This is a genomic window from Herbidospora yilanensis, from assembly GCF_001570565.1.
Classification (GTDB): domain Bacteria; phylum Actinomycetota; class Actinomycetes; order Streptosporangiales; family Streptosporangiaceae; genus Herbidospora; species Herbidospora yilanensis.
The window spans coordinates 284062-514747 of record NZ_BBXE01000013.1 but is presented as its reverse complement, the minus strand read 5'-3'; the positions used below and the strand labels follow the sequence as shown (position 1 = coordinate 514747).

The 230686-nt window shown below is 71.3% G+C and carries 213 protein-coding genes, 4 tRNA genes, 1 other RNA gene and 1 pseudogene (2 of these 219 running past the window's edge); 124 read left to right on the top strand and 95 right to left on the bottom strand.

Annotation, left to right across the window (positions count from 1 at the left end):
- The 6 genes from AW273_RS02450 to AW273_RS02425 form a co-directional block, all read left to right on the top strand.
- On the top strand, positions 1-587 hold the 3' portion of the coding sequence (locus AW273_RS02450; protein WP_198167969.1) for a class I SAM-dependent methyltransferase. It extends 265 nt beyond the left edge of the window; 587 of the gene's 852 nt are visible here — the last part of the coding sequence; its start codon lies beyond the left edge, outside the window; it ends in the stop codon at positions 585-587.
- A gap of 155 nt (positions 588-742) precedes the next feature.
- A complete protein-coding gene (locus AW273_RS02445) occupies positions 743-1666 on the top strand; it encodes a lysylphosphatidylglycerol synthase transmembrane domain-containing protein (protein WP_232327026.1) in 924 nt (307 codons plus the stop codon).
- 161 nt (positions 1667-1827) lie between these two features.
- Entirely contained in the window at positions 1828-2943 is a 1116-nt protein-coding gene (locus AW273_RS02440) for a glycosyltransferase family 4 protein (protein WP_198167968.1), read from the top strand.
- A gap of 30 nt (positions 2944-2973) precedes the next feature.
- The gene (gene manB / locus AW273_RS02435) at positions 2974-4062 is read left to right on the top strand and encodes a mannose-1-phosphate guanylyltransferase (RefSeq protein WP_062344717.1); all 1089 of its coding nucleotides are present in this window, start codon (positions 2974-2976) and stop codon (positions 4060-4062) included.
- Positions 4055-4978 carry a DNA-3-methyladenine glycosylase family protein gene (locus AW273_RS02430; RefSeq protein WP_062344715.1) on the top strand — a complete coding sequence of 308 codons (924 nt, stop codon included), beginning with the start codon at positions 4055-4057 and terminating at the stop codon, positions 4976-4978. The genes manB and AW273_RS02430 overlap by 8 nt, the downstream gene beginning before the upstream one ends.
- Before the next feature lie 30 nt (positions 4979-5008).
- Complete coding sequence (locus tag AW273_RS02425; protein WP_062344713.1) at positions 5009-7528, top strand: bifunctional FO biosynthesis protein CofGH; 2520 nt, start codon at positions 5009-5011, stop codon at positions 7526-7528.
- On the opposite strand, the gene AW273_RS02420 is transcribed toward AW273_RS02425, so the two are convergent.
- Both AW273_RS02420 and cofD read right to left on the bottom strand, forming a co-directional pair.
- A complete protein-coding gene (locus AW273_RS02420; RefSeq protein WP_062344711.1) occupies positions 7525-8802 on the bottom strand; it encodes a coenzyme F420-0:L-glutamate ligase in 1278 nt (425 codons plus the stop codon). The genes AW273_RS02425 and AW273_RS02420 overlap by 4 nt on opposite strands.
- A complete protein-coding gene (cofD, locus tag AW273_RS02415; RefSeq protein ID WP_062344709.1) occupies positions 8799-9737 on the bottom strand; it encodes a 2-phospho-L-lactate transferase in 939 nt (312 codons plus the stop codon). The genes AW273_RS02420 and cofD overlap by 4 nt, the downstream gene beginning before the upstream one ends.
- Positions 9738-9869: 132 nt before the next feature.
- On the opposite strand from cofD, the gene AW273_RS02410 reads away from it, so the two are divergent.
- From AW273_RS02410 to AW273_RS02395, 4 genes are all read left to right on the top strand, one after another.
- Positions 9870-11150 (top strand): YihY/virulence factor BrkB family protein, encoded by a 1281-nt coding sequence (locus tag AW273_RS02410; RefSeq protein ID WP_157555525.1) that lies wholly within the window; start codon positions 9870-9872, stop codon positions 11148-11150.
- Positions 11151-11348: 198 nt separating this feature from the next.
- Entirely contained in the window at positions 11349-11606 is a 258-nt protein-coding gene (locus AW273_RS02405) for a WhiB family transcriptional regulator (protein WP_030451269.1), read from the top strand.
- 139 nt (positions 11607-11745) lie between these two features.
- Positions 11746-14535, top strand: a complete 2790-nt coding sequence (locus AW273_RS02400; protein WP_062344705.1) for a glycosyltransferase family 2 protein — start codon at positions 11746-11748, stop codon at positions 14533-14535.
- Positions 14532-15947: a DUF5719 family protein gene (locus tag AW273_RS02395; RefSeq protein ID WP_062344703.1), complete on the top strand. Its 1416-nt coding sequence runs from the start codon at positions 14532-14534 to the stop codon at positions 15945-15947. The genes AW273_RS02400 and AW273_RS02395 overlap by 4 nt, the downstream gene beginning before the upstream one ends.
- On the opposite strand, the gene AW273_RS02390 is transcribed toward AW273_RS02395, so the two are convergent.
- A complete protein-coding gene (locus tag AW273_RS02390; RefSeq protein ID WP_062344700.1) occupies positions 15935-16360 on the bottom strand; it encodes a metallopeptidase family protein in 426 nt (141 codons plus the stop codon). The genes AW273_RS02395 and AW273_RS02390 overlap by 13 nt on opposite strands.
- A gap of 113 nt (positions 16361-16473) precedes the next feature.
- Between AW273_RS02390 and AW273_RS02385 the strand changes: the two genes are divergently transcribed.
- The 5 genes from AW273_RS02385 to AW273_RS02370 are packed head-to-tail and all read left to right on the top strand — an operon-like array spanning position 16474 to position 20472.
- Positions 16474-16830 (top strand): DUF3499 domain-containing protein, encoded by a 357-nt coding sequence (locus tag AW273_RS02385; protein WP_030451265.1) that lies wholly within the window; start codon positions 16474-16476, stop codon positions 16828-16830.
- 56 nt (positions 16831-16886) lie between these two features.
- On the top strand, positions 16887-18239 hold the full coding sequence (locus AW273_RS02380) for a phosphomannomutase/phosphoglucomutase (protein ID WP_062344698.1): 1353 nt from the start codon (positions 16887-16889) through the stop codon (positions 18237-18239).
- Complete coding sequence (locus AW273_RS35930) at positions 18236-18403, top strand: Trm112 family protein (RefSeq protein WP_081898290.1); 168 nt, start codon at positions 18236-18238, stop codon at positions 18401-18403. The genes AW273_RS02380 and AW273_RS35930 overlap by 4 nt, the downstream gene beginning before the upstream one ends.
- Positions 18400-19509: an SIS domain-containing protein gene (locus tag AW273_RS02375; RefSeq protein ID WP_062344696.1), complete on the top strand. Its 1110-nt coding sequence runs from the start codon at positions 18400-18402 to the stop codon at positions 19507-19509. The genes AW273_RS35930 and AW273_RS02375 overlap by 4 nt, the downstream gene beginning before the upstream one ends.
- Before the next feature lie 33 nt (positions 19510-19542).
- Positions 19543-20472 (top strand): cation diffusion facilitator family transporter, encoded by a 930-nt coding sequence (locus tag AW273_RS02370; protein ID WP_062344694.1) that lies wholly within the window; start codon positions 19543-19545, stop codon positions 20470-20472.
- Here the strand turns inward: AW273_RS02370 and AW273_RS02365 are convergent.
- Positions 20449-20781 carry a MerR family transcriptional regulator gene (locus AW273_RS02365; RefSeq protein WP_062344692.1) on the bottom strand — a complete coding sequence of 111 codons (333 nt, stop codon included), beginning with the start codon at positions 20779-20781 and terminating at the stop codon, positions 20449-20451. The two genes, AW273_RS02370 and AW273_RS02365, sit on opposite strands and share 24 nt — an antisense overlap.
- A 95-nt stretch (positions 20782-20876) precedes the next feature.
- Between AW273_RS02365 and ahcY the strand changes: the two genes are divergently transcribed.
- Together ahcY and AW273_RS02355 are read left to right on the top strand one after the other, a co-directional pair.
- Positions 20877-22307, top strand: coding sequence for an adenosylhomocysteinase (ahcY, locus tag AW273_RS02360; protein ID WP_062344690.1), 1431 nt, complete (start codon positions 20877-20879; stop codon positions 22305-22307).
- Positions 22308-22309: 2 nt separating this feature from the next.
- Positions 22310-23542 carry an adenosylhomocysteinase gene (locus AW273_RS02355; RefSeq protein WP_062344688.1) on the top strand — a complete coding sequence of 411 codons (1233 nt, stop codon included), beginning with the start codon at positions 22310-22312 and terminating at the stop codon, positions 23540-23542.
- A gap of 181 nt (positions 23543-23723) precedes the next feature.
- Here AW273_RS02355 and AW273_RS02350 read toward each other — a convergent pair whose 3' ends face one another.
- Complete coding sequence (locus tag AW273_RS02350) at positions 23724-24500, bottom strand: RDD family protein (protein ID WP_083949440.1); 777 nt, start codon at positions 24498-24500, stop codon at positions 23724-23726.
- A gap of 26 nt (positions 24501-24526) precedes the next feature.
- Here AW273_RS02350 and AW273_RS02345 point away from each other — a divergent pair, with 26 nt between their 5' ends.
- Positions 24527-25519 carry a stage II sporulation protein M gene (locus tag AW273_RS02345; RefSeq protein WP_062344684.1) on the top strand — a complete coding sequence of 331 codons (993 nt, stop codon included), beginning with the start codon at positions 24527-24529 and terminating at the stop codon, positions 25517-25519.
- Here AW273_RS02345 and AW273_RS02340 read toward each other — a convergent pair.
- The 5 genes from AW273_RS02340 to AW273_RS02320 are packed head-to-tail and all read right to left on the bottom strand — an operon-like array spanning position 25516 to position 30725.
- The gene (locus AW273_RS02340) at positions 25516-26838 is read right to left on the bottom strand and encodes a DUF58 domain-containing protein (RefSeq protein ID WP_062344682.1); all 1323 of its coding nucleotides are present in this window, start codon (positions 26836-26838) and stop codon (positions 25516-25518) included. The two genes, AW273_RS02345 and AW273_RS02340, sit on opposite strands and share 4 nt — an antisense overlap.
- Positions 26838-27791: an AAA family ATPase gene (locus AW273_RS02335; protein ID WP_062344680.1), complete on the bottom strand. Its 954-nt coding sequence runs from the start codon at positions 27789-27791 to the stop codon at positions 26838-26840. The genes AW273_RS02340 and AW273_RS02335 overlap by 1 nt, the downstream gene beginning before the upstream one ends.
- Positions 27788-28888 carry a DUF4350 domain-containing protein gene (locus AW273_RS02330; protein ID WP_062344677.1) on the bottom strand — a complete coding sequence of 367 codons (1101 nt, stop codon included), beginning with the start codon at positions 28886-28888 and terminating at the stop codon, positions 27788-27790. Before AW273_RS02330 ends, AW273_RS02335 begins: the two co-directional genes overlap by 4 nt.
- Positions 28885-29499: a DUF4129 domain-containing protein gene (locus tag AW273_RS02325; RefSeq protein ID WP_062344675.1), complete on the bottom strand. Its 615-nt coding sequence runs from the start codon at positions 29497-29499 to the stop codon at positions 28885-28887. Before AW273_RS02325 ends, AW273_RS02330 begins: the two co-directional genes overlap by 4 nt.
- Entirely contained in the window at positions 29490-30725 is a 1236-nt protein-coding gene (locus tag AW273_RS02320) for a DUF7847 domain-containing protein (protein ID WP_063909806.1), read from the bottom strand. Before AW273_RS02320 ends, AW273_RS02325 begins: the two co-directional genes overlap by 10 nt.
- A 227-nt stretch (positions 30726-30952) precedes the next feature.
- Here AW273_RS02320 and mtrA point away from each other — a divergent pair, with 227 nt between their 5' ends.
- The 6 genes from mtrA to AW273_RS02290 all read left to right on the top strand — a co-directional run bounded on the left by mtrA (position 30953) and on the right by AW273_RS02290 (position 37956).
- Complete coding sequence (gene mtrA, locus AW273_RS02315; protein ID WP_061299380.1) at positions 30953-31630, top strand: MtrAB system response regulator MtrA; 678 nt, start codon at positions 30953-30955, stop codon at positions 31628-31630.
- A gap of 5 nt (positions 31631-31635) precedes the next feature.
- The gene (gene mtrB, locus AW273_RS02310) at positions 31636-33348 is read left to right on the top strand and encodes an MtrAB system histidine kinase MtrB (protein WP_062344671.1); all 1713 of its coding nucleotides are present in this window, start codon (positions 31636-31638) and stop codon (positions 33346-33348) included.
- Complete coding sequence (locus AW273_RS02305; protein WP_157555524.1) at positions 33338-35101, top strand: LpqB family beta-propeller domain-containing protein; 1764 nt, start codon at positions 33338-33340, stop codon at positions 35099-35101. The genes mtrB and AW273_RS02305 overlap by 11 nt, the downstream gene beginning before the upstream one ends.
- Positions 35102-35129: 28 nt before the next feature.
- A complete protein-coding gene (locus AW273_RS02300; RefSeq protein ID WP_198167967.1) occupies positions 35130-35846 on the top strand; it encodes a ComF family protein in 717 nt (238 codons plus the stop codon).
- 519 nt (positions 35847-36365) lie between these two features.
- On the top strand, positions 36366-37037 hold the full coding sequence (gene hpf, locus AW273_RS02295; protein ID WP_062344667.1) for a ribosome hibernation-promoting factor, HPF/YfiA family: 672 nt from the start codon (positions 36366-36368) through the stop codon (positions 37035-37037).
- A gap of 205 nt (positions 37038-37242) precedes the next feature.
- Positions 37243-37956, top strand: coding sequence for a response regulator (locus AW273_RS02290; protein WP_062344665.1), 714 nt, complete (start codon positions 37243-37245; stop codon positions 37954-37956).
- Here the strand turns inward: AW273_RS02290 and AW273_RS02285 are convergent.
- Both AW273_RS02285 and AW273_RS02280 read right to left on the bottom strand, forming a co-directional pair.
- Positions 37949-39082, bottom strand: coding sequence for a winged helix-turn-helix domain-containing protein (locus AW273_RS02285; RefSeq protein ID WP_062344662.1), 1134 nt, complete (start codon positions 39080-39082; stop codon positions 37949-37951). The two genes, AW273_RS02290 and AW273_RS02285, sit on opposite strands and share 8 nt — an antisense overlap.
- A gap of 94 nt (positions 39083-39176) precedes the next feature.
- Positions 39177-39446, bottom strand: coding sequence for a hypothetical protein (locus AW273_RS02280; RefSeq protein ID WP_062344661.1), 270 nt, complete (start codon positions 39444-39446; stop codon positions 39177-39179).
- 214 nt (positions 39447-39660) lie between these two features.
- Between AW273_RS02280 and secA the strand changes: the two genes are divergently transcribed.
- Positions 39661-42456 (top strand): preprotein translocase subunit SecA, encoded by a 2796-nt coding sequence (secA, locus tag AW273_RS02275; RefSeq protein WP_062344659.1) that lies wholly within the window; start codon positions 39661-39663, stop codon positions 42454-42456.
- 468 nt (positions 42457-42924) lie between these two features.
- Here secA and AW273_RS02270 read toward each other — a convergent pair whose 3' ends face one another.
- From AW273_RS02270 to AW273_RS02260, 3 genes are all read right to left on the bottom strand, one after another.
- On the bottom strand, positions 42925-43431 hold the full coding sequence (locus tag AW273_RS02270) for an Rv3235 family protein (RefSeq protein WP_062344657.1): 507 nt from the start codon (positions 43429-43431) through the stop codon (positions 42925-42927).
- Between the two features lie 201 nt (positions 43432-43632).
- Positions 43633-44877 carry a PTS transporter subunit EIIC gene (locus AW273_RS02265; protein ID WP_062344655.1) on the bottom strand — a complete coding sequence of 415 codons (1245 nt, stop codon included), beginning with the start codon at positions 44875-44877 and terminating at the stop codon, positions 43633-43635.
- A gap of 16 nt (positions 44878-44893) precedes the next feature.
- Positions 44894-45655: a GntR family transcriptional regulator gene (locus tag AW273_RS02260; RefSeq protein ID WP_231515337.1), complete on the bottom strand. Its 762-nt coding sequence runs from the start codon at positions 45653-45655 to the stop codon at positions 44894-44896.
- Between the two features lie 121 nt (positions 45656-45776).
- On the opposite strand from AW273_RS02260, the gene AW273_RS02255 reads away from it, so the two are divergent.
- The 11 genes from AW273_RS02255 (at position 45777) to AW273_RS02205 (ending at position 55369) form a co-directional block, all read left to right on the top strand.
- Positions 45777-46802 (top strand): SIS domain-containing protein, encoded by a 1026-nt coding sequence (locus tag AW273_RS02255; protein ID WP_062345387.1) that lies wholly within the window; start codon positions 45777-45779, stop codon positions 46800-46802.
- A gap of 31 nt (positions 46803-46833) precedes the next feature.
- A complete protein-coding gene (locus AW273_RS02250; protein WP_062344653.1) occupies positions 46834-47073 on the top strand; it encodes a PTS sugar transporter subunit IIB in 240 nt (79 codons plus the stop codon).
- On the top strand, positions 47070-47516 hold the full coding sequence (locus AW273_RS02245; RefSeq protein WP_062344651.1) for a PTS sugar transporter subunit IIA: 447 nt from the start codon (positions 47070-47072) through the stop codon (positions 47514-47516). Before AW273_RS02250 ends, AW273_RS02245 begins: the two co-directional genes overlap by 4 nt.
- A gap of 56 nt (positions 47517-47572) precedes the next feature.
- Entirely contained in the window at positions 47573-47830 is a 258-nt protein-coding gene (locus AW273_RS02240) for an HPr family phosphocarrier protein (protein WP_062344649.1), read from the top strand.
- Positions 47830-49515 carry a phosphoenolpyruvate--protein phosphotransferase gene (gene ptsP, locus AW273_RS02235; protein ID WP_062344647.1) on the top strand — a complete coding sequence of 562 codons (1686 nt, stop codon included), beginning with the start codon at positions 47830-47832 and terminating at the stop codon, positions 49513-49515. Before AW273_RS02240 ends, ptsP begins: the two co-directional genes overlap by 1 nt.
- Before the next feature lie 17 nt (positions 49516-49532).
- The gene (gene nagZ, locus AW273_RS02230) at positions 49533-50822 is read left to right on the top strand and encodes a beta-N-acetylhexosaminidase (RefSeq protein WP_232327024.1); all 1290 of its coding nucleotides are present in this window, start codon (positions 49533-49535) and stop codon (positions 50820-50822) included.
- A 15-nt stretch (positions 50823-50837) separates the two neighbouring features.
- The gene (locus AW273_RS02225; RefSeq protein ID WP_062344645.1) at positions 50838-51488 is read left to right on the top strand and encodes an HAD family hydrolase; all 651 of its coding nucleotides are present in this window, start codon (positions 50838-50840) and stop codon (positions 51486-51488) included.
- 20 nt (positions 51489-51508) lie between these two features.
- Positions 51509-52015: a DUF6912 family protein gene (locus AW273_RS02220; RefSeq protein WP_030451232.1), complete on the top strand. Its 507-nt coding sequence runs from the start codon at positions 51509-51511 to the stop codon at positions 52013-52015.
- Between the two features lie 12 nt (positions 52016-52027).
- Positions 52028-52663, top strand: coding sequence for an HAD family hydrolase (locus tag AW273_RS02215; RefSeq protein ID WP_062344643.1), 636 nt, complete (start codon positions 52028-52030; stop codon positions 52661-52663).
- A gap of 77 nt (positions 52664-52740) precedes the next feature.
- Complete coding sequence (locus tag AW273_RS02210) at positions 52741-53454, top strand: HAD family hydrolase (protein ID WP_157555557.1); 714 nt, start codon at positions 52741-52743, stop codon at positions 53452-53454.
- A 31-nt stretch (positions 53455-53485) separates the two neighbouring features.
- Complete coding sequence (locus AW273_RS02205) at positions 53486-55369, top strand: acetoacetate--CoA ligase (RefSeq protein WP_062344641.1); 1884 nt, start codon at positions 53486-53488, stop codon at positions 55367-55369.
- On the opposite strand, the gene AW273_RS02200 is transcribed toward AW273_RS02205, so the two are convergent.
- The 5 genes from AW273_RS02200 to AW273_RS02180 form a co-directional block, all read right to left on the bottom strand.
- Positions 55347-56711: an FAD-binding oxidoreductase gene (locus tag AW273_RS02200; RefSeq protein WP_062344639.1), complete on the bottom strand. Its 1365-nt coding sequence runs from the start codon at positions 56709-56711 to the stop codon at positions 55347-55349. The genes AW273_RS02205 and AW273_RS02200 overlap by 23 nt on opposite strands.
- A gap of 62 nt (positions 56712-56773) precedes the next feature.
- On the bottom strand, positions 56774-58234 hold the full coding sequence (locus tag AW273_RS02195) for an NADH-quinone oxidoreductase subunit NuoF family protein (protein ID WP_062344637.1): 1461 nt from the start codon (positions 58232-58234) through the stop codon (positions 56774-56776).
- A gap of 3 nt (positions 58235-58237) precedes the next feature.
- Positions 58238-58927: a hypothetical protein gene (locus AW273_RS02190; protein ID WP_062344635.1), complete on the bottom strand. Its 690-nt coding sequence runs from the start codon at positions 58925-58927 to the stop codon at positions 58238-58240.
- 139 nt (positions 58928-59066) lie between these two features.
- Positions 59067-60509 carry a DUF1996 domain-containing protein gene (locus tag AW273_RS02185; RefSeq protein WP_083949439.1) on the bottom strand — a complete coding sequence of 481 codons (1443 nt, stop codon included), beginning with the start codon at positions 60507-60509 and terminating at the stop codon, positions 59067-59069.
- 19 nt (positions 60510-60528) lie between these two features.
- Entirely contained in the window at positions 60529-61119 is a 591-nt protein-coding gene (locus tag AW273_RS02180) for a DUF4142 domain-containing protein (protein WP_062344632.1), read from the bottom strand.
- A 124-nt stretch (positions 61120-61243) separates the two neighbouring features.
- Between AW273_RS02180 and AW273_RS02175 the strand changes: the two genes are divergently transcribed.
- The 3 genes from AW273_RS02175 to AW273_RS02165 all read left to right on the top strand — a co-directional run bounded on the left by AW273_RS02175 (position 61244) and on the right by AW273_RS02165 (position 67126).
- Positions 61244-61804: a sigma-70 family RNA polymerase sigma factor gene (locus tag AW273_RS02175; RefSeq protein ID WP_232327022.1), complete on the top strand. Its 561-nt coding sequence runs from the start codon at positions 61244-61246 to the stop codon at positions 61802-61804.
- Positions 61804-61986, top strand: coding sequence for a zf-HC2 domain-containing protein (locus AW273_RS02170; protein WP_062344630.1), 183 nt, complete (start codon positions 61804-61806; stop codon positions 61984-61986). The genes AW273_RS02175 and AW273_RS02170 overlap by 1 nt, the downstream gene beginning before the upstream one ends.
- 289 nt (positions 61987-62275) lie before the next feature.
- Complete coding sequence (locus AW273_RS02165) at positions 62276-67126, top strand: NAD-glutamate dehydrogenase (protein ID WP_062344629.1); 4851 nt, start codon at positions 62276-62278, stop codon at positions 67124-67126.
- Here the strand turns inward: AW273_RS02165 and AW273_RS02160 are convergent.
- Positions 67116-68123, bottom strand: a complete 1008-nt coding sequence (locus tag AW273_RS02160; protein WP_062344627.1) for a DUF8094 domain-containing protein — start codon at positions 68121-68123, stop codon at positions 67116-67118. The genes AW273_RS02165 and AW273_RS02160 overlap by 11 nt on opposite strands.
- A 72-nt stretch (positions 68124-68195) precedes the next feature.
- Between AW273_RS02160 and prfB the strand changes: the two genes are divergently transcribed.
- From prfB to AW273_RS02115, 8 genes are all read left to right on the top strand, one after another.
- Positions 68196-69311 (top strand): peptide chain release factor 2, encoded by a 1116-nt coding sequence (gene prfB / locus AW273_RS02155; protein WP_062344625.1) that lies wholly within the window; start codon positions 68196-68198, stop codon positions 69309-69311.
- A gap of 357 nt (positions 69312-69668) precedes the next feature.
- The gene (gene ftsE / locus AW273_RS02145; RefSeq protein WP_062335424.1) at positions 69669-70358 is read left to right on the top strand and encodes a cell division ATP-binding protein FtsE; all 690 of its coding nucleotides are present in this window, start codon (positions 69669-69671) and stop codon (positions 70356-70358) included.
- Positions 70359-70367: 9 nt separating this feature from the next.
- On the top strand, positions 70368-71267 hold the full coding sequence (gene ftsX / locus AW273_RS02140) for a permease-like cell division protein FtsX (protein WP_062344621.1): 900 nt from the start codon (positions 70368-70370) through the stop codon (positions 71265-71267).
- A gap of 23 nt (positions 71268-71290) precedes the next feature.
- Positions 71291-71773 (top strand): SsrA-binding protein SmpB, encoded by a 483-nt coding sequence (gene smpB, locus AW273_RS02135; RefSeq protein ID WP_062344620.1) that lies wholly within the window; start codon positions 71291-71293, stop codon positions 71771-71773.
- Between the two features lie 3 nt (positions 71774-71776).
- Positions 71777-73654, top strand: coding sequence for a penicillin-binding transpeptidase domain-containing protein (locus AW273_RS02130; protein ID WP_062344617.1), 1878 nt, complete (start codon positions 71777-71779; stop codon positions 73652-73654).
- Between the two features lie 85 nt (positions 73655-73739).
- Positions 73740-74129: a transfer-messenger RNA gene (gene ssrA / locus AW273_RS02125) on the top strand.
- A 681-nt stretch (positions 74130-74810) separates the two neighbouring features.
- Entirely contained in the window at positions 74811-75002 is a 192-nt protein-coding gene (locus AW273_RS02120) for a hypothetical protein (protein WP_062344615.1), read from the top strand.
- On the top strand, positions 74999-75421 hold the full coding sequence (locus tag AW273_RS02115; protein WP_062344613.1) for a type II toxin-antitoxin system VapC family toxin: 423 nt from the start codon (positions 74999-75001) through the stop codon (positions 75419-75421). The genes AW273_RS02120 and AW273_RS02115 overlap by 4 nt, the downstream gene beginning before the upstream one ends.
- 29 nt (positions 75422-75450) lie before the next feature.
- On the opposite strand, the gene AW273_RS02110 is transcribed toward AW273_RS02115, so the two are convergent.
- The 10 genes from AW273_RS02110 to AW273_RS02065 all read right to left on the bottom strand — a co-directional run bounded on the left by AW273_RS02110 (position 75451) and on the right by AW273_RS02065 (position 81920).
- Positions 75451-76653 (bottom strand): ROK family transcriptional regulator, encoded by a 1203-nt coding sequence (locus tag AW273_RS02110; protein ID WP_198167966.1) that lies wholly within the window; start codon positions 76651-76653, stop codon positions 75451-75453.
- A gap of 25 nt (positions 76654-76678) precedes the next feature.
- The gene (locus tag AW273_RS02105; RefSeq protein ID WP_062344609.1) at positions 76679-78475 is read right to left on the bottom strand and encodes a glycoside hydrolase family 9 protein; all 1797 of its coding nucleotides are present in this window, start codon (positions 78473-78475) and stop codon (positions 76679-76681) included.
- Complete coding sequence (locus AW273_RS02100) at positions 78472-79353, bottom strand: N-acetylglucosamine kinase (RefSeq protein WP_232327020.1); 882 nt, start codon at positions 79351-79353, stop codon at positions 78472-78474. The genes AW273_RS02105 and AW273_RS02100 overlap by 4 nt, the downstream gene beginning before the upstream one ends.
- Positions 79354-79757: 404 nt before the next feature.
- Entirely contained in the window at positions 79758-80168 is a 411-nt protein-coding gene (locus tag AW273_RS02095) for an NUDIX hydrolase (protein WP_062344606.1), read from the bottom strand.
- A 17-nt stretch (positions 80169-80185) separates the two neighbouring features.
- Positions 80186-80258 (bottom strand) — tRNA-Glu (locus AW273_RS02090).
- Between the two features lie 10 nt (positions 80259-80268).
- Positions 80269-80341 (bottom strand) — tRNA-Glu (locus AW273_RS02085).
- A 23-nt stretch (positions 80342-80364) separates the two neighbouring features.
- A tRNA-Leu gene (locus AW273_RS02080) sits at positions 80365-80438 on the bottom strand.
- Between the two features lie 301 nt (positions 80439-80739).
- Complete coding sequence (locus AW273_RS02075) at positions 80740-81060, bottom strand: PIN domain-containing protein (protein ID WP_198167965.1); 321 nt, start codon at positions 81058-81060, stop codon at positions 80740-80742.
- Entirely contained in the window at positions 81050-81247 is a 198-nt protein-coding gene (locus AW273_RS02070) for a hypothetical protein (protein ID WP_062344604.1), read from the bottom strand. The genes AW273_RS02075 and AW273_RS02070 overlap by 11 nt, the downstream gene beginning before the upstream one ends.
- Before the next feature lie 43 nt (positions 81248-81290).
- On the bottom strand, positions 81291-81920 hold the full coding sequence (locus AW273_RS02065) for a DUF899 domain-containing protein (RefSeq protein WP_083949437.1): 630 nt from the start codon (positions 81918-81920) through the stop codon (positions 81291-81293).
- A 62-nt stretch (positions 81921-81982) separates the two neighbouring features.
- Here AW273_RS02065 and AW273_RS02060 point away from each other — a divergent pair, with 62 nt between their 5' ends.
- Together AW273_RS02060 and AW273_RS02055 are read left to right on the top strand one after the other, a co-directional pair.
- On the top strand, positions 81983-82696 hold the full coding sequence (locus tag AW273_RS02060) for an SDR family oxidoreductase (protein ID WP_063909826.1): 714 nt from the start codon (positions 81983-81985) through the stop codon (positions 82694-82696).
- Positions 82697-82709: 13 nt separating this feature from the next.
- Entirely contained in the window at positions 82710-83579 is an 870-nt protein-coding gene (locus AW273_RS02055) for an amidohydrolase family protein (RefSeq protein WP_062344600.1), read from the top strand.
- A 38-nt stretch (positions 83580-83617) separates the two neighbouring features.
- Here AW273_RS02055 and AW273_RS02050 read toward each other — a convergent pair whose 3' ends face one another.
- Positions 83618-84640 (bottom strand): adenosine deaminase, encoded by a 1023-nt coding sequence (locus tag AW273_RS02050; protein WP_062344598.1) that lies wholly within the window; start codon positions 84638-84640, stop codon positions 83618-83620.
- Between the two features lie 55 nt (positions 84641-84695).
- Entirely contained in the window at positions 84696-85781 is a 1086-nt protein-coding gene (locus AW273_RS02045; protein WP_062344596.1) for a S1C family serine protease, read from the bottom strand.
- A gap of 96 nt (positions 85782-85877) precedes the next feature.
- Between AW273_RS02045 and AW273_RS02040 the strand changes: the two genes are divergently transcribed.
- From AW273_RS02040 to AW273_RS02030, 3 genes are all read left to right on the top strand, one after another.
- Positions 85878-86702 carry a hypothetical protein gene (locus tag AW273_RS02040; RefSeq protein WP_062344594.1) on the top strand — a complete coding sequence of 275 codons (825 nt, stop codon included), beginning with the start codon at positions 85878-85880 and terminating at the stop codon, positions 86700-86702.
- Between the two features lie 58 nt (positions 86703-86760).
- Entirely contained in the window at positions 86761-88908 is a 2148-nt protein-coding gene (locus tag AW273_RS02035; protein WP_062344592.1) for an acyl-CoA dehydrogenase family protein, read from the top strand.
- A 76-nt stretch (positions 88909-88984) separates the two neighbouring features.
- Positions 88985-90085, top strand: a complete 1101-nt coding sequence (locus AW273_RS02030; RefSeq protein ID WP_062344590.1) for an NAD(P)H-dependent flavin oxidoreductase — start codon at positions 88985-88987, stop codon at positions 90083-90085.
- Here AW273_RS02030 and AW273_RS02025 read toward each other — a convergent pair.
- Complete coding sequence (locus tag AW273_RS02025; protein WP_232327019.1) at positions 90072-90881, bottom strand: crotonase/enoyl-CoA hydratase family protein; 810 nt, start codon at positions 90879-90881, stop codon at positions 90072-90074. The two genes, AW273_RS02030 and AW273_RS02025, sit on opposite strands and share 14 nt — an antisense overlap.
- 58 nt (positions 90882-90939) lie before the next feature.
- Between AW273_RS02025 and AW273_RS02020 the strand changes: the two genes are divergently transcribed.
- Genes AW273_RS02020 through AW273_RS02000 form a run of 5 tightly spaced genes read left to right on the top strand, consistent with a single transcriptional unit; the run spans position 90940 to position 97051 of the window.
- Entirely contained in the window at positions 90940-92472 is a 1533-nt protein-coding gene (locus AW273_RS02020) for an acyl-CoA synthetase (RefSeq protein ID WP_062344587.1), read from the top strand.
- Positions 92462-93370 carry a Zn-ribbon domain-containing OB-fold protein gene (locus tag AW273_RS02015; protein WP_063909805.1) on the top strand — a complete coding sequence of 303 codons (909 nt, stop codon included), beginning with the start codon at positions 92462-92464 and terminating at the stop codon, positions 93368-93370. Before AW273_RS02020 ends, AW273_RS02015 begins: the two co-directional genes overlap by 11 nt.
- Positions 93370-94347: a thiolase family protein gene (locus AW273_RS02010; RefSeq protein WP_062344585.1), complete on the top strand. Its 978-nt coding sequence runs from the start codon at positions 93370-93372 to the stop codon at positions 94345-94347. The genes AW273_RS02015 and AW273_RS02010 overlap by 1 nt, the downstream gene beginning before the upstream one ends.
- Positions 94347-95495, top strand: coding sequence for a thiolase family protein (locus tag AW273_RS02005; RefSeq protein ID WP_062344583.1), 1149 nt, complete (start codon positions 94347-94349; stop codon positions 95493-95495). Before AW273_RS02010 ends, AW273_RS02005 begins: the two co-directional genes overlap by 1 nt.
- Positions 95492-97051, top strand: coding sequence for an acyl-CoA synthetase (locus tag AW273_RS02000; RefSeq protein WP_369409022.1), 1560 nt, complete (start codon positions 95492-95494; stop codon positions 97049-97051). Before AW273_RS02005 ends, AW273_RS02000 begins: the two co-directional genes overlap by 4 nt.
- Positions 97052-97055: 4 nt before the next feature.
- Here the strand turns inward: AW273_RS02000 and AW273_RS01995 are convergent, their stop codons facing one another.
- From AW273_RS01995 to AW273_RS01985, 3 genes are read right to left on the bottom strand one after another with little or no spacing between them, the layout of a single operon-like run.
- Positions 97056-97640 (bottom strand): dihydrofolate reductase family protein, encoded by a 585-nt coding sequence (locus tag AW273_RS01995; protein ID WP_062344581.1) that lies wholly within the window; start codon positions 97638-97640, stop codon positions 97056-97058.
- Between the two features lie 35 nt (positions 97641-97675).
- The gene (locus AW273_RS01990) at positions 97676-98308 is read right to left on the bottom strand and encodes a LysE family translocator (protein ID WP_062344579.1); all 633 of its coding nucleotides are present in this window, start codon (positions 98306-98308) and stop codon (positions 97676-97678) included.
- Positions 98309-98336: 28 nt separating this feature from the next.
- Complete coding sequence (locus tag AW273_RS01985) at positions 98337-99191, bottom strand: LysR family transcriptional regulator (protein ID WP_062345373.1); 855 nt, start codon at positions 99189-99191, stop codon at positions 98337-98339.
- Between the two features lie 113 nt (positions 99192-99304).
- On the opposite strand from AW273_RS01985, the gene AW273_RS01980 reads away from it, so the two are divergent.
- A complete protein-coding gene (locus AW273_RS01980; protein WP_062344577.1) occupies positions 99305-100258 on the top strand; it encodes a threonine ammonia-lyase in 954 nt (317 codons plus the stop codon).
- Positions 100259-100284: 26 nt separating this feature from the next.
- Here AW273_RS01980 and AW273_RS01975 read toward each other — a convergent pair whose 3' ends face one another.
- The 3 genes from AW273_RS01975 to AW273_RS01965 all read right to left on the bottom strand — a co-directional run bounded on the left by AW273_RS01975 (position 100285) and on the right by AW273_RS01965 (position 104051).
- Entirely contained in the window at positions 100285-100929 is a 645-nt protein-coding gene (locus tag AW273_RS01975; RefSeq protein ID WP_062344575.1) for a hypothetical protein, read from the bottom strand.
- A 58-nt stretch (positions 100930-100987) separates the two neighbouring features.
- Entirely contained in the window at positions 100988-102649 is a 1662-nt protein-coding gene (locus AW273_RS01970; RefSeq protein WP_198167963.1) for a substrate-binding and VWA domain-containing protein, read from the bottom strand.
- A gap of 61 nt (positions 102650-102710) precedes the next feature.
- Positions 102711-104051: a M20/M25/M40 family metallo-hydrolase gene (locus AW273_RS01965; RefSeq protein WP_062344571.1), complete on the bottom strand. Its 1341-nt coding sequence runs from the start codon at positions 104049-104051 to the stop codon at positions 102711-102713.
- A 177-nt stretch (positions 104052-104228) separates the two neighbouring features.
- Between AW273_RS01965 and AW273_RS01960 the strand changes: the two genes are divergently transcribed.
- Positions 104229-105608: an aspartate aminotransferase family protein gene (locus AW273_RS01960; protein ID WP_030451185.1), complete on the top strand. Its 1380-nt coding sequence runs from the start codon at positions 104229-104231 to the stop codon at positions 105606-105608.
- Positions 105609-105624: 16 nt separating this feature from the next.
- Positions 105625-106740, top strand: a complete 1116-nt coding sequence (gene ald, locus AW273_RS01955; protein ID WP_062344570.1) for an alanine dehydrogenase — start codon at positions 105625-105627, stop codon at positions 106738-106740.
- Here ald and AW273_RS01950 read toward each other — a convergent pair.
- The 4 genes from AW273_RS01950 to AW273_RS01935 all read right to left on the bottom strand — a co-directional run bounded on the left by AW273_RS01950 (position 106737) and on the right by AW273_RS01935 (position 110907).
- Positions 106737-108137, bottom strand: coding sequence for a tetratricopeptide repeat protein (locus AW273_RS01950; protein ID WP_062344568.1), 1401 nt, complete (start codon positions 108135-108137; stop codon positions 106737-106739). The genes ald and AW273_RS01950 overlap by 4 nt on opposite strands.
- 58 nt (positions 108138-108195) lie before the next feature.
- Entirely contained in the window at positions 108196-109014 is an 819-nt protein-coding gene (locus AW273_RS01945; RefSeq protein WP_062344566.1) for a sulfite exporter TauE/SafE family protein, read from the bottom strand.
- A 104-nt stretch (positions 109015-109118) separates the two neighbouring features.
- Positions 109119-109766, bottom strand: a complete 648-nt coding sequence (locus AW273_RS01940; RefSeq protein WP_062344564.1) for a response regulator transcription factor — start codon at positions 109764-109766, stop codon at positions 109119-109121.
- A 28-nt stretch (positions 109767-109794) separates the two neighbouring features.
- The gene (locus tag AW273_RS01935; protein ID WP_062344562.1) at positions 109795-110907 is read right to left on the bottom strand and encodes a sensor histidine kinase; all 1113 of its coding nucleotides are present in this window, start codon (positions 110905-110907) and stop codon (positions 109795-109797) included.
- A gap of 127 nt (positions 110908-111034) precedes the next feature.
- On the opposite strand from AW273_RS01935, the gene ggt reads away from it, so the two are divergent.
- Complete coding sequence (ggt, locus tag AW273_RS01930) at positions 111035-112774, top strand: gamma-glutamyltransferase (protein ID WP_062345371.1); 1740 nt, start codon at positions 111035-111037, stop codon at positions 112772-112774.
- A gap of 61 nt (positions 112775-112835) precedes the next feature.
- Here ggt and AW273_RS01925 read toward each other — a convergent pair whose 3' ends face one another.
- Positions 112836-113021: a hypothetical protein gene (locus AW273_RS01925; protein WP_062344560.1), complete on the bottom strand. Its 186-nt coding sequence runs from the start codon at positions 113019-113021 to the stop codon at positions 112836-112838.
- A gap of 117 nt (positions 113022-113138) precedes the next feature.
- Between AW273_RS01925 and AW273_RS01920 the strand changes: the two genes are divergently transcribed.
- Both AW273_RS01920 and AW273_RS01915 read left to right on the top strand, forming a co-directional pair.
- Entirely contained in the window at positions 113139-113915 is a 777-nt protein-coding gene (locus AW273_RS01920) for an SURF1 family protein (protein WP_062344558.1), read from the top strand.
- Positions 113912-114223, top strand: a complete 312-nt coding sequence (locus tag AW273_RS01915; protein WP_034383168.1) for a DUF3817 domain-containing protein — start codon at positions 113912-113914, stop codon at positions 114221-114223. Before AW273_RS01920 ends, AW273_RS01915 begins: the two co-directional genes overlap by 4 nt.
- Before the next feature lies 1 nt (position 114224).
- Here AW273_RS01915 and AW273_RS01910 read toward each other — a convergent pair whose 3' ends face one another.
- From AW273_RS01910 to AW273_RS01900, 3 genes are read right to left on the bottom strand one after another with little or no spacing between them, the layout of a single operon-like run.
- Positions 114225-114416, bottom strand: coding sequence for a tail-anchor membrane protein (locus AW273_RS01910; protein WP_030451175.1), 192 nt, complete (start codon positions 114414-114416; stop codon positions 114225-114227).
- A gap of 53 nt (positions 114417-114469) precedes the next feature.
- Complete coding sequence (locus AW273_RS01905) at positions 114470-115402, bottom strand: LLM class F420-dependent oxidoreductase (protein WP_062344556.1); 933 nt, start codon at positions 115400-115402, stop codon at positions 114470-114472.
- A gap of 29 nt (positions 115403-115431) precedes the next feature.
- On the bottom strand, positions 115432-116859 hold the full coding sequence (locus AW273_RS01900; RefSeq protein WP_062344553.1) for a carotenoid oxygenase family protein: 1428 nt from the start codon (positions 116857-116859) through the stop codon (positions 115432-115434).
- Between the two features lie 114 nt (positions 116860-116973).
- On the opposite strand from AW273_RS01900, the gene AW273_RS01895 reads away from it, so the two are divergent.
- Positions 116974-117900 carry a winged helix-turn-helix transcriptional regulator gene (locus tag AW273_RS01895; protein ID WP_062344551.1) on the top strand — a complete coding sequence of 309 codons (927 nt, stop codon included), beginning with the start codon at positions 116974-116976 and terminating at the stop codon, positions 117898-117900.
- Here AW273_RS01895 and AW273_RS01890 read toward each other — a convergent pair.
- On the bottom strand, positions 117890-118342 hold the full coding sequence (locus AW273_RS01890) for a hemerythrin domain-containing protein (RefSeq protein WP_062344549.1): 453 nt from the start codon (positions 118340-118342) through the stop codon (positions 117890-117892). The two genes, AW273_RS01895 and AW273_RS01890, sit on opposite strands and share 11 nt — an antisense overlap.
- A 118-nt stretch (positions 118343-118460) precedes the next feature.
- On the opposite strand from AW273_RS01890, the gene AW273_RS01885 reads away from it, so the two are divergent.
- Positions 118461-120086 (top strand): class I adenylate-forming enzyme family protein, encoded by a 1626-nt coding sequence (locus tag AW273_RS01885; RefSeq protein ID WP_062344547.1) that lies wholly within the window; start codon positions 118461-118463, stop codon positions 120084-120086.
- Here the strand turns inward: AW273_RS01885 and AW273_RS01880 are convergent.
- Complete coding sequence (locus AW273_RS01880; RefSeq protein ID WP_083949435.1) at positions 120077-120583, bottom strand: XRE family transcriptional regulator; 507 nt, start codon at positions 120581-120583, stop codon at positions 120077-120079. The genes AW273_RS01885 and AW273_RS01880 overlap by 10 nt on opposite strands.
- Before the next feature lie 60 nt (positions 120584-120643).
- On the opposite strand from AW273_RS01880, the gene AW273_RS01875 reads away from it, so the two are divergent.
- Positions 120644-121777, top strand: coding sequence for a benzoate/H(+) symporter BenE family transporter (locus tag AW273_RS01875; protein ID WP_062344545.1), 1134 nt, complete (start codon positions 120644-120646; stop codon positions 121775-121777).
- Here AW273_RS01875 and AW273_RS36900 read toward each other — a convergent pair.
- The gene (locus AW273_RS36900) at positions 121726-123621 is read right to left on the bottom strand and encodes a prolyl oligopeptidase family serine peptidase (protein ID WP_157555522.1); all 1896 of its coding nucleotides are present in this window, start codon (positions 123619-123621) and stop codon (positions 121726-121728) included. The genes AW273_RS01875 and AW273_RS36900 overlap by 52 nt on opposite strands.
- Before the next feature lie 47 nt (positions 123622-123668).
- Between AW273_RS36900 and AW273_RS01865 the strand changes: the two genes are divergently transcribed.
- The 7 genes from AW273_RS01865 to AW273_RS01835 are packed head-to-tail and all read left to right on the top strand — an operon-like array spanning position 123669 to position 131473.
- A complete protein-coding gene (locus AW273_RS01865) occupies positions 123669-125468 on the top strand; it encodes an ABC transporter substrate-binding protein (RefSeq protein WP_062344543.1) in 1800 nt (599 codons plus the stop codon).
- 4 nt (positions 125469-125472) lie between these two features.
- The gene (locus AW273_RS01860) at positions 125473-126414 is read left to right on the top strand and encodes an ABC transporter permease (protein WP_062344542.1); all 942 of its coding nucleotides are present in this window, start codon (positions 125473-125475) and stop codon (positions 126412-126414) included.
- Positions 126411-127295: an ABC transporter permease gene (locus AW273_RS01855; RefSeq protein WP_062344541.1), complete on the top strand. Its 885-nt coding sequence runs from the start codon at positions 126411-126413 to the stop codon at positions 127293-127295. Before AW273_RS01860 ends, AW273_RS01855 begins: the two co-directional genes overlap by 4 nt.
- Complete coding sequence (locus AW273_RS01850) at positions 127292-128251, top strand: ABC transporter ATP-binding protein (RefSeq protein WP_062344540.1); 960 nt, start codon at positions 127292-127294, stop codon at positions 128249-128251. Before AW273_RS01855 ends, AW273_RS01850 begins: the two co-directional genes overlap by 4 nt.
- The gene (locus AW273_RS01845) at positions 128248-129180 is read left to right on the top strand and encodes an ABC transporter ATP-binding protein (RefSeq protein ID WP_083949433.1); all 933 of its coding nucleotides are present in this window, start codon (positions 128248-128250) and stop codon (positions 129178-129180) included. The genes AW273_RS01850 and AW273_RS01845 overlap by 4 nt, the downstream gene beginning before the upstream one ends.
- Positions 129177-130457 (top strand): M20/M25/M40 family metallo-hydrolase, encoded by a 1281-nt coding sequence (locus AW273_RS01840; protein ID WP_062344538.1) that lies wholly within the window; start codon positions 129177-129179, stop codon positions 130455-130457. Before AW273_RS01845 ends, AW273_RS01840 begins: the two co-directional genes overlap by 4 nt.
- Positions 130454-131473, top strand: a complete 1020-nt coding sequence (locus AW273_RS01835) for an arginase family protein (protein WP_062344536.1) — start codon at positions 130454-130456, stop codon at positions 131471-131473. Before AW273_RS01840 ends, AW273_RS01835 begins: the two co-directional genes overlap by 4 nt.
- Here the strand turns inward: AW273_RS01835 and AW273_RS01830 are convergent.
- The gene (locus tag AW273_RS01830; RefSeq protein ID WP_232327015.1) at positions 131458-132891 is read right to left on the bottom strand and encodes an AAA family ATPase; all 1434 of its coding nucleotides are present in this window, start codon (positions 132889-132891) and stop codon (positions 131458-131460) included. The genes AW273_RS01835 and AW273_RS01830 overlap by 16 nt on opposite strands.
- A gap of 37 nt (positions 132892-132928) precedes the next feature.
- Complete coding sequence (locus tag AW273_RS01825; protein WP_062344531.1) at positions 132929-133774, bottom strand: arylamine N-acetyltransferase family protein; 846 nt, start codon at positions 133772-133774, stop codon at positions 132929-132931.
- Positions 133775-133850: 76 nt separating this feature from the next.
- Here AW273_RS01825 and AW273_RS01820 point away from each other — a divergent pair, with 76 nt between their 5' ends.
- Genes AW273_RS01820 through AW273_RS01795 form a run of 6 tightly spaced genes read left to right on the top strand, consistent with a single transcriptional unit; the run spans position 133851 to position 141997 of the window.
- Positions 133851-134540 (top strand): response regulator transcription factor, encoded by a 690-nt coding sequence (locus tag AW273_RS01820; protein ID WP_062344529.1) that lies wholly within the window; start codon positions 133851-133853, stop codon positions 134538-134540.
- Positions 134537-137767 (top strand): DUF4153 domain-containing protein, encoded by a 3231-nt coding sequence (locus AW273_RS01815; protein ID WP_062344528.1) that lies wholly within the window; start codon positions 134537-134539, stop codon positions 137765-137767. Before AW273_RS01820 ends, AW273_RS01815 begins: the two co-directional genes overlap by 4 nt.
- Before the next feature lie 4 nt (positions 137768-137771).
- Positions 137772-139256 carry an N-acyl-D-amino-acid deacylase family protein gene (locus tag AW273_RS01810; protein ID WP_062344526.1) on the top strand — a complete coding sequence of 495 codons (1485 nt, stop codon included), beginning with the start codon at positions 137772-137774 and terminating at the stop codon, positions 139254-139256.
- Positions 139257-139290: 34 nt separating this feature from the next.
- Positions 139291-140385, top strand: a complete 1095-nt coding sequence (locus AW273_RS01805; protein WP_062344524.1) for an alanine racemase — start codon at positions 139291-139293, stop codon at positions 140383-140385.
- Positions 140386-140393: 8 nt separating this feature from the next.
- The gene (locus tag AW273_RS01800; RefSeq protein ID WP_062344522.1) at positions 140394-140774 is read left to right on the top strand and encodes a Rid family detoxifying hydrolase; all 381 of its coding nucleotides are present in this window, start codon (positions 140394-140396) and stop codon (positions 140772-140774) included.
- Positions 140774-141997: a hypothetical protein gene (locus AW273_RS01795; RefSeq protein ID WP_062344520.1), complete on the top strand. Its 1224-nt coding sequence runs from the start codon at positions 140774-140776 to the stop codon at positions 141995-141997. Before AW273_RS01800 ends, AW273_RS01795 begins: the two co-directional genes overlap by 1 nt.
- Here AW273_RS01795 and AW273_RS01790 read toward each other — a convergent pair.
- From AW273_RS01790 to AW273_RS01775, 4 genes are all read right to left on the bottom strand, one after another.
- Positions 141989-142990 (bottom strand): LacI family DNA-binding transcriptional regulator, encoded by a 1002-nt coding sequence (locus tag AW273_RS01790; protein WP_062344518.1) that lies wholly within the window; start codon positions 142988-142990, stop codon positions 141989-141991. The genes AW273_RS01795 and AW273_RS01790 overlap by 9 nt on opposite strands.
- A gap of 52 nt (positions 142991-143042) precedes the next feature.
- Positions 143043-143996 carry a carbohydrate ABC transporter permease gene (locus AW273_RS01785; RefSeq protein WP_062344516.1) on the bottom strand — a complete coding sequence of 318 codons (954 nt, stop codon included), beginning with the start codon at positions 143994-143996 and terminating at the stop codon, positions 143043-143045.
- A gap of 2 nt (positions 143997-143998) precedes the next feature.
- A complete protein-coding gene (locus tag AW273_RS01780; RefSeq protein ID WP_062344514.1) occupies positions 143999-144982 on the bottom strand; it encodes a carbohydrate ABC transporter permease in 984 nt (327 codons plus the stop codon).
- A 73-nt stretch (positions 144983-145055) separates the two neighbouring features.
- On the bottom strand, positions 145056-146363 hold the full coding sequence (locus AW273_RS01775; RefSeq protein ID WP_369409026.1) for an ABC transporter substrate-binding protein: 1308 nt from the start codon (positions 146361-146363) through the stop codon (positions 145056-145058).
- Between the two features lie 645 nt (positions 146364-147008).
- On the opposite strand from AW273_RS01775, the gene AW273_RS01770 reads away from it, so the two are divergent.
- Positions 147009-148382, top strand: coding sequence for a GH1 family beta-glucosidase (locus tag AW273_RS01770; protein WP_062344504.1), 1374 nt, complete (start codon positions 147009-147011; stop codon positions 148380-148382).
- Positions 148379-149362, top strand: coding sequence for a LacI family DNA-binding transcriptional regulator (locus AW273_RS01765; protein WP_062344502.1), 984 nt, complete (start codon positions 148379-148381; stop codon positions 149360-149362). Before AW273_RS01770 ends, AW273_RS01765 begins: the two co-directional genes overlap by 4 nt.
- On the opposite strand, the gene AW273_RS01760 is transcribed toward AW273_RS01765, so the two are convergent.
- Both AW273_RS01760 and AW273_RS35920 read right to left on the bottom strand, forming a co-directional pair.
- Positions 149346-149753, bottom strand: coding sequence for an SRPBCC family protein (locus tag AW273_RS01760; protein ID WP_062344500.1), 408 nt, complete (start codon positions 149751-149753; stop codon positions 149346-149348). The two genes, AW273_RS01765 and AW273_RS01760, sit on opposite strands and share 17 nt — an antisense overlap.
- Positions 149754-149798: 45 nt before the next feature.
- On the bottom strand, positions 149799-149969 hold the full coding sequence (locus tag AW273_RS35920) for an MbtH family NRPS accessory protein (RefSeq protein WP_083949432.1): 171 nt from the start codon (positions 149967-149969) through the stop codon (positions 149799-149801).
- 106 nt (positions 149970-150075) lie between these two features.
- Between AW273_RS35920 and AW273_RS01755 the strand changes: the two genes are divergently transcribed.
- Positions 150076-151218: an ROK family transcriptional regulator gene (locus AW273_RS01755; RefSeq protein ID WP_063909803.1), complete on the top strand. Its 1143-nt coding sequence runs from the start codon at positions 150076-150078 to the stop codon at positions 151216-151218.
- An 85-nt stretch (positions 151219-151303) separates the two neighbouring features.
- The gene (locus tag AW273_RS01750) at positions 151304-152662 is read left to right on the top strand and encodes a glycoside hydrolase family 16 protein (RefSeq protein ID WP_062344498.1); all 1359 of its coding nucleotides are present in this window, start codon (positions 151304-151306) and stop codon (positions 152660-152662) included.
- Here the strand turns inward: AW273_RS01750 and AW273_RS01745 are convergent.
- The 3 genes from AW273_RS01745 to AW273_RS01735 are packed head-to-tail and all read right to left on the bottom strand — an operon-like array spanning position 152641 to position 154208.
- Entirely contained in the window at positions 152641-153207 is a 567-nt protein-coding gene (locus tag AW273_RS01745; protein WP_062344496.1) for a DinB family protein, read from the bottom strand. The two genes, AW273_RS01750 and AW273_RS01745, sit on opposite strands and share 22 nt — an antisense overlap.
- A 10-nt stretch (positions 153208-153217) precedes the next feature.
- Positions 153218-153784 carry a hypothetical protein gene (locus AW273_RS01740; protein WP_062344493.1) on the bottom strand — a complete coding sequence of 189 codons (567 nt, stop codon included), beginning with the start codon at positions 153782-153784 and terminating at the stop codon, positions 153218-153220.
- A gap of 16 nt (positions 153785-153800) precedes the next feature.
- Complete coding sequence (locus AW273_RS01735; RefSeq protein WP_198167962.1) at positions 153801-154208, bottom strand: response regulator transcription factor; 408 nt, start codon at positions 154206-154208, stop codon at positions 153801-153803.
- Positions 154209-154330: 122 nt separating this feature from the next.
- On the opposite strand from AW273_RS01735, the gene AW273_RS01730 reads away from it, so the two are divergent.
- A tRNA-Arg gene (locus AW273_RS01730) sits at positions 154331-154402 on the top strand.
- 59 nt (positions 154403-154461) lie between these two features.
- On the opposite strand, the gene AW273_RS01725 is transcribed toward AW273_RS01730, so the two are convergent.
- The gene (locus tag AW273_RS01725; RefSeq protein WP_062344489.1) at positions 154462-155298 is read right to left on the bottom strand and encodes a helix-turn-helix domain-containing protein; all 837 of its coding nucleotides are present in this window, start codon (positions 155296-155298) and stop codon (positions 154462-154464) included.
- An 86-nt stretch (positions 155299-155384) separates the two neighbouring features.
- Between AW273_RS01725 and AW273_RS01720 the strand changes: the two genes are divergently transcribed.
- From AW273_RS01720 to AW273_RS01690, 7 genes are all read left to right on the top strand, one after another.
- Entirely contained in the window at positions 155385-155912 is a 528-nt protein-coding gene (locus AW273_RS01720) for an MmyB family transcriptional regulator (protein WP_157555520.1), read from the top strand.
- Between the two features lie 21 nt (positions 155913-155933).
- Positions 155934-157007, top strand: a complete 1074-nt coding sequence (locus AW273_RS01715; protein WP_062344487.1) for a sensor histidine kinase — start codon at positions 155934-155936, stop codon at positions 157005-157007.
- A gap of 20 nt (positions 157008-157027) precedes the next feature.
- Complete coding sequence (locus AW273_RS01710) at positions 157028-157867, top strand: helix-turn-helix domain-containing protein (RefSeq protein ID WP_062344486.1); 840 nt, start codon at positions 157028-157030, stop codon at positions 157865-157867.
- A 259-nt stretch (positions 157868-158126) separates the two neighbouring features.
- The gene (locus tag AW273_RS01705) at positions 158127-159311 is read left to right on the top strand and encodes a type III PLP-dependent enzyme (RefSeq protein WP_062344485.1); all 1185 of its coding nucleotides are present in this window, start codon (positions 158127-158129) and stop codon (positions 159309-159311) included.
- Positions 159308-159688: an adenosylmethionine decarboxylase gene (gene speD, locus AW273_RS01700; RefSeq protein ID WP_062344484.1), complete on the top strand. Its 381-nt coding sequence runs from the start codon at positions 159308-159310 to the stop codon at positions 159686-159688. The genes AW273_RS01705 and speD overlap by 4 nt, the downstream gene beginning before the upstream one ends.
- A complete protein-coding gene (locus AW273_RS01695; protein ID WP_062344483.1) occupies positions 159685-160608 on the top strand; it encodes a spermidine synthase in 924 nt (307 codons plus the stop codon). Before speD ends, AW273_RS01695 begins: the two co-directional genes overlap by 4 nt.
- A 133-nt stretch (positions 160609-160741) precedes the next feature.
- Positions 160742-161764, top strand: a complete 1023-nt coding sequence (locus AW273_RS01690) for a M24 family metallopeptidase (protein ID WP_198167961.1) — start codon at positions 160742-160744, stop codon at positions 161762-161764.
- Here AW273_RS01690 and AW273_RS01685 read toward each other — a convergent pair.
- Complete coding sequence (locus AW273_RS01685) at positions 161761-162324, bottom strand: 1,2-dihydroxy-3-keto-5-methylthiopentene dioxygenase (protein WP_062344482.1); 564 nt, start codon at positions 162322-162324, stop codon at positions 161761-161763. The two genes, AW273_RS01690 and AW273_RS01685, sit on opposite strands and share 4 nt — an antisense overlap.
- An 84-nt stretch (positions 162325-162408) precedes the next feature.
- On the opposite strand from AW273_RS01685, the gene AW273_RS01680 reads away from it, so the two are divergent.
- Genes AW273_RS01680 through mtnK form a run of 3 tightly spaced genes read left to right on the top strand, consistent with a single transcriptional unit; the run spans position 162409 to position 165630 of the window.
- On the top strand, positions 162409-163500 hold the full coding sequence (locus tag AW273_RS01680) for a substrate-binding domain-containing protein (RefSeq protein ID WP_157555519.1): 1092 nt from the start codon (positions 162409-162411) through the stop codon (positions 163498-163500).
- Positions 163497-164471 (top strand): ABC transporter permease, encoded by a 975-nt coding sequence (locus AW273_RS01675; protein ID WP_062344481.1) that lies wholly within the window; start codon positions 163497-163499, stop codon positions 164469-164471. Before AW273_RS01680 ends, AW273_RS01675 begins: the two co-directional genes overlap by 4 nt.
- Positions 164458-165630 (top strand): S-methyl-5-thioribose kinase, encoded by a 1173-nt coding sequence (gene mtnK / locus AW273_RS01670; RefSeq protein WP_062344479.1) that lies wholly within the window; start codon positions 164458-164460, stop codon positions 165628-165630. The genes AW273_RS01675 and mtnK overlap by 14 nt, the downstream gene beginning before the upstream one ends.
- Here the strand turns inward: mtnK and mtnB are convergent.
- The 10 genes from mtnB to AW273_RS01620 form a co-directional block, all read right to left on the bottom strand.
- Positions 165620-166231, bottom strand: coding sequence for a methylthioribulose 1-phosphate dehydratase (gene mtnB, locus AW273_RS01665; RefSeq protein WP_062344476.1), 612 nt, complete (start codon positions 166229-166231; stop codon positions 165620-165622). The genes mtnK and mtnB overlap by 11 nt on opposite strands.
- Positions 166228-166887, bottom strand: coding sequence for an acireductone synthase (gene mtnC / locus AW273_RS01660; protein ID WP_062344474.1), 660 nt, complete (start codon positions 166885-166887; stop codon positions 166228-166230). Before mtnC ends, mtnB begins: the two co-directional genes overlap by 4 nt.
- A complete protein-coding gene (locus AW273_RS01655) occupies positions 166884-167834 on the bottom strand; it encodes a nucleoside hydrolase (protein ID WP_062344472.1) in 951 nt (316 codons plus the stop codon). The genes mtnC and AW273_RS01655 overlap by 4 nt, the downstream gene beginning before the upstream one ends.
- Complete coding sequence (locus AW273_RS01650) at positions 167831-168823, bottom strand: s-methyl-5-thioribose-1-phosphate isomerase (RefSeq protein WP_062344470.1); 993 nt, start codon at positions 168821-168823, stop codon at positions 167831-167833. The genes AW273_RS01655 and AW273_RS01650 overlap by 4 nt, the downstream gene beginning before the upstream one ends.
- Positions 168810-169703 (bottom strand): ABC transporter permease, encoded by an 894-nt coding sequence (locus AW273_RS01645; RefSeq protein WP_062344468.1) that lies wholly within the window; start codon positions 169701-169703, stop codon positions 168810-168812. The genes AW273_RS01650 and AW273_RS01645 overlap by 14 nt, the downstream gene beginning before the upstream one ends.
- Positions 169700-170428, bottom strand: coding sequence for an ABC transporter permease subunit (locus AW273_RS01640; RefSeq protein ID WP_062344466.1), 729 nt, complete (start codon positions 170426-170428; stop codon positions 169700-169702). Before AW273_RS01640 ends, AW273_RS01645 begins: the two co-directional genes overlap by 4 nt.
- Positions 170429-170788: 360 nt before the next feature.
- The gene (locus tag AW273_RS01635; RefSeq protein ID WP_198167960.1) at positions 170789-172246 is read right to left on the bottom strand and encodes an ABC transporter ATP-binding protein; all 1458 of its coding nucleotides are present in this window, start codon (positions 172244-172246) and stop codon (positions 170789-170791) included.
- Between the two features lie 23 nt (positions 172247-172269).
- The gene (locus AW273_RS01630; RefSeq protein ID WP_062344463.1) at positions 172270-173298 is read right to left on the bottom strand and encodes a BMP family ABC transporter substrate-binding protein; all 1029 of its coding nucleotides are present in this window, start codon (positions 173296-173298) and stop codon (positions 172270-172272) included.
- Positions 173299-173377: 79 nt separating this feature from the next.
- Positions 173378-174826 carry a serine/threonine-protein kinase gene (locus AW273_RS37735; protein ID WP_062344461.1) on the bottom strand — a complete coding sequence of 483 codons (1449 nt, stop codon included), beginning with the start codon at positions 174824-174826 and terminating at the stop codon, positions 173378-173380.
- A gap of 15 nt (positions 174827-174841) precedes the next feature.
- Entirely contained in the window at positions 174842-175498 is a 657-nt protein-coding gene (locus tag AW273_RS01620) for a TetR/AcrR family transcriptional regulator C-terminal domain-containing protein (RefSeq protein ID WP_198167959.1), read from the bottom strand.
- An 83-nt stretch (positions 175499-175581) separates the two neighbouring features.
- Here AW273_RS01620 and AW273_RS01615 point away from each other — a divergent pair, with 83 nt between their 5' ends.
- The 6 genes from AW273_RS01615 to AW273_RS01590 all read left to right on the top strand — a co-directional run bounded on the left by AW273_RS01615 (position 175582) and on the right by AW273_RS01590 (position 182089).
- Positions 175582-176538: an NAD(P)-dependent alcohol dehydrogenase gene (locus AW273_RS01615; RefSeq protein WP_062344457.1), complete on the top strand. Its 957-nt coding sequence runs from the start codon at positions 175582-175584 to the stop codon at positions 176536-176538.
- Between the two features lie 16 nt (positions 176539-176554).
- Positions 176555-176974: an SRPBCC family protein gene (locus tag AW273_RS01610; RefSeq protein ID WP_062344456.1), complete on the top strand. Its 420-nt coding sequence runs from the start codon at positions 176555-176557 to the stop codon at positions 176972-176974.
- A complete protein-coding gene (locus AW273_RS01605) occupies positions 176961-177500 on the top strand; it encodes a TetR/AcrR family transcriptional regulator (RefSeq protein ID WP_062344454.1) in 540 nt (179 codons plus the stop codon). The genes AW273_RS01610 and AW273_RS01605 overlap by 14 nt, the downstream gene beginning before the upstream one ends.
- Positions 177501-177734: 234 nt before the next feature.
- Complete coding sequence (locus tag AW273_RS01600; protein ID WP_062344452.1) at positions 177735-178727, top strand: ADP-ribosylglycohydrolase family protein; 993 nt, start codon at positions 177735-177737, stop codon at positions 178725-178727.
- A gap of 79 nt (positions 178728-178806) precedes the next feature.
- Positions 178807-180891: a DEAD/DEAH box helicase gene (locus AW273_RS38995; protein ID WP_062344450.1), complete on the top strand. Its 2085-nt coding sequence runs from the start codon at positions 178807-178809 to the stop codon at positions 180889-180891.
- A gap of 49 nt (positions 180892-180940) precedes the next feature.
- A complete protein-coding gene (locus AW273_RS01590; RefSeq protein ID WP_198167958.1) occupies positions 180941-182089 on the top strand; it encodes an MFS transporter in 1149 nt (382 codons plus the stop codon).
- Here the strand turns inward: AW273_RS01590 and AW273_RS01585 are convergent.
- From AW273_RS01585 to AW273_RS01570, 4 genes are all read right to left on the bottom strand, one after another.
- The gene (locus AW273_RS01585; RefSeq protein WP_062344447.1) at positions 182050-182904 is read right to left on the bottom strand and encodes a carbohydrate ABC transporter permease; all 855 of its coding nucleotides are present in this window, start codon (positions 182902-182904) and stop codon (positions 182050-182052) included. The two genes, AW273_RS01590 and AW273_RS01585, sit on opposite strands and share 40 nt — an antisense overlap.
- Entirely contained in the window at positions 182904-183929 is a 1026-nt protein-coding gene (locus AW273_RS01580; RefSeq protein WP_062344445.1) for a carbohydrate ABC transporter permease, read from the bottom strand. The genes AW273_RS01585 and AW273_RS01580 overlap by 1 nt, the downstream gene beginning before the upstream one ends.
- 74 nt (positions 183930-184003) lie before the next feature.
- On the bottom strand, positions 184004-185269 hold the full coding sequence (locus AW273_RS01575; protein WP_062344443.1) for a sugar ABC transporter substrate-binding protein: 1266 nt from the start codon (positions 185267-185269) through the stop codon (positions 184004-184006).
- 39 nt (positions 185270-185308) lie between these two features.
- A complete protein-coding gene (locus tag AW273_RS01570; RefSeq protein ID WP_062344440.1) occupies positions 185309-186337 on the bottom strand; it encodes a LacI family DNA-binding transcriptional regulator in 1029 nt (342 codons plus the stop codon).
- Positions 186338-186471: 134 nt separating this feature from the next.
- Between AW273_RS01570 and AW273_RS01565 the strand changes: the two genes are divergently transcribed.
- Positions 186472-188526, top strand: a complete 2055-nt coding sequence (locus AW273_RS01565) for an amylo-alpha-1,6-glucosidase (protein ID WP_062345363.1) — start codon at positions 186472-186474, stop codon at positions 188524-188526.
- A gap of 56 nt (positions 188527-188582) precedes the next feature.
- Positions 188583-189116 carry a hypothetical protein gene (locus AW273_RS01560; protein ID WP_062344438.1) on the top strand — a complete coding sequence of 178 codons (534 nt, stop codon included), beginning with the start codon at positions 188583-188585 and terminating at the stop codon, positions 189114-189116.
- Here the strand turns inward: AW273_RS01560 and AW273_RS01555 are convergent.
- Positions 189113-189922 carry a PIG-L family deacetylase gene (locus tag AW273_RS01555; protein ID WP_062344436.1) on the bottom strand — a complete coding sequence of 270 codons (810 nt, stop codon included), beginning with the start codon at positions 189920-189922 and terminating at the stop codon, positions 189113-189115. The genes AW273_RS01560 and AW273_RS01555 overlap by 4 nt on opposite strands.
- 157 nt (positions 189923-190079) lie before the next feature.
- On the opposite strand from AW273_RS01555, the gene AW273_RS01550 reads away from it, so the two are divergent.
- Complete coding sequence (locus tag AW273_RS01550) at positions 190080-190817, top strand: hypothetical protein (protein WP_062344434.1); 738 nt, start codon at positions 190080-190082, stop codon at positions 190815-190817.
- On the opposite strand, the gene AW273_RS01545 is transcribed toward AW273_RS01550, so the two are convergent.
- The 4 genes from AW273_RS01545 to AW273_RS01530 all read right to left on the bottom strand — a co-directional run bounded on the left by AW273_RS01545 (position 190781) and on the right by AW273_RS01530 (position 194630).
- On the bottom strand, positions 190781-191287 hold the full coding sequence (locus AW273_RS01545; RefSeq protein WP_083949430.1) for a class I SAM-dependent methyltransferase: 507 nt from the start codon (positions 191285-191287) through the stop codon (positions 190781-190783). The two genes, AW273_RS01550 and AW273_RS01545, sit on opposite strands and share 37 nt — an antisense overlap.
- Positions 191288-191296: 9 nt before the next feature.
- Positions 191297-192943, bottom strand: a complete 1647-nt coding sequence (locus AW273_RS01540) for a monocarboxylic acid transporter (protein WP_062344430.1) — start codon at positions 192941-192943, stop codon at positions 191297-191299.
- Positions 192940-193317, bottom strand: coding sequence for a DUF485 domain-containing protein (locus tag AW273_RS01535; RefSeq protein WP_063909801.1), 378 nt, complete (start codon positions 193315-193317; stop codon positions 192940-192942). Before AW273_RS01535 ends, AW273_RS01540 begins: the two co-directional genes overlap by 4 nt.
- 83 nt (positions 193318-193400) lie before the next feature.
- Positions 193401-194630, bottom strand: a complete 1230-nt coding sequence (locus tag AW273_RS01530) for an amidohydrolase family protein (RefSeq protein WP_062344428.1) — start codon at positions 194628-194630, stop codon at positions 193401-193403.
- Between the two features lie 91 nt (positions 194631-194721).
- On the opposite strand from AW273_RS01530, the gene AW273_RS01525 reads away from it, so the two are divergent.
- The 3 genes from AW273_RS01525 to AW273_RS01515 are packed head-to-tail and all read left to right on the top strand — an operon-like array spanning position 194722 to position 196597.
- Positions 194722-195042: a YciI family protein gene (locus tag AW273_RS01525; RefSeq protein ID WP_062344426.1), complete on the top strand. Its 321-nt coding sequence runs from the start codon at positions 194722-194724 to the stop codon at positions 195040-195042.
- Positions 195042-195368 carry a YciI family protein gene (locus AW273_RS01520; protein ID WP_062344424.1) on the top strand — a complete coding sequence of 109 codons (327 nt, stop codon included), beginning with the start codon at positions 195042-195044 and terminating at the stop codon, positions 195366-195368. Before AW273_RS01525 ends, AW273_RS01520 begins: the two co-directional genes overlap by 1 nt.
- A gap of 5 nt (positions 195369-195373) precedes the next feature.
- Positions 195374-196597: an RNA polymerase sigma factor gene (locus AW273_RS01515; protein WP_062344422.1), complete on the top strand. Its 1224-nt coding sequence runs from the start codon at positions 195374-195376 to the stop codon at positions 196595-196597.
- Here AW273_RS01515 and AW273_RS01510 read toward each other — a convergent pair.
- Positions 196594-197457 carry an NAD(+)/NADH kinase gene (locus AW273_RS01510; protein ID WP_232327014.1) on the bottom strand — a complete coding sequence of 288 codons (864 nt, stop codon included), beginning with the start codon at positions 197455-197457 and terminating at the stop codon, positions 196594-196596. The two genes, AW273_RS01515 and AW273_RS01510, sit on opposite strands and share 4 nt — an antisense overlap.
- 181 nt (positions 197458-197638) lie before the next feature.
- On the opposite strand from AW273_RS01510, the gene AW273_RS01505 reads away from it, so the two are divergent.
- The 4 genes from AW273_RS01505 to AW273_RS01490 are packed head-to-tail and all read left to right on the top strand — an operon-like array spanning position 197639 to position 203722.
- Positions 197639-198070 (top strand): Hsp20/alpha crystallin family protein, encoded by a 432-nt coding sequence (locus AW273_RS01505; protein ID WP_062344420.1) that lies wholly within the window; start codon positions 197639-197641, stop codon positions 198068-198070.
- Between the two features lie 60 nt (positions 198071-198130).
- Positions 198131-200632: a type 2 lanthipeptide synthetase LanM family protein gene (locus AW273_RS01500; RefSeq protein ID WP_062344418.1), complete on the top strand. Its 2502-nt coding sequence runs from the start codon at positions 198131-198133 to the stop codon at positions 200630-200632.
- On the top strand, positions 200629-200829 hold the full coding sequence (locus AW273_RS01495; protein WP_062344416.1) for a hypothetical protein: 201 nt from the start codon (positions 200629-200631) through the stop codon (positions 200827-200829). The genes AW273_RS01500 and AW273_RS01495 overlap by 4 nt, the downstream gene beginning before the upstream one ends.
- 1 nt (position 200830) lies before the next feature.
- Positions 200831-203722 carry a helix-turn-helix transcriptional regulator gene (locus AW273_RS01490; protein WP_062344415.1) on the top strand — a complete coding sequence of 964 codons (2892 nt, stop codon included), beginning with the start codon at positions 200831-200833 and terminating at the stop codon, positions 203720-203722.
- On the opposite strand, the gene AW273_RS36890 is transcribed toward AW273_RS01490, so the two are convergent.
- The 5 genes from AW273_RS36890 to AW273_RS36870 are packed head-to-tail and all read right to left on the bottom strand — an operon-like array spanning position 203719 to position 204518.
- Positions 203719-203874, bottom strand: a complete 156-nt coding sequence (locus tag AW273_RS36890; RefSeq protein WP_156045245.1) for a hypothetical protein — start codon at positions 203872-203874, stop codon at positions 203719-203721. The two genes, AW273_RS01490 and AW273_RS36890, sit on opposite strands and share 4 nt — an antisense overlap.
- Positions 203875-203892: 18 nt before the next feature.
- Complete coding sequence (locus tag AW273_RS36885) at positions 203893-204042, bottom strand: hypothetical protein (protein ID WP_157555517.1); 150 nt, start codon at positions 204040-204042, stop codon at positions 203893-203895.
- Between the two features lie 13 nt (positions 204043-204055).
- Positions 204056-204205, bottom strand: a complete 150-nt coding sequence (locus AW273_RS36880) for a hypothetical protein (protein WP_157555516.1) — start codon at positions 204203-204205, stop codon at positions 204056-204058.
- A gap of 21 nt (positions 204206-204226) precedes the next feature.
- Positions 204227-204367 carry a hypothetical protein gene (locus AW273_RS36875; protein WP_157555515.1) on the bottom strand — a complete coding sequence of 47 codons (141 nt, stop codon included), beginning with the start codon at positions 204365-204367 and terminating at the stop codon, positions 204227-204229.
- A 10-nt stretch (positions 204368-204377) separates the two neighbouring features.
- Complete coding sequence (locus tag AW273_RS36870; protein ID WP_157555514.1) at positions 204378-204518, bottom strand: hypothetical protein; 141 nt, start codon at positions 204516-204518, stop codon at positions 204378-204380.
- A 199-nt stretch (positions 204519-204717) separates the two neighbouring features.
- Between AW273_RS36870 and lxmK the strand changes: the two genes are divergently transcribed.
- From lxmK to AW273_RS38355, 6 genes are read left to right on the top strand one after another with little or no spacing between them, the layout of a single operon-like run.
- Entirely contained in the window at positions 204718-205824 is a 1107-nt protein-coding gene (gene lxmK, locus AW273_RS01485; protein ID WP_062344414.1) for a class V lanthionine synthetase subunit LxmK, read from the top strand.
- Between the two features lie 2 nt (positions 205825-205826).
- Positions 205827-206798, top strand: a complete 972-nt coding sequence (locus AW273_RS37730; protein ID WP_062344413.1) for a T3SS effector HopA1 family protein — start codon at positions 205827-205829, stop codon at positions 206796-206798.
- On the top strand, positions 206795-207814 hold the full coding sequence (locus tag AW273_RS01475) for an LLM class flavin-dependent oxidoreductase (RefSeq protein ID WP_062344411.1): 1020 nt from the start codon (positions 206795-206797) through the stop codon (positions 207812-207814). The genes AW273_RS37730 and AW273_RS01475 overlap by 4 nt, the downstream gene beginning before the upstream one ends.
- Positions 207771-209507: an ABC transporter ATP-binding protein gene (locus tag AW273_RS01470; RefSeq protein ID WP_083949427.1), complete on the top strand. Its 1737-nt coding sequence runs from the start codon at positions 207771-207773 to the stop codon at positions 209505-209507. Before AW273_RS01475 ends, AW273_RS01470 begins: the two co-directional genes overlap by 44 nt.
- Positions 209507-210688, top strand: a complete 1182-nt coding sequence (locus AW273_RS01465) for a M16 family metallopeptidase (RefSeq protein WP_062344407.1) — start codon at positions 209507-209509, stop codon at positions 210686-210688. The genes AW273_RS01470 and AW273_RS01465 overlap by 1 nt, the downstream gene beginning before the upstream one ends.
- Complete coding sequence (locus AW273_RS38355) at positions 210676-211941, top strand: M16 family metallopeptidase (RefSeq protein WP_083949426.1); 1266 nt, start codon at positions 210676-210678, stop codon at positions 211939-211941. The genes AW273_RS01465 and AW273_RS38355 overlap by 13 nt, the downstream gene beginning before the upstream one ends.
- 33 nt (positions 211942-211974) lie before the next feature.
- Here the strand turns inward: AW273_RS38355 and AW273_RS38350 are convergent.
- Positions 211975-212370: pseudogene (locus AW273_RS38350) on the bottom strand (helix-turn-helix transcriptional regulator); the annotation flags it as partial.
- A gap of 1660 nt (positions 212371-214030) precedes the next feature.
- On the opposite strand from AW273_RS38350, the gene AW273_RS01455 reads away from it, so the two are divergent.
- A complete protein-coding gene (locus tag AW273_RS01455; protein WP_062344403.1) occupies positions 214031-214648 on the top strand; it encodes a nucleoside/nucleotide kinase family protein in 618 nt (205 codons plus the stop codon).
- Complete coding sequence (locus AW273_RS01450) at positions 214645-215103, top strand: peroxiredoxin (RefSeq protein WP_062344401.1); 459 nt, start codon at positions 214645-214647, stop codon at positions 215101-215103. Before AW273_RS01455 ends, AW273_RS01450 begins: the two co-directional genes overlap by 4 nt.
- Here the strand turns inward: AW273_RS01450 and AW273_RS01445 are convergent.
- Positions 215087-215530, bottom strand: a complete 444-nt coding sequence (locus tag AW273_RS01445; protein WP_062344400.1) for a hypothetical protein — start codon at positions 215528-215530, stop codon at positions 215087-215089. The genes AW273_RS01450 and AW273_RS01445 overlap by 17 nt on opposite strands.
- A gap of 18 nt (positions 215531-215548) precedes the next feature.
- Here AW273_RS01445 and AW273_RS01440 point away from each other — a divergent pair, with 18 nt between their 5' ends.
- The 5 genes from AW273_RS01440 (at position 215549) to AW273_RS01420 (ending at position 224467) form a co-directional block, all read left to right on the top strand.
- Positions 215549-216163 carry a DUF998 domain-containing protein gene (locus tag AW273_RS01440; protein WP_062344398.1) on the top strand — a complete coding sequence of 205 codons (615 nt, stop codon included), beginning with the start codon at positions 215549-215551 and terminating at the stop codon, positions 216161-216163.
- Positions 216164-216247: 84 nt separating this feature from the next.
- Positions 216248-216757, top strand: a complete 510-nt coding sequence (locus tag AW273_RS01435; RefSeq protein WP_062344396.1) for a hypothetical protein — start codon at positions 216248-216250, stop codon at positions 216755-216757.
- A 2-nt stretch (positions 216758-216759) separates the two neighbouring features.
- On the top strand, positions 216760-218769 hold the full coding sequence (locus tag AW273_RS01430) for a flotillin family protein (RefSeq protein ID WP_062344394.1): 2010 nt from the start codon (positions 216760-216762) through the stop codon (positions 218767-218769).
- Between the two features lie 8 nt (positions 218770-218777).
- Positions 218778-223487 carry a DNA repair ATPase gene (locus AW273_RS01425; protein WP_062345359.1) on the top strand — a complete coding sequence of 1570 codons (4710 nt, stop codon included), beginning with the start codon at positions 218778-218780 and terminating at the stop codon, positions 223485-223487.
- A 20-nt stretch (positions 223488-223507) separates the two neighbouring features.
- Positions 223508-224467, top strand: coding sequence for an NAD(P)H-dependent flavin oxidoreductase (locus AW273_RS01420; protein WP_062344391.1), 960 nt, complete (start codon positions 223508-223510; stop codon positions 224465-224467).
- Between the two features lie 193 nt (positions 224468-224660).
- On the opposite strand, the gene AW273_RS01415 is transcribed toward AW273_RS01420, so the two are convergent.
- From AW273_RS01415 to AW273_RS01400, 4 genes are all read right to left on the bottom strand, one after another.
- On the bottom strand, positions 224661-225695 hold the full coding sequence (locus AW273_RS01415) for a DUF2293 domain-containing protein (protein WP_062344389.1): 1035 nt from the start codon (positions 225693-225695) through the stop codon (positions 224661-224663).
- On the bottom strand, positions 225692-226576 hold the full coding sequence (locus tag AW273_RS01410; protein ID WP_062344387.1) for a serine hydrolase: 885 nt from the start codon (positions 226574-226576) through the stop codon (positions 225692-225694). The genes AW273_RS01415 and AW273_RS01410 overlap by 4 nt, the downstream gene beginning before the upstream one ends.
- 5 nt (positions 226577-226581) lie before the next feature.
- Complete coding sequence (locus tag AW273_RS01405) at positions 226582-229749, bottom strand: S41 family peptidase (RefSeq protein ID WP_062344385.1); 3168 nt, start codon at positions 229747-229749, stop codon at positions 226582-226584.
- Positions 229750-229835: 86 nt separating this feature from the next.
- Positions 229836-230063, bottom strand: coding sequence for a hypothetical protein (locus tag AW273_RS01400; RefSeq protein WP_062344382.1), 228 nt, complete (start codon positions 230061-230063; stop codon positions 229836-229838).
- A 153-nt stretch (positions 230064-230216) separates the two neighbouring features.
- Between AW273_RS01400 and AW273_RS01395 the strand changes: the two genes are divergently transcribed.
- Positions 230217-230686, top strand: the start of a protein-coding gene (locus AW273_RS01395) for an AMP-binding protein (protein ID WP_062344381.1). The gene runs 1087 nt beyond the window's last position; 470 of the gene's 1557 nt are visible here — the first part of the coding sequence; the start codon lies at positions 230217-230219; its stop codon lies off the right edge, out of view.

The following is a 230686-nucleotide window of genomic DNA, read 5'->3' as shown; positions in this document are numbered from 1 at the left end:
GGTTCGGCGAGCGGGTGGCGTTCGTGTGCGGCGACGGGACCCGGCTCCCGTTCCCCGACGGCTCCGTCGACGTCCTGGTCTTCAACCACATCTACGAGCACGTCGTCGACCCCGACGCGGTGATCGCCGACATGCACCGGGTGCTGGCCGACGACGGCGTGCTCTACCTGGGCCTGGGCAACCGCCTGGGCATCATGGAACCCCACTACAAGCTGCCGTTCCTCTCCTACCTGCCGCCCCGCGCGGCCGACCGGTACGTGCGGGCGTTCGGGCGGGCCGACAACTACTACGAGCGTTTCCGGACCCGCGGCGGCCTGCGGCGGATGCTGGCCGACTTCCACGTGTGGGACTACACCTTCCCCGTCCTGGCGACACCCGAGGCCTTCGCGGGCGGCGAGTTGTTCGCGGGCGCGGCGGGCAGGGCGGCGAAGGCGACCCTGGAGAAGACGCCCCGGCCGGCACTGCGGGCCCTGCTGCCGATCGTGCCCACGTATATCTGGGTGGCGACCAAGTCCGCGCGCCGCCCGGCGGGCGTCGTGTTGCCCCAGCCGCCGGAGTCGGTGCCGACCCGAACCTCGGCGTCGTGACAAAGGCTGATAAATCCGGCGTGGCAGCGAACGGCGCGGCGAGCGGACCAGGCGAACACGGGATGCAGGGCGGCCCCGATGAACCCGGGCACGTCAGCGGGCCCGGCGGCTCTCGCGAGCCTGGGGGCGGCCCGGATCTCGGCGAGACCTCAGTGGTGCCGGCGCGTAGGCCGGTGCTCAAGAAGGTCGTCCGTTTCGGGTTTCTCGCCGTCGCCCTCGGGTTCGGGGTCTGGGCGGTCGTCTCCCAGTGGGAGGCCATCAGCGCCGGGCTGGCCCGGCTCTCCTGGCCGGTGCTCGGGGTGTCGCTGGTCGCGGTCGTCGGGGCGCTGCTGGCCGGGATGCTCATGTGGCGGGCCCTGCTGGCCGATCTCGGGTCGCCGTTGCGGTTCGCCGACGCCGCGAAGATCTTCTTCGTCGGGCAACTCGGGAAGTACATCCCCGGGTCGGTCTGGCCCGTCCTCGCCCAGATGGAGATGGGCAGGGACCACGGCATCCCGCGGGCCAGGAGCGCGGCGGCGTTCTTCCTGACGTACCCGATCTATCTCGCGACCGGGCTGCTGGTCGCCGTGGCCACCCTGCCCGCCTTCGCGGGCGACTCGGTCGCGGGGTACGCCTGGTTGCTGCTCCTGCTGCCGGTGCTCGCGGTGGGGCTGCATCCGAAGGTCGTCAACGGGGTGCTGAACCTGGGGTTCCGGCTGCTCAGGCGGCCGCCGATGGAACGGCCGCTGACCGCCCGGGGGGTGCTGACCTCCACCGGGTGGGCCTTCGCCGGGTGGGCGGCCTACGGGGCCCAGCTCGCGGTGATCGTCCACGGGCTGGGGGCGACCGGGCCGAGAGCCGTCGTGCTCAGCTTCGGGGCGTTCGCGCTCGCCTGGTGCCTGGGGTTCGTGTTCGTGCTGGCTCCGGCGGGGGCGGGGGTGCGGGAGGTCGCCATGGTGGCGGCGCTGGCCCCGGTGCTCGACCAGGGGTCGGCCATCGCGGCGGCGCTGGTGTCACGTGTGGTGGTCTCGGTGGGTGATCTGATCTGTGCGGCCTTCGCGGGTTGGCGGGCCCGCAAAACGGAAAAAACCGTGGAATAGCTACGGAATCCGTTTCTGGAACGCGGCGAATCGTGTGATTTCGCTCATGATTGGCGTTCCAGGCGGCCTACAGTGAATGACAAGGGCGAAGGAAATCGGGGCCTTCCGTCACGTTCTTCCTTCGCCGCGCGTTGAGGGGAGCGATCTCGTTGAAACCCCGAGTGCTCGTTGACGCCGCGGCCGTACCGGCCGACCGAGGCGCCCTGATCCGATACGTCGACGGATTGCTCGCCGCGCTCGACCAGCAGGGCGCCGACCTCGTCATCGTCTGCCAGCGGGCCGACGCCGAACGGTACGCCCGGCTCGCCCCCGGCGCGACGATCATGCCCGGCCCCCACGCCATCGCCAACCGCGGCGCCCGCCTCGTCTGGGAGCAGACCGGGGTGCCGCTGCTGGCCCAGAAGGTCGGCGCCGACGTGATCCACGCGCCCTACTACTCGGTGCCGCTGCGCTCCGAGGTGCCGAGTGTGGTGACCGTGCACGACGTCGCCTGCTTCACCGAGGCCGACCAGTACGAGTCCGACCGCGCCGCCTTCTTCCGCTCGGCCACCAAGACCGCCGTCCGGGCCGCCCGCCGGGTGATCACCCCGTCGAAGGCCACCCGCGACGAGCTCATCCGGGTCGTCGGCGCCGACCCGACCCGCATCGACGTCGCCTACCACGGCGTCGACCCCGACCTGTTCCGCCCGCCGGCCGAGGCCGAGGTCCGCCGGGTGACCAGCCGGCTGGGCATCCACGGCCGCCCCTACATCGCGTTCGTCGGCCCGGCCGAACCGCGCAAGAACGCGCCCAACCTGATCAGGGGCTTCGCCCGGGCCGTCGAGGGCCGGGAGAACCCGCCCGCGCTGGTCATCGCCGGGCCCGCCGAGAGCGGCCGGGAGGTCGAGGCGGCCATGCGGTCGCTGCCCGAGGGCGTCACGGTCGTGCGGACCGGCTATCTGCCCTTCGGCGACCTGGCCGGGTTCTACGGCGGCGCGCTGGTGGCGGCGTTCCCGTCGCGCTGCGAGGGGTTCGGCATGCCCGTGCTGGAGGCGATGGCGTGCGGGGCCCCGGTTCTGACGACGCGGCGCACGTCTCTCCCGGAGGTCGGCGGGGACGCGGTGGCGTACACGGAGCCCGATTCCGAGAGCATCGGGGCGGCGCTGCGGGCGCTGCTCGATTCACCCGCCCGACGTGTCGAATTGGGCGCCGCGGGGCTCGCGAGAAGCCGTGAATTCACGTGGCAGATGTCCGCGCACGCACATCTGGTTTCCTATCAGCGTGCGACGGAACATTGAGTTAGCCTCGCCCATGTGACGGAGCCTTCTTTGCCCCAACCCGGTCAGCTTGAGGCGATTCTCCTGGTCGGCGGGCAGGGGACGCGGCTACGCCCGCTGACCCTCTTCACCCCCAAACCGCTGCTCCCCACCGCGGGAGTGCCGTTCCTCGCCCACCAGCTCGCCAAGGCGCGGGCCTGCGGAGTGACCCGGATCGTCTTCGCGACCTCCTACAAGGCCGAGATGTTCGCCGACGCGTTCGGCGACGGGTCGGCGTTCGGTCTCCAGATCGTCTACATGACCGAGGAGACCCCGCTCGGCACCGGCGGCGCGATCCGCAACGCGGCGGAGGGGCTGACCGTCACCGGCGACGCGCCGGTGCTGGTGCTCAACGGCGACATCCTCTCGGGTCACGACATCACCGCCCAGGTCGCCCGCCACGTCGAGAACGACGCCGCCGTCACGCTCCATCTCACCGAGGTCGACGACCCGTCGCGGTTCGGCTGCGTGCCGACCGACGAGCGGGGCCGGGTGACGGCGTTCCTGGAGAAGACCCCCAACCCCGTGACCAACCGGATCAACGCCGGTTGCTACGTGTTCCGGCGTTCGGTCATCGACACGATCCCGCCCGGCGAGGTCGTCTCGGTCGAGCGGCAGACCTTCCCCGGCCTCATCGAGTCGGGCCACACGGTCATGGGCTTCGCCGACTCCTCCTACTGGCTCGACGTGGGCACTCCGGCGGCGTTCGTCCAGGGCTCCGCCGATCTCGTACGCGGCCTCCTCGCCTCCCCCGCCCTGCCCGGCGCGCCGGGGGAGGCGCTGCTGCTCGACGGCGCGGCCGTCTCGCCCGAGGCCAAGGTCACGGGCGGTTCGGTGATCGGCGCCAGGGCCGCCGTGGGAGCCGGGGCGACCGTGCGCGGTAGCGTGGTGGCCGACGACGCGGCCATCGCGCCCGGCGCGACGGTGATCGACTCGGTGATCGGGGCGGGCGCCACGGTCGCCGAGGGGGCGGTGGTGCGCGAGACGGTCGTCGGCGACGGGGCGTCCATCGGGGCGCGGAACGAACTGACGGCGGGAGCCCGGGTGTGGCCCGGCGTCGACCTGCCGGAATGCGCGGTGAGATTCTCCAGCGATGCCTGAACGAAGTTGGCGCCCCGACGGTCCGCTGGACCTGGGGCTGACGGTGGCGCCGCACCGGCACGGCTCGGGAGACCCCGTCTGGCAGAGCACGCCAGACGGGGCGTTCTGGCGTGCCTGCCGGACCCCTGAAGGCCCCGGAACCCTCCGGATCTCCGTCGTCGCGGGTCAGGTCCACGGCCTGGCGTGGGGGCTCGGGGCCGAATGGCTCCTGGAGACGATGCCCGACCTGCTCGGCGCGGCCGACGACCCGGCCGGGTTCGGCGCGCTGCTCGACGCGATGGGCGACGACCCGGTCGCCGGGTTCCTCAAGAGACTGCACCTGAGCGCCCCGGGGATGCGGATCGGCCGGGCCGGACGGATCTTCGAGGCGCTGGTGCCGGCCGTGCTGGAGCAGAAGGTGGTGGGCCGGGAGGCGTTCCGGGCCTGGCGCCGGCTGGTGCGGAAGTACGGCGACCCCGCTCCCGGGCCGGGCCCCGAAGGCCTCAGGGTGCCGCCGTCGCCCGGCACCTGGCGGCTCGTGCCGTCGTGGGACTGGCACCGGGCGGGGGCGGAGGCCGTACGGGCCCGCACGATCGTCAACGCGGCCCGCCACGAGGGGAAGCTGGAGACGGCGAGCACCACGTGGGAGGCCGACCGCCTGCTCCGCGCTCTGCCCGGCATCGGCGTCTGGACCTCCGCCGAGATCCGCCAGCGGGTCTGGGGCGACGCCGACGCCCCGAGCGTGGGCGACTTCCACATCCCCGGCCTGGTCGGCTACGCCTTCACCGGCGAGAAGACCGACGACGAGGGCATGCTCCGGCTGCTCGAACCCTTCGCCGGGCACCGCCACCGGGTGGTCCGCCTGATCGAGCTCAGCGGACGCCGCCCCCCGGGCCGGGGCCCGCGCATGGCTCCCCGCGACTACCGCAATTTCTGATCAACGTAGTGTGCAGGTATGACGGCAGCAATGCGGCGGGCGCTGGCACGCGCACGCGACGGGAAGACGATCGACGTGGCCGAGGCGGCCATCCTCCTGGAGGCCCGCGGCGCCGACCTCGACGCCTTGCTCGACCACGCCTCCCGCGTCCGCGACGCGGGCCTGGAAGCGGTGGGCCGCCCCGGAGTGATCACCTACAGCCGCAAGGTGTTCATCCCCCTGACGCGGTTGTGCCGCGACCGCTGCGGCTACTGCACCTTCGCGACCGCCCCCGCCAAACTGCCGAGCGCGTTCCTGTCTCCCGACGAGGTGCTGGCCATCGCCCGTGAGGGCGCGGCGATGGGCTGCAAGGAGGCCCTGTTCACCCTGGGCGACCGCCCCGAAGACCGCTGGCCGGCCGCCCGCGAGTGGCTCGACGCCCACGGCTACGACGACACCCTCTCCTACGTGCGCGCCATGGCGATCCGGGTGCTGGAGGAGACCGGCCTGCTGCCCCACCTCAATCCGGGTGTGCTGACGTGGCGCGACTTCCAGCGGCTCAAGCCGGTCGCGCCGTCGATGGGCATGATGCTGGAGACCACCTCGACGGCCCTGTTCACCGAGAAGGGCGGCGCCCACTACGGCTCGCCCGACAAGGACCCGGCCGTCCGCCTGCGTGTCCTCGAAGACGCCGGCCGTTCCAACGTGCCCTTCACCACCGGCATCCTGATCGGCATCGGCGAGACCGTCCTCGACCGGGCCGAGTCGATCTTCGCGATCCGCCGGGTGGCGCGTGAGTACGGCGGCGTCCAGGAGGTGATCGTCCAGAACTTCCGCGCCAAGCCCGACACCGCGATGCGCGGCATGCCCGACGCCGACCTCCAGGAACTCGCCGCGACGATCGCGGTGACCCGCATGGTGCTGGGCCCCCGCATGCGCGTGCAGGCCCCGCCGAACCTCATCGGCGACGAGTACGCCCTGATGATCCGCGCCGGCATCGACGACTGGGGCGGCGTCTCCCCGCTGACCCCCGACCACGTGAACCCCGAACGCCCGTGGCCGATGATCGACGCCCTCGCGGAACGCACCGCCGAAGCAGGCTTCGACCTGCGCGAACGCCTGACGATCTACCCCGAGTACGTCCGGGCCGGCGAACCCTGGCTCGACCCCCGCCTGAGCGCCCACGTGGCGGCGCTGGCCGGCCCCGACGGCATGGCCCTCGACGTGCGGCCCGAGCCCCGGCCGTGGCAGGAGCCCGACGGCGGCTTCGCCCCGTCGGGCCGGGTCGACCTGCACACCGAGGTCGACACCACGGGCCGCACGCACGACCGCCGCGACGACTTCGACCACGTCTACGGCGACTGGGACGCGCTGAAGGACCGCCTCCCCACGGCGGTGTCGATGACCGGCGACGGCGCCGGGGCGCTGCGCCAGGCCGCCCGCGACCCGCTGGCGCTGACCGACGCCCAGGCCGAGGCGCTGCTGGGCCTGACCGGCGCGGCGCTCGACGAACTGTGCGCCCTGGCCGACGGCCTGCGCCGCGAGGTCAACGGCGACGACGTCACCTACGTCGTCAACCGGAACATCAACTTCACCAACGTCTGCTACACGGGCTGCCGCTTCTGCGCCTTCGCCCAGCGGCGCACCGACGCCGACGCCTACACCCTGAGCCTCGACCAGGTCGCCGACCGCGCCGAGGAGGCCTGGGCGGCCGGGGCGACCGAGGTCTGCATGCAGGGCGGCATCCACCCCGACCTGCCCGGCAGCGCCTACTTCGACATCGCGCGGGCGGTGAAGGCCCGCACCCCGGACATCCACGTCCACGCCTTCTCCCCGATGGAGGTCATCAACGGCGCGAGCCGGATGAACCTGTCGATCGAAGACTGGCTGACCGGCGCCCGCGAGGCCGGCGTCGACTCCCTCCCCGGCACGGCGGCCGAGATCCTCGACGACGACGTCCGCTGGGTGCTCACCAAGGGCAAACTGCCCGCCCGCGAGTGGATCGACGTCATCACGACGGCCCACCGGGTGGGCCTCCCGACGACCTCGACCATGATGTACGGCCACGTCGACAACCACGCCCACTGGGTGCGGCACATCCGCCTGATCCGCCGGCTCCAGGAGGAGACGGGCGGCTTCAGCGAGTTCGTCCTGCTGCCGTTCGTGCACCACAGCGCCCCGATCTACCTGGCCGGGATCGCCCGCCCGGGGCCGACGGCGGCCGAGAACCGCGCGGTCCACGCGGTGTCCCGGCTGCTGCTGCACGGCGCGATCCACAACATCCAGTGCTCGTGGGTGAAGCTCCAGGACGACCTGTGCCGCCAGGTGCTGGCCGGGGGAGTGAACGACATCGGCGGGACCCTGATGGAGGAGACCATCAGCCGCATGGCGGGGTCGGAGAACGGGTCGTACAAGACCATCTCCGAACTGCGCGCGATGGTCGAGCTCAGCGGCCGTCCGCTGCGGCAGCGGACCACCGAGTACGGCACCCCGTCACCCGGGCGCCGCGCGGCGGCGGAGGCGAGCGACGGGGTGTGCGCGAGCGTGCGGCGGGTGCTGCCCGTGGTCTAACGGGTGACGTAGAAGTCCTCGGCCGACCTCGGCGGGCGCTGCCTCGGCGGTTCGGCGGCGTGCCCGATGGCCACGGCGCCCATCGGGTCCCAGTCGCCGGGGAGGCCGAGGACCTCGCGCACCACCGGGCGGCAGAACATCGTGGACGACACCCACGCCGACCCCAGCCCCTCGACCGCGAGCTGGACCAGGAAGTTCTGCACCCCGGCCCCCGTCGCGACCACGAACATCTCCCGCTCGGAGGCGTTGCGGCGGTCGTCGCGGTAGGTGTGCGAGCCGTCCATGACCAGGCACGGCACCGCCAGGTAGGGCGCGTCGCGGAGCACGTCGCCGCGCCTGATCCGCTTGGCGATCGACTCCTCGGTGAACCCGTCGCCGCGCAGGTCGGCGATCCACGCCTCGCGCATGGCGTCGACCAGCGCGAGCCGGGCCGCCGCGGTCTCCAGCAGCACGAACCGCCAGGGCGTCGTGTGGTGGGGCGCGGGGGCCGAGATGGCGGCGGCGACGGCGCGCCGGACCGCCGCGCCGTCGACCGCCTCGCCGGAGAACTTCCTGATGGTGCGCCGGGCGAACACGACGTCGGCCGAGCCGTAGCGGAACAGGTCCTGGTCGGCGGGGCGGATCAGCGACGCCCCGCCGGGGCCGTCGGAGTCGGTCACCAGGTGGCCCAGGCCCGAGACGACGGCCACCGGGACCCCGCTCAGCTTGCCCTTCACCAGTTCGGCCGCCGCCGCGATCTCGTCGACCAGGGCGGTCACCGTCGCGTTCAGCGGGTTGCCGTAGGCGTCGGTCGTGCCGCGCAGGTCGTCGAGCGGCCGGACGCCCGAGGCGCCCAGCGCGACGTCGGTCAGGCCGTGCCGCCACGGGCGTCCGAAGGTGTCCGAGACGATCACGCCGACCCGGACCCCGGCGAGCTCGGCCAGCCGCCGCCGGATCGCCGACGCCGACGCGTCGGGATCCTCGGGCAGCAGCAGCACCGTCCCGGGCGCGGTGTTGGACGCGTCGACCCCGGCCGCCGCCATCACGTAGCCGTGCCGCGTCTGGGAGATGACGGTGTCGCCCCGCCGCGCGACCACCCGGGCGGTCTCGGCCTCGATGGCCCCCGACCGGTCGTCGGCCCGGACCACCCGGCCCTCGGCCTTGCTCACGATCTTCGAGGTCACCACGACCACGTCACCGTCGGCCAGGCCGGGGACGGCCTTGGCGACCAGGGCCGCGATGTCGTCGCCGTAGCCGATCTCGGGCAGCCCCTGGACCCCGCTGATGGTGATCACGCCGCCACCTTCCGGGCCAGTTCGAGCGCGGCGGCGGCCAGGTCGCGCGTCGCCTCCGGTGAGGACATCAGCAGCGGCCGCGCCTCCACGGCCACGCCCTCCAGCGCCGTCGCCGCGTCCTCTTCCGCGACCAGCCACCCGTCGAGCAGGCCGGCGCCGTAGAGCTCCAGCACGCCCTGGGCGGAGGTCTCCACGCCGATCGCCGTCAGGCACGCGTCGGCCATGCCCCGAACGGGGGCGCCGCCGATGATGGGGGAGACGCCGACCACGGTCTTGGCGGCCACCGCGTCGCGGATGCCGGGGATCTGGAGGATCGTCCCGATGCTCACCACCGGGTTCGACGGCGGCAGGATCACCACGTCGGCCCGCTCCAGCGCCTCAAGCACCCCCGGCGCGGGCGTCGCCGACGCCGCTCCGACCAGGGCGATCTCCAGCGCCGGCGTGGACGCGCGCAGGCGCACCCACCATTCCTGGAAGTGCACCGCGCGGCGGCCCCGCTCGTCTTCGATCACCACGTGGGTCTCGGTCTGGTCGTCGGTCATCGGGAGCAGCCGCACACCCGGACGCCAGCGGGCGCACAACGCCTCGGTCACCGCCGACAGGCCGTAACCGGCCGCGAGCATCTGCGAGCGCACGATGTGGGTGGCGAAGTCGCGGTCGCCCAGCCCGAACCACTGCGGCTGCATGCCGTAGGCGGCCAGCTCCTCTTTCACGGTGAACGTTTCATCCGCGCGGCCCCAGCCCTGCTCCTCGTCGATGCCGCCGCCGAGCGTGTACATCACGGTGTCGAGGTCGGGACACACCCGCAGGCCGAAGAGGGTGATGTCGTCGCCGGTGTTGCCGATGACGGTGATGTCGGATTCGGGAGCCGCCGCCTTGAGGCCGCGGAGGAACCGGGCCCCGCCGATTCCGCCCGCGAGGGACACGATGCGCATGCCTGACAGTCTGGCATTCCATGCGAAACGCGAGATTGATGGGTCGCCGGGCAACCATGTCAGGCATATGCAAAACTCAGTTCCCATAAGCCGCATGAATTCCTGGGGGTAACTGTGGTGAAGGTTGACCCGGTGAGGCTCCGAGAGCCCGCCGCGTGGCTCCTTGTGGCAGCCGCGGGCACGACCGTCCTGGTCGGCGTGATCAGACTCGTCTTCGGCGACTCCTCGCCGCTCGGGGGAGCGGCCGAGTTCGGCATCCGGTCGGTCGTCGCCCTGTCGGAGCTGACCTCCCCGGTCAACGCCGCGCTGGTCGTCGGCGCGGTCTTCCTCTCCACCCGGTTCGGCGACCCCACCCCCAAGAGCGGCCTCATCACCATGGGCGGCGCCGGCACCCTCGCCGTGGCCACGCTCTTCGCCGCGATCAGCCTGCTCGGCTCGCTGTTCAGCGGGCTCGGGTTCGGCGGCAAGCTCGAAACCCTGCTGCTCGGCGTGCCCACCTTCGCCCTCACCGGGCTGGCCCTGCTCTATGTGCTGACCATGGTCGCCCCGCTGCCGGCGGGCGCGGCCAGGCCGAAGAAGTCGCGGCGGCTCTCCGTGGTCCCCCCGGCCATCCCGTTCCCGCAGACGGGCGACGCCCATCCGGTGCAGAACCTGCCGGCCGAGCCCGACTATTCGCCCTATCCGCAGGGCCCGGTGTTCGACCAGAACGGCTACGCGGGCCAGCAGGTCGTCGAGGAGGCCCCGCCCCCGCCGGTGACGCCGGTCGCGCCGGTGGCCCAGCAGGCGGAGCCGTACAACTACCCCGAGCCGGTCTACGACGACTCCCCGTCCTCCTGGGACTCCTCCCCGTTCTCCGGCTTCTCGGGCCCCCAGTTCGCCCGCCAGGCCTACGAGCCCCCGATGGGTGAGGCCGCGCCCCCGCGTCCTCCCGTCATCGAGACGCCGTTCGACAGTTCGGTCCGCGAGGTCTCCGGCCGGGATCCGGGTTACGACATGGCCGCGAACGAGACGGTCTACGGCGCCCCGGTGCTCGAACCGAGCTACGAACCCCCGGCCCGCGAGAGCGCCTACGCGACGCAGCCCCCCGTCTACGGCGCCCCCTACGAGCCCGGCTACGAGGGCGACATAAGGGAACAGCAGCTCGCCCAGGCCTACCAGCAGGCGCAGAGCTACCAGCAGCAGCCCGACGCCTACCGCCAGAGCAACCCCTTCGCCCAGCCCTCGGCCCGGCCGCAGCGCTACCAGGGCGACCCGCTGAGCGACCCGCTCCGCGCCGAAGACCTGCTCGACCCGATCGACCCGGTCGCCATCTACCGCCCGGCAAAGACCGGGGAAGGTCTTCCCGCCGATCCGGCATCTCTCGATTCGGACGCCACCGCTCATTGGTACAGTCCGGACCGCCGGGATCGCTGATCCGAGCCGGGCTGACAAGACCGGCCCTTTCCCCTGGTATCCCCCCGGTATCCCCATGGCGCTTGACGGGGCACGACTTACACGCGTGTAATTACAGCCATGTTGTTACGCCTTCTCCGAGGTGGGTAAGGGGAGGGCGTCCATAGGGGGGCACCAACTTTCGGGGTTGGTGACGGGCGGGCGACAGGGAGGTGTGCCGTGACCGAGCTGGTCATCGCACAGGCGCTCGACGGTGAAGATCTGGGCTGGCAGGAGCGCGCATTGTGCGCTCAGACCGACCCGGAGGCGTTCTTTCCAGAAAAGGGCGGCTCCACCCGAGAGGCGAAGAAGGTGTGCCGCGCGTGCGAAGTGCGCGCGGAGTGCCTGGAGTACGCGTTGGAACACGACGAACGATTCGGAATCTGGGGCGGACTGTCGGAGCGCGAGCGCCGACGCATGAAGCGCCAGGCCGTTTGACACCTATAGCCCGGAACTAGCCGGGAGCGACACGCGGGGGTCACATTTGTGGCCTCCGCTTGTCATTTGGGTCGGGGGCCGGTGCGGTGTGCCGTAGTGTTGGCGCGCAAAAGCCGCACATACCCCCAAGGATCCCGCCGTGCACTCGGTCACCGCGATCGTGGTCGCCCATGATGGCTCCCGCTGGCTCCGGGACACCCTCCGGGCGGTGCTCGCGCAGACCCGGCCGGTCGACCGGGGTGTCGGGGTCGACAACGGCAGCCGCGACGGCAGCCGCGACCTGCTCGGCGAGGCGTTCGGCAAACACGGCGTCGTGCAGATGCCGCGCGGCAGCGGCTTCGCCGAAGCGGTGCACGAGGTCGTCCGGCGGCTTCCGAAGGCGCCCGGCGACACCGAGTGGATCTGGCTGATCCACGACGACTGCGCCCCCGACGCCCGCGCCCTGGAGTTCCTGCTCCACGCCGCCGACGAGTATCCCGAGACCGCCGTCCTGGGTCCGAAACTGCGCGACTGGCTCGACCGCAAGCTCCTGCTGGAGGTCGGCGTCACGGTCGCCCGCTCGGGCCGCCGCGAGACCGGGCTGGAGGCGCGCGAATACGACCAGGGCCAGCACGACGCCGAGCCCCGGGGCGTGCGCGACGTGCTGGCGGTGTCGTCGGCCGGGATGCTGATCCGCCGCGACGTCTGGGACGAGCTCGGCGGCCTCGACGCCCGGCTCCCGCTGTTCCGCGACGACCTCGACTTCTGCTGGCGGGCCCGCGCCGCCGGGCACCGGGTGCTCGCGGTGACCGCCGCGGTGGCCTGGCACGCCGAGGCGTCGTCCAAGCGCCGCCGCCGCATCGCCGCCAGCGACGACCACCCCCGGCGGCTGGCCCGGCGATATTCGTTGTTCGTGCTGATGGCGAACCTGCCGTTCTGGACGATGCTCTGGTCGCTGCTCCGCAACACGGTCGGGTCGCTGATCCGTACCGTGTTGTTCCTGGTCGCCAAGCAGCCCGCGCACGCCGTCGACGAACTCGCCGCGATCGGCTCGGTGTTGTTCCATCCGCTGCGGCTGCGCCGGGCCAGGAAGGCGCGCAAGGGCAGCAGGGCCGGATATCGGCTGGTCAAGCCCATGTTCAGCCCGCCGAGCCTGGCGTTCCGGCGAGCGTGGGAGATGGTCCAGAACCAGCTCTCCGGCGGCGGGCCGATGGACTCGGCCGGCCGTCATCACGCCGTCCGGCAGCCGGGCGCCGAAGAGGGCGACGAACTGCTCAACGACGACGACGGGTTCCTGCGGCGCACCTTCGCCAGCCCCGGCGTGCGGTTGTTCGTGCTGCTCACGGCGGTCGCCATCGCGGCGGAGAGGGATCTGCTGACCGGGGGCCTGCTCGGCGGCGGCGCGCTGGTGCCGGTCGCCGGAGGGGCCTCCGACCTGTGGGCGTTCTACACCGGCGAGTGGGCGCCGCCCTACGTCGCGGTGCTGGCCGTGTTGTCGACCCTCACCTTCGGCAAGACCTGGCTGGCGGTGTCGATCCTGCTGCTGGGCTGCGTGCCGCTGTCGGGACTCAGCGCCTACCTGGCCACCCGCAGCTTCGTCTCCTACCGGCCCGCCCGGGTGTGGATGGCGGCCACCTACGCGCTCCTCCCGGTCGCGACCGGCGTGGTGGCGGCCGGGCGGATCGGCTCGGCGGTGGTGTTCATCCTGCTGCCCGTCTACGCCTCCCTCGCCACGAAGGTGCTGGCCGACACGCGTCCTGTGTCGTTCAACCGCGTGGCCCGGCGCGCGGCCTGGGGCCTGGGCCTGCTGCTGGCCGTGGGCACCGCGTTCGCCCCGATCCTGTACGTCTTCGTCGCCGTCCTCGGCCTGCTCGCCGCCCTGTCGTTCGGGGGAGTCAGGCGCGGGGTCGGCGGGAACCTGCTCATCTCCCTGGGTGTGCCGCTGCTCCTGCTCGGCCCGTGGCTGGCCACGATCGTCCAGGACCCGGCCCGCATCCTGCGGGAGGCCGGGCTGCCGATGACCTCCTCGCCCCGGCTGGCCCCCGAAGCGCTGCTCACCCTCAACCCGGGCGGGCCCGGCACCCCGCCGATCTGGGCCACCGCCGGGCTGCTCGCCGTCGCCCTGGGCGCGCTGCTGCTGCGCCGTCACCAGTTCATCGTGGCCGTCGGGTGGGGCGTGGCGATCGTCGGCGTGCTGGCGGCGACCGTGGTCAGCCGCATGTCGACCTGGCCGGGGGTGCCGCTGGCGTTCGCCGCGACCGGGCTGCTGGTGTCGACCGCGCTGGCCGCCCACCGCGTCGCCGAGTTCCGCAGGGCCGGTGGGCTGCGGAAGGCCGGCGCGTTCCTGATCGTGCTGGTCGCCTTCGCCACCCCGGTCGCCGCCGCCACGTTGTGGATCATGGATCAGGCGGACGGGCCGCTCCAGCGGAACGTGCGCTCGCCGCTCCCGGCCATCGCCGAGGCCCAGTCGAAGCCCGGCCAGGGCACGCTGCTGATTCGGACCGCGGACACGGGGCTTACCTACACGGTCCTGCACGGCCGCATCCCGGTGATCGGCGAGTCCGAACGAGCCGCCTACGGCTCCGACTTCACCGACGCGGTGGCGGGGCTGGCCTCCGGCCGGGGCGGCGGCGACGCGGCCGAACTGGCCGGCCGGGGCATCGCGTTCGTCAGCGTCCCTGCGCCGATCGACCCGGCCCTGCGGCGGGCCCTCGACTCCGAGCCGACGATGGCCCGGATCACCCTCACGGATCGGGCCGGACTCTGGCGGATGACCGGGCCGGTCACCCCCGAACGGCCCCCCGCCGACGACACGTGGCACCGATGGTGGCTCTACGGCCAGGGGGTGCTCGTGGTGATCGTGCTGATCCTGGCGGCGCCGGGGGCGCGTACCCCCGAAACCGAGGCGGTCGAGGAGATCCCGGCCGGCCGGGAGCGGGTGGCGGCGTGAGACGGCTCATCGAGAACCGGTTCGGCATGCTGGCGCTGGTGCTGATCGCGCTGGGCGCGGTCTACGGCGTCGCTTTCGTCAGCCGCCCGGCCCCCGCCGTCCCGGTGAAGGCCGAACCGGTGAGGGCGCCCATCGCGGCCGTCTCCACGGTCTGCCCCGACCCCGGCGGCGCCATGGTCACCGCCGTCACCCCGCCCAACGCCGAGGGCACCGGCCAGACCCTCATCGAGGACGGCGACGAGCCGGCCACCGTCGACGAGCCGGGCAAGCTCTGGCAGAAGACCATGGCCGCCGGCACCGACCCGATGCGGGTGCACGCGACCGGCGCGATGGCCTCCGGCCTGGAGGCCGCCCAGACCCGCCGCACGCTGACCGGCGCGGCCCGCGGCCTGGCGGGGGTGCGCTGCGTCGACCCCGGCGCCGACGCCTGGTTCGTCGGGCCGGGCCCGGCCGCCGGAGACCTCGAACTCCACCTGGCCAACGTCGAGTCGGCCCCCGCCGACGTGGCGCTGGTCGTCTACTCGGGCGAGGGCCAGGTCATCGCCGAGCGGGCCAGCGGCCTGCTCCTCAAGCCGGGCGAGCACCGTGTCGTCGACCTCAAGAAGGTCGCGCCGTCCCCGCTGGTCATGGCGCTGAACGTGTCGACCGGCCGGGGCCGGGTCGCCGCCGCCGTCGAGGCGGCCACCCCCGAGGGCGTCGACTGGTTGCCGCAGACCACCGGACCGGCCGAGCGCGTCGTGGTGCCGGGCCTGCCCGGCAGCGCCGGCCGCCGCGAGCTCTACGTCGCCGCCCCCGGCGAGTCGGACGCCGTGGTCGACGTCAAGGCCGTGCTGAAGGACGGCTCCTACGCCCTGGAGAACCGCGAGACCGTCGAGGTGCCCGCCGGGTCGGTCGTCACCCTCGACCTGTCGACCGGGGTGACCGGCCAGCCCGCCGCGATCGTGCTGACCTCGGAGACCCCCGTGGTCGCCGGGCTGAAGATCGTCGGCACCGGCGGCCGGACCGACGTCGCGTTCACCGCCGGGGCGCCCCCGATCGACCTCGGCAGCGTGGTCGCCGACGCCCGCTCGACCAAGGACGTCACCTCACGGCTGATCCTGAGCGCGCCCGACACCGCCGCCGACGTCACCGTGACGCTGCTGCCGCGCGAGGGGAAGGCGCCCGACCCGATCGAGGTGGCGATCCCCGCCGCCCGTACCAAGGAGATCATCCTGAAGGGCCCGGCCAAGGGCTTCAGCGTGGTCGTCATGCCGAAGACGGGCTCCGGGCCCGTCTACGGCGGGCGGGTGATGGAGGAGCGCGCCGCCGGCGGGCAGCTCGTCACCGCGCAGCCGCTGGCCGTCGCGCGCACCTGGACGCTCGTGCCGCCGGTCACCGAGCAGCCGTCGGCGGTGTTGTCTCAGCCGTCGTAGCCGGGGTCGACCTGCTCGGGGGTGAGCCCCAGGAGCGTGGAGACCTGCTCGACCACGACGGTGTGCACCAGCGCGGCCAGGCTCTCGCGGTCGCGGGCGCGCGCCTCCAGCGGGCGCCGGTAGACCACGACCATGGCCGGGTCGCCGCGCAGCGCCGGTTCGGCCCGGCCGAACGGGATCGGGTCGGAGGCCAGCCGCGCCGGGCCGTCGAGCAGTTCGGAGACCGGGGGCACCTCCTCGACGCCGAAGTCGACCGCCGCCAGCTCCTTGGCCCACCGCACGCGCAGCCGGTCGACGGCGTCGAGCACGAGGTCGTCGAACCGTTCGCCGCGCGACTTGGCGATCGGCACGTGGGACGGCGCGAGGGGGCCCCGCATGCCCCGCCCGTGGCGGTCCCGTCGTCGAGGAGTCATCAGGTCAGCTTAGGGCTCGGGCCGTGTTCGGGTGGTGTCCGGATTGTGGCGACACGCTCGTTAAGAGGGGCGGGGTGGTGGCAATGTGCGGGCGGACCGGATACGGTCCCTCCGTGAGCCCCGTCCGCAGCTGTTCCCGTACCGCCTGCAGGCAGCCTGCCGTCTTCACACTCACGTACGTTTACGCCGACTCGACCGCGGTTCTTGGCCCTCTGGCGACGTACGTCGAGCCGCACTGCTATGACCTGTGCGCGGAGCACGCCGAGCGGCTCACCGCGCCCCGAGGCTGGGAGGTCGTGAGGCTGCCCTATGAGCCGGGCGCGCCCTCCGGAGACGACCTGGAGGCCCTGGCCAACGCCGTCCGCGAGGCCGCCCGTCCGGCCCCCGCGCCGGGCGAGCCGACCGGCCAGGCCGTCGAAGTGGGCCGGCGTGGTCACCTCCGGGTCCTCAAGTCCAATCGCGACCGCTGAAGGCGTGCGGCCATTAGGCTTCCAACCCTAGGGATCTGCGACATATAGGGGCGGAATTGGGCGACCTCGCCAAGATCTTCAAGGCGTATGACGTACGCGGTGTCGTACCGGACGAGTTCGACGAGGAGATCGCCGAGGCCGTGGGGGCGGCCTTCGCGGAGGTGATGGGGGCCGATCGGATCGTGATCGCCCACGACATGCGGCAGTCCTCCGGCCCGCTCGCGGCGGCCTTCGCCCGCGGCGCGACCTCCCGGGGCGCCGACGTGATCAACGCCGGACTGGGCTCCACCGACCTGCTCTACTACGCCAGCGGCACCCTGAACCTGCCCGGCGTCATGTTCACCGCCAGCCACAACCCGGCCCAGTACAACGGCATGAAGATGTGCCGCGCGGGCGCCGTGCCGATCGGCTCCGAGACCGGCCTCGCCGAGATCCGCGACCGGGCGCTCGGGCTGCTGGGCGCCTCCGCCCCCGACCCGACCGGCGACGTCACCCACCACGACCTGCTGAAGGGCTACGCCGACCACCTGAAGTCGCTCGTCGACCTGTCGGCGATCAGGCCCCTGAAGGTCGTCGTCGACGCCGGCAACGGCATGGGCGGCCACACCGTGCCCGAGGTGTTCGCCGGGTTGCCGATCGAGCTCGTGCCGCTCTACTTCGAGCTCGACGGCTCCTTCCCCAACCACGAGGCCAACCCGATCGAGCCGGCCAACCTGGTCGACCTGCAGCAGGCCGTCGTGGCGCACGGGGCCGACATCGGCATCGCCTTCGACGGCGACGCCGACCGCTGCTGGGTGATCGACGAGAAGGGCGCCTCGGTCTCCCCGTCCACGATCACCGCCCTGGTGGCGGCCCGCGAGCTGGCCAAGCACCCCGGGGCCACGATCATCCACAACCTGATCACCTCGCGCGGCGTCCCCGAGATCATCAAGGAGAACGGCGGGGTGCCGGTCCGCACCCGCGTCGGCCACTCCTTCATCAAGGCCGAGATGGCCCGCACGGGCGCCGTCTTCGGCGGCGAACACTCCGCCCACTACTACTTCCGCGACTTCTGGTACGCCGACTCGGGCATGCTGGCCGCCCTCCACGTGCTGGCCGCCCTCGGCGAGCAGGACCGCCCCCTGTCGGAGGTGCTGGCCGCCTACGCGCGCTACACGGCCTCCGGCGAGATCAACAGCACGGTGGCCGACCAGGCCGCCGCCACCGCCAAGGTGCGCGAGGTGTTCGGGTCCCGCGAGGGTGTTACCTTCGATGAGCTGGACGGCCTGACCGTCACCGGTCCGACCTGGTGGTTCAACCTGCGCCCGTCCAACACCGAACCGCTGCTCCGGCTCAACGCCGAGGGCGACGACGAGGTGACCATGGCCGGTGTGCGCGACGACGTTCTGAAAGAGGTTCGAGGGATTTGAAGATCGACGACTGGCTGCTGGAGATCCTGGCCTGCCCGGCGTGCAAGTCCCCGCTCCGGGCCGAGGCCGACGAACTGGCCTGCACCTCCGCGAGCTGCGGCCTGGTCTATCCGGTCCGCGACGACATTCCCGTGCTGCTGGTCGACGAGGCACGGAAGGCATGATCTGGGAGCCTGAGCTGCTCGACGACCAGAGCCATCTGGTCGCGGCCGATCCCTCGGGCATGCTTCCCGCGGTCGCCTCGGCGGCCGCCCAGGTCCGCACCGGCCGCCGGCTGGCCGCCGAGGCGGGCGTGGGGGTGGTCGCCACCGAGGGCCGCCCGAGGGCGATCGTGACGCTCGGCATGGGCGTCAGCGGCGTCTCGGGCGAGATCCTCAGGGCGATCTGCGGCAACGGCGCGCCGATCCCGATCACGACCGCGAGCGGCCACCGGCTGCCCGGCTGGATCGGCGCCAACGACCTGGTGTTCGCCGTGTCGGCCTCCGGGGCCACCGAGGAGACCCTCGGGCTGGCCTGGGAGGCCGCCCGGCGCGGCTGCCGCCTGGTCGGGGTCGGCCGCCCCGGCTCGCCGCTCCAGTCGCTCTGCACGCAGCGCGGGGCGCCGTTCGTCCCGGTCGAGGCCGCGCAGGGCCATGCCCGCGCGGCGCTCTGGGCGCTGACGGTCCCGCTCATCGTGGCGGCGTCGTCGCTGGGCCTGGCCGACGTCCCCGAGCCGGTGTACGAAGCCACCGCCACCCTGCTCGAAGACCTGGCCCATCGGTGCCGCCCGTCGAGTGACACGTTCATCAACCCCGGCAAGACGCTGGCCCTGGAGCTGGCCGAGTCGGTGCCGATGGTGTGGGGCTCCTCGTCGTTGCCGATCGTGGCCGCCCACCGGCTGGTCCACCAGCTCTACGAGAACGCCAAATACCCGGCGATCTTCGGCGAGCTGCCCGAGGCCGCCCACAACCAGGTGGCCGCGTTCGACGGCCCGTTCGCCGAGCGCGACATCTTCGCCGACACGCAGGGCCGGCAGTTGCGGCTGTTCGTGCTCCGCGACACCGACGAAGACGAACGCGAGACCCGGACGCGGGGCACCACGGTCCGGCTGGCCGAAAGCCGCGACGTGCGGGTGTCGGAACTGATGGCCGAGGGGCGTCATCCGCTTGAACGGCTGGCGACGCTGATCGGGCTGGCCGATTTCGCCAGCGTCTATCTGGCGCTTGGTTATGGAATCGATCCCACTCCGGTGAGCGCGGTCCGGGAGTTGAAGGCCAGAATTGCCCGTTAGGATCTTCTGGCCGAAAACTGAGGGAGTGTCATCGTGAGCGCCAGTGGCGGAACGAAGGCGATCGTCGCGGCGCTGGTCGCCAACCTGTCGATCGCGGCGGCGAAGTTCGTCGCCTACCTGTTCACCGGATCATCGTCCATGATCGCCGAGGCGGTCCACTCCGTGGCCGACTCGGGGAACCAGGCGCTGCTGCTGCTCGGCGGCAAGCGGGCGGCCAGGGAACGCACCGAACAACACCCGTTCGGCTACGGCCGCGAGCGCTACTTCTACTCGTTCGTGGTGGCGGTCGTGCTGTTCACGATCGGCGCGCTGTTCTCCCTGTACGAAGGCATCCACAAGATCCAGGCCCCCGAAGACCTCAGCACCCCTCAGTGGGCGTTCGGCGTGCTGATCTTCGCGATCATCGCCGAGGCGTTCTCGTTCCGGACCGCGATCAAGGAGTCGCTGCCGCACAAGGGCAACCTGACCTGGTGGCAGTTCATCCGCCGGTCGAAGTCGCCCGAGCTGCCGGTCATCGTGCTCGAAGACCTGGGCGCGCTGCTCGGCCTGGTCTTCGCCCTCTTCGGCGTCACCATGGCCGTGGTCACCGGCAACCCCGTGTGGGACGGCGTCGGCACCATCATGATCGGTGTCCTGCTCGGCGCCATCGCGATCGTGCTGGCCATCGAGACCAAGTCGCTGCTCATCGGCGAGAGCGCCGGCCCCGAGATCGACGCCCAGATCCGCACGGCCCTGGAGAGCGCGCCCGAGGTGAGCCGGGTCATCCACATGCGCACCCTCCACGTCGGCCCCGAGGAGCTCCTGGTCGCCGCCAAGATCGCCGTCGAGCACGACGACACCGCCGCCGAGGTCGCCCGGGGCATCGACGAGGCCGAGCAGCGCATCCGCGCGGCCGTGCCGATCGCCCGGATCATCTACCTCGAACCGGCCATCGAGTCGTCAACGACCACGCAGCAGGCGTAGCGCCTTCTCCTTCTCGAAGTCCAGCGCCCTGCGGGGCGCCTGGATGCGCCCGATCCGCACGCCCAGGTCTCTCACGGCCTGGGCGACGGTCGGTTCCGACAGGGCTCGCAGCGCGAAGGCGAGTTCGCCGGGCGAGACGTCGAACCGCTTCTCCAGCTCCATCGCCTGGGTGACGGCGGCGAGTTCCTCGTCGCCGAAACGGCGGTGGGAGCCGAGATCGCGTACCGGCGGGAGTAGCCCGAGCGCCTCCCGATATCGCAGCATTCTGGGCGACATGCCCAATTTGGCGGCGGCCTCCGTGATGCGCATGCGTCCATTCTTACATTCTTGTGTCAGGTTCGGCGCCGGTAGGCGGTGTTCGGCCCTACAGTGGCTGAGGACGCTACGAGAGGGGACACCCCAAGATGGACTTCAAGGTCGCCGACCTGTCGCTCGCGGACTTCGGCCGCAAGGAGATCCGCCTCGCCGAGCACGAGATGCCGGGCCTGATGGCGACGCGCAAGGAGTTCGCCGCCGCCCAGCCGCTGCGGGGCGCGAAGATCATGGGCTCGCTGCACATGACCATCCAGACCGCCGTCCTGATCGAGACGCTGGTCGCCCTGGGCGCCGACGTGCGCTGGGTCTCGTGCAACATCTTCTCCACGCAGGACCACGCCGCCGCCGCAGTCGTCGTCGGCCCCGAGGGGACCGTCGAGGAGCCCAAGGGCGTGCCGGTCTTCGCCTGGAAGGGCGAGACGCTGGAGGAGTACTGGTGGTGCACCGACCAGGCGCTGCAGTGGCCTGACGGCACCGGCCCCAACATGATCCTCGACGACGGCGGCGACGCCACCCTGCTCGTCCACAAGGGCGCCGAGTTCGAGAAGGCCGGCGGCGTCGTGCCGACCGCCTCCGAAGACGACCCCGAGGAGTGGGGCATCATCCTCGACCTGCTCCGCCGCACGGTCAACGACGACCGGCGCTGGACCAAGACCGCCGAGGCGATCAAGGGCGTCACCGAGGAGACCACCACCGGTGTCCACCGCCTCTACGAGATGTTCAACAACGGCCAGCTCCTCTTCCCGGCCATCAACGTGAACGACTCGGTCACCAAGTCGAAGTTCGACAACAAGTACGGCTGCCGCCACTCGGTGATCGACGGCCTCAACCGCGCCACCGACGTGCTGATCGGCGGCAAGGTGGCCGTGGTCGCCGGCTACGGCGACGTCGGCAAGGGCTGCGCCGACGCGCTGCGCGGCCAGGGCGCCCGCGTCATCGTGACCGAGATCGACCCCATCTGCGCCCTCCAGGCCGCGATGGACGGCTTCCAGGTCACCACCCTCGACGAGGTCGTCGCCATCGCCGACATCTTCGTCACGACGACGGGCAACTTCAACATCATCACCGCCGACCACATGGCGCGGATGAAGCACAACGCGATCGTGTCCAACATCGGCCACTTCGACAACGAGATCGACATGGCCGGCCTGGCCCGCATCCCGGGCATCGAGAAGGAAGAGGTCAAGCCCCAGGTCCACACCTGGCGCTTCCCCGACGGCAAGCAGATCATCGTGCTGGCCGAGGGCCGTCTGATGAACCTGGGCTGCGCCACCGGCCACCCCTCGTTCGTCATGTCCAACTCCTTCACCAACCAGGTGATCGCGCAGATCGAGCTGTTCACCAAGACCGACGCCTACCCGATCGGCGTGTACGTGCTGCCCAAGCACCTCGACGAGAAGGTCGCCCGCCTCCACCTCGACGCGCTCGGCGTGAAGCTGACGGTGTTGTCGAAGAAGCAGGCCGAATACATCGGCGTCGACGTCGAGGGCCCCTACAAGCCCGACCACTACCGCTACTGATCATGGATGCCGTGCTGGCCGAGGCCGGTGAGCGCCGCATCGGGTGGGCGTCGCGCGCCATGCCGGTGCTCACCGCGATCGGCGCGGGGTTCGGCGGCGACCGCCCGCTCGACGGGCTGAAGGTCGCCGCCTGCCTCCACGTCACGGCCGAGACGGCGGTGCTCATGGGCGCGCTGAAGGCGGGCGGCGCCGACATCGCGCTGGCCGCCTCCAACCCGCTCTCCACCCAGGACGACGTCGCCGCCGCCCTGGCCGACTACGGCATCGCCGTGCACGCCAGGGCGGGGGTCGACCGCGACACCTACTACCGGCACATCCACCGGGCCCTCGACATCGGGCCCGACATCGTCCTCGACGACGGCTGCGACCTGGTCAACATCCTGCACACCGAACGCTCCGACCTGGTGGTCAAGGGCGGTTGCGAGGAGACCACGACCGGGATCATCCGGCTCCGCCAGATGGCCGCCGAGGGGGCGCTGAAGTTCCCGATGGTGGCGGTGAACGACACCCGCACCAAGCGGATGTTCGACAACCGCTACGGCACCGGCCAGTCGACGCTCGACGGCATCATGCGGGCCACCAACACCCTGCTCGCGGGCCGGACCGTCGTGGTGGCCGGGTTCGGCTACTGCGGCCGGGGCGTGGCCGAGCGGGCCAAGGGCCTGGGCGCGCGGGTGGTGGTGACCGAGATCGACCCGGTGAAGGCGCTCGACGCCTCGCTCCACGGCTACGGCGTGGCGACGATGGCCGAGGCGGCCGAGATCGGCGACGTGTTCGTGACGGTCACCGGCAACCGCGACGTCATCAGGGCCGAGCACCTGGCCCTGATGAAAGACGGCGCGATCCTGGCCAACGCGGGCCACTTCGACGTCGAGATCGACGTGCGGGCCCTGGAGTCCATGGCCGAGGAGGTCCACTACCAGGTGCGGCCCAACACCGACGAGTTCGTCGTGAACGGCCGACGGCTGCTGCTGCTGGCCGAGGGGCGGCTGGTGAACCTGGCGGCGGCCGAGGGCCATCCGGCGGCGGTGATGGACATGTCGTTCTCCGCCCAGGCGCTCACGGTGGCGTGGCTGGCGGCCGAGCACGCGTCCCTCAAGCCGGGGGTCTACGACGTGCCCGACGGGATCGACGCGCGGGTGGCGCGGCTGAAGCTGGCGGCGGCGGGGATCACGATCGACGGGCTGACCGCCGACCAGGAGGCCTACCTGCACAGCTGGCGTTCAGGTTCGTAGAAACAGTTGTGTTACCCCATGGATACCGGCAATCTGCCGTACTACGGTCATATCACTCGGCTCGCTCCAGGCCAGTCACCTGAGCCGAGATGACGGGCGGGTACGACCGGTTCGCCTCTCCCTCTGCGCTCCGGACGTACCCGCCCAACCCCACTGCAGGCGTGCCCCATGCCTGCGTTCGTCACAACTGCCCCTGACGTTTTCCGCTAAACCTCGCGATGTCACGGCGGCGGCGTTCGGCGAGCACGGCGGCGAGGTAGGCGTAGGGCGGAACCCCAGGTGGGGGCGGGGGTTGGACCCGGGCGGAGACCTGCGAGGCGATGCGAAAACCCATCTCGTGGGCGGCGGCCGGCGAGAGTTGCGGCAGCCGGGTCAGATACTGCCGTGACACGGTGGCCAGGTCGTCGGTGAGGCCGGTCAGCTCCAGCGTGGCCGCCCAGGCGGCGAGCTGCGGCGGCATCTCGGGCGGAGGCCCCGACTCCTTCGGCGCCCGTTCCGAGATCACGACCGTGCCGCCGAACAGGTCGCCCAGCCGCTTGCCCTTCTGGTTGGCCAGCGCGCAGATCACCGCCGGGGCGCCCGACAACATGTAGATCTCGACGACGGCCGTCAGGCCGCGGAAGAACGCCTGCCGGAACCGCTCGGGCCCGCCGTCGTCGGCGACCACCCGGAGGCCGAGGGCCATCTTGCCCAGGCTGCGGCCCCGCGACAGGGTCTCGAAGGTCACCGGGTAGCCGACCACGACCGCCACGATCGAGACGATGATCAGTGCGGTGGCCATCGACTCGTCGATGTCGCCCACGGCGAACGCGATCAGCAGCAGCGCCCCGACCAGCAGCACGATCTGCACGACCAGGTCGAGCAGGAAGGCGACCACCCGGATCGGCAACTGCGCCAGGGGCACGTCGAGCGCCACGGCGTCGCCGGTCACGACGTCGGGGCGCGGCACATCGGACATGTCCTGACCCTACTAGGCTCGCGATCGTGGACATCGACGCCTTCCGAGCCGCCCACCAGCCGACCTGGGACCGGCTCGACGACCTGGTGAAGAGGCGGCGCAAGCTGACCGGCCCCGAGGTCGACGAACTCGTCGAGCTCTACCAGCGGGTGTCCACCCACCTGTCGATCGCGCGCTCCGTGTCCCGAGACGGCGTGCTGACCGGCCGCCTGTCCGCCCTGGTGGCCCGGTCGCGGTCGGCCGTCACCGGCGCCCACGCGCCCGCCTGGCGGGAGTTCCTCCGGTTCTGGACGGTCTCGTTCCCGGTGGTCTGCTACCGGTCGTGGCGGTGGTGGCTGGGCGCGGCGGTGGCGTCGTCGGTCGTGGCGGTGGCCGTCGGGGTGTGGGTGGCGGCCAATCCGGACGTGCGGGCCGCGATGGGCACCCCCGAGGAGATCAGGCAGCTCGTCGAGCACGACTTCGCCGACTACTACAGCGAGAACCCGGCCGGGTCGTTCGCCGCGCACGTGTGGGTGAACAACGCGTGGGTGGCCGCCCAGTGCATCGCCTCGGCGGTGATCGGGGGCGTGCTCATCCCGTACATCCTCGTCCAGAACGCCGCCAACGTCGGGCTGATCGGCGGGATCATGATCGACTCGGGCCGAGGCGACGTGTTCTTCGGGCTGATCACGCCCCACGGGCTGCTGGAGCTCACGGCCGTGTTCCTGGCCGCCGGGGCGGGCATGCGGGTCGGCTGGTCGCTGATCGCGCCGGGCCCGCGCCCCCGCGCGCAGGTGCTCGCCGAACAGGGCCGCGCGGTCGTCGCGGTGGTGCTCGGGCTGGTGGTGGTGCTGCTGGTCTCGGGCCTCATCGAGGCCCTCGTCACCCCCTCGCCGCTGCCGACCTGGGCCCGGATCTCGATCGGCGCCGCCGCCGAGCTCGCCTTCCTCCTGTACGTCGTCCGCTACGGCCGCCGCGCCGCGCGAGCGGGCGAGACGGGCGACGTCGCCGACGCACCCGACTACGTGCCCACGGCCTAGAGGCGGCCCGCGGCCTTCAGGTTCAGGTAGGCGTCGGCCAGCGCCGAGGCCAGGTCGCCCGGGAGGGCGTCGACGACCTCCACCCCGTGGCGGCGCAGCCGCGCGGTCACCTGGCGGCGCTCCACCCGCTGGCGTTCGGCCGCCGCCGCCTCGAACACCTCCGCCGCGCCGTCGCGCCCGGCCGCCAGCTCCGCCACCCGGGGGTCGGCCACGGCGGCCAGCAGCACCAGGTGGCGGGAGGCGAGCTGGGGGAGGACCGGCAGCAGGCCCTCGTCGAGCGCGGTCGCGTTCAGGTCGGTCAGCACGACCACCAGGCAGCGCCGCCTCGCACGGGCCAGCACGGCGGCCACCATCCCGTGGGCGTCGGCCTCGACGAGCTCCGGCTCCAGCGGCGCCATCGCGGCCACCAGGCCGGGCAGCAGGTCACCCCGGCCGCCGCCGGTCACCTGGGCCCTGATCGCCCGGTCGTAGGCGAGGAAGTCGACCCGGTCGCCCGCCCGCGCGCAGAGCGCGGCCAGCAGCAGGGCGGCGTCCATGCCCCAGTCGAGCCGGGGCCAGCCGCCCGGGTCGCCCGACGCCGGGTCGACGCCCACCCGCCCGGCCGAGGTGCGGCCGGTGTCGAGGACGATCAGCACCCGCCGGTCGCGTTCGGGCCGCCAGGTGCGCACCACGACGTCGGCCCGCCGCGCGGTGGCCCGCCAGTCGATCGACCGGACGTCGTCGCCGACGACGTACTCGCGCAGCGAGTCGAACTCGGTGCCCTGGCCGCGGATCTGGACCGGGTTCAGCCCCTCGATCGCCCGCAGCCGGGCCAGCTTGGCCGGGAGGTGGCGGCGGGACAGGAACGGCGGCAGCACCCTGACCCGGCCGCCGACCCGGTGGGAACCCTGCCGGGCGGCCACGCCGAGCGGCCCCAGCGCCCGCACCGTCACCGCGGCGGCTGTGAAATCGCCCCTGCGGAGCGGACGCAGCGTCGTGGTGACCCGGCGGCGCTCCCCGGCCGGGACGTCGAGGTCGTGCTCCCTGGGGCCGGGACGGGTGCTCGGCGGCCAGGCGTCGCGCAGCAGGCCGCGCACCCGGCGGCGGCCCGGATTGGCCACCAGCAGAGTGACCTCGGCGCCCTCCCCGAGACGTACCCGCTGATCGTCGCACCGCTCGAACCGCAGCGCGCGCACACTGCCCGCCAGCGCCAGGTCGACCCCGACGGCCAGCACGATCACCGCGACGACCAGCCAGAACGCGAGAGCGGGCGCGGGCGCGGCGAGCACGACGAGCGCCCCCGCGACCGCCAGCAGCGCGGCCCGCCCGGTCAGCGCCATCAGCGCGGCACGGGGACGGACGCCAGGATGCCGTCGAGCACGCCGTCGGCGGTCGCGCCCTCCAGCTCGGCCTCCGGGCGGAGTTGCACCCGGTGCCGCAACGCGGGCCGGGCCAGCGCCTTCACGTCGTCGGGCGTCACGTAGTCGCGCCCCGACAACCAGCCCCAGGCGCGGGCCGCCGCCAGCAGCGCGGTCGCGCCTCGCGGCGAGACGCCCAGCCCCAGGGACGGCGACTGCCGCGTCGCCCTGGCCAGGTCGACGATGTAGGCCAGCACCTCGGGCGACACGTGGGTCTCGGCCACCGCCGCCCGGCCCGCCGCGAGGTCGTGCGCGCTCGCCACCGCCTTCACGTGGGACAGGTCGCGCGGGTCGAACCCGTCGGCGTGCCGGCGCAGCACCGCGATCTCGTCGTCGCGCCCCGGCAGCGGCACGGTCAGCTTCAGCATGAACCGGTCGAGCTGCGCCTCGGGGAGCTGGTAGGTGCCCTCGTACTCCACCGGGTTCTGGGTCGCCGCCACGATGAACGGGTCGGGCAGCGGCCGGGGCGTGCCGTCGACGCTGACCTGGCGCTCCTCCATGGCCTCCAGCAGGGCGGCCTGGGTCTTCGGCGGGGTGCGGTTGATCTCGTCGGCCAGCAGCAGGTTGGTGAACACCGGCCCCGACCGGAACTCGAACTCGGCGGTACGCGCGTCGTAGACCAGCGACCCGGTCACGTCGCCCGGCATCAGGTCGGGGGTGAACTGCACCCGCTTGAAGTCGACCGACAACGCCGCCGCCAGCGTGCGGACCAGCAGCGTCTTGGCCACACCCGGCACGCCTTCGAGCAGCACGTGGCCCCGGCACAACAACGCGATCACCAGACCGGAGACCACCGCGTCCTGCCCCACCACGGCCTTGGCGACCTCCGCGCGCAGAGCCGCCAGCGCCTCCCTGGAGGCGTCAGGTGTCGTCACGAGTCCAGTACCTGCCTTTCGATGGTGTCGAGGTCGCGCGCCAGGGCGACCAGGGCGGCGTCTCCGCCGGGGGTGTCACCGTAGAGGGTCTGGCGGACCTGTCCGCCATCCTGCCCGGTCCGGGCGGCGACCGCCGTAACGATCTCGTTCTCGCCGGCCGTCCGGGTGAGTCCCAGCCGGGGCGTCAGCCGCGCCAGGGCGGCCTCGCGCAGCGCCAGCGCCGCCCGGTCGCGGGCCGCGCGGGCGCGGTAGAGGCGGCCCCGTCCCTCGACGGTCTCGGCGGCCCGGACGACCACCGGCAGCCGCTCCTCGACTACCGGCCCCAGGCGGCGCCCCCGCCACAGGGCGGTGAGCAGCACGGCCAGGACCAGCGCCCAGACGAACCAGCCGACGTTCGCCGGGATGAGTTGCCCGATCGACTTCTCGCCGCCCTCGGGCGCCCCGAGCGGAACGCGGGGGGCGAACCAGGTGACCCGCTGGTGAGTGCCGGCCAGGTTCATCGCCAGCGCGGCGTTGCCGTTCTCCGCCAGTCTTGCGTTGGTCAGGAACGAGTCCGACCCGACCAGGGTGGCCTCGCCGACGACGGCGACCGTGCCGCCGTAGCAGGTCGCGTCGGTGAAGGACGAGCCGCCGAGGAGGGCGTCCCCGGCCAGCACGGCCGCCTTCAGGTCGCAGCCGGGCTCGCGGACCGTCTCGGGCGGGCCGGGACGGGCGCTCACCCCGGGCGCCAGCGCCCGCAGCACCGGCTCGGTGGGCGCGATCAGCAGCCGGGGCCCAGGCCGCCCGGCGAGCTCGGCCAGCCTGGCGGCGTCGACCAGGAACTCGGGCCGGGCCACCACCAGCAGCGAGCCCCCGGCCTGCTCGACGGCGTCGTCGAACGTCGTCACCTGGTTGACCTCGACGCCCTGCGCCCGCAGCAGCTCGGCCAGCGCGCGGGCGCCCGAGGGGGTGGTCGCCTCGATGTCGAGCCGCCCGCCGTTGCGGCTGCCGCCGAGCAGCACGATCAGCGTGGCCACGAGCACGATCAGGGCCAGCGCCCCCAGCACGCCGCGCCAGGAGCGCCACCGCTCGGTGATCGTCGGGGTGATGGACGTCATCGCAGCGTCGCCTTCGCCCCGCGGACCGCCGTGTCGAGATCGGTGAGCACGGCGTATCCCTCGGGGGTGCCCGGACGCTCCCCGTAGGTGACGTCGGCGAACGTCCGGGCGCCCCGGTCGAGGTCGGCGGCCAGCGACGGCAGCGCCCCGCCCGCCTCGGCGGCCAGCTCACCGGCCGTACGCCCCGGCATGGGTGCCACGATCGTGCGTTCCTCCAGCTCGCGGGCGATGGCGCGGAGACGTTCCCGGATCGCCTGGGCCCACTCCCCGGCCGCGGCGTGGCGTTCGGCCAGGACCCGGTGTTCGGCGGCCGCCAGCCGGGTCTCCCCGAACAGGCCGCCGTCGCCCGGCCGGCGGGCGCGGGGCGCCTTCCGGGCCGCCCGGACCAGCGCGACCACGATGACGGCGAGGATCAGCACGAGCACCGTCAACGACAACCACCCGCCGGGCACGCCCTCGGCGCGCGCGATCAGCTCGCCGATGAACTGCCAGATCCGGTCGAACAGCCGGTCGAGCAACGACGGCTTCGGGTAGGCCGGATCGGAGAGCTCGCGGACGGCGGCCTCTCTGGCGGCCTCCCGGCCGATCTCGACGGGGACGTCTAGGACCATGGGTTGCGCGGACGCCACAGGTTCTCGGGGGCGGTGCCGGGCGCGCCCTGCTGACGCTCCACGGCCTCGGTCTGGAGAACCAGGTCGAACGCCTCGGCGCGCATGCGGCGGTCGGCGTACAGGAGGGTGGTGACCCCGGCGGAGAACGGGTTGGTGATGGTGCCGGCGATGATGGCGCCGACGCCGGTGAGGACGGCCCCCACGTAGAACTCCCCGGTGCTGAGCGTCGCGCTGGGGTCGCCGAAGGAGGTGAAGAGCGAGAAAGGCGCGGACACCGCCGCCGCGACCAGGCCGACCACGATCGCGGTCAGCAGCAGGATGCCGAAGACCCGCCAGAAGTCGCCCTTGACCAACTGGAACGACCGGCTCATCGCGGTGCCGACGCCGACGTCCTCCAGCACGATCGCCGGGCCGGCCAGGCTGAGCTTGGTGTAGAGGAACACCGCGAGGCAGACGCCGACGGTGAACAGGACCAGCGCCAGCAGTACCAGCGCGCCGCCCGGCAACCCGGCCGCGCCCAGCACGGCCACCAGGAGGATCGGCACCAGGAACGCGCCGAACACGATCAGCGCCTGTAGCAGCGCCAGCCCGACCAACGGCAGGATCCGGCCCTTGACGATGTTCCAGGCGCGGCCGATGGAGATCTGCTCGCCGAAGACGGCCCGGCCGAGGATCCCGGTCAGCATGCCGGTCAGCACCACCATGGCGATCATGGTCAGCACGCTGCTCAGCAGGACGCCGACCATGACCGGCCCGAGCGCCCTGAGGGCGACCTCCGGATCGATGGAGGTCGTCCCGGGGTTGAGCAGCAGCATCAGGTCGGGGTTGTCCAGCAGGGACAACTGGACCACCAGCATGATGATCTCGGAGACCGTCACCACCAGCGCCGACAGCCCCAGCGTCGCCTTCGGGTTGGCCCGGATGAACGACACCGCGCCGTTGTACATGTCGCCCATCTGCAGCGGCCGCAGCGGGATGATGCCGGGCTTGAGCACCGGCGCGCCGTAGTGGCCGCCACCGTAACCACCGCCGTAACCACCGCCGTAGCCGCCGCCGTGGTAGCCGCCGGGAGGAGGCGGCGGCGGGGGCGGGTAGTGGCCGCCGGGCGGCGGATTGGAGCCGGGGGAGTTGGGATCGGCCCAGGGGCCGGGCGCACCGTAAGCGGGCGGTTGCGTGGGGGACCAGCCGGGGGGCGGCTGCTCACGATCGCCGGGGCCGTCTGTCATGTCCCAATCCTGGCATGATGCGGCCCCCGCCGCAGGTCGGCATGGAGCACACTGGGACCGTGACCTGTTCTTGGGATTCTCGTTACGGTAGCGGCACGCCCTGCTATTTGGGCCTAAACTTCGTCCTTTGTCACGGTCGTGTTTCATCTACCGCAGGGTCACGGGTAACCTTCCGATAAATCGCCCAAATACCTCCTTAGCTGCGCCGAAGTAACGAATGAGGGGCCATGAAAGGACGCGTGCTGGTCGTCGACGACGACGCCGCTCTCGCCGAGATGCTCGGCATCGTCTTGCGCGGGGAGGGTTTCGAACCGTCCTTCGTGTCAGACGGCGACAAGGCGCTCGACGCGTTCCGCGACACCCGCCCTGATCTCGTGCTGCTCGACCTGATGTTGCCCGGGGCCGACGGCATCGACGTCTGCCGGCGCATCCGCGCCGAGTCGGGCGTCCCGATCGTGATGCTCACCGCCAAGAGCGACACCATCGACGTCGTGCTGGGCCTCGAATCGGGCGCCGACGACTACATCGTCAAGCCCTTCAAGCCCAAGGAGCTCGTGGCCCGGGTCCGGGCGCGGCTGCGCCGCACCGACGAGCCGACCCCCGAGATCCTGCAGATAGGGGACATCACGATCGATGTCGCCGGGCACTCGGTCAAGCGGTTCGAAGAGACGATCAACCTCACGCCGCTGGAGTTCGACCTGCTCGTCGCGCTGGCCCGCAAGCCGCGCCAGGTGTTCACCCGCGAGGTGCTCCTGGAGCAGGTCTGGGGCTACCGCCACGCCGCCGACACCCGACTGGTCAACGTCCACGTGCAGCGGCTCCGCGCGAAGATCGAGAAGGATCCCGAGCACCCCGAGATCGTCGTGACGGTCCGCGGTGTCGGCTACAAAGCCGGTCCAGCCTGATCTAGATGCCCAAGAAGCGGCCCCGACGGACTCCCCGGCAGATCGCCCGGGGGGTCCGTCGCCGTGCTCGGCGGGTCGCGGGCAGGGCGCGCTCGGCCTGGCGGCGCTCCCTCCAGATGCGGGTGGTCACCTCCACCCTGCTGATCTCGATGGTCGTCGTGGCCGTCCTGGGCGTCTTCCTGTTCCAGTCGATCAACAAGACCATGCTGGCCGGCCGGACCGACGCCGCCACCGCCGAGGCCCGCGCCAACGTGCTGACGGTCTCCGACTACCTGGCCGGCGCGGGCGAGCCCGACCCCGGCGAGCCGTCCGACCCCGGCACGCAGACCCCGCTCGACCCTGCCGACCAGGCCATCAACGTGCTGGCCCAGCGCGCCGGGGCACGCTACGCGGTGGTCATCTTCAACGACAGCATCGTCGGCCAGGACCGGGCCACCCTCAACATCGACGCCAACAGGAGCGTGCCGCAGGGGTTCCGGGAGCGGGTGCGCACCGACACCGCCGACCAGACCGTCTCGCGCTACGGCCCGCTGCGCTACCTGACCGGTGACACCGTGTCGGGGCTGGTCATCGGGTCGCGCGTGTTCGGCGGCGTCAACGGCACCTACGAGGTCTACCACCTGTTCCCGCTCAACGAGGAGGAGGAGACCCTCAGCTCGGTCCTCCAGCTCCTCGTGCTGGTCGGCGCCGGCCTGGTGCTGCTGCTGGCCGCCATCGCCTCGCTGGTCACCCGCCAGGTCGTCACCCCCGTGCGGCTGGCCCGCCAGGCCGCCGAGCGGCTGGCCTCCGGCCGCCTCGAAGAGCGCCTGAAGGTCCGCGGCGAAGACGACCTGGCCCGCCTCGCCACCTCGTTCAACGAGATGGCCTCCAACCTCGCGCTCAAGATCCACCAGCTCGAGGAGCTCTCCCAGGTGCAGCGCCAGTTCGTCTCCGACGTCTCCCACGAGCTGCGCACCCCGCTGACCACCGTCCGCATGGCCGCCGACCTCCTCTACGACGCCCGCGAGGACTTCGACCCCATGGCCGCCCGCTCGGCCGAGCTCATGCAGGCCCAGCTCGAACGGTTCGAGTCGATGCTGGCCGACCTGCTGGAGATCAGCCGCTACGACGCCGGCGCCGCCACCCTCGACCTCGAGTCGGTCGACATGCGCGACGTCGTGCTGCGCGCGGTCGGCGACTCCGAGGCCCTGGCCGAACGCCACGCCACCCGCTTCGAGCTGCGGCTGCCCACCGAACCGTGCATGGCCGAGTGCGACACCCGGCGGATCGAGCGCATCCTGCGCAACCTGCTGTTCAACGCGATCGAGCACGGCGAGGGCAAGGACATCGTGGTCACCCTCGGGGCCGACCGCGACGCGGTGGCCGTGGCCGTCCGCGACCACGGCGTGGGCCTGCGCGCGGGCGAGGAGAACATGGTCTTCGACCGCTTCTGGCGGGCCGACCCGTCCCGCGCCCGCACCATCGGCGGCACCGGCCTCGGCCTGGCCATCTCCCGCGAAGACGCGATCCTGCACGGCGGCTGGCTCCAGGCCTGGGGCTCGCCGGGCGAGGGCACCCAGTTCCGGCTCTCGCTGCCGCGTACGGCCGGGAGCGTGCTGAAGGGCTCCCCGCTGCCGCTGGTGCCGCCGGAGGTCGAGATGCGCCGGACCTGGCGTGGGCACGCCACGCCCGTGTTGTCGGCCGCCGCGGGGGAGTCGGGGGTGTTCGATGTCGACTAAGACACGTGTTCTGGCGCTGGTGGCGACGCTCGCCGCCCTCACCGGCTGCACGATCGTGCCGGCCAGCGGCAACCCGCCGACGGCCAGCGAAGACGAGCGCGGGGGCGACATCCTCAGCCAGACCTACGTCCGGATCCTGGCCTCGCCGCCCCGGCCCGACGCGACCGCCGTGGAGATCGTGCGCGGCTTCCAGGCCGCGATGGCCAGCTTCGACGACCCTCAGCGCAAGATCGCCCGGCAGTACCTGACCGGCGCGGCGGCGGCCTCCTGGCAACCCTGGGCCGCCGCGACGCGGGTCTGCGACTGCCGTTTCGCCGACGACCTGCCCGAAGAGGACGCCGAGAAGTTCGTCGTGTCGTTCAAGGGCCGCCAGGTCGGCACGCTGGAGGCGGGCGGGCGCTACCGCGCGGCCTCCGACGGCACGCTCGACGAGGCGTTCACGCTGGTCCGGGTCAACGGCGAGTGGCGCATCTCCGAGGCCCCTCAGGGCCTGATCCTGCTCCGCACCGACCTCACGAGGGCGTACGCCCCCGTGGAGATCTACTTCCCCAACCCGTCGTTCAACGGCCTGGTGGCCGACCGGGTGCGAGTGCCGATCGACCCCAGCCGGGGCCTGCCGGAATCGCTCATCCGGACGCTGCTGAGGGGCCCGACGGGCCCACTGGCCGGCGCGGTCGAGAACGTCTATCCCAAGGGCACCGAGCTCAACGGCATCGAGATCGAGGGCGACACGCTCTACGTCGACTTCTCCGCCCCGATCGCCGGTCTGCGCGACAGCCCCGAGCGCATCAAGGCGATGAAGGCCCAGCTCGCCTGGTCGCTCGGCACCGACCGGGTCGGCGGGCGCTACATCGAGATCCTGGTCAACGGCGACGCGTTCCCCGGCGGCGGCATGCGCTTCAAGCCGACCGAATACCCGACCTACAACCCGTCGGTGATCACCGGCGACGCCGCCGGATACTTCGTCCGCGACGGCAGGATGTTCCGGATCGCGGGCAAGGACGAGGAGCAGCCGGTGGCGGTGCTCGGCTCGGCCGGGCAGCCGACCCGGCCGTTCAAGCACAGCGCGGTCTCCGCCGAGGGCCGCGACCAGGTGGCCGCCCTGATGGGCGACGAGACGGGGGTGTGGGTCACCCAGATGGTGGCCGGCAGCCCGTGGCAGCGCTGGATCAACGCCCAGGGCCATCTCACCCCGCCGTCGTGGGACCGCGAGGGCGAGGTCTGGGCGGTCGAGACGGCCGGCGGCAAGTCGCAGGTCTGGCACGCCGCCACGGCCGGCCACCAGTCGCCGGTGCCGGCCCCCGAACTCGAGAACGCCAACGTGACCGCGTTCCGGGTGGCCCGTGACGGGGTCAGGGTCGCGGTCGTCGCCGACAACGGGGCGGGGCCGACCGTTCAGATAGGCTCGATCGTGCGCGGCCCGACCTATCGGGTCGGCGCGCTGGAGACCCTGGTGCCCGCGGAGGAGGGCCAGAAGATCGTCGACGTGGCCTGGAGAGACGCCACCACGCTGCTGGTGCTGACCGAGAAGAACTCCCCGAGCGGCTCTCAGCAGGCTCTGGCAGCCTACCCGATCATGGACGGCGACGAGAAGACCTCGATCGAGGTGCCCAAGCGCCTCACGTCCATCACGAGCACCGACTCGCGCATCCTGGCCCGCGACGAGAACGGCACGATCACGGTGTGGGACGGGAAGAAGTGGACCACCCTCGTCGACGACGGCTCCGACTACCCCGCCTACCCTCTGGGGTGAACTTTCGTCAGTGTCGGCAGGGAGTGTCATGGTGGTCCGCGTGCTCGACGCGGTGCTCGATCTGCTCGTCCCCCCTCGGTGCGCCGGTTGCGGCGGCCGGGGGGCCCTGGTCTGCGCGGGATGCGCCGCCGAACTGACCGCCCCGCCCCACCCCCACCTGCCCGAGGCGGCCCCCGAGGGCCTGCCCGAGTGCTGGGCCGCCGCCGGTTACGACGGGGTGGCGCGGCGGGTGCTGATCGCGTACAAGGAACGCGGCCGCACCGCCCTCGGCGCCGCGCTGGGCGCCTGCCTGGCCCGCGCCCTCGCCCGCCTGCCGCTGGGGGCCGGCCCGCTGGTGCTGGTCCCGGTGCCCAGCACCCGCCGGTCGAGACGGGCCAAAGGCCATGATCCGGTACGCCGCGTCGCCGAGGTCGCGGCGAGGCGACTGCGTGCCGGAGGCGTCCAGGTGACGGTCGCGCCGGTGTTGCGGCCCGCCCGGAAGGTCGCCGACCAGTCGGGCCTGACCTCCGCCCAGCGGGCCGCGAACCTGGCCGGGGCGTTCACCGCCAGAGCCGTGCCGAAGGGCCGGGTCGTGCTGGTCGACGACGTGGTCACCACCGGCGCGACGCTCGCCGAGGCGGCCCGCGCGCTGCGTGCGGCGGGCGCCGAGACCGCCTTCGCGGTCACCGTTGCGGCCACCCGAAAACGCGTGCCGATCATGCGACACGCCCGGCGGTCACAAATTCGTCGAGATCACTCTGGGTAAAGAAACAGTCAAATAACGACCTGGCCTCGGAGTGACAACCTGGTGGGGCCTATTGGGTGAACTCCCAGATCAGCGGAGCCGTGACCAGGTCGTCCGGTGCCCCGTCGCGCCCGCCTCAATCTCCCTATCGGCCCCGCATGCCCCGGGAAAAATCACCGAAAGTGATCCTTTGGCGTGGCTCGCGGCTGACATACGGCCGGTCAGCGACTAGCGTTCAGGACATGGCACCCGTTCGGGTCCGTGGTTGCGCCGGACCGAGTCCCCACGGGGGTTCGGCCTGGCTAGCCGATGCCAGCCGCAGGCGAAACGGTCCACGTAAGGCGACTCTTGGTCGACCGATCACGGTGCGGCTTAGAGGTAAGACCTGCCTTCCCAGGAATCCAGATGATTCTTGCCAGAAGAGAAGGGCAGTAGTGGCGTGGAGCTGCGAACCCCTCAGCAGGCGGATGTGGGGACGAAGACCAGGTCGGCCGAACGGGTGCTCCTTCATGTCAGTCGATAGGCGAAGGGGGCTTTTGCGTGGACATCATCGTCAAGGGACGGCACACCGGAGTGAGCGACCGTTTCCGTGATCACGTGACTTCCAAGCTGGCCAAGATCGAGCGACTGGACAACCGACTCATCCGGGTTGACGTAGAGGTCTCGCGAGAGAAGAACCCCAGGATGAGCGACCAGAGGGAGAGGGTGGAACTCACCATCCACTCCAAGGGCCCGGCGGTCCGGGCCGAGGCGGCGGCCGACGACCGTTTCGCCGCGCTCGAGATCGCTTTGAGCAAGCTGGAATCGCGGCTGCGCCGGCTGAGCGACCGCCGCAAGATCCACCACGGGAAGAACTGCCCTCCGTCGGTGGCCGAGTTCACGGCGACCCTGGCCGAGAACGGCGGCCTGGGCGAGCCGGTGGCGAAGCTGCCCGAGCCGGAACTGCTCCACGACGAGTACACCCCGCCGCAGAAGCCGGACAACGGCTACACCGAACCCATCATCCCGATAGAGCAGGACGGCGACGGCCCCCTCGTCGTCCGCGAGAAGTTCCACCAGTCCGACGCCATCACCATCGACCAGGCCCTGCTGGAGATGGAACTGGTCGGCCACGATTTCTTCCTGTTCCGTGACAAAGAATGCGGCCACCCGAGCGTCGTATATCGGCGTCGCGGATACGACTACGGCGTGTTGCGGCTCGTCGAGGGCTGAACCCGCGCCACCCCTTCCGACGTTTCCCAAGCGGGGCGCGGACGGCCGAAGCCGGTCGTGGCTCGCTTGGTGAACTGCCTCAGACAACAGAACGGCCATGCGCCCCGCCCGGTGCGGGGCGCATGGCCGTGCGAGATCCTCGCCAGTGCCGGAAGCCATGTCATGATGGCGATCCAGCTACCTGGCCCCCCGACGAGGAGGAGCTGTGAGTGACCGCAGCGTGCGAGACGACGCAAGCCGCCCCACCGGGCGCGGTGAGCCGATCCGTGTGCTGATCGTCGATGATCACTCGCTGATCCGCCGCAGCCTGGTGCTGGCCCTCCAGGCCGAGGCGGACATCGAGGTCGCCGGTGAGGCGAGCGACGGTCAGGAGGCCGTGGCGCTCGCCGAGAAGCTGCTGCCCGACGTCGTGCTGATGGACGTCCGGATGCCCAGACGCGACGGCATCGAGGCGACCAGGGCGATCAAGGAGAGCATGCCGACGACCCGCATCATCATGCTCACCGCCTCCGACGAGGAAGAGGACCTCTTCGAGGCCTTCAAGGCCGGCGCGACCGGCTACCTGCTGAAAGACGTCCAGATCGACGAGGTCCCCGACGCGGTCCGGGGTGTGCACAGCGGGCAGTCGTTCATCAACCCCGCCATGGCGACCAAACTGATCACCGAGTTCGCCAGCATCAGCCGCAAAGAGGCCGAGCGCCCGCCGCAGCTTCCGGTGCCCCGGCTGACCGATCGGGAGATGGAAGTGCTCCGGCTGGTGGCGAAGGGGATGAACAACCGCGAAATCGCGAAGGAACTCTTCATCTCCGAGAACACGGTCAAGAACCACGTCCGCAACATCCTGGAGAAGCTGCAACTCCACAGCCGCATGGAAGCGGTCGTCTACGCGGTCAGGGAACGCCTGCTCGAGATCACCTGATCTCTTCGATGCGCAGCCCCGTGCAGCCCACCCAGGTGGCCGCCTCCCGCAGGGCCTCTTCGACGGCGTCGAGCTTGTGCACGCCGGGCTCCAGGGTGATGCGCCGGGCGACCAGGGTGGCACCCTCGCGGGCCGGGTCGACCCGGGCGATCAGTCTGCCGCCGTGGAGGACCGGCATCGCGAAGTAGCCGTGCACGCGCTTCTCCTTCGGGACGTAGGCCTCCAGTCGGTGGGCCATGCCGAAGACGCGTTCCGCGCGGGCGCGTTCCCAGATCAGGGAGTCGAAGGGGCTGAGCAGGGTGGTGCGGTGGCGGCCTCTCGCCTCGCCCAGGGCCAGCGCCTCGGGGTCGGCCCAGGCGTTGGGGCCGCCCTTGCGGGCCGCCGGCCAGCCCGCCACGGTCACCGGCACCAGGCCGCTGGCGCCGCTGAGCAGGGCGTCGTCGAGCATCGCGGCGTGCTTGTCCCGCACCCTCGTGTAGTCGACCAGGTCGGCCCGGGTCGCCACGGCCAGCGCCCGGCCCCCGATCGCCGTCAGCCGGGTCACGCACTCTTCGTCGGTCAGGTCGATCTCACGGTGTTCGGCGGGGATCGCGCGTTCGGCCAGGTCGTAGACGCGGCGCCAGCCCTCCCGCCGCACGCAGACCACGTCGCCCACGTCGAGCAGGAACTCGATGGAGATCTTGGAGTCGGACCAGTCCCACCACGGTCCGCCCTTCTTGGCGCCGCCGATGTCTCCGGTGGTCAGGGGACCGTCTCGGCGTACACGATCGAGGATGTCGCCCACCGTGGCGGGCACCTCGTGCCAGCGGAACTTCCGTTCGCGGTAGGCGCGGCGGCGGAAGGCGTAGACCGGCCAGTGTTCGATGGGCAGGATGCAGGCGGCGTGGCACCAGTATTCGAAGGCCGACCCGCTCCAGTAGGCCTGCTCCACCGACGGGCGGCCGATCGCGCCCAGACGGGCATAGGCCACCAGCTCATGGGAGCGGGCCAGCACCGAGATCGTGTCGAGCTGCACGGCGCCCAGACGGCGCAACATGCCCGCGGGCCCGCCCTTGCGGCCCCCGGCGCCCAGGAACCCCTGGGCGCGCAGGATCAGCCGTCGTGCTTCATCGGCCGTGAGGTCCATCCGGCCGACTGTAGCCGGGCCCACTGACAAAGCGAGACGCGGCCGGACGAAGTCCGGTCGTGGCTCGCGCGTTGAATCTGCCTGATAGACGGGTTCAGTGCTCGAAGGGGCTGTGGTGTTCGCGGGCGTCCATCACGCGGGGGGCGTCGATCACGACGTCGGAGAAGACGTCGAAGACCAGGCACAGGATCGCGCCCACGGCCGACACGCCGACGCCGACCCAGACCATGGTCCAGTTGGAGGTGTCGGCGCCCAGGCCGGTGAGGCCCGCGCCGCTGATGATCGTGCCGATCAGGATCGTCGTCACCGCCACCCACGACTTCGCGCTGCCCGCGTGGCTTCCCTGGTGTGAGGTCTCTGCCATTCCGCCCTACCCGACTCGCGCCTTCCGTGTTCCCTGACTGGAACACCAGGCGGTCTCCCTACGTTTGACAGGGTTGAGCCTATCGACCCGGTCCCCCGGTCCGCCGCGCCGCTCCCCGTTGAAACTCGTGGTGGCTGTGTCTGGTGGTCGAACGGCCTACCATGGCACAGGGGAAGTGTGTCTCGTCCTCAGACCTGCGAGGAGCTTTACAAAAGTGGCAGCCATTCTCGACAAGATTCTCCGCGCCGGCGAAGGCAAGACGCTGCGGAAGTTGAAGCGTATCGCCGAGCAGGTCAACTCCATTGAAGAGGACTTCAAGAGCCTTTCCGACGAGGAGTTGCGGGCACAGACCCAGGAGTTCCGCGATCGCCACGCCGAGGGCGAGTCCCTCGACGACCTGCTGCCAGAGGCCTTCGCGGTGGTCCGTGAGGCGGCCCGCCGGGTGCTGGGCCAGCGCCACTTCGACGTCCAGATCATGGGCGGCGCCAACCTCCACATGGGGAACATCTCCGAGATGCGCACCGGTGAGGGCAAGACCCTCACCTGTACTCTCCCGGCCTACCTCAACGCGATCTCCGGCAAGGGCGTCCACGTCGTCACGGTCAACGACTACCTGGCCAAGCGCGACTCCGAGACCATGGGCCGCGTCCACCGCTTCCTCGGCCTCGAGGTCGGCTGCATTCTCGCCAACATGCCGTCCGACGAGCGCCGCCGGCAGTACGCCGCCGACATCACCTACGGCACCAACAACGAGTTCGGCTTCGACTACCTGCGCGACAACATGGCGTGGTCGATCGAGGAGCTCGTGCAGCGCGGCCACAACTTCGCCGTCGTCGACGAGGTCGACTCGATCCTGATCGACGAGGCCCGCACCCCGCTGATCATCTCCGGTCCCGGCGAGCAGTCCGGCAAGTGGTACTCCGAGTTCGCCAAGATCGTCCCCCGCCTCCGCAAGGGCGTCGAGGGCAAGGACGGCACCGAGAGCACCGGCGACTACGTCGTCGACGAGAAGAAGCGCACGGTCGGCATCCTCGAAGCCGGCGTCGAGAAGGTCGAAGACCTGCTGGGCATCGACAACCTCTACAAGCCCGAGCACACCCATCTCGTCCAGTTCCTCAACAACGCCCTCAAGGCGAAGGAACTGTTCAAGAAGGACAAGGACTACATCGTCGTCGACGGCGAGGTCCTGATCGTCGACGAGTTCACCGGCCGCGTCCTCCACGGCCGCCGCTACAACGAGGGCATGCACCAGGCCATCGAGGCCAAGGAGAGCGTGAAGATCAAGGACGAGAACCAGACTCTCGCCACGATCACCCTGCAGAACTACTTCCGCCTCTACACCACGCTGTCGGGCATGACCGGCACCGCGGCCACCGAGGCCAACGAGTTCCACCAGACCTACAAGCTGGGCGTCGTGCCGATCCCGACGAACCGGCCGATGGTCCGCAAAGACCAGTCCGACGTGGTCTACAAGACCGAAGACGCCAAGTTCATGGCGTGCGTCAACGACATCAAGGAGCGCTACGAGGCCGGTCAGCCGGTCCTCGTCGGCACCACCTCCGTCGAGAAGTCCGAGCGGCTGTCCCGCATGCTCAAGCACAAGGGCGTCCGCCACGAGGTCCTGAACGCGAAGAACCACGCGCGTGAGGCCGCGATCATCGCCGAGGCGGGCCGCAAGGGCGCCGTCACCGTCGCCACCAACATGGCCGGTCGAGGCACCGACATCATGCTCGGCGGCAACCCCGAGTTCCGCGCCGACCTCGAACTCCGCAGCCGCGGCCTCGACCCGGTCGAGACCGCCGAGGAATACGAGAAGGCCTGGGCCGAGGCGCTGGAGAAGGCGAAGGAAGCCGTCAAGGCCGAGCACGAAGAGGTGACCGCCCTCGGCGGCCTCTACGTCCTGGGCACCGAGCGCCACGAGTCCCGCCGCATCGACAACCAGCTCCGCGGCCGTTCCGGCCGTCAGGGCGACCCCGGCGAGTCGCGCTTCTACCTGTCGCTCGAAGACGACCTGATGCGCCTGTTCAACTCGGCCCGTGTCGAGATGATCATGACGCGGCTGAACATCCCCGAAGACCAGCCGATCGAGTCGGGCATCGTCTCCAAGGCCATCGCCTCGGCCCAGCACCAGGTCGAGCAGCAGAACTTCGAGATCCGCAAGAACGTCCTCAAGTACGACGAGGTCATGAACCGCCAGCGCAAGGTGATCTACGCCGAGCGCCAGAAGGTCCTTGAGGGCGCCGACCTCCACGACCAGGTCAACACCTTCATCGAAGACGTCGTCAGCGGCTACGTGAAGGGCGCCACCTCCGAGGGCTTCGCCGAAGAGTGGGACCTCGACAAGCTCTGGAACGCCTTCCGCCAGCTCTACCCGATCTCACTCAAGATCGACGACCTGGCCGAGGAGGCCGGTGGCCGTGAGGGCATCGACGCCGCCCTGCTCGAAGAGCGGGTCAAGGCCGACATCCTGGCCGCCTACCGCAAGCGTGAGGAGGAGTTCGGCGCCGAGGTCCTGCGCGACGCCGAGCGCCGCGTCATCCTCGACGTGCTCGACCGCAAGTGGCGCGAGCACCTCTACGAGATGGACTACCTCCAGGAGGGCATCGCCCTCCGCGCCTACGCCCAGCGCGACCCGCTGATCGAATACCAGCGCGAGGGCTACGACATGTTCGCCGCGATGCTTGAGGGCATCAAGGAGAACTCGGTCAACTTCCTGTTCCGCTACCAGCCCCCGCAGCCGGTCGAGGAGAGCCCGATCTCCTACGAGGCGGGCGCCCAGCCCAACGCGGCCGTCGCCGAGGCCGGCTCGATCATCGCCAACGCCCTCCGCCGCCCGCAGCCGCAGATGAGCTACTCCGGCCCCGGCGAAGACGGCGAGGTCGAGGTCCGCCGCTCGACCGCGGAACAGCGCGCCAACTACGGCAACGTCGAGCGCAACGCCCCGTGCCCCTGCGGCTCGGGCAAGAAGTTCAAGCGCTGCCACGGCGACCCGAAGAACGCGACCGCCTGACACCACCACGCCAAAGCCCTCTCCTTCGCCACGAAGGAGAGGGCTTTCGCCTGTACGACCTGAGCCCGCCTGCGCGGTCCGCCGCGTTCAGTGAGGCGGCTGGTGGTCGATCGCGTTGAGCCCATCTGCGTGGTCCGCCGCGTTTCGGTGAGGCGGCTGGTGGTCGATCGCGTTGAGCCCGTCTGCGTGGTCCGCCGCGTTTCGGTGAGGCGGCTGGTGGTCGATCGCGTTGAGCCCGTCTGCGTGGTCCGCCGCGTTCACCGACGCGGCCGGTAGTCGATCGCGAGAGAGCTCAAAGCCGGGCACTCGCGGCGGTTCCGGGGGAGGCCATCGGCTCCCGCGGTGTTTCAGCCGGCCCGAACCAGGCCGGCCGCCATGTGCCGGAGTCTGAGCTTGTGCGCCGGTTAAGCGGTGCTCCGCTGTGCGCCGGTGGAGTCGTCAGGTGGCGCACAGCGGCCCAGGGCCGGGTCAGGCCGTCTCGAACTCCGTCAGGATCCACTGGACGCCGCGGCGTTCCAGGCGGGCCGCCAGCACGCGGCTACGAGGCGTGCAACGGACCAGGGCGCACATCTCCACCGTGTCGTCGTTGGGGTGCTGGACGCGGGGCACGCCGACCCACGGCGGGCGGGTGCTGTCGATCATCTTCCCGGCGCGCAGGAGGCTCGCGTAGGCGGGGCCGCTCAGGCGGTTCTGGATCGTCTGCGGCGGGCGGCGTCCGGCCAGGATCTCGGCGAGCGCCTGAGCCAGGGCGCGCAGCCGCCGCTCGTCGAGGGCGGGCGCGGGGGCGGCTTCCGGCTCGGGGGCCAGCGCCAGGGAGCCGTGGGTCGGCGGGGCCGGGTGGCGCGGCCGGTGGGCCTCGGCCGGGGAGGACGCCGGCTCTTCGGCGTGGGGGAGGCGGGCGAGCGGGTGGACCTCCGCCAGGTGGGCGTACACGGGGTCGGGGGTGGGGATCGGGGCGAGCCGGGGGAGAGGCATCGAGGCTCCGTGGGAGTCGGTCGTTAGGGACACCTGATAGAGGTTTCGGGCGGAGCGCTCGGATACGCGACCGTAGGTTTCTCCTCTCATCGGGGTGGCCGGATCGGCATACATGCCGATAGAAGCGGCCAGGTTGGTATGGACCGCGGGGCGGTCCGGCCGGGGTCACTTCAACTGACAGTGCGAGTCCGGAAGCCGGGCTCAGGCCGTGGCGTCGAGGTCCGACTCGGGGTCCCGGCCCGGGGTCATGATGTTCAGGCGTCTGATCAGGAACGTGAAGACCGCGTAGTAGACGACGAAGTAGACGGCCCCGATGGCCATGATGAGCGCGAAGCCGTGGGTGTTGTCCTTGGTCGCGTTGAGGGCCGCGTCGATCGCGCCGCCCGAGAAGCCGAAGCCCAGCCGCCCGCCCAGCCCCGCCACCAGGGCCATCGACAACCCCGTGAGGAGGGCGTGCACCACGAACAGGATCGGCGCCACGAAGATGAAAGCGAACTCGATCGGTTCGGTGATGCCCGTCACGAACGACACCAGGGCGGCGGAGATCATGATGGAGCCGACCGCGTTGCGCCGGTGCGGGGGAGCGGCGCGCCAGATGGCGATGGCCGCCGCCGGGAGGCCGAACATCATCACGGGGAAGAAGCCCGCCATGAACGCCCCCGCGCCGTCCTGGCCGGCGAAGTAGCAGTTCAGGTCGCCTGCCGTGTGGACGCCGGCGACGGTGCACTCGGGCACGGTGAACCACACGATCGAGTTCACGAAGTGGTGCATGCCCAGCGGGATCAGGGCCCGGTTCACCACCCCGTAGATGCCGGCCCCGAGCGTCGAGTGGGTCGCCAGCCAGTCGCCGAACGACGACAGCGCCTGTCCGATCGGCGGCCAGACCAGGCCGAACAGCACGCCCAGCAGCAGCCCGGCCAGGGCGGTCAGGATGGGGACGAAGCGGCGTCCGCCGAAGAAGGCCAGCCACGGCGGCAGCTTGATCCGGTGGTAGCGCTGCCAGAGCAGACCGGCCACCAGGCCCATCAGGATGCCGCCGAGCACTCCGGTCGGGTTGGCGGCGGCCAGGTTGAGGGTCTCGGCGGGGGTTCCTCCGGTCACCACGGTCTGGGCGACGCGGGGGCGCAGGGAGGAGTCGAAGAACATCAGATGGGTGACCCGGTCCCAGACCAGGTAGCCCACCACGGCGGCCAGGGCGGTCGAGCCATCGGACTTCCGGGCGAAGCCGACGGCCACCCCGATCGCGAACAGCAGGGGCAGGGCGTCGAACAGCGCGCCGCCCGCTCCGCCGACGATCCGGGCGACCTTGTCGAGGGTCTCGTTCGTGGTGCGGCCGAGCAGATCGTCCTGGCCGACCCGGAGCAGGATCGCCGCGGCGGGCAGGGCCGCGATCGGGAGCATGAGGGAGCGCCCGATCCGCGACAACACGGTCATCGTGGCGGCCATCGTTCCTCCCGGGTCTCTAGGCCCGCCGTGGCTCCAGGAGTGTACGGAGCTGGTAGCGGTCGGCCCGGTAGGTCGACACGCCCAGCTCGGCGCAGACACCACCGGCGTAGGACCGGCGCGAGAGCAGCAGGACGGCTCCGCCGCGCGGGAGTTTCAGCAGGTCGGCGTCGCTCGGGTCGGCGATTCCGCCGTCGATGGTGAGTTCCCCGGCGTCGAGGATCAGACCGTATCGGGACTCCAGGAGCGCGTACAGGGATCGGCCGGAAAGGTCGTAGCTCTCCAGGTCGGGGGCGAGGGCCAGCGGGATGTGGGCACGTTCGATCGCCAGGGGCTCGCCGTCGGCGGTGCGGAGGCGTTCGATGAAGTGAACTTCGTCACCGGGGGCGATGCCGAGTTCCCGGGCCAGGTGGGCGCTGGCCCGGACCACCCGCCGGTCGAGGTCGCGGCTGCCGGGCTCCAGGCCGCGGGCGCGCATGTCGTCGCTGAACGAGGTGAGCTGGAGGGCCAGCTCGATCTTCGGGCGGGCGACGAAGGTGCCCTTCCCCGGTACACGATGCAGCCTGCCCTCACTGACCAGGTGATCCACCGCTTGGCGTACCGTCATGCGGGAGAGGCCGAAGCGCTGGCAGAGCTCCCGTTCCGACGGGATCGCCGCGCCGATGGGCAACTCGTTGCTCTCGATGAGGTCGAGGATGATCTCGCGGAGCTGGAAGTACTTCGGGACTGGGCTGTCGGGGTCGATCGTGGCGCCGGTCCCCCGGGCGTCGATGCCGGCCACTGTCGCCTCCCCTCTTCGCTTTGTTATGGTTCGTACTGGTCTAGTCCGGACTAGACCACACCGCCGAAATGTCTGTCAACGTACGGACCGATTACAGGATGGGCACGTGACGACGACGAAGATGCGCAGTGAGATCGCCGAACAGCCGGCCGCCCTGCGCGCCACGCTGGACGCCCTGCTCCCCCGAATCCCCGAAGTCACCTCTCTCGCCGGACAGACCCGCCACCTGCTGTTCATCGCCCGCGGCACCTCGGACAACGCCGCCGTCTACGGCCGTTATCTGATCGAGTCGCACGCCGGGCGCCTCGCGGCGCTGGCCGCGCCGTCGATCGCCACAACCTACCGCCGGAAGCTCGACCTCGACGGCGTGCTCGCCGTGGCCGTCTCGCAGTCGGGGCGGACCGAGGAGATCGTCGAGACGCTCGACTGGGCCCGCGACTGCGGCGCCAGGACCGTGGCCATCACCAACGGCGGCGAGCAGAGCCCGCTGGCCCAGGCGGCCGACCTCGCCCTGTGCACGGTCGCCGGTGAGGAGAAGGCGGTGCCGGCGACCAAGACGTACACGACCCAGCTCGCGGCCATGGCGGTGCTGGCGCTGGGCCTCGGCGCCGACGTGCACAAAGACGATCTGAAGAAGGCGCCCGACGCCGTCCAGAAGCTCATCGAGGACCCGGGCGACCTCGACGCCCTGGTCGAGGGGCTGGCCGACAAGCCGGGCGTGGTCGTGTCGGGGCGCGGGCTGGCCTTCTCGACCGCGCTCGAACTGGCGCTGAAGCTCAAGGAGGCCTGCTACCTGCACGCCATGGGCCTGTCCTACGCCGACCTGCTGCACGGGCCGATCGCGGTCGTCGACGCCGACACGCCGGCGATCCTGGTCGCCGCCGGCGAGGGGCCGACCCTGCCGGGCACGATCGCGCTGGCCGAGCGGGTGACCGGCGCGGGCGCGGCGGCCTACGGCGTCGGCGGCGGCCACGCGCTCGCGAGCGCCTCCACCGCCTCGCTCAACGGCCCTGACCTGCCCGAATGGGTGGCGCCGCTGGGGCTGATCGTGCCCGGCCAGCTTCTCACCGAGGCGCTGGCGCGCAGGCTCGGGTACGACCCCGACGCGCCCCGCGGCCTGAACAAGGTCACCCAGACCGACGAGTAGGGTTCCGGCCAGAGATCCAGAGGGAGGCGTCATGGCGGATGCGGCAAAGATCGTCGCGGCACTGGGCGGGCGGGCCAACATCATCGAGGTGGAGCCCTGCATCACCCGGCTCCGGACCGAGGTCCGGGACGCCTCCAAGGTCGACCATGACGTCCTCAAGAGGGCGGGCGCCCACGGCGTGATGGTCACCGGGAACGTCGTGCAGGTCGTCGTCGGGCCGGAGGCCGACACGATCGCCAGCGACATCGACGACCTGCTGGACTCCGCTTGACGACCGTCCTCTCTCCGGTGAACGGCCGCGCGGTCGGGCTTCCGGTCGTGCCCGACCCCGTGTTCTCACAGGCCATGGTGGGCCCGGGGGCGGCCGTCGACCCGGCGCGGGGGCCGCAAATCGCGGTCGCGCCGATCGCCGGGCGGCTGGTCAAGCTGCACCCGCACGCCTACATCGTCGTCGGCGACGACGGCCGGGGCGTGCTGACCCATCTCGGGGTCGACACCGTGAAACTGCGTGGTGTCGGCTTCGAGTTGCTGGCAGTCGAAGGCGACCTCGTCACAGCCGGGCAACCGGTCGTCGCCTGGCATCCGCATGCCGTCGACGAGGAGGGGTATTCGCCGGTCTGCCCGGTGATCGCCCTGGACGCCGGGCCGGAGAGCGTCTCCGGCGTGGCGAGCGGACCGGTCGAAGCGGGCGATCCTCTCTTCGACTGGCACTGACCCCGAACCGGGTGTTTGGATGAGTGGTCCGGACCGCCGGACCCGAAGGAGGCAGCGTGCCGCAACGAAGGCTCATCGTCGAGGCGGAGGTGGGCCTGCACGCCCGTCCGGCCGCCACGTTCGTGCAGACCGCGACCAGATCGCCGGCCACCGTGACCCTCGCCAAGGGCGACGGCGCGCCGGTCAACGCCAAGAGCATCCTGTCGGTGCTGGCCCTCGACGTGAAGAAGGGCGACGCCATCACCATCAGCACCGAAGGCGAGGGCGCCGACGAACTGCTCGACGAACTCGCCGCGATCGCCGGAGCGCCCTGATGGCCACCACGCTCAAGGGCTCCGGGGTCAGCCCCGGCACCGGCTACGCCGCCGCCCACCTGCTCGTCGGCTCGATCCCCGAGCCCCCCAAGGGCGCCGGCCACGACGGCGACGCCGCGGCCGAGAAGGCCCGCGTGCAGGCCGCGCTCGAAGAGGTGGCCGCCGACCTGGAGGCCCGCGGCGAGCGCGCCGGGGGAGAGGCCGCCGAGGTGTTGTCGGCCCAGGCGATGATGGCCCGCGACCCCGGCCTGGCCGACGGCGTCGACGAACTGGTCGACGCGGGGCTCTCCGGTGAGAGGGCCGTGTACGAGGCCTTCGGCGCCTACCGCGACCTGCTGGCCGCCGCCGGGGGATACCTGGGGGAGCGCGTCGCCGACCTCGACGACATCCGCGACCGCGCCATCGCCCGGCTGACCGGGGCGCCGATGCCCGGGGTGCCGGTCGACGCGGCGGAGCCGTACATCCTGGTGGCCCGCGACCTGGCCCCCGCCGACACCGCGCTGCTCGACCGGAACCTGGTCGCCGCCTTCGTCACCGAAGACGGCGGGCCGACCAGTCACACCGCGATCCTGGCCCGCGCGATGGGCGTGCCGGCCGTGGTCGGCTGCGCGGGCGCGACCGCGCTCGTGCAGGGCACGCCGCTGCTGGTCGACGGCGCGACCGGTGAGGTCGTCATCGAGCCGGAGCCCGCCGCCGCGCAGGCGGCCGTCGCGACCGCGCGGGCCCGCGCCGAGGCGCTGTCGGGCACGACCGGGCCCGGCGCCACCGCCGACGGGCACCCCGTTCCGCTGCTCGCCAACGTCGGCGGCCCGAAAGACCTCGAAGCGGCGCTGGCCAACGGCGCCGAGGGCGTCGGCCTCTACCGCACCGAGTTCCTCTTCCTCGACCGCGCCGACGCCCCCTCAGAAGAGGAGCAGCAGGCCGCCTACCGGGCCGTCTTCGAGGCGTTCCCCGGCGGCAAGGTCGTGGTCCGCACTCTCGACGCGGGCGCCGACAAGCCGCTCGCGTTCCTACCGCCGCCCGGCGAGGAGCCCAACCCGGCCCTCGGCGAACGCGGCCTGCGCATGTTCCGCCGTTACCCCGACATGATGGCCGCCCAGCTCGGCGCGCTGGCCCGCGCCGCCGAGGGCACCGAGGCGATCCCCTGTGTCATGGCCCCGATGGTGGCGACCGTCGCCGAGGCGGCCTGGTTCGCCGACGCCTGCCACGCGGCCGGGCTGGAGACCGCAGGCATCATGATCGAGGTGCCGTCTGCCGCGCTGCGCGCCCGCGACCTGGCCCGGGTGGTCGACTTCTTCTCGATCGGCACCAACGACCTCACCCAGTACGCCATGGCCGCCGACCGCCAGGTCGCTGGCGTCTCCGACCTCCAGGACCCCTGGCACCCGGCGGTGCTCGACCTGATCGCGATGGCCGCCGAGGCGGCGGGCGCGGCCGGCCGGAGCTGCGGTGTGTGCGGCGAGGCCGGCGCCGATCCGGCGCTGGCCTGTGTGCTGGTCGGCATGGGGGTCACGTCGTTGTCGATGGGCGCCCCGGCGCTGCCGTGGGTGCGCGCGTCGCTGGCCCGGCACACCCTTGACCAGTGCCGCGCGGCGGCCGACGCCGCCCGAGCCGCACCGGGCGCGTCCGAGGCGAAGGAGGCGGCCCGCGCCTGCCTGACCGGCCTCGATGATCTGGGGCTCTAGCCGCTACGGTGTCTGGCGTGTCCCTCCACAGGGCGCTGCTCGGCGCCGGTCTGCTCGTCGTGGTGGCGGGGTGTTCGAGCACCCCGCCACGCACCGCTCTCCCCAGTTCCCCGACGACCGCGGTCGTCGCCCCGCCCCCTGAACCCAGCCCGTCGCCGTCTCCGACCGGAGATCCGACCGCCGAGCTGACGGTCGAGGAGAAGGTCGGCCAGCTCCTCATGCCGGTGCTCTACGGCTCGTCGGCCCGGGCGGCCCACCAGGAGAACCTGGCCCGCTACGGCGTCGGCAGCCCGGCCGAGGTGATCCAGAAATACCACCTGGGCGGCGTGATCCTGTTCCCCGGCACGGGCAACATCGAGAGCGCCCGGCAGGTCGCCACGTTCACCGCCGGGCTCCGCGCGGCGGCCAGGAAGGTGCCGCTGCTGATCGGCGTCGACCAGGAGAACGGCATCGTCTCCCGGCTCAAGGGCATCGTCACCGAGATCCCCGGCGCCTCGGTGATCGGCCAGACCGGCGACCTGCGCAACGCCCGCGACGCGGCCCGGGTCACCGCCGAGGAGCTCAACGCGCTCGGCATCTCGCTCGACTTCGCGCCGGTCGCCGACGTGAACGTCAACCCGAACAACCCGGTCATCGGGCCCCGCGCCTACGGGAACGATCCGGAGGAGGTCGCCGACATGGTCGGCGCGGCCGTGCAGGGCTTCCGCGACGGCGGGGTCGCCGCGACGGTGAAGCACTTCCCGGGCCACGGCGACACCAACGTCGACAGCCACACCTCGCTGCCGGTCATCGACCACACCCGCGAGGAGTGGGAGAAGCTCGACGCGCCGCCCTTCAAGGAGGCCATCGCCAACGACGTCGACGCCGTCATGAGCGCCCACATCGTGATGCCCGCGCTCGACCCGTCGGGCGACCCGGCCACGTTGTCGAAGAAGATCCTCACCGGGGTGCTGCGCGGCGAACTCGGCTTCGACGGCGTGGTGTTCACCGACGCGCTGAACATGGACGGCGTCCGCAAGAAGTACGGCGACGGCGAGGTGGCCGTCCGGGCGATCCTGGCCGGGGCCGACATCCTGCTCATGCCGCCCGACTTCGACGCGGCCCGCGACGCCGTCCTGGCGGCGGTGGAGTCGGGCCGCATCAGCGCGACCCGGCTGAACCAATCGGTCGGGCGCATCCTGCACCTCAAGCGGGAGTTCCGCCTCGACAGCCCGCGCACCTTCCCCACCCCGGCCGAGGCCGTGAAGCTCATGAAGACCAGCGAGCACCGGGCGGTGGCCCGGCGGATCAGCAGTGCCACGAAATGACTACCCTTTGACCACATGACGGTCAAAGGAGTGCTAATCGACTGGGCCGGAGTGCTCACCACGAGCATGGCCGAGTCCATCAACACGTGGCTGGTCGGCGACAACATCGACGCCGACCACTACCGCGACGTCATGCGCGGCCTCATCACGGCGGCGTACGGCGGCGGCGCCGAGAACCCGATCCACACGCTGGAGCGCGGCGAGATCACCGCGCTGGCCTTCGAGATGGGCCTGGCCGCCGAGCTGCGCACGCTCGACGGGGTCCCGCCGGTCGCCGAGGGGCTGCTGACCCGCATGTTCGCCGGCTTCCTGCCGGTCGAGGCGATGTTCGTGATGCTCCGCCGGGCCCGCGAGGCCGGATACAAGACCTGCCTGGTGTCGAACTCGTGGGGCAACGAGTACGACCGCACCGGCTGGGACGAGGCGTTCGACGCCGTCGTCATCTCGGGCGAGGTCGGCATGCGCAAGCCCGAGCCGCGCATCTTCGCCCACGCCGTCGGCCTGGTCGGGCTCGAACCGACGGAGTGCGTCTTCATCGACGACATCGAGGGCAACATCGTCGCCGCCCGGGAACTGGGCTTCACCGGCATCCTGCACACCCACGCCGACTCGACCATCGCCGAACTGGAGACGCTGCTGAAGGTGCCGCTGCGCGCCCTTCCGTGACTTCCTGGCACACTCGTCGCATGCGTGTCTACCTTCCGTGCACGCTCTCCGCGCTGGCCCGCACGGCCGCCGCGGGTGAGCTGGGCCCCGCGCCGCTGACCGGGTTCGCCGTGACGCCCGCACTCGTGGAGTGGTACGTCTCCGGCGACACCGAGGAGCTCGAATACGTGGCCCTCACGGAGGCGGCCCGCGCGTCGTTGCGGATGATCGCGGCCGACCTGGCCGACGGCGTGACCGCCCCCGCCCGCCGGGTGGTGATCGCGGCCGACGTGCCCGACGCCGACGTCCAGGTCAGCCCCGACGTCGCCGAGCGCGGCCGGGTCAGGCTCGGCGCGCCGGTCCCGATGCGGCTGATCCAGGCCGCCCACGTCGACGAGGAGTCGGCGGTGCCCGACGTCGAGGCCGCCGCGCTGGCGCTGAAGGCGGCCGACGCCGGCGACGACGACGCCCAGTTCACCGTCGACGGCGCCGAGGCCCATGAACTGCTCTGGTACGCCACCCAGGAGATCCCCGACGTCCTTGGATAATCTGAGGCTCTTATGACACACATCGTCTGGGACTGGAACGGCACCCTCTTTCACGACTCCGACGCCGTCGTGAGCGCCACCAACGAGATCTTCCGCCCCTACGGGCTCGCCCCCATCGACCTCGACGGGTTCCGCAGCGTCTACTGCCGCCCGATCTGGGTCGCCTACGAGCGCATCATCGGCCGCGCCCTCGAAGAGGGCGAGTGGGAGCTGCTCGACAAGGGCTTCCACGACCACTACCACCAGCTCATGGAGGCCTGCCTGCTGGCCGAGGGCGCGGTGGCCAGCCTCACCGCCTGGGGCGACTCGGGCCGCAGCCAGTCGCTGTTGTCGATGTGGCAGCACGAACGGCTGGTGCCCAAGATCGCCGAGTTCGGCATCGACCACCACTTCACCCGGGTCGACGGCCTGCGCCCGTCGGGCCGCGCCGACCACAAGGCCGACCACATGGAGGCCCACGTCAGGGCCCTCGACCTCGACCCGGCCACGGTCGTGGTGATCGGCGACAGCGTCGACGACGGCGTCGCGGCGCAGCACGTCGGCGCCCGCGCCGTCCTCTACACCGGCGGCATGACCAGCCGCGCCGAACTCGCCGCGCTGGGCTTCCCGGTCGTCGACTCGCTCTCAGACGCAATGGATCTGATCTGACCCGATACGGGGCAGAGGGCCTTACCCTGGGCGAAGTCCCTTTTTATGAGGCAGATTCACGACGCCCGGAGGCAACCATCGACCGCCGACTCGTCCTCTGGAACATCGACCTGACCCTGGTCGACGTCACGATCGTCACCCGGGACGCCTACGCCGAGGCGTTCCGCGCGGTCACCGGGCGTCCGCTCGTGAAGCTGGCGCCCGCGATGGGACGGCCCGACTCGGAGATCATCTTCGAGACCCTGGCGATCAACGGCATCGCGGTCGACGACAACCACCTGCCGAGGTTCATCGAGGCCCTGGCCCGGTCGTTCGGCGACCGGCGCAAGCGGCTGGCCAAGGAGGGCCGGGCGATGCCCGGCGCGAAAGACGCCCTGCACGCCGTCTCGCGCCTCGACGGCACGGTCCAGTCGGTGCTGACCGGGACGATCAAGTCGAACGCCGTCCACAAGCTGATGGCCTTCGGCCTGAACAAGTACGTCGACTTCGAGATCGGCGGCTACGGCGAGGAGGTCTACCCGAAGGCCAGCCTCCTCCAGGTCGCCCAGGGGCGGGCGAAGGAGAAGTACCGCGCCCCCTTCGAGGCCGTGCTGATCGGCGACTCGACCCGTGACGTGCAGGCCGCCCGGATCGCCGGGGCGGCGATGATCGCGGTCGCGTCGGGCCGGTCGACGGCCGCCGAGCTCGCCGAGGCGGGGGCCGACATCGTGCTGCCCGACCTGTCGAACGCCTCCGAGGTGGTCGCCGCGGTGGCCCGGCTGACCGACCGTTATGTGGGGGGCCGACAGTGACATCCCCCTGACCTCGCAGCAGGATGGGGCCATGGTGAGTGAAGGCGACGTGCTCTGGGCCCCATCGGCCGAGGTCATCCGGGATGCCCGGATCACCCGTTTCCAGGAGGCGGTCGGCCGGCCCGGCCCCTACGACGGGTTGTGGTCGTGGTCGGTGGAGGAACCCGCCGCTTTCTGGACCGCCGTCTGGGATTACTTCGGCGTCGTGGGGGACCGCGCGAATGGCCCGGTCATTTCCGGAAATATGCCCCAAACGCGGTGGTTTGCCGGTAGTGCCATTAATTACGCGGAAAACGCGCTGAAAGGCCCGCCAGACCGCCTTGCGGTTATATTTCGGGATGAAACGGGCGAGCGGCGGACGTACACACTCGGGGAGTTGCGCGACGAAGTCGCGAAAGCGCGGGCCGGGCTCATCCGGCTCGGGGTGGGGACGGGCGACCGGGTCGCCGGATACCTGCCGAACATCCCCGAGGCGCTGATCGTGTTCCTGGCCACCGCGTCGCTGGGGGCGATCTGGTCGTCGTGCTCGCCCGACTTCGGGGCGCCGGCGATCATCGACCGGTTCACCCAGATCGAGCCGAAGGTCCTGATCGCGGTCGACGGCTACACCTACAACGGCAGATACTTCGACCGGACCGACGTGGTCGCCGACATCGCCTCGCGGCTGCCCTCGCTCAACGCGACCGTCCGGGTCGCCGAGTGGGACTCCTTCACCCGGCCCGGCGACCTGGCCTTCGACCGGGTGCCCTTCGACCACCCGCTCTGGGTGCTCTACTCCTCCGGCACGACCGGGCTGCCCAAGCCGATCGTCCACGGCCACGGCGGCATCGTCGTGGAACACCTGAAGTCGCTCACCTTCCACCAGGACCTCGGCGAGGGCGACCGGTTCTTCTGGTACACCACCACCGGCTGGATGATGTGGAACTACCTCATCGGCGGCCTGCTGGTCGGCGCGACGGTCGTCCTGTACGACGGCTCGGCCGCCCACCCCTCGACCGGCGCCCTCTGGGACCTCGTCGCCGAAGAGGGCGTGACCTACTTCGGCACCGGCGCCCCCTACATCGTCGCCTCGATGAAGGCCGGCCTGAAGCCCGCCGGGCTCGGGGCGCTGAAGGGCGTGGGCTCGACCGGCTCACCCCTCCCGCCCGAGGGCTTCGCCTGGATCTACGCCGACGTGTCGGACGACGTCCAGCTCGGCTCGTTCTCCGGCGGCACCGACGTCTGCACCGGCTTCGTCGGCGCGGTCAGGACGCTGCCGGTCCGCGCGGGTGTCATCCCGTGCCGTTCGCTGGGCGCGCGGGTCGAGGCGTTCGACCCGTCGGGGCACCCCGTCACCGACGAGGTGGGCGAGCTCGTCATCACCGCGCCGATGCCCTCGATGCCGGTCATGTTCTGGAACGACCCCGACGGCCGCCGCTACCGGGAGTCGTACTTCGAGGAGTATCCCGGCGTCTGGCGGCACGGCGACTGGATCAAGATCCTGCCCGACGGCGGCAGCGTCATCTACGGCCGCTCCGACTCGACCCTCAACCGGGGCGGGGTGCGGATGGGCACCAGCGAGTTCTACCGCGTGGTCGAGCGCTTCGACGCCGTCGCCGACAGCCTCGTCATCGACACCGGCCGGCTCGGCCAGGAGGGCCGCCTGCTGCTCTACATCGCCCTCGCCGACGGACGCGACCTCGACGAGACCCTCGTCAAGGAGCTGAAGACGGCCCTGCGCACCGAGTTGTCGCCGCGCCACGTGCCCGACGAGATCGCGGCCGTGCCGGGGATCCCGCGCACCCTGTCGGGCAAGAAGCTCGAAGTGCCGGTGCGGAAGATCCTCCAGGGTGTGCCGGTCGAGCAGGCCGCCAACCCCGACGCGATGGCCAACCCCGAGGTGCTGGCGTTCTTCAGACCCCTTGCGGGTGCCTGAAGAAGCCGGTCGGGTCGTAGACCTTCTTCACGGCCGCCAGCCGGGCGGCGTTGGGGCCGTAGTACTGATCCTTGTAGTCCTTCAGGGCTATATCGGGATAGTTAACGTAGGCGTGCCGCCCGAGCCGCGGCGTCATCGAATCGCGGGCCGAGCGGACCCAGGCGCTTGCGCCGTCGAAGTGGGCGTAGTACTGGAGGCTGAACAACGCCTTCCGGTGCGGGAACGCGGTCGCGCCGGGGGCCACCCGGCCGACCGCCCCGCCCAGCGCGTCGATCAGGACGGTGTGCCGCCCGGCCCGGCCCACTTGGGCGATGAGCGCCCTGATGGTCGCGTCGCTCATCTCCGTGTACGCGAAATGGGAACTGGCGCTGAACCGGTCGCGCGGCCCCGTGTGGCAGGCCTCCAGAGTCGAGCACCCGGCCATGAAATACATCGCCTGGAGATAACCCATCGACTTGACCGTCCGTGTCGACGCCGGGAAACCCGTCAAGAGGGCCTCACAACGCGATCTGGAGCCCAAATAAAGCCCGGTGACGGAAACGGATCGCCCCGGGTCCTGGGAGAGGTGCAGATTCGACCAGAGCGCGTCGGGCGCCGCGGGCGCCCATTTCTGCCACTTCTTCACCACCGCGAACGCCTGCGACCACGGCCACCGCATCGTGAACACGGTGACGTCCTGGACGGGGTGGGTCTGGTACGTGAACGAGGTGGCGATGCCGAAGTTGCCGCCGCCGCCTCCCCGCAGCGCCCAGAACAGGTCCGGGTGGTTGTTCGCCGAGGCCGTGATCAGCCTTCCGTCGGCGGTGACCAGCGACACGGCCTTCAGCACGTCGATCGTCAGCCCGTGGCGGCGGGCGACGACCCCGATCCCGCCGCCCAGCGTCAGGCCGGCCACCCCGACCGTCGGGCACGAGCCCGCGGGGATGCTGACGCCGCTCTTCCCCAACTGGGAGTAGACGTCGATGAGCTTGGCCCCCGACCCGACCGTCGCCAGGCCGCCGGTGAGCTTCACGGCTCTGAGCTGGGAGACGTCCACGATCAGGCCTGAGCCGGTCGACCAGCCGGCGTAGGAATGGCCCCCGGATCTCGGATGCACCACCAGGCCGTTGCGGCGGGCGAACCCGACGCAGGCCGCCACGTCGGCGGCGGTGGCGCAGTAGGCGACGGCCCGGGGGGCCGCGTTGTCGAAGGCCACGTTGAAGACCCGTTTGGCGGTGGCGTAGGAGGGGTCGCCGGGCCGTACGAGACGGCCCTTCAACGTCCGGTCCAGCGCGCGCCAGTCGGGCGCCCCGCCCGCGAACGGCGCGAGCGCCGCCGCGGACAGGAATTCACGACGATCCACTGCAAATCACTCCCCGAGGGTTGGTACTACCTCGTGAGACGACCGCTTGGATAACAAAACGATTACTTGCGGGAGTCGACTCGGAGAGCCAGCGCCGGGCACATCTCGACCGCCCGCTGCGCCTCGCTCTTGGCCCATGCCGGAACCGGCGCGTCCATGAACACCGGGAAGCCGTGGTGGTCGAGTTTCACCAGGTCGGGCATGAGGTGGGCGCACAGTCCGTGGCCCTGGCAGCGGGTCCAGTCGACCACCAGCCGCACGTCGCTGGCCTCGGTGATCGGCATCGGCAGGGTGTTCTGCACGCCCCGGCCGCACGAGCCGTTGATGATGTGCTCGTCGACGTCCTCGGCGAAGGCCTCCAGCGCCGAGAGCACGAACCGGGTCGTCCCGTCGGGGTGGAAGCACGCGCCCCGGCCCTTCACCGCCGTGGCGGCCGATTTCACCAGGTCGTGGGCCTGCGGGTCGCCCATGGTGAGCTCCGACAGGGCCCGCGCGAGCGCCGGCAGGCCGATGCGGCACGGGCCGCACTGCCCCGACGACTGCTGGGCGAGATAGGCGGCGACCCGGACCGTCTCCCCGAGGGGACACGTGTCCGGGCCCAGCGGCACGATGATGCCCGCGCCGAGCTCACCGCCCGCCTGCTGCATGCCCCGGCGCGACACGATCGCGCCGTAGGCGTCGGCCGCGCTGAGCCACTTGCCGTGGTAGCCGCCGATGAGCACGCCGTCGCCGACGTCCGCCTCGCACATGTCGAGCACCTGGGCCAGCGGCACCCCGGGCGTGACCTCCACGACCGAGGGCGCCTTCACCGACCCGCTCACGCTGAGCAGGGTCGTGCCGGGCTCCTGCACGGTGCCGACGGAGCCGTACTCCTCCGGGCCCAGCTCGGCCAGCAGCGCGAGCTGGGCGAACGTCTCGGTGTTCGACAACAGGGTGGGCAGTCCGCGCACCCCGGCGTCGCTGGTCCGGACCTTCCGCCCGGACGGCTGGCCCAGCTCGCCGTTCACCGCCCGGACGAGGGACCCGCCCTCGCCCGAGATGAACCGCTCCTGGATGCCGGCCACCCGGACGTACCCGATGAGCCCGCGCTCGGCCACGGCCGCGCGCATCGAGCCCTCCGCCAGCTCACCCGCGGGGGTGGCGATGACCACCTCCTTGGCGTCCAGCGCACTGGCCGCCAGCAGCGCGCCCTCCAGCACGAGGTGCGGCTTGCGGGTGAGCAGCATCTTGTCCTTCATGCTGGCCGGCTCGCCTTCGGCGGCGTTGACCAGCACGACGGTGTCGGAGTTGCGCGCGTTGGCCTGGACGGCCCTGAGCTTGCGCGCGAACGGGAAGGCCGCCCCACCGCGTCCCCGCAGGTCGACCTCTTCCGCCAGCGAGATCAGTGAGTCGACGGATTGGCCGTCGAGTTTGCCGTGGATCTCGTAGTGAGTGTCGAGGTCCATCCGGCGGTGCTCGTCGAGGCCGGCGGTGAGCCGGGCCGGACCGAGCCTGCGGATCTTGGAGACGCGGTAGGGAATCATGTCTTAGACAACCCTCCTTAGCTTCTGGGGCTGGGCGGCCTGCTCGCGCTCGGCCAGCCTGGTCGTCTTCCGCTTGGCGTCCTCCTGCGGCATCGGCAGCTCCTCCATCTCGTCCCGCATGGTCGTCTTCGGCCGGAGCGAGACGATCGCGCGGATCATGAGGGCGGTGCCGACGGCGACGATGCAGAGGATGTAGCTCCACGCCACCCAGGGCGCGGGGGCACGTCCGGCCGCCAGGCCGTGCAGGATCGAGACGGGCCAGGCCAGATAGGCCAGGTCGTGCAGGCCACGCCAGATCCAGGGGTGGACGGCCATGGCGAACCGGCCGCGCATCACCCCGGTGGCGACGATCACGATGAACAGGTCCGACGCCACGGCGCCGGCCCCGACCGCCAGGTTGGTGGTGGGAATCACCGACCCGTACGACGGCACCAGCCCCGCCGCGATCTTCATGCCGATGTGGACGACCAGGAAGCCGACCCCGATCAGGGCGGCGCCCCGGTGCACGAGTTGTGCCCGGACACGCCACCTGATCGGCAGGATCATGCGCTCGGACGTGAGCAGCCCGAGTCCGACGGTCGCGGTGAGCGCCACGAGCGAGAAGACGCCCGCGTAGAACGTGAGGAACTCCTGCGCCATCAGCAGGACCTGCGTGCTCAGGCCCAGACGGGCGCCGAGCAGGGATCCGGCCATGATGGTGAACGCGAGAGAGCCCAGGACGATCCGAACGCCTCGTTTCTGGAGATCGAAACGTTCGGATCGCCGATGAGCCCGCCTTTTTGACACTGATTCCTCCGGTCAGGGGGGATACCGAGGGCTCTGGGGCCGCCCGTCAGCAGCGGCGATTACGGTTGATGCACTGCACCATGAAGTTCATGAGGTTGTTGGGCATGACGTTGTGGAAGTCGGCGTGGTCGGTGATCGGGCTGTGCTTCTGCTCCGGGAACGCGTCCACGGCGAAGCTGGCGCCCTGCGGAACCGCGTAGGCCAGGGTCATGCGGAGCTGGGGGACGGCCCGGGTGCCCTGGGGGCAGCGGCCGCTCTGGTCGGGGAACACGATGTGCGTCCGGTGGTTGGCGCTGTCGGTGTTCTGACCGTCCCAGCAACTCGGGAAGTCCAGGATGCGCATCACGAGGCTGCCTCTCGGACAGATCGGATACTTGTCGGTGGCCCGGTTCTGGAAGCCGGAGCAGGTCCACTGCGCCCGCGCGTTGGCGGGGCCGTTGGTGGCCGCCTTGGCGTCACCGGTGATCACGCGCAGGAAGCGGGGCATCGCGACGACCCGGCTGAACCGGTTGCCGCGGAACTGGAGCTGGACCGCACGGGGGGTCAGGATCTGGCCGACGTTGCCGTCCGCGAAGCCGCCGATCTCCGAACCGTCCTGGCCGGGGCGCGGGGGCTGGCCGGTCTGGCCGGGCTGGGGCTGCTGGCCGCCGTTGTTCCCGCCGTTGTTGTTTCCTCCGTTGTCGCCGCGGTTGCCGAAGCGGCTCTGGTTCTGCGGCTGGGGCTGCTGCCTGCTGAAGGTCTGCGCCTGCGCCGCGCCGTTGCCGGCGTTCGCTGCGGGCTGCTGACCCTGGTCGGCCTGGCCGGTGTTCCCCGCCTGGTCATTGACGGGCTGGTCGCCTTGCTGCGCAGCCTGGTCATTGACGGCTTGATCGTTGGGAGCGGCCTGGTCGCCCTGCTGTTGCTGCTGAGGCTGGGCGGAGGGGTCCTGTTGCTGCTGGTTCGGGTCCTGCTGCTGGTTGGGATCCTGCTGCTGCTGGTTCGGGTCCTGCTGTTGCTGCTGATTGGGGTCCTGCTGCTGTTGCTGCCGCTGGTTGTCCTGGTTGTTGTTCTGGCCCTGCAGCCTCAGGTCCGGCCGGAGGCGGAGGATGGGCCAGAAGTAGGCGGACCGGTCGCCGTTGCGGCAGGTCGTGCCGCCCGCGGCCAGCGACTGGTCGGTGGAGAACCCGTTGGTGGTGACGTTGCCCACGTAGTCGTGGACGTGGTGCGCGCCGTTCGTCACACCCGGCGCGACGATGTGGTTGTCGGAGTTGCGATGCCCTCTCTCGTTGCGGCCACACTGCGAGGTGAACGAGCCGCCACCTGCGACGACGCCGTTGGCGCGGCCGACGCGGCGGATGTCGACGAAGTCGCTCAGGGCCGGGCCGAGTGCGTCGCACTCGGCGCCGCCGATGCGTGGGTCGCAGGCCGCGAAGGCCGGCGTGGGGAAGCTCGGCAGGATCAGGGACCCGGCCAGCAGAGCTCCCGCCATGGCGAGGGCGCGTTTACGCATGTTCTTCTGTTCCTCCTGGTTAGACCGGCGGGACCGGGAGCGCGGAGTAGTCCACCAGGCCGGTCTCCTCAAGCACACGCATGTGCTTCATGACGACCACGTTGGCCTCCGCGGCGAAGGCGCGGATCCTCTCGTTACGCGTCCCCGCGCGGATCGCGGCGACCGTGGCGAAGACCTTGCCGTGCGCGGCCCGCAGCCGGTCGGCGAAGATCTGGTCGAACTGGGCGCCGGTCGCGTTCGACATCTCACCCAGCCAGCGCTGCTGGTCGGGGTTGGGTTCGTTCGGGAGCGGCACGCCCAGTGCGGAGGCCTCCGCGCGGACCGCCTCGTCGAGCTTGGCGTGGTCGACCATCAGGTGGTTGCCCGCGATCTTGACCTTCTCGTTGGTCGAGCGCTCCTGCGCCCAGCGGCCGGCGGGGATCTCCCAGAGCCCCGCCCAGCGCACCTTCACGAGGAAGTCCCTGTCGGCGGGGCTCAACGGGCCCCACCGCGTCGAAGTGAAACCCTGCTGCGCCGTCGCCTGCTCCTGAGGCACGACGACGATGACGGCGACGGCCGCCGCGAACAGGAAAACCGCGAAGACCACGAGTTCCCCGAACCGGAACCGCATGGCGCCTCCTCTCTTTCGGGGGGAGGTACGCGGCCTTGGTACGGATGGTTCAGGAATAGTTAGAAATGACGAGAGTTGTCAGAGTTGTGTACAGGTCACAAAGGCTGATGCAAATATGTGGCCTGTGCGCCGACAACTCGACAGCCGGTTCGAGCGTCTGGACCCCGAAACAGGCCCTGATTGGGATGATCGTCTGATCAGGGAGCTCTATAACGAGTTCGGTGGTCCGTTGCTCCGTCAGGTCAGGCAGACGACCGGCAACGACCTTCAGTGGGCGGAGGACGTCGTTCAGGAGACGTTGCTTCGTGCCTGGCGTAACGCGGCGAAACTGACATGGGAGAGAGGCCTGCTCTGGGCATGGCTCCTCACCGTCTCTCGCCGCATCGTGATCGACGGCCGCCGCCGCCGCGGTGTCCGTCCTCGGGAGGTGGAGCCACCCGAGGCGGACAGCATCGCGGTGCCCGACGACGCCGACAAGACCCTGGCGGCCATCGTCGTCGCCGACGCCTTGCGCGGCCTCAGCGCCGATCACCGAGAAGTTATCGAACAGACATACTTACGGGACCGTACGGTTAACGAGGCAGCAGCGATACTGGGGATACCTCCGGGTACTGTGAAATCGAGGCTGTACTACGCTCTGCGTTCCCTCCGCGGGGTCCTGAAGGAGAGGGGAGTGGCCAGCTGATGTCCGAGTCGTCACACCTTGAAGTGGCGGCCTACGCCCTCGGGGTGCTTGACGACGGCGACGTCGAGGCCTTCGAACGCCACCTCGACGCGTGTGAGCGGTGCCGGCAGGAGCTCAAGACCATGTCCGAGCTCCCCGGGCTGCTCGATGGAGTGAAGTCCTCATCGGAGCGAGCCAACTAATCCGCGTGACGTGACACCGCAACCGTCAGACCACGAGTTTGACGGCTGCGGTGTTTTCGGCTGTTATCGGGAGCGGGGTGAATCCGCCCCATCGAACAGGTGGCCTAATGCTGTCGGTCAACGGAGACCGGTAGACGTCCGCCCCAGAGGTCGCGTCCCCCGTGTCGTGGATCTATCACCGCTTCGCGGGAAGCGCTGTGCGATGCTGACACGACCGCCCTCCTCTTCGCGGCTGACGTGAGGGCCCCTCACACAACTCGCACCAGCTCACAAAGGAGTGAGGACCGCGATGCCGCTCGATCCGGCCGGGGAACTCGACGACCTGCTCCGCGCGGCCGCCGCCGCGTGTGGCGACGCCGACGCCGACACGCTCGAATACCTGCGGGAGTTCTACCGCAACGTCCCGCCCGACGACCTCGCCGACCGCGATCCCGCCAACGTCTACGGTCCGGCGCTGGCCCACCGCAGGCTCGCCTCGGTCCGGCCCCAGGGCCGGGCGCTGGTGCGGGTGCTCGCCCAGGCCCCCGACGACCACGGCTGCGACCTCGGCGACTCGGTGGTCCAGATCGTCACCGACGACATGCCCTACCTGGTCGACTCGGTCACCAACGAGATCGAACGGCACGACCTCGGCACCCGCCTGATCGTCCACCCCCAGATGCGGGTGCGCCGCGACATGACCGGCCGGCTCCTCGGGCCCGACGAGACGGACGTCACCGGGCTCACCCTGGCCGAGTCGTGGATGTACATCGAGATCGACCGCCAGGCCGACCCGGTCGCCCGCCGCCTCCTCGAATCCGACCTGCTGCGTGTCCTCGACGACGTGCGCGGCGCGGTCGAAGACCAGGCGAAGATGCGCGCCCTGGCCGTCGCCACCGCCGACGACCTCGCGGTCAACCCGCCGCCGCTCGACCCCGGCGAGGTCGAAGACAGCCTGGAGCTGCTCCACTGGCTGGCCGACGGCCACTTCACCTTCCTCGGCTACCGCGAATACCGGCTCGAAGAGGACGACACGCTGACCTCCCAGCCGGGCACCGGCCTCGGTGTGCTGCGCCCCGACCGGGCGGGTTCGGGCAGCTTCGCCGCGATGCCGCCGGAGCTGCGCGCCAAGGCCCGTGAGAAGCAGGTGCTGATCGTCACCAAGGCCAACAGCCGGGCCACCGTCTCGCGCCCCGCCTACCTCGACTACGTCGGGGTCAAGCTGTTCTCGCCCGAGGGGGAGGTGGTCGGCGAGCGCCGCTTCCTCGGCCTGTTCACCCACGTCGCCTACAACGAGTCGATCTCCCGGGTGCCGCTGCTGCGCCGCAAGCTGGCCGCCGTGCTGGAGAAGGCCGGGTTGTCGCCCGACAGCCACGACGGCAAGGACCTCATCGAGATCCTGGAGACCTACCCGCGCGCCGAGCTCTTCCAGATCTCCGCCGACGAACTGCTGCCGATCGCCCTCGGCGTGCTGCGGCTGCGCGAGCGCAAGCAGGTCAAGCTGTTCCTGCGCCGCGACGACTACGGCCGCTACATCTCCTGCCTGATCTACCTGCCACGCGACCGCTACACCACCAAGGTCCGCCTGCAGATCCAGGACCTGCTGATGAAGGCCCTGGGCGGGCACACCCTCGACTACAGCGCGATGATCGGCGAGTCGGCGCTGGCCCGGCTCCACGTCGTCATCCGCGGCGAGCGCGGCACGCCGCTGACCACCCAGGGCGTCGACGTCGACGCCCTGGAGGCCAGGGTCACCGCCGCCACCCGCACCTGGGAGGACGACCTCGCCGCCGCCATCGCCGACCTGTGCGACGAGGCCGACGTGCCGGGCCTGACCCGCCGCTACAGCATCGCCTTCCCCGAGGGCTACAAGGCCGACTTCCCGGCCCGCGCCGCCGTCGCCGACCTCAAGCGCCTCGAACAGCTCAGCGAGGACGACGCCGACGACATCGCCATGAATCTCTACGAGCCGCTCGACGCGGCCGAGGGGGAGTGGCGGTTCAAGCTCTACCGCCTCGGTGCGGCGATCTCCCTGTCCCACGTCCTGCCGCTGCTCGCCCGCATGGGCGTCGAGGTCGTCGACGAGCGGCCCTACCAGGTCGACCGCGACAACGACCCGCGCACCAAGGACGCCTGGATCTACGACTTCGGGCTGCGCTACACCCGGTCGGCGGAGCTCGCCGCCGACGACTTCAAGCGCCTGTTCCAGGACGCCTTCGCCGCCCTGTGGAAGAACCAGGTCGAGAACGACGGCTTCAACGCGCTCGTGCTCGCCGCCGGCATGACCTGGGAGCAGGCCGAGGTGCTGCGCGCCTACGCCAAGTACCTGCGCCAGGCCGGGGCCACCTTCTCCCAGGACTACATCGAGAAGACGCTGCTCGGGAACCTGCGGCTGGCCCGCCTGCTGGTGCGCCTGTTCGAGGCCCGGCTCGACCCGCGCCTGCCGGAGACCTCCCGCGAGGACATGTCGGACGCGCTGCGGGAGGAGGTGCTGGCCTCCCTCGACGAGGTCGCCTCCCTCGACGAGGACCGCATCCTGCGGGCCTACCTCGAATGCGTCTGCGCGACGCTGCGCACCAACTTCTTCCAGCACGACGCCGAGGGCCGGCGCAAGCCGTACACCTCACTGAAGTTCGACCCTCAGGCGATCAGCGTGCTGCCCCTCCCGAGGCCCAAGTTCGAGATCTTCGTGTACGGACGGCGCGTCGAGGGCGTGCACCTGCGCTTCGGCAAGGTGGCCCGAGGGGGACTGCGCTGGTCCGACCGCATGGAGGACTTCCGGACCGAGATCCTCGGCCTGGTCAAGGCGCAGATGGTGAAGAACACCGTGATCGTGCCGACCGGGTCGAAGGGCGGCTTCGTCGTCAAGCACCCGCCGCAGGGTGGTCGTGAGGAGTTCCTCGCCGAGGGCGTCGCCTGCTACCGGCAGTTCATCTCCGGCCTGCTCGACGTGACCGACAACCTGGTCCACGGCGAGGTCGTGCCGCCCCCCGACGTGGTGCGCCACGACGGCGACGACACCTACCTCGTGGTCGCCGCCGACAAGGGCACCGCGACGTTCTCCGACATCGCCAACGGCGTGGCCAAGGACTACGGCTTCTGGCTGGGCGACGCGTTCGCCTCCGGCGGCTCGGTCGGCTACGACCACAAGGCCATGGGCATCACCGCCCGGGGCGCCTGGGAGTCGGTCAAATACCACTTCCGCACCCTCGGGCTCGACACCCAGACCACCGACTTCACCGTCGCCGGCATCGGCGACATGTCGGGCGACGTGTTCGGCAACGGCATGCTGCTCTCGCGCCACATCCGCCTGGTGGCCGCCTTCGACCACCGCCACGTCTTCGTCGACCCCGACCCCGACGCCGCCCGCGGCTTCGCCGAGCGCGAGCGCCTGTTCGCCCTGCCGCGCAGCTCGTGGGACGACTACGACCGCGACCTGATCTCCACCGGGGGCGGGGTGTGGCCGCGCACCGCCAAGTCGATCCCGATCTCCCCGCAGATGCGGATCGCGCTCGGCATCGACGCCGTCGTCACCTCACTGGCTCCGAACGACCTGATCAGCGCCATCCTCCGGGCCCCGGTCGACCTGCTGTGGAACGGCGGCATCGGCACCTACGCCAAGGCCGCCGCAGAGTCGAACGCCGACGTCGGCGACAAGGCCAACGACGGGCTGCGGGTCAACGCCGCCGACCTGCGCTGCAAGGTCATCGGCGAGGGCGGCAACCTCGGCTTCACCCAGCTCGCCCGCATCGAGTTCGCGCTGCGCGGCGGCCTGGTCAACACCGACTTCATCGACAACTCGGCCGGGGTCGACACCTCCGACCACGAGGTCAACATCAAGATCCTCCTCAACGAGGCGGTCCGCGAGGGCGACCTGACCGAGAAGCAGCGGAACGGGCTGCTCGCCGAGATGACCGGCGAGGTCGGCGATCTGGTGCTGCGCGACAACCACGCCCAGAACGTGGTGCTGGCCGCGGCCCGCAAACAGGCCGCCGAGATGCTGCACATCCACACCCGCTACCTGCGGCGGCTGGAGCGGCAGGGGCAGCTCAACCGGGCGCTGGAGTTCCTGCCCTCCGACAAGGTGCTGGCCGAACGCCGCCAGACCGGGCTCGGGCTGACCGCGCCGGAGTTCTCGGTGCTGCTGGCCTACACCAAGCTGGTGGTCGACCGGGAGGTGCTCGCCAGCGACCTGCCCGACGACCCGGCGCTGCGCGAATGGCTGGTCGACTACTTCCCCTCGGCGTTGCGGGGGGCCTACCAGAGCTTCATGGACGACCACCCGCTGCGGCGGGAGATCATCACCACCGGCGTCACCAACGACCTGGTCAACAACGGCGGCACCAGCTTCGTCTTCCGGTTCCACGAGGAGCTCGGCGTCTCCACGCCCGACATCGCGCGGGCCTACCTGGTGACCCGGCAGGTCTTCGACCTGCCCGCGTTCCGCCGCCAGGTCGAGGGGCTCGACAACCGGGTCGACGTCGACACCCAGCTCGCCATGCTGCTCGAAGGCCGCAAGTTGTCGGAGCGCGGCACCCGCTGGTTGCTCAACAACCGCCGCCCGCCGCTCGACCTGGCCGCCTCGGCCCGGTTCTTCGCCGACGGCGCCGCCCTGCTGCCCAACCTGCCCAAGCTGCTGACCGGCCCCGACCTGACCGCCTTCGAGGAGCGCCGCGACCACTTCGTCGGCCGTGGCGTGCCCGACGAGCTGGCCGAGCGGGTGGCCGCGATGGTGCCCGCCTACTCGACCTTCGACCTGGTCGAGATCGCGGTGGCCACCGACCGGCCGGTCAGCGAGGTGGCCGAGGTCTACTTCGACCTGGCCGACCGCGTCCAGCTCGCCCGCCTGCGCGAACGCGTGATCGCTTTGCCGCGCGACAGCCGGTGGAACACGATGGCCCGCTCGGCGCTCCGCGACGACCTCTACGCCGCCCACGCCAGCCTCACCCACGACGTGCTGGTGCACAGCAAGCCGGGCGAGGCGCCCGAGGAGCGGCTGGCCCGCTGGTCGGAGGCCAACGAGGCGGCGGTGACCCGGTCGCGGCAGACTCTGTCGGAGATCTGGGAGAGCGACGTGTTCGACCTGGCCACCCTGTCGGTGGCGCTGCGCGCGATCAGGACCCTGGTCGCCACCAGCGGTCTGCCGCGCGCTACTCCGTAGCGCTGGCCTGGGTGATCCGGCCGTCGTAGGCGATGATCTCGGCCCGCGCCCGGGAGGTGCGGGGCGGGACCAGCGCCAGGAACTGCTGGGTCTCCTGGATCCGCCGGTCTTTGAGGATCTCGGTCGTCGTCAGGTCCCACTTGGCGTCGGCCGGGATCGGCAGGTGGCCGCCCACGGCGTTGGGCAGCGCCGGGATCCACTGGCTGGTGCGGGTCAGCGTGTAGAAGAGCAGGCCGCCGCCGTCGGCGGTCCGGACCGCCTGCACCGGGTAGGAGGCCGCCGCCGCGAAGATCGAGATGTATTCGTACCCCTCGGTCTTGTAGATCTCCTTCTGCGTGGCGATGTCGTCGAAGAAGCCCTTGGTCAGCGGGCCCTCCTCGATCAGGTCGGAGGTGAACCCGTCGGGGCCCTCCTCGGCGACCGTGGCGTGCAGGGGGCCCAGCAGGTTGGGGCTGATCGCGATCGACTGGTCGCGGGCATCGAGGGAGACGGCGTAGCCCTCGGCGTCCTCGGCGATCCGCGGCAGGACGGCGCCGCTGTTCAGCAGGGTGGTGAGCCCGCGCTGCCAGGACTCGCCCTCCTTCATGAACGTCATGATCGCGGTCTGCTTCACCTTGCCGTGGCGCCGCTCGGCCACCGCCGCGAACCACGGCGTGACCCCTTTCTGCAGGCGTGGCACGATCAGCTTCCGGGGCCCCCAGGAATATCGGATGGGCCTGTTTTCGGATGACCGATATTCGGCCAGCACGAGCGGATCCTGCCCGTCCCTGGCCCGGTCGAGGGCCATGCGGCCGTCGCCCATGCTCCTGATCACGTCGTCGGCGCCGAGGAAGACGTCGACCGCCCTGGCCGCCTCGTCGATGGTGAGGGCGGGCGGGGCCGGAGTGGGGGAGGGCTTCGTGGTGGCCGCGACCGGGCTCGGCCTGGGCGCCGGGGTCTCGGTCGTGCACGCCGCCAGCAGCGAAATCACCAGGGGAAGGGTCAGCGCTCGGCGCATGGTGAATCCCCCTCCCTTGTGCAAAAGGGACCGTACCTGAGTCGGTCCGGTGTTCGCGTACCCTTTAGAAACGTGGCAGCCATCGATCCAGCAGAAGAGATCAACGAGCTTACCGGCACCCTGAACAGCATTCAGGACGTGCTCGACCTCGACAGCCTGCGCAAGCAGATCGCCGAGCTGGGCGAACAGGCCGCGGCACCCGACCTGTGGAACGACCCCGAGGCCGCCCAGAAGGTCACGAGCAAGCTCTCCCACCTCCAGGGCGAGGTGAACAGGGTCGAGGGTCTCACCTCCCGGCTGGAAGACCTCAAGGTCCTCTACGAACTGGCCGCCGAAGAGGGCGACGACGACACCCTGGCCGAGGCCGACAAGGAACTGTCCTCCCTGCGGGCCGACATCGGTGCCATGGAGGTCCGCACCCTCCTGGCCGGCGAATACGACGCCCGCGAAGCCCTGGTGACGATCAACTCCCAGGCCGGCGGCGTCGACGCGGCCGACTGGGCCGAGATGCTGCTGCGCATGTACCTGCGCTGGGCCGAGCGCAAGGGCTACGGCACCGAGGTCTACGACACCTCCTACGCCGAAGAGGCCGGCATCAAGAGCGCCACCTTCACGGTCAAGGCGCCCTACGCCTACGGCACCCTGCGCGGCGAGCACGGCACCCACCGGCTGGTCCGCATCAGCCCCTTCGACAACCAGGGCCGCCGCCAGACCTCCTTCGCCGGGGTCGACATCGTGCCCGTGGTCGAGCAGACCGACCACATCGACATCAACGAAGACGATCTGCGGGTCGACGTCTACCGGTCGTCGGGCCCCGGCGGCCAGGGCGTCAACACCACCGACTCGGCGGTGCGCATCACCCACCTGCCGACGGGCATCGTGGTGTCGTGCCAGAACGAGCGGTCGCAGCTCCAGAACCGCGCCTCGGCGATGGCCGTCCTCCAGGCCAAGCTCCTGGAGCGCAAGCGGCAGGAAGAGGCCGCCGCGATGAGCGAGCTGCGCGGCGAGTCCACCAGCTCGTGGGGCACCCAGATCCGCAACTACGTGCTGCACCCCTACCAGATCGTCAAAGACCTGCGCACGGGGGTCGAGGCCGGCAACCCGACGGCGGTGCTCGACGGCGACCTCGACGAGTTCATCGAGGGTGAGATCCGCTGGATGCGCCGCCAGGAGTCGGGCCAGGAATAGGTCAGCTGTAGGCGACCTTCAGCGCCGTCAGGGCGAGGGCGAGCACTATCACAAGAGCCACCAGAAGGGGTGGCAATCCCAGGAATCCGTGCTGGTGCATCTTCTCCCTGGCGGCACGGCAGGAGGGGCAGCGACCCTCCACCACAGGTGCGGCGCACGCGGCGCATACCAAGTGTTCGCAGCTCATCGGCCCTTTACCTATGCCCTAATCGTTTTGTTTCCGTTATGGACGTTCCATGCCAGTGTTACCCCTAGACTGAGCTCTGGCCAACCGGAACGTCGATCTGGAGCAAAGAGACCGGCGCACCCCGGTATGGATGTCCCCCGCCCCCTAGACTGGCATGCCGTGATGCGCCCGTGATCCATTTCGATAATGTCACCAAGGTCTATGTGAACCAGAATCGCCCTGCGCTCGACCACATCTCGGTCGACGTCGACAAGGGCGAGTTCGTGTTCCTCGTGGGGCCGTCGGGTTCGGGAAAGTCGACGTTCCTCCGCCTGGTCCTCAAAGAGGAGCGGCCCAACTCCGGCGCCATTCACGTCGCCGGCAAGGACCTCTCCAAACTCTCCAACTTCAAGGTGCCCCACCTCCGGCGCCGCATCGGATGCGTCTTCCAGGACTTCCGGCTGCTGCCCAACAAGAACGTCTACGAGAACGTGGCGTTCGCCCTTGAGGTCATCGGCAAGCCGCGCCGTTTCATCCGCAAGGTCGTCCCCGAGGTCATCGAGCTGGTCGGCCTCGAAGGAAAGGCCCACCGCATGCCCGACGAGCTGTCGGGTGGCGAGCAGCAGCGGGTGGCCATGGCGCGGGCCTTCGTCAACCGTCCGATGATCCTGCTGGCCGACGAGCCGACGGGAAACATCGACCCCGCGACGAGCATCGGCATCATGAAGGTGCTCGACCGCATCAACAGGACCGGCACCACCGTCCTCATGGCGACGCACGACGCCGCCATCGTGGACTCCATGCGCAAGCGTGTGGTGGAGCTGGAGGATGGCAAGATCGTCCGCGACCAGTCGCGGGGTGTCTACGGCCAGGCTTACTAAGAAGGAAGCATGCGGGCGAATTTCATCTTCTCCGAGGTCTGGATCGGCCTCCGTCGCAACCTCACGATGACCATCGCGGTCATCGTGACCGTTGCCGTCGGCATGGCGCTGCTCGGCATCGGGCTGATGATCAACTCACAGGTCTCGAGCATGACCAGCTACTGGTCCGACAAGGTCGAGCTCTCGGTCTACCTGTGCAAGGAGAACTCCCCCTTCGAGCCGTGCACCGACAAGAAGGGGATCTCCGAGGAGCAGAAGACCGCGCTCGAGGCGGTCATCAAGGGCATGCCGCAGGTCGAGGATGTGATCTTCGAAGACTCCGCCACGGCCTACAAGAACTTCCTCGACAACCAGTCGAACAACGTCTTCGCCTCCTTCCTCAAGGTGGAAGACATGCCGGAGTCGTTCCGGGTCAAGCTGGGCGACCCCGACCAGTCGGCGGCGGTGACCGAGGAGCTGACCGGCCAGGCCGGCGTCTCCAACATCGTCAACCAGCGCCAGCTCCTCGACAGCTACTTCGGCTTCATGGACAAGCTCCAGTGGATGGCCCTGTCGGTCGCCTTCGCGATGGTCTTCGCCGCCACCCTGCTGATCGGCAACACGGTCCGGCTGTCGGCCTTCAACCGCCGCCGCGAGACCGGCATCATGCGGCTGGTGGGCGCCTCCAACGTCTACATCCAGTTGCCGTTCGTCCTTGAGGGTGTCATCGCGGGTCTGATCGGCGGCGTCCTGGCCGCCGTCATGCTCATCACCAGCAAGGTCCTGATCTTCGACAGCATCCAGAACTTCATCCCCGAAGCCCTCGGCTGGAACACCGTCGCCGGGATCATCTCCGGCACGATGGCCATCGGCGTGATCATCTGTATCCTCGCCTCGTTCATCACGCTCCGCCGTTATCTGCGGGTGTGACGAGCCGCCGGTAGGCTCTTGCCATGCCTCGTGAGACCGGGCGCAAGGTCATCGCCCAGAACAAACGTGCCCGTCACGAATACTTCATCGAAGACACCTACGAGGCCGGTCTGGTCCTGACCGGCACCGAGGTGAAGTCGCTGCGGGAGGGCCGCGCCAACCTCACCGACGGGTTCGCCGCGGTCGAAGAGGACGAGGCGTGGCTCTACAACGTCCACATCCCTGAATACGCCCAGGGCACCTGGACGAACCACTCCTCCAAGCGCAAGCGCAAGCTGCTCCTGCACCGCAAGGAGATCGGCAAGATCCACGCGACGCTGAAGGAGAAGGGCCTCACCCTGATCCCCCTGGCCCTCTACTTCAAAGACGGCCGGGCCAAGATCGAGGTCGGCATCGCCCGCGGTAAGAAGGACTACGACAAGCGTCAGACCCTCCGTGAGAAGCAGGACAACCGGGATATGCAGCGGGCCATGTCGAGCGCCATCCGGCGCAAGGGGGGCCGCTAGGCCGTGGTTTCCAGTCGTCCCCTCCGGCTGGCTCTGGTGCTGGCGGTGCTCACGCCGGGCCTGACCGCCTGCTTCGAGGAACCCTCCCCCCACGAGGCGGTCCGCGACTTCCTCGTGGGGTGGCAGAGCGGCGACTACGAGATGGCCGCCCGCCGGGCCGACGCAGACCAGGCCACGGTGGTGAAGGCGCTCGGTGACGTCAGCCTCCACCTCGACGCCGCGTCGATCCGCTTCGCCCTCGGCACCATCAGCCTTGCGGGCGACACCGCCTCCGCCAACTTCTCCGCCGAGGTCAACCTGGGCGAGAACAACCCGCTGTGGGAGTACGACAGCGTGCTCCCGCTGCGGCTCGTCGGCGGCCGGTGGAAGGTGCACTGGTCGCCGGAGGTCGTCCACCCCGACCTCCACGCGGGCCAGCGGCTCGCGGTGAAGATCGACCCCGAGGGCCGCCAGCCGATCATCGACCGCAACGGCGACACCCTGCAGGAAGACGACACCCAGTTCGTCGCCCAGGTGGTCCCCGCCAACCTGACCGACCCGGCCAAGGTCTGCGAGGAGCTCTCCAAGATCACCGGGTTCGCACAGGACCGCCTGCTCAGCCGCATCCTGTCGGCCCCGCCGACCGACGCGGTCCAGCTCGCCACCTTCGGGCCGAACAAATACCGCGAGCTGGCCCCCAAGCTGAAGGCCATCACCGGCCTCACCATCGCCGAGGTCCACCCTCCGGTCGCGCCCAAGTCGCCCGCCCAGATCGTCGGCCGCGTCAACGCCGTCACCCCCGAGAGCGAACAGCAACTCGGCGGCCCCCAGCGGGCCGGAGACACCGTCGGCCGCGACGGCCTCCAGAAGGCCTACCAAGACCAGCTCACCGGCTCCACCGAGACCCGCGTCGTCATCCTCGACACCAAGACGTGGGAGCAGGTCAAGGAGCTCAAGTCGTGGCCCGGCCGCAAGAACACCCCGGTCCGCACCACCCTCGACACCGCCATGCAGCAGGCCGCCGACCTGGCCGTCGCCGGCACCCAGCCGGCCGCGCTGGTCGCCGTCCAGGCCTCCACCGGTGAGATCCGCGCCATCGCGACCAAGGGCTTCCACCAGCAGCGCGACGCCCTCGCCGGCAAGTTCCCGCCCGGCACCGCGTTCTCCATCGTCTCCACCGACGCGCTGCTCAAGGCCGACCTCGACACCCAGGCGAAGATCCCCTGCACCGCCGACCGCACCGTCGGCGGCGCGCGCTTCCAGCAGGTCGGCGTCACCGCCGCCGCCCCCACCTTCGAGGCCGACTTCGCCCACGGCTGCGTCACCGCCCTGGCCTCCCTGGCCCGCATGGTCAAGAGCGACGACCTGCTCCTCAGCGCCCAGCAGTTCGGCATCGGCGCCGACTGGAGCCTCCCGCTCCCCGGTCACAGCGGCCACGTGCCCGCCCCCGCCACCGACGCCACCCGCGCCAAGGTCATCGCCGGCACGAGCGTGCAGGTCAGCCCCCTCGCGATGGCCCTGGTCGCCGCGGCCGTCCAGTCGGGCACCTGGCGCCCGCCCGTCCTCGTCAGCAGCCCCGCCCTGCCCGACGTCAGCTCCGAGATCGTCACCCCCGCCACCCCGCCCAAGCCGATCAACCTCGACCCCGGGCGCGTCGCCACGCTCCGCACCCTCATGAGAGCCGGAGTGACCAGCGGCTCCGCCAAGGCCGCCTCGGTCGCCGGGGCCGAGGTCTACGGCGTCGCCTCCCACGTCGCCTTCACCGAGAAGAAGCAGCGCCGTCAGCTCTCCTGGTTCGTCGGCTGGCAGGGCGACATCGCCATCGCCGCCATGGTCGAGACCGGCGTGCCCGGCGCCGCCCCCGCCGTCGCCGGGTCGTTCTTCGGCGCGCTCGCGCCATGAGGGAATACCTGTTCGCGGCCGGGTGGTTGTACCGGTAAAGTTGTGGTGTCCGGACGCTTGCGCGGACGGGTTTGACAACTGCACAGGGGGTGACCGGTTTCGACTTTGGCATTACAAGCCAGGGGAAGCGGGCCGAGGACGGCGGACATAACCTCGTTAACACTGTGTCCGCGAACAAATAAGTGCCAATACCAAGGCCACTTCGGTTAGCCAGGGTTCCCTGGCTCTCGCTGCCTAAGCAGACGAGTTAAACCGTGTCAGCCCGGGACCGCCTCCGGCCCGGGATCTGGCATCGCTAGGAGGCTCCACCATCTTCGCCGGCCGCGGGGGAGGATGGGAAAACAAACAGCGGATGAGCCCGTCGGCGACTCGCCTGTGAGAGCGCCGGGGCTGAGAAAACGCTAAACAGGCTGCGCCCGGAGAAGCCCTGACTCGGTGCTGAAGGACGCGGGTTCGATTCCCGCCACCTCCACTCGCTCGGGACGGCCCGTGGTTGTTGCCCCTTCGGGGCACCTGCCACGGGCCTCTCTCGTTTGTGCATACGGGGGGACGACCCCCCGAACCCCCCGATACGAGAGGGCTTCGCCCCCTCGCGCTCCCCTGGTGCGCGTTCGCGCCCCTTCCGTCGCTTCGCTCCGGGGTCGCTGTCGCTTCCTTGCGAAGGGCTCCGCCCCTCGCGCTCCCTGGTAGGGCCTCGCTTCGCTCGGGTGGATCTCGCTTCGCTCGGTCTGATTGGAGTCAGTTCGGAGACGGACGGCGTTATGCCGGGGATGGCGATGTGTCGATATGCGGGCCGACCGCACGCCGGAGCGGCCCAGCGTCAAGACTGCGTGCAGTGTATGGCGACATTTCTCCCAAAAGGTAAGTGTTCGGGAGAGTGCTGGTTCGCCTAACTACGTATAGGTGGGTGACGACTCTCATCTCACATGTGGGCTGCTTTTGGCGACTTTGGCAGGCGTTACCGGCGCTCCCTTTGGGAGGTCTCACTTCGCTCGACGTCGCCCGTGTGAGGGCTGGGGTGTTAGCGTGGTACGGCGTGGTACAGGGCGGAGGGGCGGAGATGAGCGGAAGATCACGGCCAGTCGATGTCAGTGTGCGGCAGTTCGTCAGCGACTCGGGGAGTGTTACGCGAGGGCTACGACGGGGGCAGCGGTATGTGCTGACGATCAATGGTGAGCCGCTTGCCGATGTCGTCCCGATCAAGCGTCGGCGTGCCGTTCCGGCGAATGAGGTGTTGGCGATCTTCGCTGGCGCTCCCGCGCTTGATGTCGACGAGTTGCGTGCGGACTTGGACGCCGGCATCGATCAAGAGCTGCCTCACGATCCGCTTGAGGGGACCGGTCTGTGAGACACGCGGAAGGTGTGCTGGATACCAACATCGTGGCGGTGTTGTCTCTCCACAACCCCGACCAACTTCCGGAGGCGGTGCTCATCACCGCTGTGACGCTCGGCGAGTTGTCCGACGCGCCCCATGCGACCAACGATCCGATCAGGCGGGCTCGGCGGATGGCGGTTCTGCAACATGTCGAGGCCACATTCGACGCGCTGCCCTACGACGACGAGGCCGCTCGAATGTACGGCCAGATCTGTGCGGCCGTCCGTGCCGGTGGTCGGCAGCCGCAGGGCAGGGTGGCCGATCTGATGATCGCGGCGATTGCCGCCAGCAACGGGCTCCCTTTGTATACCGCCAATCCCAAGGATTTCGCCGGCATCGAGGACATGGTGGAGATCGTGGCCGTGCCGCGCCCACCCGACGCCACTGCTTGACTGGATGACAGCAGGTCCGTGTCGACGGTCTACGAGCGGCTGACCAGGACGCCCTCGAAGAGTTCTTCCCGTACGGACGTCAGCCCCAGCTCCAGCGCCCCCGCCAGCACCGGGTTCCCCTCCAGCGCCGACAACCGCACCTGCGGCCGTGAGTGTGTCAGCGCGTGCAGTTCCCGTTCGACCAGGTCGCGCAGCAGTTCGCCGCCCGCCGCCGGCAACCCGCCCGTCAGCACCACCAGCCCCGGGTCGACGACCGACGCGATGGCCGCCAGGCCCACCGCCAGCCGGGAGGCCACCAGGCGCAGGCCCGCGCGGGCCTCTTCCGCCGCGCGGTCGGTGCCCTCGGACAGGGTGACCGCGGCCGACACGGCGCGGCGGAAGTCGGGGGCCTCCACGCCGTAGGTGCGGAGCAGGTCATGGACGGCGGGGCCGCCCACCAGGGCCTGGTAGCCGTGGTGGCCGAATCGGCCGCCGTCGCGGGCGGTGGCCACGCCCGGCGTGGGCATGTAGCCCACCTCGCCCGCGCCGCCGAAGAAGCCCCGGTGCAGGCGGCCCCCTATGACCAGGGCCGAGCCGAGGCCCTCGTCGGCCCACAGCAGGACGAAGTCGGAGAAGTCGGTGGCCGCGCCGTGGGCCTGTTCGGCCAGGGCCACGAGGTTGACGTCGTTCTCCACGTCGACCTCCGTGCCCAGGCCCTCGCGCAGGGTCGGCAGCAGGTCGGGGATGCGCCAGCCGGGCAGGTCCTCGTCGGTGGCGTACGACAGCAGGCCGGTGGTGGGGTCGACGGCGCCCTGGACGCCGATCACGATCCGGCGCAGGGGGCCGGGAGGGGCGGCCGCGTCGATCGCCGCCCTCAGGCGGTCGACCAGCGGGCCGCGCACTCCTTCGGTCAGGGTGACGGCGTGTTCGCCCCGGATCGTGCCGGTGAGGTCGGCGATCTGGACGCTGATGCGGTCGTGGGTGACGTCCAGGGCGGCGACGTAGGCCGAGTCGGGGTTGATGCGGTAGATCTCGGCCGTCGGGCCAGGCTGGCCGGCGCGGATGCCGTCGGCGACCACCAGGCCCGCCTCTTGGAGGCGGGCCAGGAGCTGGAAGGCCGTCGGTTTGGAGAGGCCGGTGAGTTCGCCGATCTCGGGACGGGTCAGCGGGCCGCGTTCGAGCAGGACCCGGAGGGCCCGGCCTTCGTTGATCGCGCGCATCAGGCTGGGGGTCCCGTGAAGGGGAGGCTTCACTTCAGCTCCATCTCCGCGGCGATGATCATGACGATGTGAGGGTCAAAGCGTACAGCGCGATGGCGGCGAAATCGTCGGCCGGTTCGGAGGCCTGCCAGGAGCGGACGTCGTCGACGAAGCGGCTGCCGTGGCCGGTGAACTCGTGGTAGCGGTCGAGGCCGTCGGGCGGGCAGGGGGGCATCTCGTCGAAGTGGCCGCCGAGGCCGTCTTCGAACAGGTCGGCGCTGTTGGGGCCGTTCACGACGGCGCCGGTGGCGGGCCTGCCGGTGATGTTGGCGATCTGGTGGTGCGGGCAGGCGATGGAGTTGGCGCCCGCGCCGGCCACGAACGAGACGCCCCACGGGTTGGCGCCGAGGGTCCAGTTGCGCTGCTGGGTGCCGAAGGCGTCGTAGGAGCGGTCGCCGGTCACCTTGCGGTAGAGGTGGGTGGTGGCGGCGAGGCCGAAGGCGTGCGGGACGGAGTCGAACTCGTCGTGCTGGGCGCCGGCGCGGAAGGGGTCCTTGGCGGCGCGAGCCGTGCCGATGTCGAGCTGCGCCTTCAGGCCGGCGATCAGGTCGGCCTCCGAGACGGCCAGGCCCCTGGCCCGCGCGGCCCTGATGGCGGTGATCAGGTCGGCGTGGGCGAGGGCGCTGACGTCGTACAGGTTGAGGGTGTCGCCCTGGTCGGCGTCGAGGTAGCCGCGGGCCCAGCGGGCGGCGTCGGCCAGCCACCTGCCCGCCCTCGGGTCGCGGAGGCGCTGGGCGGCCAGGGTCATCTGGGTGGCGCCGAGTTCCATGTCGTCGCGCCAGACGCTCTCGGGGTAGAAGGCGTGCGGCAACGAGGTCACGAGGCGGCCCACGTCGGTGGTCTTGGCCATCGTGTACACGGAGGCGGCCTGGTCCAGCAGGTGGGCGGCCTTCCTGCGGTCGGGCTCCATCTGGGCGGCCAGGGCGAAGGCGGCGGCGGTGCGGCCCGCGAGGTTGGGGCTGATCGGCCGGCCGGGGGCGGCGGCGCGGAACACCGGGCGGTTGCGGATGAACTGGTGGCCCTCGGCGGTGTCGCCGTCGTCGGCCTGCGGGAGGCGCCAGATGTCGTGGTCGCCGACGAAGGTGCCCTCCTCGTTGCCGGCGCCGACGCCGACCTGGATGTAGAGGGTCTTGGACTTCTCGTCCCACATCTTGTCGAGGTACTTCAGGCCGTGAGCCGCCTCGTCGCGCAGCGCCTGGGTGTGGACCTTCCCGTCGCGCTGGGCCGCCCAGAGGAGGGTGTCGACGTACGACAGGATGTGGGTGAACTTCAGGTAGTCGCCCGCGTCGAACCAGCCGCCCTCCACGTCGACCGGGCCGCCGACCTTGGTCAGTTCGCCCTTGATCTGGTCGGTGTCGGGGCCGGTGAACGTGGGCCAGTCGTAGACCGAGGCGGCGCGGTCGTTGTGGTGGGTGGTGTCCCGCTGGAGGCCGAAGAAGCCCAGGATGTCGGTGGCCGGGTTGTGCTTGGGGGCGATCTGGAACTCGGCCGAGGTGGTGCCGCCGGCCTTGACGCGGTAGCGGCCCGGGGTGCGCAGCTTCGAGACGTCGAGGTCGTAGACGTGGGGGTAAGCGCTGTTCCAGGCGCCCCGGTCGCGGCCGGTGTGGCCGGCGAGTACGGTCCGGCCGCGGTGGTCGACCACGGTGAAGCGGCCGCCGGCGCCGCTCGTCATCAGATAGGCGTGCTTGCTCTCGCCCGGCAGGAAGCCGACCTGGTCCACCCGGACGTGGGCGGGGGTGGCGTCGGCCCATGCCGGGGCGGTGGTCGCGCACGCCACCAGCGCCAGCGCGAGGGCGGCGGGGAACAGCCTGGTCATTCGCTCCTCCTGAAGTGATCACGAACACGGGTGCGCGCGGACTCGTCCGCGTGGAGCAGGTCCAGTCCGGCCAGGGCGGCGCCCGCGACCGGGGGAAGCGTGCTGACCACGACCGTCGCGCGGGGTGCGCTCGCGCCGATCGCGGCCTCGATCAGGTCGTGCATGAACGGATCTTCGGCGGTCAGGACGCTGCCGCCGAGCACCACCTCGGTGGCGACGTCCAGCAGGTGGAGCCGTTCGAGGCAGACGCGCGCCAGCACCGCGACCTCCTCGGCCTGGCGGGTGACCACCTCCCTGGCCACGGGGTCGCCGCCGGCCGCGACGGCGAACAGGCCCGGGACGAGCTCATGCAGCCTAGCCGGGGACAAATCGCCGAAATGCAGTGACAGCACCACCTCTTCGACGGTGGCCGTGCCGAAGTGGCCGACGACCAGGTCGGCCAGCGCGGTCGACGGGCCCCGGCCGTCCTCCATGTGGGCGGCGTGCCACAGGATCCAGTCGGCCAGTTCCTCGCCGCCGCCCCAGTCGCCGCTCCGCCGGCCGAGCGCGGGGGAGCGCGCCACCTCGCCCGACGGGGCGACGCCGACGGCGTTGATGCCGGCCCCGCACACCACCGAGACACCCCACGGCCGCGACGCCCCGGCGCGCAGCACGGCGAAGACGTCGTTGGCGACGTCCACCTCCCCGGCGCAGCCGCGCCGCCGGAACTCCGCGCGCAGCGCCTCCTCCTCGGGGGGGAAGTCGGCCCCGGCCAGGTAGGCGGCCAGCACGTCGGCGTAGGGCGGGGCCGCGCCGAGCAGGTCGCGGGCGGCCCGGTCGACCACGCCGACGGCGGCCTCGACGCCCGCGCTCTGCGGGAGGAAGGGGCCGGTGCGCACCGTGGGCGAGCACCGTGCCGTCTTCGGCGACCAGGGCGAGATCGGTCTTGCTGTTGCCCCCGTCGACCGCGAGCACCGTCCTCACCCTTTGACCCCCGTCAGCGTGACGCCCTCGATGAAGACCCGCTGGGCGAAGAGGAAGACGACGATCACCGGCGCGGTCGCCAGCAGGGTCGCCGCCATGGTCAGGCGCCCGAGGCGGGCGGGGCCGGGTTGCCCGCGGCGCACGCGGTCAGGGTCAGGGCCAGCAGTCCGGCTGCCGCGAAGGAGGGAGAGCGCACGTGGTGCCTCCTATGACCGAGAAGTTAGTAAGTCTTCCTAACTTTCTTGGGACCATAAGACGGCCTTCCGTAAGGGTCAAGGGGCGACACCAACTCGTGACAGGGCCCGTCAGGCAACAGTCCTTACGATTCCCGAGAGAGGCGGCCGGTCCGGTGGAGGTGGTCGAAGACGGCCTGGTTGGCGGGGGAGACCCGGTCGCGGTCGGCGTAGGCGAGCCAGGCCAGCTCGGCGATCTCGCCGCCCGGCGTCGGCTCGCCCTCGTGGTCGGCGGTGTAGCAGGTGATCTTCACGGTGGCGCCGTCGGTCCGGCCGTGGGCCGGCGCCTCGAAGACGCCGACCAGGGATGCCGTGTCCCGGAGGATCGTCACGGTGAGTTCCTCGCGGATCTCCCGGGCCAGCGTGTCGAGGTCGGTCTCCCCGGGTTCGCGCTTGCCGCCGGGGACGTAGTAGGCGTCCTTGCTGTGGGACCGGACGCCGAGGACCTTCCCGTCGTGGAGGCAGATCCAGGCGATCTTGTCGATGGTGCCGTTCATACGTGCCAGTGTGTCCGTACCCCGTACCGGATTCGAACCGGCGTCCTCTCGGGTGAAAGCCGAGCGTCCTGACCGCTAGACCAACGGGGCGTGCCTGTCGTGACCCGTACCGGGCTCGAACCGGTGATCTCCTGAGTGAGAGTCAGGCGTCCTGACCACTAGACCAACGGGCCCTGCGTTCCTGCGTGTTGCCGCGTGCCGCCCCGGGGATTCGAACCCCGACTGCCCGTGTCCTGAGCACGGTGCCTCCTGCCGTTGGGCTAGAGCGGCCCGGTACGTCCGGCGGGTGCCTCTCCGTTATGGATCCCCGATGACAATGGAAAAGCCGCCGGGTTCTCCCTGGCGGCTTCGTGGTCGTTCCCCTTGTTTTCAACCAGGGAAACGCCAGTGCCGCGGGAGCGGAACGCGCAGGTGAAGCGATTCGTGCGAGCGAAGGCTGATGGCTTCGTAACTCATGGAATCGTCCTTTCCTGCTTGAGTGGAGCGGCTTGCTGTTGTCGAAAACCGTAGCGGGTCAAAGGGCGTGGGCGAACTGTTTATCCCGCCCGTTTCATCGGATCGGCCGGGTCATTTACCGGTCGGAGGGCCGTACCACTGGAGGGGCTGACCGGTGATGGCCGCCTTGGATCTCGGCCGTCGCCGCGACGACCGGGTCGACCGGGCCCGCGCTGCGGTGCTGACCGCGTCTGGTCAGTTCTTCCTGGATCTTCCAGGCTCGGTCGTAGGCGCGGTCGTCGACCGGAGTCCATCCGAAGACCTGTCGCAGATCGTCGATCCCGCGGTCGGCGATGGAGCGGGCACTGTGGAAGAACTCGAGTTCCGTGATAGCGCACACGGCGATCAGGCCGGCGGCGGCCTGATCCCAGCCGTGGCGTTCGGCGTCACCGGCCATGAAACGGGCCGGTGCGGCGGTAGTTCCGCTTGTCTTCGAAAAGTTCGAGGTCGAATGCGCCTTCCTCCGCCGACTCGCGGAGTCGTGCCAACGCCAGGGCCCTGCGACGGGTCTCCAGAACTTCGCGCAGCGCGCTGTTGACCGTGTCTTTCTGGGTCTGCGTGCCCAGCGCCTCGGCCACGGCCATGATCAGATCGTTGTCCTTCGGGTGGGCTTTCTGGCGGCGTGGGTCAGCCGTAGGTCGGGTATTGGGGCCAGCCCGCCGGAGAGTCCTCCCAGTCCTCTTGGCGGCCCCATGGGGTCAGGTCGAGGAAGTTGTGGGTGAAGACCAGGCGGTCGACCCCTCGCGCGGTCGTGTTGTAGGTGCGGTAGACCCGGTCTCCGTCGCGGAGGAAGACGCTCAGCATGAAGCCTCTCCCGGCGCCGCAGTCGTCGGAGAACGTCGTGCCGTTCGACGACAGGAACGGCAGGGTCCAGCCGCGTTCGGCCTTGTAGGCCTCGATCTGCGGCAGCGGCATGTTGGAGATCGTCGCCCAGCTCACGCCCTTCTCGGCCAGGGCAGGGAGCGCACCCACCGGGACGTTGTCGGTGAACTTGGTGCAGCCGGGGCAGAAATGGCGCGGGCCGTTGTCCATGAACTGGTAGACGATCAACTGGTCGCGGCCCTCGAAGAGATCGAGGAGGGTTCGCGGCCCGTCGGGACCCTCGAAGGTGTAGTCGCTCCGGAACTCGGTCATGGGCAGGCGGCGGCGCTGGGCGGCCAGGGCGTCTTCGGCCCGTGTGGCTTCCTTTTCCGCTTTCAGGAGGTTATCGCGGGCAAGTTGCCACTCTTCAGGTGATACGACTGGTGGTTTGCTCATAGGCGGATTCTGCCCAATGGGTATGACAGAAACCGAGGGTGCGCAGGCCAAGGAGGATGCAGATGGAACTGGACGGGCAGCGGGTCGTTCTCCTCGGGGGCACCTCCGGCATCGGACTCGGGGCCGCCCGGATCGCGGCGGCGAACGGGGCCGAGGTCGTCGTGGTCTCCTCGCGCGAGGACAACGTGCGCCGCACCCTCGACGAGTTGCCCGATTCGGCCTGGGGTGACGTCGCCGACTTCAGCGACCCGGACGCCATCGAGGACGTCATCGCGCGGATCGGGCGGCTCGACCATCTCATCTACACCGCCGGGGAACCCCTCTACATCTCCCCGGTCCAGCATCTCGACATCGCGGTGGCCCGGGAGTACTTCCAGATCCGCTTCTTCGGCGCGCTGGCCGCCGCCAAGGCCGCGCGCGGCCGGATGCCCGACTCGGGCAGCATCATCGTGACGGCGGGGGTGGCCAAAGACCGGCCGGGGTTCGGGTGGGCGGGGCCGGCGTCGATCTCGGGGGCTCTGGAGGCGCTGACGAAGGCGCTGGCCGTGGAGTTCGCGCCCGTACGGGTGAACTGCGTGGCCCCCGGTGTGATCAGGTCGCCGCTGTGGCAGGGCACGCTGCACGTCGAGGAGATGTACCAGGAGATCGCCGACACGAGCCTGGCCGGGCGGGTGGGCGAGATCGAGGACGTGGCCAAGGCCTACCTCTACCTGATGACCCAGCACTACTCGACGGGGATCGTGCTGACCGTCGACGGGGGCATCACCCTGGTCTGACAGACTGGCCGGCATGTCGGTGGAGGAGGTCTGGCGCGGGCTGGGGCTGCCGGGCATCGTCGACGTGCACACCCACTTCATGCCGCAGCGGGTGCTCGACAAGGTGCAGGCCTATTTCGCCGGCGCCGAGGCCCGTCTCGGGTTCCCGTGGCCGATCGCCCACGGGAACGACCCTGACGACCACGTGAAGCGGCTGCGGGGGTTCGGGGTGGTCGCCTTCACCTCGATGATCTACCCCCACAAGCCCGGCATGGCGGCCTGGCTGAACGCGTGGGCTCGGGAGTTCGCCGCCGCCACCCCCGGCTGCGCCCTCACGGCGACGTTCTTCCCCGAGGAGTCGGCCGGTGGCTACGTACACGAGGCTCTTGGGCGCGGCGCCCGGGTGTTCAAGGCCCATCTGCAGGTCGGCGACTACGACCCCCGCGACCCGCTGCTCGACGAGGTCTGGGGGATGATCGCCGACGCGGGGGTGCCGGTGGTCACCCACTGCGGGTCGGGGCCGGCGCCGGGGCGGTTCACGGGGCCGGGGCCGATCACCGGCGTGCTGGAGAGACATCCCCGGCTGAAGATCGTCGTGGCCCACATGGGGCTGCCCGAATACGGCGTGTTCCTCGATCTGGCCGGGCGGTTCCCGGGGGTCGGCCTCGACACGACCATGGCGTTCACGGAGTTCACCGAGAAGGCATGGCCGTTTCCGGCGTCGGAACGGTCACGCCTGCTCGACTACCGAGACCGCATCCTGTTCGGGAGCGACTTCCCCAACATCCCCTACTCCTACGCGGAGGCGGTGGGCGCGCTGGTCCGGCTGGACCTCGGTGACGACTGGCTCCGGGCCGTGCTCCACGGCAACGGGATTCAGATCTTGCGGCCGACGGCGCCGTAGGCGCCGTGCTCGCGGCTGCGGTCAGCCTGGACCCCTGATCATTGAAGACCGGCGTAGTCCGCGATTTCGGAAAGCAGGGTGCGCTTTTCGGCCTCGGCCATGAACGACGCCCGGACCGCGTTCCCGGCCAGTTCGGCGATTCCCGCGCGGTCGAGGCCCAGCAACTGGGCGGCGACGGCGTACTCCCGGTTGAGTGAGGTGCCGAACATGGGCGGGTCGTCGCTGTTGATCGTGACGAGCACGCCGGCCTTCACCAGCTCGGGCAGCGGGTGCTCCTCCAGCGAGGCGACGGCGCGGGTGCAGACGTTGGACGTCGGGCAGACCTCCAGCACGATCCGGTTCTCCGCCAGGTGCTCCAGCAGCGCGGGGTCGCCGGCGCTGCCGATGCCGTGCCCGACGCGCTCGGCCTTCAGGTCGCGCAGCGCCTCCCACACGGTCTCGGGGCCGGTGGTCTCCCCGGCGTGCGGGAGCGAGTGGAGGCCCTCGGCGCGGGCCGCGTCGAAGTAGGGGGCGAACTGCTTCCTCGGCACGCCGATCTCCGGGCCGCCGAGGCCGAAGCCGATCAGGCCGTCGGGGCGCTGGTCGAGGGCGACGCGCAGGGTGCTCTCGGCCGCCGGGATGCCCAGCTCGCCGGGGATGTCGAAGATCCACTTGAAGGTCAGGCCGTGGTCGCGCAGCACCCGGGCGCGGGCGTCCTCGATGATCTCGCAGAACTGCTCCGGGGCGAACCCGTTGATCAGGTGGGTGTACGGCGTGACGGTCAGCTCGACGTAACGGGCGTTCTGCGCCGCCAGGTCACCGCCGACCCCGTAGAAGAGCTGCCACAGGTCCTCGGGGTCGCGGATCAGATTGAGGACCGAGACGTACACCTCGATGAAGTGGGCGAAGTCGCGGAAGGTGAAGAACTCGGCCAGCCGCTCGGGGTCGGCGGGCACGGGGGTGCTGCCCTCGTGGCGGGCGGCGAGCTCGGCCACCACCCGGGGGGAGGCGGAGCCGACGTGGTGGACGTGCAGCTCAGCTTTGGGCAGGCCGGCGATGAAGGAGTCGAGATCTGATGTCACGTGGCCGACCGTAACAACCGGCCCGACCGAACATCCAACTTCTTACATGGAAATGTCAGCTTCCGCTGGGAAGTTCGCCCAGCGTCACCTGCACGGTCGTCTGGGTGCCGTCTGCGCGCTGCACCACGACCGGCACCTTCTGGCCGGGCTTCAGCGTCGCCAGCACCTCGCTCAGGGTCGCGGTGTCCTCGGTGGCCTTGCCGTTCACGCTGATGATGACGTCGCCGGTCCGGATCCCGGCCTGCTGGCTCGGGCCGTTCCTGGTCACCGCGCCCACCTGCACGCCCATCGGCTCTCCGTCCCGGCCGATGGCCGTCCCCACCTGCACGCCCAGGGCCGCCCGCCGGCTGTTGACCACCCGGCCGTTCTGGACGATCTGCCGTGTGATGTCGGTGGCCGTCGCGCTCGGGATGGCGAAGCCGATGCCGTCGGCGGGGCCCTCCTGCGGGTTGGTGGCGCCCAGGGTCGGGATGCCGATCACCTGGCCGTGCAGGTCGACCAGGGCGCCGCCGCTGTTGCCCGGGTTGATCGGGGCCGAGGTCTGCACGGCGTTGGTGATGGTGGCGCCCGGCACGCCGCCCTCGCGGGGGCCGGAGACCGTCCGGCCGAGGGCCGACACGATGCCCGAGGTGACCGTGCCGGAGAAGCCCAGCGGGTTGCCCATGGCGAGCACGATCTGGCCCACCCGGAGCTTGGTCGAGTCGCCGAAGACCGCCGGGGTCAGGCCGCGCGGGTCGGTGACCTTGATGACGGCCAGGTCGCCCGCCGGGAACGAGCTCACGAGCGTGGCCTCGCGGGCCGCGCCGCCGGTCGGGACGGTGACCTGGAAGTTACGGGCGTCGCCCACCACGTGGGCGTTGGTCACGACGTGCCCCTGGTCGTCGAACACGATGCCGGAGCCGAGGGCGTTCCCGGTGGTGATCTGCACGATCGACGGGAGCACGCGGTGGATCACGTCCTCGTACAGCGACTCCAGGCTCAGGGCCTGCTGGCCCGGCGTCACCGGCGCGCCCGGGGCGGTCGACGCGGGAGCCGCGGACGGGGTCGCCGTCGCCGTGCCGGGCGAGGAGTTTGCGCAGCCTGCCGCCGCCGCGAGGCAGGCGAGAACGGCGATCCGGGTGATGACCGGCGAGAATTCCATGCGCACCTGTCTACCCAGGTGGATCACCGGATGCCAGCACCGTTGGAGCGTGCCATCGTCCGGCTTCGATCATGAATTCTGACGTAATCTGCCGTCATGGCGGACGAACTCGGCACCCCTGCCCGGCCGTCGGCACGCTCCTACGACGCGCCAACCACCCCGATCCCCGTCTACCGCCCTCCCGCCGAAGCCGAGGCGGCCCCCGCTCCCACTCCGCCGCCGCCCTCCTCCGGCAACCGGGCGCGGGTCCTGTGGACGGTCTTCGCCACGCTCGTCACGGTCGCCGCGGTGGTCTTCGCCTTCTCCGCGTTCTCCTCCGACGAGCCGGTCCGCGAGGTGGCGGTGCTGCCCGCCGCCGACTCGGCGCCCACGGCCCCGGCGCCCACCCGCACCCCGCTCACGCTGCCCGCGCCCCCGGTCCGCAAGGTCCTCGCGACCTATCCGGGAGCCGGCACGCCCACCGCCGGCCTCGTCGACGACCGGCGCTCGGGGATCGTGTACGCCGCCTTCGCCGCCCCGTGGAAGCGGGTCGAACCCGCCCCCTTCCAGTTCCGCCAGCGGGCGGGCCAGGCCGTCATCGCCTCCGCCCCGATCCCCGGCGCCGACCCCGGCACCCCGAAGACCCCGGCCCAGTGGCGTGCCCTGACCGCCAGGGCGGCCCGCTGGACGGTCGCCCGCTTCCAGCCCGGCGAGGCCACGTTCCAGTGGACCGCCTCCCAGCGCACCCGCCACGGCACCGGCTGGCTGCTCGGCTACCGCGTGGCCTGGGAGACCGGGGGCAGGCGCCGGACGGCCGAGGCGGTCGTGGTGCTCATGAAGACCGAGGGGAAGCCCGCGATGCTCTTCGCCTCGGTGCCCGATTCGCGAAACGAGCTGCGCAAAGACCTGAACGTCCTGGTTGAGACGCTTCGCCCCCGGTAGCCTCGAAGCTTCTTCTAGAATATGATTCTGTCCACATTGCCGAGTGTGGAGGGGTCAGATGGCGATCGGGCTGAGCGAAGAGCACGAAGCGCTGCGCGAATCGGTGGCGGGCTGGGCTGGGCGGCACGTCACGCCGCAGATCGTCCGGGCCGAGTCGACCGGACGGCCCGCGTTCTGGTCCGGCCTGGCCGACCAGGGCCTGCTCGGCCTGCACCTGCCCGAGGAGGTCGGAGGCTCCGGATACGGCCTGCTGGAGGCCGCCGTGGCGGTCGAGGCGCTGGCCGAGAAGATCGCGCCCGGCCCCTACGTGCCCAGCGTGCTGGCGAGTGCCGCGATCCACGCGTCCGACAGCAAGGCCTTCGGCGATGTGTTGGCGGGCCTGGCCGACGGGTCGCTGACCGGTGCGCTCGCCCTCGACGCGAACCTCACCGGCACGGGGCGGGTCTCCGGGGTGGCCGAACAGGTGCTCGGCGCCGCCGAGGCCGACATCCTGGTGCTCCCGGCCGGGGACACGTGGGTGGTCGTCGAGGCCTCGGCCGCGACCGTGACCCCGATCCCGGCGCTCGACCTCACCCGGGGCGTCGCGCGGGTCGAACTGTCCGATGTCGAAGCGCGGGTGCTCGACGGCCTGACCACGGCGGCCGTGCGTCACCTGGCCGCCGTGCTGCTGGGCGCCGACGCCGTCGGGGTGGCCTCCTGGTGTGTGGCCGCCGCCGCCGACTACGCGAAGGTCCGGGTGCAGTTCGGCCGTCCGATCGGCCAGTTCCAGGGCATCAAGCACAAGCTCTCGCGCATGCTGGTCGTGCTGGAGCAGGCCCGCGCGACCGTCTGGGACGCCACCCGCGCCACCGGCGACGAGCGCGACTACGCCGCGGCCATCGCCGGGGTGGTCGCCCCCGACGCGGCCGTGCAGTGCGCCAAGGACGCCATCCAGACCTTCGGCGGCATCGGCTACACCTACGAGCACGACGCCCACCTCTATTTCCGCCGCGCCCTCACCATCCGGGCTCTCACGGGTTCGTCGGCCGACTGGAAGGAGCGGGTCGCCGCGCTGAGCCTTTCGGGGGTGAGCCGGGAGATGCGGCTCGACCTGCCCGAAGACGCCGAGCCGCTGCGCGAGCGCATCCGCGGTGAGCTCGCGGAGATCGTCCCGCTGGAGGGGGTCGAGCAGAAGCGGGCGCTGGCCGCCGCCGGGTTCGTGATGCCCCACCTGCCCGCGCCGTGGGGACGCGCCGCGCCGCCGCTGGAGCAGGTGCTGATCCAGCAGGAGATCAAGGCGGCCGGGTTGAAGCTCCCGCAGATGATCATCGGCGCGTGGGTGGTGCCGTCGATCGCCGTGTACGGCACCGAGGAGCAGCAGCAGCGTTTCCTGCCCCGCACCCTCAGCGGGGAGCTCGTCTGGTGCCAGTTGTTCTCCGAGCCCGGGGCGGGCTCCGACCTGGCCAACGTCCAGATGAAGGCCGAGCGGGTCGAGGGCGGCTGGCGGCTCAACGGGCAGAAGATCTGGACCAGCGTCGCGCACGTCGCCGAGTGGGGCATCTGCATCGCCCGCACGTCCAGCGAGGGCTCCAAGCACGACGGGATCACCTACTTCATCGTCGACATGAAGGCCGAGGGCGTCACGGTCCGGCCACTGACCGAGATGACCGGCGAGAACCTGTTCAACGAGGTCTTCTTCGACGACGCGTTCGTGCCCGACGAGCTCGTGGTCGGCGCGGTGAACCAGGGCTGGAAGGTGGCCCGCAACACGCTCTCGAACGAGCGGGTGTCGTTGTCGTCGGGGTCGGGCGGGACCGGGTCGTCGGTGCCCGACCTGCTGGGCCTGGCCGGGCGGCTCGGCCGGGAGTTGACGCCGGTCGAGCGGCAGGAGCTCGCCGAGGTCGTCTGCGAGGGCCACTCGATCAACGCCCTGTCGCTACGGGTCACGTTGAAGCAGCTCGCCGGGACCGAGCCGGGCGCCGACGCGTCGGTGCGCAAGCTGCTGTCGACCTCGCACGCGCAGCACGTCTCCGAGTGCGCGGTGAACCTGATCGGCCCGGCCGCCGTGACGGCGGCAGACTGGAAACTGGGCGACGCCGGCTACTGGAACCGGGCGATCCTCGCCACCCGGGCCATGACGATCTACGGCGGCACCACGGAGGTGCAGCTCAACATCATCGGCGAGCGCATGCTGGGCCTGCCCCGCGACCCGGAGCCGGGCAAGTAAGAACGTGTTACCTAAACCTGTTCCGGGCCTGATTCAAGGCCTGGAACAGGTTGCAGTTCGGTTGTAGCGTCGGGACATGCGGACCCGCGCGGCCGACATGTTCGGCCTTGAGTTCCCGATCTTCGCGTTCAGTCACTGCCGCGACGTGGTCGCCGCGGTCAGCCGGGCCGGGGGCATGGGCGTCCTCGGCGCCCTCTACTTCACCCCCGAAGAGCTGGAGACCGAGCTCGCCTGGATCGACGAGCACGTCGACGGCAAGCCCTACGGCGTCGACGTCGTGATGCCCGCCTCCTACGAGGGGGCCGACTTCGCGCCCGAGGAACTCGTCGGGCGGCTCCAGGGGATGATCCCGGACGGTCACCGGAAGTTCGTCGACGACCTGCTGGCCCGCCACGGCGTGGCCGAGTCGGACGGCGCGGCCGGGCGGGTGCTGCTCGGCTGGACCGACGCCACCGCCCGTCCCCAGGTCGAGGTCGCCCTCAGGCACCCGATAGCGCTGCTCGCCAACGCCCTCGGGCCGCCGCCCGCCGACGTGGTCGAGATGGCCCACGCCAAGGGCGTGAAGGTGGCCGCCCTCGCCTCCACGCCCCGGCACGCCGTCAAGCAGGTCGAGGTCGGGGTCGACATCGTGGTGGCCCAGGGCACCGAGGCCGGCGGGCACACCGGCGAGATCTCCACGATGGTGCTGATCCCGCAGGTCGTCGACGCGGTCGACGTGCCGGTGCTGGCCGCCGGAGGCATCGGCGACGGGCGGCAGGTCGCCGCCGGGCTCGCGCTCGGGGCCGAAGGGGTCTGGACGGGCTCGATCTGGCTGACCGTCGAGGAGGCCGACACCCCGGTGGCGGCCCGCGACAAGATCCTCGCGGCGACCTCCCGCGACACCGTCCGGTCGCGGTCGTGGACGGGCAAGCCCGCCCGGCTGCTCAAGAACGAGTGGACCGACGCGTGGGAGGCCGCCGACTCGCCCGGCACGCTGCCGATGCCGCTCCAGTTCATGCTGGTCAGCGACGCGCTGCGGCGCATCGGCCGGTCGGACGCGAAGGAACTGGCCACCTTCCCGGCCGGTCAGATCATCGGCACGATGAACGACGTCAAACCGGCCAGGCAGGTGGTCTTCGACCTCGTCGAGGGCTACATCGAGGCCATGGACCGGCTGCGGGCCATCAGTGACCGGTGAACCGGGCCGGCCGCTTGTCCCGGAAGGCACGGGCCCCCTCCTTGGCGTCCTCGCTGCCGATGACGGGCCAGCCGAGCGCGTCGGAGATCTTCAGCGCCTCCTCCTCCGGCAGCCCGACGGTGTCGCGGTAGGCCCGCAGGATCGCCCGCACCGCGAGCGGCCCGCTGGCGGCCACGTCGTCGGCCAGTTCCCTGGCTCGCGCGAGGGCCTGGCCGTCGGGCACGACCTGGTTGACCAGGCCCATCCGCTGCGCCTCGTGGGCGCCGACCGGGCGTCCGGTGAGCAGCAGGTCCATCGCGAAGGCGTAGGGGATCTGGCGGGCCAGCCGGATCGCGCTGCCGCCCATCGGGAACAGCGCGCGCCTGGCCTCGAACAGGCCCAGGGTCGCGCTCTCGGCGACCACCCGCAGGTCGGTGCCGACCAGCAGTTCGGTGCCGCCCGCGACGGCATGGCCCTCGACGGCGCAGATGATCGGTTTGGTCGGCATGGCCTCGCGGAGCAGGCCGCGCCAGTGGTAGTTGGGGATCTCGGCGGCCCGGGCCCGGACGTGTTCGTCCTCGCTCGGGTTGGCCATGGCCTTCAGGTCGGCGCCGGCGCAGAACGTGCCGCCCGCGCCGGTCAGGATGCCGACCCTGACGTCTTCTTGTTCGGATATGTACGTCCAGGCCTCCGCCAGCCCGACGAGCATGTCGGTGGAGAGGGCGTTGCGCGCCTCCTGGCGGTCCATGGTCACGATCACGACGTGACCGTCACGGTCGATCCGGCAGTGCGGGGTGCTGATCGGCAGGCGTTCCACGTACGTACTGTCCGACGCCGACTTCCAGAGATCAAGCGCTTGGTTGGAAGGAGCGCTCATGGGTTCACTCGGATTCTGGCGGCTCGCGCAGGCCGACCCGACCTGGATCGCCGCGGTCGATCCCGACGGCACCGAGCACACGGCGGGTGACCTGCTGGCCCGCGCGAACGGGCTGGTGCACGGGCTGCGCGAGCTCGGGCTGAAACCCGGCGACGGGATCTGCGGGCTGGTGCCCAACGGGGCCGACGGGCTGGTGCTCTACCTGGCGGCGCTGCAGGCCGGGTGGTACTACACGCCGGTCAACTGGCACCTGACGGGGCCGGAGATCGCGTACATCGTCGCGGACAGCGAGGCCAAGGCCTACTTCGTGGACGAGAGGTTCGCCGCCGAAGGGGCCCGCGGCAGGGCCGGGCTCGGGCCGGAGCGGTGTTTCGCCTTCGGGGAGATCGAGGGCTTCTCGCCCCCGCCCACCGGACCGGCCGCGCCGCCGGAGAATCGCACCGCCGGGGCGACGATGCACTACACGTCCGGCACGACCGGACGCCCGAAAGGGGTCCGGCGCGCGCTGAGCGGCCTCGACCCCGACGACATGGCCGAGCTCATGACCTCGCTGCTGAGGCTGTTCGGCATCACCCCCGGGCAGCCCAACGCCCACCTCGTCACCGCGCCCGCCTACCACACCGCCGTCACCCAGTTCGGCGGCAGCGCGCTGCACATGGGCCACACGCTCGTGCTGATGGACCGGTGGGACGCCGAGGAGACGCTGCGGTTGTGCGAGCGCCACCGGATCACCAACTCCCACCTGGTCCCGACGCACTTCAAGCGGTTGTTGTCGCTCCCGGAGGAGGTGCGGGGGCGCTACGACCTGTCGTCGCTGCGCTGGATGATCCACGCCGCCGCGCCCTGCCCGGTGCCGGTCAAGGCGGCGATGCTCGACTGGTGGGGCGACGTCGTCTACGAGTACTACGCCGCCACCGAGGGCGGCGGCACCCTCGCGACCCCGGAGGACTGGCGGAAACATCCCGGCACGGTCGGCAAGGCCTGGCCGATCAGCGAACTCCTGATCGTCGACGACGCCATGGAGGAGGTCCCGCGGGGCACCCCCGGGACCGTCTACATGAAGATGGGGGCCGCCGCGTTCGAGTACAAGGGCGACCCCGAGAAGACGCAGGCCAACCGGCTGCGCGACTTCTTCACCGTCGGCGACATCGGCTACCTCGACGGCGACGGGTTCCTGTTCCTGTGCGACCGCAAGGCCGACCTGATCATCTCGGGCGGGGCGAACATCTACCCGGCCGAGATCGAGAACGAGCTGCTCGTCCACCCGAAGGTCGCCGACGTCGCGGTGTTCGGCATCCCCGACGACGACTGGGGCGAGCAGATCAAGGCGGTCGTGGAGCCCGCGGAAGGGGTGATCCCCGGCCCCGAGCTGGCCGCCGAACTGCTCGACTCGCTGCGGGGACGGCTGTCGACGATGAAGTGGCCCAAGACCATCGACTTCATCGCCGAGATGCCCCGCGAACCCAACGGCAAGCTGCTGAAACGCAAACTCCGGGCGCCTTACTGGGAGGGCCGGGCCAGTGCCATCTGAACCGAACCCCGAGATCAACCACGTGCTGGAGTTCCCCGGCGGTTACACCCGCTCGACCGGGCCGGTGATCGGCCGCTTCCTCACCGAGTTGCGGGCGGGCCGGATCGTCGGCGTGCGCACCGCGGCCGGGAAGGTGCTGGTGCCGCCGCTGGAGTACGACCCGGCGACCGGCGAGCCGACGCTGACGACGCCCGAGCGGACGGCCCCGGCCCGCGACCCCGTGCTCTCTCATGACTTCGTCGAGGTCGGCCCGGCCGGGACCGTCCGCGAGTGGACCTGGGTGGGGGAACCGCGCAAGAACCACCCCCTCGACCGGCCGTTCGCGTGGGCGCTGATCCGGCTCGACGCCGCGCACACCTCGCTCGTGCACGCCGTGGACGCCGGGACCGTCAAGGCCATGCGGACCGGCATGCGGGTGTGGCCGCGCTGGCGGCACGACCGGGTCGGCTCGATCACCGACGTCGAGTGTTTCGTGCCCGAGGTGACCACGATCGTGGCGAACGTGCGGACCGAGTACACGGTGACGCCGGGCGCCGCCCTGGCCCGCTACCTCGACGCGCTGACCCGCGAGGTCTTCCTCGCGGGCCGCTGCCCGACGTGTGACGGCGTCTACGTGCCCTACCGGCTCTCGTGCCCGCAGTGCGGGTCGGTCATCGAGGAGGAACTGGAGGTCGGGCCGGCGGGCACGGTCACCACGTTCGCGATCAACAACCTGCCCGATCCGAGGGCGCCGCAGGTGCCGTTCGTGTCGGCGTACATCCTGCTCGACGGGGCCGACACCCCGATCATCGCGCTGCTCGCGGAGGTCCCGCCGGAGCGGGTCACCGAGGGGCTGCGGGTGCGGGCCGTGTTCGAGGGCGGGACCGTGAAGTGGTTCGCGCCGGAACGGGAGGCGTGATGAGACCGGTCGCCGTCGCGGCGTTCGCGCAGACCACGCACACCGACCACGACACCGGGCTCGCCGAGGCGGAGTTGATCCTGCCGGTCATCCGGGCGGTACGCGAACAGTCGGGCCTCACCGAATTCGGCTTCACCTGCTCGGGGAGCTGCGACTATCTGGCCGGGGCGCCGTTCTCGTTCGTGTCGGCCCTCGACGCGCTCGGCGCGTGGCCGCCCATCCAGGAGAGCCACGTCGAGATGGACGCCGCCTTCGCGCTGTACGAGGCGTGGGTGCGATTACAACACGGCGACGTCGACTCCGCCCTGGTCTACGGCTTCGGCAAGTCGTCGATGGGCGACCTGCGCGAGATCATGACCCTCCAGCTCGACCCCTACTACCTGGCGCCGCTCGGCCTCGACCAGCTCTCCTACGCGGGCCTCCAGGGCGCTTCGGTGAAAAGCGACACCGCTTCGATCGCCCGGCGGAGCTGGGAGTCCGCCCAGACCAACCCCTACGCGCTCAAGCTCCCCGAACCCGTGGAGACCGCCCCGATCACCGACGGAGCCGCCGCGATCGTGCTGGTCGCGGGCGATCTCCTCCGGGACCGCACGAACCTCGCCTACATCAACGGCATCGCGCACCGCATAGACCCCCACTATCCGGGCATGCGGGATCTCGCCCGGTCGGCCTCCGCCGCCGCTGCCGCGACGGCGGCGGGGGTCGGCGAGGGCCCTGTCGACGTCGCCGAACTGCACGTCCAGTTCGCCCACGAGGAGACGATCCTCGCCGAGGCGCTCGGCCTCCCCGGCGACACGGTGATCAACCCCTCCGGCGGCCCGCTCGCCGCCAACCCCGTCATGGCGACCGGGCTGATCCGCATCGGCGAGGCCGCGGCCAGGGTCATGGACGGCACCGCCCACCGGGCCGTCGCCCACGCCACCAGCGGGCCCTGCCTGCAGCACAACCTCGTCGCCGTCCTGTCCCGGGAGTCGTGATGGGCAATCGTTGCGCGGTCATCGGGGTCGGCCAGACCCACTACACGACCCGGCGCCGGGACGTCTCCATGGCGGGGCTGGTCAGGGAGGCGGCGCTGCGTGCCCTGGAGGACGCCGGGCTCACCTTCGCCGACATCGACGCGGTCGTCGTCGGCAAGGCGCCCGACCTGTTCGAGGGCGTCATGATGCCGGAGGCCTACCTCGCCGACGCCCTCGGCGCGGCCGGGAAGCCCATGACGCGGGTGCACACGGCCGGGAGCGTCGGCGGCTCCACGGCGCTGGTCGGGGCCTCGCTCATCCAGGGCGGCGTGCACGACCGGGTGCTGGTGGTGGCGTACGAGAAACAGAGCGAATCGAACGCCACGTGGGCGCTGACCACCCATCTCCCGTTCACGTCGTCGCTGGTCGTGGGTGCGGGCGGCTACTTCGCCCCGCACATCCGCGAGTACATGCGGCGGTCGGGCGCCCCCGACCACATCGGCACGCTCGTCGCGGTCAAAGACCGGCTGAACGCGGTGAAGAACCCCTACGCGCACCTGCGGATCCCCGGCATCGACCGGGCCATGGTCGAGTCGACGCCCATGTTGTGGGAGCCGATCCGCTACCTGGAGACCTGCCCGTCGTCCGACGGCGCGTGCGCGATCGTGTTGTCGTCGGAACGGGCGGTCACCGGGACCCCGGCCTGGGTGCACGGCGGCGCGATGCGCTCCGAGCCGATCTTCCGGGCCGGCCGCGACACGGTCAGCCCGCAGGCCGGGATCGACTGCGCCGCCGACGTCTACCGCCAGGCCGGCGTGACCGACCCCCGCCGCGACCTCGACGTGGCCGAGGTCTACGTGCCGTTCAGCTGGTACGAGCCCATGTGGCTGGAGAACCTCGGCTTCTGCGGCGTCAACGAGGGCTGGAAGCTCACCGAGGCGGGCGCCACCGCGCTCGACGGCGACATCCCGTGGAACGCCTCCGGCGGCGTGTTGTCGAGCAACCCGATCGGCGCCTCCGGCCTCATCCGCTTCGCCGAGGCCGCGCTCCAGGTCCGGGGCATGGCGGGCGAACACCAGGTCGAGGGGGCCAGGAGGGCCCTCGGGCACGCGTACGGCGGAGGCGCGCAGTTCTTCGCCATGTGGATCGTCGGAGCGGAGAAGCCATGAGCCCGATGCACTTCCACCACGCCGACCTCTTCGAGGGCCTGGCCGACGCGATCGGCGACCGGACCGCCGTCGTCTGCGGCGACGACCGGGCGACCTACGCCGAACTCGACGACGCCGCGACCCGGCTGGCCCACCACCTCGCCCGGCACGTCGCCCCCGGGGAGCACGTCGGCATCCACCTCTACAACGGGCTCGAATACGTGACCGCGCTGCTGGCGATCCTGAAGATCCGCGCGGTGCCGGTGAACGTCAACTACCGCTACGTCGCGGCGGAGCTGAGCTACCTGTACGACGACTCGGACATCGTCGCCCTGTTCTACGACGCGTCGTTCGACGAGAGGGTGCTCGCCGCCCGGACCGGCCGGATGCGGCACCTGATCGCGGTGGGCGATTCGGCCATCGCGGACGCGGTGCCGTACCGGGCAGCGGTCGTGGGCTCAGCGGAACGGGACTTCGGCCCGCGCGACGGCGCGGACCTCTACATCATCTACACCGGCGGGACCACCGGCCTGCCCAAAGGCGTGTTGTGGACGCACGAGGACCTGTTCATGGCCTTCGGCGGCGGCAACCCCTACGGCCCCCCGCACACCGCACCCGAAGGGGTGATCGAGCAGGCCCGGAACGCGGGGCCGCTCACCATGATGGCGGCGGCCCCGCTCATGCACGGCGCCGCCCAGATGGGCACGTTCATCGCGTTCTGGATGGGCGCCACGATGGTCTTCGTGCCGCGCTTCGAGGCCGACGCGGTGCTGCGCGCGATCGGGCGCGAGAAGGTCGTGTCGATCACGATCACCGGCGACGCGATGGCGGTCCCACTGGCCGACGCGCTGGAGACCGGCGACTACGACCTGTCGTCGCTGTTCGTGCTCAGCTCGACCGGCGCGATCCTGACCGGCGCCGTCCGCGACCGCCTCCAGGCGCTGCTCCCGAACGTCATGATCATGGACAGCTTCGGCTCGACGGAGTCGGGCTACACCGCCTCGGCGGTCGCCGGGTCGTCGCCGGAGGCGGGCCTGAGATACCAGCCCAACCCGAACGCGACGATGGCCGTCCTGGACGGCGCGCTGCGCCCGGTCGCCCCCGGCGAGATGGGCGTCGTGGCCAAGACCGGCCGGATCGCCCACGGCTACTACAAGGACCCGGCCAAGACCGCCGAGACCTTCGTGACCGGCCCCGACGGCGTGAAGTGGCTGCTCACCGGCGACCTCGCCCGCGTGGAGGAGGACGGCGCCATCCGCGTCTACGGCCGCGGCTCCCAGTGCATCAACACCGGTGGGGAGAAGGTCTTCCCCGAAGAGGTCGAGGCCGTCCTGAAGGGCCACCCGGGCGTCTTCGACGCGGTGGTGACCGGCCTGCCCGACGACCGCTGGGGCCACCGCGTCGCCGCCGTCGTCGAACCCCGCACCAAGGACCTCACGGACGCGGACCTGGACGCCCACTGCCGCGAACGCCTGTCGGGCTACAAGGTGCCCCGGCAGTATGCGTTCGTCGACGAACTGGTGCGCTCACCGTCGGGCAAGGCCGACTACCGATGGGCCCGCGAACAGTTCACCTGAGCGGTCAGCGTCTGATGTCGTAGGTGAGGTGGGTCGCCAGGGGTGAGGTGCGGCAGTCGACCAGGTCGAGGTCGGCCTGGAAGGTGCCGTCGAACAGGGCGGTGCCGCCGCCCAGGACCACCGGCGCGATGGTGATCGAGAGCCGGTCGACCACGCCCATCCGGAGATACTGCCGGATCACGTCGGCGCCGCCGCCGATGGCGATCGGGCGGCCGCCGGCCGTCTCCCTCGCCTGCTTCAGCGCCTCCTCGGCGCCGGTGACGTAGGTGAAGGCGGTAGGCAGGTCGCCGGTGACGCGGTTGGTCAGCACGAAGATCGGGCTGGCGAACGGGTTCTCGCCGCCCCACTGGCCGGCCGCGTCGAACATGCCCCGGCCGACGATGACGGCGCCCGCCTGGCTCATGTCGGCGATGACCTGGGCGTCGACCGGATGGAGGTCGCCGTCGAAGGACGGCTTGTCGTAGCTCCACGGCCCGCCGAAGACCCAGTAGTGGAGGCGTTCGCCGCCGTCGCCGAGACCACGGCCGGGGGCCCAGTTCGGGCCGGCGACGAAACCGTCGAGGGAGATGGTGATGCCCGCGTGAATCATGCCGCCATCGTGTCGGACGGCACCGACAGAACCGGCTACTTCGTCGGTTCGCCGGTGAAGGCGGCCACCCCGCCGAGGGCGATGTAGACGACCCCGCTGCCGACGTCGAGCCGCCGCCGGGCCGTCGCCGACCTCTTCAGGCGTCCGGCCAGCGCGGAGGCGGCCAGGGCGTAGGTTCCGTCGCTGGCCATGCCGAGGACGACCCAGATCATGCCGAGCAGCACGATCTGCGGGGCCAGCGGGCCGGCGTGCGGGTCGGCGAACTGCGGCAGGAAGGCCAGGAAGAAGATGGCGGTCTTCGGGTTGAGCACGTTCACCACGAAGCCCTCGCCGAACAGGCGGGCCTTCGGGGTCTCGGTCACCACGGCCTCGGCGCCCGACGTCCGGTCCATGAGCTTGCGGACGCCCAGGTAGACGAGGTAGGCCGCGCCGGCGTACTTGACGATGGTGAACGCCGTGGCCGAGGCGGCCAGGATCGCGCTGATGCCGAGCGCGGCGGCGGCGATGTGGACGAGCGACCCGGCGTGCACGCCGAGCACCGACACCATCCCGGCGGCGCGGCCCTGGGCGACGCTGCGGGTGACGATGTAGACCACGGCGGGGCCGGGCACGAGCAGCAGCGCCAGGGTGGCGACGGAGAAGACGGCGAGCGTCGGCAGGTCGGGCATGCGGTGAGGATAGGGACGATCGCGGCGTTCACGCCAAGGGTTTTGCCAGCGCCTCCAGCAGCGCCTGGGTGGCCGGGGGATCGGGCGGGGCGCCGTAGGTGGCGGCGTACACGTGCCGGACCGAGCCGGGCAGTTCGGTGGTCCTGACCTTCGGGTCGCGGTGGGCGCGCAGGGCCAGCGACGGCAGCAGCGCCGCGCCGAGCCCGGCCGCGACCATCGCCTGGACGGCCACGTAGTCGTCGGTGGTGAACGTGATGTTCGGGGTGAAACCCTCTTTGGCGCACACGTCGAGCAGGTGGCGGCGGCAGCGTTCGCAGCCGGCGATCCACTGGCCGTCGCGGTGGTCCTTGAGCGTGGGGCCGTCGAGGTGGACCAGGTGGCCGGGGTCGTCGAACAGGTGGCGGGTGCGGATGTCGGGGTCCTCGCCCGGGCCGTACCCGAAGACCACCGCGACGTCGGCCTCGCCCGCCCTGATCATCGCCAGCGCCTCGGGCGGCTCGGCCTCGGCGATGTGCAGTTCCACCCCCGGGTACGACTCGGCGAGCCTGACCCCGGCCTGGGGCACGAAGGTCCCGAGCGCGGAGGGGAACGCGGCCAGCCTGACCCGGCCGGCCCTGAGCTGGGTGAGCGCCTCCAGTTCGGCGGCGGCCGAGTCGAGCCGTCCGAGGATCTCGGCGGCGCGTTCGGCGAGCAACTGCCCCGCGTCGGTCAGCCGGACCCCTCGGCCGACGCGTTGCAGCAACTTGGCGCCGGTTTCGGCTTCGAGCCGGGCGAGGTGGTGGCTGACGGAGGGCTGGGCGTAGTGGAGCTCTTTGGCGGCCGCGGTCAGCGAGCCGGTGCGGGCGACGGCGACGAGTACCCTCAGGCGGACGGGGTCGAGCACCTCATCGATGCTACCCACGCCGGTATATGGCGGGAATACATCGACGCTGTCTATGGATTTCGCGCCATTTCCCTATTGGACCTATCGATGCGGGTGGGTTCAGGCTGGTCGGCATGACCGACATGCGTGACATCCTCCAGGCCGCCTCCCTGCTCGCCCGGCACATCCCCCCGACGCCGATGTGGAGCTACCCCGTGCTCAACGCGGCCGCCGGGGCCGAGCTCTGGGTGAAACACGAGAACACCCAGCCGATCGGGGCCTTCAAGGTGCGCGGCGGAATCACCCTGCTGGCCGCCCTGCCCGACCGGTCGCGGGGCGTGGTGGCCTACTCGACCGGCAACCACGCCCAGTCGATCGCCTATGCCGCGCGGTTGTTCGGCACGCCGTGCGCGATCGTGATGCCGGAGAACCCCAACCCGGCCAAGGTCGCCGCGGTCGAGGCGCTCGGCGCGACGGTCCTTGTCGGCGGCGCGACCATGGTCGAGGCGGCCGACGTGGCCCGCGAGGAGGCCGACCGGCTGGACCGCCGCCTGATCAGCCCCGCCGACGAGCCCGAGATCATCGCCGGAGTCGGCACCCTCTACCTGGAGATCCTCCTCCAGCGGCCCGACCTCGACGCGATCGTCGTCCCGGTCGGCAGCGGAACCGGCGCGGCGGCGGCCTGCCTGGTCGCGCGCGCCCTGGCACCGGGGTGCCGGGTGATCGGCGTGCAGTCGTCGGCCGCTCCGGCGGCGCACGACTCGTGGCGGCTCGGCGAGATGGTCCTGCGCCCGATGAAGACGCGGGTGGACGGCCTGGCGACCGGCTCGGCCTACACGCTCCCGCAACAGGTGATGCGCGACCTGCTCACCGACTTCGTGCTGGTCGCCGACGAGGACATCCGCGCCGCCCAGCGCCTCATGCTCACCCACGCCCACACGCTGGCCGAGGGCGCGGGCGCGGCGGCGCTGGCGGGGGTGTTGTCACGGCGCGACGACTTCGCGGGCCAGAAGGTCGCGATCGTCGTGTCGGGCGGCAACGCGGGCCCCGCCGAGCTGACGGCCCTCCTGGAGCAGGGAAACGCATAAGCCGAAATTTCCGGCCGGAGGCCGGATCAGGCCAGGTCGTCGCCGTTTTCCTCGTCCAGTTCGTGCAGGCTCCGGCGGGTGAGTTCCAGGTCGGCCGTCAGCCGGTCGAGGGCCGTCGGGGTGTCGATGCCGCTGGTCGCGTCGAGCGCCGACAACTCGACCACGCGGGCCACCAGGCCCTCCAGGACGATGACCGTCGACTCCAGCCGGACCAGCAGGCGTTCTCTGGTCGCCGACAGCCGGGCATGCACCTCCTCCTGGGCGGTCAGGGCCGAGATCGCGCGGTCGAGTTCGGCCGCGATCTCCGGGCGGGCCGACTCGCGGGCGTGGGTCAGGCGCAGGCGTTCCTGGCGCAGGAAGCCGGGGTCGAGGCGGCCGAGCGCCGCCGTGGTGACCGACGTGTGGGCGGCCAGCCGCCGCAGGGTCGTGACCGTGTCGTCGATCTGGGGGCGCATCGAGGCCACCGGGCCGACCAGCAGGCGGCCGCGCATCGACTCGCTCAGCTCGGCGAAGGTGGCCGCGGCGCGTTCGGCGCGGGCCACGGCGCGCTCCTCCGGGCTGCCGCCGGTGACCGGTGGAGGGCCGGGGGGTTCGCCGGGGGAGGACAGGAGGGCGGCGATCAGCCAGCCCGCGAGGGCGACGACGAGGGCCGCCGCGACGGGCAGGCGCAAAGCCAGGGTGACGAGGCCCGCGACGGCGCCCGGCAGCAGCGCCCACGGGTCGGCGAACCTAGAAATTGGCGATCACCTCCGTGAAGATCCGGTCGATGACGCCGGGATCGCGGGAGTCGTAGGAGGCCGCCCTGGTCGTGTCGGAGATGGTCTTCAGGGTGTCCAGGTCGGCGTCGGCGCCGTAGGCGATGGTGAAGACGCGCACCGGGTGGGGCCCGCGCAGGCCCTTCAGCAGGTGGTCGAGGGTGATCGTCTGCTGGACCTCGTCGCGGCCGTCGGTGAGGAGGATCACGGCGTCGATGGTGTCGCTCCGGGCCTGGTCCTGCACGTGCCGGTACGCCGCCAGCGCCGTGGTGTGGAGGCTGGTCGCCCCCTGGGGGCGCAGCCGGTCGATCTCGGCCCGCAGGTCGTCGCGGGTGCCCGCGGCGATCGGCACGAGTTCCCTCCGGTCCGTCGAGAACGACCACAACCCGACCCGGTCGCGGGGCCCGAAGTCGCCGACGGCCCGCTTGGCCGCCGACTGGGCCAGGGCGAGCTTCGATCTGCCCGTACCGGACGCGGGCGCCTCCATCGACCCCGACACGTCCATGACCATCAGCACGTTGGCCGGTTTGCGCAGTTCGGCCCAGCTCGCCAGCACGGCGTCGAGCACCTTCGGCGCCGGGACCTGGAGGATCTTCCCCGGCAGGGGATCGTCGAGGGCCCGGAAGCCGTGCTCGGCGAAGCGCCTCTGCTGCGCGGGCGCGCGCAGGTAGGCCAGGAAGTCGGCCGCCACCTTCCGCTTGGCGGGGGAGGCCCATTTCAGCACGGCGTAGGGGTTGTCGGACAGAAGCGTGCCCTCTTTGGGGTGGATGGCGACGAGCGGCACCTCAGGCTTGTCGTGTCGCCCCAGCGTCGCCGGGTCGCCCGTCGGGTTGCCCTCGTTGTAGTCCCAGACCGACTTCTCCTCGACGGTGACCGCCGAGATGTAGGACATCGCCGCCCCCGCGTCGTCGGCCCGCTGGAGGTTGGACAGGAACGTCAGCGTGGTGTCGCCGTAGTGGACGATCGACCGCTCCACCCCCTGGACGAACCGCCGCACCTTCGGTGAGGCGACGTCGCGGGTGGTCAGGTCTCCCGACACCCCGGTAGCCGCGACGTACGCCCCGATGGTCGCGTTCAACCCCGAGGTGGAGAAGCCCGGATGCGTCTTGCCGAGCCGGAAGGGCCCCCACTCGGGGTGCCCGTGCCGCGCCCACCCCTGCTCGGAGGAGGCCAGTTCCAGCACGTCACCCCACCCGAGGGCCTTCTCGGGCCAGCCGAGGGCCGCGGCCATCGGCTCGGGCATCGCGATGACCAGCGGCGTCTTCACGATCGACGGGTTGTCGGCCCCGATCGGCGCCGAGCGGGCCCGCTGCCGCAGCAGCGTCAGCCAGCCGGACGCCGCCGGGCTCCACACGTCGGGCCGCGCCCCGTCGTCGCGGCTCCACCCGTCGGCCAGCGCGTCGAGGGCCGCGCCGGACGCCATCGTCGCCACGGTCACCGTCCCGCAGCCCTTGCGCGAGTAGTCGGCCGCCATCCGGCGTAACAACTCGGCCTTCTCGCTGGACGCCGCGATCCGCAACCCGGCCGTCGAGGGGGCGCAGTCGGGATCGGCATGGACCGTCCGCACCACCACGACGACCGCGCCCGCCACGATGGCGGCGACCACGAGAAACGAGTAGCGGGACCGTCGGCGCAACGCGGGCCTCCCACGGATGTGTCGGTATATATCCCGACGAACGGCGGCCCGCCAAAGTTCTTTACGACGCGCCGTACTCCTGCAGGAACAGCGCCTCGGCGGTGGCCACGCGGCGGAGCTCGCCGATGTCGACCCGCTCGTTGGGGGCGTGGATGCGCGCGCCCTCGTCCTCGGCGCCGAAGAGCAGCAACTCGGCCTCGGGGAACTGGCGCTGCAGCGTGGCCACCAGCGGGATGCCGCCGCCCTGGCCGACGTCGCGCGGCTCCCGGCCGAACGCCCTGGTCATCGCACGGTCGAGGGCCGCCCGCGCCGGGCCGCCCGCCGGGGCCTGGAAGCCCGAGCCGACCGACACGTCGGAGAACGTGACACGCGCGCCCCACGGCGCCTGCGCCTCCAGGAACGCGGTCACGTCGGACAGGGCCGTCTTCGGGTCGTTCTGGGCCGGGACGCGGATGGTCACCCGGGCCCGCGCGACCGCCTGGATCGCGTTGACCGCGCCCGAGACCGTCGGCACGTCGAGACCGGTCACCGTGATCGCGTAGGAGCCCCAGATCCGGTCGGCGATGGAGCCCGTGCCGACCAGGGAGACCCCGTCGAGCACCCCGGCGCCCGCGCGGAACTCCTCGTCGGAGCCCGCGTCGCCGTCGAAGACGCCCTTCGCCAGGCCCGGCACGCGCACGTCGCCGTTGTCGTCGTGGAGGGCGACCAGCATCCGCATCAGCGCCGCCAGCGCGTCGGGGGCCGGGCCGCCGAAGGCGCCGCTGTGCAGGGCGTCGCGAAGGGTGCGCACCTCGACGGTGAGGGCGGCCATGCCGCGCAGTGAGGTGGTCACGGCCGGGTCGCCCACGGCGGGGTTGCCGCAGTCGGCCACGATGATCGCGTCGGCGCGGACCAGGTCGGGGTTCTCCTCGACGAACCGCTCCAGGCGCTCGCCGGCGTACTCCTCCTGGCCCTCGATGATTACCCGCACGCCCACGGGGAAGCGGCCGTCGAAGGCGCGCAGCGCGGTGAGGTGGGTGATGATGCCGGACTTGTCGTCGGCGGCGCCCCGGCCGTACACGGCACCGTCGATCTCGGTGGGCTCGAAGGCCGGGGTGTCCCAGAGGGCGGGGTCACCGGGGGGCTGGACGTCGTAATGGGCGTACAGGAGCACGGTGGGGGCGCCGGGAGGCGCCGGGGCCTCGGCGTAGACGGCGGGGAAGCTGCCCTCGACCGGGATCTGCCGCACGGTCGGCAGACCGGCGTCGCGAAGCAGCGACTCCACGGCCGCGGCGGCGCGGTGCACCTCCTCCTCGGGATGGCCCGGGAAGGCGACCGACGGGATAGAGACCAGCGCCTTCAGGTCCTCCACCGCGCGGGGCATGGCGGCGGCGACGGCGTCTTCGATGTCACCAGGAGTCATGGGCCCCATCGAACCACAAACAGGGCATGCTCCAGACGGTCGACGAATTTCGTCGCTGTTACACGTAGATATCGAGGAATCCGAAGCCGTTTCAATTTGCAACCACGTTTTCCCTTGGCAGATGTCTGGGACGCAATGCACACTGACAGCGGAGCTCAGACACTAAGGGAAGTACTGATGACGCACCCCGAAGACCTGCAGAGAGCGGCTCACGACAACCTCTGGATGCACTTCACCCGCCACGGCGCCTACGAACACGCCGAGGTTCCCATGATCGTGCGGGGTGAGGGCGCCTACATCTACGACGTCAACGGAAAGCGCTACCTCGACGGCCTGGCCGGCCTCTTCGTGGTGCAGGCCGGCCACGGCCGCAGCGAACTCGCCGAGGCGGCCGCCAAGCAGGCCCAGGAACTGGCGTTCTTCCCGCTGTGGTCCTACGCCCACCCCAAGGCGGTGGAGCTCGCCGCCCGGCTGGTCGAGCACACCCCCGGCGACCTCAACCGGGTGTTCTTCACCACAGGCGGCGGCGAGGCCGTCGAGACCGCCTGGAAGCTGGCCAAGCAGTACTTCAAGCTGACCGGCCGGCCCCTGAAGCACAAGGTCATCAGCCGCCAGATCGCCTATCACGGCACCCCGCAGGGCGCCCTGTCGATCACCGGCATCCCGCTGTTCAAGCAGATGTTCGAGCCGCTGGTGCCGGGTTCGGTCCGGGTGCCGAACACCAATCACTACCGCGCCGACGAGATCACCGGCGTCCCCGGCATGACCCCCGAGCAGTACGGCATCTGGGCCGCCGAGCGGGTCGCCCGCGCGATCGAGATGGAGGGCCCCGACACGGTGGCCGCCGTCTTCGTCGAGCCGGTTCAGAACGCCGGCGGCTGCTTCCCGCCCCCGCCGGGCTACTTCAAGCGACTGCGCGAGATCTGCGACGAGTACGACGTTCTGCTCGTCTCCGACGAGGTCATCTGCGCCTACGGTCGGCTCGGCACGATGTTCGCCGGGGAAAAATTTGACTACGTACCGGACATCATCACGTCCGCGAAGGGTCTGACCAGCGGGTATTCTCCACTTGGAGCGATGATCTGCTCCGACCGGCTCTTCGAGCCGTTCAAGTCGGGGACCGAGATGTTCGCCCACGGCTACACGTTCGGCGGACACCCCGTGTCGGCGGCCGTGGCCCTGGCGAACCTCGATTTGTTCGAGCGCGAAGACCTGCTGGGTCACGTGACCCGCAACGAGGGCGCGTTCCGCGCCACCCTGGAGAGGCTCTACGACCTGCCCATCGTCGGCGATGTGCGGGGCAGCGGGTTCTTCTGGGGCGTCGAGCTCGTGAAAGACAAGAACACCAAGGAGACCTTCACCGCCGACGAGTCGGAGCGCCTGATCCGGGGCTTCCTCTCCAAGGCGCTGTTCGAGGCAGGCCTGTACTGCCGGGCGGACGACCGCGGCGACCCCGTGGTCCAGCTCGCCCCGCCGCTCATCTGCGGCCAGAAGGAGTTCGACGAAATCGAATCCATCCTTCGCGGAGTCCTCACCGAAGCCTGGGCTCTGCTCTGAGAAAGGAACCCCGAAGATGAAGATCGGCGTGCCCGCCGAGGTCAAGAACCACGAATATCGTGTCGCGGCGACCCCCGCGGGCGTCCATGAGCTGGTGCGTCACGGCCATGACGTCCACGTCCAGCGCGGCGCGGGCCTCGGCTCGCACATCCCCGACGAGGAATACCTGGCGGCCGGCGCGAAGATCGTCGACTCGGCCGACGAGGTGTGGTCCGAGTCGGAGATGGTCCTGAAGGTCAAGGAGCCGATCGCCGAGGAGTACCACCGGCTCCGCGAGGGCCAGGTGCTCTTCACCTACCTCCACCTGGCCGCCTCCCGGCCGTGCACCGACGCCCTGCTGGCCAGCCGCACCACGGCCATCGCCTACGAGACGGTCCAGGTCGGCGGCGCGCTGCCGCTGCTGGCCCCGATGTCGGAGGTGGCCGGGCGGCTCGCGCCGCAGGTGGGGGCCTACAACCTGATGCGCTTCAACGGCGGCCGGGGCGTGCTCCCGGGCGGCGTGCCCGGCGTGGCCCCGGCGAAGGTCGTCGTCATCGGCGGCGGCGTCTCCGGCCTGCACGCCGCGCAGATCGCGGTCGGCATGGGCGCCGAGGTGACCATCCTCGACGTCAACATCGACCGGCTGCGTTTCATCGACGCGATCTACCAGGGCCGCCTGAAGACCCTGGTCTCGACGTCGTACGCCATCGAGAAGGCCTGCCTGGAGGCCGACCTGGTGATCGGCGCCGTGCTGATCCCGGGCGCCAAGGCCCCCCAGCTCGTGTCGAACGCGCTGGTGGCCCGCATGAAGCCGGGTTCGGTGCTCGTCGACATCGCCATCGACCAGGGCGGCTGCTTCGAGGACTCCCGCCCGACCACGCACGCCGAGCCGACCTTCACGGTCCACAACTCGATCTTCTACTGCGTGGCCAACATGCCGGGCTCGGTGGCCAACACCTCCACCTACGCCCTCACCAACGCCACCCTGCCCTACGCGGTCAAGCTGGCCGACCTGGGCTGGAAGAAGGCGCTGGCGGGCGACGCCGGGCTCGCGCTCGGGCTCAACACCCACCAGGGTCTCGTCACCAACGAGCCGGTCGCGGTGGCGCACGAGCTGCCCTACACCCCGGTCGGCGAGATCATCGCGGCCTAACTCAGGCCCAGGCGTTTCCGCAGGTCACGGGCCGTCTCCAGGACCCGCTCCACTTCGGTGGGGGTGGGCCAGGGGGCGGTCCCCGGCCGCAGCAGGGTGGCCCGCACCGCCGCGAGGTGCTCGACCGCGCCGATGTGCAGGCCGCTCTTCTCGGCCAGCCACGTGATGGGGTCGATCGGGTCGCGCAGGCGCCGGGTGACCATGTCCCAGGTGCCGAGGATCTCGCTCAGCTCGGCCACGTCCAAGGTCGTCTCGCCGCGGCGGCCGGCCGCCGCGACGGCCAGTTCGGCCCGCGCGGCCAGTTCGGGCTCGGCCGGCCGGTCCCAGCCCGGCGTCTTCGGCAGGGCGCTCCACCGCTCGGCCTCGATGGCCCGGTCGGTGGCCGTCAGCAGGGTGGCCAGCTCCAGCGCCGCCCGGTAGTGACCCTGCGCCGCCGCCTGCCGCAGCCAGTGCTCGCCGCCGCTCATGTCGGCGTGCTCGGCGATCAGCAACAATCCGAAGTTGTACGCCGCCTCGGCGTCGCCGCTCGCCGCCGCGCGCCCGAACCAGTGGGAGGCGGCCCGCGCGTCGTCGAGCTCGACGCAGACGAACCCGGCCATCCGCTGGTCGTCGACCCGGCCCGTGCCGGCGGCGCGCTCGAACCAGGCCCGCGCGGTGCGCAGGTCTCTCCTGGCCAGCGCGAGATTGCCCAGCTGGGAGGCCGCGCCCGGGTGGTCGTGCTGGGAGGCCAGCCGGTAGAGCACCTCCGCGCCCTCGGGATCGCGCAGCGCGTGGAGCAGCAGCCCCAGGTGGTAGGCGGCCTCGGCGTGGCCGCCCCGGGCCGCGAACTCCCACCAGTGCCGCGCGTCGCCCTCCTCGCCGCACGAGTAGCCGAGGAAGCCCAGGTCGTGGGCGCTGGTCAGGTCGCCGTCGAGGGCGGCCCTGCGGTGCCAGTCGCGGGCCCGCGTCAGTTCTCCGGCGTCCTCGCAGAGCAGCGCCAGCCGTCTGGACGCCCGCCGCGACCCGGCGGTGGCGGCGGTCTCGTACCAGTGGAAGGCGGCGGGGGCGTCGCCCTTCTGCTCCAGCAGCAACGTGGCCAGGTTGGCGGCGGCCTCGGCGTCGCCGGTGCCGGCGGCCAGTTCGTACCAGCGCAGGGCCTCGTCGAGCGACCCGTGCTTCTCGTGCCACTTGCCGAGGTTGAAGGCGCTGTCGACGTTGCCGGCCCCGGCCGCCCGCTCCCACCAGTGGCGGGCCGCCGAGCGGTCGCCCCGCTGGGCGTAGAGCCGCCCGAGCAGATGGGCCGCGCGGGCGTCTCCCGCCTGGGCGGCGGCGTGCAGGTCGTCGCCCTCGCCGTCGGCGGCGGGGCGGGGCGGCGGGACCTGCGCGGTCCTGGTCGACACCTCAGGCCACATTGTCATGCCGGACAGAGTTGCATGTAACAGTCTGGTCACGGAGGGTGATTGCCAGTTTCTTACCTCAGCGGATGCTGATGAATCCCGAGAACATGCCCATGCCGCACGAGTATCGGACCGTCCCCGGCCCCCGCGCGCCCAGCCTTATCGTGACCTGCCCGGTCTCCGGCAGGGCGACGTCTCTGCCGTCGATCGCGACCGTGGTCGTGCAACTCCGGTTCTTCTCGGTACGGAAGATCACGACGATCTCGCGATGCGCCGGGACCGAGATCGCCGCGGGCCGGAACCCGTCGGGCGTCGCCCAGACCACGTTTCCGGCCGAGGCGGCGACGGCGGGGTCGTCGGGGAACCAGCCGCCGAGGCGCACCCCGGAGAAGACGGTGAACAGACCGGCGGCGATCACCAGCACCCCCGCCCACCGGGCCAGCCGCTTCAGGACGATCCCCACCAGGGCGAACGCCGGAGACGACCCCAGCACGAACCCGCCCATCAGCACCGCCCCCGCGAGCGCCGACCCGCTGGAGACCGCCACGAGCTCGGTGCTCAGCGTCACCCCGCAGGGCACCAGGACCGTCGCCGCCCCCCGGGCGAACGGGCTGCCGGTGAGCGGCCGGCACGCCATCGGCCGGCGCAGCAGCGCGACGCCCGCGACCACCACCCCCACCCCTGCGACGACCAGCACAACTGCTCTGACCTGCGGCGAGAGCACCAGCACCCCGCCGACGAGGCCCAGCAGGGCGCCCAGCACGACGTGGACGAGGGCCCGCCCGGCCAGGAAGGCCCAGATGCGGTCGACCCCCGCGATCAGCCCGCCCTGGACGGCCGTGCACGACACGGAGCCCGCGAGCAGCCCGGCGCCCACCCCGCCGGCGAACAAGGCCATCACCAGCGCAACCTAACGTGACCGGCCGGACGCGAGAAGTAGCCGGGATGCCACTCCCTCCGCACCTGGCCGCCAGTACGGAAAGCGCTTACCGCGCTATTTCATCACGTCCATCCCGGCCTGACCAGGCCGGACTCGTAGGCGATCACCACGAGCTGGGCCCGGTCGCGCGCCCCGAGCTTCATCATCGCCCGGCTGACGTGGGTCTTGGCCGTCGCGGGCGACATGAACAACTTCCCGGCGATCTCGTCGTTGGTCAGCCCGTTGCCGACCAGGGCGAGCACCTCGCGTTCCCGCTCGGTGAGCGAACCCAGCTCCTTCGGCACGACCGGCGCCTTCGCCCGCGAGGCGTATTCGGCGATCAGCCGCCGGGTCACCCCCGGCGACAGCAGCGCCGCGCCGCCCGCGACCACTCTGACGGCCTGGATGAGCTCGGCCGGTTCGGTGTCCTTGACCAGGAAGCCGCTCGCGCCGCCGCGGAGCGCCTCGAAGACGTACTCGTCGAGCTCGAAGGTGGTCAGCATGACCACCTTCGGCCCCGGCGGCATCAGCCGGACCGCCGTCAGGCCGTCGGTGCCGGGCATGCGGATGTCCATCAGCACCACGTCGGGGGAGTGCTCGGCGGCCAGCCGCACCGCCTCGGCACCGTCGCCGGCCTCGGCGACCACCTTCATGCCCTCCTGGGCGTCGAGCAGCGCCCGGAACCCGGCCCGGACGAGGGCCTGGTCGTCGGCCAGCAGGATCCTGATCACGGTCGCTCCTTGGGCGGGCCGGGGAAGGTCATGACTTCTCCTTGGCGGGGATCGGGAGGGTCGCCGCGACTCGGAAACCGCCGTCGTGGGGGCCCGCCGTCAGCGAGCCGCCCAGGGCCGAGGTGCGTTCGCGCATGCCGGGGATGCCGTTGCCGCCGCCCAGGTCGGTGACCGCGTCGCGCTTCCCGGCGCCGTCGTCGGTGACCGCGACGCGCAGGGTGTCGTCTCCGTAGTCGAGGCAGACCAGCACCGACGAGCCCGGGGCGTGCCGCGTCACGTTGGTGAGGGACTCCTGGACGATCCGGTAGGCCGCCCGGTCGGGCCCGTGGGGGATCTGCCTGACCTGCCCCGTCCGCGTGAGCTTCACGTCGAGGCAACTGCGGTCGACCAGGTCGTCGAGGCGGTCGAGCCCGGCGGTCGGGTTCCGGGGCGCGCCCTCGCGCAGCACGTCGAGCACGGCGCGCATCTCGGTCAGCACGTCCTTGGACGCCGTCTTGATCGTCGACAGGGCGCTGCGGGCCTGCTCGGGATGGGTCTCGATCAGGTGCAGCGCGGTCGAGGCCTGGACGTGGATGAGCGAGATGTTGTGCGCCAGCACGTCGTGGAGCTCCTGGGCCATGCTCAGCCGCTCCTCGCTGGCCTGCCGCCGCTCCTCCTCGGCCGCCTTCTGCGCCTTCTCGGCCCGGCGCTCGCGGAAGGCCCGCAGCCACTCGGCGAAGGTGAGCACCAGGAACAGGAACGCCGCCACGGCCAGGTTGTGATACCAGCCGCGGGGCGGGCCGGAGACCAGCCACGTCGTGTAGACGATCATGAACAGGAGGGTGGCCATGCCCCACGCCCAGGCCGGCCGCCGATGGCCGGAGACCAGGGTGTGCACGATCATGATGATCGGCGTCAGGAACACCGGCCCGTAGACGAAGCCGAACAGCAGGAACACCCAGGTCGCCACCAGGGTGACGGCCATCGCCACGATCGGCCGCCGCCGCATCGCCAGGATCATCGCGGGCCCGACGAGCAGCAGCAGGTAGCCCCGCCAGTCGAGCGGAACGCGGTCGGGCTGGGCCCACTGGGCGCCGACGGACGCGACGGTCTGCACCACCGCCGCGGCGATGGCGTGCACCACGTCTCTGCGCTCGACCACGGTGTCACGTTAGGCGACCTCAGCGGGCATGACATCCATCAGCGGGGGAAGCTCGCACTACACCTCGGGGCGTACCGGGTCTTGACATGTCCGGTCATCCTTGGATGATCGCAAAGTGGAGGTGACCATGAGACGCGTCACAGGCGCCGCGCTCGGGATCGTCGTGCTGGGGGCGCTCGTCGCGCCGCCCGCCCAGGCCCGGCCCCAGGTGGAGAAGAAACCGGTCGCCGAGGGTTACGGCGGGGCCGTGGCCACCGTCGACCTGGAGGCCAGCAAGGTCGCCCTCGGCGTGCTGAAGAACGGTGGGAACGCCATGGACGCCGTCGTCGCCGGGGCCGCCGCGCTCGGTGTGACCGAGCCCTATTCGGCCGGGCTGGCCGGAGGCGGCTTCATCGTCTACTACGACTCCCGGTCCCGCCGCGTGGTCACCGTCGACGGCCGCGAGACCGCCCCGGCGAAGATGACCGCGTCGACCTTCGAGGGCATCCCCTTCGACCAGGCCGTCACCAGCGGCCTCTCGGTCGGCGTGCCCGGCTCGGTGGCCCAGTGGGACCTGGCGCTGCGCCGCCACGGCACGATCTCGCTGAAGAAGGCCCTCAAGCCGTCCATCGACCTGGCCCGCAGGGGCTTCCCCGTCGACCAGACCTTCTACGACCAGACCGCCGCCAACGCGGCCCGCTTCGCCGACTTCACCTCCACGGCGGCCCTCTACCTGCCGGGCGGGGCCCCGCCTCCGGTCGGCTCGACCTTCCGCAACCCCGACCTGGCCCGCACCTACCAGGAACTCGCCGAGCGGGGCCCCTCCTGGCTCTACGGCGGGAAGCTCGGCCAGGAGATCGTCGCCACGGTCAAGAACCCGCCCGTCACCCCCGGTTCGGCCCGGAACGTCCGCCCCGGCCTGATGGAGGTCTCCGACCTGCGGGCCTACCGGGCGCTCACCCCCGAGCCGACCAAGGTGCGCTGGAACGGCCTCGACGTCTACGGCATGGCCCCGCCGTCCTCCGGCGGCTCCACCGTCGGCGAGGCGCTCAACATCCTGGAGAACGCCGGTCCGGTCGGCTTGAGCGAATACCTCGACGCCAGCCGGCTGGCCTTCGCCGACCGCAACGCCTACGTCGGCGACCCGGCGTTCGTGGACGTCCCGCTGAAGCAGCTCCTGTCGGAGGGCTTCGGCAAGGAGCGGGCCTGCCTGATCGGCGACACCGCGCTGCCCCACCCGGCCGCCCCCGGCCGGCCCGACGGCGTCTACGAGCCCTGCCCCGCCCCCGCCCCCGCCCCCGAGACCAAGGAACAGTTGCCCGAAGGGCCCGAGACCACGCATCTGGTCGTCTCCGACCGGTGGGGGAACGTGGCGGCGTACAACATCACCATCGAGCAGACCGGCGGCGCCGGGATCGTGGTGCCCGGCCGGGGCGTGCTGCTCAACAACGAGCTGACCGACTTCACCTTCGGCCCCGCTCCGGCCGACCCCAACCTGCCCGCGCCGGGCAAGCGCCCGCGTTCCTCGATGGCCCCGACGATCGTGCTCAAGGACGGCAGGCCGCTGCTGGCGGTCGGTTCGCCGGGCGGCGCGACGATCATCACGACCGTGCTGCAGATCCTGCTCAACCGCTTCACGTTCGGCATGTCGCTGCCCGACGCCCTGGCCGCCCCGCGCGCCTCCCAGCGCAACATCCCGGCGACCCAGGCCGAGCAGGCCTTCATCGACCGCTACGGCGCGGAGCTGACCGCCAAGGGCCACACGTTCACGCTCACCCCGGAGATCGGCGCCGCGACCGCGCTGGAGTTCCTGAAGCACGGCAAGGTCCAGGCCGTCGCCGAGCCCACCCGACGGGGTGGCGGAAGCGCGCTGGTCGTCCGGGACTAGCCGGGCAGGTCAAAACCGCCGGCGGGCGCGGTCGCCGGCGGTTCTGCTCGCGGAGGTCTCCCTAGGCCAGGAAGGCGAAGTAGGCGACGACCGCCACCACGATCACCAGGGCGACGCCCAGGGCGACGTAAAGGGGCAGTCGCGACGACTCCTGCTGCTGGGCCTCCTGCGCGGCCTCTTCCTGGTTGCGGGCGAAGGCGCGGAAGGCCTGCGTGTTCCCGGCCGGGTCAACCTGTGGGTCAGACATGTCACGAACTCTAGCGACACACCATGCCCACGAGACACCAATATGTCGTTATTGCTAGGTTTGCCGAATCCGGCCCCATGGCCGGGACCGGTGTGCAAGGCGGATACCTTGTGAGTCATGCTGCGCACCCTGTTCGCTCCCCGGCTGGTGGGTCTCCACCTGCTGGTGATCGGGGTTCTGGTGGCCTTCGTCCTGCTCGGCCGCTGGCAGCTCGGCGTCTTCACCGACTCCGGGCAACCCCGGGCCGCCGCCGACCCGGCCCCCGTCGCGCTGACCGACCTCAGCCGGCCCGGCGAACGTGTCACCGCCGACGAGGTCGGCCGCCGGGTCACCGCGACCGGCACCTACGACGCCGGCGCGCAGCTCCTGGTCGCCGACCGCGAGCCCGACGTCGCCGCCCCCGGCGGCCGGGCCTCGGCCGGCGAGGGCTTCTGGCTGCTCACCCCGCTGACCCTCACCGACGGCTCGACCATGCCGGTGGTACGCGGCTGGGTGGCCTCACCGAACGACCCCGCCGCGTCCGTCCCGGCGGGTCAGGTGAGCGTGACCGGCCGCCTGCGGGCGCCCGACCAGTCGGACGCGGTCCAGCGCGGCGGCGCGTTGCCCGCCGGGCAGGTCGCGACGGTCTCGACGGCCGAGCTGATCAACCTGTGGACGGGCGACGTGCGCGACGGCTTCGTGGTGGCCACCGAGCAGACGCCCGCCCTGTCGGCCACCCCGGTGGCCGTGCCCGCCCCCACTCAGGGGGCCGCGCTGACCTGGCGCAACCTGGCCTACGCGGCCCAGTGGTGGATCTTCGCGGCGTTCGCCGTCTACATGTGGTTCCACTTCGTCCGCGACGCCGTGCGACAGACCGTACGATCCGATGACCCCGAACCCGAGCCGGAGACGTGACCGTGGAATCCGCCCTCAAGCCGTTTCGAGTCATGGCCTACATCGTGGGCTGCATGCTGCTCGTGCTCGTGACCGGAATGGTCCTGCGCTACGGGTTCGACATCCCCGGGCCGTCGCAGATCATCTCGCCGATCCACGGCTTCCTCTACATGGTCTATCTGGTGGCCACCATCAACCTGGGCCTGAAGGCCCGCTGGTCGTGGGGCTACATCCTGGGCGTGATGCTGGCCGGGACGGTGCCGTTCCTGTCGTTCTACTTCGAACGGCGGGTCACCGACCGGGTTCACGCCCAGGTCGCGGCGGCCTGAGCTAGCGGCCGATACCCCGGCGGCGCAGGCGGAGGATGCGCCGCCGCTGCGATTCGTCGAGCATGAACCAGGCGACGACGGGCGCCCCGAGGAGCCCGACCACCACCAGGAACGAGATGAGTCCGGGCAGCAGCCAGATGGCGAGCAGCGAACCGATGCCCGCACCGACGTAGTACTTGGCGAGTGGCGACATTGGGGGCCCCTTCGGATCATTCGCGATGCATCTCAATACTGGACGATGGATCCTCAACGTGCGCCCAGGGCCCACAGTTCCCTGAGTGTGCCGGCCCCGCCCGGGTCGCCGTCGGTGCTCGCGGGCACCACGGCTATCTCGTCGACTCCGGCGTCATGATATTCGGCCAGCCGTTTCTCGGCGGAGTGGCCGAGCAGCCCGACCGATTCGAGCAGCTCGTCGGGGATCTCGGCGAGCAGCTCCCGGGGGTGCGGGCGGGTGCGGGCGAACGCGACGACGTCCCCGAATCCGGCCTCGGTGAACATCTCGCCGTAGCCGGGGGCGGCCAGGTAGCCGACGACGCCCCGGCGGAGCTGCTCCATCGCGGCGGCGTCCCGGCTCGCTGAGGCGGTCACCCAGGCCGTCACCCGGCTGCCGCCCGCCGCCCTGAAGTCGTCGACCAGCCGGGCCGCCGAGGCCGGGGTGATCAGGTTGAGGACCATGCGGTCGGCCGTGGCGGCGATCCGCACCGCCTGCGGGCCGAAGGCGGCGACCGTGACGGTCGAGCGCGGCGGGTCGAGCCTGAGCCGGTAGCCCGACGACCGGGCATGCGCCGACTTCCCGCCGTCGAGCAGGCCGCGCAGCACCTCCACCTGCTCGGCCAGCGCCCGCGCCGAACCCGCGTGGGGGCGGCCGTGCCACTTCTCGACCACGAGCGGGCTGGAGGTGCCGATCGCGACGTCGACCCGCCTCTTCACGAGGTCGGCCACGGAGGCCACGCCCATCGCGATCATCATCGGGTCGCGGACCGCGACCGCGAAGGGGCCGAGGGTCAGGGCGATGCGTTCGGTGGCCAGGCCGACGGCGGTGGCCAGGGCGAAGGCGTCGTAGGTGGCCATCTCGCCGATCCACAGTTCGGGATAGCCGAGGTCGTCGGCCGCCCTGGCGGTGCGCAGGGCGTCGGAGGCCGGCCGGTCCTGCCACAGGCCGAGGGAAACGCTGAGCATCTGGAGCCGTTCTTCGTTCGTATGGATGATCAGGGGAGCTGGTCGGACCGTACCCACGTGGCGTGGAAGCCGAGGGGCACCCGCTGCGGCAGCAGCACCCGGGCGACCGGGCCCTTCGTGATGTCGGAGGCGTCGAGGATCTGGACCTCGGAGCGGTCGTCGCGGTCGTCGGTGACGAAGGTGACGAGGTAGCCGTCGTCCTCGCCGCTGGAGTTGTCGCGGGGGGCGAAGGGGGCCTCGCTGCCGTAGCGGTGCTCGCCGTAGTGGTAGGTCTGCTTCGCGCCCGTCAGGTTGTCGTACTTGACCAGGCCGTCGAAGAGGTTGGTGGGGGCCTGCTTGACGGAGACGTTGTAGGCGTAGCGGGACTTTCGGCCGGTCAGCCGCAGGTCGATCGAGGGGAACTCGGTGTTGTGGTCGCCGTCGACGTACTCCTCTGAGGTCGTGCCGGTCGTCAGGTCGAAGCGGTAGCGGTACATGCGGGCGTCGAGCTTGAGGTAGCTGATCATCCGGGCGAGCACGCTGCCGCCGCCGCTGGGGGCCGGGCGGGCGACGCGGCAGACGTCCATGACGATCTCGCCGCCCTCCTCCCAGGCGTTGACGACGTGGTAGATGTAGCAGGGTTTGGCCTCGAACCACCTGATCTGGTCGGCCCGGCCGCGCCGGGGGATCACCCCGAACCGCGAGGGCAGCGACCGGTCGAAGGTCAGCTTGTAGCGTCCCCGGCGGGCGGCGTCGAGGTCCTGGAACAGCGGCAGGTCCATGAGGATCGTGTGGTTCTCGGTGATCGCCATGTCGTGGGGGAGCCGGGCGCCCGGCAGGTCGAGGTCGACCAGGTGCTCGACCGTGCCCTGGGGGCCGACCACTCCGTACCGGAGGAACGGGGGTTTCGGCCCGTAGTCGAACCAGAACAGCTCCCCGGTGCGTTCGTCGACCTTCGGGTGGGCCATCACGTCGCCGGTCAGCGTGTCGAGGAAGGTCTGCGCGCCGAGCGTCTCCAGCGACAGGGGGTCCATCGTGTACGGCGACCCGCACAGGTACCACGTCGTGAGCAGCCGCCCCTGGTGGAACACGATGTCGGTGTTGGCGGAGTCCTTCAGGTTGAGCCCGCGCGTGTTGCCGAACGGGTTGGCCGTGGGGTTCTCCATGACCCCCGTCCACAACGCCCGCCCGGCCGCGCTCTCGGCCTCGAAGGCCCTCGTGCGCACCCAGCGGTTGCGGTAGCGGGCGACGCCGTTCTCGAAGTGGACGGCGTGCACCATGCCGTCGCCGTCGAACCAGTGGTAGCGGCCCCGCATGGGGAAACGCGCGTTGGGGCCGTTGCGCAGATAGACGCCGTTGAGGTCTCTCGGGATCTCGCCGACGACTTCCAGCTGGTCAGCGGTGAGCTCCTCCTGGACAGGCGCGTACACCCCCAGGAGGTATGGGTTGTCTTCGCCTGATTCGTCCAGAACTTTCATACAGTGACGCTACGGATAGAGAAGTCAGCTCGTCAATGTGCCCTTAGAGTGGGTTATTCGGGTTCATCCAGTAAGCGCGGGGAAACATGCACAGCACCACCTGTCAGGAATCTCATGCCTGAGGCCACCCTGACGGTCGCACCACCTTCGGCTCCGGTCGAAGAGCGGCTCACCCCGATCGGGCAGGCACTCACGATCCTCGGCGACCGGTGGGTCCTGATGATCCTCCAGCGGGCCTTCCTCCTCCACGTCCGCACCTTCGCCGGCTGGCGCGACGAACTGGGCATCAGCGAGTCCGTGCTGGCCTCCCGTCTCAAGGAACTGGTGGCCTGCGGGATCTTCGAGACCGCCGCCTACCGCAACGGCCGCATCCGCTACGAATACCGCCTCACCCAGCGCGGCCTCGACCTGTGGTCGCTGCTGGTGGCGATCTACTCGTGGGAACGCGACTGGACCGACCGGGAGCTGCCCCCGCTCATCCACGACGTCTGCGGCCACGAGTCGCGCCCCGTGCTGGGCTGCGGCCACTGCCTCAACGTGATGACCGCCCGGGGCACCCACACGGTCCGCGGCCCGAACGCCACCTTCGCCAGCGCGCACGCCCCCCGCCGGCACCGCCGCACCGCGAGCCCCCGCCCCGACTACCTCGGCTACTGCCCCGACGCCATGGAGATCCTGGGCGACCGCTGGTCGACCCACGTGCTGGCCGCCGCGTTCCTCGGGGTGAAGCGGTTCGGCGACTTCCAGTCCGAGATGGGCATCGCGCCCTCGGTGCTCACCGACCGGCTGCGCCGCTTCGTCGACCTCGGCGTCTTCCGCCCCTGCGAGTCGGGCTACCGCCTCACCGAGCGGGGCCTGGCCTTCTTCGAGGTATTCGCCTTCCTCGTCGCCTGGGCCCAGCGCGAGCTCCCGACGCCACCGGGCTCCACACTCGACATCACTCACAAGTCCTGCGGCGCCGGGCTCGCTCCCGTGCTGCTCTGCACCGCCTGCGGCGGCGTGCTCGCCCGCCGCGAGGTGCACTTCGACATCAGTGCCTGAAGGTCTCCCTGACCCCCTCGGCCATGGCGTGCCGTTCGGCCGCGCTGGTCACCGAGTCCAGCGCGGCGTACTCGTACCTCTCCTCCGCGGTGACGTGGGCGAACACCGTGGCCCGGAGAACCTCCAGGTCGCGGGTGAAATCCGGGGAACCCGGATCGATGGTCTTCATGAGCTCTCTGACGTGCCCCGCCTCCTTCCTCCGGTTGGCCACGATCTCTGCCCCGCCGTTCAGGCGGGCCAGCGCGACCGGGTGCACGACGACCTCCTCGGCCTCCTCGTGTACGGCCAGCAGCCGCACCAGCCGTCCGAAGGTCTCCCTGCGGTCGGCGGGCTGACTGCGCTCCACGGCATCGAACAGATCCCTGATCAGGGCGTGCTGACGGGTCAGCACGGTGATCACGTCCAGGTCCTGATCCGGCTCGACGGTGGTGCGGCGGTCCATCCGTGGCCTCCTTTCTGATCTCCTCCGCCTAACCCACACGAATCAGCCGAAACTCGTTGACCGTGGAGACGGGGTTGCCTAATGTTCCGGGCACAATCAAAGAGTCCGGGAGTCCGGTATGAGGCTGCACGCGAAAGACGTCGTCGAGCGCTACACCTCCGCCGGGTGGTGGACTGACGACACCATTGACGGGATGTTGCGGGCTCGCGTCGCCGAGCGGCCCGCCGCCCTCGCGGTGGCCGACCCCCCGAACAAGCCCGCCCTCATGGCCGGTTCCGAGGTCAAGCGGCTGACCTGGGCGGAACTCGACGCCGAGGTCGACCGGGTGGCCGCCGTCCTCGTGGACCGGGGCGTGGCCGCCTCGGACGTCGTGGCGGTCCAGTTGCCGAACTCGGTCGAACTGGCCGTCACCGTGCTCGCCGTGGTGCGCGTCGGGGCGATCGTGACACCGTTCCCGGTGCAGTTCCGGCGCTACGAACTGGCCCAGTTGACCCCTCTCGCCGCCGCCTCCGTCTTCGTCACCTCGGCCGACCGGGCGGAGGTCGTCCACGAGATCGGGGTCGAGACGGTCCTCGAATGGGGCGGCGACCTGGAGACCGCCACCGGCGACGCCGGAAAGCTCGCCGCCCACCTCGCCGCGCTGACCGTCGACCCCAACGACTGCGTGACCATCTGCTGGACGTCGGGCACCGAGGCGACGCCCAAGGGGGTGCCGCGGTGCCACTACGACTGGGGCGCGGTCGGCTGGACCTGCGCCGACGCCGTCGGCCTCGGCCCCTCCGACGTGGTGCTCAACCCGTTCCCGATGGTCAACATGGCCGGGATCGGCGGCGTGTTCATGCCGTGGTTGCGGACCGGCTTCGCCCTCATCCAGCACCACCCCTTCGACCTGCCGGTCTACCTGACGCAGGTCGCCTCCGAGCGGGTGACCTACACGCTCGCGCCGCCCGCCCTGCTGACGATGCTGCTGCACAAGCCCGAGGTGCTGGGGCGGTTCGACATCTCGTCCCTCACCCGGATCGGGTCGGGGTCCGCGCCGCTGCCGCCGCCGATGGTGCGCGGCTGGCAGGAGAAGCACGGCATCGCGATCATCAACTTCTTCGGCTCGAACGAGGGCATCGCGCTGCTCTCCGACCCCGAGACGATGCCCGACCCCGACGATCGGGCGCGTTACTTCCCGCGACCCGACGCGCCCGGCACCTCGTGGCCCGGAACGCTCGGCGGGACGTCGGTGAAGCTCTTTTCGCACGACGGGACCGAGGTCACCGAGGAAGGCGTGCCCGGGGAACTGCGGTTGTCCGGCCCGACCGTGTTCGCCGGCTATCTGGCGGGCACGGCCGAGGCCGACCCCTTCGACGACGACGGCTACCTCGTGACCGGTGACGTGTTCGAGCTGGCCCAGGGGCGCTATCTGCGCTATGTCGACCGGGCCAAGGACCTGATCATCCGGGGCGGGACGAACATCGCGCCGGCCGAGGTCGAGGCCCTGCTCGCCGGGCATCCCGCCGTGGCCGAGGTGGCGATCGTGGGATACGCGGACGCGGTGCTCGGGGAGAAGGCCTGCGCGATGGTCGTGGCGAAGCCGGACACGCCGGTGACGCTGGAATCGCTGGTGGAGTTCCTGCGCGACCAGGGGATCGCCTCCTACAAGCTGCCCGAGCGGCTGGAGGTCGTCGAGGCGCTGCCCCGCAACTCCCTCGGCAAGATCCTCAAGCGGGAGCTGCGCGAGACCCTTCAGGGATAGCGGATCAGCAGGCTCGCCTGCACGTCCTCCGGGCCCCTCGCCGCGTAGAGGTGAGGGGTGTCCGACGTCCACACCAGGTGGTCACCCGGCCCGCCCGTCAGCGGTGACGACTCCGGCCCGACCTCGGCCACGCCGCTGAAGATCGTCAGGTGCTCGGTCACGCCGGGACCGTGCGCGGGCGATATCTGGGCGGCGCCCGCCTTGATGACCAGCCGGTAGAGCTCGTAGGTCACCGTCGCTTCGGTGAACGATTCGAGCAGCCGACCCTCGACGGCCACGTCGGGCAGCACGGCCGGCGACGACAGCAGGGCCGTCAGCGGGACCTCCAGGGCCGCCGTCACCTTCCACAACGTCTCCATGGTCGGGTTCCGGGTGCCGGTCTCCAGTCCGGACATCGTGGCCTTCCCCACTTCGGCCCGTCTGGCCAGGGCGGACAACGACATGCCCTTCGCCTCGCGGAGTTCGCGGAGGCGGCGGCCTATCTCTTGGGCGTCCACGTCGGCTATCCTCCCTCACGCGGCAAGCGTTCCGTTTATGGAACGATCGGAGGAACGCCCATGGTCCAGCCCATCGTCGCGGGCATCGTCACCGCCGTCGTCGGGTTCGCGAGTTCGTTCGCGATCGTGCTCGGCGGCTTCCAGGCCGTGGGGGCGAGCCCGGCCCAGGCGGCCTCCGGGCTGCTGGCCGTCTGCCTCGTCTCGGGGATCAGCGCGATGTGGCTCTCGCTGAGGTACCGGATGCCGATCGTCGTCGCCTGGTCCACGCCGGGGGCGGCACTGCTCGCGTCCACCGGAACCGTCGGCGGCGGGTTCGCCACCGCCGTCGGGGCGTTCCTCGTCTCCTCGGCGTTGATCGTCGTCGCCGGACTGTTCACGCCGCTCGGGCGCTGGATCGCCGCCATTCCGCAGCCCATCGCCGCCGCCATGCTCGCCGGCGTGTTGCTCGATCTGTGCCTGGCGCCCGTCGAGGCCGTCGTCCAGGTCCCGCGACTGGCCGTTCCGGTCGTGCTGGTCTGGCTGGTGCTGATGCGGTTCGCCCGGACGTGGGCCGTGCCGGCCGCGCTGGTCGTCGCGGTCGTGCTCATCGCCGCGCCCGTCGACGCCGGGTGGCCGGAGCTCGCCTTCACGGCCCCGCGGTTCACGGTCCAGGGCGTGGTCTCGATCGCGGTGCCGCTGTTCCTGGTGACCATGGCGTCCCAGAACGTGCCGGGGATGGCGGTCATGGCGGGGTTCGGCTATCGGGTCCCGCTGGCGGCGGCGCTGCGGGTGACCGGGATCGCGTCGGCCGTCGCGTCGCCGTTCGGCGGGCACGCCGTCAACCTCGCCGCCATCTCGGCGGCCTTGTCGGCCGGGCCCGACGCCGAACCCGATCCGGCCCGGAGGTGGATCGCGTCCACCACCTCCGGGGTCGCCATGATCGGCCTCGGGTTGTCGGCGGCGGTCGCGACCTCGTTCGTGGTGCAGTCGCCGCCGATTCTCATCCAGGGGGTTGCCGGGCTGGCGCTTCTGGGGGCGCTGACCTCGTCCATCAGGAACATCGAAGGGGAGGCGGCCATCATCACCTTCCTGGTGACCGCTTCAGGGGTGAGCTTTCTCGGGGTGGGGGCCGCGTTCTGGGGGCTGCTCGCGGGCGGGGTCGTTCACGTCTTCTTCAGCGCCTCCAGGACGAAGGAGAAGATCTCCGCCTCGTAGTGGAGGCGGGCGTAGCGGCCGGTCGGGCCGGAGTGGCCGCCGTCCTCGACCTCGACCCGGAACAGCGGGTCGGCGCCGTTCGCGCGGAGCCTGGCCACCCACTTGGCCGGCTCGTGGACCAGCACACGCGGGTCGTTCACGGCGCCCGTCACCAGCAGCGGCGGCAGGTCGCCGCTCGGGACGTTGTCGTAGGGGGAGTAGGCGAGCATCCAGGTGAAGTCGTCGAGCCGCCGGGGGTCGCCCCACTCGTCCCACTCGTTGACCGTCAGCGGGATGCTGTCGTCGAGCATCGTGGTGACGACGTCCACGAAGGGGACCTCGGCGACGACCGCCGCCCAGAGGTCGGGGCGCATCCCGTAGACGGCGGCCTGGAGGAGGCCGCCGGCCGACAGGCCGCGGGTGGCGATCTTCGAGACGTGACCGTCGAGCAGGAACTCGGCGGCGGCGATGTGGTCGGTGAACGTCGTCGGCTTGCGGGACAACCGGCCGGCCTGCCACCAGGCGCGGCCCATCTCGCCGCCGCCCCTGACGTGGGCGTGGGCGAAGACCGCGCCCTGGTCGAGGAAGGCCGACAACGCCGGGTCCCAGACCGGGTCGAAGACGGCCTCGTAGGCGCCGTACCCGTAGAGGAGGCAGGGCGCGGTCCCGTCGAGCGGCACGTCGGCGCGGCGGACGACCGTGACGGGGATCTCCACGCCGTCCGGGGCGGGGGCCCAGAGGCGTTCGCTCACGTAGCCGTCGTGGCGGGGGTTCTCCTTCAGCAGTTTCCGGACGCCGGACGCCAGGGTCAGCCGCCACCACTGCGTCGGTTCGCTGTACGACCCCGTCTCGAAGATCACCGAATCCGTCAGGTACTCCTCGTTGTGCACCAGCACGATCCGCCCGCACGCCACCGGGGGATGCACCTCGTAGGACGTCCCGTCGTCGCCGAGCACCCGCAGCAGCGGATCGCCGCCCCGGCGCAGCGTCAGCACGCGGTAGCCGTCGAAGCAGTCGACCGAGTGGACGCGCTCCCCGGGCAGCGGCGGCACGCCGACCACGCGGAACTCGGAATGTCCCTCGTCGGTCCAGGTCACCAGGCCGTCGAGGGTCGCGTCGCAGCGGTATTCGACGCCCGGACGCCGCCCGCCGACCGACTCGGGCACCCCGTCGGCCACCGACCACACCTCGGTCGTGTCACGGCTGGCCGCCGTGATGAGCAGGTGGGTGCCCGACCGGGTCGCCCGCACGGTCAGCTCGAACCGGCGGTCGCCCTCGCGGAGCACGACCTCGTCGGCGCCCGTGGAGATGTCGTATCGGCGCACCTCGCACGGGCGGTACACCTCGTCGACCACCGTGTAGTAGAACCATCCCTCGGCCCAGCCGCCCGTGTAATAGGTGCCGCCGATGCTCACCGGCAGGTCGGTCATCGTCGACAGGTCACGGAAGCGCAGGTCGTAGACCTCGTCACCGGTCACGTCGATCGAGTAGGCCAGCCAGCGGCCGTCCGGCGACACCTCGCGCACACCCAGTTCGACGTAGTCGCCGAACGCGTCGAGGTCAAGGAGGACCTGGTCGGAAGCATCACGCTTTCGTCTGAATTCGCCGAACTCTCTTCCGGCGTCAATCTGCGTGTAGTAGACAAAGGCCCCATGGCGCCAACTGACTGAAGACTCAGTCTCAGGCGTCCGTCCAGCCATTATGGCTGCGAGATGCTGCCGAAAGGGGGCGGTGTGGGCGATCCGGGACTCGTAGCGCCGCCGCTCGGAGATGAGCACGTCTCGTACCGCCACGGGGTCTCTCATCCAGGCGTGGTCGTCGATCCGCTCGATGCCGTGCAGTTTGTGCACTACCGGGTGTGTCATGGCAGGACAGTACCGATTTGGAGCGACTCCCGCCCCCGGAGGACGATATGCACCATTTCGTCATCAAAGCACTGACCTTCGCACTCGCCGGAGGGCTCCTGTCCACCCCCCTCAGCCCGGCGCCCGCCCCGAAAGTGACCTTCACGATCGGCATCCAGTCGGACGTCGACTCCACGAACCCGTTCACGGGCATCGTCGTGGAGGCCTACGAGACCTACGCGCTCATGTACGACTACCTCACCACCTCCAGCGCCAAGGACGTCTCACCCCAGCCGTCCCTCGCCGAGTCCTACAGCGAGGCCCCGGACAAGAAGTCGTGGACGTACAAGATCAGAGCCGGGGTGAAGTGGTCGGACGGGCAGCCGCTGACCGCGCGCGACGCCGCGTACACCTTCAACCGGATCATCGACGGCGACTTCGAGCAGACCAACTACGGCAACTACGTCGCCAACATCGACAAGGCCGAGGCGACCGACGACAACACGCTCGTCCTGCACGTCAAGCGGCCGACCCCCATCATGGAACGGCTGGCCGTGCCGATCCTGCCCGAGCACGTCTGGAAGGACGTCGACGGGGACGCGGTCAAGTCGTACGCGAACGAACCCCAGAACGGCCTGCCGGTCGTCGGCTCCGGGCCCTTCCAGCTCGTCGAGCGGCGGAAGGGGCAGTACCTCCGGTTCGCCGCGAACAAGAACTACTGGCGGGGCGCGCCGAAGTTCGACGAACTGGTCTTCCGGGTGTTCACCAACGCCGACGCCGAGGCGCAGGCGCTGGTCCGCGGTGAGATCGACTTCGCCTACGACCTGCAGAGCAACGTCTTCAACTCGCTCAAGGACAAGCCCGGCGTGACGACGCGGAGCTCGGAGTACTCCGGGTTCAACGAGATCGCCTTCAACACCGGCGCGGCCCTGGCCGACGGCACCCCGATCGGCGACGGGCACGAGGCGCTGAAGAACAAGCAGGTCCGGCTCGCCATCTCGCACGCCATCGACCGGCGGACCCTCGTCGACCGGGTGCTCAACGGTCACGGGTCGCCCGGTGACACCTTCATTCCGCCGGTCTATCCGCTGCTGCACTACACGCCCGCCGCGCCGCAGAACTTCGACCTGGCCAAGGCGAACCAGCTCCTCGACGCGGCCGGATATCCGAAGAAGGCCGACGGCACCCGGTTCGCGCTGCGGCTGTTCGCGCGGCAGGAGTCGCAGGACTCGCAGAGCACCGCGGAGTTCGTGAAGAGCTGGCTCAAGGAGATCGGCATCGACGTCACCGTCAAGGTGATGTCGGAGGACACCCTCACCGAGGTGATCGGCCAGGGCGACTACGACATGTTCGAGTGGGGCTGGGTGGTCGAACCCGACCCCGACTACCAGATGTCGGTCTTCACCTGCGGCAAGCGCAGCTACCAGGACGGCGACGCGATCTACGCCGACCTGTCGGACTCCTTCTACTGCAACCCCGCCTACGACGAGCTCTACGAGCAGCAGGCCGGGGAGACCGACCAGGCGAAGCGGGCCGAACTCGCCAAGCGCATGCAGCGACTGGTCCACGACGACGCGGCGTACGCGATCACCTACTACTACAACGACCTGGTCGCCTACCGGAGCGACCGCTGGACCGGATTCACCCCGCAGCCCGACCCCGACGGGTCGCTGCTGTTCCAGTACGGCGTGCACTCGTATCTGACGATGGCGCCCGTCACGGCTGCGGAAAAGCCGCAGGCCGCTTCTTCGAGCGGCGTCAACGGTGGGCTGATCGGCGGGATCGTGGCCGGTGTGGTCGTGCTGGCCGGCGCGGCGTTCCTGGTCACGCGGCGGCGCTCGTCGACCTCCGCCGACGACCGGGAGTGAGCCGGTGCGCGGCTACGTCCTGAAGAAGGTCGGCTGGTCGATCGGCACGCTGCTGTTCGTCGTGGTCTTCAACTTCTTCCTGTTCCGGCTGCTGCCGGGCGACCCGATCGGCCTCTACACGCGGGGCCGGAACATGTCGCCCGAGCAGCTCATCCGGCTGCGGCAGCAGCTCAACCGGCCCGTCGGCGAGCAGTTCGTCGAATACCTCGCCAACCCGTTCGCCTCGGCGATCAACTCGACCCGGTTCAACCGGCCGGTCTGGGAGATCATCGGCGAACGGGTCTGGCCGACCGTGCTGCTCGTCGGCACCGCCGTGCTGGTGGCCGCGCTGGCCGGGGTCTGGCTGGGCATCCGCAGCGGGTGGCGGCGCGGGTCGCGGTTCGACCGGATCACCACCGGGACGACCAACACGCTCTACGCGATGCCGGAGTTCTGGGTCGGCATGATGCTGATCATGTGGTTGCCGTTCTTCCCGAGCGGCGGCATCAACTCGGTCGGCGTGTCGGGCTTCTTCGCGACCTCGGTCGACACGCTCTGGCACATGGTCCTGCCGGTGACCGCGCTCGCCATCGTCTACCTCGCCGAATACACCTCGATCATGCGGGCGTCCCTGGTCGACGAACTGCGGCAGGACTACCTGACGCTGGCCCGCGCCAAGGGCCTGCGGGAAGACCTGGTCAGGCGGCGGCACGCGGTGCCCAACGCGCTGCTGCCCACGATGACGCTCATCTTCCTCAACCTCGGCTTCGTGATCGGCGGGGCCATCACCGTCGAGTACGTCTTCTCCTGGCCCGGTCTGGGGCTGCTCACCGCCGAGGCGCTGCGCGGGCCCGACATCCCCCTGCTGCAGGCGGTGTTCCTGCTCTTCTCCCTCGGGGTGATCGTGTTCACACTGCTGGCGGACCTGCTGTACGCCGTACTGGACCCACGGGTGAGCAGCCGGTGACGGCCATCGCCTGGCAGCGGCGGCGGGCCACCGCCGCCCGGTTCTGGGCCGACTTCCGCTCCCACCGGTCGGCCCTGATCGGCCTGGGCATCCTGGTCTTCTTCGGGCTCGTCGCCGTGTTCGCCTCGGTGCTGGCCGATCCCGCCGGGCTCGACGTCACCAAGGCGACCGCCCCGGCGCACGCCGCGCCGTCGGCCGACCACTGGCTCGGCACCGACCAGAACGGCCGGTCGGTGCTCACGCTGCTCGTCCACGGCACCCGGGTGTCGCTGATCGTCGGGCTCGCGGCCACCGCCATCGCCATCGTCATCGGGACGGTCGTCGGCGTCATGGCCGGGTTCTACGGCGGCTGGGCCCGCTCGACGCTGATGGGGTTCACCGACTGGTTCCTGGTGATCCCGTTCCTGCCGCTGGCCATCGTGATGGCCACCGTGCTCGGGGCCTCGCTGCTGAACATCGTCATCGTCATCGGGGTGACGTCGTGGCCCGGCACCGCCCGGCTGGTCTGCGCGCAGACGCTCAGCGTGCGGGAGCGGCCCTACATGGAGCGGGCGCGGGCGCTCGGCGGCGGCGACTGGCACCAGATGACCCGGCACATCCTGCCCAACGTGATGCCGCTCGTGCTGGCCCACGTGGTGCTGACCGTGTCGGTGGCGATCCTGTCGGAGACGACGCTCTCGTTCCTCGGGCTGGGCGATCCGACGCGGCCGTCGTGGGGCTACATCCTGGACAACGCCTACGGGACCGGGGCGATGTCGAACGGCGAATGGTGGTTCGTGCTGCCGCCGGGCCTGTGCGTGGTGCTGGTGGTTCTGGCGTTCACGCTGGTCGGACGGGCGTTGGAGGTCGTGCTCAACCCACGGCTGCGGGAGGGGTCATGAGCCTGCTGGAGTTGCGGGACCTGTCGGTCACCTACGCCGGAGACGTGCCCGCCGTGCGCGGGGTCTCGCTGAGCGTCGCGCCGGGCGAGGTGCTCGGCGTCGCGGGCGAGTCGGGGTGCGGCAAGTCGACCATCACCAACGCGGTGCTGCGGCTGCTGCCGAAGTCGGCGACGGTCGGCGGGTCGGTGCTGCTCGACGGCGAAGACGTCTACGGGATGTCGTTCGGCCGGCTGCGCGCCATCAGGTGGGCCACCGCGTCGATCGTGTTCCAGGGCGCGCTGCACTCGCTGAACGCGGTGCGGACCATCGGCCGCCAGATCGCCGAGCCCATCCTCCTGCACGAGCCCAAGACCTCCCGGAAGGCCGCCGACCTGCGGGTCGGCGAACTGCTGGAGCAGGTCGGCCTGCCGGCCCGGCGTGCCCGCGACTACCCCCACCAGCTCTCCGGCGGCCAGCGGCAGCGGGTCATGATCGCGCTGGCGCTGGCCTGCCGCCCCCGGCTCGTCATCGCCGACGAGCCCACCACGGCGCTCGACGTGATGGTCCAGGCGCAGGTGCTGGAACTGCTGTCGGGGCTGGTCAGGGACCTCGGGCTGGCGCTGGTGCTGATCTCCCACGACCTGTCCGTGCTCGGCACCACCTGCGACCGGGTCGCGGTCATGTACGCCGGGAAGGTCGTCGAGGAGGGCCCCGCCTCGGTGGTGTTCGACGACTCGCGGCACCCCTACAGCGGCGCCCTCGCCGGGGCGTTCCCCCGCGTCGGCGATCCCCGGTTCCGCTACGCGCCCGCCGGGCTCGCCGGCGATCCTCCCTACCCGGGCGATCTCCCCACGGGATGCCCGTTCCACCCCCGGTGCGCGGTCGCCGTCGACCGGTGCGCCGAAGCCGAGGTCGAGCTGGTCCAGGTGGCGGCCGGGCGGCGGGCCGCCTGCCTGCTCGCGGAGGAGACGTCATGAGCGCGCTGGCCGCACGCGGCGTGCGGGTCCGCTTCGGAGCGGCCCGCGCGGTCGACGGGGTCGACCTGGAGATCGGTTCCGGCGAGATCGTCGCGCTGGTCGGGGAGTCCGGGTGCGGCAAGTCGTCGCTGGCCCGGGCCCTCCTCGGGCTGGTACGCCCCTCCGGCGGCACCGTCGAACACGCCGGCCGCCCGCTCGACCACCGCCGGCTGAAGGCGTTCCGGCGGCACGTCCAGCTCGTCCTCCAGGACCCGAGCGGCTCGCTGAACCCCCGCCACACCGTCTACGAGGCCGTGGCCGAAGGGCTCAGGATCCACAAGGTGCCGGGCGACGAGCGCGAACGCGTCGCCGCCGCGCTGGCCAAGGCCGGGCTGCGCCCGCCGGAGCGGTTCTTCCTCCGCTACCCGCACGAACTGTCCGGCGGGCAGCGGCAGCGCGTGGTGATCGCCGGGGCGCTCGTGCTCGAACCCGACGTGCTGGTCGCCGACGAGCCGGTGTCGTCGCTGGACGCCTCGGTGCGCGGCGAGATCCTGGCCCTGCTGCTCCGGCTGCGCACCGAACTCGGGTTGTCGTTGCTGGTGGTGACCCATGACCTGGGGCTGGCGTGGAACATCGCCGACCGGGTGGCGGTCATGTATCTGGGCCGCATCGTCGAGACCGGCGACACGGCCGAGGTGCTGACCGCGCCGCGGCATCCGTACACCAAGGCCCTGCTGTCGGTCGTGCCGGAGATCGCCCGGCAGGAGCCGATCGTGCTGACGGGCGAGGCCCCGGACCCGTCGCGGATCCCGGCCGGCTGCCGCTTCCGGCCCCGATGCCCGGCCTACGCCGCCGGGCTCCCCGCCGGACTGGCGGAACGTTGCGAGAAGGAGAGCCTGCCCGTGCTGCCCGCCGACCGCGGCCACCATGCCGCCTGCGTCCTGCCATGAGCGACGTCGGGACGATCTGCTCCGATCTGATCAGGATCGACACCACCAACGAGGGGGACAACCGCGGCCGGGGCGAACGCGGCGCGGCCGAGTACGTCGCCACCCTCCTCTCCGACGCCGGGGTCGACGCGACGATTTTGGAGTCGTCACGCGGGCGGTCCAACGTGGTCGCCCGCGTGCGTGGCTCCTCCGACGCCGACCCGTTCCTGATCCACGGGCACCTCGACGTGGTGCCCGCCATGGCCGGCGACTGGGCGGTCCACCCGTTCTCGGGCGAGATCGTCGACGGGGTCGTGTGGGGGCGCGGCGCGGTCGACATGAAGGGCACCTGCGCGATGACCCTCGCCCTCGTGCGCGACTGGGCGGCGCGCGGGGTGCGGCCGTCGCGCGACGTGGTGCTGGCCTTCACCGCCGACGAGGAGGCGACCGGGGAGTACGGCTCGTACTACCTGGCCAGGGAGCACGGCGCCCTGTTCGACGGGGTGCGGGAGGCGATCAGCGAGGACGGCGGCTACTGCGTCGTCCACGAGGGGAGACGCGTCTATCCCGTGGCCGTCGGCGAACAGGGCATGGCGTGGATGCGGCTGACCGCGAACGGGGTCGCCCAGCACGGGTCGCTCCGGGCGGTCGACAACCCGGTCGCCGAGATGTGCCACGCGATGTCGCGGCTGGCGTCGTACGAGTGGCCGCTCCAGCTCACGCCCGGCGTCGTGAGCATGCTCGACGGGATCTCCCGCGCGCTCGGCCGCCCGCTGGACATGTCCGACCTCGACGGGGAGGCCCGGCGGCTCGGCCAGGTCGGCGAGTTGTTCGCCCACGTGCTGCGGAACTCGGCGAACGTGACGATGCTGGACGCCGGATACAAGGTCAACGTCATCCCCGGATCGGCCTCCGCGCAGGTCGACGGCCGGTTCCTGCCCGGCTCCCGGGACGAGTTCCTGGCCACCGTCGACGCCCTGCTCGGCCCCAAGGTCAGCCGCGAGTTCATCTGCTTCGAGGACGCGCCGGAGGCCGACCCCGGCGGTCCCACCTTCGACGCGCTCTGCGCCTCCCTGGTGGCCGAGGATCCGGACGCCCTGCCCGTCCCGTACGTGATGAGCGGCGGCACCGACGCCAAGGCGTTCCACGAACTCGGCGTCGTGACCTACGGCTTCGCGCCGCTGGCGCTGCCCGAGGGCTTCGACTACAACGCCATGTTCCACGGGGTCGACGAGCGGGTGCCGGTCAGCGCGCTGGAGTTCGGCGTACGGGTCCTCGACCGCTTCTTCCGCCCGTGATCGGCGTCTGGTCGCCGTCGACCCTGCGGCACGACCCGGCGGCGGAGATCTGGATCGGCCTGCGCACCCCGGGCACCGAGGTGGCCGAACGTGTGCACCGCATCCGCGAGGCCGTGCCGCTGACCTGGATCGAGGCCGACGAGGTGCCCTGGGGTGTGCTGACCTCGGTGCATTCGGAGGGCCTGCTGCTCCACCTGCGGGACGTGTACGAGGAGTGGGTCGCGGCCGGGTATCCGCAGGACCGGGTGGTGCCCTACGTGTTCCCCACGGCGGCGATGCTCGGCGGGCAGCCGGGCCGGGTGCCGCCGGCGGTCCACGGCCGGGCGGGGTTGTGGGCGTACGACACGATGACCCTGGTCGGCCCCGGAACGTGGGAGGCGGCGCTGATGGCGGCGGGCGCCGCGTGGACCGCGGCGCTCAGGGTCCTCGACGGCCCCGCCTACGCGTTGTGCCGCCCCCCGGGACACCACGCGACGCGGGACGGCTACGGCGGGTCGTGCTACCTCAACAACGCGGCGGTCGCCGCGTCGACGCTGCGCGGCATGGGCTTCGCGAAGGTCGCCGTCATCGACGTGGACGCCCACCACGGCAACGGGACCCAGGCCATCTTCTGGGACCGCGACGACGTCTTCTACGGCAGTGTGCACGTCGACCCGGGCGCGGGCTGGTTCCCCCACTACGTGGGCTTCGCCGACGAGACCGGCGGCGGCACCACCCTGAACGTCCCCGTCGCGCCGGAGTCGGGAGACGCGGTGTGGCTCGCCGGGGTGGCCCGGTTGTGCGAGGCGGCGGCCCGCTTCGGCGCGGAGGCACTGGTGGTCTCGCTGGGGGTGGACGCGGCCGCGGACGACCCGGAGAGCCCGCTGCGGGTCAGCCGGGACGGGTACACCGCGACCGGGCGGCTGCTCGGGGAACTGGGGTTGCCGACGGTGGCGGTGCAGGAGGGCGGTTACCACCTGGAGACCCTCGGCCCGTTGGTGGCCGCCGCCCTGCGGGGGGTTCAGTCGCCTTCGTAGAGCCGGTCGAGACCGACGAGCTGGATCCGGCCGCCGCTCCCGCGGGCGGCCTCCTCCAGTTGCGGCATGAACCCGGCGCCGCTGAACAGCAGCAACCGCCGCGCCGGCCGGACGGCCGCGACCTTCTCCAGGCGGGCCAGATGACCCATGCCGATCACGTCTCCCCACTTCACCTCGCCCAGCGCGAGGAGTTCGCCGGCGGAGTCGAAGGCCGCCAGGTCGACCTCGTGACTCTGGCGGGTCGAGGAGTCGTAGACGACGCCGGAGAGGACCCTGGACGGCATGCCGGCGAGGGTCTCGTCGGAGGCCATGTCGGCCGTCCAGACCCGGCACATGCGTTCGAAGACGGGTCCGGCGACCTGGCTGGGGAAGGTGTTCTTCGACGCGGCCCGCCAGATGGCCTCCGTCCGGCCCGGGCGCACGGTTTCGAGTGACGCCCAGTTCGGTCGCATGATCGCGTAGTAGAAGCGGACCAGGGGCTCGGTGATCCGGTAGTAGGAACGGCCGGGCCGGAACGCGTCTTCGTCGGTGACCAGCAGACCCGCGTCTTCGAGAACGGTGAGCTGGTGGGAGATGTCGGTGGACTTGCGTTCGAGTCGGCTCGCGATCCCGCCCCTGGTGTTGTTGCCCTCGGCGACGGCGGTCAGGACCGCGCTGTAGAGACCGCTCTCGTAAATCGTCGGATCTTCGGCGAGCAGCATGCGGACCTCGCGGAAGAGTGGATTCGCCGGGTTGAGCACGTAGTCCATGACCCAGCCGTCGAACTCTTCGGCGCGTTGCGGCGTGTACTCGTAGAGATGTTCGGCACGGTAGGCCGGGGTGCCGCCCAGCACGAAGTAGACGAGTGCCGCCAGCCGACGGTCCCGGAAACCCCAATGGTCCGCGGCGACCCGGAAGTCGAAGGTCGGAACGATGAGCTCCAGCGCGGCCCGGCCATGCAAGGGGGCCTGGCCGGATAGTAGTCCGCTCATGAAGGACACCGATGATCCGCACAGCAGCAGCCGGGCGCGTGAGGCGAGTCGCTGGGATCTGCGCGGGGCCAGGGCGTGCTGGATGACCGAGGGCAGTTCCTTCGACTCGCGCACCAGAGAGGGGAACTCGTCGAGGACGACGGGGATCGGCCGCTCGGTCGAGAGGGCGAGCAGGCTGTCGATCGCCTCTCCCCAGTTCTGGAAGTCACACGAGATCGGGGCGTCGGTGAAGTCTCTGAGCGCTTGTCCGAGCTCCTGGAGGGTTTCGTGTTTCGGCACTGCTTCCAGGGCCCCGTAGTAGAAACCGCCGGTCGCCTCGCACATGGCCTGGAGAAGGAAGGTCTTGCCCTGGCGTCGTCTGCCGGACACCACGCCCAGCGTCGCCCGCTCGACCGTGCTGGTCACGAACCGCGATAACTGGGCCCATTCCCAATCGCGGTCGAACATGTCAGAAGGTATGTCGATCGTCGGCTGCCCCATAGGACTAGCCATTGTCGCTGGTGGCGAGCCACTTCTCGTGGCTTTCCACCAGCTTGGGCCACAGGATCGACCGTTCCTCGCCCGTCAGGTGGAGGTCGAAGACGTCGGCCAGCGCCGCGAAATAGTCCTCCTCCCGGTCGAGCGTCGTCGACGTCGAGTCGGCCCCCACCCGCGTCAGCACCAGCCCCCGCACCGTGTCCACCCCCGTCGCGTCGCGCCGCTGGATGGCCAGCACGCGCACGAATCCCGACTCCGGCGACGTCGACAGCCGTACGTGCTCCGACTCGAACGCCGTCATCTCCGCCGGGACCTTGCGGAAGTCCATTCCGACGAAGCTGCCGCGCGGGTCGTGGTCGAGCCGCCACCCGCCGGGCTCCGCCTCCGAGGGCCGCAGCCGGTAGGTGAAGGGCCCCTGCTCGTACACACCCTCAAGAAGGGGGAGCGGTGCGTGGATCGCGTCGCCGAGGCCGGCGTCGACCAGCCACTCGCCCGACGGGTTCTCCTCGGTCGGGAGGCCGTCGACGGTCAGCACCAGGTGGTTGCCGCGCGCCCCGGCCGCGTCGGCGGCCGAGCCCTGGACGCCGCCGTAGTGCCGGGTGACCGCGTAGCCCAGGCCCGACAACAACGCGGAGAGGGCGCCGTTCAGGTGGAAGCAGTATCCGCCGCGGCCGGAGACGATCCGGGACGCCGACTCGCGGGGGTCGACGGTCGTGGCGCGGCCCAGCCAGATCTCCGTCGTCTCGTAGGGCACCCGCTCGACATGGGCCCGCTGGAGGGCGAAGAGGCCGGCGACGCTCGGGGGCTCCCGGGGGAGGCCCAGGCGGCGGAGATATGCGTCAACGTTGATCACGCCCTCACGTTAGCCTGCACGAAAGCTCCACAAAAAGCCATGAAAGCTCTGCACGTCGGGCCTCTACGCTGCCTGCATGGTTTATCCCCAGCAGCGCCGGGTGCTGGTCGTCGAGGACGACGACACCATCGCGACGGCGGTCGCGACCCGGCTGACGGCCGAAGGGTTCGACGTTCGCGTCGCCGCTGACGGTGAAGGGGCGCTGGTCGTGTACGCGCGCTTCGAGCCCGATCTGGTGGTGCTCGACCGGCTTCTTCCCGGTCTCGACGGACTGGAGGTGTGCCGCCGCATCCAGGCGGCCCGGCCGGTGCCTGTGCTCATGCTGACCGCGCTCGGCGAGGAGACCGACGTGCTGGTCGGGCTCGGGGTGGGGGCCGACGACTACATCACCAAGCCGTTCAGCATGCGGGAGCTGGTCGCGCGCATCCACGCGCTGCTGCGGCGGGTCGATCGGGCGGCGCAGCTCGCGTCGGAGGAGACGGTGCTGCGGGTCGGGGAGATCGAGATCAACCTGGCCGAGCGGCGGGTGTTCGTGCGCGGGGCCGAGGCGCAGCTCACCCGGACCGAGTTCGACCTGCTCAGGCGGCTCGCCGAGCGGCCGGGGCAGGTCTACGAGCGGGAGCGGCTGCTCGCCGACATCTGGGGGTTCTCCGAGGCGGCGGCGACCCGGACCGTGGACAGTCACGTGCGGGCGCTGCGGCGCAAGCTCGGGTCCGAGGTGGTGCGGACCGTTCACGGGGTCGGGTACGCCCTGGTGCGCCCGTGAGGCCGCTCGACTTCCTCGGCCGCATCAAGGTCAAACTCGGGATCGTCATGGTCGGGGCCGTGGTGACCGCGTTCGTGGTGAACGAGGTGGGCATCAACGGGGGTGTTCCCCGCGACTTCCGGATCGCGTTCGCGGTCTTCCTGGCGCTGCTCATGATGCAGGTGCTGGCCCGGGGGATGACCAAGCCCCTGCGGGAGATGGCCGCCGCCGCGCAGACCATCGCCAAGGGATCGTACGGCCTCCGCGTCACCGCCACCAGCCGCGACGAGGTCGGCGAGCTGGCCAGGGCCTTCAACGCGATGGCCGCCGACCTGGCCGAGGTCGACCGGCAGCGCCGGGAGCTGGTCGCCAACGTGAGCCACGAGCTGCGCACCCCGATCACGGGGGTGCAGGCCGTGCTGGAGAACGTGGTCGACGGCGTCTCCCCGCCCGAACCCGAGATCCTCGGCACCGCCCTCGCCCAGACCCAGCGCCTCGGCCGCCTCGTGGCGCAGCTCCTCGACCTGTCCCGGCTCGACTCGGGGGCCCGGCCGATCGTGGCCGAGGAGTTCGACCTGGCCGCCCTCGGCGGGCAGGCCGTCAGGGAGGCGTCGCTGGGCCGCGACGACGTGAAGGTCGTCGCCGCGATCGACCCCGGCCGTCACCTGACGACCGCCGATCCGGCGCTCCTGGCCCAGGTGCTGGCCAACCTGCTCGACAACGCCGTCCGGCACAGCCCGCCCGGCGGGACGGTCACCCTGACCTCCCGCGCCTCGGCCGACGGAACCCTTGAGATCGAGGTCGCCGACGAGGGCCCCGGCATCCCGGCCGCCGACCGCCAGCGTGTCTTCGAACGCTTCTCCCGCCTGGACGCCGCCCGCGCCGCCGATGCCGGGGGAGCGGGCCTCGGCCTGGCCATCGCCAAGGAGATCGCCGAACTCCACGGGGGGACGATCGCGGTCGCCGGCGGCATCGGCTGCCACATGGTCGTCACCCTGCCGAAGGCGGTCAAGGAGCGCACCCCTCTGGGGGCGGTCCACGGTCGCTCACGAGTCGATACGGAGGCCGGTTCCGTGCAGAACCCCGACCCGACCCGGACCGACCCGCCGGAAGCCGACGGCGCGGAGGCGCCGGTCCCGCAGGCGGCGCGCGAGCTGTCGGCGGCATCGGCTTACGAGCAGGCATCGCCGGAGACCCGAGGCGCCACGGTGTCTCCCGGGCAACTGTCGCGGCGGACTTCCCCGGTGCCCGCACCGGCCGGACGGGACGCCTCGGCCGTCGCGGCCGCCGCTCCGCGAACGACGGTTTCGGCCAGCGGCTCCGAGGCCCCGGCCGAGCCGCAGGCATCCGGTGCGGCCACGCCCGCACCGGGAACCACCGCGCCCGAAGGGACGCCGGCCGAGGCCGCCCCCGCGCGGGTCACGTCCGACGGTTCCATCCGCGCCGCCGTCACCTCGCCGCACCCCGTCGTGGCCGCTCCCGACACCAAGCCCGTGCCGCGAGGACAGGCGGTCCCGGACGGCCCCGCCGACCCGCCCGGTTCCTCCCGTCAGCGGACGCCCGACGACGAGCCGCCTCCCGGCCGGTCCATCGGCGGGGCCGTCGTCGGCGGGATCATCGGGGTGCTGGCCGGGCTGCTCGGGGGCACGGTCGCGGCCGCGTTCTTCGGCATCGGTCCGAACACCGAGGTCCAAGCCGCCGGCGCGTTCCTGCTGTTCGTCTGTGCCGGCATCGCGATCGGGGCGTCGCTGGGCGGCCGGATCGGGACGTCGCCCGGCGGGGCGGGCGGGCAGTTCGACGCGTACACGCCGCCGCCGCTCCTCCCGCGCCCGGCCCTGCCCGACACGCCCCGCTGGGTGCTCCCGGCGGCCATGGGGGCCGGGCTCGTCGCGGCCGTCTGCTTCCCCTACGCGCCGACCGGCCTCGGGGTGGTGCTGACCGCGGTCGCGCTCACGCTCGCGGTGGCGCCGGCCGTCCGGCACCGGGTCAACGCATGGAGCGTCGCCTACGCCGTGGCCGCCTACGGGCTGGTGTCGGTGGCGCTGTTCCGGGACGCCGACTGGCTGGTCGGGCTGACGCTGCTGGCCGCGTTCGCGGTCGCCTCGCTGGCGGTGTCGGGCGGCCGGGGCTGGGCGGGGGTGACGAGGGGGCTGCTGTCGGTCGGGCTGGCGGTGTTCCCGGTGCCGTGGTTCCTGGGCGGGCCGCTGCGCCGGGTCCTCAAGCGGCGCAGCCTGCTGCCCGTTCTGGTCTCGCTGGGGATCACCGCGGTCCTGCTCGCCGTCTTCGGGGTGCTGTTCGTCTCGGCCGACGCGGTGTTCTCCTCGTTCGCCCGCGAGTTGCTCTCGGCGCCCGCGTGGGCCGAGACGCTGCCGGTCAGGATCTTCCTGTTCGTCGTCTTCGGGGTGCTCGCCGCCGCCGCGATCCTGGTGGCGCTGCGGCCGGTGGCCGAACCCCGCGTCGACCACGCCCCGCTCGACCTGGCCCGGACCCTCTGGGTCATCCCGCTGGTCGGCGTGAACCTGCTGTTCGCCGCCTTCGTCGGGGTGCAGATCTCGGTGTTGTTCGGCGGCAGCCGGAGGGTGCTGGAGACGGCCGGGCTGACGTTCGCCGAATACGCCCGGTCGGGCTTCTTCGAGCTGATCACCGTCAGTGTGTTCGTGTTGTTCATCGTGGCCTTCTGCGGCTTGATGATCAAGGGCGACCGGTGGATCATGGCGACCCTGCTGGGGCTGCTGTGCGCGCTGACCCTCGTCATCCTGGCCTCGGCGCTGCACCGCCTCGGCCTCTACACGGCCGCCTACGGCTTCACCCGGCTGCGCGCCTCGGTGGGTGCGACGATCTGGTGGATCGCGGCGGTGTTCGTCCTGGTGCTGGTCGGCGGGCTGGTCAGGAGGCGGGCGTGGTTGCCGAGGGCGCTGGTGCTGCTCACCGCCGTGTCGCTGATGGTCTTCGCGGTCTGGAACCCGGACGCGCAGGTGGCCGAGACCCAGGTGTCGGTACGGGGCGTCGACCGCCTCGACGCCCACTATCTGGGGCGGCTGAGCGCGGACGCCGTACCGGGACTCGACCGGCTGCCCGAGCCGATCAGGAGTTGTGTGCTGCGAGAGGTGATCGAGGTCCAGGACCTGCGCTTCCCCGACCCGTGGAACGGCTGGAACCTGTCCCGCCGCCAGGCGGCGGAGATCCTCGCGGCGCACCCGGTCGACACGTCGGTGACGTGCGAGGAGAAGTACCGGTCCGCATACTGATCACGTGACCTTCGACGTGGTGATCGCGAACGGCTGGGTCGTCGACGGAACCGGCGCCCCGCCGTTCCGCGCCGACGTCGGGATCTCGGCCGGGAAGGTCGCGGCGGTCGGGCGGCTGCCGCACCACGACGCCGTCGACGCCACCGGCCGCCTCGTCCTCCCGGGGATGATCGACTGCCACTCCCACGGCGACGCGCTGGTCCACGACCCCGGCTTCCAGCTCGCCAACCTGCGCCAGGGCGTCACCACGGTCGTGCTCGGCCAAGACGGGCTCTCGTTCGCCCCGACCACCACCAGGGCCGCCTTCGACTACGCCAGCCGCTACTTCGCCGCGATCAACGGCGGCTTCCCCGGCGACGGCCCGCTGTCGGTGGCCGAGATCAGGGCGAGCCATGACAGAGCCGCCCTTAACAGCGTCTTCCTGCTCCCACACGGAACGATCCGCTACGACGTGCTCGGGCCCGCTCAGACCACCGCATCCGCGGACGAACTCCACACGATGCGCTCGATCGTGGAGAAAGGGCTCGAAGAGGGCGCGGCGGGCCTGTCCACCGGCCTCGAATACGTGCCCGGCCGCTACGCCGACGCCACCGAGCTCGCCGCCCTGTGCGCGCCGCTCCAGGGTCTCCCGTACGTCACCCACATGCGCGGCTACGGCCAGTCGGCGCCGGTCGGGATGAAGGAGGCGCTGGACGTGACCCGGAAGGCCGGCGTCCCGCTGCACGTCTCCCACTTCCACGGCCCGGCCGACGTGCTGCTGCCGCTGCTGGAGGGCGACACGACCTTCGACACCTATCCCTACCTGCGGGGCAGCACGATCCTGGCGATGATCGTGTTGCCGCAGTCCGTGCCGGCGGCCGATCCGGCGACCGCCCTGCCGATGATCGAGCGCCTCGACCTCAACCACGCCTGGGAGCGCCTCACCATCGCGCACGCCCCGGGCCTCGAATGGTCCGAGGGCCTCACCATCCCCGAGGCCGCCGCGCGGCGGGACGAGAGCCCGGCGTCGTTCGCCCGCCGGCTGCTCATCGAGACCGACCTCGAAGCCGGCTGCGTCAGCGCCCGCCCCGACGAGGGCCCCGAGGGCGAGGAGTCGGTGCGCCGCGTCCTGCGCCACCCGGCCCACACCGGCGGCTCCGACGGCCTGCACGTCGGCGGCCATCCGCACCCCCGCGCCTACGGCGCGTTCGCCCGCTTCCTCGGCCACCACGTGCGGGAGAAGGCCGATCTGACCTGGGCGGAGGCCGCGTCGCACCTGGCCGCCCACCCGGCCCGCCGGTTCCGGCTGTTCGACCGGGGGCTGGTGCGCCCCGGCCACGCCGCCGACCTCATCCTCGTCGACCCGGCGAAGGTCGCCGACCGGGCCACCTACGCCGACCCCCGCGAACTCGCCCAGGGCGTCGACGACGTGTGGATCAACGGGGAGCGGGTTCTCGAAGGCGGACGAATGACCACAACACGCCCCGGCCGGGCCCTGCGACCCGCGTAGTCTCCTATACGATCCACGAGTGCTCATTTCCGGCATGACCATCGACTGGCGCACACGGGGATTCGTGCAGCCGGAGCCGGTCACGGCGGAGGAGTTCCTGGCGGCACGCCACCACCTGTTCGACGGCCCGTTCACGTGGCCGCTCATGGTCGCCCGGGAGAGCGCCCTCGACCACAACGTGCGGGTGCTGGCGGAACACGTACACGACCACGGCCTTTTCCACGCCCCCCACGGCAAGACGACCATGTCGCCGCAACTCTTCGCCAAGCAGCTCGCGGCGGGCGCGTGGGGGCTGACGGCCGCGACCGCGAGCCAGGTCATGGTCTACCGGCACCTCGGGGTCGAGCGGGTCCTGCTGGCCAACGAGATCTACGACGAGAGGGCCGTCGACTGGCTGGCCCGGCAGGACATGGAGCTCCTCGTCTACGCCGACTCGCCCCGGGGCGTCGAACTGCTGGCCGGGAAGGGCTTCCGGATCCTGGTCGAACTGGGGCATCCCGGCGGCCGGACCGGCTGCCGCACCCCGGACGAGGCGAAGGCGCTCAAGGCCCTCGTCGACGCGACCGACGGCGTCGAGTTCGCCGGGGTGTCCGGCTACGAGGGCACCCAGCCCGACCGGGCCGGCGTCACCGCCTACCTGAAGGACCTGCGCCGGCTCGCCGAAGACCTGGCCGCCCCGATCGTCTCCGCCGGCGGCAGTTCCCACTTCGACCTGGTCACCGGGGAACTGGCGGGCATGGACGCCCAGGTCATCGTGCGTCCCGGCGCCTACATCGGCCACGACGAGGGCTTCTACGCCCGGATGAGCCCCTTCGCCGACCGGCTGAGACCCGCGCTGGAGGTGTACGCCCAGGTCCTGTCCACCCCCGAACCCGGCCTGGCGATCGTCGGGCTCGGCAAGCGTGACATCCCCTACGACCTGGATCTCCCGTCGGCGCCCGACGGGCTCACGGTGACGGGGCTCCAGGACCAGCACACCTACCTCAGCGACCCCGGCGGCCTGGTCAGGCCGGGCGACGTGCTGAGGTTCGGCATCTCCCACCCGTGCACCGCCTTCGACAAGTGGCGGGTCATCCCCGTCGTCGACGACGACTACATCGTGGTCGACCTGCTCACCACGTACTTCTAGGAGCGACATTGAAGGAAGAGATCCGCACCGCCGACGGCGCCGCCCCGGTCGGCGCCTACTCGCAGGGGCTCGTGGTCGGCGACTTCGTCTACACCTCCGGCATGGGCCCGCTCGACCCGGAGACCGGCGAGATCGTCGGCGCGGACGTGGCCGAGCAGACCCACCAGACGATGCGGAACCTGGGCGCGGTGCTGGCCGTCCACGGCCTGACCTTCGACGACGTGATCAAGTCGACGGTGCACCTGCAGAACCTGAAGGAGGACTTCGCCGCCTACAACGAGGTGTACAAGTCCTACTTCACCCAGCCCTATCCGGTCAGGACCACCGTAGGATCGCAGCTCATGAACATCCTGGTGGAAATCGACTTCGTGGCCTACAAGGGGCGTTAGTGGATTCTTCGGTGTACGTCTTCGTCGAGGACCTGCGCGACGAGGGCGTCGACGCGGTGCTCGACCGGATAACGGACCTCGGCGTGGCCGGGGTGACCGTGGCCGCCGCCGTCCACCAGATCACGGACGTCACCCCCCACGGCACCAGCCGGATCACCCTCCGGCACGACGGGGTGCACTTCCCGCCGCCGCCCGACCTGTTCGGGCGGCTCTGGCCGCCTCTCCAGCCCGGCGCGGACGACAAGATCCTCGACGACCTGCGGGCCGCCTGCCGGTCGCGGGGCCTGGCCTTCCACGGGTGGGCGGTCTTCCTGCGCAACCCGACCCTCGGGGCGGGCCACCCCGAGGTGACGGTCCGCAACTGCTTCGGCGACCGCGGCGCCCCCGCCGACCTGTGCCCGGCCAACCCCGACGTGCGCGCCTACGCCGTCGGGCTGGCCCGCGCGGTGGCCCGCCAGGGCGTCGACAGCGTCGTGGCCGACTCCCTCCACTTCGCCGCGTTCGAGGCGGGCCGCTCCTACATCCCCCTCGGCCCCATGGACGCCTTCCTCCTGGGCCTGTGCTTCTGCCACCACTGCCTGCTGCGGGCGACCCAGCTCGGGGTGAACGCCGAGGTGGCCCGCGAGGAGTGCGCCCGGATCGTCGGCGGCGTCCTCGACGGCGACCCGCCCGCCCAGGGCCAGGTCACCCGGGCGGCGCTGACCGCCTACGCCGGCCCCGAGGTGGTCGCCTACGCGCGGGCCCGCTCCGAGACGGTGACCTCCCTGGTCGCGGAGGTCTCGGCGGCGGTCACCGAAGAGGGCTCGCAGCTCACCTTCATGGACGCCACCGGCGCGCTGAAGGGAGCCGCCGACGGCCTGCCCACGGCGGGCCTGGCCGCCCACGACGCCTGGCAGATCGGCGTCGACCTGGTGGCGCTCGGCGACCTGGTCCCGTCGTTCGCCGTGCTCGCCTACGCCCGCGACGCGACCCGGATCGCCGACGACCTGGCCGCCTATTCGCGCTCGGTCGGCAAGGACCGCGAACTGCGCGCGGTCCTGCGGCCGGGCATGCCCGACATCGAAGGGTGGGGCGAACGCCGCCGCGACGTCGACTCGACCGAACGCCTGGCCGCCAAGGTCAGGGCGGCGAAGGCGGCCGGGGCCGCCGGGGTCGACTTCTTCGCCTACGGGCTGGTCAGCCGGAAGGTCCTCAGCCGGATCGACGGAGCCCTCTCAGGCTGACTCGCGGACCACCAGTTCCGTTTCGAGGATCACCGGGTCGGCCGCCGTCTCGCCGCGCTCCAGCAGGCTGAGCAGCAGCTTCACCATCGCCGCGGCCTGTTCGATGATCGGGTGGCGGACGGTCGTCAGCGGCGGATCGGTGTAGCGGGCCGCCTCGATGTCGTCGAACCCCACGATCGCCACGTCGTCGGGCACGCTGCGGCCCGCTTGGCGCAGGGCCTGCATCGCGCCGATGGCCATCAGGTCGTTGGCGATGAAGACGGCGTCGAGCTGGGGGTCGTCTTCGAGGAGCTGGCGCATCGCGATCGCGCCCGACTCGCGGGTGAAGTCGCCGACCGCGACGATCGAGCGGCGGTCGCTGTCGCGCAGCGCGGTGCGGTAGCCGGTCAGCCGGTCCTGCCCGCCGATCATGTCCTGCGGGCCGGCGATCGTGGCGATCCGGCGGCGGCCGCGTTCGAGCAGGTGCTTGACGGCCTTCTCGGCGCCGCCGACGTTGTCGTTGTCGACGTAGGGCAGCGCCACCGGCACGGCCGGGCGGCCGTAGGAGACCGCCGGGACGCCCATGCGGGTGATCGCGGCGGGCAGCGGGTCGGCGCCGTGCATCGAGATCAGCATGACGCCGTCGACGTGGCCGCTGGCGATGTATCGCTCCACACGGGCGTGGGACTGGGCCGAGCCGCTCAGCATCAGCACGACCTGCTTGTCGGCCGCCTCCAGCTCGACACTGGCCGAGCGGATGACGGTGGAGAACATGGGGTCGTCGGAGAAGACCCGCGTCGTCGGCTCCGACACCACCAGGGCGATCGAGTCGGTCCGCTGCGTGACGAGGCTGCGCGCCGCCGAGTTGGGCACGTAGCCCAGCTCACGGACGGCGCGCAGCACCACGTCGCGGATCTCGGGACCGACGGTGGACTGGCCGTTGACGACCCTGGAGACGGTCGCCCGGGAAACCCCGGCACGAGCGGCGACGGCCTCCAAGGTGGGGCGCTTCATCGACGGTTTCCTCCCACGGGGCTCGGGTTGCGGACGATAACGATATCGGCCCCTAGCCCTTCACACTTCCGGCCAGCAGGCCGCGCACGAAGTAACGCTGCATGGACAGGAACACGATCAACGGGATGATCATGGAGACGAACGCGCCCGAGGTGAGGCGCTGCCACTCGTTTCCTCTGGTCCCCGCCATCTGCGCCAGCCGTACCGTCATCGGGGCGGTCTCCGCGGTGCCGCCCGAGAAGATCAGCGCGACCAGCAGGTCGTTCCACACCCACAGGAACTGGAAGATGCCGAACGCCGCCAGCGCCGGAGCCACCAGCGGCAGCACGACCTTGCGCAGGATCGTGCCGTGGGTGGCGCCGTCGACGCGGGCCGCCTCCATCAGTTCGCCGGGCAGTTCCGACATGAAGTTGTGGATCAGGAAGACGCCCAGCGGCAGCGCGAAACAGGTGTGGGCGAACCAGACCTGGACGAACTGGGCCGAGCCTTCGAGGTTCCACGCCGGCATCAGGGTGACGCCGAAGACCTCCACACCCTGCGAGAAGAACGACAACAGCGGCACCAGGGCCATCTGGAGCGGCACGACCTGGAGGGCGAAGATCCCGATGTAGACCCAGTCGCGGCCGCGGAACCGCGTCCACGACAGCGCGTAGGCCGCGAAGGTGGCCAGCGCCAGCGGGAACAGCACCGACGGGATCGTGATCACGACCGAGTTGATCAGGAACGACGCCAGCCGGCCCGACGACGACGAGCTGCCGAACAGCACCTCCCGGTAGTTCTCCAGGGTGAGCTGCGGGTTGGCGAAGAACGTCCACCAGCCGGTCTGCTTGATGTCGTCCTCGGGACGGAACGACGAGAGGAACAGGCCGAACGTGGGGGTCGTCCAGAGCAGGGCGATGACGACCGCGATCAGGCTCGCGACGCGGCCGGAGAGCCGCTTGCGGACCCGGCCGGCGGCCGTCTTCGGCTGGGCCGTCTTGACGACGCCGGGGGCGATGGTGGTCATGCTCATGCCTCCCGGCGCTGCCGCAGCGAGCGGATCTGGTAGACGACGATGGGCGTGACGAGCACGAAGAGGAACACGGCCAGCGCCGCGCCCTTGCCCGCCTCGCCGTAGCGGAACGCCTGGTTGTACATCTCGTTGGCGATGACGCTGGTGTCGAACTGGCCGCCCGTCATCGTGCGGACGATGTCGAACAGCTTCAGCGTGCCGATCGACTGGGTCACCAGCACCACCACGAGGGCGGGGCGGATCGAGGGCAGCGTGACCCGGAAGAACATCTGGATCGGGGTCGCGCCGTCGAGCCGGGCGGCCTCGACGATCTCGGCCGGGATGCCCTTGATCGCGGCCGACAGGACCACGGTGGCGAAACCGGCCTGGATCCAGACCATGACGACGATCAGGAACAGGGTGTTGGTCGGGGCGCTCTGCAACCACTGCTGCGGTTCGCCGCCGAGCCAGACCACGAACTGGTTGAGCAGGCCGATCTGGTCGGCCTCCTCGGGACGGTAGGCGTAGACGAACCGCCAGATGATGCCCGCGCCGACGAACGAGATCGCCATCGGCAGGAACACCAGCGACTTGGCGACCGACTCGAAGCGGGACTTGTCCACCACGACCGCGTACACCAGACCGATGGCGGTCACCAGAGACGGCACCAGCAGCACCCAGATCAGGGTGTTGCGCAGGACCGTGATCGCCTCCGGCTGGGTGAACATCCAGACGTAGTTGTCCAGGCCGACGAACTGGCTGCTGTCGCCGCTCATGAACGACAACAGGGTGGTCCGGATGCCCGGCACCACCAGGCCGATCGCGAGCAGCACCAGCGCGGGGCCGAGGAGCAGCAGCGAGTGCCCCCACGACCGTTCCTTCATGGGGGCGCGGTCGAGCAGCAGGAGCATGAGGCCGACGAAGGCCAGGAACGCGACGACGCCGATCAGAAGCTGGACGAGTTTCGGCGCCTCGGCGGCGAAATCGAAGAAGAAGTCCATGGGGAAGGCTCCCGGGTGCGGATGTGCCCGGCCCCGGAGCTCGTGGCTCCGGGGCCGGGCAGCGGTCCCTAGATCAGTTCTTCGGCCAGGAGGCCTCGATGAAGTCGAGGGTCGACTTCGTGTCCTTGCCGTTGATCCAGTCGGTCATGCCCTTCCAGAAGGTGCCCGCGCCCACGGCGGCCGGCATCAGGTCGGAACCGTCGAAGCGGAAGACCGTGCTCGGGTCCTGCAGCATCTCCATGGAGAGCTTGTCGATCGGGTTCTGGGCCTTGCTGACGTCGACCTTCTTGTTGGCCGAGACGTAGGTGCCGAGCGCCATGCGGCGGTTCGGGAAGTCGCCGCCGGCGAGGTAGGCCTGCACGGCCTGGACCTCGGGACGGTCGGCGAAGGCGGCCACGAACTCACCGGCGCCGAGCACCGGCTTGCTGGAGGCGTCGTTGCCGGGCAGGTAGAAGGCGAAGACGTCGCCGTCCTCGGCCACCTTGGTGCCCTCGGGCCAGAAGTTGGCGTAGAAGGAGGCCTGCCGGTGCAGGGCGCACTTGCCCTCCGTGATCGGCACGCCGCCCTCCTGGAAGGCGGTCGAGGCGATCGACTTCACGGGGCCGTAGCCGCCGTTGACGTACTTGTCGTTCTTCAGGATCGCGCCGACCTTGTCGACGGCGGCGACCATCTTGGGGTCGTTGAAGGGCAGGTCGTGGGCGACCCACTGGTCGTAGCCGTCGGGGCCGAGGTCGCGGAGGACGACGTCCTCGATCCAGTCGGTGGCGGGCCAGCCGGTGGCGTCGCCCGACTCGATGCCGGCGCACCACGGCTTGATGCCGGAGGCGGCGATGGTCTCGGTCAGGGTCATCAGGTCGGCCCACGTGGTGGGGACGGTCCAGCCCTTCTCGGCGAACATCGAGGGGGAGTACCACACGAACGACTTCACGCTGGCGCCCAGCGGCGCGCCGTAGAAGGTGTTGTCGACGGTGCCGTACTTGACCCAGTCGGGCGACCAGTTCTCGCCGGCGAGGGTCTTGACCTTGTCGGACGCGGGCTTCAGCTTGCCGGCCTTGGCGAAGCGCTCAAGGAGGCCGGGCTGCGGGAAGAACGCGATGTCCGGCGGGTTGCCGGCGTCGGCGCGCACCTGGATCTGGGCCTCGAACTCGCCGGTGCCCTCATAGGTGATCTTGATGCCGGTGCAGTCGGCGAAGGGCTTCCAGGCCTGCTCGAACAGGTCGGCCTCCGCGTCGCGGATCGGGGAGTAGATGCTCACCGTCGTGCCGTCGAACTTGCCGTACTCCGTGAACGGCGCACATTCGGCGGACGCCGCGTCGCCGCCGCCGGCGCTGGCCGCCGGTGCCGCGGAGTCGCCGCCGGAATTGCCGCAGCCGGTGGCCACGAGTGCCAAGCCCAAACTTGCCGCGATGGCGGACAAACGGGCGGGTCGTGAGAGGAGCGACATGGACCCTTCCTCCAAAGTTCTTCCATGAACTCTCATCAGAGAGCGGTTCCGGAAGCTTCACCCCGGTTACGACGGCATGTCAATCCATGTGAGATTACGGTTACCGCATTGTGAATTGGACAGTTCCGTAATGATGGAGAGCGCTCTCTGGCAACGTCGCGGCCGATCGCGGGAGAGGGCCGACCGTCACATTCCCGGCATTGAGCGCTTCAAGCGCTAACTCAGGACACGTTATGAGGACGGCGGTGGGAGCGCGACCACGGTTGTGTTCCGATTCGGTCACCGCCGCCCTGTAAGGGTTTTTCCGCATGTATCAACAAATAGGGATTGCAGTCGTGCCGCCCTCCCCGCGAGCGGCCGGGTTTCGCTGGCGGCCGACTCGCGGGCCTCGTCACGGAAGCCGCGATAGAGAGCGCTCTCAGATGCGGAACGCTGACGGAGAGTGAAGCGTTTGTCAACAGGGCCTCACCCGTCACCGGAAAACCCGGTGATCGACGCCCCGCGTTGACATGGGGGCCGACTTGCCGGGATGCTGGCTGAGAGCGCTCTCACAAGGGGGGCCGGTTGGGTGGGGGCAGCAGCATGACCGTGTCGGCGGATCTGGCCAGGGGGGCGGAGGTCCTGCAATTCCCGCAGGGGTTCGTGTGGGGCACCGCGACCGCCGCCTACCAGATCGAGGGGGCCACCCGTGAGGGGGGACGCGGCCCGAGCATCTGGGACACGTTCAGCGCCACCCCGGGCAAGGTCTTCCAGGGGCACACCGGCGAGGTCGCGTGCGACCACTACCACCGCCACCGCGACGACGTGGCGCTGATGGCCTCGCTCGGCATGTCGGCCTACCGCTTCTCGGTCGCCTGGCCGCGTGTCCAGCCCAGCGGCAGCGGCCCGGCCAACCCCCACGGCCTCGACTTCTACGACCGCCTCGTCGACGACCTCCGCGAGGCGGGCATCACCCCGATCGTCACCCTCTACCACTGGGACCTGCCGCAGGCCCTCGAAGACCGGGGAGGCTGGACCGACCGCGACACCGCCGAGCGGTTCGCCGAATACTCCGCCGCCGTCTTCCGCCGCCTCGGCGACCGCGTCGAGACCTGGACGACCCTGAACGAGCCGTGGTGCTCGGCCTTCCTCGGCTACGCGGCCGGCGTCCACGCCCCCGGCCGCACCGACATCGGCGCCTCCTTCGCGGCCGCCCACCACCTGCTGCTCGGGCACGGGCTCGCGACGGGGGAGCTGCGTGCCCTCGGCGCGAAGCAGATCAGCATCACCCACGCGCTCTCGCCGGTCCGGGGCAGCGACCCCGACGCCGCGGCGGTGCCCGACGGCATCATGAACCGGATCTTCCTCGACCCGGTCCTGCGCGGCGTCTACCCGGCCGACGTGGTGGCCCGCGCCTCCCGGTTCACCGACTGGTCGTTCGTGCGCGACGGCGACCTCGAAGTGATCAGCCGGCCGATCGACCTGCTCGGGGTCAACTACTACAACCCGACCTTCACGGAGCCCCGCCCCGGCGAGCCCGCCAATCCGGTCTTCCCGGGCAGCGAGGGCATCGGCTTCCCCGTCCCCGACGGTCCGAAGACCGCCATGGGCTGGCCCATCGAGGCCGCGGGCCTCACCGAACTGCTGGTGAGCCTGTCCCGCGACTACCCCGACGTGCCGCTCATGATCACCGAGAACGGCGCCGCCTTCGACGACACGCTCATCGGGGGCCGAGTCGACGACAGGCGGCGCGTCGAATTCCTCGACGCCCACTTCCGCGCCGCCCACGCGGCCATCGAGGCGGGCGTCGACCTGCGCGGCTATCTGGTCTGGTCGTTCCTCGACAACTTCGAGTGGGCCTACGGATACGACAAGCGCTTCGGCCTGGTCTACGTCGACTACGCCACCCAGGAGCGGGTCCCGAAGGACAGCGCCAAGTGGTACGCCGAGGTGATCCGCCGGAACGGCCTGGCGTGAGCAGACCCACCCTGGAGAAGGTCGCCGCCCGTGCCGGTGTGTCGCGGGCGACGGTCTCCCGCGTCGTCAACGGCTCGACGACGGTGGCCGAGCACATCCGCGTGGCCGTGCAGCGGGCCGTCGAGGAGCTCGGCTACGTCCCCAACCAGGCGGCCCGGTCGCTGGTGACGCAGCGGGCCGACTCGATCGCGCTCGTCTTCTCCGAGCCGCCGGTGCGCGTCTTCTCCGACGACCCGACCTTCGCCGGGATCATCCGCGGCGTCTCGGCGGAGGCCGACGCGGCCGACAAGCAGGTCGTGCTGATGCTCGCCGGATCCTCGCGCGGCCACGAGCGGGTCGAGCGCTACACGACGTCGGGCCACGTCGACGGGGTGATCGTCGCCTCGATGCACGGCGCCGACCCGCTGCCCGCCGCACTGGCCCGCCGGGGCATCCCGGTGGTGTGCAGCGGGCGGCCCCTGACGGGGTCCTCTCTCCCGTACGTCGACATCGACAACGTCGGCGGCGCGGAGTCGGCGGTGCGGCACCTGCTGGAGTCGGGCCGCCGCCGGATCGCCACCATCGCCGGGCCGCCCGACATGGTCGCCGGGATCGACCGCCTGACCGGTTACCGGAACGCGCTGCGCGACTCCGGCCGGCGCTCGATCATCGCGATCGGCGACTTCACCCGCGACAGCGGCTTCGAGGGCATGACCCAGCTCCTCGAAGACGATCCGGGCCTGGACGCGGTGTTCGCGGCCTCCGACATGATGGCGCTCGGCGCGCTCCAGGCGTTGCGGAAGGCGGGCCGCCGGGTGCCCGGCGACGTGGCCGTGATCGGCTACGACGACGTGCCGGCCGCGCCCTACGCCGACCCGCCCCTGACGACCGTCCGGCAGCCGACGACGCGGATGGGACGCGAGCTCGCCCGGCTGCTGCTGAACCCGGGGGAGCCGTCGGTGATCCTGCCGACCGAACTGGTGGTCAGGGAGTCGGCCTAGCCGCCTCCTCGATCGCGGCCGCCATCTCGGCCAGGCCGCGTTCCATCCGGATGCGGACCTCCCCGGCGGCGGTGTCGGGCAGGAAGTCGGCCGTCCAGACCAGGGTGCCGTCGGGGTTCACCTCGAACGAGGCGTGGTGGTGCTCCAGGGGCGGGCGGGCGCCCGCGACGACCGCGTAGGCGAAGCGGCGGGCCTCGTCGTCGACGGCCACGATCAGCTCCTCGACCACGTTGCCGTCGGGGAAGGTCAGGAAGCGGCGGCCGTTGTCGATTCTCGTGCCGACGACCCGGCCGGGCAGCAGGCGCTCGTGGACGGCGCCGACGTCACGGATGACGTCCCAGACGTGATCGGGCGAAGCGGAGATCGGGAGCTCGACTCGGACGGAGGCCACCGCCGGACCCTACCGTGTTCTTCACGGCAGATTCCCGGCGCGAGCTCAGACGATCTTGCCGTCGACGCCCCAGAGCGCGGCCACCCGGTCGAGGTGTTCCTGGAACACGCCGTCGACACCGGTCACGACCCATCCGTCAGGGGGTTCGCGATCGGCGGGGCAGAGGGAGTAGTTCCCCTCTCCATCCATGATGACCTTGAACGTGCGGGGGGCCATATCTGCCCCTTTCAACCGACTGAGAGCGCTCTCTGTTCAGAGAACACCCGTTCCGGTAGAACGTCAAGAGGTGTACGTTCAATCCCTGAACAAGGGAGATCGTTCGATGGCCAACTCCTTGACGGCTCTGCGGGAGACCAACCGCCGCCTGATCACGGAAACGGTGCGTAAGTCCGGCGCCCTCACCCAGGCACAACTCGCCCGCCAGACGGGCCTGTCCCCGGCGACCGTCTCGACCATCGTCAGGGAGCTGCGCGACGCCGGGCTGGTGGAGATCTCCCAGGCCGGCGGGCGTCGCCACCTCATCTCCCCGGCCCGGGAGACCGGGCTCGTGGTCGGCGTCGACTTCGGCCACTCCCACCTGCGGGTGGCGCTGGCCGAGCGGTCCCACCGCGTGCTGGCCGAGGAGGCGATCCCCTTCGACGTGGGGGCCAGGGCGCCCGAGGGGTTGTCGGCGGCCGAACGCCTGATCGTCGGGCTGCTGGGGCGGGCGGGCGTGAGCCGTGCCGAGATCAAGGCCGTCGGGCTCGGTTTACCCGGCCCGATCGACCCGCAGACGGGGATCATGGGGTCGAGCACCATACTGCCGGGCTGGGCCGGCGTCGATCCGGCCGCCGAGCTGACACGACGGCTCGGCGTTCCCGTCGTGGTCGACAACGACGCCAACCTCGGGGCCCTGGCCGAGGCCACGTGGGGGGCGGCCAAGGGGCGGCGCGAGGTGGCGTACATGAAGATCGGCACGGGGGTCGGGGCGAGCATCCTGATCAACGGGCTGCTCTACCGGGGCGCGACCGGGACGGCCGGGGAGCTCGGCCACATCACCATCGACGAGAACGGCCGTCTGTGCCGGTGCGGCAACCGCGGCTGCCTGGAGACGCTGGCCGGCGGCCAGCAGCTCATCGACCTGGTCCGGCCCACCCACGGGCAGGTCACGGTGTCGCGGCTGGTCGAGCTGGCGCACGGCGGCGACATCGGCTGCCGCCGCGTGATCGCCGACGCGGGGCGGCATCTGGGGATCGCGGTGGCGAGCCTGTGCAACATCCTCAACCCGGGCCTGGTGGTGATCGGCGGGGCGCTGGCCGAGGCCGGTCCACTGCTGATCGAGCCGATCATGACCGTGGTCGGCCGCCTGGCCATCCCGAGCGCGGCGCGCGCGGTCAGCGTGGTGAAGGGTGAACTGGGAGAGCGCGCGGGAGTACTCGGAGCACTCGCGCGTGTTCAGAGTCCGAACGTGGAGAGCGCTCTCTAGAATCTTCACCTTGGGCCTTGACGACGCGTGAAGCCGGAGGCACAGTAACGGCCATCTGCGACTTCCCACGTCCCGAAAGGTTCCGATGGCAACCTTACGAGTCGGTAAACGCTCTCTGATCGGGTGGATCGCCGCGCTGATGACCCCGGTCCTGTGCATCGGCGTCGCCAACGCCGCCGTCCCCGCGACCCCCTCGGGCTGGACCCTCGTCTGGTCCGACGACTTCAACGGCTCGGCGGGCACCCTGCCCTCGTCGACCAACTGGATCATCGACACCGGCCATGGCTACCCGGGCGGCCCCGCCAACTGGGGCACCGGAGAGATCCAGAACTACACCTCCAGCACGAGCAACCTCAGCCTCGACGGCAGCGGCAACCTGCGCATCACCCCGATCGGCAGCGGCCAGAACTGGACCTCGGCCCGCATCGAGAGCCGCCGGGCCGACTTCAAGCCCGCCGCCGGGCGGATCCTGCGCATCGAGGGCCGCATCCAGATGCCCAACGTGACCGGCGACGCGGCCCTCGGCTACTGGCCCGCGTTCTGGGCCCTCGGCTCCCCCTACCGGGGCAACTACTGGAACTGGCCCGGCATCGGCGAGTTCGACATCATGGAGAACGTCAACGGCATCAACCAGGTCTGGGGCGTGCTGCACTGCGGCGTCACCCCCGGCGGCAACTGCAACGAGACCAACGGCCTCGGCGCCGCCAGAGCCTGTCCCGGATCGTCCTGCCAGTCGGCCTTCCACACCTACCGCTTCGAGTGGGACCGCTCGATCACCCCGAACCAGTTCCGCTGGTACGTCGACGGCGTCAACTACCACACCCTCAGCCAGAACCAGTTCGACGCCACGACCTGGAACAACATGACCAGCCACGCGGGCTACTTCCTGCTGCTCAACGTGGCCATGGGCGGCGGCTTCCCCAACGGCGTGGCCGGCTTCGGCACCCCGACCGCCGCCACCGTCAGCGGCCGGCCCATGGTCGTCGACTACGTCGCCGTCTGGCAGAGCGGCACCGGCACGACCCCGCCCCCGTCATCGCCGCCCCCGACCGGCGGCGTGATCCAGGCCGAGTCGTACACCGCCCAGCAGGGCACCCAACTGGAGACCACGACCGACGCGGGCGGCGGCCAGAACGTCGCCTACATCTCCAACGGCGACTGGCTGCGCTACTCGGTCAACTTCACCGGCGAGACCCAGTTCAACGCGCGCGTCGCCTCCGGCGCGGCCGGCGGGGTCAGCGGCCTCGTCCAGGTCAGGCTCGGCAGCCCCACCGGCACCCTGATCGGCCAGATGTCGGTCGCCAACACCGGGGGCTGGCAGTCGTGGCGGACCGTCCCCGCCAACATCTCGCCCGTCACCGGCACCCAGACCGTCTACATCACCTTCAGCAGCGGTCAACCGGCCGACTTCGTCAACCTCAACTACTTCAGCTTCTCGCGGTAGAGGTCGCGCAGCAGCGCGATCTCGGCCGCGTGGTGGACGAACTCCCGGTTCAGCCACCACACGATCCCGATGAACGGCACCGTGGGGTCCAGCCCGGCAGGGAACTGGCTGAACCCCACGGTGTCGAGTTGCCCCTCGGTCAGCCCGTCGACGTCCTCCGCCCACCGCCCGACGCTCTCGAACAGCCGCTTCTGTGCGTCGTCGGCCGTGTGGGGGATCTCCAGGTCGTCGAAGAGCATGCGCCGGTTGCCGAACGTCCAGTCCCACCGCATCTCGAAGCAGGCCAGCAGATGCGTCATCCGCCAGGCGATGGTGGTGACCGGCGGCGGAATGGGCTCGTCGGGGCTGAAGTCGGCGATCCAGTCGCCCTTGCCGTAGACGTCCACGTCGCCGTCGAGCCGCCGCCGGACCGTCCAGGAATCACCCGGCGCGGGCTCCCAGAAGTACTCGTCGTCGGTCAGGCCCTGAAGGCGGTCCCGGGTGAAGGTGACAGAGGTCTCCAACTGGTCGAGCAGCAGGCCGACCCGGTCGGTGCGCAGTTCCATGCCCGGGGCACTACCCCCGGACCGTCCACTCATGAGCGTCGAGGAACGACCGGTCGCCCACCAGATAGAGCAGCACCATCCGCCGGACCTGCTCCTTGTCGGGCGTGACCGTCGACCGGATGACGCCGTCCTCCTTGAAGTCGACCTCGTAGCCGGGGGAGACCTGGATGAAATGGGCGCCGTAGACGACCAGCGCCATGAACGGGTTCTCGGCCGACAGGGTCTCCAGCACGTCGTTGACCAGGTTCAGATCGGGATCGTGGACGACGACGCCGTCACCGGTGTGCAACTGCACTTCCCGGTACGCGCCCAGGGGCTCCCGGTTGTGGATCAGGTGGCGCCGGGCGTCGTAACAGACGAGCCCGTGCTCGCGGGCGAACGCGAAGGCGGCGTTCCCCACCTCGTCGACCGCCTCGTCGGGGGCCGACACGAGAGCGCCGTCGACGGTGGCGCCGGGCAGGGCGGCGGCCAGGGCCGCACTGATCTCCGGGGACAACTCGGCCTTGCGGTAGCGGTCCCGGGCCTCCTCCTTGGAGATCGGTTCGGGTTCGTACCAGAGGGCCACTTCGAAGGTCATGGCACCGACGATAGGGCTAGATCTCGGGTGACCTGGTGCCGCTCTTCGCCGCCAGGGCCAGGTCTCTGACGACCTGGATCAGCTCGGCCGGATCGAAGGGCTTGGTCAGGTAGGAGTCGACCCCGATGCCGAGCCCCCTGCGCTTGTCGTCCTCCTGGGCCCGCGCGGTGATCAGCACGACCTTGACGTGGGTGGTGCGCGGGTCGGTGCGCAGCTTGGTGGCCGTCTCCCAGCCGTCGAGCCGCGGCATCATGACGTCGAGGGTGATCACGTCGGGATCGACCTCCCTGACCCGGTCGAGGCAGTCCTGCCCGTCGAAGGCTGTATAGACATCGAAGCCCTCCAAGGTCAGATTGACCGCGATGAGCTGCCGGATGACCTCGTCGTCGTCGACGACCAGTACGCGCCCCAAAACCTCACCCACGGCCGCGAGGCTACCCGTGAGGGGCGGTCGGCGCGGGGTTTTCGGGGGATGTGTGCCCGGGCGCGTCGCATAACGGTGTGCGAAGAGGGTGTGGAGTGCTGGTAACCTAGGCTTGTTCCTGAGCCCCCTTAGCTCAGGGGATAGAGCACCGGCCTCCGGAGCCGGGAGCGCAAGTTCGAATCTTGCAGGGGGCACCGAAACACCGTTTCCACGAACCCCCGCGACCCCACGGTCGTGGGGGTTTTCTCGTTCCTCAGGTCACGTCCCGGCACAACGCGTCGAGCGCCTCGGCCGACTGCCGGTCGTGGCCGGCCTGGAAGGTGATCAGGTGCTGCCCGGGTGAGCCGGTGAGCGACAACACCTCGCAGTTGACCGTCAGTTCCCCGACCAGCGGGTGGCGGAAGTGCCGGGTGCCGCAGTGTTCGATCTGGACGTCGTAGCGGGCCCACGCGTCGCGGAACTCGGGGCTCTGGTCGCTCAGTTCGTCGATCAGCTCCGACACCCGGGGGTCGTGGAGGTTGCGGCCGACGCTGGCGCGGAAATGGGCCACCTTCGCCCGTGCGGCCGACTCCCAGTCGCAGTTGAAGTCGCGTATGGCGGGGTCGAGGAACATCGCGCGGAGCGAGTTGCCGCCGATCTCCGGCTTCCGGCCGAGGGCCCGCTCGTAGAAGGCGGTGGCCGCGCGGTTCAGGGCCACCACCTCCATGTACTGGTTGATCACGAAGGCGGGGGTGCGGGGCCAGCCGTCGATCAGCCGGATCAGGTGCGGGCTGACCTCGTCGGGGGCGCTTCCGGGCGCCGGGTCGGCCGGTGAGGGGCCCCGGGCCAGGGCGTACATGTGGGCGGCGGCGTCGGCGCCCAGGGTGAAGACCTCCGTCAGGGCGGCGATCACCTGGTCGGAGGGGTTGCGTTCGCGTCCCTGTTCGAGGCGGATGTAGTAGTCGGTGCTGACTCCGATCAGCATCGCGACCTCCTCCCGCCGCAGGCCGGGGGTGCGGCGGGATCCGGCGTCCGGCAGGTCGACTCGGGCGGGAGGGGTGATCTCGCGCCGGGCCCGGAGGAACTCGCCGAGCTTTCTGTCGGTTTCCATACAGGCACCTTATGTGCCTTATGTCTGGTTTGACTGGGTGTGGCACGGCCACCCTGGCTCTCCGGATCGGGCCTACGTTCGGTGGCATGAACAGCGGTTTCCCGGCTGATCCGGGTCTGCGGCGGCTCATGGACGACTGGCAGGGCGTGGCCGTCCTGCTCTGCGACCCGTTGATGAACGTGCGCGCGGCCAACGATCTCGGCACCGCGCTGCTGGGCGGGCTGCGCCATGCCGACAACCTGTTCCGGCTGGTCTTCCTCGACCCGGCGGCGACCGACTTCTTCACCGAGTGGACGCACATCGCCGCCGCCGCGATCGACGTCCTGCACGCCATCGTGGCCGAGGGGCGGCCGCCGGGCCTCGACGACCTGCTCGGCGAACTCGGGCGGAGCGGGGACTTCCGGCGCATCTGGGCCGGGCACGACCTGTCGTCGGACGCCCGCAGGGTCAAGCGCCTGCGCCACCCCGTGGTCGGCGAACTCACGCTGTTCTGTGACGTCCTCGACGTCGTGCGCCTGCCCGGCCACCACGTCCTCGCCCTTCAGGCCGAGCCCGGAAGCCCTTCCGAGCACGCGCTCGGTCTCCTCGGAAGCCTGGCCGTGACGGCCAGTTGAACGAACGACCGGAGGTCAAACGTGACCATCGTCCATCCGTCCCGATCCATCCGTACGCGTTGCACCACGGCGACCCTGCTGCTGGTCCTGACCGTCCTGGCCGTCCTGATCACGCTGGACGCGATCGTCATGCCCCTCCGCCCCACTCTGGACGCCGAGGCCTCCGGGCTGCTCCTGATCGGCTCCGGCCTGGTGCTCGCCGCCGGCGCCGGGTTCGGGACCTGGTGGGCCGTCGGCCGGGTGCTGCGGCCCATCCATGCCATCCGCGGCGACATCGACAAGATCACCGCTGACGACCTGGGCCGGGGGTTGCCCGTCCCGCCGGGGGGCGACGAGTTCGCCGACCTGGTCAGGGCCGCCAACCTCACCTTCGCCCGCCTGGAGGAGGCGGTCGCCCGGCAGCGCGGGTTCGCCACCCTGGCCTCCCACGAGCTGCGCAACCCGCTCGCGGGCCTGCGCGCCGAGCTCGAAGACGCCATCGACCACCCCGAGGACACCGATCCGCGGCGCAGCCTGCACGCGGCCCTGGCCTCGGTCGACCGGCTGGAGACCATCCTCACCGACCTGCTCGCCCAGTCGCGCGTGGACGCCGCGGAGACCGCCGTCCCGCACGAGCTCGTCGACCTCGCCGGACTCCTCGTCGAGGAGACCGCCCGGGTGAACCGGAGCGGCCACGGCGTCCCGGTCAGGCTCTACGTCGAGGGCCACATGTGGATCTGCGGGTCGCGCATCCAGCTCATCCGCGCGCTGACCAACCTGCTGGGCAACGCCCGGCGGCACGCCGTCTCCTCGGTCCGGCTCAGCCTCACCACGGTCGGCGACCAGGCGGCCGTCGCCGTCACCGACGACGGTCCGGGCATCCCGCCCGCCGACCGTCAGCGTGTCTTCGAACGCTTCATCCGCCTGGACGACGCCCGCCGCCTGGACGCGGGCGGCACCGGCCTCGGCCTGGCCATCACCCGCGACATCGCCCACCGCCACGGCGGCAAGCTGACCTTGGAGGACTCCGTGGCCGGAGCCCGGTTCGTCATGTGGCTCCCGCTGTTCGGCACGGTCGCCGAGACCTGCGCGGACGGCTCTGCAATAGCCCACTAATTCGTACATATGGTGATGAAATGGACAATGGTAGCCACAATCTCCTCGGCGACTTCCTGCGCGCCCGGCGTGAGTCCACCAGTCCAGCCCAGGCGGGTTTCCTGCACGCCCCCTCGCGCCGCACACCGGGGCTGCGGCGCGAGGAGGTGGCGATGCTCGCCGGAGTGAGCAACTCCTACTACATCCGGCTGGAACAGGGCCGCGAGCGCAACCCCTCGGCCCAGGTGCTCAGCGCCCTGGCCCGGGTGCTGCGGCTGGATCCCGACGCCACCGAATACCTCTACTCGCTCGCCCACCCGTGGGCCAGGCCCCAGCCGGAGACCGGCGTCATGGACCAGGTCAGCCCGAGTCTGCTGCGCCTGGTCGACCTGTCGCGGCACGCGCCCGCGCTGGTGCTGGGCCGCCGCTTCGAGGTGCTGGCCCACAACCCCCTCCTTGAGGCCCTGTACGAGGGCATGACCAACATCGACCACTGCGTGCGGATGATCTACCTCAGCCCGGTCGCGGTCGACTTCTATCCCGACTGGGAGAAGGCCGCCCGCGCCAAGACGGCCCAGCTCCGCACCGCCGTGGCCGCCGATCCCGACGACCCCTACCTGTGCGGCCTGGTGGCCGAACTCACCGCCGAGAGCGCCGAGTTCCGCCGCATCTGGGCCCTGCACGAGGTGCAGGCGCGCGGCAACGAGATCAAGGAGCTGCGCCATCCCCGGCTGGGCGACCTCAGCCTCTCGTGGGAGGTGCTGTCGGTCAGCGGCACCGGCCAGAAGTTCGTCACCCTGGCCGCGGAGCCGGGCAGCCACTCCGAATGGGCGCTACGCCAACTCGCCGAGTCGGTGGGCGCTTCGGCGGCGCGGGGATAAAACCGCGATCTGTATAGAGAAGTCGTTCCGGTGTCAGCCGGTCGGTGTCGTGTCTGGCGCTCTGAGCAGGGGTTTCGTCACCTGGCCCGGCCGGCTTTCGCCGATAACGAAACGGTAACGACGATGCTTTGTAGAGATATCAACTAAACGTGTCAAGGTACTTGACTACTCTCGGGCCTGCCTGAATTGGTAGTAGTTCGGAATCGGAGAAAGTCCCGATGGAACCCCTGCACCCGTACTTCCGCCCAGAGTCGGTCCAATGAGCGCGTCACCCCAGTCGGAGCCGGCCATTCTCCGCGCACGCGCGTACGCCAGAACCCATCACCTGCCCAGTCCTTCTCTGCTCGTCGACCTGCCAACGGTCTCCGCGGCCTACCGCGCGTTGTCCACCGCGTTCCCCGGCGCCGGCATCCTCTACGCGGTCAAGGCCAACGCCGCGCCCGAAGTGATCTCCACCCTGTTCGACCTCGGTTCGGGGTTCGACGTCGCCAGCATCGGCGAGGTCGAGCGATGCCTGTCCCGCGGCGTGCCCGGCCGTTTCCTCAGCTACAGCAATCCGGTGAAGAAGGCCGCCGACATCGCCGCCGCCTACCGGCTCGGTGTGCGCACCTTCGCCTTCGACAACCCTCGCGACCTGGCCCACATCGCGAGATGGGCGCCCCGGTCGAACGTCTTCTGCCGCATCGCGGTCGACCCGCCCGACGCGGTGATGCCGTTCGGCGGCAAGTTCGGCTGCGACCCCGACGCCGCCGCGCAACTGCTCGCCGACGCGGCGGCGAACGGGCTCCGGCCGCTCGGCCTCACCTGGCACGTCGGGTCGCAGCAGTGCAACCCCGACGCGTGGGACGTCGGCATCGCGGCGGCGGCGAAGATCGCGCTGCAACTGGAGCCGGCGGGCGTCAGGCTGCCGATGATCAATCTCGGCGGGGGGCTGCCGATCTCGTACAACCCGAACCCCGCGTTCGGGAACCGGCCGCTGATCGAGGTGTTCGGCGAGGCGGTCAACTCCTCGGTGAACCGTCATTTCGGCAGCCGCAACCGGCCGCGCCTCCTCCTGGAGCCAGGCCGGGCGATGGTCGGGGCGGCCGGGATCATCCGCTCGGAGGTGGTGACCGTCAGGGAAGGGCGGGCCGCCGACCACCGGCGCTGGGTGTTCCTGGACGTCGGCCGCTACAACGGCCTGGTCGAGACCGAACGCGAGGCCATCGCCTACCGGCTGCGCACCCCCGGCGTGACCGGGCCCACCGGCCCCGTCGTGCTGGCCGGGCCGACCAGCGACGGCGACGACGTGATCTACCAGCGGGTCCAGTACGAACTCCCCCTCGCGCTGGCGCCCGGCGACGTGGTGGAGATCCTCGACGCCGGGGCCTACACCTCCAGCTACTCGTGCGCCGCCGTCAACGGGCTGCCCGCCCTCCCGACGTTCTGCGTGGAGGAGCGATGACCGTCGCGATCGGCGAGTTCGCCGGATGTCACGTGCTCGCCGAGCTCCGGGGGGTCGACGCCGGCCTCCTCGACGACCTCGCCCACCTGGAGGTCTCGCTCAAGCGGGCGCTGGCCGCGTCGGGGGCGACCATCCTGGAGATGAGCTCGCACCGGTTCGTCCCCCAGGGGGTCACCATCCTGGCGCTCCTGGCCGAGTCCCACGCGTCGCTGCACACCTACCCGGAGCACGCCGCCGTGTTCGTCGACGTGTTCACCTGTGGGGCGGCCGACCCGCGTACCGCGGTCGACCTGCTCACCCACGAGCTCCAGCCCGGCCAGGTCACCGTGCAGGTGATCCGCCGGGGCGACACGCCCTCGTCGGAGGTATCCGCATGATCACCATCAACGGCACCACCTGGGTCGCCGAGCCCATCGCCGACGGAATGGAACGCCTCTGGCGCGTCGACGAGGTCATCCACAGCGAGATCACCCCGTTCCAGACCCTCGACTTCGCCAAGACCGCCCACGGCATCACGCTCTTCGCCAACGGCGAGCGGCAGAGCAGCGAGCAGACCCAGGAGGTCTACCACGAGGCGCTGACCATCCCGCCGGTGCTTCTGGCCGACCGGGTGGACCGCTGCCTCGTCATCGGGTCGAGCGAGGGCGTCGCCTGCCAGATGCTCGTCGCCTGCGGCGCGACCCGCGTCGACCACGTCGACATCGACGAACAGGCCGTGAAGTTGTGCGCGAGCCGCCTGCCCTACGGCTACACGGAGCGGGAACTGGCCGCCGCCGAGGGCGACGAGGGTCCGATCCACGTCCACTACGAGGACGGCTACGCCTTCGTCGAGGCCGCCGTCGAGGCCGGCCGCACCTGGGACGTCATCATCGTCGACCTCCCCGACGAGACCGACGACGGCCAGGCCCAGCACGACCGCCTCTACAGCGCCACGTTCCTCAACCTCTGCGCCCAGGCCCTGGCCCCGGGCGGCGTCATCTCCACCCAGGCCGGCTGCCCGACCATGTGGCGGCAGACCACCCTGCGCCGCTCGTGGCACAACTTCATCGCGGCGTTCCCGACGGTCGTCTACTTCGGCTCGGCGGCCCACGAGTGGGCCTTCATCAGCGGCCGCCGCGACACCGTCGACCGCCCCCACGCCGTCATGGGCAAACGGCTCCGCACCCTGCCCTACCGGCCGGTCAGCATCGACGTGCGGACCCTGGACGCCGCCCTCGTGCCCCCGCTGGAGATCCGGGGAAAATACCCGAAGGCCTGGCGCCGCCGTCCTTTCGGGGGCCCGTCGCCCAGATCATGACCTGCACGCTGAACGGCGTCCGTGAGGTCCTCTGGCTACCGGAGAACTGAGCGGAGAAGGGCCCCGGGACGCTTCCGGGGCCCTTCGGTCATATCCTGCGGTCTCCGGCCCGGTGTTGTGATGGGGGTTCGCCATGTCCGATCACCTGCTCTTCTCCTACGGGACGCTGCGGCTCCCGCAGGTCCAGTCGGCCAGGTTCGGCCGCGAGCTGGACGGCCGTCCCGACGCCCTGCTCGGGTTCCGCCTGGAGACGGTGAAGATCACCGACGCCTCGGTCGTGGCCGACAGCGGCAGTGACGAGCACCCCGTGGCGGTCCCGTCGGACGACCCGCGAGACGCCGTCGAGGGCATGGTCTTCACGCTCACCCCCGACGACCTGGCCGCCGCCGACGCCTACGAGGTCGACGACTACCTCCGGGTCAAGGCCGGCCTGCGGTCGGGGGAGAAGGCGTGGGTGTACGTCGACGCCGCCACCGCCGAGCGGTTCCGGGCCGACCGGCTGCTGACGGCCCAGGCCAACGCGGTCACCCTGTTCGACGAGATCGTCAGGCGCGGGCTCATCGCCCCCGGCCGGACCGAGAAGGACGTCAGCGACGACATCCGCGACCTGGCCAACGAGATGTTCGGGACCACCCGCCACTGGCACAAGCGGATCGTCAGGTCGGGGCCGAACACCCTGCTGCCCTACCGCGAGAACCCGCCTGACCGGGCCGTCGAGGCCGACGACATCGTGTTCTGCGACTTCGGGCCGATCTTCGAGGAGTTCGAGGCCGACCTCGGGCGCACCTACGTCCTGGGCGACGACCCCGTGAAGCACCGGCTCGCCGCCGACCTGCCGGTCGTCTTCGAGGCCGGCCGGCGGTTCTTCGCGGCCGACTCCGAGATGACCGGCGCGCGGTTGTTCGCCGAGGTCGACCGGCTCGCCCGCGAGCGCGGCTGGGTCCTCGGGCACGTCCACGCCGGTCACCTCGTCGGGGAGTTCCCGCACGAGACGATCGACGCCGACGACATCGAGTCCTACATCGCCGAGGGCAACACGACCCCGATGCGCCGGGTCGACAGGGCCGGGCGGGTCGCCCACTGGATCCTGGAGGTCCACCTGGTCGACGCCGAACGCGGCTTCGGCGGCTTCTACGAGCAGTTGCTCGACCTCTAGCGGCCGGCCGCGATCGTGTCGTAGTCGGGGATGCGCGACGCGATGTCGTCGCCGGTGAAGTCGCCGATCCAGCCGTCGTCGTCGTGGAAGAAGCGGATCGCGGTGAAGTGCGGCTTCGTGCCCATGTCGAACCAGTGGGTGGTCTGCCTGGGCACGCTCAGCAGGTCGCCGGGCTCGCAGAAGACGGCGTGCACCTTGCCGTCGACGCGCAGGTAGAAGATGCCCGAGCCGGCCACGAAGAAGCGGACCTCGTCGTCGTCGTGGGTGTGCTCGTTGAGGAACTTGGCGCGGGCCGCGGCGGCGACGTCGGCGGGGGCGTCGGGGCCGAGCCGGGCCACGTCGACGAAGGTGTAGCCCTCTTCGGCGACGACGGCGGCGACCTGGTCGCGGTAGGCGGCGAGGACGTCGTCGGGGGTCGCGCCGTCGAGGCCGTCGACGATCTCCCAGTGGCGCAGGCGGACGCCGATCTCCTTCAGGCTCGTCGCGATCTCGGCCTGGTCTTCGGTCCGCAGGAGGGTCTCGGGGGCCGGGCCGTCGGTGTACACGGTGAGGTAGGTCATGGGCTTCGTCCCTAATCAGCGGCTATCTGGGTAAATCCTACTTGAAAAGTGGACAATACTCCCGGGCCTGCCTAGCATCCGAGTGTGATTCACGCACGACTTCTCGGCGCATCCCTTCTCCTGGGCGTCCTGGCGCTCGCGGGATGTTCCCAGGGAACCTCCACCACGACCACCTCCGCGCCCTCGTCCGCTCCGGCGGCGCCGGTCGCGTCTCCGGCCGCCTCCGTCCCGGCGAAGTTCGCCGCCGGGGGAGTGCGGGTCGCTCTCGTCCGCCAGCTCTCGTCCGGTGACTACTTCGAGCAGTGGCTAGCGGGGGCGCAGGCCGAGGCGCAGGCACTCAAGATCACGCTGGAGGTCTCCAGTGGCGACGGCAACAACGACAAGCAGGCGCTCAACCTGGAGCAGGCCGTCCAGCAGAAGGCCGACGCGATCATCGTCGACCACGGGTTCGCCGACACCGTCCAGCCCGCCATCAAGAAGGCCGCCGACGCCGGCGTCCCGCTGGTCGCCTTCGACGTCGACCCGGGCACGCCCAAGGCCGTCGCGCTGACCCAGGACGACCACAAGATCGCCGAGCTGGCCCTGGGCGCGCTCAAGACCGACACCGGGGGTACCGGCGAGGTCCTCTATGTGTACGTCTCGGGCTTCGCCCCCCTCGACCGGCGCAACGAGGTGTGGACGCAGTTCAAGAAGGACAACCCGGGCATCAAGGAGGTCGCCCAGATCGGCGTGGTCAACAACTCGACCGCGTCGGCCGTCGCCGACCAGGCCAAGGCCGCCCTCCAGGCCAACCCGGACGTGAAGGCGATCTTCGCGCCGTACGACGAGTTCGCCAAGGGCGCGGCCATCGCGGTCAAGGAGCTCGGACTCCAGGATCAGATCAAGATCTACGGCGCGGACATCTCCACCGCCGACATCGGCGTCATCACCGAGCCGAACAGCCCGTGGGTGGCGACCGCCACGACCGACCCCTCGAACGTCGGCCGGATCGCGGTCCGGGCCGCCGCGCTGCTGGTCGCCGGGGAGCAGGTCGGCGCCGAGCTGAAGATCCCGCCCGCGCTGGTCACCCAGAAGCAGCTCCGCGACGGCGGAATCGCCAACATCGAGCAGCTCACGAGCGCCGTGCCCGAACTGACCACGCCCGACGTCGCCCGGGTGCCCTGGGCCGCTTCGTGACCCGTCTGCTCTACCGGTACGGCCTGCTGGTCATCCTGGCCGCCCTGCTGGTCGTCTTCGCGGTGCTCCGGCCCGCCTTCGCCTCCTACGCCAACGCGCTGATCATCCTGCAGTCGGTGGCGATCGTCGGGGTGGTGGCGCTCGGGGTGACCGTGTCGATGACCACGGGCGGCTTCGACCTGTCCGCGGGCGCGGCGGTCGGCGCGGTCGTCATGGTGACCGCGCTGGCCATGGTCCGGTTCAACCTCACCGGCGGCACCGCGATCGTCGCCGGCCTGCTCACCGGGCTGCTGGTCGCGGGGGTGAACGCGCTGCTCACCGTGGTGGCGCGGATCCCCGACCTGGTGGCCACGCTGGGCACGATGTTCCTGTTCCAGGGCCTCGCCCTCATCCTCACCTCGGGCAGGTCGGTCGCGCCGGGCATGACCGTCGACGGCGCGCCCGCGCCTGGCCGCTACACCGAGGGCTTCGCCTGGATCGGGGCCGGCAAGGTCGGCTCGGTGCCGGTCCCGGTCATCGTGTTCGCGCTGGTCGCGGTGGTCGTCTACCTGTTCCTCGAACGCACCCGCTGGGGCGTCGCCCTCTACGCCATCGGCGGCAACGCCGAGGCGGCCCGCCTCGCCGGCATCCGGGTGGCCCGCTACCGGGCCCTCGCCTACGCCGTGTCGGGGATCTGCGCGGCCGTCGCCGGGATCATGTTGTCGGCCCGGCTGGGCCGGGGCGACGTGGGCGCGGGCGACCCCTACCTGCTCCAGTCGGTGGCGGCGGCGCTGATCGGTTACGCCGTCCTGGGCGCCAACCGGCCCAACACGGCCGGCACCGTCGTCGGCGCCGTCTTCATCGGCGTGGTGATCAACGGCATGACCATGCTGAACGCCCCCTACTACACCCAGACCTTCGTCCAGGGCGCCCTGCTGGCAGGGGCCCTCGTCGTGAGCTACACCCTCAGGAGTTCCGTTGAGCGCCTATGAGCTGCTGACCGTCGACAACGTGCCCGGCTACCTCGCGAGCCGCCCGGCGCTGGCGGCGTTCGCGAAGCCGGTCTCGGTGCGGGAGATCGGCGACGGCAACATGAACATCGTGTTCGCCGTGGCGGCCGAGGGCGGCCCCGGCGTGGTGCTCAAGCAGTCGATGCCCTACGTCCGGGTCGACCCGGCCTGGCCGGTCACGCCCGACCGCAACCGCATCGAGGCCGCCGTCCTGGCCGAACACGGCCGGGTGGCCCCCGGGCTCGTGCCCGCCCTGCTCGACGTCGACCATGACCGGCACGTCGTCGCCCTGGAGGACCTCTCGGACCACCGGGTCTGGCGCGGCCTGCTCAACGAGGGTGTGCGCACCGACGGGGTCGCCGCCGATCTCGGCCGGTACGTCGCCAGGGTCGCCTTCGGCACCTCGGTGTTCGGCCTGGGCAACCACCGGCACAAGGCCGCCCTGGCCGCCGCGGTCAACCCCGAGTTGTGCGAGATCACCGAGGACCTGGTCTTCACCGAGCCGTACATCGAGCACGAGCACAACAAGATCCTCCCCGCCACCGAGGCCGACGTGGCCGCCTACGTGGGCGACCCCGACGTGCGGACCGCGATCGGGCTGGCCAAGCTGGCGTTCATGACGCGCGCCGAGGCCCTGATCCACGGCGACCTGCACACCGGCTCGGTGCTGGTGAAGCCCGGTTCGACCCGGGCGTTCGACGTCGAGTTCGCCTTCTACGGGCCGGTCGGCTTCGACCTCGGCGCCCTGTGGGGCAACTACGTGCTCGCGGCGGCGCGTGGCTTCGTACGGGAACAGGACGAGCACGCCCGCTGGGTGCTCGGGCTGGCCGAGGAGACCTGGGCGGCCTTCGAGACCGAGTTCCGGGCCCTGTGGCCGCGGCGGGTGGACCCGCGGATCTACGGCGACGGCGTGCTGGAGGGTTATCTGGCCACCGTGCGCGGGGACGCCGCGGTGTTCGGCGCGGCCAAGGCGGCCCGGCGGATCATCGGGTTCGCCCGGGTCAGCGACATCGAGACGCTGCCCGAGGCCGAGCGGGCCGTCGCGATCAGGCGGTCGCTGCGCGCGGCGCGGCACCTGCTGACCGCCGAGCCCGGCCGGGACCTGTTCGACCGGGTCGGCGACCTGCTCGTCAGCGGATAGCGATCCGGTAGGCCAGCAGCCACTCCACGCACTCGGTGACGTGCCGGGCCCGGTGGAGGGTGGGCGCCCACGTGTAGAGACCGTGGTTGGCGACGATCACGGCCGGGGTCGCCGCGTCGTACCCGGCCTCGAACCGGTCGCCGAGCTCGGTCATGTCCTGGCTGTTCTCGATGACGGGGATGACGACCTCGTCGTCGTGGGCCAGGCGGCCGATGCCCTTGAGGGTCTCGACGTCCTTCAGGACCACGCCCTCCGGCCAGTGGTGGGCCGCCACCACGGCGTTCAGCGCGTGGACGTGCACGATCGCGTCGGCGCCGGTCACCGCCGCGACCCGCGCATGCAGGCCCGCCTCGGCCGACGGGGTCAGCGGTTCGACGCCCGCCACCGCGACCGGTTCGCCCCGCTCGCCGACCACGGCGACGTCAGACGGGGTGAGCTCGCCCTTGTCGAGACCGCTCGCGGTCACCGCGAGCCGCAGCGGATCGCGGGAGACCACCTCCGACAGGTTGCCGGAGGTGCCGCGCATCCAGCCGATCCCGGTGTACCGGGCGGCCTCCACGGCCAGCCGCCCCCCGGCGGCCAGCACGTCTTCCCTGTTCATGCGATCTCCTCAAAGCTCGTGACCACCCGGTGGGCACCGAAGTCGGCCCGCTCGCTCGGCTCGCCGGGCCGCCGCAAGCCGATCGCCTGCCATCCGGCCGCCGCCGCGGCGTCGAGTTCCGCCGGCACGTCCGACAGGAACAGCAGGTCGTCGGTCTCCAGCGTGGCGGCGATGCGTTCGTAGGAGGCGCTCTCGCGTTTGGGGCCCGCGTTGACCGTGTCGAAGTGGTGCTCGATCAGCACCGAAAGGTCGCCGTCGGGGCTGTGCCGGAACCACGGCCGCTGGCTGGAGACCGCGCCCGACGAGAAGACGGCCAGGCGCCTGCCCTGGGCGTGCCACCGGCGCAGCGCGGGCGCGACGTCGGGGAAGAAGTGGGAGGTGAGCGCGCCACTCGCGAACCCGGCCGCCCAGATCTGCCCCTGGAGGGTCTTCAGCGGGGTCGCCTTGACGTCGCCGTCCATCCAGCCGTGCAGGATGGCGACGGTCTCCTCGGTGGTCGCGCCGCCGGTCTCCTTGACGGCCTGGGCGACCTCGGGGTCGTCGCGGTGGGCGTCGATCCACGGGCCGAGGCGCGAGCGGGCGTAGGAGTAGAGGCCCACGTGCACCGACTCGGTCGAGCTCGTGGTGCCTTCGATGTCCAGCACGATCCAGCTCAACGGGTGAGCACCTCCACGAAGTCGGCGACGAAGCGGGCCGCGTCCACCTCGGTGACCACCTTGGTGGGCGGGGCGGCCTGGTAGGGGAAGGCCGGCGGCAGGCCGTCGTGGGTCCGCATCAGCCTGGCCCTGGCCAGGAAACCGTCGGTCCGTACGTTAACCGGCCCGTCGGCCGACGCGGTCGCGAACGTGGGATCGAGCAGGATCCCGGCGGCGAGGGGGTCGTGCAGCGGGATGATCCGCCGGCCCCACTCGTTCTGGTAGAAGTCCAGGTAGGCGTCGAGGATCTCGGTCGCGAAGCGGGCGACCGGGGTGCCGGCGGCCCGCAGGGCGTTGATGGCCACCTCGTCGAGGATCGTGGTGGCGGTGACGTTCACGCCGACCATGACGAGCTCGTTGCGGGGGGCCGAGAAGACCGCGCGGGCCGCCTCAGGGTCGTTGTTGATGTTCGCGTCGACCATGAGCAGGGTCCCGGGCGGGGCGTATGGGCCCGACCCGCCCATCAGCACGACCGACCGGTAGCGGGTGAACAGCTCCGGGTCGAGGCGCAGCGCCCGGCCGAGGTTGGTCAGCGGCCCGAGCGCCAGCAGGTCGAGCTCGCCCGGCTGCTCCCGGCCGAGGCGGACCAGCAGTTCGGCGGCGCTCTCCCCGCCGGTCTCGGGGAGCGGGCGGTCGTAGCCGACGTCGCCCAGGCCGTCCTTGCCGTGGACGTACCCGGCGATGTGGGCGGTGCCGGTGAGGGGTTCGGCCGCGCCCCGGGCGATCGGCACGTCGAGGCCGAGCAGGCGGGTGACGTAGGCGATGTTGCGGGCGGCGTCGGGTTCGACGCAGTTGCCGAACACCGAGGTGACCGCCACGATCTCGGCGTCGGGGCGGCCGGCCAGATAGAGCAGGGTGTGGGCGTCGTCGATGCCCGTGTCGGTGTCGACGACGATGCGCCTGGTCATTGAAGTGCCTCTTTTACGTTCTCCGGGCGGAAGGCGCCCTTTTCTGTGACGATCCGGGTGACCAGGTCAGGTGGTGTCGTGTCGAAGGCCGGATAGTGGCCGGTGACGCCGTGGGCGGCGGTCCTCACCCCGAGGACGTGCAGCACCTCGTCGGGGTCGCGGTGCTCGATCACCACGTCGGCCGGGGTGGGGGCCTGCGGGTCGGGGCGCTGGACCAGCGCGTGGAAGGGCAGGCCGAACCGGTTCGCGGCCAGGGCGACGCCGAGCGTGCCGACCTTGTTGACCACGTGGCCGTCGAGGGTGACGCGGTCGGCCGCGACCAGGACGACATCGGCGACGCCGTTGGCCAGGGCGGCGGCGGCCATGCCGTCGGTGATCAGCGTGGGTTCGTAACCCATCTCGACCAAGGTCGCCGCGGTGAGCCGCGCGCCCTGGAGGTAGGGGCGCGTCTCGGTGCAGACGAACTCCAGGTACTTGCCCTGTTCCTGGGCGGCCTGGACGGTCGCGATCAGGTAGTAGTCGGCCCAGCAGTGGGTGAGCACCGTCGAGCCGTCGGGCAGCAGGCCGGCGGCGTGCCGGCCCAGGGCGGCCGACCGGTCGCGGTAGGCCTGGTCATGGGCGGCGGCCGCCGCCTCGACCTGTTCGGCCAGGTCTCCCTCTTCGAGCTCCGCGAGGATCGCGGCGACGGCGTCGCGGATGTGGTTGTTGGTGGGACGGGTGGCGACGAGCCGGTCACCGGCCGCCCGCAGTTCCCTCATGGCCAGGTCGCGGGGCCGGTGCCGGACCGATCGGGCGGCCAGCACCATCGCGGCCGTGGTCGCGAACAGCGGGCCCGAACTCTGCGTGACCATGTCCTTGATCGCCTGGGCGACCTCGTCGCTGGTCGTGCAGCGCACCCACCTCCGCTCGAACGGGTAGACGCGCCGGTCGAGGATCTCCACCGCGTCGCCGGTCAGCCGGACCGAGTTCGCCAGTTCAGGCGTGTTCATACGACCTCCTCCGCCGCCGCGCCACGGCGGCGAGCACCAGCGCGGCCAGCGTGATCACATAGGGGGCGGCGTCGGCGGCCTGCTGCGGCAGGCCCGCGCCCTGGAGCCGGAACCCGAACGCCTCGGCCATGCCGAACAGCAGGCAGGCCAGCAGCAGCCGCCCGGGGTAGACGCCGCTGAGCATGACCGCCACCACGGCGATCCAGCCGCGGCCGGCGCTCATGCCCTCGCTGAACAGCGTCACGTTGCCGAGCGAGAGCTGCGCCCCGGCCAGCCCGCACAACGCGCCCGCGACCAGCGTCACGCCGTGCCGGTAACCGGAGACGCGCAGGCCGACGGCCCGGGCGGCGTCGAGATGCTGGCCGACCGCGCGCAGCCGCAGGCCCGACCGGGTGCGGGTCAGCCAGAGGGCCAGGACGACGACCAGCAGCAGGGCGACCGGCACGAGCGGCGACTGATCCCTCAGCACCGGGACGTCCAGGCCGAGTTCGCCCAGGTCAGGAAGGCCGGCCAGGTCGGGAGAGCTGTAGGTGCCGCCGCTGCCGAAGATCTGCCGCATCAGGAACGCGGTCAGCCCGAGCGCCAGCAGGTTGAGCCCGACGGCGACCACGATCGGGTCGGCCCGCAACGCCACCGACGGCCCCGACAGCAGCGCCGAGAACAACACCGTCGCGGCGACCGCGCCCGCGACGCCCGCCCACGCGCTGCCGGTCAGGTCGCTGACCACGACAGCGACGAACGCGCCCCACAACAACTGGCCTTCCAGCGCGATGTTGAACACGCCCGCGACCTGGCAGAGCAGGCCGCCGAGCGCGGCCAGCAGCACCGGCGCGGTGGCCGTGAGAACGCCGGCCAGGAACGACCACTCGAAGACGTTCACCTCGGCCTCCTCGTCCGGAGGGTCGCGAGGACCGCCACGATCACGATGATCAGCCCCTGCACGATCTGCGTGAGCTGGCTCGGCACCCCGGCCTCCCGTTCCATGCCCTGGCCGCCGACCTGGAGGAACGTCAGCAGTGCCACGGTGAGCGGCACGACGATCGGGCGGGCGCCGGCCAGCAGCACCGCCGCGACGGCGGTGAAGGTGTATCCGGGTGCGGTCAGCGCGCCGTCGACGAACCGGTGCGGCGGGCCCAGCACGATCAACGCGCCCGAGAGCCCGGCGAACGCGCCGCCGCCCGCCAGCGCGAGGGCGGCCACCCGGTCCACCCGGACGCCGCCGTAACGGGCGAACTCCCGGTTCTGGCCGGTGGCCCGGATCTCGTAGCCGAGGACGGTCCGGCCGTCGGCGTACAACCACAGGGTGGTGAGCACGGCGATCAGCGGCAGGCCGATCGTGAGGTAGCCGCTGCCGCCGAGGGCGGGCAGGTGGGCCGCCTCCGGCAGGGGCGGGGTCTGCGCGATGCCGGTGTTGGGTTCGGCCAGCGGGAAACGCACCAGGTAGGAGGCCAGGGAGACGGCCGGGGCGCTGATGAGCAGGGTGCTGACGATGGCGGGGAGGCCGAGGCGCGTGCTGAGCGGCGCGGCGACCACGGCCACCAGCCCGCCCGCGACCGCCCCCAGGAACAGCGGCAGCACGACGGCCGCTCCCGGGGGCAGCGGCACCAGCAGGCGACCGCCGCCGCCGTCACCCCGCCCATGGCGAGCTGGCCGTCGCCGCCGAGATTGAACTCGCCCGCGCGGAGCGGGAGGGCGAACGCGAGCGCCATGCCGAGCGTGGGCACGAACGCCGCGACCGTGTATTCGAGGTTGCCGTCGAGGACGGCCCCTCTGATCAGCGCCGGATAGGCCAGCGTGGGATCGACGCCGACCACCAGCATGACGAGGGTGGTCAGGAGGAGCGCTCCGGCCACCGCCACGACGGGTGCGGAGGCCACCACGCGGCGGGCGACGACGGGCGCGCTCACGCGAGCCCTCCGCTCCGGCACGCGGACCTCGTGCGGCTTCGCCGCTTCGCGAGTGGCGTCATCCGGTCGCTCCCGTCATCGCGCGGCCGAGTTCCTTCTCGGAGGCGTCGCCGGGGAACTCGGCGACGACGCGGCCCTCGTACAGGACCAGGATGCGGTCGGCGAGGTCGCGGAGCTCCGAGAGCTCGCTCGACTGGAGGAGGATGGCGGCGCCCTCGTCGCGGGCGGCGCGCAGGAGGTCGTGGACGCGTTCGCGCACCCCCACGTCCACGCCCTGGGTCGGCTCCTCGGCCACCACCACCTGCGACGGCCGGGTGAGCTCGCGGGCCAGCACCGTCTTCTGGGCGTTGCCGCCGGACAACGCGCCGACCGGGACGTCGACCGAGGCGGCGCTGATGGAGAAGCGATCGACCAGGTCCCGGGCGCGGGCCCGGACCTTGGCACGGGGCAGGGCCCATCGTGAGGCCAGGTCGCGCTGCGCGCCCATGAGGACGTTCTCGGCCACCGACATGGCGGGGGCGGTGGCCCGGCCGTGGCGGTCCTCGGGCACGTAGGCCACACGCGGGTCCCGGCCCGCGAGGACGGGGGTGCCGTCGAGGAACACGCCGTCCACCCGGCCGCGCAGGCCGGTCACGGAGTCGATGAGCTCGCGCTGGCCGCTGCCCGCGACCCCCGCGAGGCCGACGATCTCGCCAGGGCGCACTGCGAACGAGACCTCCGACAGGCGGGCCACGCCGTCGCCGTCGCGGACCGTCAGGTCGCGCACCTCCAGGAGCGGGTCGCCCTCCGGCGTGCGGGCGCGGCGCCGGGCGGGCGGGGTGAGCGACCGGCCGATCATGGCGTTGACCAGTTCGTCGGCGTCGGTCTCGGCCGTGGTGAACCGGCCGGTGACCCGGCCCTGGCGCAGCACGGTCACCCGGTCGCCGACGGCCAGGACCTCCGACAGCTTGTGGGTGACCAGCAGGATCGAGACGCCGGTCGCGGCGACCGTGCGGAGCACCTCGAAGAGGCGGTCGGTCTCGCCGGGGGTCAGCACCGCCGTCGGCTCGTCGAGGATGAGCACCTCGGCGTGGCGGTAGAGGGCGCGGAGGATCTCCACCCGCTGGCGCACCCCCACCGGCAGGCCGCCGACCAGGGCCGACGGGTCGGCGCGCAGGCCGTAGCGCTCGGAGAGGGCGGCCACCGCCTCGTTCGCGGCGGCGCGGTCGAGGCGGCCCCGCCGGACCGGCTCGGCGCCGATCACGATGTTCTCGGCCACGGTCAGGCCGGGGAACAGGCGGAAGCGCTGGTGGACCATGCCGAGGCCGTGGCGGATGGCGTCGGTGGGGGAGCGCAGGACGATCGGGTTCCCGTCGCGGCGGACCTCTCCGGCGTCGGGGCGGTGCAGGCCGTACAGGATCGACATCAGAGTGGACTTGCCGGCCCCGTTCTCCCCGACCACGGCGTGCACCTCGCCCCTGGCGACCGCCAGGTCGATGCCGTCGTTGGCGAGAACCGGGCCGAACCGCTTCGTCACTCCGACGAGTTCGGCGGCGTACATCAGCTCTGGAGCGGGTCCGCGACGGTGACCTTCCCGGCGACGATGTCGTCGCGGGCCTGCTTGACCTTCGCCACCACGTCGGGGCTGGCCGCGACCGTGCAGCCGGAGGAGGCCAGGTCGTAGTCCAGGGCGTTGACGCCCACGCCGCCCTCGGCCAGGCCGTAGACCTTCACGCCGCCGGTCTTGCCGCCGAAGATCTCCTTGATGGCGGCGTTCTCGGCGACGTCCACGTGCTTCAGGACGTTGTCGATGACGTTGCCGGGGCTCAGCGCGCACTGGTTGACGTCGACGCCGAACGCCTTGCCGCCGGACGCCGCGACCGCCTCGAACACGCCCGGGTTGCCGCCGGAGGCCGCCGCCGCGATGACGTCGACGCCGCGTCCGGTGAGGGTCTGGGCCTGCGACTTGGCCCTGGCCGGGTCGCTGAAGGGATTGCTGCCGCCGACGTAGAGCGGGGTGCCCTGGGCGCCGGGCTTGACCGAGGCGGCCCCGGCGAAGAACGGCTCGATCCAGCGGTGGATGAACGGGGTGTCGAGCGCGGCGACCACGCCGATCTGGCCGTTCTTGGAGAGCAGGCCCGCCTCGACGCCGGCCAGGTAGGCCGCCTCGTGCTCCTTGAACGACACGCACGCCAGGTTGGGCGCCTGGTCCTTGGCGCACGAGTCGACCTGGAGGAACTGCTGGCCGGGGTTGGCCTTGGGGACGGTGGCGAACACGTCGTCGAAGGAGAAGCTGATGCCCACGATCACGGTCGGCTTGGCCCGGACGGCCGCGTCGACGTTCTGCGCGATGGATGTGGGGTCCTTGCTCTCGTACAGCTTGAAGGAGGCGCCGAGCTCCTTGGCGGCGGCTTCGGCGCCCTTGACGCCGAGCTGGAGGAAGCTGTTGGTGCCGACCGGGTTGGGGGTGATCAGGATGATCGACTTGGCCGGCGGGGCCTCGGCGGTCTCGGCGGCGTCGGTTCCGCCGCACGCCGCGAGGCCGAGAAGGAGGAGGGCTGCGGTCGCGATGGCGGGGGTTGATTTCATGGTGTCCCGGTTCCGAGCTGCGTAGATGGTGCATGGAGAGCATATCTACACAATTCCTACCGGAACAACAGGGTATACCTCACCCCGCCTTGTGCAGGGAGGTCATGATCAACCGTGCGAACGCGTCGATGGTCGCGTATCCGGTCTTCGGGCCCGAGTAGTAGAGCCACATCTGCACGTTGGCCGTGCGGATCACGAGCCTCGTCTGGTTGTACGGCCCGGCGTCGCGGGTCCAGCCGATGCTCGCGTCCCCGATCCGCGCGCCGACCCGGAGCCTGGTCGCCGGGTCGCGTTTGGGTTCGTCCTCCTCGGTGGCGCGGCTGGTGTCGAAGGTGAGCCTCGCCGTGGTCTCGGAGTCGAGCTGGACCTTCTGGATCTGGAGGTACTCCCCGCCGGGGGTGATCCACTGGCAGGCGTCGTTCGTCATGAACTCCTGCTTGGCCGCCGTCCCGAGCAGTTTGCGGATCTGCGCCTGCGTGACCAGGGCACACGCCTCGGGGTTGCTCGTCAGCACGGCCTTCTGCCGTTCGGTGGCCGCCTGGGCCGTCGCCGCCGGTGGGGACGTCGTGGGCGTGGCCGGCGTTCCGGTGGCGGTGCCGGGCGAGTTCAGGTAGAGCACGCCCCCGCCGACGCCCACCACCAGCACGGCCAGCCCGACGGCCGCGAAGGCGGGCGCCCTGTTCTTCTTCGGCTTCGGCGGCGACGCGAGGGTCGGCCCGGTGCCCCCGGCGACGGCCTGGAGCCGGGCGGCGGCGTGCGCGGCCGGGACGCGGCGGGCGGCGTCCTTGTCGAGCATCGCCGCGAGCACCGGGCCCAGCGGTCCCGCGAGCCGCATCGGCGCCGGTTCGTGCATGAGCACGGCCGCCATCACGGCGGCCGGGTTGTCGCGGTGGAACGGCGCGACGCCCTCGACGGCCGCGAAGAGGGTCGCCGCGAGCGACCACAGGTCCGACGGAGGCCCGTCGGGCTCACCGCGCAGCCGTTCGGGCGCGATGTATCCCGGCGAACCCGACACCAGCCCCGTCTGGGTCAGGTTGACGTCGCCGGCGACGCTGGCGATGCCGAAGTCGGTCAGCAGCACCCGGCCCTCGTCGGTGACCATGACGTTGCCCGGCTTCACGTCGCGGTGCAGGATGCCCATCGAGTGGGCGGCGGAGAGCGCGTCGAGCACGGTGACGCCGATGGCGGCGACCCGCTGCGGCGGCAGCGGCCCCTCCTGCCGCACGAGCGCCTGCAACGACCGCCCCCGGACCAGCTCCATGATGATCCACGGCCGCCCGTCCTCCAGCACCACGTCGTGGACGGTCACGATCGAGGGGTGCGAGCGCAGCCGCGCCGCGGCCCGCGCCTCGCGGAGGGTGCGCTCCCGCATCTCGGCCAGCCGGGGTTCGTCGAGGTCGCGGGGCAGCAGGACCTCTTTGACGGCGACCTCCTGGCGCAGGAGCTCGTCGACGGCATGCCAGACGGCGCCCATGCCGCCCTGGCCGATGCGGGAGAGCAGCCGGTAACGGCCGGCCAGCAACGTCACGGCACAAACCGTACTTCATCCGGCCTGTCGCAGGCGTTCGAACCCGTCGAGCAGGAGATCGAGGGCGAACTCGAACTCGAACTGGTCGTCGCAGCCCGAGCCGACGACCGTCTTCTCGTCGTGGGCGACCCGCAACGCCATCTCCGCCAGCCACGGGAACGTGCCCGCCATCGCGTGCGCGGCCTTCTCCTGGGCGTCGGGGTCGGTCGGGGTGTCGTAGAACAACTCCTGGCTGAAGCCCAGGATCCGGCTGCCCAGCGCGTGGATCACGTGGTGGACGAGGTCGACGCCGAACCCGCCCGCCCGGAACACGCCGATGACCGAGTCCATGTACGCCATCACCGCCGGCGTCGGGACGCGCCGCGACTCGATGGCCCCGGCCGCCCACGGGTGCCGCAGCAGCGTCTGGCGCGCGGCCAGGATGCGGCCCCTGACGGCCGGTTTCCAGTCGCCCTCGCCCGCACCCGGCGTGGTGCCGAGGTCGATCTCCGAGACGACCGTGTCGATGATGCCGTCGAGCAACTCGTCCTTGTTGGCGACGTGCTTGTAGAGCGCCATCGGCACCACGCCGAGTTCGGTCGCGAGCCGGCGCATGCTCAGCCCGTCGAGCCCGGCCTCGTCGGCCAGGGCCACGGCGGCCTCCAGAACCCGTTCCCGGCTGAGTCGAGCCAATGTGTCGTCGCCTCCTTGACGAGTGTACACCGTACACCTATGGTCTAGGTGTACGCCGTACACCCACTGAGAGGGGAACCCCCGTGAAGGCGATTGTGCAGGACCGTTACGGCCCGCCCGACATCCTGGAGTGCAGAGACGTCCCGGCGCCCACCCCAGGTCCGGGGGAGGTGCTGGTCAAGGTCATGGCCGCCTCCCTCAACGCCCGCGACTGGCACGTGCTGCGCGGCGACCCCTACCTGGCCCGGCTGAGCTTCGGGCTGCGCGCGCCCAAGGCGCCGATCCTGGGCACCGATTTCGCCGGGGTCGTCGTGTCGGGAGAGGGCTTCGAGCCGGGCGAGGAGGTCTTCGGCGAGTTCGGCGGCGCCTTCGCCGAATACGTCGCGGTCCCGGCTCACCTCCTCGACCGCAAGCCGGCGAGCCTCACCTTCGAGCAGGCCGCCGCGATGCCGCTGGCCGCCAACACCGCCCTGCAGGGGCTCGCGAGCGTCGAGAAGGGGCAGTCGGTGCTGGTCAACGGGGCCTCGGGCGGGGTCGGCACGTTCGCCGTCCAGATCGCCAAGGCCCGGGGCGCGCGGGTGACCGCGGTGTGCAGCACCAGGAACGCCGACCTGGTCGCGGGCCTGGGCGCCGATCGCGTCGTCGACTACCGGAAGGAGGACTTCGCCACGACCGGCGAGCGGCACGACCTGGTCTTCGACCTGGTCGGCAACCGGTCGCTGCGCGACCTGCGCAGGGCGCTCGCGCCGGGCGGGACGCTGGTGATCTCCGGCGGCGGGGTCTTCAGCGGCGGCAGCCTCTTCGGGCCGCTCGGGCTCATCATCCGGGCCCGGCTGGCCGCCCGGTTCGTCAAGGACCGGATCGTGATCCTGGAGGCCGCGCCGGGCCGGGACGCTCTGGCCGCCCTGCGGGAACTCGCCGACGCCGGCCTCGTGGTCCCGGCGGTCGACCGCACGTATGCACTGGCCGACACCGCTGAGGCCATCCGCTACATGGAGACCGAGCACGCGCGGGCCAACGTCGTGCTCACCGTGCCGTGACTGTACCATTTGGTACATGCGTTACGAATCCACTGTCGTCATCGACGCGCCGCCCTCCCGCGTGTGGGAGGTCTTCAGCGACGTCGCCCGCTGGCCCGAATGGACCCCCACCGTCGACACGCTCGACCTGCTCGACCCGGGCCCGCTCCGCGTGGGCAGCAGGGCCCGGCTCCGGCAACCCCGCCTGCCGGTGGCGGTCTGGCGGGTGACCGACTTCGCCGACGGCCGGGGGTTCACCTGGGTCAGCGGGGGGTCGGGGCTGCGTACCGCCGGGATCCACGAGGTCGAGGCCGTGCCCGGCGGCACCCGCGCCCTCCTGGTGATCGAGCAGACCGGCCCGCTCGCCCCGCTGGTGCACCTGCTGGCCGGTAGGCTGACCCGCCGTTACCTGGAACTGGAAGGGCAGGGTCTGAAAGCCAGAAGTGAACGCCCGTGACAAACTGCTGGCCGCCGCGGTCGACTACTTCGCCGCCCACGGCGTCGGCGACGCCAGCCTCCGCACCATCGCGACCGGGATCGGCACCAGCCACCGCATGCTGATCTACCACTTCGGCTCCCGCGAGGGCCTGCTGTCCGAGGTGGTGCGAGAGGTCGAGACCCGCCAGCGCGACGCGTTGTCCGGGGCCGGCTGGGACCTCTACTGGGACCGGCTGGTCGAGCAGGCGCTCGTCTACGGCCCGCTGTTCTTCGAACTGTCCGCCCACGCCATGCAGGGCCGCCCCCACACCGAGGGCCTGCGCGCCGACCTCGTCGACGGTTGGTTGCCCCCGCTGGTGGAGTTGTGCCTCGCGGCCGGGGTGCCGGAGGACCACGCGGCCGCCTATGCTCGCCTGAGCCTGGCGGCGACGCGGGGCCTGCTGTTCGACCTGATCCTGTCGGGCGACAGGGCGGGGGTCGACGCCGCCCTGGCCGTGCTCGCCTCGATGTTCGAGGAAGGATTCCCCCATGGTCCCGGCACCTGACGGCGTGGAGGAGGTCGGAGGGGCACACGCTGGTGTACGACTGCCTCCTCCTGGAGACGGCCTCACCGGAACTGCTCGCGGCGGTGGACGCGCCGGCGCTCGTGATCGACGGCACCGGGAGCGCGGGGCCGCCGGCCGACATGGCGGCGCTGGCGGCCGGCCATCTGGGGGAGAGGTGCTCGCGCCGGTGTTGGGGACGTGCTTCCTCGACGACCCACAACGGATGGAGACCACATGAAGCCCGCGCGTGTCCGAGGTTGTCTCATCGGCGGCGCCATCGGTGACGCGCTCGGCGCCCCCGTCGAGTTCGACTCGCTCGACCGCATCCGCGCCGCCCACGGCCCCGGAGGCATCACCGACCTGACCGACGGCCTGGTCACCGACGACACCCAGATGACCCTCTTCACCGTCGAGGGGCTCATCCGCGGCTCCGTGCGAAACCGGGAACGCGGCCACGGCCACGTCCCCTCGGCCGTCCGCCACGCCTACCTGCGCTGGCTCGACACCCAGGACCATCCGGCCCCGCCCGACCCGGGCGACCTCCTCCACCGCACCGGCTGGTTACGCGAGCAGACCTGGCTCTACGCCCGCCGCGCCCCCGGCAACGCCTGCCTGTCGGGCCTGCGCGGCGACGTCGACGCCCACTCCAAGGGGTGCGGCACGGTCATGCGCTCGGCCCCCTTCGGGCTCGGCCCGTGGGCGGCCGGCCAGGCCTACGCGTGGGCGGCCGAATGCTCGCGGCTCACCCACGGCCACCCGACGGCGGCCGCCTCCGCGGGCGCGCTGGCGGCGATCGTCCACCACCTGGTCGACGACACCACCCTGGAGAACGCCGTCGCGGCCACGCTCCCGCTCGTCGACGACACCGCCACGGCCGACGCCCTGCGGGCCGCCGTCGACCTCGCCCACGCCGGGCCGCCGTCGCCGGAGAAGGTCGAGTCGCTGGGCGAGGCGTGGGTGGCCGAAGAGGCGCTGGCCATCGGCGTCTACTGCGCCCTCGTCAGCGGGTCGTTCGAGGAGGGCGTCGTCCTGGCCGCCAACCATTCGGGCGACAGCGACTCCACCGCCTCCGTCTGCGGCAACCTGCTCGGCGCCGAGGGCGTGCGCATCCCGGCCAGGTGGATCGACCGGGTGGAGGGCCGCGACACGATCGAGCGGCTCGCGGACGACTTCGTCGGCGAGATGACCCGGGGCGGCGCGTCACGCGAGCGCTACCCCGGCAACTGACCTAGTTGGGATACGGCCGCGCCACCGGCCACTTCGTCGGGCCGGTCTGTTCGGTACCTTTCCGGGCAGAGGAGGGATCATGGGTGTACGCGAAGCCGACGACCTCTGCCGCGTCGCGGAGGCCCTGGTGCGCAATGCCCGCACCCTCCTCGCCGACCACGCCGCCGTCCAGGCCGGAGCCCTGAGCGCCCTCGACACCCTGCGCGGGCACACCGTCCGCGAAGACCTCGCCCAGATGCCCGTCGCCCGGCTCAAGGACGTCACCGGCGGGCGGCTGCGGACCGGCATGCTCGAACGTTCCGGCATCACCACGGTCCTCCAGGTCCACGACATGTCGGCCTACCGTCTCCAGGAGCTGCCGGGGGTCGGCCCGCAGACGGCCCGGCAGATCAGGGCCGCCGCCGACCAGATCGAGGAGGCCGCGCGGCAACTGGCGAGCGTGAAGATCGAGCGGGACGACTGGATGTCGGAGGCGCTCGTGGTCGCCCTGAAGCGGCTGCTCGACGCCGGGACGGAGTTGCCCTTCCACGTCAGGGCCGCCCGCGACGTCGACTCCTCCCTCACGCCGCTGCTGAAGGCCGCCCACCCCGCCCGTTCCCGGTGGCGGCTCGTCACCACCGGGAGGCGGCGGCGCGCGGAAGCGTATGAGGCGGTCGGGGCGATCGACGGGCTGCTCGACGACGCGGCTCGGGCCGGCAAGGAGTTTCCGCAGGTCATCACCGATCTGCTGCGTCCGCCGTCGAGTGGTCACGAGGCGTGGGCCGACTTCGAACACCGGTCGGCCGACTACTACGCCCTGCTCGCCGATCTCGCGGGGGAGCGGGTCACCGAGGGGGTGCTGCCCGACGACGTGCTGGCCCGGGTGAACGCGCAGCCGCTCGACGACACCTTCCGCCGGGTGTCGCTGCGCGGCTACCAGTCGTTCGGGGCGCGGTTCGCGCTCGCGCAGAAGCGGGTGATCATCGGTGACGAGATGGGGCTCGGCAAGTCCGTCGAGGCCGTCGCCGCGCTCGCCCACCTGGCGGCCGAAGGGGCGACCCGCTTCCTGGTCGTCTGCCCGGCGAGTGTCGTCGTCAACTGGGTGCGCGAGATCGAGACGCGCAGCACGCTGAAGGCGCAGAAGATCCACGGGTCGCGCCGCGAGGCCGCCCTCGACGAGTGGGAGAAGGAGGGCGGGGTCGCCGTCGTCACGCTCGACGGGCTGCACCGGCTGACGCCCACGCCGGCCGTCGCGATGCTGGTCGTCGACGAGGCCCACTACGTCAAGAACCCGGCCACCAAGCGGGCCAGGTCGGTGGCCGCCTGGTGCGAGGTGGTCGAGCGGGTGCTGTTCCTGACCGGGACGCCGATGGAGAACCGCGTCGAGGAGTTCCGCGCGCTGGTCGCCCACGTCGCTCCGGGGCTGGAGATCAGCCGGGGCGGGCCGCAGGCGTTCCGCAAGTCGGTGGCCGCCGCCTACCTGCGGCGGAACCAGGAAGACGTCCTGCACGAACTGCCCGAGCGGGTCGAGGCCGACGAGTGGGTCGAGTTCTCCGGTGACGACCTCGACGCCTACCGCCAGGCGGTCGCCGACCGGCACTTCCCGAGGATGCGCCGTGCCGCGTTCGCCTGCCCGGCGACGTCGGCCAAGCTCAAGCGGCTCGTCGAGCTGGTCGAGGACGCCGAGGCAAACGGGCTGAAGGTGATCGTTTTCTCCTATTTCCGCGACGTGCTCGACGCCGTCGGCCGGACCCTGGGCACCCCGCACAAGCTGACCGGCGACCTCGATCCCGAGCGCCGCCAGGAACTCGTCGACGTGTTCTCGGCCACCCGGGGACACGCCGTCCTGCTGAGCCAGATCGTGGCCGGCGGGGTGGGGCTCAACCTCCAGGCCGCCTCCGTGGTGATCATCTGCGAGCCGCAGCTCAAGCCGTCGACCGAGACCCAGGCCATCGCGCGTGCCCACCGCATGGGGCAGATCAGGAAGGTCCAGGTGCACCGGCTGCTCGCGGTCGACTCGGTCGACCAGCGGCTGCTGGAGATCCTCGCGGCCAAGACGCGGAGGTTCGACGAGTACGCCCGCCGCAGCGATCTGGCCGAGTCGACACCGGCCGCCGTCGACGTCTCCGAGCAGGCGCTCGCGCATCAGATCATCGAGGAGGAACAACGCCGGCTTTTGGGTTAATGTTCTTGAGCGCTCCCAACGCCACTCCTCCTAGATGGGGTCCCCCGGGATGCGTTCCTCGATTTATCTCTCCTACGCGGCGTTCGTCCTCGTCGGGATCGGCGCCGCGGTCGGCGGGGTGCTGTTACCCGCGCAGATCGACGACTACGGCGTCGACAAAGCCCTGATCGGGCTCGGTTTCTTCACCAACTCGGCCGGGTTCCTGCTGGCCGGGCTCACCAACGGCGTGCTCATCGAGCGGCTGGGGCTGCGGCTGGCGCTCGTCGCGGGCAGCGGCGTGTTCGTGCTCGCGGCCGTCGTCACGGCGGCGCGGCCGTCGTTCTGGGTGCTGATCGCCGCCCAGGGGTTCTGCGGGTACGGCGTGGGGGTGCTCGAATCGGTGCTGAACGTGCACCTGGCGGCGCTCCCCGACGCGGCCACCCTGCTCAACCGGCTGCACGCCTTCTTCGGCGTCGGCGCCCTGGCCGGGCCGGCCATCGCGGCGCTGACCCTCGGCTACGCCCCCTGGACGGCCGTCTGGTGGGGGCTGGCCGTCGCGACCGCCCTGCTGGGGGTCGCCTTCTACGCGACGTTCCCGAAGAGGGTCGTACCGGAGAAGGAGGAGAAGGAGGGCGGTCTGCTGCCGACCGCGCTGCGCAACAAGTACGTCCTGCTCGCGTCGGTGTTCCTCACGGTCTATCTGGGCGTGGAGATCGGGGTGGGCAACTGGGCCTACTCCTACCTGCGTGAGGTCAACCTGGAGACCCACCTGATCGCCGGTTACGCGGTCAGCGGCTACTGGGCCGGGCTGACCGCGGGGCGGTTCGTGATCAGTCCCGTGGCGGGCCGGCTGGGCCTGACCCCGGCGCGGACGTCGCTCTGGTGCTGCGTCGGCGTCGCCGCCTCGACCGTCCTGATCTGGCTCGGCGTCGTGCCGGTGGCCGGGTTCGTGCTGCTCGGGTTCTTCCTCGGCCCGCTGTTCCCGACCACGATGGCGATCCTGCCCGAGCTGCTGCCGGCCCGCCTGGTGCCGACCGCCATCGGGGTGCTGAACGGCGGCTCGGTCATCGGCGGCTCGCTGCTGCCGTGGACGGCCGGGGCGCTGGGCCAGGGCGTGGGCATGCAGGCGCTGATGCCCTTCGCCCTCACGCTGGCCCTGGTCCAGCTCGCCGTCTGGTACTACTTGTCGGCCCCCTCGTTGGCGCCGCGCACGAAGTAACGCTGGAACACCACGAAGATGATCGCCACCGGGATCGTCGCCAGCACCGCCGCGCCCAGCTTGAGCGGATACTGGTTGCCCGATCCGAGCGATCCGCTCACCAGCACCGCCAGGCCTCGCGGCAGCGTGTAGAGATCGGGGCTCTGCACCGCCACGAGGCTGTGGGCGAACTCGTTCCACGAGCTCTGGAACGAGACGATCGTCAGCGTGATCAGCGCGGGGCGGCCCATCGGCAGCACGACCGACCAGAAGATCCGCCACGTGCCGGCGCCGTCGATCCGGGCCGCCTCCTCCACGCTGCGGGGGATCGACTCGAAGAACTGCTTCATGATGAACACGCCGCCCGCGTCGGCGATGATCGGCAGGATCAGGGCCGTGTACGTGTCGTACATCCCGAACTGCTTCAGCACCAGGAACTTCGGGATGAACAACACGACGCCCGGCACCGCCAGGATCGCGATCACGGCCGAGAACAGCGCCCTGCGGCCCCTGAAGCGCAGCCGCGCCAGCGCGTAGCCGGCCATCGAGTCGAGCAGCACCCGGCCTAGCGTGATCGCGATCGTCACGATCAGCGAGTTGCCCAGCCACAGCGGCATGTCGGTGCTGAGGAACACCTTGTGGTAGGCGTCGGTGACGAACGGGTCGGGGACCGGGTTCAGCGGGTTGAGCGCGGCGTTCGGCTCGGTCTTGAACGACGCCGAGAGCTGGATGACGAACGGGTAGATGAAGACCAGCGCGAAGAAGATCAGGATGAAGTATCCGACGAAGGTCGACGCCACGGTCCGCGCACCATGGTTGGCCCTGACGGTGGCCATCAGGTGTTCCTTTCCCTCAGCAACCACCGCTGCACGATCGTGAACAGCACGATGATCGCGAACAGCACGAACGAGATGGCCGTTCCGGTGCCGTACTCGAAGTTGTCGAACGCCTGCGTGTACGACAGGTACGCCGGGGTCAGCGTCGTCTTGCCGGGGGCGCCCTGGCTCATCACGTACACCTGGTCGAAGACCTGCCAGGTGGCGATGATGCCCATGGTCAGCACCAGGAACAGGGTCGGCTTCAACATCGGCAGCGTGACGTACCGCAGGCGCTTCCAGCGGCCCGCGCCGTCGAGCATCGAGGCCTCTTCGAGGGTGACCGGGATGTCCTGGAGGGCGGCCAGGAACATCAGCATGAACGTGCCGGAGGTCGTCCAGATGACCAGGAGCATGATCGTCGACATCGCCACCGACGGACCGGCCAGCCACTCCCACCAGCTCAGCCCGAACGGGCCGCCGCCGGTCAACAAAGCCGGCGGGTTGTCGACGTCGACCAGGCCGAGGCCGCCGAGGGCCAGGTGCAGGATGCCGCGTGCGTCCGCGAACCACTGCGGGCCCTGGACGCCGAAGAACGCCAGCAGGTTGTTCACCGCGCCCGAGCTGGCGAAGATGAACAGGAAGACCACGCTGATCGCGACCGAGCTGGTCACCGACGGGAAGAAGAACGCGGCCCGGAAGAAGCCCTTGCCCTTCAGCATCCGCGAGTTGACCACCAGCGCCAGGCCCAGCGCGAGCACCGTCTGCACCGGCACGACGATGCCGACGTAGTAGACGTTGTTGCGCACGCTGGTCATGAAGTCCTGCCGCGTCAGGCCGTCTTCGGTGAACAGCTTCGAGTAGTTGTCGAAGCCGACGAACGGGACGCCCGACTTGAACGGGCTGCCCTGGCCGTTCCAGTCGGTGAGGCTGACCCACATCGCCATCAGGATCGGCAGCAGCATGAACAGGCCCAGGATCACGAACACCGGGGCGACGAACAACCAGCCCGCGATGTTCTCCCTGGCCTTCGCCGAGAGCCGCATGGGCGGTACCTCCTCTTGCGCGGGATGACCGCGTCCGGCACCCTCCCCGATGAGTGCCGGACGCGGAGTCTTGCCTAGTTGCCGAGCGCGGCCTGGGTGTTCTTCTGCACCCGCTCGAGCAGCGTCTTGGGCGCGATGGAGGTGAGCTGCTGGATGCCCGTGTCGAAGTCGGCCAGCACGCTGTCCATCTTGGGCGCGTTCACCGGGCCCTGGGCGTAGTCGGCGCCGTTCACGAACGGGGCGTCGTTCGGGAACTCGGCGGTGTACGCGTCCTTGGCCGACTGGCGAGAGGGCATGACGCCGAACGCCTTGGCGTAGGTCATCTGCTGCTCGGCGGTGGTCATCGCCTCGACGAAGCTGATGGCCGCCTCCTTGTTCTTGGACTTGGCGGCGATGCCCCAGCAGGTGGTGAACGACAGGGTGCCCTTGCCCGCCGGTCCGGCCGGGAGCTCGTGGACGCTGTACTTCACGTCGGGGAAGTCGTTGGTCAGCGCGCCCTTGACCCAGTTGCCCTCGATCGTCATGGCCGCGGCGCCCTTGCCGAACGCCTCGCCGCCCCAGCCCGCGCTGAGCTGCTTGGGGTACTGGGCGGTCTTGTCCTTGACCAGCTTCTGGACGTACGTCAGGGCTTCCAGGTTCTCGGGGGAGTCGGCCGTGGCGGTCTTGCCGTCGGCGCTGGTGACCCAGCCGCCCGCCTGCACCATGAACGCGCCCACCCGGTCACGCGTGTCGCCCAGCGCCAGGGGGGTGATGTCCTTGGCCTTGAGCTTCTCGCCGACCGCGGTGAGCTGGTCCCACGTGGTGGGGATGTCGGCGTCGGTGAGCCCGGCCTTGCTCCACAGGTCGGTGTTCACGATGAGCGCCAGGGTCGAGAAGTCCTTGGGCGCGCAGTAGAACTTGCCGTCGAAGGTGAAGGTGGTGCGCAGGCTCTCGTAGAAGTCCGTCGGGTTGGAGATCTTGTCGCCGTACGGCTCCAGCGCGCCGACGCTGGCGTAGTCGGCGAAGCGGCCGGCGTCCACATAGAACACGTCGGGCGGGGTGTCGCCCGCGAAGGCCTGGCCGAGCTGCTGGCCGAGGTCCTGCGCCGGGGTCACGGTCGCGGTGTTGCCGGTGGCCGCGCCCCACGCGGCGGCGGCGTCGGTCACGGCCTTGGTCTCGGCGTCGCCGGAGGAGCCGATGAGGACCTGCAACTGGGCCGGGCCGGCCGAGGCCTGGCTCGGCTGCGCGGCCGGGTCGTCGGTCTCCTCGAAACCACTGCCGCCGCCACATGCGGCGGAGGACAACAGGACGGCGCCGACGGCCGTCGACAGGGCCGCCTTCCGGACGTTGCTGCGCTTCATCGCGTTTCCTTTGTTTCTCTTCTTCGGGGTGGTGACCGGTCAGCCCGACGCGCGGACGACCAGGGAGGGCGGAAGCAGGAGGTTCTGCGGAGACGCCCCCGCGCCTCCGCCGAGCCGGTGGGTCAGCAGCCGCAGGCAGCTCGACGCCACCTCCGCGAGCGGCTGGCGGACGCTCGTGAGACCGATCGCCTTGGCGACCGGGGTGTCGTCGAACCCGACGACGGCGACGGGACGGTGGGGGTGGCCGCCCGCGAGCCAGGCGGGCCCGGGGGCCCGTGCCACGTGCAGGGCGCCGAGCGCGAGCGAGTCGCTGGCGCAGACCAGTGCGGTGATCTCGGGGTCGCGGTCGAGGAGGTCGCGGGCGGCGTGCTCGCCGGGGGCGACGTCGTCCTCGGTCTCGCGGTGCAGCCCGGTGACGCCGAGGCCGACCTCGGCCAGCGCCCGCCGCCAGCCCTCCCGCCGGTCGTCGCCGACGCCGGAGCCCTTCGGCCAGCCGAGGAAGCCGATCCGGCGGTGGCCCCGGGAGAGCAGGTGCCGGGTGGCGGCCTCGGTGCCGGCGGCGCCGTCGACGTCGACCCAGCAGTGGGGGGCGTCCGGCTCGCTCCACGCCCGGCCGAAGGTGACGAACGGCACACCCCGCTCGGCCAGCCAGCTCGTGCGCCGGTCGCCGTGGTGGGTGGCCATCAGCACGAAGGCGTCGGGTTCGTACGCGCCGAGCAGGTCGTCGAAGGCGGCGGTCTCGGCGTCGTCGCCGTCGGCGGTGTAGAGCAGCACCCGGTAGCCCTCGCGGGCGGCCGTCTCGGTGAGGCCGTGCAGGAACCGGTCGCCGACCGAGCCGTTGATGCCGTCCTGCTCGGGGTCGATGCGGGCGGCGATCAACCGGGACCGGCCGGTCCGCATCTGGCGGGCCGCCTGGTTGACCCGGTAGCCGAGCTCCTCGACGACGTCGAGGACCCGGCGCCGGGTCTCCTCACGGACCACCTCGGGGGTGTTCAGCGCGTTGGAGACCGTCTGGCGAGATACACCGGCAGCGCGCGCCACGTCGGCGATCGTCACCTTGTCGGCCATCTGTGCACCTTTCGGGGGGTTGAACGATCAAACGGAAGTAATGCATGATTTGATCGTTCAAGTTAGAGAATTGTTTCGCAATCTGCACCCCTGCTCTTGATCTGTCAAGACACAACTTCGTGAAGGACCACCGCGTGCCTGCCGACTCCCCCTCCGCCGCCGACGTCCGGCTGCAGCCGCTCCTGCACGACCTGGTCAGCACCGTCATGGCGCCCACGAGCGCGCTCAGCGGCGCCGACGGCCAGATACGGGCGGCCGGGGTGCAGGGGACCTTCCACGCCGACCGGCGGGTGGTCTCGGAGGCGGTCTTGCTGATCGACGGCCGGGAGGCCGAGCCGATCGCGCACGCCGCCGCCGGCCCCGGCCGCAGCCGGTTCACCTCGCTGGCGCGCTGGCTCGGCGACGTGCAGCCCGACCCGGTGGTCCGCGTCGACCGGCTGCGCGAGATCCGCGCGTACGGCATGGCCGAGGAGATCACCATCGCCTCGACCGCCACCATGCCCGTGGCCATGACCGTGGCGATGCGGGTGAACTGCGACCTGGCCGCCATCGAGACCGTCAAGTCGGGCCACGTCGCCGAACCGGTGACCCCGGTCGCGGGCGAGCTGACCTGGGCGTCGGGCGGCACCACCGTGGCGATGACCGGCGAGGGGGCCGAGGTGCACGGGCGTGAACTGCGCTGGGAGGTGACCCTCGAACCCGGTGAGACCAAGACGTTGTGCTGGCGCGTGATGGTGACCGACCCGGCCGCCGTCGTGGCCGCGCCGCCGGGCCCGGTCGAGTGGACGCGTCCGTCCTTGACGGTCACGGACAGAAGGCTGAGCCGTCTGTTGTCCCAGAGTCTCGACGACCTCCAAGGCCTGCGCCTCACCGAGACCGGCCATCCCGCCGACACCTTCCTGGGGGCGGGCGTGCCGTGGTTCCTGACCGTGTTCGGCCGCGACAGCCTGTGGGCCGCCCGCATGCTGCTGCCGCTCGGCACCGAGCTGGCGCGCGGCACCCTGCGGGTGCTGGCCCGCCGCCAGGGCGTCAGGAACGACCCGCTGACCGGCGAGGCCCCCGGCAAGATCATGCACGAGCTCCGCAGGGGCGAGTTCGTGGTGCCCGTGAACGGGCTGCGGCTCCCGGCCGCCTACTACGGCACGATCGACGCCACCCCGCTGTGGATCAGCCTGCTGCACGACGCCTGGCGCTGGGGCCTGCCCGACGGGGAGGTCGAGGCGCTGCTCCCGGCCATGGAGGCGGCCCTGAGCTGGCTGGCCACCGACGCCGACCCCGACGGCGACGGCTTCCTGGAGTACATCGACGCCAGCGGGCGCGGCCTGGCCAACCAGGGCTGGAAGGACTCCGGCGACTCGGTCAGGTTCCACGACGGAAGCCTGGCCGAACCGCCCATCGCCCTGGCCGAGGTCCAGGGTTACGCCTACGAGGCCGCCGTCAAGGGCGCCGCGATCCTGGACGCCTTCGGCCGCCCCGGCGCCGACGTCTGGCGCGCGTACGCCGCCGCGATGGCCCACCGATTCCGCGAGCGGTTCTGGGTCGAGGGCGGCTACCCCGCTCTCGCGCTCGACCGCGACAAGCGGCCGGTCGATGCGCTGACCAGCAACATCGGCCACCTGCTCGGGACCGGCATCCTCAACCACGAGGAGTCGGCCCGGGTAGCCTCCTTCCTCGCCGCACCCGAGATGTCGGCCGGGTTCGGCCTGCGCACGATGTCGTCGGCCGACAAGGGCTTCAGCCCGCTGTCCTACCACTGCGGCTCGGTCTGGCCCCACGACACCGCCGTCGTCATCGCCGGCCTGGCCCGCGACGGCTTCGGCGCCGAGGCCGCCGTCCTCGCCGAGGGGCTGCTCGCCGCGGCCGAGCCTTTCGAGAACCGGCTGCCCGAACTGCTGTCCGGCGACGCCCGCGACGCGGTCGGCCGCCCGGTGCCCTACCCGGCCTCCTGCCGCCCGCAGGCCTGGTCGGCGGCGGCCGCCGTGGTCATCGCCCACGCGGCGGTCGGCCTCTACCCCGACGTGCCGGGCGGCACGGTCGACCTGCGCCCGATGGCCGGCGCGCCCCTCGGCGCGGTCACCGCTGACGGGTTCGTGGTCGCCGGCACGCCGGTGTCCGTATCGGTCGACGCCGCCGGGGCCGCCGAGATCGATCGGTTGCCCGGCCGATTCAAAGTGGTAACCACGGGTTAACCGGCTCACCGGACACTGGGCTGTCCTGATCATCGACGCGCCCAGGAGCGTTCCATATGGCCGAGCCGGTGCAGCCGCCGCGCCCCGCGATGTTCTCCCTGACCGACAAGCGGGACGCGGAGGAGGTCTCGGTACGCGGCCTGGTGTTCACCGGATTCCTGCTGACCGCGCTGGTCGCCACGTCGTGGATCCTGCTCACGGTGCCGACCACGCTCACCGAGCAGTGGATCGTCGGCGCGACGGTCACGCTGACCGGCATCGTGGCGTTCTTCGGCCTCTACGCGTCGGTCAGGAAGATGCGGGTGGCCCTCGCGGGCGCGCTGTTCGTGGCGTGGCTGCTGCTGAACACCTACGCGTTCGTCATCGGCCCGCTCGACGACCGCAAGGAGTTCTGGGACACGCTGCGCCAGTTCATGACGGTCGCCATCGCCTTCTACTTCGGCTCGGAGACGGTCGTGCAGGCCACGAAGGTCTTCCAGGCGGGGAAGATCACCTCGGAGACCATCCGCCGGACCGGCGTGGCGCCCGATCCGGCGGGGGTGCGGGCGGCGCTCAACGTCGACGCCGAGCGCGCCCGCCGCACGTCCTAACGCAGCCCGCGGAACAGGTCGTCCTCGACCCCTTCGGCGGCCGGGACCGTCGACCTGACCAGCGTGTAGGCCTCACCCGAGAACATGCTCCGCTGCACGTCGGGCGGCAGGCTCAGGAAGAACGCGCTGTCGCCCTGGCTGCCGTGGGCGGTGATCGCCTTGATCTTGTGCTCGACGTAGGGCGAGGTGTCGAGGATCGCGCTGATCTTCTCGTCGGGGGTGGTCCAGCTCTCGTACTCGTCCCAGCCCTCGGTCTCCATGCCGGCGGCGACCATGCCGTCGTACATGTCCTTCATCCAGCTTCGCGGGGTGGCGGTGTAGTAGAACTTCGCCGGTACGCCGCTCAGCTCGACCGCCCGCGCCGCCACCCGGTGGGCCTGGATGTGGTCGGGGTGGCCGTAGCCGCCGTTCTCGTCGTAGGTCAGCACCACCTGCGGCCGGTAGGTCCGCATCAGCTCGGCCAGCCGCCCGGCCGCCTCGTCGACCGGGACGTTGGCGAACGCGCGCTCGTGGCCGTTGCCGTCCCAGCCGTCCATGCCCGAGTCGCGGTAGCCGAGCAGCTCCACGTCGGAGATGCCCAGATGGGCGGCCGACTCGCGCAGCTCCGCCAGCCGGACCTTCGCCACCGCCTCGTCGTCGTGGCCCGGCTGGCCCGGTTTCACCCCGTCGGGCCCGTCTCCCTGCTCTCCGTTGGTGCACGTCACCAGCACCGTACGCACGCCCTGGGCGGCGTAGTGGGCGAACGTGCCGCCCGTTCCCATCACCTCGTCGTCGGGATGGGCGTGCACGGCCATCAGTGTGAACATCTCGTTACCTCCACGAATTGCTAGAACATCCCGCCCCCATGGGCGATTCCAGTTGCGTCACGACCGTCGAGGGCCATGAACTTTCACCGTCATCGGCGAGTCCCACTCCCCGAGAGACGTTTTTCAGCACGAACCGACCACCCCCGGGGGAAACCGAATGACCCGCCCGCTGATCGCCGCCGCCGTGACCGTCTTGGCCGCGAGCACGCTCATGGCCACACCCGCCGCCGCCACCGCGAAGACACAGACCATCTACGGCTACGCCTGGGCGGACGGTTCCAACCACCTGCGCATCACGCCCGCCAAGGCCAGGCTCGTGACGCAGCACGGCGTGCGCCGCTACAAACTGACCACCGTCGCCGGCGCGAAGGAACGCCGGATCTTCACCGACGGCGTGCGCTTCCGCCGCATCACCACCGCATGTGACCTCAAGGAGACCGAGGGCCGGATCAGGCAGGACAAGAAGGGACTGGGCACCACCGACTGCGACGCCCTCGACCTCAAGTTCGTGCTCAGCCTCGGCCCCGCCCCGGTGAAGATCACCATCACGCCGTCGCTGACCACCGTCGCCGAGTTCCTCGCCGTCCCGACCAACCCGGTCACCGCCTACGGCTCGATGAAGCGCGTCGACGACCGGACGGTGTTGTTCAAGCGCCCCGGCAGGGCCGCCGTGAAGCTCCGCTACACCCACCTCGGTTTCAACCGCGTGACGAAGAGCTGCTCCGACGGCTGGACCGCGAACGTGCCCAACGAGGAGGCCGGCATCGGCACCAAGCCGTGCAGCGCGACGGCGTTCCGCAACGCCATCAGGCACGCGGGCCCGGTGACGGTGAAGGTCTACTACCAGCCGGTCAGCGGTCATCTGTGGGAGGTCTGGGAGGCCCTGGGCGACTGACCCGCCACCGCGAACACCTTCGGCCCGAGCACGCTCACCTCGGGCCGGAGGCCGTGGCGGGCGAACACCTCGGACAATCGCCCGCCGAGCTCGGCCGACCGCTCGCCGGGCGTCTCGTAGACGAGCGTGAGCGAGCCGCCCGGCGCCAGCAGAGCCAGCAGCCGCTCCATCTCGGCGGCCGGGTCGCGCACCCAGAAGTGGTTGACGTTGACCGCGAAGATGACGTCGAACTCGCCCTCGACCGACAGGCGCTCCAGCGCCGCACACCGGAAGTCGCCCTCCGGCACCTTCTCCCGCGCGGCCCTGATGGCGGTCTCCGACCGGTCGACGCCGAGATAACGGCCGGTCGTCAGCCTCTCCAGCACCAGCCGCGCGGCGCCCCCACGACCACACCCGATCTCCAGCACCCACGCGTCGGGCTTCAGATCGAGCGCGTCGACCGCCATGGTCAATCGTCCGGGAACGCCCATGCGGCCACGCTAACGAGCACCACCGACATTCTTCGCGGGCTGCCCGTGGGCCCCGGCGCCGGTGAGGGCGCGCACCGACAGTTCCGAGTAGCGGCCCGGATCCGACTTCTCCCCGCTCAGCAGCGTCCCGGCGACCGCGCACAGGAACGCGAACGGGATCGACACCAGACCCGGGTTCTCCAGCGGGAACACGTGGAAGTCGACCGGCGGCGGCAGCAGCGACCTCGGGCCGCCCGACACCACCGGTGACAGCGCCACGAGCGCGATCGAGCCCAGCAGTCCGCCGTAGATCCCGCACACCACCCCGGTCGAGTTGAAGCGCCGCCAGAACAACGACAACACGATCGCGGGCAGGTTCGCCGAGGCGGCCATCGCGAAGGCCAGCGCGACCAGGAACGCCACGTTCATATCGCGTACCAGCACGGCCAGGAAGACCGCGAACACGCCGATGACGAACGCGGAGAAGCGGGCCACCGCGACCTCCTGCGACTCCTTCGGCTTGCCGAACATCAGCACGTGCCCGAAGAAGTCGTGGGCCAGCGACGTCGACGACGCCAGCACCAGCCCGGACACCACGGCGAGGATCGTCGCGAACGCCACCGCGCCGATGAAGGCGAGCAGGATCTCGCCGCCGACCGGGCCGGCCACCGACGCGCCGACCGCCTGCGCGAGTTGCAGCGCCGCCGTGTTGCCCGACGGGTCCTGGGCGGTGATGGCCTCCTGGCCGACCAGCGCGGTCGCCCCGAATCCGAGCGCGAGGGTCATCAGGTAGAAGGCGCCGACCAGGCCGATCGCCCAGTTCACCGACGTGCGGGCGGCGCGTGCGTCGGGGACGGTGAAGAACCGGCCGACGATGTGCGGCAGCCCGGCGGTGCCGAGCACCAGCGCGACCGCCAGGCTGGCGAAGTCGAGTTTGCCGACGATGCCGTCGGCGTCCTTGGCGTAGCGCTGGCCGGGGTTGAGGAACTCGCCGGGCCGGCCGCTGCGGGCGTCGGCCGCGCCCAGCATCTCGCTCAGGTTGAAGCCGAACCTGCTGAGCACCAGGACGGTCAGCGCGGTGGTCCCGGCCATCAGCAGCACGGCCTTGATGATCTGCACCCAGGTGGTGCCCTTCATGCCGCCGTAGCTGACGTAGAAGATCATCATCATGCCGACGACCAGGATCGTGATGACCTGGGCGGCCTCCGGCGAGATGCCCATGAACGTCTCGCCCGGGTGGATGCCGAGCAGCAGCGAGACCAGCGCGCCCGCGCCGACCATCTGCGCGACCAGGTAGAACACCGACACGGTCACCGTCGAGACGGCGGCGGCGGTGCGCACCATCGGCCGCCTGCCCACCCGGTAGGACAACACGTCGGCCATGGTGAACCGGCCGGCGTTGCGCATCAGCTCGACCAGCAGCAGCGTCAGCAGCCACGCCACCAGGAAGCCGATCGAGTAGAGGAACCCGTCGTAGCCCGACAACGCGATGATGCCGGCGATGCCCAGGAACGAGGCCGCCGACATGTAGTCGCCGGCGAGGGCCAGGCCGTTCTGCGCGCCGGAGAACGCCCGGCCGCCGGCGTAGAAGTCGTCGGTGCCCCTGGTGTTGACGCGGGCCCAGATCGTCACCCCGAGGGTGATCACGATGAAGACGGCGAACAGCCCGATGGTCATCGGCGCGTCCAGTTCTCGATGCGGTGGCGCTCGGCCAGGATGCGGCGTTCCCGTTCGCGTTCGGCCTGGCGCTGACCGGCCTCGTCGCGCAGCTCGGCCGACAGCGGGTCGAGCTTCCGCCGGGCGTACCGGGTGTAGCGCCAGGCCAGCGCGAACGTCGAGACGAACTGGAGCACCCCGAGCAGCAGCGCGACGTTGACGTTGCCGATCGCGGGCATGGCCATGAAGTCGCGGGCGAACGCCGACAGGGCGATGTAGAGGAAATACCAGCCGAGGAACGCTCCAACGATCGTCAGCGCCAGTCGCCGGAAGCGTGTTTTGAGCAGGCGGAACCGCTCGTCGGTCGCCAGCCCGGCCAGGTCGTCCGCCTGCACGGGGCCTCCATCAGGGGAAAGGTCTCTTGCGGTGACCGTCCGTACACGCGTCACTCCGCACCGAGACCTCACCATAAAGGGGGTTACGCCGATTTTCCGGGGAACGCGGGAAAGTGGGTCCGGGACTTCGTCGAGGCGATCACCCGGCCGCCCACGACGACGTGCCGGGGCGGGTTGTGGCGGGTCAGCGCCTCCCTGATCGTCGTGCCGTCGAGGACGACGAAGTCGGCCGCGGCGCCCTCCTTCAAACCGCCGGACTCCCGGCCGATCACCTGGGCGGCGGTGGTGGTGACCATGTCGTACAGGTCGTCGAGGCGGTCCGGGCCGAGGAGGTGCGCGGCCAGGAAGGCGACCTCCAGGAGGTTGTGGCGGCCGAACGGGTAGTAGGCGTCCTCGATGTCGTCCTGGCCCAGCGCGACCGGGATCCCGGCGTCGGTCAGGGGGAGGACCGGCAGGTGGAGCGGGCCGGTGTGCGGGTCGCTGACCAGCCCGAGGCCCGCCTTGGCGAGCAGCCCGGTCAGCCGGCGCAGGTAGGGCTCGGGGTAGAGGGCCATCGCGCGGGCGTGCTGGGCGCTCGCCCGGCCGGTCATGTCCTGCGCGAGGAGCTCGGCGGCCAGGGTCTCGGTGGTGCGCAGGCCGGGGTCGCCCGCGTCGTCGACGAGCATCGCGACCCGCCTGCCGGTGCGCTTCGCCAGCGCGACCATGCGCCTCACGTGCTCGGCGGCGTCGGCGTCGGTGAACTCGATCCACGGGATCCCGCCGACCACGTCGGCGCCGAGGCCGACCGCCCGCTCGACGAGCTCCTCGGTGCCGGGGGCCTTCAGCAGGCCGTCCTGGGGGAAGGCGACGACCCTGACGTCCACGAACTCCCGGAACTCCTCCTTCAGCGCCAGCAGGGCCCGCACCCCGGTCAGCCCGGCCACCGGGTCGACGTCGGCGAAGGCCTGCACCGCCCGCACCCCGTGGCGGACCGACTCGACCAGGGCCGACCGGGCGCGTTCGGTGACGGCCTCCTCGGTCTGGCCGGCCTTCACGGCCGAGGCGCCGTCGATGGCGTCCATGGCCGCGCCCATGGTCCCCTTCGTGTACGCCGCCAGCGGCCCCCCGCCCGCCAGGTCGAGCGTGTGGACCTTGCAGAGGTGGAGGTGGGCGTCGACGAAGGGCTCGGTGACCAGGTTGCCCTCGGCGTCGAGGGCGGGGGCGGCGGGGGTCGTGCCGGAATCGGGGCCGATCGAGGTGATGCGGCCCCGCTCGGCGGTCAGCGACCACCGGCCCGGGCGGCCGCGGAGGGCGGCGTTGTGCACGATGAGCATGCGGAATATTTTCCCGGCTCCGGTGTCCATCTGAAGAGGACCCGTTCGTCGTCATCCCGTCAGACCACAAGAACCAAGGAGCGTCGGCTCGATGAAATACATGCTCTTGATCTACAGCGGCGGCGCGGCGGGCGACTTCGCGGCCTGGATGGACTACGACAAGTCGGTCAAGGAAGCCGGCGTCTACGTCTCCGGCGAGTCCCTGACCGACATCGCCCAGGCCACCACCGTCCGCGTCGACGGCGCCGAGCGGGTCGTGACCGACGGCCCGTTCGCCGAGAGCCGGGAGGTGCTCGGCGGCTACTACGTCCTCGACGTCCCCGACAGGGAGACCGCCCTCGACTGGGCGGCCCGCTGCCCCGGCTCGTGGGAGGGCGGCGCGGTCGTGCTGCGGGAATGCGAGCAGTTCTGATGAAGTACATGTTGCTGATCCACGGCGCGAGCGACGCCTGCACTCCGCAGGAGTGGGGCGACTACGACAAGTCGCTGCGCGACGCCGGCGTCCACGTCGACGGCAACCCGCTGGGGGAGCCGTCCCTGTCGACCGCCGTCCACATCTCCGCCGACGGCGAGAAGGTCGTCACCGACGGCCCCTACGCCGAGGCCCGTGAGGTGCTCGGCGGCTACTACATCATCGACGTGCCCGACCTCGACGCCGCCACCGACTGGGCGGCCCGCTGCCCCGGCGCCCGGCACGGCGGCTCGATGGTGGTGCGGCCGATCATCGAGTACACCTGACCTCCATGACCGGCGACGTCAACGCGTCGGTCGAGGCGATCTTCCGCGAGGAGCGCGGCCGGTTGCTGGCCGCGCTCGTCCGGCGGTTCGGCGACCTCGACCTGGCCGAAGAGGTGACCTCCGAGGCGATCGAGGCGGCCCTCGTCCACTGGCCCGCCGACGGAGTCCCGGCCAGCCCGGGGGCCTGGCTGATGACCACCGCCCGCCGCCGCGCCGTCGACCGGCTGCGCCGCGACAGGACCTACGCCGCCCGGCTGGCCCTGCTCCAGGTGGAGGTGGACCGGACGGGGCCGCCGGTCTTCGAGGGCACCCTGCCCGACGAGCGGCTGCGCCTGTTCTTCACCTTCGCCCACCCCGCTCTCCCCGAGGCCGACCGGGGCGCGCTGACGCTGCGCTACCTGGCCGGCCTGACCACCGCCGAGGTGGCGCGGGCCTACCTGGTGCCGGTGGAGACCATGGCCAAACGCCTGGTCAGGGCCAAGAAGAAGATCAGCGTGGCGCGGATCCCCTTCCGCGTGCCGGAACCCCACGAGCTCCCGGCCCGCCTGCCCGGCGTGCTCCAGGCGATCTACTCGATCTTCACCGAGGGCTACGCCGCCAGCGCCGGCCCCGACCTCGTCCGCCACGACCTGGCCGAGGAGGCGCTGCGCCTGGCCCGCATCCTGCACCGACTTCTGCCGGGGGAACGCGAGGCCACCGGCCTGCTGGCGCTGATGCTGCTCACCCACGCCCGCCGCGCCGCCCGCACCGGCCCCGACGGCGGGCTGGTCCTCCTCGAAGACCAGGACCGCTCCCGGTGGGACCGCGCCATGATCGACGAAGGCGAGCCCCTGGTCGTCACCGCGCTGACCGGCGGCCCGCCCGGCCCCTACGGCGTGCAGGCCGCCATCGCCGCCCTGCACGACGAGGAGCCCACCGACTGGCCCCAGATCGTCAGCCTGTATGACGTCCTCCGGTCGCTGGCCCCGTCGCCGGTGGTCGACCTCAACCGCGCGGTCGCCGTCGCCATGCGCGACGGCCCGGAGGCGGGCCTGGCCCTGCTCGACGCCCTGGCGGGGGAGCCCCGGCTGCGCGGCCTGCACGTCTATCCGGCCGCCCGGGGCGAGCTGCTGCGCCGGCTGGGCCGTCCGGCCGAGGCGGCGGGGGCGTTCCGCGAGGCCCTGGAGCTGGTCGGCAGCGAGCCGGAACGCCGCCACCTGCTGGCCCGGCTCGCCGACGTGACGCGCTAGTCGACCTCGGCGCTCCCGTTGACGCGCAGTTTCCGCCGGGCCCGCTCGTAGAAGGAGGTCGCCCCGAACCGCACCACCCGGGCCGCCGCCCGGACCGCCGTCACGGTGATCCGGTGCCCGGGAGACAGGTGCCCGGCGATCGTCCCGTCGACCTCGACCGCGATGTGCCCGCTGGTCGGCAGCACCTCCAGCGTCACCTCCTCGTCGGCCGACAACACCAGTGCCCGGTTGAACGTCGAGTGTGCCGCCGCCGGCACCACGAGGAACCCCTCGACGTTGGGCGAGACGATCGGCCCCCCGGCCGAGAAGCTGTAGGCCGTCGACCCGGTCGAGGTCGCCACGATCACCGCGTCGGCCGCCAGCCGTACGAACGGATGGCCCGCCACCGAGACCGCCACGGCCGCCATCCCGTCGCCGGGGTGCCGGACCAGGGCGATGTCGTTGAACGCCAGCACCTCGCCGTGGTCGGGCAGCAGCGTCCGGACGGCCATGCGCGCCTCGACGAAGTGTTCGTGGGCGTCGATGGCCGTCAGCGCCGGGGGCAGCTCCTCGACGTCGATCTCGGCGAGGAAGCCCAGTTTGCCCAGGTTGACCCCGAGCACCGGCGTCGGCAGGCCGGCGATCAGCCGCATCGTCCGGAGCATGGTCCCGTCGCCGCCGAGGCTGACCATCAGGTCGGACCGCGCGGCCAGTTCGGCGGGGCCGACGGGCAGGGCGCTGCAGTCGATCCGCCCGACCTCCTCGGGCAGCCCGAGCACCGTCACGCCGCGTCCGCGAGCCCATTCGATGATCGTGTCGATGGCCTCTTTGGAGTCGCGGCGCGGATGCAGGACCAGCCCGACCGTCTTCACCATGCCCATCCGCCCACTGTAGATCGCCCCTGTCCGGACGGTGAATCCACCTCAAAGGCTGGGGGGGTCGCCCCTCGTCACCTGTCGCCGGGACCAAAGGCCCTACCGCCTGGACGGGTGTTTCCGCAGGCTGGAGGGGTAGCGGGCGATACGCCCGCGGCAATCGACGCGCAAAGCGTGGAGGTGGGCCATGAGCACGCTCATGCGCCGGGAGAAGGCACTGCTGCCCGACATCTTCGATCTGTTCGAGAACCCGTTCCTGGGCTTGCGGGCGATGCAGCAGCCCGTACGGTTCGAGGACGTCATGCGGGACGGCGAATACGTCCTGCGGGCCGAACTGCCCGGCGTCGACCCGGAGAAGGACGTCGAGGTCACGGTGGCCGACGGGATTCTGACCGTACACGCCGAACGGCACCGCGAGGAGTCGGACGCGGAGCACAGCGAGTTCAGGTACGGCAGCCTGACCCGCTCCGTGGCGCTGCCGCCGACGGCGATGGAGGAAGAGGTCACCGCCGTCTACGACAAGGGGATCCTGGAGGTCACCGTCAAGCTGGGCGAGACCAAGAAGGAGTCGGCCACGCGGGTGCCCATCACCGGTCCCAAGGAGACTCCCCGGAAGTGAACCCGGGTTCCCGGGCACGACCGGGACATTCCGGGACTTCAGGTCGACATAATCGCGGGCGTGACGCACCCTTTCTCCGCCGTCGTCGAACCCGTCGCCCGCCGTGCCGCCGACCGGCTGGTGGCCGCGTATCCCGGAGCGGCCGCGTTCGCCGAGGCCTTCGCGGCGGATCTCGTGGGCCGGTTGTCGGAGCGGGCCGCGCCGGCGCTGGCCGTACGGCTGGCCGAGGCCGGAGATCGGGGCGAGTTGCCGGGGGCGACGCCGGAGGAGAGGTACGCCGGCTTCGCCCGGCGGGCCGCGCGTGAGCCGGACCCGGCCGTGGCCGACCTGGCCGACCTGGCGTTACGCCACGCGATGGAGTTGCTGGACCGGTTCCGGCGGGACGAGAGGGCCGTGCGCGGCCTGATGCCGGGAGAAGCGGGAGGGCCGGTGGCGTTCTCGGCCGCCGGTGATCCGCATTCCGGTGGCCGGTCGGTCTCGGTGGTGCGGTTCGCCTCGGGGGCCCGGGTCGTCTACCGGCCGCGACCGGTCGAGGCGCATCTGTGCCTGAACGCCGCGATCGGCTGGCTGAACGGCCGGGTGCCCGGCCTCGGGCTGCGTACGCTCCGGGTCGTCGCCCGTGAGGAGCACGGCTGGGTCGAGTTCGCCGAGGCGCGGCCCTGCGCGTCCGCGGCGGAGGTGGCGCGGTTCCATCGCCGGATGGGGGCGCTGCTCGCGCTGGCGCACGCGCTGGACACGATCGACCTCCATTTCGAGAACGTCGTCGCGGCCGGCGACCAGCCCGTCGTCGTCGACGCCGAGACGCTGTTCCACCCTGTGCTGAGCGCGGACGCGGCCGATCCGGCCCACGACGCGCTCGTGCGTTCGGTCGACCGGACCGCGATTCTGCCCAGGTTGCTGATCGGCGACCAGGCGGTCCAGGACGTCTCGGCGCTGGGCGGCGACCCAGGGGTGCACGCCTATTCGGGGATCGTGTGGGAGGACCGCGACACCGATCTGATGCGGCCGGTGCGCGGGCCGCGTCCGTTCGCGGGGGCCGCCAATCGTCCCCGGCTCGACGGGCGGCCTGCCGACCCCGCCGCGTACGTGGACGACCTGGTCGGTGGCTTTCGCGCGGCCTATGACGCCATCGCGGAGGGGCGGCACGACCTGGACCGGTTGTTGTTCCCCCGGTTCGGGCCCATGCGGGTGCGACTGCTTCTGCGGCCCACCCGAATCTATTCCGAGCTGTTATGGGAATCCGCCCTTGACGACTCAGGTAAGCGCGCACTTTCCCTGCTCATGGAGCTGTCGGGGCACGATGCCCTCCAGCGGGCGGCGGCGCCGTTCGAGGCAGAGGGCATAAATTCATGCGATGTCCCCTATTTCTGGACATCGCCGGATTCCCTTACGATCTACGCTGGGGACGGCATCGGGGTGCCGTGGAAGTTGGCCCGCACGGGCCGTGAATCGGTGGGCGAGAAGCTGACGGGGCTGGGGCCTGCCGACCGGGGCAAGCAGGAGTGGATCATTCGCGCGTCACTGGCAACGCGGGCGGGGGCCCCAAGCCATGACCCGAAGGGGGTCGATGGCGATCCGCCACGCCCCGATCAGCCGTCCGAAGCCGAGACCGGAGATTATCTGGCGGCGGCCGTCAAGATCGCCGATGAACTGCTCGCGAGCGCGCACCGCCGGGGCGCGGCCGTCAACTGGCTGGGGCTGGAGGCCGACGACGAGGGCGGCCTCGCCGTCATGCCCCTGGGCGGCGGTCTGGCCTCCGGCTATCTCGGCGTGGCGCTGTTCCTGGCCCAGGCCGGCACGGTCACCGGGCGCGGCGACTTCCTGGAGACCGCGCGGCAGGCCCTCTCCCCGTCGCCCGCGCTGCTGGACGCCCTGGCCGCCGAACCGCTGCTGGCCGAGATCGTGGGGTGCGGCGGGTTCGGCGGGCTGGGCGGCATGGCCTACGGCCTGGCCCAGATCGGGCACCTGCTCGGCGACGCGGAGGTGCTCGCGTGGTCCGGCCGGGCGGTCGAGCTGGCCGAGGCGACGATCTCCGAGCGCAGCGCCCTCGACGTGCACGACGGGCTGGCCGGGTGCCTGGCGGCGATGCTCGCCATCGGGGCGGAGACGGTCGCGGCGGCCTGCGCCGACCTGCTGACCGGCCGGGACCTGCCGCCGGATCTGCCCGACGGCTTCGCGTTCGGACGGGCCGGCATCGCCTGGGCGCTCGGCCGGTACGGGCTCGACGTCCCGATCGGCCCGGTCGAGGGCCACACCTGGTGCGGCGGGCTGCTGACCCGCCGGACGGCCCCGCCCAGCGTGCTCCTGCCCGACGACAGCCTGTGCCACGGACGTGTGGGCAGGCTCGGAGTGCCCGAACTCCAGGAACGTGAGGGCCCTTCGGTGCTCGCGTCCCTGCGCCGCCACGGAGCACGATGCGCCACTCCCGGCCACGTCTCCACACCCGGCCTGCTCCTCGGGCTGGCCGGGATCGGGCACGGTCTGCTGCGGCTGGCCGCGCCCGGACAGATTCCATCGGTGCTGTTGCTGCACCCCTTTCGAGAGGCGACGAAGAACAGATGAACACTGAGCAGAATCCGGTGCTCGCGGCCGGCGCGCGGCTGGCCAACATCAGGCCGCTCACCCGGGCGCTCGTGCTGGCGGGGCTGACCGCGGGCGCGACCCTGATCCTTAAGTCGCCCGACACCGCCGCGGGCGCGACCATCGCGCTCGGACTTGAGGGCGACCCCGTCAACCCCGTCTCGGTGTCGCACAAGTAACGTGTCCAGGTCGCCGGTCCTGATCGGGCGGGAACCCGAGAAAGCGCTGTTCGACAGGTGTCTGGAGCAGGTCGGGGACGGTCGCGGGAAGACCGTCTTCCTGGTCGGCGATCCCGGCATCGGGAAGTCCCGGTTGACGTCGGAGGTGCTCCGGCGGGCCGGTGACCTGGGGCTGGTGAGCCTGCGCGGGCGGGGTAGCGCGGTCAGCGCGGACATCCCGTTCAAGCCGCTGAGCGAGGCGTTGTTCTCGCTCGCCCGGTCGCGCAGGCCGCCCGACGATCCGCTGTTGCGGCCCTATCTCCCTGCGTTGACGACGCTGGTGCCCGAGTGGCGGGAGGAGGGGGGCGCGCGGCGGCTGGAGTCGGCGGTCATCCTCGCCGAGGCCGTGTTGCGGCTCCTGACCGTTCTCGGACGGGAGTCGCGCGGCGGCGTGCTGGTGCTGGAGGACCTGCACGACGCCGACGCGGGCACGCTGGGCGTGGTCGAATACCTGGCCGACAACCTCGCCGACGTGCCGGCGTTGCTCCTGGTGAACCTGCGCGGGCACGCCGGCCCGGCGCGGACCGTGGCCGACGACTGCGCCCGCCGCCAGGTGGCGGAGGTCGTCGAGTTGCCGCCGCTGTCGCCCGACGAGACCCGCCGGCTCGTCGCGGCCTGCCTGGCACGGCCGGACGAGTTGCCGGACGTGCTGCCGGACGGAGTGATGGACCGCCTCGTGGCCGAGACGGACGGCGTGCCGTATTTGGTCGAGGAGTTCGTCGACGCCCTGAAAGACGACCCGGGCGCGCGGGGGCCGAACTCGGCGGCGCGCGGGATCGCGGCGCGCATGGCGACGCTCGTGCCGGCGGCGCACGAGCTGCTGCTGACCGGGGCGGTGTTCGGGAACCGCTTCCCGGTGCCGGTCATCCAGGACGTCTCCGGCCTCGACGACCGGGGGGTCGAGGCGATCCTGCGGGCGGCCACCACGGCGCGGCTCGTCGTGCCCGACGAACCGGCCGGGGAATGGTACGCCTTCCGCCACGCCCTGACCGCCGAGGCGTTGTCGGCGGAGCTGATCCCGGCGGAGCGGGCCCGGCTGGCCCGCCAGGCGGCCCGGTCGGTCGAACGCCTGTATCCGGGGCTCCCGGACGAGTGGCTCCAGATCGCCGCGAGCCTGCGGCTGACGGCCGGTGAGGTCCACACGGCCGGGGCGTTGCTGGCCGAGGCGGGCGAACGTTACCTGAACGGCGGCGCCGCCGACGTCGCGGCGACCCTGCTCGAACGGGCCGACCGGCTCCAGGAGGGCGGCCCCGCCCCGGCGCGGGCCCACACGCTCCAGCGGTTGCTGCACGCGCTGACCGAGGGCGGCCGGGCCGACCGGGCGCTGGAGCTGGCCAGGGAGTGCGCGTCCGACGACCTGTCGATGGGGCTGTGGCAGGAGGTCGACCTGCGCACCAAGCTGGCGTGGGTGGCCGCCGAGATCGGCGAGTTGCCCGCCGGGCGCGCCCACGTGGCGGCCGTGCGGCGGTCGCTGGAGAGCCTGCCCGACGAGGCGCGCGGCGCCGCGATCGACGTGATCGAGGCGCAGTTGTTGTTCCCCGACCACGGCGTCAACGAAGCCGGGCCGGCCGAGATGGCCGCCGCCGAGGCGCTGTCGCGACGCGCCGCCGAGGTGGCCGAGCGGCTGCCGCTGCCCGAGGTGGCCTGCCAGGCGTGGGAGCGGCTGGCCATGCTGACCAGGGTGCACGGGTTCGGCGAGCCCGACCGGTGCCTGACCCGGATGAAGGCCATCGCCGAGGTGCACGGGCTGAGCCTGTGGCGGTTGCGGGCGATGTACCGGCTGGCGGCCAACCACAACATGCGTACCGGGGAGAGCGATCCGCTTGAGGAGGTGCTGCGGGCGGCCACCCAGGCGGGCGCGATCAGCCTGGTGCACAGCGCGGAGGCGTCCCTGGTGATGACGCGGGTGCTGCGGGCGGAGTACAAGAGCGCCGCCGAGACCGCCGCCGCGTGCGTCGAGACCACGATCCGGCTGGGGCACACGGCCTACACCCAGTATCTGCTGATGGCGCAGGCGACACTGGCCGCCCACCAGGGGCGGCGCGAGGCCATGGAGCACGCCCTGGCCGATTTCCGCAGGTGGGGCGGTGAGCAGAGCCTGCACACCCCGGTCGTGTACGGCCTCTGCCAGGCGTTCTGCGCCCTGCTGGAGGAGGACCGCGACCAGGCGGCGGAGTTGCTCGCCAGGGCACGCGCGTGGGAGGACGAACATCCCACGCTCTACTACATGACGGGCCGCTACGGCCTGGCCGTGCTGCTGGGCGCGCTCGCCGGCGAGCTCACCCTCGACGACTGGGCGGCCGTGCACGCCCAGCCGGCCGCCGAACTGCGGTGGAACCGGCACTTCCTGCTGCTCGCCCGCGCGGTGTTGCTGGGCGGGCGGGGCGAGCACGCGGCGGCCGGGCGGACGATGGCGGAGGCGCGGGCGGCCGGGGAGCCGTTCCCGCAGGCGGCGCACCTGGGGGCGCGGCTGGTCGCGGAGGCCGCGCTGGCCGACGGATGGGGCGAGCCGGTGGTGTGGTTGCGGGCGGCCGAGGACCACTTCCACGAGGCGGGCGTGACGGCGGTGACGGCGGCCTGCCGCACGTTGCTGCGCCAGGCGGGGGCGGCGGTGTCGTACCGTCGGCCCGGGCGGGAGGGGGTGCCCGGCGAACTGCGCAACCTCGGCGTGACCGTGCGCGAGCACCAGGTTCTGATGTTGCTCGCCGAACGGCTCGGCAACGTCGAGATCGGCCGACGACTTTTCATCTCACCGCGGACGGTGGAGAAGCACGTGGCCAGCCTGCTGGCCAAGACCGGGCTTTCCAACCGGGGGGCGCTGGGGGACCACGCCGCGGTGCTGCGCGATTCCTAGTAGGACCAGGAGTAGGACCAGGAGACGGTGAGGGTCCAGGTGACCGTCACGGTCGCGCTGATCGATTCGGCGTCGCGGCTCGCGATCTGCCGCTCGTGCAGGATGGCCTCGGTGGAGGCGTAGTTGGCGTATCCGGCGATGAGGTCGTTCATTCGCCCGTTTCCTTTCGGTCAGATGGAGAAGGAGATGGAATTGCTGTGGGTGAAGCTGAAGGTCACCGAGAAGAAGAGACCCGCTTCGAGAACACGCCCGGCGGCCTGTTCCCGCAGGATCGCCTCGGCCGAGGCATAGTTCGCGTATCCGGCGACGAGCTCGTGCATCGGGACCTCCTGGTCAGAGGCTGATCGTGACCGTGATGGTCAGCGAGATCGTGATGGTGAGCGTGAACAGGCCGGTCTCGGGCTCACGGGCGGCGAGCTGCCGCTCCTGGAGGATGGCCTCGGTGGAGGCGTAGTTGGCGTAACCGGCGATCAGCTCGGACATGGTCTTCCTTTCTCAGCAGGTTCAGAGGGAGGAGGTGGGGGTGACGGAGATGGTGACGGTGAACCAGAGGGTCCACTCGATCCAGCGGCCGGCCTCGGAACGTTCCTGGAGCACCGCCTCGGTGCTGGCGTAATTGGCGTAACCCGCGATCAGCTCGGACACGGCGCGCCCCTCAGATCCAGATCGAGGTGGTCGTCGTGGAGAGCGTGACGGTGTACGACGTGATCGGCCACCACTCGGCGGTCGTGTTCTCGCTCAGGACCGATTCGGTGCTGGCGTAGTTCGCGTATCCCGCGATGAGTTCGCTGGACATGAGATCTCCTTCCTTCGGAACAAAGGAAACTAGGCCGCCGGTCCTGGCGAAATGACGAGGATTTGCGCGCCCGCGTCACCGGCCGACTGCCATTCGGGAACACCGGCCGGCAAGGATCTGTCAGGCATCTGCCATATGCCTGCTGCCGGTGCTTTCCTGGGATGTCGCGGGGCCTTTCCGCGTCCATAGATTTCGGCGCATGGACGTGAAAGAGGAAACACAGACGACCCGGCTGGTCGCGGCCCGGCCGGTGTCGCGCCCGGAGGAGTTCGTCCAGGCGGTCGCCTCGCTCAGCGGGGCCACGCCCATCGTGGAGGGCATGCGCGGCTTCCTCGGCCGCAACGACAACTGGCTGGTGCCGACCGCCGAGGGACCCGACCTGTTCGTCAAGCGCCTGCGGGGGGACCGCGCGCACGCCGCCGCCCGGATGGACCGGGTGCTGGCCTTCCAGCGGCTGATCGCCGGCCGTGCGACGGCCGAGCTGCGGGTGCCGGCCTTCCACGGCGCCGACGCCGGCGAATGCCTGCTGGTCTTCGAGTACGTGCCGGACTCCCGCGCCGCCTCCGACCTGCTGGCGGCCGGGGAGCTCGACGTCGAGCTGGCCCACCGGATGGGCCGGGTGCTGGGCGAGGTGCACTCGCTGCCGCGCGCCGAGGACCTGCCCGAGTCGGCCGACGACCGCCGGGCCAACGCCTTCTACGCGCTGAGCCCCGAGGACTACGCCAACTGCAGCGGCGGCGAGGTCGAGGCGTGGGCGCTGCTCCAGCACGACAAGGTGCTGGTCGAGGCGCTCGCCGCGCTGCACCGGGTCTCGGCCGCCGCCCCCGCCACCGTCACCCACGGCGACCTGCGCCTGGACCAGTTCCTGTGCTCCGGCGACGACCTGTACGTCATCGACTGGGAGGAGTTCCGGCACCACGACCCGGCCCGGGACGTCGGGGCCTTCGCGGGCGAGTTCGTGCACCACGCGGTGGCGCGCATGTTCCGCGAGCTCGACCTGGACACGGGCCTGTCGCCGGGCGCCGCCCACGAGGCGATCGTCGCCGCGGGCGACCGGCACCTGTCGGCCGTGCGCGAGCACATCCGCCGCTTCTGGCAGGGCTACCGGGAGGTCGCCGAGCCGGACGAGGGCCTGGCCGTGCGGGCCACCGGCTACATCGGGTGGCACTTCTTCGACCGGCTGCTCGCGGGCGCCGTGCACGGCGCGCGGCTCAGCGCGGTGGAGCGCGGCATGGCCGGGATCGGCCGCAACGCGCTCACGACGCCGGAGAAGTTCGCCCCCACCATCGGCCTTGGAGAGAACTGATCATGACCATCGCCCACCAGGGTCTCCTCGACCGGCTCGACCACCTGCTCGGCGACCTGCGCCTCGACCCCGACACCCGGTCGGTGACCGTCGGGGACGAGACGGTCACGGGCGACAACCGCACCCGGTTGCGCCAGGACCTCGGGCCGGTGCTCTACCGCCACTGGCACAGCGGCTCGGCCGTCAGGACCGGCGAGTGGGACCCGCGCCGCGACTACGACTTCGAGGACCTCCTGCGGGAGGCCACCCCCCACCGCACCAGCCGCACCCCGGCGGTCGTTCGGTCGGCCATGATCGACGGCCCGCTCGGCCGGCACGTGCTCTTCGACGTCGGCCGGGTGCGCCTGCGCATCCCCGGGGGCGAGAGCCCGACGCCGCTGCCGGAGATCGGCACCCGCACCACGCTGGAGCTGCCCGCGATCAGGCCGACGCTCTCTCCCGGGTTCTTCCTGGTCAACGGCTCGGCGGGCGGCCACGGGGCCGGCGGCCACATGCTGCGGATCTACCTGCACGTCGACGAGCCGTCGATGGCGCCCGCCGTGTGGCACGCGGTGCTGAGTCGGCTGGAGGGCGCCGGGGCGACCTACCGGGCGAAGGTGCTGGCGAAGGCCGACCAGTATCCGAGGCGGGACGCGATCGTCGTCTACCTGACCGAGGAGTCGTGGCACGCCGTGGGCGGCCTCGTCGCGGCGGTGCGGAACCTGCCCGGCCTGAACCCGGCCCACTCGGTGATGACCAGCCCGATCGCCGACGGCGTCGCGTACGGCTGGGAGCCGCGCGACACCCGGCCCGGATGGGACCGCATGAGCCTGGGCCAGCACCGCACGATGGCGGTCGCCGACGGCGTGGCGCGGCACCTGTTCGACGGCCGCGACCTGGCCGAGGCCGTCGCCGAGGCGCTCGCCGAGGCGAACGCCGACCCGCTCGCGCCGCACCGCAACGCCGACAGCCCGCTGGTGGAGGTGGCGTCGTGAGCTCGCGCAAGGTGTCGTTCATGTTCCCGCACCAGCCGACCGACCCGGACACGATCGTCCCGTACGGCCGGCTGACCGAGGAGATCGGCGCGGCGCGGTTGTGGCTCGGGCAGTCGTTGCGGATCGAGTCCCACCCGGCGGTCGCCTACCTGGCCGGGACGGGCTGCCGGATCTCGATCGGCATGGCCGTCGGGCTGATCGTGCTGCGCCACCCGTACGACGCGGCGTTGCAGGCCCGGTCGCTGGCCCGGCTCATGGGACAACCGGTGGCGATCGGCTACGGCGCCGCCTACCCGCAGTACGTGACGCAGTTGCGCGGCGAGCCGTACGCCAGACCGGCCGCGATCGTCGGCGAGTTCATCGACGTCGCCCGCCGGCTGGCCCGCAACGAGCACGTGCGGCACAAGGGAGAGCACTTCACCGTCGACGCCGCGCTGCCGCCGATGGACTGCCCGCCGGTGGAGATCGGCGCGGGGGTGCTGCGGCCCGCCATGGCCCGGGTCACCGGCCGCTGCGGCGACCTCGCGATGACGTGGCTGACGCCGCTCAAGTACATCGAGGACGTCGTCATGCCGGCCGTCGCGCAGGGCGCGGCCGGGGTGCAGCCGCCGCCGCGCATCGTGTCGGTCGTGCACGCGGCCGTCGCCCGGCCCGGCCGGTCGGCCAACCTGCTGGCCCAGTACGGCAGCATCAGCCACCTGTCGGCCCCCCACTACACCGACATGCTGCGCAGGGCGGGCCTCGACGTGGACGCCTCCGACCCGGTGTCGGGCGCCAGGGAACTCGTCCAGGCCGGGGTGTACGTCTACGGCGACCCCGACCACATCGCCGACGAGATCGCCAAGTACCACGACCTGGGGGTGGACGAGGTGGTCGTCAACCCCAGCTCGGTCAACAACATGTACGGCCAGGACGAGTGCATGCGCGACCTGCGCGAGATCTTCGCCGCCGTGCGCGCGAGGGGAGGGTCCGATGGCGGAGTCGCCGACACTCGGGTTGTTGTCCCGGTCGGTTAGGGCGCGGCGGGGCCGGCTGGCCGCCTCGGTGGTGCTCGCCCTGGTCTCGGCCGCGGCCGGGATCGTCACGCCGCTGCTGATCGCCCGCATCCTGGGCGTGATCGGCGGGACGGGCGGGGACGTCGTCTGGCCGGTGGCGCAGCTCGTCGTGATCGTGCTGGCCGGGGCGTTCGCCGGAGGCTGGTCGTCCTACCTGCTGAGCGCGGCCGGGGAACGGGCCATCGAGGACGTGCGCCTGGCCGTGGTGCGCCGGGCGGTGCGCCTGCGGGTGCCGGTGATCCGGCGGATCGGCGTGGGCGAGGTGGTCTCCCGGATGGGGCCCGACGCCGCCCAGATGCGCGCGATCACCGACACGGGCGTCACGGTCATGCCGGTCTCGGCGGTGATGGTGACGGCGTACCTGATCGTGATGGGCATCCTCGACTGGGTGATGCTGGCCGTGACGGTCGGCACGTTCGTCGTGGCCGCGATCGCCATCAGGGCCTTCCTGGCGGGCATGCGCCGGGCGGCCGAGGCGCAGCAGGCCGCGCTCGGCCGGCTGGCCCAGGCCGCGCAGTCGGTGTTCACGATGGTGACGACGGTCAAGGCGTACCGGGCGGAGGACCGGGCCATCGCCCCGCTGGAGAACGAGATCGGCGAGGCGGCGGCGTCGGCGGTGCGCTCGGCGCGGGCCCAGGCGGCGATCAGCCCGCTGATGGGCCTGGGCCAGCAGGTCGCCATCATCGGCGTGCTCGCCGTGGGCGGGGTGCGCCTGGCCTCGGGCGCGCTGGAGACCACGGCGTTCATCGCCTTCCTGATGTACCTGTTCCAGCTCGTCAACCCGCTGATGGCGCTGGCGCAGGGCGCGGGCAGGATCGCGGTCGGCAAGGCCGCCGCGCGGCGGGTCGACGAGGTGCTCGGCGCGGAGACCGAACCGGCCGGGGCGGCCCGCGCGCCCGAGGTGACGCCGGGCGCGCCGGCGCTGCGGCTCTCGGACGTCGTGGTGTCGCTCGGCGGCAAGCCGGTGCTCGACGGGGTGTCTCTTGAGGTGCCGCGCACCGGGGTGCTGGCGATCGTCGGACCGTCGGGAGCGGGCAAGTCGACTCTGCTCAACGTGGTGGAGGGCTTCGTCGAGACCGACGCCGGGCGGGTGGAGCTCCTCGGCGCGCCCCTCCACGAGTGGCCGACAGCCGAGGCCCGCCGCCGGGTCGCCCTGGTCGAGCAGGGGTCGGCGATCCTGTCCATGACCGTGCGCGAGAACCTGACGCTGGGCCGGTCGGACGCCCCGTCCGACGACGAGTTGTGGACCGCGCTGCGCGACGTCGGCCTGGAGCAGGCCGTGCGCGCCCTGCCCGCCGGGCTGGACGCGGTGCTCGGCGCGGGCGACCAGATGTCCGGCGGCGAGGAGCAGCGCCTGTCCATCGCCCGCGCCCTGCTGACCGACGCCGAGATCCTGCTGCTCGACGAACCGACCGCGCACATGGACGGCGTCAACGAACGGCGGCTCACCGACCTGCTCGCCGACCTGGGCCGCGACCGGGCCGTGGTGATGGTCACCCACCGCCTGTCGACGGTCGCCGCGGCCGGCACGATCGTGGTCGTCGACGCCGGCCGCGTCACCGCCGTGGGCGACCACGGCACGTTGTCGTCGGCCAGCCCCGCCTACCAGGCGTTCGTGCACGCCCAGGCGGCCCCCGCCCCCGTGGGCGCGTGATGGACGGGCTGGTCACCCGCCGGCTGCCGGGCGGCGCGACCCTGGTCGTGCGGCCCGACCCGGGGCTCGGCTTCGTCGCGGTCAACGCCTGGCACGGCGCGGGCTCCCTGCACGACCCCATCGGCAGGTCGGGCCTGGCTCACGTGGTCGAGCACGTCATGTCCGAGAACGGCTCGGCGCAGGCCACCACCGGCTACGAGTCCACGAACTACGTGGCGACCGGCCCGGCGGTCACCCTCCCGGCGATGCTGGCCGAGGCCGGCGACCGGGTGCGGCGCGGCCGGCGCGGCGTGACCGGGGACGTGCTGGCGGGACACCGCCGGATCGTGCTGGAGGAGATCCGCGAACGCGACGAACCCGGCCGGTTCGGGTCGGGGCTGCGGCGCGGCCTGCGGTTGTTATTCGGGCGCGACCACCCGGCGGGCCGCCCGCCGGTCGGCGACCCCGCCGAGGTCGCCGCCGTGACGCCCGACGACGTGGCCACGTTCGTGGAGGCCCACTACGGCGCCGACCGGCTGGTCGTGTCGGTCGTCGGCGCGGCCGACCCCGACGCGGCCGTGGAGATCGCCGGGAACCACCTGGCCGGGTTTCCCTCGGGCCGGCCGGCCCCGCCGCCGGTCACCGGGGAGCCGCTGGGCGCGCGGGAGGACGTCGAGGAGGGCCAGCCGACGTCCATGGTGCGGCTGACCTTCGCCCTGCCGCCGGGATCGGCCGCCGCCGAGGTGGTGATGGCGGCGCTGGCCAGCGCCCCCTGGTCGGTGCTCGGCTCGCGGCCCGGCCTGCTCGGCGCGCTCGGCCAGCACGCCCGGTGCGCGCTCGGCCCGTCGATCGGCCTGGTCAAGCTGTCGGTCCCGGCCTCGGCCGACCTGGCCGCGCTCGAACGGGACGTCGCCGCCCGTCTGGCCGCCGTGGCCCGCGACGGGCTGCCGCCCGACGTGCTGGCCGCCGCCAAGGCCCTGCGCATCAGGGAACAACTCGGGGCCCTCGGGGCCGCCCGCACACTCGCCGAGGAGTTGTGCCGGGAACACGCCTGGTCGGGCGACGCCGCCGGGGTCACCACGCGGCTCGACGCCGTCCGCCGGGTCACCAACGCCGAGGTGGCCGCGCTGGCCGCCGGGCCGATGGCACGGCCGTCGGTCGTCGCCTTCCACGCCGCCGGAGAACCCTCATGGATCCTGTGACCTGGCGTTTCCCGCAGCCGGAGACGTTCACGCTGGACAACGGCCTGCGGGTGCTGCTCGCCGACATGCCCGGACGGCACGTCGCCACCGCCGCCCTGTCGATCCTGCTGCCGACCACGGCGGTCGAACGCCCGGAGACCGAGGGGGTGGTGGCGGCGTACGCGGCGCTGCTCAACGCCGACGCGCCGCACCACCGCGACGGGACCGTCGGCGACCTCGCCCTGGCGGGCGGGATGGTCACCACGCGGTGCGGGCACCGGGGCCCGATCGTCATGGGCGACTGCCCGGCCGCCGAACTGCCCCGGTTGTTCGAGGCGATGGCCGCGATGGTGCACCCCTTCACGCCGACGGCCCGCTCGTTCGAGGCGCTGCGCCGCCAGGTCGTGGCCGAACGGGCCATGGAGTCCGACGACCCGATCGCGCTCGGCAACAAACTCGTGCACGAGTCGGTGCTGGCCCCCGGCTCCCGGTACGGCCGCCCGCTCGGCGGCACCGAGGCGGTCTGGCGCACGCTGACCCTGGACGACGTCGCCGCCGTCGTGCCCGGCGCCGCCCGGATGACCCTGGTCGTGGCCGGCGACCTGGCCGGGACCGGCGCCGCCGACGCCGCCGCGAAGGCGTTCGCCGGCGTGCCCGCCGGGGACGACCTGCCCCTCGCCGACGTCCCGCCGCTCCCGGCGGACACGCCCGGCCGCACGCACCGGCCGGGCCGGGGCGGCCCCCAGACCCGGCTCGTGCTGGGCGGCTTCGCGGTCGACCGGCTCGACCCGCGCTGGCCGTCGGCCCGGGTCGCGGGCGAACTGCTCGGCGGCGGCCCCGACTCCCTGCTCAACCGCGAACTGCGCGGCCGGATGGGGGCCAGCTACGGCATCGAGGCCCGGTTCATGCCGTTCTTCTCCGGCGGGGTGTTCATCGTCAGCGGCTTCGTGGACGCCGGCCGCGCCCCCGCCGCCGCCGAGGCGATCACCCGGGTGTTAACGCAGCTCCGCGAGGGTGACGTCGACGGGGGGCTGGTCACGCGGGTCAGGGACCGCATGCTCGCCGCCGCGCCCGAACTGTACGAGTCCACCCTGGCCGTGACCCAGCAGTACGCGGAACTCCTCTCGTGCGGCATCGACCCCCCGGAGTACGTCGACCGGCACCTCGGGCTGCTGGCCGCGCTGGACGCCGACCTCGTCACGGCCGACTTCGCCTCGCTGGTCGACCCGGCCCTGCTGCACACCGTCGCCGTCGGCCGGTTCGAGACGGGCTGACCCGGCCTCCAGATCGTGCACCCAGCGGGCGACCTGGACCCGGGAGGCGCAGTCGAGCTTGCGCATCACCTGGCGCAGGTGGTTGACCACCGTCCACTCGGAGATGCGCAACCGGCGGGCGATCTGCTTGTTCGTCAGGCCGGTCGCGACCAGCCCGGCGACCTCCGACTCGCGGGCGGTCAGCCGCGACCGTTCCCGCAGCACCCTCGGGTCGACGGAGCCCTGCGGCACCGGCCGGGGGGCGGCCGGGTCGTCGCCGAACCTGCGCTGGAGGATCTCGCACAGCAGGTCGGCGAGGTCGACCCCCTCTCCCGCCGTCACCCAGCGGCGCAGCGGCCGGACGCCGATGCGCCCGGTCAGCAGCCCGCCGACCTCGACCGGACGCTCCGTCTCGGCCGCGCAGGCCCGGCCGAGCGACCCGGCGACCATCGCCAGGTCGACGGCGCTCTGCTGGAGGTCGCGCTGGTGGCGTCCGTCGACCACGGCGGCGATGGCCGACATGGCCGCCGCCGGGCCGAGGGGCAGCAGCTTGGCGAGGGCCCGTTCGACGTACAGGCGGCTGTCGCCGGTGGCCAGGGCGGTGGCGGCGGCCGCGCGCCAGAGCAGCAACGAGGCCGCGGCGTGGTCGTCCCCGCCGCACATCGCCTCGAACAGGGCGGTACGGCATTCGGCGTCGGCGCGGTCGAACCGGCGCAGCCGGGCCAGGCAGGCGACGTACTCGCCGACCGACTCGCCCAGCCGGACCGCGTCGCCCTGTTCGCGGGCGGTCCGCACGCAGGCGGCCAGCTCCTCCGGGTCGGGCACGGCGTGCACGAGGGCCGCCAGCAGCGGCACGTCCGGGTCGGTCTCCGGCAGCGCGTCGAAGCAGACGGCGGCGGCCTCCTGTTCCCCTCCGGCCGCGAACACCCGCACGGCCAGCCGCGACAACGTGTGCCGTTCGGCCGGGGTCGCGGGCGCGTACCTGCGGATGACCGGCAGCAGGTGCGGCAGCAGCCCGGCCACGCCGGAGGTGCGGGCCAGCAACGGCAGGGCGTCCCGCATGAGGGCGACGGCCTGGGCGTACCGGCCGCCGCCGACGAGTTCGGCGACGGCGGCGTTGAGGTTGCGCCGCTCGTGGTCGAACTCGGCGAACACGGCCCGCTGGTGGTCGGTGAAGACACCCGCGGCCAGCCGCGCGACCTGGCCCGACAGGTAGTCGGCCTGCGCCTGGCGGATCGCGTCGAGCGACACCTCCGGCCGCGCGGCGCACCAGCTCGCCGCCGGGAAGCCGCTCACCCGCAGGTGCCAGCGCCGGGGCTCGGCGCGCACCACCAGGCCGCGCTCGACCAGGGAGGCGGTCAGCCCGCCGATGTCGCACCGCGGCAACGAGTGGCGCAGCACGTTCTCGCTCGCCCCGCCCGGCAGCGCCAGGATCGAGGCCAGCACGACCATCTCGTCGCCGCTCAGGTCGTGGTGGCCGTGGGCGTCGCCGAGCAGCCCGGCCAGCCGGGTGCGCTGGTGGTCCTCGGCGACCGCGTCGCGCACGGCCGCCAGGCCGTAGCGGGCGACCAGCCCGGCCAGCAGGTCGACGTCGGCGGACAGCCCGAACGAGGCCGCGCAGACCTCGCTCACCTGGGACAGGTCCTCGGCCGCGACGACGGCGGTCGGGTCGTGGCGGCGCAGGCACCGCAGGAAGTACCGGACCACCTCGCTGTCGGGGCCGTGGCCGCGCAGGGGCCGCACCGGAAGGGAGAGCAGCCCGTCGTGCCGGCGGCGGGCCCGGGTGATCACGCGGAGACCCGGCCGCGCCGGCAACCGGGCGGGGTCGTCGCAGAGGTCGTCGCGGACGACGACGGACGGCTCTCCGGCGAGGTGCTCGCCGAGCCGGGCCAGCAACGCCGCGGTGCCGCTGCCGGGCGGCCCGGTCAGCACGAGGGGCCGGGGATCGGCGGAGGAGAGCCAGGCGCGCACGGTGTCCAGGACACCGGGGAACTGCGGAAGGTCGGCCGAATCGCTCACGTCCAGCAGTATTGGGGGGAGGTTCCCCCCATACATGGGGGTACTGCCCCCATATTGTCAGCAGACTTCCCCACCGGGGCATGATGGCCTGATGGGTGTACGACCGGTCTCCGTCGAGGGGCTCGTCACGGAACTGGCCGAGACGATCTCCGAACGGCCCGGGTGGGTGCGAGTGGCCGTCGACGGTGCCGACGCGGCCCGGCCGGGGGAGCTGGCCGACCGGATCGCGGCGCGGCTGAGGGTCCACCGGCACGTCCTCAGGGTGTCGGCCCGCGACTTCCTCAGAGCCGCGTCGCTCCGCTACGAGTTCGGCAGGCAGGACCCCGACTCCTACTACGACGGCTGGCTCGACGTGAAGGGCCTGACGCGGGAGGTCCTCCAGCCGCTCGAACCGGGCGGCACCGGCCGGGTCGTCCCCTCGTTGTGGGACCCGGTCAGAGACCGGGCCACCCGCGCGCCCTACCAGGTCCTCCCGGAGAACGCCGTCGTCGTCCTCGACGGGCCGCTGCTCCTCGGGCAGGGGTTGCCGATCGACTTCTCCGTCCACCTGAGCCTGTCGAAGAAGGCGTTGGAGCGGCGTACCGAGGAGAAATGGACCCTGCCCGCCTTCGAGCGGTACGCCGAGGAGGTCCGGCCGCAGGATTGGGCGGATGTGGTGGTTCGGGCGGATGATTCCCGACACCCCGCACTGGTAGAAAGTGAGGCATGAATATCGGTGAACTCGTCGCGGACTTCGCGCTTCCGGACGAGAACGGGGAGACCCGTCGCCTGAGCGAGTTCCTCAAGGAAGGGCCCGTGGTGCTCTTCTTCTATCCGGCGGCGATGACCTCCGGGTGCACCGCCGAGACCTGTCACTTCCGTGACCTGGCCGCCGAATTCAAATCCGCTGGAGCGGTCCGCGTCGGGATCAGCAAGGACAAGGTGAAACGGCAGAAGATGTTCGCCGAGGCCAACCGGCTCGACTACCCGCTGCTGTCCGACGAGGACGGTCTGGTGGCCAAGCAGATGGGGGTGCGCCGTTCGGTCGCCGTGGGGCCGTTCGTCACCCGGCGGATCACCTTCGTCATCGGCACCGACTTCCGCGTCCTCGACGTCATCCACAACGAGGTCATGATGACCGACCACGCCGACCGCGCCCTGAAGACCCTCAGGGATAGAGCCTGACCCGGTCGTCGACCTCGTGGTCGAACGCGCCTTCCAGGCCGACGTCGTGGGCCAGTGTGACCGTCCACTGTTCGTAGTGCCACTCCAGGCCGTATCCGCTGAAGCGGAAGTTGGCCCGGTAACGCGCCCGCTGGCCGGGGGCCAGGGTGAACAGGTCGACCGGACGCCGGTCGCGTGGATGGGAGGCGAGCACGGGGGCCCGGGACACCCGGCCGCCGGGCCGGATGCGCAGGCCGGCCACCGTCGCGGGCAGGGTCAGCTCCCGGAGCGTCTCGGCGCGCGGTGAGAGCACCACGTCGTGGAAGACGGCGTCTCCCGTGCAGGCCGGCAGCGGCACCCGATCCGGCAGCGACCCCCGCAGCGTGGCCGCGGCCGCACCGCGACCGGCCTTGGACCAGCGAGTCAGCACCCGCTGCACCACGAGCATGGTGGCATTTTAGAGAGCATGCGCGTTCCCGCCCAGGCCGGTCTCGGTGCCATCACCGTGGCCGCGGCCGCCATCCTGACCCTGGAGTTCTCCTCGGGCATCGACCTGGCCCGCCGGACGATCAGCGAACACCAACTGGGCGAGCACGCCTGGTTGTTCGGCGTCTCGGTGGCGCTGATCGCGCTGGGGTCGCTCGGCATCGGGGCGACCCTCGCCGCGCAGCGCCGGGCCCGGCCGCTGGGCCTGGTCGCCCTGGCCGGGTGGAGCCTCGGGCTGCTGGTCGTGGCGACCTTCCCCAAGCACGACTGGTCCGTCGGGCCGTCGTTCTCCGGCTCGGTGCACCGCGTCGGCAGCGTGGTGGCCTTCGTCTGCCTGCCGGTCGCCGTGCTGCTGCTGGCCCGGCCGTGGCGCGACACGATGGCGAAGGTGGCGGCGGCGCTCGGGTTCGGGGCCGTCGGGTGGATCGCCGGGATCGTGCTGGTCGGCTACACCGCCGCCCGCGACGGGATCCCCTGGTGGCGGGCCATGCCGGTCGGGCTCGGGGCGGTCGAGCGCGGGCTGGTGTTCACGGAGATCGCCGCGCTGGCGGCGCTGGGGGTTTGGGCCGTCGCGCGGCGGGGGCGTACGGCATAAATAACCCTATTCCCTGCGGAACCGCGCTGATAGATTCCACGTTTGCAAGAGGGGACGGCGCAAATGCCGTAAAGGGGATAGAAGTTGCGCGATTTCGTGGACGCCGCATTAGGCTTCCCGGCTGTCCTGTTCAGCTTCGCGCTGATCGTCGTCATCGGGTTCTGGCTGCTCGTGGCCTTCGGCGTGGTCGACCTCGACGGTCTGCCCGCGGCCGAGGTCTCCGGGTTCGTGGCCACGGGGTGGTTCGCCGCGCTGGCCGGATCCGTGCTGTTTCCGGCGCTCGGCTGGGTGGTCCTGGCCGCCGCGCTCGTCCTGGGCCTCGGGGCCGCGTTCCTGGTACGCCGCCTCACGCCCGCGCCCGAGAAGGTGCCCTCACGGCACGACTTCGTCGGGCAGATCTGCGTCATCAGAACCCAGTCGGTCTCCACCGACTTCGGTCAGGCCGAGATCCGCGCCGTCGACGGCTCGACCTCGGTCATCCAGGTGCGCCAGACCGGCGTCGACGTCTTCCGCGCGGGCGGGGCCGCGCTGATCTTCCAATATGACGCGGAAGGCGAGTTCTTCTGGGTCATGCCTTACGAAGGGGGCCTGTAGTCATGGACGTCATCTCGGCGGGAGCCGGCATACTCATCGCGGTCGTCCTGATCGTCGTCATCGCACTGGTGATCGTGGTCAGCCGGTTGTTCCGCAAGGTCGAGCAGGGCAAGGCCCTGATCGTGTCGAAGGTGCGCCGGGTCGACGTCACCTTCACCGGCGCCGTGGTCTTACCGGTGCTGCACAAGGCCGAGTTCATGGACATCTCGGTGAAGACCATCGAGATCGAGCGGTCCGGCCACGAGGGCCTGATCTGCCGTGACAACATCCGCGCCGACATCAAGATCACCTTCTTCGTGCGGGTGAACAAGACCGCCGAGGACGTCGTGAAGGTCGCCCAGGCCATCGGCACCGCCCGGGCCAGCGACGAGTCGACCCTCCAGGCCCTGTTCAACGCCAAGTTCTCCGAGGCGCTCAAGACCGTCGGCAAGCAACTCGACTTCGTCGACCTCTACACCCAGCGCGACGAGTTCCGCGACCAGATCATCCGCGTCATCGGCACCGACCTCAACGGCTACTCGCTGGAGGACGCGGCCATCGACTACCTGGAGCAGACGCCGCTGTCCAAGCTCGACCCGGCCAACATCCTCGACGCCCAGGGCATCCGGAAGATCACCGAGCTGACCGCGATCGAGCACGTGCGGACCAACGAGTTCCAGCGCAACGAGGAGAAGGAGATCACCCGGCAGAACGTCGACGCCCGGGAGGCCATCCTCGAACTGGAGCGCCGCCAGGCCGACGCCGAGATCAAGCAGAAGCGCGAGGTCGAGACCATGCGGGCCCGCGAGGAGGCGGAGATCTCCCGGGTCCGCGCCGAGGAGCGCCTCAAGGCCCAGGCCGCCGCGATCAAGACCGACGAGCAGATCGGCGTCCAGAGCGAGAACAAGGCCCGCGAGGTCGCCGTCGCCGAGAAGAACCGCGAGCGCGTGATCGCCATCGAGAGCGAGCGCATCGAGAAGGACCGCCTGCTGGAGGTCATCGCCCGGGAGCGGGAGACCGAGTTGTCGCGCATCGCCAAGGAGAAGGAACTGGAGGTCGAGAAGCGCTCGATCGCCGAGGTCATGCGCGAGCGCATCGCGGTCGAGAAGACGGTGGCCGAGCAGGAGGAGCAGATCAAGCGCCTGCGCGTCGTCGAGGAGGCCGAGCGCACCCGCCAGTCGGTCATCATCGCCGCCGAGGCCGAGGCGCAGGAGAACCTGGTCAAGGACATCAAGGCCGCCGAGGCCGCCGAGGCCGCGTCGAAGTTCAGGGCGCGTGAGGCGCTGGTGCTGGCCGAGTCGCGCCAGCAGGCCGCCGAGCTCGACGCCCGCGCCAAGATCCGCCTCGCCGAGGGCGTGCAGGCCGAGGCCGCCGCGACGGGCCTGGCCGAGGTGCAGGTCAAGGAGCGCACGGCCGCCGCGATCGAGAAGGTCGGCAAGGCCGAGGCGATCGTCGAACGCGAGAAGGCCATGGCGTCGGCCGAGGGCACCCGCGAGCGGCTGAAGGCCGAGGCCGACGGCGAGCAGGCCAAGGCCGTGGCCGCCGCGATGATGGTCGGCGAGAAGCTGAAGGCCGAGGCCGAGGGTCTCACCGAGAAGGCCGCCGCGCTGGCCGCGATGTCCGACGCGAGCCGCGTCCACGAGGAGTACCGCCTGCGGCTGGAGGCCGAGAAGGAGATCCGCCTGGCCGGGGTCGAGGTGCACCGCAGGGTCGCCGAGGCGCAGGCCGAGGTCCTGTCGGCCGGTCTGTCGAAGGCCAACATCGACATCGTCGGCGGCGACAGCGTCTTCTTCGACAAGCTCGTCGGCGCGGTGACCATGGGCAAGAGCATCGACGGCTTCGTCGACAACTCCGAGGTGGCCCGCACCCTCGCCGACCCCTACCTGAACGGCGACGCCAGTCTCAGCGCCGACCTCGCCAAGATCGTGTCCGGGGTCGACTCGGGCGCCGTCCGTGACATGACCGTGTCGGCGTTCCTCGCCACCCTCATGAAGAACGGCGGCGGCCCGGCGATCACCCCGGTCGAGAAGTGACCCTGGGGATGACCGGGCTCGACGCCGGCACCTACGAGATCCTCCGCGCCCGGCTGGCCGAGCAGGCCAAGGAACTGGCCGGCCGGGCCGGGGAGCTCAACACCCGGCGCCTCGCGGTGTTCGGCGGCTCGGAGATGCGGCTGGTGGGAACCGAGCGCATCCGCACCGAGAACAACTGCGTGCCCCGGGACGTGGTCTCCGCCGGCGACACCATGATCTTCGGCTACAACGTGTTCATCGGCCTGCGCCCGCGGACCAGCGTCTCCGACGTCTTCTCCTTCCACCGCTTCTCCCGCGACGGCGACGCCTTCACCTTCTCGGGCTCGGAGAGCGTGCTCGGCGACCCGGCCTTCGAGAAGGACTTCGCCGAGCTCTACCGCTACTACAAGGACACCCGGCTGCTGCAACTGCGGAAGATCGAGGGCAAGCTCCTGGCGATCTTCCAGACCGGGCCGCAGGACGTCCGGGTGCTGCGCTGGACGATGGCGGCCGACGGCGCGTTGTCCTATCTCGACTCGCGGGGCGAGCGCGACCACGTCCTGCCGCCCTCCCACGACTTCGAGTGGGTCGAGACCACCCGCGACGACCACGTGCTCGGGCGGCACCCGCACATCTCCATCGGCGGCGAGTTGTTCGTCGAGACCGTCGGCGGCGACCTGACCATCAAGGTCGAGAACAACACCGAGTCGGGGGAGGGCGTCTACTCCGAACCGGTCACCGAGCGGCTCCAGAGCCTCGCCGACGCCGACGTGTTCCACGCGCGGGTCGGGCCGCTGATCCTGCTCAAGATCCGGCCCTACAAGGAGACCGACTGGCGTTACCTGGTCTTCAACACCCGTACCAGGAGCGTGACCAGGCTCGACGGGATCGGGCAGGCCTGCCGGCGGCTCCCCGAGGACCAGGGGGTCATCTTCCCCGGCGGCTACTACCTGACGACCGGCGTGGCCAAGACGTTCGAGACCGACGTGGCGGCGCTGGAGTTCGAGCGGGCCATCCAGGGCGAGGAGGACGTGCTCTACGTCTTCCACGCGCGGGAGGAGGGGCGATACCTCCTGCTTCCGTACAACGTGATCCGCAAGGAGGTCGCCAACCCGCTGCCGTGTCACGGCTACTCGTTGTTCGACGACGGCACGCTGGTGGTGTTCCGGGGGACCTCCGACGAGCCGTCGCGGGTGCACCCGATGCAGGTGTGGGACACCCCGTTCGCGGTCGAGTCGGCCACCCCGGTCGGCACCGGCCCGCTGGAGCGCATCGGCAACGGGGAGCTGGTCAGGGGCATCTCCGACTGCCTGTCGGTGGCCCGGATGGTCGGCGAGATGGCGCCCGCGCAGGCCGTCTTCGAGGCGCTGATCGCCGGCTGCGACCGCATCTCCGACGCCTACCACTGGCTCGGCGAACACGACCTCGCCGAGCCGCTGGCGGCCCTGCGGGCGACGGCGGAGCAGGTGCTCGACGAGTTCGAGAACGTGCAGCGCCTGACCGAGGACGCCGCCCGGGCGGTGGCCGAGGCCCGCGACCGCTTCACCGGGATCCGCTCGACCGGCGTCACCCGGCTGGCCGAACTGCGGCAGACCCAGGGCCACCTGGTGACACTGCGCGAACGCCGGTACGCCGACCTCCCGGCCCTCGACGCGCTCGCCTCGGCCGTGGCGCGGCAGGTGACCGAGACCGCCGCCCAGGTGGTCGCCGACCTGCAACGCGACGACGCGTTCGCCGGTTTCCACGCCACGGTCTCCGCGCTCGCGGAGGAGGCCGAGGCGATCACGACCGTGGCCCTCTCGGCGCCGCTGTCGGAGCGGCTGGCCGCCCAGTCCGACGGGCTGGAGGCGCTGATCGAGGTGGTCGGCACGCTGGAGGTCGAGGCGACCGCCCGTACCGTCATCCTGGAGAAGGTCGGCGCGGTCCTCGCCGAGATCAACCGCGTGCGCGCCACCCTCGACGCGCGGCGGCGCGAACTGCTCGACGCCGAGGGCCGGGCCGAGTTCGCCGCCGAGTTCGGCCTCCTCGGCCAGGCCGTGACGGCCGGGCTGACCGGCGCCGACACCCCCGAGAAGTGCGACGAGCGCCTCGGCCGGCTGCTGCTCCAGATCGAAGGCCTGGAGTCGCGCTTCGGCGAGTTCGACGACTTCCTCGCACAGCTCGAACGCAAACGCGAAGAGGTCTACGAGGCCTTCTCGGCCCGCAAGCAGACCCTCCTCGACGACCGGGCGCGGCGGGCCGACCGCCTCGCCGAGTCGGCCGACCGCATCCTCGGCACGGTGCGCCGCCGCTCCGCGACGCTGGCCTCGCTGGACGAGGTCAACGCCTACTTCGCCGCCGACCCGATGGTGGCGAAGCTCCGCGCGGTGGCGGCCGACCTGCGGGAACTCGGCGATCCGGTCCGCGCCGACGAACTCGACGGCCGGGTGCGCGCCGCCCGCCAGGAGGCCGGCCGCGCCCTCAAGGACCGCACCGACCTGTTCGACGGCGACACGGTCAAACTGGGCCGCCACCGGTTCGCCGTCAACACCCAGCCGCTCGACCTGACCCTGGTGCCCCACGAGGGATCGTTGTCGTTCGCCGTCACCGGCACCGACTACCGCGCCCCCGTGACCGGCTTCGACGACACCCGGCACTTCTGGGACCAACTGCTCGTGTCGGAGACGACGGAGGTCTACCGGGCCGAATATCTGGCGGCGTCGTTGTTCCCCGTCGAAGGGGATCCCGCGGAGGCCGTGCGACGGGCCGCGGAGTCACGCTACGACGAGGGCTACGAGCGCGGCGTGCACGACCACGACACCGTGCGCATCCTCGACGTCGTGACCCGCCTGCACGCCTCGGCCGGCCTGCTGCGCCACCTGCCGTCGGCACGCGCGACGGCGCAGTTCTTCTGGGCGCACGGCAACCCCTCGGCGACGTGGGAGATCAGGGCCCAGTCCCTCACTCGGGCCAGGGAACTGTTCGGCGGTGGCACCGAGGCGCTGAACACGCTGGCCGAGGAGCTCGCTTCGGCGATCGAGGCCCATGGTTGTCTCGACGGACCCGCCTCCCTCGCCGCCGACTACCTGATCGAGGAACTCGCCTCCCCGCCAGCGGGATTCGTCACCTCCACGGCGGCCCGGTCCTTCCTCGACGCCTTCCGCGAAGCCCTCGGACCCGAACGTTTCGCCGCGTTCACCGCCGAACTGTCGACACTGGACCTGCCCGCCCGCATCCAGCTCGCGCGGGCCTGGCTGGCCGCCTTCGGCAAGGGTGAGGTCTCGCCGGAAGTCGTCTCGCTCCTGCTGTGCGACCTGCCGCGCTACGAGTCGGCCGCCACGCTGGACGGCGTCGTCGAAGGGCTGCTCGGCGCGCACCCCCGCATCCGGGGGCGGTCGATGGAGATCCGGCTCGACGAGTTCCTCGCCCGGACCAGGATCTTCCGGGCGGAGCGGGTCCCGGCGTACCGGGACTACCAGCGCCGCCGCGCCGAACTGGTCGCCGCCGAGAAGAAACGCCTGCGCCTGGACGAATACCGCCCCAAGGTCATGGACTCCTTCGTCCGGAACGCCCTGATCGACCAGGTGTACCTGCCGCTGATCGGCGACAACCTGGCCAAGCAGCTCGACCACGGGATGGGCCTGCTGCTGCTGATCTCCCCGCCCGGATACGGCAAGACGACCCTGATGGAGTACGTCGCCAGCCGCCTGGGCCTGGTCTTCGTCAAGGTCAACGGTCCCGCCCTCGGGCACGAGGTGACCTCGGTCGACCCCGCCGACGCCCCCGACGCGACCTCCCGGTCGGAGGTGGAGAAGATCTCCTTCGCCCTGGAGATGGGCAGCAACGTGCTCCTCTACCTGGACGACATCCAGCACACCTCCCCTGAGCTCTTGCAGAAGTTCATCTCCCTGTGCGACGCGCAGCGGCGGATGGAAGGCGTGTGGAACGGCACGGCCCGGACGTATGACCTGCGGGGCAAACGCTTCGCGGTCTGCATGGCCGGCAACCCGTACACCGAGTCGGGCCAGGTGTTCCGGGTGCCCGACATGCTGGCCAACCGCGCCGACGTGTGGAACCTGGGCGAGGTGCTGAGCGGCAAGGACGACCTTTTCGCGTTGAGTTACATCGAGAACGCGCTGACGGCGAACTCGGTGCTGGCTCCGGTGTCCGACCACGGGGAGGTCGAGAAGCTGGTGCGGCTGGCGCGCGGCGAGGGCAGCGCCGACCAGCTCTCGCATCCCTACAGCACGGTCGAACTCGACCAGATCCTCAGCGTGTTGCGGAAGATGTTGCGGCTGCAGGAGGTGGTGCTGGCCAACAACCGGGCCTACATCGCCTCGGCCGCCCAATCCGACGCCAGCCGGACCGAGCCGCCGTTCCTGCTGCAGGGGTCGTACCGGAACATGAACAAGCTCGCCCAGCGGGTGGTGCCGGTGCTGACCGACGCCGAGCTGGAGGGCGTCATCGACGACCACTACCTGGGTGAGGCGCAGACCCTCACCTCCGGCGCGGAGGCGAACCTGCTCAAGCTGGCGGAACTGCGGGGGGTGCTGACGGACGAGCAGAAGGTCCGGTGGGAGGAGGTGAAGGCGGCCTACCGCCGGGCGAAGGCGATGGGCGGCGACGACGACGACCCGACGACCCGAACCGTCTCCGCCATCACCCACCTGGCCGACCGCCTCAGCGGCGCGATCACCTCCCTCAACGACGGAAGGCGCGGCGGAGAACCGATCGAGGAGCGCTACTCGGTACCCGAATGACGCCGGGTCATGATGATCACATGGCATTGACGACGAGTTTCACCAGGTTGGTCGGGGTGCGGCAGCCGATCGTGTCCGCGCCCATGGCCTTCTCGGCCGGTGGGGAGCTGGCGGCGGCCGTGTCGCGCGGTGGCGGGTTCGGGTTCGTGGGCGGCGGATTCGGGGTCCGCGACTGGCTCGAACGGGAGTTGCCGATCGTCGCCCACAGCACCCGGGAACCGTGGGGCGTCGGGTTCGTGTGCTGGGCGGCCGACGTGGCCGGGGTCGAATACGCCCTGGAGTTCGGCCCGGCGGCGGTGCTGTTGTCGTTCGGCGACCCGACCCCGTTCCTGCAGCCGATCAGGCGGGCGGGGGCACTGCTGATGATCCAGGTCACCGACCTGACCGAGGCGAAGCAGGCCTTGGACGCCGGGGCCGACGTCATCGTGGTCCAGGGCACCGAGAGCGGCGGCCACGGCGCGCGGAGGGGCCGCTCGACGTTGCCGTTCGTGCCCACCGTCGTCGACCTGGCGGGCGATACGCCGGTGCTGGCGGCCGGGGGGATCGCCGACGGGCGCGGGGTGGCCGCCGCGCTGGTGCTCGGGGCGGCCGGGGCCCTGCTGGGCACCCGCTTCCAGGCCACCGCCGAGGCGATCGTCGATCCCGCGATCACCGCGGCCATCGTCGAGAGTCAGGGTGGGCAGACCGAGCGCAGCAGCGTGCTCGACATCGTCAAGGGCGTCGACTGGCCGGAGAAGTACGACGGCCGGAGTCTCGCCCACCCGTACATCGACCGATGGCACGGCAGAGAGGCCGAGCTCACGGGGGAGACCAGGCAGGTCGCCAAGGACGACATGGCGAGCGGCGCCGTCCCGCCCGCCGTCTGGGCCGGGGAGGCCGTCGACCTCATCGGCGATCTCCCCTCGGCCGAGGACCTCGTCGCCACCCTGGCCGCCGAGGCCGAACAGGCGCTCGACCGGGTCAGGTCCGGAGCAGGCTGACGCACGAGCGCCCTCCCCCCAGGTCTGACGGGGTCAGGTCCGTCTGACCGGTCAGCTCCGGAGCAGACCAGGCTCGACCGGTCACGGCGGGAGCCTTGGCGGCTCGGTCAGGGGACGAGGCGGCTCGTGACCGGCAGGCGGACCGTCAGCGCCGACCGCGAGGCCCGGCGCCCGAACGCTCACCGAGCCGGGCTCAGCCCTCCCGCCACGACTCCAGGACCGCCTCGATCCGGTCCCTGATCTGGGCACGGGCCGTCATCCGGGGCACGCCCTTCATCAGCAGTTCGTCGTAGGCCGTGTCCTTGTGGCGGACCGACGCCACCACGGCCAGCGTGATCGCCGACTCGTCGAGGACCTTCGCCGCCGACGTGCGTCCGACACGGCCGCTGCCGCGCACCGCCGCGTGGGCGGCGATCTCGTCGGCGCGGGGGCAGCCCGGGAACAGGCGCCGGATCTCGGCCGCCATCCGGGCCTGGAACTCGACGTCCTGGCAGGCGCGGCGTTCGGCGTCGCGGTCGCGGCGGCGGGCGCGGAGTTCCTCGTCTTCCAGGCAGAGTTCCTCGGCGCGGGCGAGCGCGGCCTCCTCGACGAGGACGCCGCGTCGTTCGAAGCGTTTGCGGCGCGGGTTGTATTCGACGACGACGGCCGACAGGCCGCTCTCCTTCTTGGCGCGGCGGCTGAGGGCCGCGTTACCGGCCGGGAGCATCACCAGATGGTCCATGTCGGCGCAGGTCAGGCAGTGAGGCGAGGCGTCTTCCATGATGAGGTAGGGGCCGGTGTCGCGGCAGCCGGCGCAGCGCCACGGCTCCTGGGAGACCAGTACCCGCAGGTCGGGCGGGCGGTTCTGGGTCTCGGCCAGGCGGCGGCGGCGCGTCTCGGACATCGCGGGGCTGATCCACTGCCGGTGGAAGTTCCGCTCCTGCTCCTCGGAGCCGTCGCGGGTGAAGCGCAGCGCCGAGCGGTCGCGGCTGCCGGAGACGTAGGCGGTCTCTCCGGCGATCAGGCCCTTGTCGCCCGCCCATTCGGCCAGCAGCGCCGCCGCGTCGGTCATGCGGGCGGCGTCGACGGCGGCGAGTTCCTCCAGGGAGCCCGCCCGGCCCTGCCGCCAGCTTTCGACGTGGCGGTGGTGGACCCAGCGCAGGCCCGTCAGCACGTCGACGACCGTCACGTATTTGCGGGTCGCCAGCGCGATCTCGGCCGCCTCGGCGACCCGTCGTCCCAGTCTCATCGGGCGAGGGCCGCCCGGTGGACGTCCCGGGCCAGCCGGGTGATCTTCGTGACGGAGTCGGACCAGCGGGAGGTCTGGGTGGTCAGGACGACCTCGATGTAGCGGTCGCCCGCGCCGACGACGCCGGTGGTGTGCAGCACGGCGTTGCGGAAGTCGACCGGGGCCGGCGCCTGGTAGAAGGCCGTCGAGCCGTTGCCCGTGCAGCGGACCGGCGGGACCGAGCCGTAGCCCGACCAGCCCTGCTTCACCGCCCACGGCCGGGCGACGCCGCGTGGGATGCCGAAGTATTGGTCGAAGCCGTCGCTGCCGCAGGGCCCGGCCTGCCGCAGGTGGCCCATGATCGTGTTCCGGACCGCGGGCGAGGCCTCTTCGAGGATGTAGCGGTAGACCTTGGCGATGTCGAGCGCGCTGATCGCGGTGTAGCCCCAGAAGCCGGGCTTGCCGGCCGGGGGCGGCCCCGAGTCGGTCAGCCTCAGCTTCTTCGCGACCCGCTGGATGATCTTCCCCTGGCCGCCGAGCGACCAGAGCCTCGTCGCCGCGTTGTCGTCGCTGACCCGCAGCATCGGCTTGAGCAGGGCCAGGTCGGGCTTCCGCACCCGCTCCAGGTGGTCGATGGCGATCATCAGCTTCACGACGGAGGCGGACCGGAATCGTTTGTGGGGGTTCCTGCTGACCGTGATCTTCTTCTGGACGCGGTCGTACACGACATAGCCGGTCGTGACACCGGAGGGCACGCTGACCGGCTTCGGCGCGGTCTTCGCCGGGGCCGCCTTCTCGACGGCCGTCTTCACGACCGTCGTCTTCCCGACGGCCGCGTCGCCACCGGGCGCGGGAGAGCAGGCGGTCACCAAGAGCAGGGATACGAGTAGCAGGCGCGGCACCCGGCCTACGCTAGCCGACCCCGACCACGGCGATCGTCGCTTTCCCGCCAGGCGGCCACCCGGGGCGGCAGTGTGGGCACCACCCGGCGGGGGCGGTCGGCCGGGTTGGCGGTGTGGGCGGGGGTCCGGTCGAGGTGGTCGAGGGCGATCTCGACGGCCCGCTCCAACTGGGCGTCGACCCCCATCGCGTACTCCTGCGGGGTGATGTCGACCTCCACGTCGGGGTCGGCGCCGTAGTTCTCCACCCGCCAGCCGACGTCGTCGAAGGCGAAGGAGAACTCGGGCTGCGTGGTCAGCGTCCCGTCGGCCAGGCGGTGGCGGGGCCAGACCCCGACGACCCCGCCCCACGTGCGCCGCCCGACCAGCGTGCCCAGCCCGAGCAGTTTGAAGGTGTGGCAGAAGATGTCGCCGTCGGACCCGGCCCACTCGTTCGTGAGGCCCACGATGGGGCCGCGGGGCGACTCGTCGGGGTAGGGCGCCGGCACGCCCCAGCGCGGGAAGTCGTAGCCGAGCCGCCGCCGCGACAACTTCTCCAGCAGCAGCGCCGACACGTTCCCCCCGCCGTTGAAGCGCACGTCGACGATGAGGGCCTCGCGGTCGTACTCGGTCAGGAAGCCCCGGTGGAACTCGGCGAAGCCCTCCGGGCCCATGTCGGGGACGTGGACGTAGCCGACCCGGCCGGAGGTGTGCTCGTGGACGAGGCGGCGGTTGGCGTCGACCCAGTCGCGGTAGCGGGCCGGCTGCTCGTCGCACAGGGCCCGGACGACCACGAGGTGGTATTCGTCGTCGCGCTCGATGGTCAGCTCGACCTCCTCGTCGGCGAGGTTCACCAGCAGCCGCCCGGGTGAGGCGTCCGGGCCGACGGGCATCCCGTTGATGGCGGCCACGACGTCGCCGGGGGCCACGTCGACCCCGAGGCGGTTCAGCGGCGAGGTCGCGAGCGGGTCCCAGGGGTCGCCGGTGACGATGCGGCCGATGATGTAGCGGCCGTCCTCGTACAGCCAGTCGACGCCGAGTTTGCCCTGCCAGTAGTGGGGGCGGTCGCGGTATTCGCCGCCTGACTCGAAGGCGTGGGAGGTGCCGAGTTCGCCGAGCAGCTCCCACAGCAGGTCGGAGAACTCGCCCCGGGTGCCGACCCGGTCGACCAGCGGCAGGTAGCGGGCGTAGACGCCGTCCCAGTCGATGCCGGCCATGTCCTCGTCCCAGAAGTTCTCGCGCTGGAGCCGCCACGCCTCGCGGAACATCTGCCGCCACTCCGCCTCGGGCGCGACCGACACCTTCACGCGGTCGAGGTCGATCCAGCCGTCGTTGCGGTCGGTCTCGTCGTCCTCCGACGGCGACTCCCCGGCCTTGATGACGCGCAGCCGGTCGCCCGACCGGTAGAGCAGGGTCGAGTGGTCGCGGCCGAGGCTGAAGTCGGCCAGGTCGGAGACGAGCTCCTCGGCCTTCTGCTTGGCGTACTCGTAGCAGTGCAGGGTGGACCCGTGGTCGCCGACCACCGGGGTCGTCGTGTAGATGACCTTGCCCTTGAGCCCGGCGATCCGCTGGTAGCGGTTCTCGTCGACGGGGAAGGCCACGATCCGGCGGGTCAGCCCCTCGGTGTGGATCTCGAAGTCGGGCTCCTCGGAGTCCTCGTGGTCGAGCGGCCGGGGCTCCGGCACGAAGGGCGACCCGATGCCCTCGCGCAGCGCGACGGCGTAGGGGCGGGTGCCCATCGGGAAACCCAGGTCGAACTGGAGCTCGTCGTAGACCGGGTTGAACACCCGCTGCCCGATGAAGTACAGGTAGCGGCCCTCGGGGTCGAAGGCGGGCCGCCGGTCGACCAGCACGGGGTCGGTCGCGGGGGCGATCTCGCCGGTCTCGGCGTTGAACAGCTTGATGATCGTGGTCTGCCGGGCCACCGGGCACGCGTAGGCCAGCCAGGTCCCGTCGGGCGACCACGCCGGGTCCTCGATCGCGCCGAACGGGCTGGCCTCCACCTCGGTCACCGTCGCCCCGTCGTCGTGCAGTTCGACGACCAGGAGCTCGTTGCGGTGGTTGGTGACGGCGATCCGGTCGCCCCCGGGGGAGACCTCCAGTTCGGTGATCCGCCCGGTGTCGGCGTCGTCGAGCCGGACCGGACCGTCGTGGGACAACACGACCAGCACCTCGCGGTCGCCGTCGTCGCTGGCCGCCGCGACCAGCCGTTCGCCGTCGTCGTCGAGCCAGGTCAGGAACCGGTAGCGGACGCCGTCGGGCTCGCCGTGCTGGAGCACGGGCCCCTCCCAGCAGGCGAACGAGAAGGCCTTGCCCCGGGTCGTGACGGCCAGCCGGGAGCCGTCGGGGCTGAGGGTCGCGCTGTCGAGGAAGCCCGCCGCCGGCACGAACCGGCGGTTGCGCTGGGTCAGCGAACTGCCGAGCCGCACGTCGACGCGGCGCGGCTCGTCGGCGCCGGGGTCGAGCAGGAACAGTTCGGCGCCGCAGTGGTAGACCAGCCGCCGCCCGTCGGAGGACAGGTTGCGGGCGTAGTAGTCGTTGTGGTCGGTGTGCCGGCGCAGGTCGCCGCCGTCGGGGGAGCACGAGTAGACGTTGCCGACGCCCTCGTGGTCGGACAGGAAGAAGACGCGGTCGCCGACCCAGCAGGGCGAGGCGAGGTTGCCCGGCAGGGCGATCAGGCGGCGGAACCGCCGCGCGCCGATCCACAGGTCGCCGACCGTGCCGCCCCGGTAGCGCTTCCAGCGGGCCGGGTCGGAGGTGTTGCGGCCGAGCACGATGCCGCCGGGGCCGTAGGTGATGGCGGAGGCGGGGCCGTACGGCAGCGGCTCCGGCACGCCTCCCGGGACGACCCGGTGCAGCCAGCGGTAGCCGTGGAAGGGCTGGCCCTCGTCGCTGGTGTAGACGATCGCGCCGTGCGGATCCCAGCCGGTGACCTGGCAGTCGGCGCCGTGAAAGGTGAGGCGTTCGGCGGCGCCGCCGTCGGCGGGCATGACGTACACCTCCTCGGGCCCCTCCTCGCGGCCGACGAAGGCGATCTGGGTGCCGTCGGGGGACAGGCGCGGGTAGGCGGCCTCGGCGACCCCGGCGGTCAGCCGGAAGGCCCGGCCGCCGTCGGCGTGGACCATCCAGAGGTCGTCTTCGGCGGCGAACACCACCACGTCGCGGAAGATGGTGGGAAAGCGCAGATAGCCGGCCATCCGTCCCTCCCTGAGAAAGCAGAACAGGCTCGGGGAACGGGTCGCCCCCTTCCCCGAGCCTTCACCTCAGACCCCCACTATGCGGGTCAGTGGTGCTGACCACCCTGGCGCTGCTGATGCTGCTGCTGCGTGGAGTGCCCCGGCTGCTGGCGCTCCCCGCTGCCCATGCGGTTGCCCATCGAACCGCCCCCCATGCCCTCACGCTCGGGACGGCCGTCGCCGCCCTCACGCTTCTCCTGCTTGGCCGCACGCTGGTCCTTGATGGTGGCGCGCTTGGCCTTGCCCGAGACCTTGGGCTGGCGCTTCTGAGGCATTTCAGCCATATTTTCCCCCGAAAGTGGCTCTGATGACGCTATGTGTGTCATCGGTGACATTCATACCCATATGGGCGAAAGTAATCACACATGCGGTTTGTGTGAGAATGGTCGCCGACGATTGTTCTGGACTATTGTTCTGGAGGGCGTCCGGTGACCCAGTTCGACCTGGCCACGCTGCATGAGGCGATCGCGGCGGCGGTTCCCGACCGGGAGTGCCTGGTGTGGCGCGACCGGCGCTGTTCGTGGCGGGAGACGACCGAGCGCACCCGGCGGCTCGGCAACCTGCTGCACGCGCGAGGGCTCGGCCCCGGCGCGCGGATGGCCGTCTACCTGCACAACGGCCCCGAATACCTGGAGGCCCTGCTCGGCGCCCACAAGGCCCGGGTGACCCCGTTCAACGTCAACTACCGCTACACGGCCGACGAACTGGCCTACCTGTTCGCCGACGCCGGACCGGCCGTCGTCGTCTTCCACGCCGCCTTCGCGCCGCTCGTCGCGAAGGTGGCGCCGCCGTCGGCCCTCCTGCTCCAGGTCGCGGACGACTCGGGCCACCCCCTGGCGCCCGGAGCCCTCCCCTACGAGGAGGCGCTGGCCGCCGCGTCGCCCGAACCGGTGCCGGC

Coding starts and splice junctions, on each gene's coding strand:
- AW273_RS02190 (WP_062344635.1), bottom strand. CDS start 58,927: ATGGCCGGATCCCTGCTCGGCGCCCGTCTGGGCCTGAGCACGCAGGTC.
- AW273_RS02390 (WP_062344700.1), bottom strand. CDS start 16,360: ATGACTCCTCGACGACGGGACCGCCACGGGCGGGGCATGCGGGGCCCC.
- mtrB (WP_062344671.1), top strand. CDS start 31,636: ATGCCCAAGAAGCGGCCCCGACGGACTCCCCGGCAGATCGCCCGGGGG.
- AW273_RS01580 (WP_062344445.1), bottom strand. CDS start 183,929: ATGCGGCTCTCGGCGAAGGCCAGGGAGAACATCGCGGGCTGGTTGTTC.
- AW273_RS01545 (WP_083949430.1), bottom strand. CDS start 191,287: ATGGGCGTTCCCGGACGATTGACCATGGCGGTCGACGCGCTCGATCTG.
- AW273_RS01415 (WP_062344389.1), bottom strand. CDS start 225,695: ATGAGACTGGGACGACGGGTCGCCGAGGCGGCCGAGATCGCGCTGGCG.
- AW273_RS02425 (WP_062344713.1), top strand. CDS start 5,009: ATGCGGCGGGCGCTGGCACGCGCACGCGACGGGAAGACGATCGACGTG.
- AW273_RS02065 (WP_083949437.1), bottom strand. CDS start 81,920: ATGAGCAAACCACCAGTCGTATCACCTGAAGAGTGGCAACTTGCCCGC.
- AW273_RS02045 (WP_062344596.1), bottom strand. CDS start 85,781: ATGGAATTCTCGCCGGTCATCACCCGGATCGCCGTTCTCGCCTGCCTC.
- AW273_RS01790 (WP_062344518.1), bottom strand. CDS start 142,990: ATGAAGCGCCCCACCTTGGAGGCCGTCGCCGCTCGTGCCGGGGTTTCC.
- smpB (WP_062344620.1), top strand. CDS start 71,291: ATGCCTCGTGAGACCGGGCGCAAGGTCATCGCCCAGAACAAACGTGCC.
- AW273_RS01960 (WP_030451185.1), top strand. CDS start 104,229: ATGACGCACCCCGAAGACCTGCAGAGAGCGGCTCACGACAACCTCTGG.
- AW273_RS01510 (WP_232327014.1), bottom strand. CDS start 197,457: ATGGGCATGGTGAAGACGGTCGGGCTGGTCCTGCATCCGCGCCGCGAC.
- AW273_RS01465 (WP_062344407.1), top strand. CDS start 209,507: ATGGACGGGCTGGTCACCCGCCGGCTGCCGGGCGGCGCGACCCTGGTC.
- AW273_RS02270 (WP_062344657.1), bottom strand. CDS start 43,431: ATGCCTCTCCCCCGGCTCGCCCCGATCCCCACCCCCGACCCCGTGTAC.
- AW273_RS01990 (WP_062344579.1), bottom strand. CDS start 98,308: ATGCCCGACCTGCCGACGCTCGCCGTCTTCTCCGTCGCCACCCTGGCG.
- AW273_RS01630 (WP_062344463.1), bottom strand. CDS start 173,298: ATGAAATCAACCCCCGCCATCGCGACCGCAGCCCTCCTCCTTCTCGGC.
- AW273_RS01425 (WP_062345359.1), top strand. CDS start 218,778: ATGACCGGGCTCGACGCCGGCACCTACGAGATCCTCCGCGCCCGGCTG.
- AW273_RS01965 (WP_062344571.1), bottom strand. CDS start 104,051: ATGACTCCTGGTGACATCGAAGACGCCGTCGCCGCCGCCATGCCCCGC.
- speD (WP_062344484.1), top strand. CDS start 159,308: ATGACCGTCGCGATCGGCGAGTTCGCCGGATGTCACGTGCTCGCCGAG.
- ahcY (WP_062344690.1), top strand. CDS start 20,877: ATGGACTTCAAGGTCGCCGACCTGTCGCTCGCGGACTTCGGCCGCAAG.
- AW273_RS36885 (WP_157555517.1), bottom strand. CDS start 204,042: ATGCACGAGCTCGTCGCCGGATACGCGAACTATGCCTCGGCCGAGGCG.
- AW273_RS37730 (WP_062344413.1), top strand. CDS start 205,827: ATGACCATCGCCCACCAGGGTCTCCTCGACCGGCTCGACCACCTGCTC.
- AW273_RS01495 (WP_062344416.1), top strand. CDS start 200,629: ATGAACACTGAGCAGAATCCGGTGCTCGCGGCCGGCGCGCGGCTGGCC.
- AW273_RS02300 (WP_198167967.1), top strand. CDS start 35,130: ATGGTGGTCCGCGTGCTCGACGCGGTGCTCGATCTGCTCGTCCCCCCT.
- AW273_RS02070 (WP_062344604.1), bottom strand. CDS start 81,247: ATGGCCGTGGCCGAGGCGCTGGGCACGCAGACCCAGAAAGACACGGTC.
- AW273_RS01755 (WP_063909803.1), top strand. CDS start 150,076: ATGGCCAACTCCTTGACGGCTCTGCGGGAGACCAACCGCCGCCTGATC.
- AW273_RS01750 (WP_062344498.1), top strand. CDS start 151,304: ATGGCAACCTTACGAGTCGGTAAACGCTCTCTGATCGGGTGGATCGCC.
- AW273_RS01780 (WP_062344514.1), bottom strand. CDS start 144,982: ATGGACTTCTTCTTCGATTTCGCCGCCGAGGCGCCGAAACTCGTCCAG.
- ald (WP_062344570.1), top strand. CDS start 105,625: ATGAAGATCGGCGTGCCCGCCGAGGTCAAGAACCACGAATATCGTGTC.
- AW273_RS01820 (WP_062344529.1), top strand. CDS start 133,851: ATGGTTTATCCCCAGCAGCGCCGGGTGCTGGTCGTCGAGGACGACGAC.
- AW273_RS01655 (WP_062344472.1), bottom strand. CDS start 167,834: ATGACCAGGCGCATCGTCGTCGACACCGACACGGGCATCGACGACGCC.
- AW273_RS01875 (WP_062344545.1), top strand. CDS start 120,644: ATGGTCCAGCCCATCGTCGCGGGCATCGTCACCGCCGTCGTCGGGTTC.
- cofD (WP_062344709.1), bottom strand. CDS start 9,737: ATGCGCATCGTGTCCCTCGCGGGCGGAATCGGCGGGGCCCGGTTCCTC.
- AW273_RS02165 (WP_062344629.1), top strand. CDS start 62,276: ATGCCGCTCGATCCGGCCGGGGAACTCGACGACCTGCTCCGCGCGGCC.
- AW273_RS01745 (WP_062344496.1), bottom strand. CDS start 153,207: ATGGAACTGCGCACCGACCGGGTCGGCCTGCTGCTCGACCAGTTGGAG.
- AW273_RS01685 (WP_062344482.1), bottom strand. CDS start 162,324: ATGACCTACCTCACCGTGTACACCGACGGCCCGGCCCCCGAGACCCTC.
- AW273_RS01910 (WP_030451175.1), bottom strand. CDS start 114,416: ATGTCGCCACTCGCCAAGTACTACGTCGGTGCGGGCATCGGTTCGCTG.
- AW273_RS01555 (WP_062344436.1), bottom strand. CDS start 189,922: ATGTTCACACTGATGGCCGTGCACGCCCATCCCGACGACGAGGTGATG.
- AW273_RS01695 (WP_062344483.1), top strand. CDS start 159,685: ATGATCACCATCAACGGCACCACCTGGGTCGCCGAGCCCATCGCCGAC.
- AW273_RS02095 (WP_062344606.1), bottom strand. CDS start 80,168: ATGAACGGCACCATCGACAAGATCGCCTGGATCTGCCTCCACGACGGG.
- AW273_RS36880 (WP_157555516.1), bottom strand. CDS start 204,205: ATGTCCGAGCTGATCGCCGGTTACGCCAACTACGCCTCCACCGAGGCC.
- AW273_RS01430 (WP_062344394.1), top strand. CDS start 216,760: ATGGACGTCATCTCGGCGGGAGCCGGCATACTCATCGCGGTCGTCCTG.
- AW273_RS01995 (WP_062344581.1), bottom strand. CDS start 97,640: ATGATTCACGCGGGCATCACCATCTCCCTCGACGGTTTCGTCGCCGGC.
- AW273_RS02035 (WP_062344592.1), top strand. CDS start 86,761: ATGGCGATCGGGCTGAGCGAAGAGCACGAAGCGCTGCGCGAATCGGTG.
- AW273_RS02285 (WP_062344662.1), bottom strand. CDS start 39,082: ATGGACCTCACGGCCGATGAAGCACGACGGCTGATCCTGCGCGCCCAG.
- AW273_RS01420 (WP_062344391.1), top strand. CDS start 223,508: ATGGCATTGACGACGAGTTTCACCAGGTTGGTCGGGGTGCGGCAGCCG.
- AW273_RS01980 (WP_062344577.1), top strand. CDS start 99,305: ATGACCGACATGCGTGACATCCTCCAGGCCGCCTCCCTGCTCGCCCGG.
- AW273_RS02375 (WP_062344696.1), top strand. CDS start 18,400: ATGATCTGGGAGCCTGAGCTGCTCGACGACCAGAGCCATCTGGTCGCG.
- AW273_RS02160 (WP_062344627.1), bottom strand. CDS start 68,123: ATGCGCCGAGCGCTGACCCTTCCCCTGGTGATTTCGCTGCTGGCGGCG.
- AW273_RS01505 (WP_062344420.1), top strand. CDS start 197,639: ATGAGCACGCTCATGCGCCGGGAGAAGGCACTGCTGCCCGACATCTTC.
- mtrA (WP_061299380.1), top strand. CDS start 30,953: ATGAAAGGACGCGTGCTGGTCGTCGACGACGACGCCGCTCTCGCCGAG.
- AW273_RS01850 (WP_062344540.1), top strand. CDS start 127,292: ATGAGCCTGCTGGAGTTGCGGGACCTGTCGGTCACCTACGCCGGAGAC.
- AW273_RS02185 (WP_083949439.1), bottom strand. CDS start 60,509: ATGCGTAAACGCGCCCTCGCCATGGCGGGAGCTCTGCTGGCCGGGTCC.
- AW273_RS01590 (WP_198167958.1), top strand. CDS start 180,941: ATGCGTTCCTCGATTTATCTCTCCTACGCGGCGTTCGTCCTCGTCGGG.
- AW273_RS01520 (WP_062344424.1), top strand. CDS start 195,042: ATGAAGTACATGTTGCTGATCCACGGCGCGAGCGACGCCTGCACTCCG.
- AW273_RS01575 (WP_062344443.1), bottom strand. CDS start 185,269: ATGAAGCGCAGCAACGTCCGGAAGGCGGCCCTGTCGACGGCCGTCGGC.
- AW273_RS01705 (WP_062344485.1), top strand. CDS start 158,127: ATGAGCGCGTCACCCCAGTCGGAGCCGGCCATTCTCCGCGCACGCGCG.
- AW273_RS01830 (WP_232327015.1), bottom strand. CDS start 132,891: ATGTTCGACCGCGATTGGGAATGGGCCCAGTTATCGCGGTTCGTGACC.
- AW273_RS02020 (WP_062344587.1), top strand. CDS start 90,940: ATGGGTTCACTCGGATTCTGGCGGCTCGCGCAGGCCGACCCGACCTGG.
- AW273_RS01530 (WP_062344428.1), bottom strand. CDS start 194,630: ATGCTCATCGTGCACAACGCCGCCCTCCGCGGCCGCCCGGGCCGGTGG.
- mtnB (WP_062344476.1), bottom strand. CDS start 166,231: ATGAACAGGGAAGACGTGCTGGCCGCCGGGGGGCGGCTGGCCGTGGAG.
- AW273_RS02215 (WP_062344643.1), top strand. CDS start 52,028: ATGACACACATCGTCTGGGACTGGAACGGCACCCTCTTTCACGACTCC.
- AW273_RS01840 (WP_062344538.1), top strand. CDS start 129,177: ATGAGCGACGTCGGGACGATCTGCTCCGATCTGATCAGGATCGACACC.
- AW273_RS36870 (WP_157555514.1), bottom strand. CDS start 204,518: ATGTCCAGCGAACTCATCGCGGGATACGCGAACTACGCCAGCACCGAA.
- AW273_RS02250 (WP_062344653.1), top strand. CDS start 46,834: ATGGCGGATGCGGCAAAGATCGTCGCGGCACTGGGCGGGCGGGCCAAC.
- AW273_RS01805 (WP_062344524.1), top strand. CDS start 139,291: ATGACCATCGACTGGCGCACACGGGGATTCGTGCAGCCGGAGCCGGTC.
- AW273_RS01450 (WP_062344401.1), top strand. CDS start 214,645: ATGAATATCGGTGAACTCGTCGCGGACTTCGCGCTTCCGGACGAGAAC.
- AW273_RS01770 (WP_062344504.1), top strand. CDS start 147,009: ATGACCGTGTCGGCGGATCTGGCCAGGGGGGCGGAGGTCCTGCAATTC.
- AW273_RS01540 (WP_062344430.1), bottom strand. CDS start 192,943: ATGACCATCGGGCTGTTCGCCGTCTTCATCGTGATCACCCTCGGGGTG.
- AW273_RS02355 (WP_062344688.1), top strand. CDS start 22,310: ATGGATGCCGTGCTGGCCGAGGCCGGTGAGCGCCGCATCGGGTGGGCG.
- AW273_RS01945 (WP_062344566.1), bottom strand. CDS start 109,014: ATGGCCTTGTTCGCCGGCGGGGTGGGCGCCGGGCTGCTCGCGGGCTCC.
- AW273_RS36890 (WP_156045245.1), bottom strand. CDS start 203,874: ATGAACGACCTCATCGCCGGATACGCCAACTACGCCTCCACCGAGGCC.
- AW273_RS02205 (WP_062344641.1), top strand. CDS start 53,486: ATGGTGAGTGAAGGCGACGTGCTCTGGGCCCCATCGGCCGAGGTCATC.
- AW273_RS01570 (WP_062344440.1), bottom strand. CDS start 186,337: ATGGCCGACAAGGTGACGATCGCCGACGTGGCGCGCGCTGCCGGTGTA.
- AW273_RS02220 (WP_030451232.1), top strand. CDS start 51,509: ATGCGTGTCTACCTTCCGTGCACGCTCTCCGCGCTGGCCCGCACGGCC.
- AW273_RS01600 (WP_062344452.1), top strand. CDS start 177,735: ATGAAGCCCGCGCGTGTCCGAGGTTGTCTCATCGGCGGCGCCATCGGT.
- AW273_RS01650 (WP_062344470.1), bottom strand. CDS start 168,823: ATGAACACGCCTGAACTGGCGAACTCGGTCCGGCTGACCGGCGACGCG.
- AW273_RS01845 (WP_083949433.1), top strand. CDS start 128,248: ATGAGCGCGCTGGCCGCACGCGGCGTGCGGGTCCGCTTCGGAGCGGCC.
- AW273_RS01900 (WP_062344553.1), bottom strand. CDS start 116,859: ATGAAAGTTCTGGACGAATCAGGCGAAGACAACCCATACCTCCTGGGG.
- AW273_RS01405 (WP_062344385.1), bottom strand. CDS start 229,749: ATGGCCGGCTATCTGCGCTTTCCCACCATCTTCCGCGACGTGGTGGTG.
- AW273_RS02350 (WP_083949440.1), bottom strand. CDS start 24,500: ATGTCCGATGTGCCGCGCCCCGACGTCGTGACCGGCGACGCCGTGGCG.
- AW273_RS02005 (WP_062344583.1), top strand. CDS start 94,347: ATGGGCAATCGTTGCGCGGTCATCGGGGTCGGCCAGACCCACTACACG.
- AW273_RS01785 (WP_062344516.1), bottom strand. CDS start 143,996: ATGACCACCATCGCCCCCGGCGTCGTCAAGACGGCCCAGCCGAAGACG.
- AW273_RS02000 (WP_369409022.1), top strand. CDS start 95,492: ATGAGCCCGATGCACTTCCACCACGCCGACCTCTTCGAGGGCCTGGCC.
- AW273_RS02180 (WP_062344632.1), bottom strand. CDS start 61,119: ATGCGGTTCCGGTTCGGGGAACTCGTGGTCTTCGCGGTTTTCCTGTTC.
- AW273_RS02305 (WP_157555524.1), top strand. CDS start 33,338: ATGTCGACTAAGACACGTGTTCTGGCGCTGGTGGCGACGCTCGCCGCC.
- AW273_RS02055 (WP_062344600.1), top strand. CDS start 82,710: ATGTCGGTGGAGGAGGTCTGGCGCGGGCTGGGGCTGCCGGGCATCGTC.
- AW273_RS36900 (WP_157555522.1), bottom strand. CDS start 123,621: ATGACACACCCGGTAGTGCACAAACTGCACGGCATCGAGCGGATCGAC.
- AW273_RS01925 (WP_062344560.1), bottom strand. CDS start 113,021: ATGTCTGACCCACAGGTTGACCCGGCCGGGAACACGCAGGCCTTCCGC.
- AW273_RS02325 (WP_062344675.1), bottom strand. CDS start 29,499: ATGGTCCTAGACGTCCCCGTCGAGATCGGCCGGGAGGCCGCCAGAGAG.
- AW273_RS01740 (WP_062344493.1), bottom strand. CDS start 153,784: ATGACCTTCGAAGTGGCCCTCTGGTACGAACCCGAACCGATCTCCAAG.
- AW273_RS01440 (WP_062344398.1), top strand. CDS start 215,549: ATGCGCGTTCCCGCCCAGGCCGGTCTCGGTGCCATCACCGTGGCCGCG.
- AW273_RS02075 (WP_198167965.1), bottom strand. CDS start 81,060: ATGGCCGGTGACGCCGAACGCCACGGCTGGGATCAGGCCGCCGCCGGC.
- ftsX (WP_062344621.1), top strand. CDS start 70,368: ATGCGGGCGAATTTCATCTTCTCCGAGGTCTGGATCGGCCTCCGTCGC.
- AW273_RS02030 (WP_062344590.1), top strand. CDS start 88,985: ATGCGGACCCGCGCGGCCGACATGTTCGGCCTTGAGTTCCCGATCTTC.
- AW273_RS01885 (WP_062344547.1), top strand. CDS start 118,461: ATGAGGCTGCACGCGAAAGACGTCGTCGAGCGCTACACCTCCGCCGGG.
- AW273_RS01710 (WP_062344486.1), top strand. CDS start 157,028: ATGGACAATGGTAGCCACAATCTCCTCGGCGACTTCCTGCGCGCCCGG.
- AW273_RS02105 (WP_062344609.1), bottom strand. CDS start 78,475: ATGACCAGGCTGTTCCCCGCCGCCCTCGCGCTGGCGCTGGTGGCGTGC.
- AW273_RS02170 (WP_062344630.1), top strand. CDS start 61,804: ATGTCCGAGTCGTCACACCTTGAAGTGGCGGCCTACGCCCTCGGGGTG.
- AW273_RS01610 (WP_062344456.1), top strand. CDS start 176,555: ATGCGTTACGAATCCACTGTCGTCATCGACGCGCCGCCCTCCCGCGTG.
- ggt (WP_062345371.1), top strand. CDS start 111,035: ATGAGACGCGTCACAGGCGCCGCGCTCGGGATCGTCGTGCTGGGGGCG.
- AW273_RS02255 (WP_062345387.1), top strand. CDS start 45,777: ATGCGCAGTGAGATCGCCGAACAGCCGGCCGCCCTGCGCGCCACGCTG.
- AW273_RS02040 (WP_062344594.1), top strand. CDS start 85,878: ATGGCGGACGAACTCGGCACCCCTGCCCGGCCGTCGGCACGCTCCTAC.
- AW273_RS01895 (WP_062344551.1), top strand. CDS start 116,974: ATGCCTGAGGCCACCCTGACGGTCGCACCACCTTCGGCTCCGGTCGAA.
- AW273_RS02010 (WP_062344585.1), top strand. CDS start 93,370: ATGAGACCGGTCGCCGTCGCGGCGTTCGCGCAGACCACGCACACCGAC.
- AW273_RS01470 (WP_083949427.1), top strand. CDS start 207,771: ATGGCGGAGTCGCCGACACTCGGGTTGTTGTCCCGGTCGGTTAGGGCG.
- AW273_RS01550 (WP_062344434.1), top strand. CDS start 190,080: ATGACCCGCCCGCTGATCGCCGCCGCCGTGACCGTCTTGGCCGCGAGC.
- ptsP (WP_062344647.1), top strand. CDS start 47,830: ATGGCCACCACGCTCAAGGGCTCCGGGGTCAGCCCCGGCACCGGCTAC.
- AW273_RS01950 (WP_062344568.1), bottom strand. CDS start 108,137: ATGACAATGTGGCCTGAGGTGTCGACCAGGACCGCGCAGGTCCCGCCG.
- AW273_RS01890 (WP_062344549.1), bottom strand. CDS start 118,342: ATGGACCGCCGCACCACCGTCGAGCCGGATCAGGACCTGGACGTGATC.
- AW273_RS02225 (WP_062344645.1), top strand. CDS start 50,838: ATGACGGTCAAAGGAGTGCTAATCGACTGGGCCGGAGTGCTCACCACG.
- AW273_RS01905 (WP_062344556.1), bottom strand. CDS start 115,402: ATGCTCAGCGTTTCCCTCGGCCTGTGGCAGGACCGGCCGGCCTCCGAC.
- AW273_RS38355 (WP_083949426.1), top strand. CDS start 210,676: ATGGATCCTGTGACCTGGCGTTTCCCGCAGCCGGAGACGTTCACGCTG.
- AW273_RS02365 (WP_062344692.1), bottom strand. CDS start 20,781: ATGCGCATCACGGAGGCCGCCGCCAAATTGGGCATGTCGCCCAGAATG.
- AW273_RS01560 (WP_062344438.1), top strand. CDS start 188,583: ATGGCCGAGCCGGTGCAGCCGCCGCGCCCCGCGATGTTCTCCCTGACC.
- AW273_RS02280 (WP_062344661.1), bottom strand. CDS start 39,446: ATGGCAGAGACCTCACACCAGGGAAGCCACGCGGGCAGCGCGAAGTCG.
- AW273_RS01585 (WP_062344447.1), bottom strand. CDS start 182,904: ATGGCCACCGTCAGGGCCAACCATGGTGCGCGGACCGTGGCGTCGACC.
- AW273_RS35920 (WP_083949432.1), bottom strand. CDS start 149,969: ATGGCCCCCCGCACGTTCAAGGTCATCATGGATGGAGAGGGGAACTAC.
- AW273_RS01525 (WP_062344426.1), top strand. CDS start 194,722: ATGAAATACATGCTCTTGATCTACAGCGGCGGCGCGGCGGGCGACTTC.
- AW273_RS01720 (WP_157555520.1), top strand. CDS start 155,385: ATGAACAGCGGTTTCCCGGCTGATCCGGGTCTGCGGCGGCTCATGGAC.
- lxmK (WP_062344414.1), top strand. CDS start 204,718: ATGGACGTGAAAGAGGAAACACAGACGACCCGGCTGGTCGCGGCCCGG.
- AW273_RS01865 (WP_062344543.1), top strand. CDS start 123,669: ATGCACCATTTCGTCATCAAAGCACTGACCTTCGCACTCGCCGGAGGG.
- AW273_RS02320 (WP_063909806.1), bottom strand. CDS start 30,725: ATGACAGACGGCCCCGGCGATCGTGAGCAGCCGCCCCCCGGCTGGTCC.
- AW273_RS02265 (WP_062344655.1), bottom strand. CDS start 44,877: ATGGCCGCCACGATGACCGTGTTGTCGCGGATCGGGCGCTCCCTCATG.
- AW273_RS01515 (WP_062344422.1), top strand. CDS start 195,374: ATGACCGGCGACGTCAACGCGTCGGTCGAGGCGATCTTCCGCGAGGAG.
- AW273_RS02330 (WP_062344677.1), bottom strand. CDS start 28,888: ATGACGTCCATCACCCCGACGATCACCGAGCGGTGGCGCTCCTGGCGC.
- AW273_RS01690 (WP_198167961.1), top strand. CDS start 160,742: ATGTCCGATCACCTGCTCTTCTCCTACGGGACGCTGCGGCTCCCGCAG.
- AW273_RS38995 (WP_062344450.1), top strand. CDS start 178,807: ATGGGTGTACGCGAAGCCGACGACCTCTGCCGCGTCGCGGAGGCCCTG.
- AW273_RS01920 (WP_062344558.1), top strand. CDS start 113,139: ATGCTGCGCACCCTGTTCGCTCCCCGGCTGGTGGGTCTCCACCTGCTG.
- AW273_RS01725 (WP_062344489.1), bottom strand. CDS start 155,298: ATGGAAACCGACAGAAAGCTCGGCGAGTTCCTCCGGGCCCGGCGCGAG.
- AW273_RS01455 (WP_062344403.1), top strand. CDS start 214,031: ATGGGTGTACGACCGGTCTCCGTCGAGGGGCTCGTCACGGAACTGGCC.
- AW273_RS01400 (WP_062344382.1), bottom strand. CDS start 230,063: ATGCCTCAGAAGCGCCAGCCCAAGGTCTCGGGCAAGGCCAAGCGCGCC.
- AW273_RS02195 (WP_062344637.1), bottom strand. CDS start 58,234: ATGATTCCCTACCGCGTCTCCAAGATCCGCAGGCTCGGTCCGGCCCGG.
- AW273_RS02060 (WP_063909826.1), top strand. CDS start 81,983: ATGGAACTGGACGGGCAGCGGGTCGTTCTCCTCGGGGGCACCTCCGGC.
- AW273_RS02430 (WP_062344715.1), top strand. CDS start 4,055: ATGCCTGAACGAAGTTGGCGCCCCGACGGTCCGCTGGACCTGGGGCTG.
- AW273_RS02340 (WP_062344682.1), bottom strand. CDS start 26,838: ATGGCGCTGACCGGGCGGGCCGCGCTGCTGGCGGTCGCGGGGGCGCTC.
- AW273_RS01445 (WP_062344400.1), bottom strand. CDS start 215,530: ATGCTCGTGGTGCAGCGGGTGCTGACTCGCTGGTCCAAGGCCGGTCGC.